Consider the following 223,714-nt stretch of genomic DNA (forward strand, 5'->3'; position numbering starts at 1 on the left):
CCCGGAAGCCGCGCGCCGCGATGGCGGCGGCATGGCCGAACTTGATCCAGTTGGTGTGCGCGTCGGAAAAGAAGCCGTGGATCAACACCACCGGCCGCCCCTCGCCCATTTCGCGCCAGGCGATCCGCCGCCCATCGAAACTGTCGAAGAAGCGTGGTTCAATCGGGGAGCTTGCCACGCGTTTCCATCCACTTGCCAACAATATTGGGGAGTTCGTCGGTACGCTTGTCCGGCAGGTTCCGGGTATCGCACCACGCCTGATGCCGGCTTTCGACGCCGAAATGTCCGACCGGGCGCAGGCGATCCGCCTCGTCGAAACTGCCGACGGTCAGGTCCATCTGATCGGAACCATGGCCTTCGTAGGTCAGCGGCGTTCCGCACGCCGCGCAGAAGCCGCGCACCGCGATCTCCGAAGATGCGCGTCGGTCCGGCTCGCGCGTGACCCAGCGTACCGCGCCGCGCGGCACCTGCTTCAGCGCGGCGAACACTCCGCCGGTCGCGCGCTGGCACATGCGGCAATGGCACAGATACGAGTCTTCGTCGGTGACATCGACGCTGTAGCGCACGCCGCCGCACTGGCAGCCTCCGGTCATCGTGCGGATCATCGCGCCGATTTAGCGATCACGCCTTCACACGTCCACCGCCGCCGATGCTGCATTGCAGCAAGCGGCGGACGCGATTAGGGATTTGGGCGTGAACGATGCTGAACCCCTCCCCCATTCGGCGATCGAGGATGCCTATGCGCTGACGCTCGGCTGCATTCTGGTCGTCCTCGGCCTTGCGCTGCTTCACGCCGCCGGGCTGGTGACCGGCGGAACGGCGGGGATCGCGCTGCTGATCTCCTATGCCGTTCCGTTGCCCAGTGGCGTGTTGTTCACGCTCATCAACCTGCCTTTCATGTGGCTGGCGTGGAAGGCGATGGGCCGACGTTTCACGCTCCGCACCGTCGCGGTTGGCCTTGGCGTCGCCGGGCTGGGAACGTGGACGCGCCTCGGCCTGACGATCTCGCACATCGATCCGGCGTTCGCCGCGCTGGCGGGCGGATCGGTGATCGGGTTCGGCGCGCTGGCGCTGGCGCGGCACCATGCCGGGATCGGCGGCACCGGGGTCGTCACCCTGTGGCTGCAAAAGCGGCGCGGCTGGAACGCCGGCCGCACGCAGATCGCGATCGACACGCTGATCCTGCTGACCGCGCTGGCGTTCCTCCCAGCCGAACGCGTCGGCTGGTCGGCGGTATCGTCCGCTGCGATCAGCGGCATCCTGATCGCGTGGCACCGGCCCGGTCGCTACACCGGCAATTGAGCCGGCCGCCCGGGCCGAACGTACCGCCTTCCGGGTCGAAGATGCTGCCGGATACAGCCCGCGCATCCGTCACCCCGGCCCTGCGCCGGGGTGACGCGCGCCCGGTCAGTCGGCGGTCAGCACCGCCTGGAAATCCTCGTCGCCGGTCTCGTCGGCCTTCTTCAGGTGACGCCGTCCCAGCAATTCGGCGATCTGCACCGCGTTCAGCGCCGCACCCTTGCGCAGATTGTCGCTGACGCACCACAGCACCAGCCCGTTGTCGACGGTCGGGTCCTCACGCACGCGGCTGACGTAGGTCGCGTCGTCGCCCGCGCTTTCGACCGGCGTGATGTATCCGCCGTCCTCACGCTTGTCGATCAGCAGCACGCCCGGCGCCTCGCGCAGGATGTTCTGCGCCTCTTCGGCCGAGATCTCGTTCTCGAACTCGATGTTCAGCGCCTCCGAATGGCCGACGAACACCGGCACGCGCACACACGTCGCGGTCACCTTGATCTTGGCGCCGAGGATCTTCTTGGTCTCGACCACCATCTTCCATTCTTCCTTGGTCGATCCGTCGTCCAGAAAGCTGTCGATGTGCGGGATCACGTTGAACGCGATCTGTTTGGTGAACTTCCTGGGCTCGGCGGGGTCGCCGACGAAGATGTTGCGGCTCTGCTCGAACAGCTCGTCCATGCCGATCTTGCCCGCGCCCGATACCGACTGATACGTCGCCACCACCACGCGCTTGATCGTCGCGGCGTCGTGCAACGGCTTCAACGCCACCACCATCTGCGCGGTCGAACAATTCGGGTTGGCGATGATGTTCTTCACACGATAGCCGTCGATCGCGTCCGGGTTCACCTCCGGCACGATCAGCGGCACGTCCGGATCCATGCGGTACAGCGACGAATTGTCGATCACCGTGCAGCCTGCGGCCGCGAACTTCGGCGCATAGACGGCGGTCGCCTCGCTGCCGATCGCGAACAGCGCGATGTCCCAGCCGGCGGGGTCGAAATGCTCGATGTTCTGGACCTTCAGCATCCGACCGATATCGCCATATTCGATCTGGTCGCCCACCGAACGCGACGATGCCAGCACCGCGATCTCGTCGGCGGGAAATTGCCGCTCGGCCAGGATGTTGACCATCTCGCGCCCGACGTTGCCCGTGGCCCCAGCCACCACCACCCGGTACCCCATATCAGTCCTTCCCACGCGCCGTCCGCGCGGCGCTATCGTTTCATGTCGCGACCGCGCCCTAGCGCCGCAATTTTCGAAAAGCCAGCAACCTCTACTTGGCGCCGCTGCCGACATGCTGTTCCAGAAAGCGCTCGATCGTCGTCCACACATGGATGTCGCGCGATGCCGAATGCGTCTTGCCGGGATAGAACATCATGTCGAACGGCATGTTCGCCGCCTGCAACTCCGCCGCTACCTTCGTCGCATTGTCGAGGAACACGTTGTCGTCGGCCATGCCGTGGATCAGCAGCATCGGCGTGGTGATCTTCTTCGGATCGATCACCGCGCGCGACGCATCATAGGCGATACCGTCGGTGCGCGGATCGCCCATGTAGCGTTCGGTATAATGCGTGTCGTACAGATGCCAGTCGGTCACCGGCGCGCCGGAGATCGCCGCGGCATAGACGCCCTGATCGGCCTCGATCATCTTGAGCGACATATACCCGCCGTACGACCAGCCGAACGTCGCGATCCGCCCGGCATCGACGAAGTCGAGCGTCTTCAGATAGTCCGCACCCTTGCGCTGGTCCGCCACCTCGACGGTGCCCATCGCGTGCCAGATCGCGCTCTCGAAATCGACGCCGCGGTTGGGCGTGCCGCGATTGTCGACCTCGAAATAGATCCAGCCCTTGCCGACCAGATGCTGGATCAGCGGGTTCTTCCAGTTGCGCGCCACGCCCTGCGATCCCGGCCCGCCATAATGCTGGAAGAACACCGGATAACGCTTGCCCGGCTCCAGCCTGGGCGTGACCATCTGCCAATGCAGGTCGGTGGTGCCGTCCGCCGCCTTGATCGTACCGAAACGCATCGGCTGATGCGTGGCCACATATGGCGCGTAGGGATGCGCACCCTCGACGCGGTTTTCGTTGATCCACGCCAGCCGCTTGCCGTCCGCATCGGCCAGATAGGTCTGCGGCGGCTGGTCCGGGTTGGAGCGGGTCACCACGAACCGTTGCGCCGCGCCGTCGGCGGTGACGCTGTTGTACCAGCCGCGCTCGGTCAGGCGCGTGATCGCCCCGCGCTTCAGGTCCAGCGCGTAAAGCTGCTGCTCCAGCACGTCGTCCTTGTTGCCGGTGAAATAGGCGCGCCCCTTCGCCTCATCGACCGCGACCAGCCCGGTGACCACCCAGTCGCCCTTCGTCAGCTGCGTCCAGCGCCCGTCCTTCAACCGCCACAGATGCCCGAAGCCGTCGCGCTCCGACCGCCACAACAACCCGCCATCCGCCATCAGGCGATAGCTGTCGGAAAGGTTGATCCAGCTCTTCGCGCGCGCATTCTCGGTGAAGAGGATCGTCGACTTGCCGGTCGCGGGGTCGACGCGCAGCACGTCCAGCTTCGTCTGCGCGCGGTTCTCGCGCTGGACCAGCAACGCCGACCCGTCGGGCAGCCAGTCGACCCGCGCCAGGTAGATGTCGGGATCGCCGCCGAGGTCGACCTTCACCTTGCCCGATCCGTCAGCGCGCATCACGTACAGGTCGACCAGCACGTTCGGCGTGCCGGCCGCGGGATAGCGCTGTTCGTAGATGGCGGTGCCGGTCGCGCCGATCGCGGCGCGGGTGAACACCTTGACCGGCGCTTCGTCGAACCGCTCCACCGCAAGGTAACGGTCGTCGGGACTCCACCAATACCCCTCGTCGCGGTGCATCTCCTCCTGCGCCACGAACTCGGCCTCGCCGAAATGGACCGTGCCCCGGCCCTCGCTGGTCAGCGCGCGCGCCGCCCCGCCCGCGATCGGCTGCACCCAGACGTTCTGGTCGCGCACATAGCTGACGAAGCCGCCGCGCGGGGAGACATCGGCATTGAGCACGCCGCCGGGCACGTCGGTGATCCGCCGCGCCTGCCCGTCCAGCGTCGCCAGGTACAGGTCACCGTCGAGCGGCACCAGCAGGCTGCGCCCGTCCGCCGCCCAATCATAGGCGACGATCCCCTTCAGCGCGCCGATCCGCGCCCGCTCGCGCTGCATCTTCTCCGCCTCGGACAGCGCCGCGCCGGTGCCGATCTTCAGGCTGTCGACCAGCATCCGCTCCGCGCCCGTCGTCGTGTCGCGCGCCCACAGATCCAGCCGGTCCTTGTCGTCGGTGCGTGCCCGCAGGAAGGTCAGCAGCGCACCGTCCGGCGACAGCTTCAGCGCGCGGGGTTGCGGCCCGGCCAGGTCGGGTGCGGCGAACACGCGCTCCAGCGGCAGCGGCACCTGCGCGTCAGCCGTCATCGCCGCAACCCCCGTCGTCGCCAGTGCGGCGGCGATAAACCATTTGTGCATCCGGACCCTCCCTCACCGGATCGCTGGTGGCGCAGAACGATCGCGGAGGACAGCGGAAAGTTGTCGCATTCTATACCAATGCCGCGCGCGCGCCCCTCACCCCGCGCCGCGCCCGAACGACGGCGGCCGGTCGGGCGTCGCGACGCCGAAGCGCGACGGCGCGTCCCCCATCGTGAACTCCAGTTCGCCGCCCTTCGCCAGATCGGCGTGCGCGATCCAGTTGCGCGTCCATGGCCGCCCGTTCCAGCGCACCGACTGCACATAGGGTCGGTCCGGCGCATTGCCGATCGCGCGCACCCGCAGCCGCCGCCCGCCGCCCAGCGCCATGTCCGCCACGTCGAACAGCGGCGACCCCAGCACATAGACCGCGCTGACCGGATCGACGGGATAGAAGCCCAGCGCCGACAACACGAACCACGCGCTCATCTGCCCGCAATCGTCGTTGCCGATCACGCCGTCCGGGTCGGCCTTGTACATCTCCGTGCACAGCCGCCGCACCATCGCCTGCGTCTTCCACGGCGCGCCCGCGAAGGCGTAGAGATACGCGGCGTGCTGGTCCGGCTCGTTACCGTGCGCATATTGACCGACCAGCCCGGTGATGTCGGGCGGCGCGTTGCGCGGCAGCGTCGACGGCGCGGTGAACAGCGCGTCCAGCTTCGCGACAAACTTCTGGTCGCCGCCGAAATGCGCGATCATGCCATAGGTATCGTGCTGGTTCAGGAACGTCGCCTGCCAGCCGTTCGCCTCGGTATAGTCGCGCTGCTTGTCCGGCTTGTGCCCCAGCTGGATCGGGTCGTATTCCTTCCACCAGCTGCCATCGGCGAAGCGCGGGCGGGCGAAGCCGATCGCCGGATCGATGACGTTGCGCCAATTACCCGATCGCTTGCGCAGCGCCGCTGCGTCCGCGGTCGCACCGACCGCGTCGGCGATCGCCGCCGCCGCCCAGTCGTCATAGGCATATTCCTGCGTCCGGCTGACCGATTCCCATGTCCGGTCGGCCGGCACATAGCCGAGGTCCATGTACCAGCCGCGCCCCAGGGAGGCGTCCGAATCCTTGAAGTCGCGGTCGAACGCGCGCCGCCGGATGTTCGGCCATGCCGCGGCATAATCGGCCTTGATCCCCTTGGCATGCGCCTCGGCCAGCACCGACACCGCGTGCCAGCCGATCATCGTGCCCGTCTCCACGCCCTGCAACGGCCATGTCGGCGCGCCATACGGGCTTTCCGCGGTCTGCCGCACCAGATCGCGGGTCAGCAGCGCGGCATGATCCGGCTTGACCAGCGTCAGCAGCGGGTGGAGCGCGCGATACGTATCCCACAGCGAATAGGCGCTGAACGCCTTCTCGCCGGCGGGCAGCCGATGCACCTGCCGGTCCAGCCCGACGTAGCGCCCGTCGCGGTCGGTGAACGACGTCGGCCCCATCATGCAATGGTACAGCGCGCTCGCCATGATCGTGCGCTGCGCCGGGGTGCCGCCGGTCACGCGCACCGCGTCCAGTTCCTTGCCCCATATGCGCCGCGCCGCGGTCGCGGTCGCATCGAAGTTCCAGCCGGGTGCCTCCGTCGTCAGCGCGGCCTTCGCGCCGGCGACGTCCACCGCCGAGATCCCGGTCTTGATCAGCAGCGGCGCGGCGCCGGCATCGTCGAAGAACAGCGCCACCTTCAGCCGATCGCCCTTCACCCCGTTCGACGCCGCGCGATCGTCGCTGAAGAACTCCACCCGGTCCGGCTTGCGCGACAGCCGCATCGCGAAGTGGATGCGCCGCCCCTTGGCCCAGCGATGCACCCGCCGGCTGCCGGTCAGCAACCCGTCGTCGTCGAGGTGCAACGACGCTTCGTCCAGCAGCGTCCCCTTGTCCCACACGTCCAGGATCATGTGCGCGAAATCGACCAGCACATGCCCCTCGCCTTTCGGGAAGGTGTAGCGGTGCCACCCGGTGCGCTCGGTCGCGGTCAGTTCCGCCAGCACGCCCGATTCCAGCCGCACGCGATAATATCCCGGCTCGGCATGCTCGTCCGAAAAACGCTGGCGATAGCCCTTGTCGGGATCGTTCAGCGGCCCGGGCACCAGCCGCAACGCACCGCGCGTCGGCACCACCAGCACGTCGAGCATGTCCCCGATCCCGGTGCCGGACAGATGCGTGTGGCTGAACCCCATGATCGAGCCATCGGTGCGGTGATAGCCCGAACAGGCATCCCAGCGCGTGTTGTCGGTATCCGGCGACAATTGCACCATCCCGAACGGCAGCGTCGCCCCCGGGAAGGTGTGCCCGTGTCCGCCGGTGCCGACGAACAGATCCGGCTTGCCCGCCGCCGGGGCTTGCGCGCGCGCCGCCGCCGGCAACGCGCCGGCCAGCCCCAGCCCCGCCCCCAGTCCGGCGGCAGCGGCGATCGCTTCGCGGCGGGTGGTCGTCATCGCATCATCCTTCATTTCGGCGCGCTCATCGAGAACGGTGCCGCCCCCTTGTCCGCGCCCCATGCCTTGTTCGGCGTCGGCCCCATCACGAAGCGCAGCGTACCGCCGGCCTGCAACGCCTCGCGCGTCAGCCACGGCCTGCCATGCGCCACGCCGTTCAGCGTCGCGGACTGGATGTACACGTTGTCGCGGCCGTTGTTGACCGCCTCGATCGTCAGCACCTTGCCGCCCGGCATCGTCACGCGCACGTTGCGGAACAGCGGGCTGCCGATCGCATATTGCCCGACCGTCGGCGTGACCGGGTAGAAGCCCAGCGCGGAGAAGACGTACCATGCCGATGTCTGGCCATTGTCCTCGTCGCCGGGATAGCCGTCGGGCGCGGAGGAATAGAGTTTGCGCATCACCTCGCGCGCATGGAATTGCGCCTTCCACGGTGCGCCGGCCCAGTCATAGAGGTAGATCATGTGCTGGATCGGCTGGTTGCCATGCGCGTACTGGCCCATGTCGACGATCTGCATCTCGCGGATCTCGTGGATCACCTGCCCGTAATAGCTGTCGTCAAAGATCGGCGGGGTCGAGAACACCGAGTCCAGCCGCGCGACGAACTTCTCGCGCCCGCCCATCAGGTCGATCAGCCCCTGCACGTCCTGCATCACCGACCAGCTGTAGTGGATCGAATTGCCCTCGGTGAAGGCGTCGCCCCATTTGTACGGACTGAACGGCGTCGACCACGAACCGTCGCGGTTGCGCCCGCGCATCCAGCCGCTCTGCGCGTCGAACAGCTTGCGGTAATTCTGCGCCTGCGCGGCATATTTGCGCGCGTCGTCGGGCTTGCCGAGCGCGGCGGCCAGCCGCGACAGCGAGAAGTCGGCGGTGGCATATTCCAGCGTGCGCGCCGCATTCTCGTTGATGCCGACATCGTACGGGACATAGCCGAGCTGGTTGTACAGCTCGACGCCCTCGCGCCCGACCGCCGACACCACCTTGCCCTTGGCATCGCGTGGTCGCCCTTGCGACGTCGTCGCGTTCTTCACCATCGCTTCGTACAGCGTGTTCACGTCGAACCCGCGCACACCGTTCAGATACGCGTCGGCGATCAGATTGGCCGAGTTCGATCCGATCATCACGCTGCGATGGCCGGGGCTCGCCCATTCGGGGAGCCAGCCGGATTCCTTGTACGTGTTGACCAGCCCCTGCATGATCTCGCCGTCACGCTCGGGATACATCAGCGCGAAGAACGGGAACACCGCGCGCCACGTGTCCCAGAACCCGTTATCGGTATACAGCGGCCCGGCGTGCACCTTCCCGTCATACGGGCTGTAATGGACGGTCTGGCCCTTCGCATCGACTTCGTGGAACTGCCGCGGGAATTGCAGCATCCGCCACAGCGCCGAATAGAAGGTGCGGCGATTGTCGATGTCGGAGTCGTCGACCGCGATCCGGTCCAGCTCGCGCGTCCACGCCGCCTTGGCCTTGGCCTGGGTCTGCGCAAAGCCGTCACGCCCGATCTCGCGGTCGAGATTGCGTTGTGCCTGCTCCGCGCTGATGAACGACGACGCGACGCGCACGCCCACCTGCTCGCCCGCGCGGGTCCGGAACGACACCACCGCGCCGACATGGTCGCCCTCGGCGCGCGTTCCCGTCGTCACCGCGCCCGCGCCGTCGAAGGTGCGCGACACCGTGAAGTCGCGGTCGAACTCGGCGACGAACCAGTTGCGGAAGTTGCCCGGCACCCCGCCGTGATTGTTGCGGACATAGCCGGTGATCCGCCGACGCCTGACGTCCACCGACACCATCGACCCGCCGGCGTACCCGTCGAGCAGCACGTGCGCCTGATCGCTCTTGGGGAAAGTGAAGCGGAAATGCGCCGCGCGTTCGGTCGGCGCGACCTCGGCGGTCACGTCGTAATCGGCGAGATAGACCTTGTAGCCGTAAGCGGTGCTGACCTCCGCCTTGTGGCTGAACCACGACGCGCGGTCCGCTTCCTTCACCTTCAGCGCGCCGGTCATCGGCAGCAGCGCGAAGGCGGCGTAATCGTTCATCCACGGGCTGGGCTGGTGCGTCTGCTTGATGCCGTTGATCTTGTGCGCGCTGTACGTATAGCCCCAGCCATCACCCATCTTGCCGGTCACCGGCGTCCAGGCGTTCATGCCGAACGGCACCGCGATCGCCGGATAGGTGTTGCCATAGGACAGCTCGTAGCTGGAATCGGTGCCCATCAGCGGGTTGACCAGGTCGATCGCCGCAACCGGCGTTTCCTGCGCCAGGGTCAGCGCCGGGGTCGCGATCATCGTCCCCGCGCACAGTGCCGCGATCCATCCGCGCATCGGCTTCTTGCTCAACGGTCGTTCCTCTCAGCGTAGCGGGCGGGGCGTCGTGACGCCGGTGTTGGTCAGCGTGACCGGCTCGATCGATCCATCGACGGCGAAACGCATCCGCTCGATCGCGACCTGCCGATGTTCGCCCTTGTCGTCGCCCAGCGGGCGGCGGTGATAGACGATGTACCATTCGTCGGTGCCCGGCACGTTCACCACCGAATGGTGCCCCGCCCCGCGCGCGACCTTCATGTCCTGCGCCATGATCGTGCCGCGCTTCGTGAACGGCCCGACCGGGGAAGTGCCCGTGGCATAGGCGACGCGATAGTCGGGGCCGGTCCAACCGCCTTCCGACCACATCAGGTAATAGACGCCCTTCCGCTTGATGACGAACGATCCCTCGACATAGCCGGGCGGCGTGATCTCCTTGAACGTCGAGCCGTCGGCGTGTTTGCCGACCGTCTTCAGGTCCGCCGACAGCCGCACGACATTACAATGCTTCCAGCCGCCGTAATAGAGATACACCTGTCCGTCGTCGTCGCGGAACACGAACGGGTCGATCGGCTGCGCGCCGTTGTGGAAGGCGCCGATCAGCGGCTTGCCCAGCGCATCCCTGAACGGGCCGCCGGGCGTGTCGCTCACCGCCAGCCCGATGCCGCCATATTCCTTGTCGCTCTGGATGTCGTTGGCGCTGAAGAAGATGTAATAGCGCCCGCCCGCCTCGATCGCCGTCGGCGCCCAGATCGCATAGGACGCCCAGGCGATGTTCTCGACATCCAGCACGCGGCGATGCTTTGTCCAGTGCACGAGGTCGGGCGAGGAGAAGGCGTCGAAGAAGGTCTGCTTGGCATAGGATGGCCGCACCATCCGCCGCTTGCGATCCTCGATCTGCCGCGCCGAGAAGCGCGACGCCGTCGCGGGGGTGGCGGGATCGTCGGAATAGGTCGGGTAGATCCAGTACTCGCCCGCGAAGATGCGGATCTCCGGGTCGGCGTACCAGCCGGGCACGATCGGGTTGGCGGCGTGCACCGCGGCGGTCGCGAGCATGGCCGTACCGGCGACCAAGGTCGCAAAACCCCATCTGTTCACCGCAAGTCTCCTGATGATCCGCCCCGTTTCGAAAAAGCGGGTGGCCGCCGTGGCGACCACCCGTCAGGGGGGGAAGGATTTCGGTCGTGCGTCAGAACTTGTATGACACGCCGACATAGGCGCGACGACCGGAATACACGTTCGAGATGAACCGCGCGTCGGTGTCGTTGCCCAGATGCTGGCGCTGTTCGGACTTGGTCAGGTTGATGACCGAGGCGCTCAGCACGAAATTCTCGAACAGATTGTACGATGCGTTGAGGTCGATCTGCTCATAGGGATCGTCATAGACGTTCAGCCCCGATTGCAACCCGCGCACCACTTCGCCGCGGCGATTGTACGACGCGCGCAGCAACATGCGGTCGTTCTCGTAGAACAAGGATCCGTTGATCTGCGTCTTGGCGCTGCCGACCAGCGGCGAGCTGCCGACGTTCTGACCCTCCAGCGTGATCTGCGCCACCGACGTGTCGTTGTAGGTGAAGTTCACCTGCGCACCCAGCCCGAACGGCAGCGTGTGCTGCGCGTACAGCTCGACACCCTGCGACCGCGCGTTCGATCCGTTGGCGACGGTGCTGTACGGCTGGATCAGCTGCGGCGAACCGTTGACCACCTGCGTGACGTCCAGCACCAGCGGCACGATGAAGTCAGACACGTCCTTGCGGAACGCCGTCGCACCCAGCACCGACCCGCGCTTGAAATACCATTCCAGCCCGATGTCGTATTGCCACGCCTTGAACGGGTTCAGCGCGCCGTTGCCGCCCGAACCGGACCAGCCTTCGCGTTCGCCGAACTGGCGGCGGTCGAACGCATATTCGGGCGAGCGATACGTCAGGTTGCGCTGCGAGCCGAGGTTGGTGAACGCCGGGCGCGCGATCACCTTGGCAACCGCGCCGCGCAGCAGCAGGTTGTCGGTGACGTCGAACGACGCGTTCACGCTGGGCAGCCAGTCGCTGTACGTCCGCGTCTGGTCCAGTCGCGTGTTCACGATCGTCTCGCGCTGCGCCAGCGGCAGCGTGTTGCAATTGCCGTCCGGGCCGGCGGGCGGCGTCACGAACGGCCCGCCGGGCGCGTTGACGCAATAATCGTTGAGCAGCTGCAACCGGTCCGACGTGACGCCAGTCTGCTGCGTGTTGACGTAGCGCAGCCCCAGATTGCCGCGAAACCGCTCGGCCTTGAAGTTCGCCTGCGCGTAGCCCGCCCAGATCCGCTCCCCGATGCCATAGACGAAGCCGGTTTCATCGACGCGCACCGCATCGCCATAGGTGCTGTTCAGATAGCCGAGGTAATTGCCGAAATTGATCCCGGGGAAGGCATTGCCACTGAACCCGCCGGCAATGTTGCCGATCGGCTTGTCGAAGAAGAACCCCGGGCGTGTCGTCGCGGCACCCGCCGTGTCCTGATACCGCAGCTGGGTAGCCGGATCGGCATACCATTCGTTGCGTCCCGTCGAACGGTCGACCTGCCCGTCGCGCCACTTCGCGCCGATCTGCACCGAGTCCAGAAACGTCTCGAACCGCCGCGTCAAATCGAGCTGGGCATAGCGTTGCTGGATCGAGCTGCGGTTGAACGACGAATTCGTCGAACCCAGGTCGATCTGCGTCAGGCCATTGTTGATATTGTCCTGAAGGTCCGGCGAGAATTCGAAATTCGCCGACTGATCGGTAAAGTTCCAGGCGCTGAACTGGTTGCCGTTGATCCCGACGATGCCGTTCACGACGCGCGGCTTGGCCGCCACGCTGAACCGCGCGGAGGGGCCGCCGGTCGCGCGGGTCTTGCCCAGCTTGAACACCGCCTCGAACCGGTCGCGCTTGAACGCACCCTCGACGTCGAACGTGTTCGAAACCGACTTCTCGCGGCTGTACGTGCCGAAGATCTGCGGCGTCTCCATCGTGCACGGCGGCTGGTTGCCGACCTGCACGCGACAGCCGGTGCCGTCGGGCGGCACCTGGAACTGCGCCGACTGGAAGATCGTGCCACTCTTGTCGAGCGTCGCGCCCGAGAAGAAATTGCCATATCCCCATTCCGGGATCTGGATGCCGTTGCTGACGAAATCGTCGTCGACCTGGAAGCGGAAGTAGTTCGCGGTGACGGTGAAATCGTCGAACGGCTTCATCTGCGCGGTCGCCTGGATGCCGAGCCGCTTGCGGTTCTGCTCGGTGATCGTCTGGCTGACCTGCTGCGGCGCCCAATAGCCGTCGAAGACCTGGTTCGACTGGGTGGTCGCACCCGTGTTCTCCGGCCAGTAGGAAACCGCGTCGTCATTCTCGAACGTATTGCCGTTCACATCGACCGCGGGCTTCTTGTTCCGGTCGTACGTCCACCAGTTCCAGCTCGACGCCGCCGCGCGGTGATCGCGCACCGTGCGCTCCTGATAGGTCGCGCCGACCAGGAAGCCGAGCGTCTCGTCCGGGTTCTTCCACGACAGCTGCCCGCCGATCTGCGGCTGCACCTTGTCGGTCACATCGGCATAGGTGCCCTCGACCGACACGAAACCGCTCAGCGATTTCAGGTCGAGCGGACGACGCGTGTGCAGGATGATCGTGCCACCGACGCCGCCTTCGTCCAGCCGCGCCTCGGGCGATTTGAACACGTCGACGCTGCCGATCATGTTCGACGGCAGCAACAGGTAGTTGAACGACCGCGACGGCTCGTTGTCGTCCGCCGACGCGATGAAATTGCCGTTAAGCTGCGTCAGCGTCAGGTCCGACTGCAGACCACGGATGCTGACGCGCGATCCTTCGCCGCCGTCGCGGTCGATGATGATGCCCGGCACGCGCTGCAACGAATCCGCGACGTTCTTGTCGGGGAACTTGCCGATGTCCTCGGCGGTGATGACGTCGACGAAGGCATTGGCCTCGCGCTTGCGGCTCAGGCTTTCCTCGATCGAGCGGCGGTATCCGGTGACGACGATGTCGCCCGCCGCCGCATCGCCGGCCGGCGCGACGCCCGCGTCCTGCGCGGTGCCGACGTTGCTCTCGGGCACGGTGGTGGTGGCGGTGGTCGAATCAGGGGCGACGGCGGGCGCGGTGGAAGGCGAGGTTTCCTGCGCCTGCGCGGTGGCGGCGATGCTCAGCCCGGCGGTGGCGAGCAGCAGCGGCATCAAACGACGCGCCGAAGGCGCGGGTCCACGATGACGAACGGACATAGAACCTCTCCCGATCCCGGCCGGGGTCGCTGCCCCATGCCGGCTCCCTGTGACGCCGCGCGCGATCCGCACCGATTTTTCGGTGGCGGCCACGACCTTTTTTCCGGCCGTGCCATCCCGGCGACTTGGTTCCATGTCGCAATAATGAAAGCACTTTGTCAATTGTTTGGGCTAAAAAAGTCTTATAAATGTATATACTTAACCTAGGTAGTGGTAGGGTTATTTGCTCAGGGTGGTTGGCACCTTCACCCGGCCCCGTAAGCTGGTATGTCGACTTATCTGCACAAGCGGTGCTGGCGCGCCTTCCCGGAACGCGCACACGCGGCAGGCCCGCATTCGCGCTTGCGGCGAATTAACAAAAATGGTGTTTTATTTACAGCCACTTGGCCCATAGCAATGGCAGGCCAAACGATAACGATCTTCAGGGAGAGGCGTGATGAGCAATAAGCGGACCGGAGCCTTGCGACGGACACTCCGCCTCTCGGCCTGCGGCGCGGCGATGCTCGCGATCGTCACGGCCCCCGTCGCTGCTCAGGTCGCGGACACGATCGCGGCAGTCGATCCGTTCATCGGCACCGGCGGCGAAGGCCATACCTTTCCGGGCGCGGTCGCACCGTTCGGCATGGTGCAATTGTCGCCCGATACCGACACGTCCTGCGTGATCCGCGAATGTTATGGCCATGCCGCCGGCTACCGCCACGACGACCCGACCATCCAGGGTTTCAGCCACACGCATTTCTCCGGCGCGGGCCATTCCGATCTCGGCGACCTGCTGGTGATGCCGGTATCCGGGGACACGGTGCCGATGGATCCCGGCACGGTCGCCGCGCCCGGCTATCGCTCGCGCTTTTCGCATGCGGCGGAACGCGCCACGCCCGGTTACTACGCCGTCACGCTGGACGGGCCACAGGTGCGCGCCGAACTGACCGCGGGCACCCGCGTCGGCGTGCATCGCTACGCCTTTCCCGCGGGCAAGGCCGCGCATCTGGTCGTCGACCTCCGCTCCTCGCTCTACGATTATCCCGGCAAGATCCTGTGGTCCGGCCTGCACATGCACCCCGATGGCATGCTGACCGGCTTCCGCGAGACGCGTGGCTGGGCACCGGGGCGCAAGTTATACTTCGCGATGCGCTTTTCCGCGCCGCTGACCGGGCACGCGCTGGTCGATCGCGATGCCGACGTGACCTACAAGGGTTTCGCACCCCCCGGACGCGGCAGCGACGCGCTCGTCGAGAAGCTCGGCCGCGCATTGGAGGCACGGCTCGACTTCGGCACGCCAGACCGCCCGCTGGAGGTGAAGGTCGCGCTGTCCGGCGTCGACGAGGCGGGGGCGATCGCCAACCTGGCGGCCGAACCCGGCGACTTCGATGCGGTCCGCGCCCGCACGCAGGCGGCGTGGGGCGAGGCGCTGGGTGCCGTCGCACTCGAAGCGCCCGCGCCGATGAAGACGATCGTTGCCACCGCCCTGTACCACAGCCTGATCGCGCCCGGCGTGTGGAGCGACGCCGATGGACGCTGGCGTGGCCCCGACGATCAGGTCCATCTGGCGCAGGGCTATACGCAACGTTCGACCTTTTCGCTGTGGGACACGTTCCGCGCGCAGCACCCGTTGCTCACGCTGGTCCAGCCGGAGCGGACCACCAGCGACGTGGTCAATTCGCTGATCGCCAGCCAACGCCATAGCCCGCACGGCATCCTGCCCGTCTGGCAGTTCGCCGGGCGTGAGACGTGGACGATGATCGGCTATCACGCGGTGCCGGTGATCGCCGACGCGTATATGAAGGGTATCGGCGGCTTCGATGCCGGTGCCGCGCTCGACGCGATGATCGCCAGCGCCGACTATGCGCCTTATGGCGGGCTCGGCGATTACATGAAGCTCGGCTATGTCCCGATCGATCGCGAGCCGGAAGCGGCATCGAAGACGGTCGAATATGCCTATGACGACTGGACGATCGCGCGGATGGCGCGCGCGCTGGGCCGCACCGACGTCGCCGCCCGGTTCGAACGACGCGCCGCCAACTGGCGCAACAGCTTCGATGCGAAGACCGGCTGGCTGCGCGCGCGACGCAGCGACGGGACGTACCGCACGCCGTTCGATCCGACCGCAATCAACTACGGCTCGGATTATACCGAGGGGAATGCATGGCAATATAGCTGGTTCATGCCGCAGGATCAGGCCGGATTGTTCCGGCTGCTCGGTGGCGATGCGAAGACGATCGCCAAGCTGGATGCAATGTTCGACTATGACATGTCCACGCTGGACTATAGCCATGCGGAGGATATCGCGGGGCTGATCGGTCAATATATCCATGGCAACGAACCCAGCCACCACGTCGCCTACCTCTACGGCTATGCCGGCGCGCCGTGGCGGACGCAGGAACGCCTGACGCAGATCGTCGCGAGCCAGTATAACGCCAGCCCGGACGGCCTCAGCGGGAACGACGATCTCGGACAGATGTCGGCATGGCTGGTCTTTACCGCGCTCGGTTTCTATCCGGTCGCGCCCGGCAGCAACGAATATGTGATCGGTCGCCCGTTCGTCTCGCGCGCGCAGCTTCGCCTGCCCGGCGGCAAGTCGTTCACGGTCGTCGCCGACGGGCTATCCGACGCCAATCGCTACGTCCGCACCGTGACGCTCAACGGCACCCCGCTCACCCGCACCTATTTGCGCGACGCGGAGGTGCGGGCCGGCGGCGAATTGCGCTTCACGATGGCTAGCACGCCGAACAAGGCATGGGGAAAGCCGCGCGCCGCCCGGCCTTATTCGATGTCCACCGCTCGCTGACGACATCCGCCAAGCCGCGCGCGGTGGGCCGATCCACCGCGCCGGCACCCGAACGCGGCGGACCTACCGGCGCGCGAAACGAACCGGCTGGGAGGCTGCGCGCCCTCCCGTCACCGCCAACGCGGCGAAACCGCACGGTCCCTGACCGCAACGGTCGCCGCCGTCTCGCCGACGAACGCGCTACGCCACCGCCGCCGGGGCCAGCTTCCAATATGTCGCATACCGCTCGTGCGCGATCCGGTGGTACGGCACCAGCTTGACCGGCGTGCCATCCTGCGCCGCGATCGTGAACTCCAGCGGCTGGTCACCCGCACGGATGCTGCGCGCCAGCACGTCGGCATCGCCCGCCAGCACCGGCACGGCGACAGGGGCGTCGTTATACTCGCCGTACTTGCGCTCGTTGACGATGATGTCCGCGCCCGGCGCCAGCCCCTGCGCGCCCAGTGCACCCGCCAGCACCAGCGGCCCGTAGGTGAAGGCGACGATCTCCGGCGCGGCCGGGGCATGTTCCGCCACCGGCTCCATCACCAGTCGCAATTCCACCTCGTCCCCGTCGGCCCACGTCCGGTCGATCGTCACATAGCTGCCCGGATCGATCGACCGCGCCGCCTCCCGGCCGTTGACCAGCACCGTCGCGGTCCGGCTCCAGCGCGGATGCCGCAGCTTCAGCGCGATGGCGACCGGGCGCTCGGCGGACCAGCGAAGCCGCGTCCCGGCACGCTCGGGAAACGAGGTTATCTGCTTCACGACCACCCCCTGCTGCTTCCAGCGGAGCGCGGATGGCACGAACAAATTCACGTACAGCTGTCGATCGTCGTGGAAGTAGATCGAATCACGATACTTGACGTGGTTCTCCATACCGGTGCCGGTGCAGCACCAGAACGAGTCCTCAGGTGTATGATATAGCTTCATATATCCCGGCTTCGCGCCCTGGAAATAGGTTGCCATGCCGGTGTCCGGATCCTGGGAGGCCAGGATGCCGTTATAGAGCGTGCGTTCGTAATAGTCTGCGTATTCGGCACGCGGATCGTGGAGGAACAGCATTCGCGTCAGCTTCAACATGTTGTGTTGGCAGCATGTTTCCGATCCCTTCGCCGAAAACACGTGCTTGTCGAAATCGGCCATCGCAAAGAAATGTTCGTTGTCGCCGTGCCCGCCGGTGGCGAACGCGCGGGTCAGCGCCACCGTCTTCCAGAAGAATTCGGCCGCGGCGTGGTAGCTTTCGTCACCGCCAGTCTCCGCCACGCGCTGGAAGCCGATGATCTTGGGGATCTGCGTATTGGCATGCATCCCGTCCAGACGGTCCTGTGCCTTCACCAGCGGCGCGAGCACTGCTTTTTGTGAAAAACGCTGGGCAAGCACCTGATAATCGGTGTTGCCGGTCATGACGAACAGATCGGCATAGACTTCGTTCATGCCGCCATATTCGGTGGTCAGCATGTCCTCGAACTGTGCGTCGGACAATGACTTCGTCGCCACTACACCCCAATCCGCCAGCCGCAACAGCACCGCACGCGACGCATCGCTGTCCGCCAACAGCGTGGCGTCGCGCAATCCGGCATAGATCTTGTGGAGCGTGTACCACGGCACCCCCGTGATCGGCTCACCGCGCAGGTGCGCAGCGATCAGCGCCGCCCCCTTCGGAAACGCGCAGACCAGCCCGCTGTCCGCCGCCTTCTGGCACGCCGCCAGCTCTCCCGCGATATAGTCGATCCGCTTGCGGTAGCGCCGGTCGCCGGTGGCGCTGTACGCCAGCGCGCAGCCGGACAGATAATGACCGAGCGTATGCCCGTGGCAGTTGATCTCGTCCCACAGCGGCTCCGATTCCCAGCCGCCATATACCGCTGCCTTGGGCTTAAGCCCTGCATTCACTCGAAAATTGTGCAGCAGCCGGTCGGGCTTGAGCCGCAGCAGATACGCCTCGGTCTGGCGCTGGGCATGGAGAAACGGCCCGTCGTGCAGGTCCACGTCGCGCATGTCGAACGGCTGCAGCGTGGCAGCAGCGGGCGCGGTTGCGGCCGCTTCGGCCAGCGCAGGCGCCGCGATACCGGCGAGCAGTGCACTGCCGGCGACGCCGCCCATGACGTGCCGACGCGACGGGTGGGAACAGCAAGCGACACTCACAGACACTCTCCTGATTCTCATGGATGGCTCGGAACGGCACCCCATTCACAGCATAGCCATTACTCCGTCATTTGCCAGCCGCAGAGAAATCGACCGACCACCAAAGCACGCCGCCAATTTCCTTCATTTACGAACGACTTGCCTTTCATTCATGACAACATCGCCGCAGCCGCCCAAGAAAGATCAGTGGCTTGATAGCTGAATTCGGACGCGTGAATATCGAAGCTGAAGCGTTCCTACGGCCGCGTCGCCCCGTCGAACAATCCAAGTGCCTCGACCTCCGCCGCGCTCAGGTCGACGCCGAACATCATGCTCAACCGCATCCGGTACACGCGCGGATCGGTAATCTCGGCCTCGGCGATCGTCTCTGCGGCGCGACGGCGATAATTGCGGTCGGTCAGCGTCGCGAAGCCGCGCGGCAGGATGATGCTGGCCACCGTAACGTTCGTGAACCGGCTGGAGGGCGCGGTCATCGACCAGTGATTGCCCATCGCCAGGTCGCTGTCATGCACCTCGACGAGGGTGAAGGAATATTGCGGTTGCCAACCCGCGCCGGCACCACGACCATCAGTGGTCGCGGCATCGCCATCGCGCAGCAGCAGCCAGCCGCCCTCACCCGCCCGCTCATCGTCCTGCGTCAGGCGAAAGCGCGCGCCGTCGGGCGCCTCGCCCTCCGCCCCCTCCGCAAGCGGCATGACCGGCGCGTAGCTGCCGCCGAACCCCGCGTCGGCGATCCATTGCTGGCCGTCGATCATCACCAGCGACAGCGTATGCGTGAGCGGCGGCACCTCGGCGGCACTCAGCCACACCCGCGCCAGCAAGGGCCGCGCGGTGAAGCCAAAGGCCGCCAACGCATCGAGCAGCAACCGATTCTGCTCGAAACAATAACCTCCGCGCCGGGCGGTCACCAGCTTGGCCGCCACTGCCGCGCTGTCGATCGCGATACGCCTGCCAAGCCGCACGTCGAGATTCTCGAACGGGATCGCCAGCCGGTGCGCGTGCTGGATCCGTGCGAGGCCGGCGGCGTCGCGGGTGGGACGCGCAGGCAGGTCTATACGGGCGGAATAGGCGTCGAGGTCGAACATCGAATCCCGGTAGCGCGGATCGAAGCAGTTGAGAACGGATTTGACCCTGCATGCCGCCGGTTTCATGCCTGCGGTCAGGATTGCAGGAGACGATGATGAGCGACGTCACGGGGCTGGAACTACGGTCCATGGTCGATGCCGAAGGCAAGCTGACGCTGAGCCTGGAGGAAGTGACGCACGGCGCGCCCGCCGATGACGAAGTGGTCGTGCGGATCGAGGCGGCCCCCATCAATCCCTCGGACCTCGGGCTGCTGCTCGGGCCCGCCGATGTCACCACGCTGGAGGAAGTCGGCACGTCCGAGCGCCCGGCGCTGCGTTTCCAGGTGCAGGCCGCGCGGATCGGCGGGGTGCGTGCGCGGATCGGGCAGTCGCTCCCGGTCGGTAACGAGGGTGCGGGTACAGTGCTCGCCGCCGGCACGCAGGGACAGGACCTGATCGGGCGAAAGGTGGGGATGATCGGTGGCGCGATGTTCGCGCAATATCGGACGATCAAGCTGCGCGACGTCGTGCCGCTGCCGGAGGGAGCCACGGCGGCGGACGGGGCGGCGATGTTCGTCAACCCGCTGACCGCGCTCGCGTTCGTCGAGACCACTCGAATGGAGGGGCACAAGGCGATCGTTCATACCGCGGCCGCGTCGAACCTGGGGCAGATGCTCCAGCGCATCTGCCTTGCCGACGGTATCCCGCTGGTCAACATCGTGCGCAGCCCCGAACAGGCGGCGATCCTGCGCGGGATCGGCGCGACGCACGTGCTGAACAGCAAGGACGATGATTTCCGCACCCGGCTGGCGGACGCCTGCGCGGAAGTCGGTGCGACGATCGCCTTCGACGCGATCGGCGGCGGATCGCTGGGCAGCGACATCCTGCAGGCGATGGAGCAGGCCGCGAACCGGACCGCGGCGGAATACAGCCGCTACGGCTCGAACACCTTCAAGCAATTGTATGTGTACGGCGCGCTGGATACCGGGCCGACGACGCTGAACCGGCTGGCGTTCGGGTTCCAGTGGAGCGTGGAGGGGTTCCTGCTGTTCCCGTGGCTGCAAAAGGCCGGAGCGGAGGTTGCCGGGCGGATGCGGCGGCGCATCGCCGACGAACTGACCACCACCTTCGCCAGCAACTACACCGCGACGATCGGCCTGCACGAGGCGCTGAGCCCCGACGTACTGCGCGCCTATGAGCGCAAGGCGACCGGCGAAAAGTATCTGATCGATCCGACGCGGTAGCGGCGAGCTGCCGGGCGGCGTGTCGACGTGCCGCCCGGAGTCGCTAAACGGGCGGGTTCAGCTCTCGAAGCCGCAACCAAGCCTCGCGCGTCGGAAAGCTACCCTGTCAGCAAGCTGCTCGGAAGTCACAACCTTCCGCCCACGGGCGCTAGACCGCCTGTCCGGCGGCCCAGCCGCTGGCCCATGCCCATTGGAAGTTGTAGCCGCCCAGCCAGCCGGTGACATCGACCGCCTCACCGATCGCGTACAATCCCGGCACGTCACGGGCCTCCATCGTCCGCGACGACAGCGCGGCGGTGGCGATGCCGCCGACGGTGACCTCCGCCTTGGCATAGCCTTCGGTGCCATTCGGGTGGAAATGCCAATCCGACAGCTGCCGTTCCGCCTCCGCCAGGGCGCGATCGGTCGCGGTGCCGAGTTCGCCGACGCCGACCCGCTCGGCCAACGCCTCCGCCAGACGTCCGGGCAGATCGAGCGCCTGCGCCAGCGTCGCGCGCGGCCGGGCGCGCTTGGCGGCGGCCAGCCACCCCGGCGCGGCACCGGGCCGGAAATCGATCGCGAGCGGCTCGCCATGTCGCCAATAGCTCGACGCCTGCAGGATGGCGGGGCCGGACAGTCCGCGATGTGTGAACAGCGCCGCCTCCGCGAACGCGGTCTTGCCCGCACGCGCCACCACCGGGGTCGCGACGCCGGAGAGCGCCCGGAACAGCGTCTCCTCGCCCGACAGCGTCAACGGCACCAGCGCCGGGCGCGGCTCCACCACCTTCAACCCGAACCGCCGCGCGATGTCGTATGCGATGCCGGTCGCGCCCATCTTCGGGATCGAGGGACCACCCGTGGCGATCAGCAGCGCCGGCGCGGTATAGCCGCGGTCGCCATGGCGCACGGTGAAGCGCCCGTCGGCGTGGCCGATTTCTCCGCCGAGCGACTGGCCGAGCCGGATCGCCACCCCACCCAGTTCGCATTCGCCGAGCAGCATCGCGACGATCTCCCGCGCGGAGCGGTCGCAGAACAACTGGCCTAGCGTCTTTTCATGCCAGGCGATGCCATGCCGCTCGACCATCGCCACGAAATCATGCGCGGTGTAGCGACCGAGGGCGGACTTGGCGAAATGCGGATTGGCGGACAGGTAACGGTCAGGCGCGGTGTGCAGGTTGGTGAAGTTGCAGCGCCCACCACCCGAGATGAGGATCTTCTTGCCCGCAGCATCGGCATGGTCGAGCACGACGACATGGCGGCCACGCTGCCCCGCCACCGCCGCCGCCATCAATCCTGCCCCGCCCGCGCCCAGCACGATCGCGTCGAATGTTTCCATCGCGCGGCCGTGTCACAGGCGACGGGCGGTGTCGACCATCAGACCGCCGCCAGCGCCTGCTCCATGTCGGCGATCAGGTCATCCGCATCCTCCACGCCGATCGATATCCGCACGAGGTTGTCGGTGATGCCCAGCGCCTGCTTGCGCGCGTCCGCGACCGACAGGTGCGTCATGCCCGCGGGATGGCTGGCGAGCGTTTCGGTGCCGCCCAGGCTGACCGCCAGCTTGGCGATCTTCAGCGCATCGAGGAACCGGAACGCCTCCGGCTCGCCACCCTTCAGGTAGAGCGAAAAGGTGGAGCCGCCGCCGGTGCAGTGGCGGCGATAGATATCGGCCTGCCGCCCCTCGGCCTCGGCGAGAAAACCGAGATAGCCGACGCGCTCGACCTTCGGATGATCGCGCAGATAGCCGCATACCCGGGCGGCATTCTCGCCCGCGCGGCTCATCCGCAGTTCCAGCGTCTCCAGGCTGCGCATCAGCATCCAGGCGGTGTTCGGGTCGCAGATCGTGCCGATCGTGTTGCGCATGGCGCGGATCGTGTTGATGAGCGGCTTGGCACCCAGCACCGCGCCCGCGACCAGATCGGAATGCCCCCCGGCGTATTTGGTGAGGCTGTACACCACCGCGTCCGCGCCATGCTGCAACGGCTGCGACCACAGCGGCCCCAGGAAGGTGTTGTCGATCGCGATCGGCGGTACCTCGTCGGCATCGGCGAAGATCGCATCGCGGCTGGCGCGCACCGCCTCGACATCGACCAGCGCGTTGGTGGGGTTGGCGGGGCTTTCGAGATAGATCAGCGCGACACGACCCGCGGCGTTCGCCTGCGACAGCACCCCGTCGATCTCCTCACGTGTCGCACCGGCGGGGAAGTCGAGCCAGTTGATCCCGAACCGCCCCAGCACGCGGGCGATCAGCGTCTCCGTGGCGGCATAGAGCGGACCGGAGTGGACGATCGTGTCGCCGGGCTTCACCAGCGACAGGAACAGCGTCGCGATCGCCGACATGCCGCTGGAGAAGGTCAGCGCATCTTCCGCCCCCTCCCAGATGCCGAGCCGGTCTTCAAGGATTTCCTGATTGGGGCCGTTGAAGCGCGAATAGACCAGCCCCTCCGCCCCGCCCGGCCGCTTGCCGGTCACCCCCTCGAAATGGCGCTTGCCCGCCGCGGCATTGGGAAAGACGAAGGTGGAGGTCAGGAACACCGGCGGCTTCAGCGCGCCTTCGGACAGCGCCGGATCGTAGCCATGACCCATCATCAGCGTGGCGGGCTTCAGCCTGCGCCCGCCGATCTCCTCGATCTGCGCCTTGGGGGAACGGCGTACGGCGACGCCGGTCAGGTCGTCTTCGGTCGGTTCGGTCATGGCTTCCTCACCTATTGGGAACGATAGGGTACGAACGCACCCATGGCGCAACTGCCGCTGGGGATGCGGGCGGGCAGATTGACGGTCTGCGCGATGTCGCCGCGGCATAGCCGGGTCTGGAACTGGCGAGTGACGATCGCGTCGCCGCGCGCCACCGCCTCGCACCCGCCTCCGGTTTCGGTGACGTAGACCAGCTTCTTGCTGACACGGTAGAGCAGCTTCCCGTCGTAGGCGGTCAGTTGCGGGCGGGTCAGCCTGGTGTCGATACAGTCCTGCGGCTTGCCCGGGGTCTTGCCGGCGAGCAGCTTCTCATAGGCCAGTTTGTTGCGGTCGGGCTTGGCCGGTTTCTGCACCGGAGCGGCCACGACAGCCACCGCGCCCAGTGCGGCGGCGGCGGTGAAGGTCATCAGATATCGCATCGGTCGACGCTCCTTCCTTCTCGCATATGGTAACGAATGAAATCAGTACGTCAGTAAATATCTTTCCGCGTCCGCAGGTCGGCAAAGCTGGCGATGTCCGCGGCGCGCAGGAACGGGTTGGTGGCACGCTCCACGCCGATCGATGTCGGCACCGTCGCCTCACCGGCGGCGCGGAGCCGGTCGACCTCCGCCATCCGCGCCACCAGCGCCGCGTCGCCGGGATCGACCGACAACGCGAACCGGCCGTTCGACTGCGTATATTCGTGGCCGCAATACACCCGCGTCGCATCGTCCAGCGCGGCATAGCGTTGCATGTTGGCGAACATCTCCGCCGCCGTCCCTTCGAACAGCCGCCCGCATCCCAGCGCGAACAACGTGTCGCCCGTGAAGACGATCTGGTCGTCGGCGAAGTGGAAGGCGACGTGGCCTGCGGTGTGGCCGGGAACATGCCACACCGCCGCGCGGCTTTCACCAAGCGCGACGACATCCCCCTCCGCCACGCCGTTGTCCAGCGCGCCGATCTTCGCGCGTTCCGCCTCCGGGCCGAGCACGTGCGCGCCGGTCGCCGCCTTGATCGCCGCCGCGCCGCCGACATGGTCGGGGTGCCAGTGCGTCAGCCAGATCGCGTCGATCGCCCAGCCCCGCGCCCGCGCCGCATCGAGCAGCGGCTGCGCCTCGCCGGGATCGATCACGGCGGTGTCGTCGCTCGCCGCGTCGTGGAGCAGCCATGCGTAATTGTCGCTGAGCACGGGGACGCGGACGACCTCCAGCATCCTACCAGCTCCCGGTGTTCGGCATCGACAGCCACGGCTCCGCTGGTTCGAGCGTGCCGTCCTGCAACAGTTCGATCGAGATGCCGTCAGGCGTCTTCACGAACGCCATGTGACCGTCGCGGGGCGGGCGATGGATCACGTAGCCGTGGTCGAGCAGCCGCTGGCACGTTTCGTAGATGTCCTCGACGCGATAGGCGAGATGGCCGAAGTTGCGGCCGCCGGTATATTCCTCCGCGTCCCAGTTATGGGTCAGCTCGACCTCGGCATTCGCGCGCTCGCCGGGCGCGTTCATGTCGTCGGGGGTCGCGAGGAAGATCAGCGTGAACCGCCCCTTCTCGTTCTCCATCCGCCGCACTTCCTTCAGGCCGAGCACCTCGAAAAAGGCGATCGTCGCGTCCGGATCGGTCACCCGGATCATCGTATGCAGGTATTTCACATTCACGCTCCCGCCCGTCAGGGCACCACATCCTCGACCGCGCGCACCAGCAGCGCGATGTCATCCTCGCGCGAGAGCCGGTGGTCGCCGTCCTTGACCAGCCATGTCTGAACGTGCGGGGAGCGGATCAGTTCGGCCAGCCGGCACGTCCGGTGCCACGGCACGTCGGAATCGACCTGCCCCTGCAGCAGCCGCACCGGACCGTCGAACGCGATCGCGCCGCCCATCAGCCGGTTCGCTTCGCCCGACTGCCAGAAGCGGCGGGTGTAGACGGTCGGCGCGGGACCGTAAGGGTTGGGTCGTTCGAGCCGGCCGTGCTGAAGCAGGTACATCTTCTCGTCCTGCGAAAAGCCCCAGTCGGTGAAGTCCGGCGCGGGGGCGATCCCGACCAGCGCGGCGACGCGATCCGGGCGGGCGAGCGCCGCGAGCAGCGCGATCCACCCGCCCATCGACGACCCGACCAGCACCACCGGCCCGTCGACGTGGTCGATCATCGCCAGCGCATCGTCACGCCAGTCGGCCAGCGACTGGTCCTCGAACTTGCCTTCCGACGCGCCGCAGCCGCCATAGTCGAAGCGCAGGAAGCCGCGCCCGTGCCCCTTGGCCCAGGCCTCCAGCGCAACCGCCTTGCCGCCGGTCATGTCGGAGGCATAGCCGGGCAGGAAGACGATCGTCGGGCCACGACCCGGCGTGTGATGATAGGCCAGGCGCGGCCGTGGCGGTTGCGATGTCACGATGCTCATGGCCGCGGACATAGGAGCGCGAACCGGGTGGGGAAAGCGGGTCAGCCGGCCGATGGGCTGACGAACACCTCCTCAATGCGCAGCCCGAACGTCTCGGCGATGCGAAAGGCGAGCGGCAACGACGGATCGTAGCGGCCGTTCTCGATCGCGATCACGCTCTGCCTGCTGACCTCCAGCCGGCCGGCAAGTTCCTGCTGGCTCCAGCCGCGCTCGGTGCGGAGCGCGCGAAGATGGTTGGTCATCGCGCCGCGCGGCACTCACGCAACATCATCACCGTATTCGCGCAGGTGATGAGGCCGAAGGCCGAGAACCAGATGGTCGCGGCGTAATAGCCCGCGATATGCCGAGCGAGGCCGAAACCTTCGAGAAAGCCCCAGCCGGTCGTGATCGACAGCGTCAGGCCGGTGGCGATCAGCGAGTGACGGATGAACTGCGCGCGAATATATTCGTCGCGCATCTCTACGATCAGGCGTCCGATCACCACGAAGACGCCGGCGATCGGCAACGCTGGCAACACGGCCGCGACATAGGCGAGGACGCCGGTTGGTGGCGCATGGCGGAACCAGAGGTTCACCCCGACCAGCGTGACGCCGTAGAGCGCCATCGTGATGCCAAGCCGCAGGCCGTAGCGCTTTATCTCCGGCTGAATTCGCACGTCCCGCTCCTCGCCTCGATGTGAAGCGAACTTTACAGGTCGCACGCGCTTTGTGTCAAGCGAACTTTACACCGAGCATCCGCACCATCTCCGCCGCGAGCAGTGACAGGGTATCGTCGCGCGCGCCCATGACGACGATGCGGTCGCCGCGGCGCGCCAGTGCCACGCAATGCGCCGCCGCCGCCGCCCGGTCCGGGATATGGAGCGCCTGCCCGCCGGCCAGCTGCACGTCACGCACCACGTCGGCACTGGTCACCTCTCGCGTCACGGTGCCGCCCTGATAGACCGGATCGCACAGCACCAGCAGATCGTCGCCTCGCACGCGCTGCGCGAACATCGCCGCCAGTTCGGTGCGCATGACCTTCAACGGGCCGTAGCCGTGCGGCTGGAACAGCGCGATCAAGCGGCCGGGGAAGGTATGGAGCGTGTCGAGCGTCGCGGCGATCTTGTCCGGATTGTGACCGAAATCGTCGATCACCGCGACATCGCCTGCGTGACCGACCAGGTCGAAGCGCCGACGCAGGCCGGTGAAACGCTCCACGCCCGATATCGCGTCGGCCAGCGACACGTCCGCCGCCAGCGCCGCACCGATCGCGGCAAGCGCGTTGGCGACGTTGTGGAGACCCGGCACCTGCAAGGCGACGGGCATGCGTTCGCCCCGCGCCACCAGCGTGAAGCGGATCGCGAACGGCGCGGCGACGATGTCGGCGGCGAACAGATCCGCACTGTCGTCGCGCAGCGAGAAACGCGTGACCCGCGTCGGTGGCAACGCCATCGCGAGGCGCGCCGCATCCATGTTGTCGGCATTGACCACCGCGACGCGCGCGTGGCCGATGAAGTCGCCGAACAGACGGTTCAGTTCGTCGAGCGTCTTGTGGTCGAGGCTGACGTTGTTCAGCACCGCCACGTACGGCCGGTACAGCGCGATCGACCCGTCGCTTTCGTCCACCTCGCTGACATAGGGTGTACCCTGCCCGACCAGTGCGCTGGCGAAGGGGCGGTCGGCGGTCGCGAAATCCTTCATGACCGCACCGTTCATCACCGTCGGGTCGCGTCCGGCGGCGTGGAGGATCGTCGCGATCATGCCCGTGACGGTCGATTTGCCGCTGGTCCCCGCCACCCCGATCGGCTGCGCCGCGGCATTGAACAGCGCGGCGTTCAGTTCGGCGCGCGACAGGCGACGGCAACCGAGCTTCGCGGCGGCCACCATGTCGGCCACCGTTTCCTCCACCGCGGCGGAGGCGACCACGATCTGGTCGGGCGACGCCACGCCGCTGCCGTCCTGCGCGAACAGGTCGACCCCCAACGCGCGCAGGCCATCGAACTTGGCCGGCACACGCCCCTGATCGAGGCCGCGGTCGCTGCCGGACACGGTCGCGCCGCGTCCACGAAGGATCATCGCCAGCGGCATCATTCCCGATCCGCCGATACCGACCAGAAAGAAGCGCTGGTCCGACACGTTGCCGTCATGCATGGCGGCGGGCTATCGGCGCTTTGCCGGCAAGTGGCAAGCGGGAGGCGGAGCAATGCGGATCGGAGTGCTGGCGGCAAGCAGCGTCGCCAACCCGGACGTGATCGCGCCCGTCTCGGCCTTCGCCGCGGTCGCCTATCCCGAGATTGATCTGGTGTTCCATCCGCAATGCCATGCGCATGACGGGCATTTCGCCGGATCGGACGCCGTGCGCGCGGCGGCGTTCCTGGAATATGCCAACGATCCCGCCTTCGACGCGATCTGGTTTCTGCGCGGTGGCTATGGCGCGAACCGCTTGCTGGGCACGATCATGCCGCAGCTGGGCGAGGCGGCGCGGCGCAAGACATACCTGGGTTATTCCGACGTCGGCTTCCTGCTGGGTGCGTTGTACGCGCGGCGGATCGGGCGGCCGGTGCACGGGCCGATGGCCAGCGACATCCGCCGCAGGGGCGGCGACGCCACGGTGGCGCGGGCGCTCGGCTGGCTGGCGCGCGGCGACCGCGGCACTTTGGAGCCGGGGCTGGACGGGCAGCCGGCAGCGGCGTTCAACCTGTCGATCCTCGCCGCGCTGGTCGGCACGCCGTACCTGCCCGACCTGGCCGATCACGTGCTGATCGTCGAGGAAGTGTCCGAGGCGATGTACGCGATCGACCGGATGCTGTTCACGCTGGGCAACGCCACCCAGTTGCGCAGCGTGGCGGGCGTGCGGCTGGGCGCGGTTAGCGCGGTGAAGGAGAATGAGCCCGCCTGGGGCGAGCCGCTGGACGCGATGATGACCCGGTGGTGCCGCGATCTGGGCGTGCCGTACCTCGGCCGCGCGGAAATCGGGCATACCCAGGCGAATCGCGTCGTGCCGTTCGGGGTGGCGTGACCGCCCGCCGCTGCGGAAGTTGACAAAGATCACACCACGTCGGGGCCGGAAGCATCTACGTCGTCCGTCCGGAATACGGCAGGCGTTGCGCGGCGGCGTGATCGGGACGGGCATCACCCCGGAGGTTGCACCGATCCGGCGATGTAGGACAGCCGGATAGGTCGGCCGGCGTGCGGCACGCGACGGACGGTGCGATCGTCGCCCCGGCGTACGTCCGGTCCGAAGGAAAAAGTCGCTGGCATCGTGAAGCATGCCAGCGCGTCGCGCGGAACGCTGGATCGCTTCGCTACGCTCCCAACGACGGGTGGATGGCGCGATCCGGCATGCGCAAAACGGCGGATGTCGGACCTGCCTAGGATTCCGCCGCATCCTGCGGATGGTTGGGCGTCAGGATCAGCGTCTTGCCTTCGACCCGCCAGCTTTTCAGTCGCGACAGGAAGTTCATGCCCAGCACGTCGATGTCGCCGAACGCCGGCGACACCACGACCGCCAGATCGCGCGCGACGACGTTGCCGAAACGCAGTTCTGCGATTTCGCCGGTATCGGCGCGGATCGTGCCGTTGGCGGTCTTGAGCAGGACCGGGAACACCGCCGGCTTCACTTCCACCCCCGCAGCCGAGGCGGTGGCCGGCGACAGCGCGGTGATCGTCGCCCCGCTGTCGACCAGCAGGCGACGCTCGACCCCGCCAAGGCTGGCGCGGACGTAGAAGTGACCGTCTCGGCTCATGCGGATCCGGGTTTCCGCGCCGGCCACCTTCTGATCGTCGAGGTTCAGCGCCGCCGCCGCGCGGCCGAGCCATGGATCGAAGCGACCGCGCTCGGCGATCGCCGCGTAGAGCAGCAGCCCTGCCCCGATCCACAACGCCACGCTGACCAGCGTACGCAATACCGGAATGCGCCGCGCCGCCACCGCCGCGAGGAACAGCGCGCCGAGCAGGATGTAGAATTGCGGGTTGGACACGACGTCGGCGGGCATGACGCCGATATAGGAAGCACAGGCGGTCGGGAGAATGGCTGGCGCGGATGCGACGTGCAGGTTATGCTGCGCCGATGATGACGCACACTACCACCATCACCCGGCCGGGTCCGGGGGCCGGCGCGCGCGTCCTCATCTGACGCGAGCCGCCGCCCGCCCCGAACGGGTGAGGCGCGGAGCGGCCGCTTCACCCGATAACTCGCCACGCCACTCTTTCCGTCGGAGTTCGGCATCGCTAGGCCGTCGCTTCGACTTTGCGCAGGAAGACCTTCGATGGAAATGCTCTCGATCACGCTGCCCGACGGTTCGGTCCGCGAGGTCGCATCCGGCACCACCCCCGCCGACATCGCCGCCGCGATCGGGCCAGGGCTTGCCAAGGCGGCGATCGCGGCGCGCGTCGATGGCGAGCTGCGCGATCTGACCCGCCCGCTGACGCAGGACGCGGCGCTGGCGCTGGTGACGCAGAAGGACGAGGCGGATGCGCTGGAACTCGCCCGGCACGATTTCGCGCACGTCATGGCGGAGGCGGTGCAGCACCTGTTCCCCGGCACGCAGATCACGTTCGGACCGGCGACGGACGACGGATTCTATTATGATTTCGCGCCGCCCGTTATCGACGGCAAGCCACGCCCGTTCACCGATGAGGATCTGCCCGCGATCGAGGCGGAGATGCGGCGCATCATCGCCAGGAACGAGCCGTTCACGCGCGAAATATGGTCGCGCGAACAGCTGATCGAGACGTGGCAGAAGCAAGGCGAGACGTTCAAGGCGGAATGGGCCGCCGAATTGCCCGACGGCGAGGAGCTGACGATCTATCGGCAGGGCGCGTGGCTGGACATGTGCCGCGGCCCGCACATGCCGACCACCGGGCGGCTCGATCCCAACGCCTTCAAGCTGACGCGCGTGTCGGGCGCCTATTGGCGCGGCGACCAGAAGAACGCGATGCTCAGCCGCATCTACGGCACCGGCTGGCTCAGCAAGAAGCAGCTCGACGCGCACCTCACGATGCTGGAGGAAGCCGCCAAGCGCGACCATCGCAAGATCGGCGCGGAGATGGACCTGTTCCACCTCCAGTCCGAGGCGCAAGGCTCGGTATTCTGGCACCCCAAGGGTTATATCCTGTGGCGGCAGATGGAGGCGTATATGCGTCGTCGTCTGGATGCGGCGGATTACGCCGAGGTGAAGACCCCCCAGCTGATGGATGCCCGCCAGTGGGAGCAATCGGGCCATTGGGGCAAGTATCGCGAGAACATGTTCGTGGTGCCCGACGAGATCCCGAACACCGAGGATGAGGGCGCGGTCGTCTCCGGCGATGCCGACATGATGGCGCTGAAGCCGATGAACTGCCCGGCGCACGTCCTGATCTTCAAGCAGGGGATCAAGAGCTACCGTGATCTACCGATCCGCATGGCCGAGTTCGGCTGCTGCCACCGCAACGAGCCGCACGGCGCGCTGCACGGCATCATGCGTGTGCGACAGTTCACGCAGGACGACGCGCATATCTTCGTGCGCGAGGATCAGCTGGTCGAGGAGGTCCGCAAGTTCTGCGAACTGCTGCACTCGGTCTATCAGGATCTGGGCTTCACCGATTATGCGGTGAAGCTGGCGCTGCGCCCGGACGCACGGTTCGGATCTGACGAGATGTGGGACCGGTCCGAACAGGAATTGCGTGACGCGGTGCAGGCGTCCGACCTGCCCGAACCGATCAAGGCCGGGTTCGAGGAACTGCCCGGCGAGGGTGCGTTCTATGCGCCCAAGCTGGAGTTCCACCTGACCGATGCGATCGGACGGACATGGCAGGTTGGCACCATCCAGTCCGACCGCGTGCTGCCCGACCGGCTAGATGCATCATACGTGGGGGAGGACGGCAACCGCCATCGTCCGGTCATGCTGCACCGCGCGATTTTGGGCACGTTCGAGCGGTTCATCGGCATCCTGATCGAACATCACGCCGGGCGCTTCCCGTTGTGGCTGTCGCCGGTGCAGGCGGTGGTGGCGACGATCGTCTCCGACGCCGACGATTACGCGCGCGAAGTCGCGGAGACGTTGCGCCGTGCCGGGTTGCGCGTGGAAACCGACCTGCGCAACGAGAAGATCAATTACAAGGTACGCGAGCATTCGGTGGCCAAGGTGCCGAACCTGCTGGTGGTCGGCAAGCGCGAGGCCGAGGAAGGCAAGGTCGCGCTGCGCCGGCTGGGCAGCCAGGCGCAGACGTTCCTGACGCTGGACGAGGCGGTGGCGATGCTGACGCAGGAGGCGCTGGCACCGGACCTGCGCTGACGCGGGCCGGGTGGACGGGGGGCGTCTGTCGCGATACGATCGGGATGCGGCGGGTAGCGCCGGTCGATCGCTGAAGGAACCCGGATGCGGATCATCGTGCCCGCCCTCGCCATCATGCTCGGCGTCGTGCCCGACGTCGTCGCGCAACGCGCCGGGCTACCCGCCCCCACCCGGCGACCGTCGCCGTCCTGGTCGCCCCGCCCGATCGCCGTCGATGTCGTGCGGGGCACCAGCGATGTGGATCGTCGTATCCACCGCGAACGCGACTCGGGGCGACTATCGCATCGCGATGCGCGGCGCGCCCGTGCCGAGAACGACGTGAACGACACACTGACCGCGCGCTACGCCGGTGACGGCCGGTTGTCCGACGACGAACGTGCGGAACTGGCGAACCGCAATGCCGCGATGCGCAGCCTGCTGGATGCCCCCGCCCCGCGTCCGCCGCGCCGCTGACCGGTCAGCCCGCCGAGTGCGGTCGGGGAAAGCGATTGTCTTGCCCTCGCGTGCGGTTGCCCGTTCCGAACCCGTCGTATCGTCCCCGGGGAGAACGTCTTTCAAAACGCCTGCGGATGCCCTATGTTGAGACCGTAATTGTATTAGGAGCTTTACCCATACGTCCTCCCATGATGCGCCGACCCAATCAGGCGCCTCCGATGAACGGCCCGCGGTTCAATGAGTGGATCCAGAGCCCCAAGGTCCGCGTGATCGATCACGAGGGAGAGAACCTTGGCGTGATGTACACGCGCGAGGCGATGGATCAGGCCAAGGAGCTCGGGCTCGACCTGGTCGAGGTATCGCCGAACGCCGATCCGCCCGTCGCCAAGTACCTCGACGTCGGCAAGTTCAAGTACGAGGCGCAGAAGAAGGCGAACCTCGCCCGCAAGTCGCAGAAGACGCAGGAGATCAAGGAGATCAAGATGCGTCCGAACATCGACGACCATGATTACGACACCAAGATGAAGAAGGTGGCGGAGTTCATCGGCGAGGGCGACAAGGTGAAGGTCACCATGCGTTTCCGCGGGCGCGAGCTGAGCCATGGCCAGTTGGGCATGGCCGTGCTCCAGCGAGTCGCCGAGCAGGTGCAGGACGTCGCCAAGGTGGAGGCCTATCCGCGCATGGAAGGCCGCCAGATGTTGATGGTGCTCGCACCCAAATGATGCGCGGGGCGGAGACGCCCCCGATCCTGCGAACGGCCAGCATGCCGTAACGTCCGCCGCGCCTCACCCGCGCGGCGGAATTGTGTCCGGCCAACACGATCTTCGAAAATTCGACGATGGCCCAGAAAAACTCTGGACGCGCAGGAAGGCTGCGTTACGCTCGCCCAATACCGAACCTTCAAAGAGTTCGGATGTTTTGGGAGAGAGAGCGCCATGCGTCTTACCGCCACCCTTCTGTCCACCGTCGCCGCGGTCCTCGCCACCCCGGCGGTGGCGCAGGATCAGACCAGCCCCGTCACCACCAACGCCGCCGTGGCCGGACAGGCCGATACCGCCGCCGCGCAAGCCGGGGATACCGGCGTAATGAACGCGGGCGACATCGTGGTCACCGCCACGCGCCGTGCCGAACGGCTGGCCGACGTGCCGATCTCGATCACCGCTGTGAACCAGGCGTCGTTGCAGAATTCGGGCGCGACCGACATCCGCCAGATGACGCAGCTTGCGCCGTCGTTGAACGTGTCGTCGACGGGATCGGAGGCCAATGCCTCGGCACGCGTCCGCGGCATCGGCACGGTCGGCGACAACCCCGGCCTGGAAAGCTCGGTCGCGGTGTTCATCGACGGTGTTTATCGCAGCCGTACCGGCTCCGGCCTGAACGATCTGGGCGAGGTCGACCGGATCGAGGTGCTGCGCGGGCCGCAGGGGACGCTGTCGGGACGCAATTCGTCCGCAGGCGCGATCAACATCTATACCAAGGCACCGTCGTTCGACTTCGGCGGCTATGCCGAGGGGACGTACGGAAATTACGATTTCTTCCGCGCCGCCGGTGCGTTGACCGGGCCGATCGTCAAGGACCTGCTCGCCTTCCGCATCGATGGCGTCGCATCGAAGCGCGACGGCTTCTACCGCGACGTCGTCAACGACACCGATTACAACAACCGCGATCGCTGGTTCGTGCGCGGGCAATTGCTGCTGGAGCCATCGCCCGATTTCTCGCTGCGGCTGATCGGCGACTATACCCGCCGCGACGAGAAATGCTGCGGGGCGGTCTACGTCGACACCCGCGAGAAGACCGATCCGACCCCCGGCGCACCCGGCGATTACGCGATCAATCCGGGCGGCAACCGCATCGTCAGCGTCATGAATCAGATCGGCGCACTGCGCGGCTACCCCGCCGGCAGCGTCTTCCCGTCCGGGAACGATCCCTACAGCCGGCGCATCGCGTTCACGCCGGGGCGCGCCTATTCCAACGTGACCAGGGAATATGGCGGATCGGGACAGATCGACTGGAACTTCGGCGGCGCGGCGCTGACCTCGATCACCGCCTATCGCGAATACAAGTCCGACGGGGCGAACGACATCGACGCCAACGTGCTCGACATCGGCTATCGCCCGGACGACGGCAACAACTACCGTCAGTTCCACACCTTCACGCAGGAATTGCGGCTGAACGGCGAGGCATTCGGCGATCGGCTGAACTGGCTGGTCGGCGGCTTCTTCAGTAACGAGGATCTTCAGGTCGTCGACAATCTGAAGTTCGGGCGCGACTACGGCGCCTTTGCGGCGTGCCGGATCGTTGCGACGATCAACCCCAACGCCGCGCTGCGCAATCCCGCCAATCCGGGCTGCCTGAGTGCGGCCGGCTCCGCGATCCTGCAAGGTCAGGCGCCGGGCACCACCGCGGCATTCGGCGCGGCGACCCCGATCGTCCTGGGCAGCATCCGGCTGCTATCGACGCTGAACGATCTCGGCACCACGCGCGATGTCTACAACCAGAACAGCAAGAGCTTCGCGATATTCACGCACAACATCCTGCGGCTGACCGACACGCTGTCGCTGACCGCGGGCCTGCGCTGGACGCGCGAGCAGAAGGACTTCGACGCCACGTTCGGCAACAACAACAATGTCTGTCCGCAGGTGCAGGCGCTGCTGGGCGCGGGACAGGGCGGCAATCTGTTTAACAATCCCCAGCTTGCCGCGCTGACCCGCGGGATCGCGACGTTGGCCTGTACCGGCAATTCCTCCAGTGCGCTGAATGGCCGGACGATCAGCGACAAGCTGCGCGAGAACCAGGTTACCGGCACCGCGGTGCTCAGCTGGAAGCCCAGCGACCGCGTGATGACCTATGCCAGCTATTCGCGCGGCTACAAGGCGGGCGGTTACAACCTCGACCGCTCCGATCTGGGCGATGCCTATACCTCGGCGACGATCGCCAATATCGATGCCGGGCGGTTGCGTTTCGATCCCGAGACGGTCAACGCCTATGAAGTCGGCGTGAAATACTCCAGCCGCCGCTTTACCTTCAACCTCGCCGGCTTCCGGTCGGAGTTCAAGAACTTCCAGCTGAACACCTTCAACGGCACCAATTACGTTGTCGAGAATATCGGATCGTGCTCGGACGGGCTGGGCGGCGCCGATCGCGACGCTTCGCTGGCGACCGGCGCGTGCACCGGCGACGTGAAATATGGCGTGGTCAGCCAGGGCGTGGAGGCGGAAGCCGGCATCTATCCGGTCGAGCATCTCGCCTTCAACCTCGGCTATACCTTCGCCGACACGAAGTACCGCCGCGATCTGGTCGGCTCCGACCGGGGTGCACCGCTCGATCCCGCACTGTTCCTGCTATCGGGTTCGCAGATGTCGAACGCGCCGCGCAACGTCATCACCACGTCGGTCAGCTGGTCCCCGCCGATCGGCAGTTCGGGCATGTCGGCGCTGTTCTACATCGACCAGCGGACGGTGTCGGATTACAACACCGGGTCGGACCTGTTCATCGAGAAGGAGCAGGACGGCTTCACGCTGGTGAATGCGCGCATCGGCCTGCGCGGCGATCGCGATCGCTGGGCAGTCGAGATATGGGCGCAGAACCTGCTCGACACCGATTACCAGCAGGTCGCCTTCAACGCGCCGTTCCAGGGGGCGGGCAGCCAGCAGCAAGTGCAGGCGTTCGGCGGGGTCGGGAATCAGTTGTTCACGTCCTTCCTGGCCGAACCGCGTACCTATGGCCTGACGCTGCGCACGCGGTTCTGACCGCGCCGTCGCGGGCAGACCAGGTCAGCCCGCATCGGGTCGACATGCCGCGACCCCGGACATCGTACCGTCACCCCGGACCCGGTCCGGGGTGACGCGATGCGGTCAATAGGCGCGGCCGACCAGCACGCGTTCTACCGCCGTTTCACCGGTAAACACGCACGCGCCGTCCGCCGCCGCCTGCCCCATCGGAGCATTGCGCAGCGTCAGCTTCAGCGTCTTCAACCGCTCCACGACCGCCTCCAGCGCAGCGCCGGTCGGGCGCGACCATTGCACTTCCAGCCAGCCCGGGTTCTTCGCCCCTTCCGCGAAATGCGCCTCGACGATGCCCCAGTCCGCCGCCGGGGCGATGTTCGCGTCGAGACGCGCCTTGGCCTGATCGAACAACGCCTGCTGTATCTCCGCCAACAACGCCGGCGCGCCCGCGGCGAAGCCGTCGCGGGCGACCGCGGCACTGTCGAGCTTGCCATCGGCGCGGTATAGCCGGTCGCGGCGGATGACGGAGATATTGCCCGCCGCCATGTCGCGCCCGCCGACCTCGATGACGACCGGTGCACCCTTCTTCACCCAGCCCCAGCGCTTGGTGGTCGATTTCACCGGCTTGAGATCGAGCAACGCGCGCACCGGCTCTCCGAACGCGCTCTCTTTCGCCAGCGCCTGCTGCAATTCGCGGCAATAGGCGACCAGCGCCTCGTCCTCGGGCGCATCGCGCAGCATCGGGACGATGACCACCTGCCAGGGCGCGACGCGCGGCGGCACGCGCAGCCCGTCGTCGTCGCCGTGCACCATGATGAGCGCGCCGATCATCCGTGTCGACACGCCCCAGCTCGTCGTGTTGGCGTGCTCCAGCTGCCCCTCGGCATTCTGGAAGCGGATGTTCTGGGCCTGCGCGAAGTTGGTGCCGAGGAAGTGCGAGGTGCCCGCCTGCAACGCCTTGCCGTCCTGCATCATCGCCTCGATCGACCAGGTGCCGACCGCGCCGGGAAAACGCTCGTTCTCCGGCTTTTCACCCGCGATCACCGGAACGGCGACGCACTCCTCGGCGAACTCGCGATAGACCTCCAGCATCTTCAGCGTTTCCTCGCGTGCCTCGTCGGCGGTGGCGTGGGCGGTATGCCCCTCCTGCCACAGGAATTCGGCGGTACGCAGGAACATCCGCGTACGCATCTCCCACCGCACGACATTGGCCCATTGATTGATGAGCACCGGCAAGTCGCGCCACGACTGGACCCAGCGCGCGAAGGCATGGCCGATCACCGTCTCGCTGGTCGGGCGCACGACCAGCGGCTCCTCCAGCTTCGCGGCGGGGTCGGGCACCAGCCCGCCCTTCCCGTCGGCGATCAGACGATGGTGCGTGACGACCGCCATCTCCTTGGCGAAGCCTTCGACGTGCGCAGCCTCCTGCTCGAAATAGGATAGCGGGATGAACACCGGGAAATAGCAGTTTTCGTGACCGGTCGCCTTGATCCGGTCGTCGAGCAGCCGCTGGAACCGTTCCCAGATGCCGTAGCCCCATGGGCGGATGACCATGCAACCGCGAACGCCGGATTCCTCGGCCATGTCGGCCTCGGCGATGACGGACTGATACCAGGCGGAGAAATCGGCCTCGCGGGTGACGGAGAGAGCATGCTTCATGCGCGCGGCGATAGCGGCAAAACGGGGCCCTCGCCAAGCGGCAACGCGCGGGGTTCCTTTGCTGCGGCGCGGCAGCTACGAGGCGCGGATGTCCGGTGACCGCGTCCTGAAGGGCATCGCCTTGCGCCTGCTCGCGATCTTCTTCCTGTCGACGATGTCGGCACTGGTGAAGCTGGCCGAGACGCGCGGTGCCTCGCTGCCCGAAACGATGTTCTGGCGACAGGCATGCGCGCTGCCGATCGTGCTAGCCTTCGTCGCCGCCACACGCGGGCTGGGATCGTTGCGGACGACGCGGATCAGGGGCCATCTGGCGCGCTCGCTGGTGGGCGTGGTCGGCATGATCTTCACGTTCGGCGCGGTGCTGTTGCTGCCGTTGGCCGAGGCGACGACGTTCCAGTTCACGGTGCCGATTTTCGCGACGATCCTGGGCGCGCTGGTGCTGCGGGAGCGGACGGGCGCGAAACGCTGGGCGGCGGTGCTGGTCGGCTTCGCGGGCGTGCTGGTGGTGGCGCAGCCGGGCGGCGGCGCGCACGTGCCGCTGTTCGGCGCGATCGTCGGCCTGCTCGCGGCGTTGTTCGTGGCGCTGGTCGCGATCCTGCTGCGCCAGTTGCGCGACGAACCGTCGGGGACGACGGTCTTCTGGTTCTCGGTGATGACGCTGCCATTGATCGCGGTGCCCTATGCCTTCCAGCTGAAGGCGCACGATCCGCTGACGTGGCTGAACCTGGCGGCGATCGGGATGGTCGGAGGGCTGGGGCAATTGGCGCTGACCGGTGCGGCGAAGCTGGCCCCGGTGTCGAGCGTGGTGCCGATGGATTATTCCGGGCTGATCTGGGCGACGCTGTATGGCTGGCTGCTGTTCGGGGTGCTGCCCACGCCGATGACGTGGCTGGGCGCACCGATCATCATTGCCAGCGGGCTGTTCATCGTCTGGCGCGAGCAGCGGCTGGGCAAGCGGCAGACGGTGACCGCCGCTCCCGAGGATTGACGGGCGCGCGCGCCATCCGATGCGGCGGGCCGTCATCGCGAGCACGGCGACCTTCCGCCACGCCCGCGATGACGGCTTCCGCTTACTCCGCTGCCTCGGCCTGCTGAACCGGCGGCTTCCACGTCAGGATCGGCTTGCGCGCCGCCAGCGTCTCGTCGAGGCGAGCGCGGGGGGCGAAATGCGGCGCGGTCTTGAGCGACGGATCACCCGCCTTCGCCCGTTCCGCCACCGATCGCAGCGCGCCGATGAACTGGTCGAGCGCGGCGCGGCTCTCCGTTTCGGTCGGCTCGACCAGCATCGCGCCGTGCACCACCAGCGGGAAGTACATCGTCATCGGGTGGAACCCCTCGTCGATCAGCCCCTTGGCCGCGTCGATCGTCGAAAAGCCCGCCGCGAAGCCCTTATCCGAGAAGATCGCCTCGTGCATGCATGGCCCGGCACCCGCGAACGGTGCGTCCAGCACGTCCTCCAGCGAACGCAGCACGTAATTGGCGTTGAGCACCGCATCCTCGGCCACCTGCTTCAGACCATCGGCACCGTGGCTGAGGATGTAGGCGAGCGCGCGGGTGAACATGCCCATCTGCCCGTGGAAGGCGACCATCCGCCCGAACGTGTCGGGGTGATCGTCGCCCGCGGTCTCTTCCTCGATCAACTGGATGTGGCCATCGGCCATCCGTGCGGTGAACGGCAACGGGCCGAACGGGGCCAGCGCCTCCGACAGCACCACCGGCCCCGAACCCGGCCCTCCCCCGCCATGGGGGGTGGAGAAGGTCTTGTGCAGGTTGATGTGCATGGCGTCGACGCCGAGATCGCCCGGCCGCACGCGTCCGACGATCGCGTTAAAGTTCGCGCCGTCGCAATAGACGTAGCCGCCCGCCGCATGGACCGCGTCCGAAATGCGCTTCAGATCGCGCTCGAACAGGCCGCAGGTGTTGGGGTTGGTGATCATCACCGCCGCCACGTCCGGCCCCAGCCGCGCCTCCAGCGCCGCGGTGTCCACCCGGCCGTCGGCGTTGGCGGGAATGTCCTCCACCGTGAAACCGGCGAAAGCGGCGGTCGCGGGATTCGTGCCGTGGGCGCTTTCCGGCACCAGCACGACCTTGCGATGGCCCTCGCCGCGTTTCTCCAGCGCGGCCTTGATCGCCAATATGCCGCACAGTTCGCCATGCGCGCCGGCCTTCGGCGACATCGCGACGCCGTGCATGCCGGTCAGCTTGATGAGCCACACCGCCAGTTCGTTGATGACGCCCAGCGCGCCCTGCACGGTATCCACCGGCTGGAGCGGGTGGACGTCGGCAAAGCCCGGCATCCGCGCCACTTTTTCGTTCAGGCGCGGATTGTGCTTCATCGTGCACGAACCGAGCGGGAACAGCCCCAGGTCGATCGCGTAATTCTGCCGGCTGAGCCGGGTGTAATGGCGCACCGTCTCCTGCTCGGACAGACCGGGCAGCCCGATCGGCGCCGTGCGCGTCAGGTCGCCCAGCCGCGATCCGGCCACGTCACCTCCGGCGAAATCGACGCCGGTGGTTTCGGTGGAGCCGATCTCGAAGATCAGCGGCTCTTCCAGCATCAGCGCCTTGTTGCCGGTGAAGGTCGGAGCGGCGTTGCCACCCGCGACCGGCGACGTGGGCTTCCAGCCGCTTGCGTTGATGCTCATGCCAGTGCCTCCTGAAGCGCGGTCGCCAGCGCCTCGATATCCTCGTCGGTCACCGTCTCTGTCACGGCGACGATCAGCCCGTTTCCAAGCAACGCCTCGGTCGGATACAGCCGCCCTAGCGATACGCCCGCCAGCACGCCGCGATCGGCCAGCGCGCGCACCACCGGCCGCGCCTCCTGCCCGATGTCGAGCGTGAACTCGTTGAAGAACGTGTCGTTGACGACGCGCACGCCCGGCACCGTCGCCAGCCGCGCCGCCGCACGACACGCGCCCGCATGGTTCAGCGCCGCGAGCCGGCGCAGCCCCGCCTCGCCCAGCAGGGTCATGTGGATCGAGAAAGCCAGCGCGCAAAGCCCCGAATTCGTGCAGATGTTGCTGGTCGCCTTTTCACGGCGAATATGCTGCTCACGCGTGGACAGCGTCAGCACGAAGCCGCGCCGCCCCTCCGCATCCACGGTCTGCCCGCATAACCGGCCGGGCATCTGGCGGACGTATTTCTCCTTGCAACCGAACAGGCCGACGTAGGGACCGCCGAATTGCAGGCCGACGCCCAGCGACTGCCCCTCACCGACGACGATGTCGGCGTCCATCTCGCCCGGGGAGCGCAACGCGCCCAGCGCGACCGGCTCGGTCACGACCGCGATCAACAGCGCCTTCTTCGCATGACACGCTTCCGCCAGCGGGGTCAGATCCGCGATGCGCCCGAGGATGTCCGGATATTGCACGACCACGCACGACGTATCTTCGTCGATTTTCGCGATCAGCGTGTCGACGTCGGTCTCCGCGGTCAGCGCCGGCACCGCCACGTCCAGCGCGTCGCCGGTGTATTTGGCCATCGTCTTTGCGACGGAGACGTAATGCGGATGCAGCCCGCCCGACAGGATCGCCTTGCCGCGCCGCGTGATCCGTCGCGCCATCCCGATCGCTTCCCAGCAGGCGGTCGAACCGTCGTACATGCTGGCGTTCGCAACGTCGGTGCCGAGCAGCGCGGCGACCTGCGTCTGGAACTCGAACAGCATCTGAAGCGTGCCCTGCGCGATTTCCGGCTGATAGGGCGTGTAGGCGGTCAGGAACTCGCCGCGCTGGATCAGATGATCGACGCTGGCGGGCACATGGTGGCGATATGCACCCGCGCCCAGGAAGAACGGCACTTCACCCGCGACCGTGTTCTTGCGGGCGAGCGCGGCCATGTGGCGCTCCACCGCCAGTTCGCTGGCATGCATCGGCAGGTCGTGGATCGGGCCGTCGAGCCGCGCGGCTTCGGGAACGTCGGCGAACAATTCGTCGATCGACGACGCGCCGACCACGGCCAGCATCTCGCGGCGATCAGTGGCGGTAAGGGGCAGGTAGCGCATGACGGTCTTCCCAAGAACCGTCACCCCGGCCGGGCCGGAGTCCCGTGCCGCAGATGCGTCCCCGGTGAGGTCGCGCATGCGGCACGGGATGCCGGCGGTGGCCGGCATGACGGCGGTGTTTTAGAGCTTGCCGACGAAGGCGGCGTAGGCAGTTTCGTCCATCAGCGCGTCCAGCTCGGACGCATCCGACAGCGTGATCCTGAAGAACCAGCCCTCACCTTCCGGATCGCTGTTCACCAGCGCCGGTTCGTCGGTCAGCGCCGGATTGCCCTCCACGACGTTACCGGACACCGGCGAATATACGTCCGACGCGGCCTTCACGCTTTCGACCACGGCCGCTTCGTCGCCCTTGCCCAGCGAACGGCCCGCATCGGGCACCTCGACGAACACGATGTCGCCAAGCTGGCTTTGCGCATAATCGCTGATCCCGACCGTACCGGTGTCGCCCTCGACATCGATCCACTCATGATCTTCGGTGAAATAACGGCTCATCTTACTTCACTCCTCGGAAGTACCGGTGGGGAACGAACGGCATCGTGGTGACGGTGGCGCGGTGCGTCTTGCCACGCTGCGAAAGGGTGACGACCTGCCCCGGCACCGCATCGGCGGCGGGGACATAAGCCATCGCGATCGGCAATCCGACGGTCGGCGCGAACCCGCCGCTCGTGACCCGGCCGACGACCACGCCGGATGCATCGACGACGTCCGCGCCCTCGCGCACCGGCTGACGCCCCTCGATCACCAGTCCGACGCGCTTGACGGCGGGGCCATCCTCCCGCTCGGCCAGGATGCGCGTGGCACCGGGGAAGTCGGCGGCCTCGCGCCGGCGCTTGAACAGCGCGAAGCCGAGATCCGCCTGAACCGGCGTGGTCTGCGGATCGAGATCGTGGCCGTAGAGCGGCAAGCCCGCTTCCAGACGCAGCGAGTCGCGCGCGCCCAGCCCGATCGGCCGGATCTCGGGCTGCGCGGCCAGTGCGTCGGCGAATGCCTCCACCGCCTCGGCCGGCACCGACATCTCGACGCCGTCCTCGCCGGTGTAGCCGGAACGGCTGATCCACAATTCGTGGCCGTTCCACTCGAACGCGCCCGCCTGCATGAAGGTCAGCGCCGCAATCCCCGGCACCAGCCGCGCGACCGCCTCGACCGCCTTGGGCCCCTGGACGGCGAGCAGGGCGTGATCCTCCATCATGTTGAGGGTCACGTCGTCGGGCAGATGCTCGATCATGTGCGCGACATCGTCATATTTGGTCGCACCGTTGACGACCATGTAGATGCGATCGTCGCCCAGCGGCGTCAGCATCAGGTCGTCGAGCACGCCGCCGTCGTCGTTCAGCAGCAGCGAATACCGCGCCTTGTTCAGTGGCGCGTCGTGGATAGCGGCGGGCATCAACGCCTCCAGCGCAGTAGCGACGTTCGGGCCGGTGATGTTCAGCTGCCCCATATGGCTGACATCGAACAGGCCGGCGTTCTCGCGCGTCCACAGATGCTCGGCCATGATGCCTTCGTACTGGACGGGCATGTGATAACCGGCGAACTCGACCATCCGCCCGCCCCGCGCGCGATGCCATGCATCGAGCGGCAGCGTCAGGATTTCGAGCGGCTCGAAACCATCGTCTTCTTGGGTGGCGTGGGCGTCGCTCATCGTCTTGGTCTTCCGTCGCAAAGGGCCGGTCGAGCGGGGAAAGGCTTCCCCACGATCCGGTTTCCCCCTCTGTCACGGGACCTGAGAGCTTTCCTCGCCTGGGCGAGTTACCCCTTCGGTGGGCGCGTGGCAGGAGCCGCGCGCCGCTTTCCAGAGTGTCGATATGCCGGCGCGGTCCCTGCTGCCTGAGAGATTCCGGGGTGGTTGCTCCTTCGGCGGCGGCTGATGGCCTTGAAGGCCGCCGCGCTCTCCCGCGCCTGCGTATGCCGGTCACCCGGCATCGACCAGACGTCCTCTACGCCAGCCGTCCATCGAGTCAATCGCGGAAGTGGAGCCGTCACGCCTGCGGAACGTTAGCCATCGCAGGAGCCAAGGAGAACGATATGGACACCGCCACTTCGCCCGTCGTCGAACGGATCGCGCGGGTGCTCGCCGCGCAACATCTAAGCGCCAACGGCCACGGCACCACCGAATCGGCCAGCGCGCTGGTCGATGCGCAGTGGAAGGCTCACCGGGACGATGCGATCGCGGTCCTGCATACGATGCGCGCGCCCAGCCCGGCGATGGCCGCGGCGGGCGACGTCGCGGTCTGGGAGCGTATGGTGCTGGCCGCGATCGCCGAGGCGAAGCCGGGCATCGTCATGTAGCGCGCGCGTCGGTGCGGCGCTGAAGCAGCCACGAAGCGGCCAACACCGCGAGGCCGCATAGTGCCAGCACCGCACCGACCGGGCCGGTCGAGGTCCAGCCGTAACCGCCGGCGATCGCCATCCCGCCCAGCCATGGGCCGAGCGCGTTGGCGGTGTTGAACGCCGAATGGTTCAACGCCGCCGCCAGCGACTGCGCATCGCCCGCCACGTCCATCAGCCGCGTCTGGAGCACGGTGCCCAACGCCCCGCCGAACCCGATCGCCACCATCGCGATCAGCACCGTTGCCATATGCTGCGCCGCCAGCGGCCACAGCAGCAGCGCAATCAGGCTCCACACCAATATCGCCGCGGCCGTCGGCAGCAGCGCGCGGTCCGCGAACTTCGGCACGATCAGATTGCCCGCCGTCATCCCGACGCCGAATGCCGCCAGCGCGAACGGCACCATGCGCGGCCCGACCTGCGTCACCGCCGCCATGGTATCGGCAAGATAGGTGTAGACTGCGAACAAACCGCCGAACCCGATCGCGCCGATGCCGAGCGTCAACCACACTTGCGGCCGGCGCAGCGCGCTCAGCTCCGCCAACGGGCTGGCGGTGGGGTCGCCCCGGTCGCGCGGCGCCACGAGCGCGACCAGCGCAGCGGTCAGCGCCGCCAGCCCGGCGACCACCACGAAGCACGATCGCCAGCCCATCAACTGTCCCATGAAATTCGCGAGCGGCACACCGACGATCGTCGCGACGGTCAGCCCCAGGATCACGCGCGCCACGGCCTGGGTGCGCCGCCCCTGATCAACCAGCGAGGCGGCGACCAGCATCGCGATCCCGAAATAGGCACCATGCGGCAGGCCCGCCATGAAGCGGAACAACATCATCCACCCGTAGGTAGGGGCAAGCGCCGACAGCGCGTTCCCCAGGGCGAACAACGTCATCAGCGCGACCAGCAGGTGCCGCCGCGCCATCCGCGCGCCCAGCACCGCCAGCAACGGCGCACCGACGACCACGCCGAGTGCATAAGCGCTGATGACGTGACCGGCGGTGGGCGAGTCGACGCCCAGGTCTCGCGCCATGTCGGGCAACAGGCTCATCGTCGCGAATTCGGTCGTGCCGATCGCGAAACCGCCGACGGCCAGCGACAAATGGATGATGCCGACCGGTGCATCGCGCCGCTCGGCAATGGCGGTGGCCATGCGCGTTCCCCGAATATCTGCTTGTTCTGCTAGTCGCCTAGCTGGCAATGCTGCGGTGCAGCGTCAAGGGTGCACATACCGGGTGGGCGTTCGGCCCGACCTTCGGCGCGAGCGGAGTGTCCGGTCTGCCATCGCACCGGCACCCCGCGCGCGCCGCCGCTTACGCCGCCGGCGTCAAACGCAGCAGGCGGCCTTGCGAATCGCCGCCATCTTCCAGCACGTAGATCGCGCCCTCTGGACCTTGCTCGACCTCGCGAATACGCGCGCCGAGCGACCATTGGTCGCCCTTCGCGGCATTCGTCCCGTTCAGGTCGACGCGGACCAGCGATTGCGACGACAACCCGCCGATGAAAGCGTCGCCTTTATATTGTGGGAACAGGTCGCCGGAATAGATCATCAGCCCGCCGGGCGAGATCACCGGGTTCCACCAGACCCTGGGCGCTTCATAACCGTCGCCGGCCGCATGGTCGGGTATGTCGGTGCCATCGTAATTCGATCCGTTCGACACGTTCGGCCAGCCGTAATTGCGCCCGGGAAGGATCAGATTGACCTCGTCCCCGCCCTTGGGCCCCATCTCCTGCTCCCACAGATTGCCCTGCGCATCGAAGGCGATACCCAAAAGATTGCGATGGCCGTAGCTCCACACCTCGGGCAGGAACCCCTGCGTCGCCAGCGGATTGCCGGGGGCCGCCGTGCCGGCTGGGGTGAGTCGCAGCACCTTGCCCAGCGATCCCGTCTTGTCCTGGGCAGGCGTGAACTTCTGCCGGTCGCCCGCGGTGAAGAACAGGTACTGACCGTCCGGCGAGAAGGCGACCCGGCCAGAGAAATGTCCGTCGCCATCGACCTGCGGGCTGGCGCGATACAGCGTCTCGATCCCGGTCAACTGCTCCGCTCCGGCCGCGCCCGACAGGGTGCCGCGGGCCAGCACCACCCCCTTGCCGCCGGTGCCGACGGCGGAATAGCTGAAATAGACGCGCTTGCTGGTCGCGAAGTCAGGCGCGATCACCACGTCCATCAATCCGCCCTGCCCCGCCGCGCTGACCGGGATAGTCGCGATCGTGCGCCGCGACGCGCCATCAGCGGAGACCAGCAACATCTGCCCGGCCTTTTCGGTGACCAGCATGCGCCGGTCGGGCAGGAAGGTCATCGCCCAGGGCGCATCGAAATCGGCAACCACCGCACGCGCGAAGGGCGTTCCGGCCACCGGCGTGCCGCTCGGCGACGGAGTCGGCGCCGGCACCGATGGCACGGTCGGCGCGTCGGCAGCGGGCTGTGACGATGCCGCTTCCTCGCCATTGCAGGCGGTGGCGGCGCTCAGCACCAACGCGACGAACGCAAGACGATGGACCAACCCGGCACTCCTTGTTCGATTGTGTTTCGATCCACAAAGCCGCGGCAGGTCCATTGTTCCCCTGACGCCGGTATCGCGCTTGCGGGTCGACGACGGTGGCGCTATATGAACTTTGCTTTCTCTTACATCGCGAGGTGCAAGGGGCTGCGGGGCCTGCTCCGCGGCGGCAACAAACGTATGTGCGGAAGGTGCATTTGAACGACATCACTCCCCTGATCCGGCTGATCGAACCCGAGGCGCAAGCACTTGGTTTCGCACTGGTGCGCGTCCGCCTGTTCGGCAAGGACGACGAGCGTACGTTGCAGGTGATGGCCGAGCGCCCGGACACCCGGCAGCTGACGATCGACGATTGCGCCACGCTGTCGCGCCGCCTGTCGGACAAGCTCGACGCGCTGGAAGAGGCCGGGCAGGACCCGATCGAGGGTGCATACCGGCTTGAGGTGTCGTCGCCCGGCATCGACCGCCCGCTCACCCGTCCGCAGGATTTCACCGACTGGACCGGCCATGAAGCGCGCATCGTGTTGACCGAGCCGGTCGACGGACAGAAGCAGTTCAAGGGCGATCTTGAAGGCATCGACGGCGATAACCTGATCGCGATCCGCCATCCGCGCACCGGGGTGATCGCGCACGTGCCATTCGCGCTGATCGCCGATGCCAAGCTGGTGCTGACCGATCGCCTGATCGACGCCACCGTCCCGCTCTCGATGGAGGGCGCGGACGAAGAGATTAACGACACCTCCGCCGATACGACCGCGGACGGGGAAGAAGAAGAGGAAATCCACTGATGGCCACCGGCGTCACCGCGAACCGTGCGGAGCTGATCGCGATCGCCAATTCGGTCGCTTCGGAAAAGATGATCGACAAGGCGATCGTCGTCGAGGCGATGGAAGATGCGATCCAGCGTGCGGCGCGTACCCGATACGGCCAGGAAATGGACATCCGCGCCAAGCTGGACGCCAACAACGGCGACTTGCGCTTGTGGCGCGTGGTCGAGGTGGTCGAGGTGGTCGACGACATCTACAAGCAGGTCGATGTCGACGGCGCGCAGAAGCTGCAGCCGGGCGCGAGCGTCGGCGACTATCTGGTCGACCCGCTGCCCCCGATCGAGTTCGGCCGGATCCAGGCGCAGGCCGCCAAGCAGACGATCTTCCAGAAGGTCCGCGATGCCGAGCGCGAGCGCCAGTACGAGGAATACAAGGAGCGCGCCGGCGAGATCATCACCGGCGTCGTGAAGCGCGTGGAGTTCGGCCACATCGTCGTCGACCTGGGCCGCGCCGAGGGCGTGATCCGTCGCGACGCACAGATCCCGCGCGAAGTGGTGCGCGTGAACGACCGCATCCGCTCGCTGATCCTGAAGGTGGTGCGCGAGAACCGCGGACCGCAGATCTTCCTCAGCCGCGCGCACCCCGACTTCATGAAGAAGCTGTTCGCGCAGGAAGTGCCCGAGATCTACGACGGCATCATCGAGATCAAGGCCGCCGCGCGCGATCCGGGCAGCCGCGCCAAGATCGGCGTCATCAGCCATGACAGCGGCATCGATCCGGTCGGCGCATGCGTCGGCATGAAGGGCAGCCGCGTGCAGGCCGTCGTGCAGGAGATGCAGGGCGAAAAAATCGACATCATCCCGTGGTCGCCCGACACCGCGACCTTCGTCGTCAATGCGTTGCAGCCGGCGAACGTCGCGCGCGTGGTGATCGACGAGGAAGAGGATCGCATCGAGGTGGTGGTGCCCGACGACCAGCTGTCGCTGGCGATCGGTCGCCGTGGCCAGAACGTCCGCCTTGCCAGCCAGTTGACCGCCAAGGCGATCGACATCCTGACCGAAACCGACGCCAGCGAGAAGCGTCAGCAGGAGTTCGTCAAGAATTCCGAGACGTTCCAGAACGAGCTGGACGTCGACGAAACGCTGGCACAGCTGATGGTCGCCGAGGGATTCGGCGCGCTGGAAGAGGTCGCCTATGTCGAGCTGGACGAACTGGCCGGTATCGAGGGCTTCGACGAGGATCTCGCGCAGGAATTGCAGAGCCGCGCGCAGGAAGCGCTCGATCGCCGCGAGCAGGCCAACCGCGAAGAGCGGCGGGCGCTGGGCGTCGAGGACGCGCTGGCCGAGCTGCCATACCTGACCGAAGCGATGCTGGTGACGCTGGGCAAGAAGGGCATCAAGACGCTCGACGATCTCGCCGATCTGGCAACCGACGAACTGGTCGAGAAGAAGCGCCCCGAGCCACGTCGCCGCAACGACGACGCGCCGCGCCGCACCGACCGCCCCGAGAACAAGGGCGGCGTGCTGGGCGAGTACGGGCTGAGCGACGAACAGGGCAACGAGATCATCATGGCCGCACGCGCCCACTGGTTCGACGACGAGCCGGCTGCGGCGCCTGTCGCAGCCGCGGTGGAAGCGGATGCTGCTGCTGGTGACGAACAGGCTGACGCACCCGTCGCAGACGATCAGGCCGAGTTGCCCGTCGCGGACGATCAGGCCGACACGTCCGTCGAGGCCGAAGAAGCCGAAAAGCCGGAGGATCGGAACGCCTGATGCCGTTCGTGTCGATCCGACTGGCGGGCGCGGCGACGCGCGAACAAAAGGCGGGGATCGTGGCGGATGTCACGTCCTCGCTGGTCGCGCGGCTGGGCAAGAACCCGGCCGCGGTGCAGGTCGTGATCGAGGAAGTGTCCACCCAAAACTACGGCGCGGGCGGGCAGTTGCTTGCCGATCGCGATGCGCCGGCCGCCGGGGGAGACGCTCATGCGGAACCCCGGCGATGAGACGCTGACCGCCGCTCCCGAGCGTTCCTGCATCCTGACCCGCGAGCGCGCGTCGCCCGCCGCCCTCGTGCGGCTGGCGCTGGCCCCCGACGGGCGCGTGCTGCCCGACGTGCGCGCCAAGGCGCCGGGGCGCGGCGCGTGGATCGGTGTGCCGCGCGACACGCTGGACCAGGCGGTCGCGAAGGGCAAATTGCGTGGCGCACTGGCGCGCGCGTTCAAGTCCGCCGAGTTCACCATCCCCGACGACCTGCCGGCATTGATCGCCGCCGCGCTGGAGCGCAACGCGCTCGACCGGCTGGGCCTCGAGTCGCGCAGCGGATCCGTGCTGACCGGGTCGGAGCGCATCGAAACGGCGGCGCGTTCGGGCAAGCTGCACGCGCTGTATCATGCCGCCGACGCGTCCGATGATGGCCGTCGCAAGCTGGCGCAGGCATGGCGCGTCGGCACCGATCGCGAGGGAAGTGACCTGAGGGGCTTGGCGTTGCCGGTCGGGCGCCCCATATTGTCGTTGGCGCTGGGCCGCGAGAATGTGGTACACGTCGGCGTCATCGACCGCGCGGCGGCCAAACGACTCAGCGAAGCGCTCGATCGTTGGCTGCACTTTATCGGCCCTGATCCATACACAGCACCTTGCGCTACGGCCGCGCAAGGCGCATCGGCGCCCGGCACCGCCGGGCCCGCACCGGCCGTGAGACTGCACGAGGAATTTGAGTGAGCGAGACCGACAACGACAAGCCGAAGCTCGGAATGCGGCAGCCATTGGGGCTGAAGCGCACGGTCGAGACCGGCAAGGTGAAGCAGAGTTTCAGCCACGGCCGTAGCAATACGGTGGTGGTCGAGGTGAAGCGTCGCCGCGTGCTCGGTCCGCAGGGCGGCGCGCCGGATGCGACGCCGGCACCGGCACCGGAGCCCACGCCGGCACCGGTTGCCGCCGCACCCGCGCGTCCCGCGCCGCGCCCGCCGGTCTCGAACGAGACGGCGCAGGAGCGGCAGGCGCGCCTGCTTCGCGACGCCGACGAGCAGCGCATGAACACGATGGAAGATGCCCGTCGTCGCGAGGATGCGGAACGCCAGCGCGCCGCTGACGAAGAGCGTCGTCGCACCGAGGAGCGCGCACGTGTCGAGGCCGAGCCGGCGAAGGCGCCGGAGCCGGCTGCTGCGCCCGCAGCGCCCGCAGCGCCCGCAGCGCCCGAGCCGGTGGCTGAGCAGCCCGCTCCTGCGCCGGTTATGGAGACCCCCGCTCCGTTCGCGGAAAAGCCCGCACCGGCTGCGGAGCCGACCCCGGCTCCTGTCGCTACGGCTGCACCGACGCCTGCGTCCGCACCGACGCCGGCTCCGGCGGCGACGCCCGCACCGGCTCCGGTCGCCGCCCGGCCTGCGCCCAAGCCGGCGCTGTCCGCGCGTCCGGTGACGACACCTGCGCCGCGTCCCGAACTGGGCCGCGACCCGTCGATGCCGGCCCCGCGCCGCTTCTCGCCGGTCGTCCGTCCTGAAATCCCCAAGCCGCAGCCCAAGCCCGAGCCGAAGCCTGCTGCCCCGGCCCCCGCGGCGGCGGCCCCGGCTGCTGGCGGTGGCAATTCGGCCTCGCGCAATCTGCCGAGCGGCCAGGCGACGCCGCGCAACAACACCCCCGCGCGTCCGCAGCAACGCGATCGCAAGGGTGACGAACGTCGCGGCGGCAAGCTGACCGTCAACCGTGCGCTCAACGAAGATGGCGCCCGCGCGCGCAGCCTCGCCGCGCTGAAGCGGGCACGCGAGAAGGAGAAGCGTGGCTTCGGCGGCCCGCGCGAGCCGCAGGCCAAGCAGGTCCGCGACGTGCAGGTGCCGGAAGCGATCACGGTCCAGGAACTCGCCAACCGTATGGCGGAACGCGGTGCCGATCTGGTCAAGACGCTGTTCAAGATGGGCATGCCCGTCACGATGACGCAGACGATCGATCAGGACACCGCCGAGCTGCTGGTGACCGAATTCGGCCACAACATCGTTCGCGTATCCGCGTCGGACATCGATCTGGTGATGGACACGACCGAGGACGCCGTGGAGACGCTTCAGACGCGTCCGCCCGTCGTTACGATCATGGGCCACGTCGATCACGGCAAGACCAGCCTGCTCGACGCGCTGCGCGGCACCGACGTGGTGCGCGGCGAGGCCGGTGGCATCACGCAGCACATCGGCGCCTATCAGGTGACGTTGAAGGACAAGTCGAAGATCACCTTCCTCGACACGCCGGGCCACGAAGCGTTCACGCAGATGCGCGCGCGTGGTGCCGACGTCACCGACATCGTCGTGCTGGTCGTGGCCGCCGACGACGGTCTGATGCCGCAGACGATCGAGGCGATCAACCACACCAAGGCGGCGGGCAAGCCGATGATCGTGGCGATCAACAAGATCGACAAGCATGATGCGAACCCCCAGCGGGTGCGTGAGCGCTTGCTGGAGCATAACATCCAGGTCGAGATGATGGGCGGCGAGACGCAGGACGTCGAAGTGTCGGCCTTGAAGAAGATCGGGCTGGACGAGCTGATCGAGAAGATCCAGCTGCAGGCCGAGTTGCTCGACCTGCGCGCCAACCCCGATCGCCCGGCCGAAGGCAGCGTGATCGAGGCGAAGCTCGACAAGGGTCGTGGCCCGGTGGCCACGATGCTGGTCACGCGCGGCACGCTGAAGGTCGGCGACATCTTCGTCGTCGGCGCGGAAAGCGGCAAGGTTCGTGCACTGGTCGACGACAAGGGCCGCCAGCTCAAGGAAGCGGGTCCGTCGATGCCGGTCGAGGTGCTCGGCATTTCGGGCACGCCTTCCGCCGGCGATCAGCTGCAGGTGGTCGAGAACGAGCAGCGTGCGCGCGAGGTTGCCGAGTATCGGCAGAGCGTGGTGCTGGCCAAGCGTACGACGACCGCACCGACCAGCCTCGAGAACATGTTCTCGGCGCTTCGGGCCAATGCGGCGATCGAATATCCGCTGGTCGTCAAGGCCGATACGCAGGGCACCGTCGAGGCGATCGTCGCGTCGATCAACAAGATCTCGACCGATCTCATCAAGGCGCGGGTGCTGCACTCGGGCGTGGGTGGCATCACCGAGAGCGACGTCACGCTGGCAGGCGCATCGGGGGCACCGATCATCGGCTTCCACGTTCGCGCCAATGCCAAGGCGCGCGAGATCGCCGAGCGGCAGAAGGTGGCGTTGAAATATTACGACGTCATCTACGACCTGATCGACGAGATCCGCGCCGGCATGGCGGGCGAGCTCGGGCCGGAAGCGTTCGAGACCGTGGTGGGGCGTGCGGAAATCCGCGAGGTCTTCTCCGCGGGCAAGCACGGCCGCGCGGCGGGTCTGCTGGTTACCGAGGGCGTCATCCGCAAGGCGCTCAAGGCACGCATCACGCGCAACGACGTCATCATCTACAGCGGCGAGATCGCGTCGCTGCGTCGCTTCAAGGACGATGTCGCCGAAGTGCGTGCGGGGCTGGAGTGCGGTGTCACGTTCACGCAGAACTTCACCGACATCAAGGCGGGTGACTATCTCGAAACCTTCGAGGTCGAATTGCGCGAGCGCACGCTGTAAGGACACCTGTCGTGCCGGCATGGGCCGGCATGTCGCGCCGCGGGAGCCATGGACCGGCTCCCGCGGCCGGTGCCCACCGGTGACGGGGGGCGATGCGCCACGGGAGTCGGGTGATGCAGAATCAACCCCAGGAAAAGTCCGTCCGCACCCTGCGCGTCGGCGAACAGATCCGGCATATCCTGTCGGAAGTTCTCGCGCGTGGCGACGTGCATGACGAAACGCTGAACTCGCACATGGTCAGCGTCACCGAAGTGCGCATGTCGCCTGACCTGCGCCATGCTACGGTGTTCGTGAAGCCGTTGCTCGGCAAGGACGAGGAAGCGGTGCTCAAGGCGCTGCGCACCAATACCGCCTATCTCCAGCGCGAAGTCGCGACCCGCGTCAAGATGCGCTACGCCGCGAAGCTGAAGTTCATCTCCGACGAAAGCTTCGACGAGGGGAGCCACATCGACGCGCTGCTCCGCCGCCCCGAGGTCGCGCGCGATCTGGAGAACGATGCGAACGATTGACGTCGCCGCACGCCCATCGCAACCTTTTGTAGTGAATGACATTTTCGGCCGAGGCGCGGATCGGGTCGGTCGATCATGGGCGGGTGCGGTGATCCGGTTCGCGGACCGTCGGCCCGCCCTCGCCGCTTCGGACGGGTCGCCGCTTGATGTTCAGGCCGCTTTCGATGCTCCCGAACGTCGCAAGATGATCTCGCCGGCGCGCGACCACGCCAAAGCGTCGATCGTAGCCGGCGCGGCGGCTGAGTGCGCGACGTCGGGCGCGCCCGGCACGGTCCGTCGCGGCACCGGCGCCGACCGCTTGACCTCGGCCGCAGGATCAGCCGCCTGATGGCCAAGCTCTATTTCTACTACGCCAGCATGAACGCGGGCAAATCGACCAACCTGTTGCAGGCCGACTTCAATTATCGTGAGCGCGGCATGGCGACCATGCTCTTCACCGCGGCGATCGATGATCGCGCCGCAGCCGGGACGATCAGTTCGCGCATCGGGTTATCCGCGCCCGCGACGATGTTCGATCCGGCCACCGATCTCGTCGCCTGCGTGCTGCATCGTCATGCCGACACGCCGCTCGCCTGCGTGCTGGTCGACGAAGCGCAATTCCTTACCGGTCCGCAGGTCGATCAACTCGCCTGTCTTGCGGACCGGCACGATATGCCGATCCTCGCTTACGGTCTGCGCACCGACTTTCGCGGCGCCCTGTTCGAGGGATCGGCGCGGCTGCTGGCGCTCGCCGATGCGCTGGTCGAGATCAAATCGGTCTGTGCATGCGGGCGCAAGGCGACGATGAACCTGCGCGTCGACGCCGCAGGCGCGCCGGTTGCGGAGGGCCGGCAGACCGAGATCGGCGGCAACGACCGCTATGTCGCGCTGTGCCGGCGGCATTTCTCGGCAGCCTTGGCTGCGGCCGACGCGCAAGCATCATACCGAGGTCCCGCCTGACGACCTCGCTTCGCGAAACAGGCATGTGGTGGGCGACCGTATCGCGCGTATTCGGACAAGCCAGCCATACCGCCCGGAGCGGATACGGCGGGCGTATGGCCCCTGCCACCTAGCCTTCCCCTCGCCCCTGCCCTATCTGGGCCGGCATGAACCCCAACGGCATCATCTGGTCCGCGGCGATCTGGATCATCCCGCTGGTGATCGCGATCGTCTTTCACGAAGTCGCGCATGGCCTTGCAGCGCGCACGCTCGGCGATCCGACCGCGCACGAACAGCGCCGGCTGTCGTTGAACCCGCTGCGTCACGTCGATCCGATCGGCACGGTCGTGCTGCCGCTGATGCTCGCCATCGCGAAGGCGCCGGTGTTCGGTTGGGCCAAGCCGGTGCCGGTCGACGCCAGCCGCCTGCCCCATCCGCGCCGCGACATGATGCTGGTGGCGCTGGCGGGTCCGGGGTCCAATCTGATCCTGGCGCTCATCGGTGCCGTGCTGCTGGGGCTGTTCACGCGCGATATCTACGGCGTCGCGCCGGGCAGCCTGAGCGCCTTCGTCGCCGCCAACCTGCTGAACTTCGTCCTCATCAACGTCTTCCTCGCGATCTTCAACCTGATCCCGCTGCCCCCGTTCGACGGCGGGCACGTCGTGGCCGGGCTGTTGCCGGAACGGCTGGCGCGACGCTGGGATCAGCTGGCGCGCTTCGGCTTCCCGCTGTTGATCGTGCTGCTGCTCGTCCTGCCGTCGCTGGTGCCGGGCGCGAACATCGTCCAGCGGCTGGTCGCCCCGCCGGCGCAGGCGCTGGCGGCATGGTATCTGGGACTGGCCGGCGCGATCGGTGGTTGAGATGCACGGCTGGCTGATCCTCGACAAGCCGCTTGGGCTCGGCTCGACGCAGGGCGTTTCTGCGGTCAAGCGCGCGCTGCGCACCGGCGGCTACGGCAAGTTCAAGGTCGGGCATGGCGGCACGCTGGATCCGCTCGCGACGGGCGTGTTGCCGATCGCGATCGGCGAGGCGACGAAGCTCGCCGGGCGTATGCTCGACAGCGACAAGGTTTATGATTTCACGATCCGGTTCGGCGAGCAGACCCACACGCTGGACCGTGAAGGGATGGTAATCGCGCGCAGCGATGTACGACCGACCCGCGAAGCGCTCGACGCGCTGCTGCCGCGGTTCACCGGCCCCATCGCGCAAGTCCCTCCCGCCTATTCGGCGCTGAAGGTCGATGGCCAGCGCGCCTACGATCTGGCGCGCGCCGGCGAGGAGGTGGTGCTGGCGACCCGCGACGTGACGGTGCACGACCTGACGGTTTGCCACGGCGGGGAGCGTCGGGACGCTCCGCTGGAAGACGTCACGCTCACCGCGCATGTCAGCAAGGGCACATACATCCGCAGCCTGGCGCGCGACATCGCGCTGGGGCTCGGCACGGTGGGCCACGTCACCCTCCTGCGACGTACCAGGGCGGGGCCGTTCGACCTGACGCAGGCGATTACGCTGGACAAACTCGACGAAATCGCTAAGGCGCGCAGCCTTGAACATTCTCTCCTGCCATTGGGTGCAGGGCTGGACGACATCCCGGCTCTGACGCTCGACCCCGACCAGGCAGGGGCGCTCCGCCAAGGGCGCGTTCTGGCCGGGATTGCCGCCGACGACGGCTCATGTTTCGCCATGCTGGACGGTACGCCCGTCGCGCTGGTGGAAGTGGAAAGCGGCTTCGTCCGTGTCGTCCGCGGCTTCAACCTGTAAGATGTCGAAGGAAGATACATGACGATCACCGCAGAACGCCGTCAGGAAGTCATCAAGGATCATGCCCGCGCCGAAGGCGACACCGGTTCGCCGGAAGTGCAGGTCGCGATCCTGACGGAGCGGATCAAGAACCTGACCGAGCATTTCAAGGGCCACGCGAAGGACAACCACTCCCGCCGCGGCCTGCTGATGATGGTCAACAAGCGGCGCTCGCTGCTCGACTATCTCCGCAAGAAGGACGGTGACCGCTACGTCGCGCTCATCGCCAAGCTCGGCCTCCGCAAGTAACAGCAAGGGGCGGCCCGCAAGGCCGCCCCTTTTGTCATCCCGGATACACATCCGGGGTCCAGCAGAACCGGGCGCGACCGCGCCCTCCCCGGCCAGCTGGAGCCGGGATGGAGGAAGGACAATAAGGTCCGACCTCCGAGCCGCTCATGGCTCACTCGCAGGCCCCCCGCGCATCGGGTGCGGGGAGTGAAGGAAATCAGATGTTCGATACCAAGAAGGTGGAAATCCAGTGGGGCGGCCAGACGCTGACCCTGGAAACGGGCCGCGTTGCCCGCCAGGCCGACGGCGCGGTGCTCGCGACGCTTGGCGAAACGGTCGTGCTGTGCGCGGTGACCGCCGCCAAGACCGTGAAGGAAGGGCAGGATTTCTTCCCGCTCACCGTTCATTATCAGGAGAAGTTCTCCGCCAGCGGTCGTATCCCCGGCGGCTTCTTCAAGCGCGAGCGTGGCGCGACCGAGCGTGAGACGCTGGTCAGCCGCCTGATCGATCGCCCGATCCGCCCGCTGTTCCCCGAAGGCTTCTACAACGAGATCAACTGCATCGCGCAGGTGCTGTCGTATGATGGCGAGAACGAGCCGGACATTCTGGCGATGGTCGCCGCGTCGGCCGCGCTGACCATTTCGGGCGTGCCGTTCATGGGGCCGATCGGCTGTGCGCGCGTCGGCTACAAGGACGGCGAGTATCAGCTGAACCCGACCGATGCCGAGGTTGCCGAGGGCGAGCTCGACCTGGTCGTCGCCGCCACGCACGATGCGGTGATGATGGTCGAATCCGAAGCCAAGGAGCTGTCGGAGGACGTGATGCTGGGCGCGGTGATGTTCGCGCACAAGGCGTCGCAGCAGGTCATCGATGCGATCATCGATCTGGCCGAGCAGGCCGCGAAGGATCCGTGGGAGCTGGCGCCGGTCGAGGACAAGACCGCCAAGCTGACCAAGCTGAAGAAGGCGATCGGCAAGGACATGGAGGCGGCCTACAAGCTGACCGACAAGCAGGCTCGCCAGACCGCCGTGAACGCCGCGCGCACCAAGGCGCGTGAGGCGTTCGCATCGCTGAAGGAAACCGATCCGGCCGAATATCTCGGCACGCTGAAGCTGGTGAAGAAGCTGGAAGCGGACATCGTGCGTGGCGCGATCCTGAAGACCGGTCGCCGCATCGACGGTCGCGACACCAGGACCGTCCGTCCGATCGAGGCGGAAGTCCATTTCCTGCCGCGCTCGCACGGTTCGGCGCTGTTCACCCGCGGCGAGACGCAGACCATCGCCACCACCACGCTGGGTACCCGCGATGCGGAGCAGATGATCGACGGTCTGAACGGCCTGTCGTACCAGCATTTCATGCTGCACTATAACTTCCCGCCCTATTCGGTCGGAGAAGTGGGCCGCTTCGGCGCGCCGGGCCGCCGGGAGATCGGTCATGGCAAGCTGGCGTGGCGTGCGCTGCATCCGGTGCTGCCGACCAAGGAGGAATTTCCCTACACGATCCGCGTGACCAGCGACATCACGGAGAGCAATGGCTCGTCGTCGATGGCGACGGTGTGCGGCGGTTCGCTGTCGATGATGGATGCCGGCGTGCCGCTGAAGCGGCCGGTCTCGGGCATCGCGATGGGGCTGATCCTGGAGGGCAAGGATTTCGCGGTTCTGTCCGACATCCTGGGCGACGAGGATCACCTCGGCGACATGGACTTCAAGGTGGCCGGCACCAGCGAGGGCATCACCGCCCTGCAGATGGACATCAAGATCTCCGGCATCACCGAAGAGATCATGAAGGTCGCGCTGGCGCAGGCGCATGAAGGCCGCGCGCACATCCTGGCCGAGATGGCCAAGGCGCTCGACTCGACGCGCTCGGAACTGTCGGCGCACGCGCCGCGGATCGAGACCTTCACGATCGACAAGTCGAAGATCCGTGAAGTGATCGGCACCGGCGGCAAGGTGATCCGCGAGATCGTCGCCACCACCGGCGCGAAGGTCGACATCGACGACGAGGGCGTCATCAAGGTGTCGTCGTCGGATCACGCGCAGATCGACGCGGCGATCGCGTGGATCAAGGGGCTGGTCGAAGAGGCCGAGGTCGGCAAGATCTACGACGGCAAGGTCGTCAACATCGTCGACTTCGGTGCATTCGTGAACTTCATGGGTGGCAAGGACGGCCTCGTCCACGTCAGCGAGATGAAGAACGAGCGCGTCGAGAAGCCCGGCGACGTCGTGTCCGAGGGTCAGGCCGTGAAGGTCAAGGTTCTGGAGATCGATCCGCGCGGCAAGGTGCGCCTGTCGATGCGCGTCGTCGATCAGGAAACCGGTGCCGAGCTGGAAGATACCCGTCCGGCGCGCGAACCGCGCGAGGGCGGCGATCGCGGCCCGCGCGGTCCTCGCCGTGACGGCGGCGGCGGCGGTGGCCGTGGCGGCGAGCGCGGCGGTGATCGCGGTGGCGACCGTGGTGGTGATCGCGGCGGCGACCGTGGGCCACGGCGCGACGGACGTGGCCCGCGTCGCGAAGGCGGCAAGGACGAGGGCGAAGCGCCTGCGTTCGCTCCCGCCTTCCTGACCAACGACCGCGACTGATCGCATTGTCCGTGTGACGTGAAGGAGCCCCGGCAGCGATGCCGGGGCTTTTTTTACGTTGGGTCGGGATGGGGCCGCGATCAGGAGCGTTGGGGATCGCGCCGGCCCGGCATGCGATGCCCGGCCCACGGTCGCAACAGCCGTTCGAAGGCCTGGTCTGTCTTTCGGTCGAGTATCAGGTGCCCCACCTCGCTCGAACGATCGTGGCCCATTCACGGATCAGGGTCGGCTCGACTCACGCCGGTCTTCTCGCGCGCACCGTGATCAGGAGCGAGACGCACGTTTACGCGAACCGCTCACATGTTCTCACCGACGATCACTCGTCCCCGTCCTCCATTGCGAGCGTAGCGACGCGATTCAGGCCGTCCTGATCCCGCGCCGGATTGCTTCGCTACGCTCGCCACAACGAGCGACATCGGAGCTCTCAGACCTAAAGGTCGGTGTCACGACGACCCTATTCCACCGGCCTGACGAATGGCGCGGCGGGCAGGTCCGCGCCGTCGAACAGGTTGGTGAAGGGCGCGTCCGCCCAGGCATAGCGCACCCGCGTCACGCCCGCGCGGTTCGCGCCCGGCAAGACCACCACATCACCACGCGCCTCTGCCGGTGCGTAGCGGCAATCGTCACCCGCGCATGTCTCGAAACCGATCGCGTGCCCGGCGCTGTAACTGTGCAATCCGCCGGTCACGTTGCGATAGCGGACGACCAGATCCGCGCCGCTGCGCGTCACCGCCGCCACCTCCGGCCCGCTGCGCAGCCCCGGCCGCCCGTAAGCGATCACCCGCGCCAGCCGTGCCAGCCGTTCGCCGACCAGCGTCTTCTGCGTCGGATGGATATCGAAACGGTCGCCGACGTCGATCGTCACCGCCAGCCCGGCATGGGCGTCCCGCGCGACGGCCTGCGCCTGCGCCTCACGCAATGCCGCCCAGTCCGATGCACCAGCCGCGGTGGCTGGCTTGCCGAACGAAGTCAGCTGGACGACGAAGAACGGCAGCGTCGGCGCGGCGAACGTCCGCCGCCAGTCGGCCATCAACAGCGTCATCAACTCGCGGTAATCCGACGCCTCCCCCGCGTTCGATTCGCCCTGATACCAGGCCGCCAGCTTCAATCCGTAATCGGCGAGCGGGGCGATCATGCCGTTGTGCAGCGTCCCGAGGCTGTTGGGCACATCCCACGGCGCGGCAGGGATATTCTCCCCGGTCATCGCCCGCCCACGGAGATAGCGCCACGGCCCGCTGAACGGCACCAATGTCCCGTCGGCAAGCTCCAGCCCGCGTGGTGCCGCGCCGGTCAGTCCGCCACCCTTCGCCCCACCGAGGACACGGATCGCCACGATGTTGCGCCCCACCCGAAGCGCGCCAGCCGGCACGTCGTAATGCCGCCATGCCCAGTCGACGCTGCCGCCGCCGACGAACCGTCCGTTGACCCAGGTATCGTCGAAATGGTCGATCGGTCCCAGTTGCAGCATCTTCGCCGCGGCCACCTGCGCCGCGGTAAGCTCGATCGTGCCGCGCAACCACATCGCGCCCTCGAAGGCGGCCAGCGCCGGGACACCCGCCTGCGTCCAGGCGCTGGTGGCGATCGTCGGCCACGCGCCGTCATCATAGGCGGCATCACGGAAAGCGGCCTGTCGCGCCGTATCCGGATCGTGCGCCTGCCACCACGCGTCGCGGCGCGCGCCGTCCTGCGCGACCGCGGCCTCGCGGTTCCGTCCGTAAGCCGCGACCGCCGCCACGCCCTCGCGCAATCGCGGGATCGTCGCCAGCGCCGCCGGGCTGGTCCAGCTTTCGATCCGTGTGCCGCCCCATTCCGAATTGATGAAGCCGATCGGCACTTTTTCGCTCTGCCGCAGCGAGCGGGCCATATAGTAACAGACTGCCGAGGCATCGCCGACCGTCTGCGGCCCCACACGCTGCCATTTGGCGGGTGCCTCCAGATCGTCGAGCGGGGTCGCGCTGCTGGTGTCGGGGATCGTCACGTAACGCAGGTCGTCGTCGGCGGGGGTCTGCAACGCGCCCCAGGCGTTGGTCGACGCCTTGACCATGAACTCCATGTTCGATTGCCCGCCGCACAGGAACACGTCGCCGACCATGATGTCGTTCAGCGTCTGCGTCGCGCCCCCGCCCACCACCGACAGCCTGTACGGTCCGCCTGCCGCCATCGCCGGCAGCGAGGCGCGCCATTTGCCGCTGGCATCCGCTTTCACCGCAGCGGCGCGATCACCCAGCCGCACCGTCACTCGCGCGCGCGGCGCTGCCTGCCCCCACAAGGCGATCGGCCGGTCGCGCTGAAGCACGGCATGATCGGCGAAAATGCGCGCAAGACGCGGCGCAGGCTCCTGCGCCATCACTGGCACCGCCAGCGCCATCAACGAAACCGCCCCGATCCCGCGCCACATCGCCATCTTCCCCTATTGTGTTGTTAGCGCTCCCTTATCGCAAGCGATGCGGCCACGCCACTCAGTCGCGATAGGAAGGATCGATGCGGTCCAGCTTGCGCAGCAGCGCCGGCCACGCCAGCCCGCGCGCCAGCATCCCGATCCCCGCGGGCGGCGATTGCTGCGCGACCTTGCCCTCCACGCCCTGCGGCGGCGTATTCAGTCCATCACGTCCGGCCGACAGCATCAACACCTGCGCCTCGCAGGCGCGTTCGAGGAAATAGAGCCGCAGGAAGCAGGACGCGACGGAGTCACCCACCGTCAGCGTGCCGTGATTGCGCAGGATCATCGCGTGGCGGCGGCCGAGGTCGACCACCAGCCGCTCGCGTTCCTCAAGGTCCGTCGCGATGCCCTCATAATCGTGATAGGCGACGTCGTGCGCCGCGATCATCGCGGTCTGGGTGTGCGGCAATAATCCGCACGCCATCGCCGACACCGCCTGACCATGCGGCGTATGAAGGTGCATCACCGCATGCGCATCGTCACGCGCCATGTGGATCGCGGAATGGATCGTGAAACCCGCAGGGTTGACCGGATGGCTGCTGTCGCCGACCGGCTGCCCCGCCACGTCGATCTTGACCAGCGAGGAGGCGGTGATCTCCTCGAACATCATGTCGTAGGGATTGATGAGGAAATGGTGCTCCGGCCCCGGTACCCGCGCGGACAAATGGGTGAAGATCAGGTCGTCCCATCCGTATAGCGCGACCAGCCGGTACGCCGCCGCCAAATCGACCCGCGCCTCCCGTTCTCCGGGTGCCATCGTCGTCGGTGCGGCCGTCGCGACACTTCCCATCATCGATCCTCTCTGTCCTTTATGGCCGAAGCCTATCGAAGGCTGTAGCGCTTCGCCACCCCGCCGCTTATCCTTGCTTTGCAACCGGATATAACCTGGATCGGGTGCGTTTCACTATCACGCGCGACGCTCCGGCCGCGCCGCCAGCAGGATCGACATGACCGAAGCCAACGGATTTCGCCCCACGCGTCGCGGGGCCCTCGTCAGCGGCGCAGCCGCCGCCTCCACCGTCACTCTTCCCGTCGAGGCGCGCCCGCTGCCGGCCGAGGCGGTACCCGCGACGATGCCGGTCACCTTCACCGTCAACGGCAAGCGTCGCGAACTGGACCTCGATCCGCGCGTTACGTTGCTGGACGCGCTGCGTGAGCATCTGCATCTCACGGGCAGCAAGAAGGGCTGCGACCACGGGCAATGCGGCGCATGCACCGTGATGGTCGACGGCAAGCGGATCAATTCGTGCCTGACGCTGGCGGTGATGCACGACGGCGATGCGATCACCACGATCGAGGGATTGGGCAAGCCCGGCGACCTCCACCCGATGCAGGCAGCGTTCGTGAAGCACGACGGGTATCAATGCGGCTATTGCACGCCGGGGCAGATCATGGCGGCGGTGGCGATGTTGCAGGAGATCAGGGACGGTGTGCCCAGCTACGTTTCGAACGACCTGAACGCCACCACGCGGCTGGACGCGCACGAGCTGCGCGAGCGGATGAGCGGCAACATCTGCCGCTGCGCCGCTTACTCGAACATCGTCGCCGCCATCGCCGATGTCGCCGGCGCGGAGGATGTGGCATGAAGCCCTTCACCTTCGAGCGCGCGACCAGCGCCGCCGCCGCCGCCGCCGCCGTCGCGGCAAAGCCGGGTGCGAAGTTCGTCGCGGGCGGCACCAACCTGCTCGACCTGATGAAGTTGCAGATCGAAACGCCGACGCATCTGGTCGACGTCAACCGGCTTGGCCTCGACCGGATCGAGGCGACTCCGGACGGCGGCCTTCGTGTGGGCGCGATGGTGCGCAACACCTCGCTTGCCGCGGACGACCGGGTGCGCCGCGATTACGGCGTGCTCAGCCGCGCGCTGCTGTCGGGCGCGTCCGGGCAGTTGCGTAACAAGGCGACCACCGCGGGCAACCTGCTCCAGCGCACGCGCTGCCCGTATTTCTACGACACCAATCAGGCGTGCAACAAGCGCAAGCCGGGATCGGGCTGTGCGGCGCTTGGCGGATACAGCCGCGCGCTGGCGGTGATCGGCACCAGCAAGGATTGTATCGCCACGCATCCCAGCGACATGGCGGTGGCGATGCGCGCGCTGGATGCGGTGGTCCAGACGGTCGACGGCGGTGGCACGACGCGCTCGATCCCGATCGCGGACTTCCATCGCCTGCCCGGCAACACACCGTGGATCGAAACGTCGCTGAAACCCGGCGAGATGATCACCGGGGTGACCCTGCCCGCGCCGGTGCGCGGTACCCACATCTACCGCAAGGTCCGCGACCGCGCCTCTTATGCTTTCGCGACCATCTCGGTCGCGGCGGTGCTGCCGGAAAGCGGGACGCCACGCTTCGCGTTCGGGGGGCTGGCGCACAAGCCGTGGCGGGTCGCGGCTGCGGAGACGCGACTGGACGGCGGCGCGAAGGCGATCGCCGCCGCCGTGCTCGCCGGGGCCACGCCGACCACCCAGAACGCTTACAAATTGCCGCTGGTGGAGCGCACGCTCGCCGCGGTGCTCGCCGAAGGAGGCGCGGCATGAAGTTCGACACACCCGCAGGCACCAATCCGATCGACCAGTTGAAGGTGATCGGCAAGCCCACCGACCGGATCGACGGTCCGCTGAAGGTCAGCGGCACCGCCCCTTACGCCTATGAACGCCATGACGCCGCGCCCAATCACGCTTACGGCGTCATCGTGGGAGCGAGCGTCGCCAAGGGCCGCATCACCCATATCGACAGCGCCGACGCGCGACGTGCGCCCGGCGTGCTGGCAGTCGTAACATACGAAAACGCCGGCAAGATCGCCAAGGCCAAGGCGCATACCGCAACGATGCTCGCCGGCCCGGAGGTCGAACATTACGATCAGGCCGTCGCCGTCGTGGTCGCCGAAACCTTCGAGCAAGCACGCGATGCCGCCAAGCGCGTGCGCGTCGATTACGCACGTGCCAAGGGCAAGTACGATCTGGCCGGCGCCAAGGGCGCGGCGCCGATCGCCAAGGGCGACAAGATGAAGACCGCGCGCGGCGATTTCGCGGGTGCGTTCGCCGCTGCCCCGGTCACGCTCGATGCGACCTACACCACCCCTGACCAAAGCCACATGATGATGGAGCCGCATGCCACCATCGCGGCGTGGGAGGGCGACGCGCTGACGCTGTGGACCAGTAATCAGATGATCGCCTGGGCGGTCCGCGACATGAGCGAGACGCTGCTGATCCCCAAGGAGAAGGTGCGCGTCGTCTCCCCGTATGTCGGCGGCGGGTTCGGCGGAAAATTGTGGGTACGCTCCGACGCGGTGATGGCCGCCCTGGGGGCAAAGGTGGCGGGACGCCCGGTCAAGGTCGCGCTGGCGCGGCCGCAGCTGATGAACAACACCACCCACCGCCCGGCGACGATCCAGCGCATCCGCATCGGTGCGGAAAAGTCTGGGAAAATCAGCGCGATCGCGCACCAGACATGGTCTGGCGACTTGCCCGGCGGCGGGCCGGAGACGGCGGCCAATCAAACGCAATTGCTCTACGCCGGGGCCAACCGCCTGACCGAGACGCATCTGGCCGTGCTCGACCTGCCGGAAGCCAATGCGATGCGTGCGCCCGGCGAAGCGCCCGGGATGATGGCGCTGGAAATCGCGATGGACGAAATGGCGGAGAAGCTGGGCATGGACCCGGTCCGCTTCCGCATCGTCAACGACACGATGGTCGATCCCGAACAGCCGGAACGCAGATTCTCCGACCGCAATCTCGTGCGCTGTCTTGAGGAAGGCGCGAAGGCGTTCGGCTGGGAACGGCGCAACGCGAAACCCGGGCAGGTTCGCGATGGCGACTGGTTGATCGGCATGGGAATGGCGGCGGCGTTCCGCAACAACATGAACATGAAGTCGGGCGCGCGCGTCGGCGTCGACCGCAAGGGCGTCGTGACGGTCGCCACCGACATGACCGACATCGGCACCGGCAGCTACACGATCATCGCGCAGACCGCCGCCGAAATGCTGGGCGTCCCGCTCGACAAGGTCATCGTGCTACTGGGTGACAGCCGCTTTCCGGTCTCGGCCGGTTCGGGCGGGCAATGGGGTGGCAACAGCTCGACCGCCGGCGTCTATGCGGCATGCGTCGATCTGCGCCGCCGTATCGCACAGAAGCTCGGCTTCAACTCCGACGACGTGACCTTCGCCGATGGCAAGGTGACCAGCGGCAATCGCTCGGTCGAGCTCGCCAAGGCGGCGGGCGATGAGGGGCTAAGTGGCGAGGACTCGATGGAATATGGCACGCTGGAGAAGGATTATGCGCAAGCGACCTTCGGCGCGCATTTCGTCGAGGCCGGCGTTGACGTACACACCGGTGAGATCCGGGTGCGCCGCATGTCGGGGGTCTATGATGCCGGGCGCATCCTGAACCCCAAGGCCGCGCGCAGCCAGGTGATCGGTGGCATGACGATGGGGATCGGCGCGGCGTTGATGGAGGATGCGGTGGTCGATCCGCGCTTCGGCTATTTCGTGAACCACGACCTCGCCGAATATCACGTACCGGTCCATCTGGACGTGCCGCATCAGGAAGTGGTGTTCCTCGACACGCTCGACGACAAGACGTCGCCGATGAAGGCCAAGGGTGTCGGTGAACTCGGGCTGTGCGGTGCGGCGGCGGCCGTGGCGAACGCGGTCTACAACGCCTGTGGCGTCCGCATCCGCGATTACCCGCTGACCCTGGACAAGGTGCTGAAGGGCTTGCCGCTGGCCTGAGCGCCGCTCGGCGGGTCGTACCGCGCCGCCCGGTACGCAAGAGAGTCGACCGCCCCGGTCCTGAGCCGGGGCGGCTCTCCTACCGGCGTGGGCGGGGATCGCGGTGCCGAGGCGGATCGGCGCTGTCCTACAACGGTACGTCGACGATATCAGCCACGGATGCGATCACGCCGCCATTCCCGCCAGAACCACGACGTCATCACCGATGGCCCGCGTTCCGTGCCGCGACGTGGTGTGATGTTTGTCAACTTCCACGCGTGTCCGTCCCACGACGTTACCGCAGCGTATCCGCCAGCGACTCGATCTCCGCCCCTTCCGGCACGATCCGCCACCGCTCCGGCGTCCGGCTGTCCACGATCGTCACCGCGCCTTTCGGGCAGATACCCAGGCAGCGCGTCTCCACCACGCCGACCGTCGCCTTGCGGCCCTTGCCGAACCCCGGCTCCGCACACAGCGCCCTGGCCAGCGAGTGCTTGCCCTTGGCGCCGAACCCGCCGCCGATTTTCTTCGAACATTTACCGCATACCAGCACCGCGCCGGTCCAGCCGGCCCGGACGTGATCCTTCACGCCTCCGCCCCGGGCTTCCAGGTACGCGCATCCTCGGCGGTGCGCAGCACGTCGTATGCCGCCTGGATCGCCTGGAATCGCGCGGCGGCATCCTTGTCGCCGGGCCGCACGTCCGGGTGGTTGGACTTCGCCAGTCGCCGCCACGCCAGCCGCACGTCGTCGAATGTCGCATCCACTTCCAGCTCCAGCACTTCCAGCGCGCGCATCTCGTCGCGCGAACGGCTGCCGTCGCCCGGCCCTGCCCAGGCCTGGTGCTTGGATTGCGCGAAGCCGCCCGCATCGCGGCGCTCGTTGGCCTCACGCTCCGCCGCCTCTTCGGCGGACAGACCCTCGAAGTAATTCCAGCCGCGGTTGTATTCGGCGGCATGTGCCTGACAGAAATACCAGCGATCCGGGCTGTTCGGCGATTTCGGCGCGGGGCAATTGCCCGGCTCGGTGCAGCCGTGCCGGTCGCACAGCTTCACCGTCGTCGCCTCACGCGCGGCACCATAGCTGCGCCAGCGGGGAAAGCCCCAGTCGTTCGATCGTGTCGGGATACGTGCCATGCGCCCCCGCACATAAGGTGGCGGCCGCGATGCGCCAAGCGAAGCCGGCGTAATTTGCCAGAGGGCCTGTAAGCCGGGTTCTGTCCACCTCCGTTACGGAGGATAGGCGACCATTCCTCTAGGCGTGCCGTTACCGACACGCTCAAGCAACCAACCCGGGCAGCGAGTGGAAACACACCCCGGATGCCCGAAGACACCCATGCCGCCCCTATTCGGTCTTGCTCCCGGTGGGGTTTACCGTGCCACGACCGTTACCGGCCGCGCGGTGCGCTCTTACCGCACCCTTTCACCTTGACCGGGCCGAAGCCCAGGCCGTCTGCTCTCTGTTGCACTGTCCCTGACCTCAACCGCAAGGCCGAAGCCGGCGGGCGTTACCCGCCACCGTCGTTCCGTGGAGCCCGGACTTTCCTCGGCACGCTTGCGCGTGACGCGGCCGCCCGGCCCTCTGGCCTGCCCCCTCTACTCATCCCCTTGCGGTTTGGGAAGCAGCAGCGCGAGCAGGATCATCCGGCATTCGGCATCCATCTCGCCGTCGATCATTTCGGGCCGGAACCGGCGTTGGAACGCCATGATCGCGGCCATCCGGTCCCCGACGTCATAGCCGAACCGCTCCAGCGCCAGACAGAACGCCGCCTCGCCCCACATCGGGTCCACCAGGTTCCTGGTCGGGCGCGGCAAGGCCAGCCGCAATCGCGACAATCGATGCCACGGAAACAATTCACCCGGATCACGCTTGCGCCGTGGTGCGATGTCCGAATGGCCGACGACATTGCCACGGGTGATCTCGTACTTGTCCTTCAGATGCGCGACCAGCCGGATCACCGCTTCGACCTGCGCTTCCGGGAAATCACGATAGCCGAATTCATGACCGGGATTGACGATCTCGACACCGATGGAGGCAGAATTGACGTCGGTGATTCCGCGCCAATGGGCACGTCCGGCGTGCCACGCCCGGCGTTCGTCGGGCACCAGCCGCGTCACCGTTCCGTCCTCGTCGACGAAATAGTGACAGGACACTTCGGCTGCCGGATCGCGCAACCGGTCGAGCGCCTCGGCGGCGGTCCTCATCCCGGTGTAATGCAGCACAATCATCGAGATCGGCAGCACGCGTTCGTTGAAGTTCGGCGACGGCGCCTCCTGGCACTTCATCGCCGCGCCCCGCCCGTCTTCCGCCGCCCGATCGTCACGATCACCACCACCGACCTCGCCATCGATTGATCCGTGGCAACGTCCGTCGCGAAATCAGCGTCCGGTGTAAACCCGCTTGCGATCTTCGTCATCGCCGGCCCGCTCGTACAGCCCCCGTGCACGCAGGCTGGGGCGCAAGCGGCTGGACTGACCGATCACCGTCTCCCCCGCGCCCAGCAGCAGCAAGCCGTCGGGGCGCAATGCCCCGGCAAGCCGCTCCAGCACTCGTTCGCGCAGCGGCGGCGCCAGATAGAAGAGTACGTTGCGGCACAGGATCAGGTCGAACTGCCCCGCCGGTGGCGCGTCGACGACAAGGTTGTGGCGGCGATAATGTATCGCACCCGCCAGTGACGCCGACACGCGCCACTGATTGTCGGTCGTCGGCTCGAACCATTTGACCATGCGGCGAACCGGCAGGCCGCGCTGGATCTCGAACTGCGTGTAGGTACCATCGCGGGCGCGGGCCAGCGCGGCGGCGGACACGTCGGTCGCGACGATCTCCGGCATCGTCCCGCCCGCTTCTGCGAACAGCATCGCGAGCGACAACGGCTCCTGACCGGTCGCGCACGCCGCGCACCAGATACGCAGCGGATGGTCCCCGTGCGTCGCCGCCGCGACCGCCCCCTCGATCACGCCGGCATCGCGGAAGAACGACGTCTCCTGATTGAGCAGCGCATCGACGATGCGGTCGCCCAGCGACTTGTCCTTGCCCTCTATCAGCCGTGCGGCGAGTTGGTCGATGCGATCAAGCGTCAGCGACTGCAACAGCGGCCCGAGTGCGGCATCGTACCGCCAACTGCGTCCAGCCGCGATGCGCTGCCCGGTGCGCGCCTCCAGCAGGCCGGCAAAAACACGCGCGGAGCCGGCGTCGATGCCGCCGATCATGCGCGCATGCCAGCGCGCTGCGCGGCGATCATCGCACCGATTTCGTGGGGGGCGAGCACCGCATCGGCCAGCCCCGCCGCCGTCACGGCACCCGGCATCCCCCACACCACCGAGGATTCCCGATCCTGCACCACGATCGTGCCACCCGCGGCCCGGACGGCGCGAGCGCCTTCCAGTCCGTCGCGCCCCATGCCGCTCAGCACGATGGCCAGCAGCCGGGCACCATAGACCGCGGCCATGCTGGCGAACATCGGATCGACCGACGGTTCGTTGCCGGTCGGGGCCGGCTCCTGCGAAAGGCGGGTGCAGATGCGGCCGTTCGGCATCGCCGTCACCAGCAAGTGCGCATCGCCGGGCGCGATCAAAACTTCCCCGTCGCGAACGGCGCTGCGCTCGGTGGCGATGCCGCACGGACGCCGCGCCGACGTGCCGACCTGCGCCGCGAAGAAGGGCGAAAAGGACGGCGGCAGGTGCTGCGTGATGAAGATCGGCTGCTTCATGTGCGACGGGACCTGCGCCAGCACGGATGCCAGCGCGTGGATACCGCCCGTCGACGCGCCGATCGCGATCGCATCGAACGGTCGTGGCGCCATCACCGTGGCGCGGCGCGGGCCGGCAGCCGGGCCGTCCGACGTGGCCAGCAGGTCGAGCCGCGACAGCAGCGTTTCACCGAAGCGGGTGGCGAATGCGCCGATACTTGGCTTCACCAGCGTGTCGGCCGCTCCCAGCGCCAAAGCCCGCATCGTCACTTCGGCACCCGCGGCCGCCGCACTCGACACCACCAGCACGCGGGCACCCGCACCGGCCTTCAGCAATTCGGGCAGCGCATCGATGCCGTCGCGATGCGGCATCACCAGGTCCAGCAGGATCAGGTCGACGCGGTGCGCCGCCAGAAAGGCCAGCGCCCGCGGCGCATCCTGCAACGCACCGGCAAGCTCGAACCGGCCGCTGCCGACGATGAAACGTGACAGTGCCGCGCGCGCCACCGCCGAGTCGTCGACGATCAGCACGCGTGGCATCAATCGCCCGGCCATGCCGGAAACGTTGCGCGGGATCATGTCCGGGCTCGACACGCGCGCCGCGAGTTCAGGCGACGCCGACGATCTGGAGCTTGCTGTGCAGCGTCTCCCGGTCGAAAGGCTTCATGACATATTCGTCCGCGCCCGCCTCGATAGCCGCACGGATATGCGCCATGCCGTTCTCGGTCGTGCAGAACACCACCTTCGGTCGGTGCGGCAGCGTCTCCTCACCCAGCGCGCGCAGGAACTCCATGCCGCTCATCACCGGCATGTTCCAGTCGAGCAGGATCACGTCCGGACACGAACGACGGCAATGATGCAGCGCCTCCCGCCCGTCACAAGCCTCCGAAACCGCGAAGTCCAGCGCCTCCAGAATGTGCCGGGCGACCTTGCGGATCACCTTGGAATCATCGACGATCAGGCAGCTCTTCATAGTATGTCCGATTTCTCTGGCCTTGCACGGTTTTGCGCATATCGCGGTAAGGATGGAGTTAATGCCGGTGGTCAGACGAGCGCGCTGGCGCGGGCGACCAGCCGGTCGACGTCGACCGCCACCAACGTCTCGCCGATCCCATCGGCCACACCGGTGACGAAGTCCCATTCGCTGGCGGAACCATGGGCGGTCGGCGTGGGCGAAAGGGCGAACGTCGCGACGTCCTCCAGCGCGTCGACCGCGATCGCGTACAGGTGGCCGTCGACGATCGTCGCCACGGCCCGCCCCCCGCCGCCGTCGCGCCGCATCGGGGTCATCCCGAACAGCGCCCGCACGTCGATGACGGTCGCCACGCGGCTGCGCATCGCGGCCAGCCCCACCACGGCCGGCGCGGCACCGGGCGCCGGGACGATCCCGCCGACCTCGACCACCGAATCGACGCGACCCGCATCGAACAGGACACCGCACGTCCCGACCCGTGCGATCAGATGCAACGAAGCGTTCATGCCGCATAATCCTTGAGCGCAGCGAGCAGGGCCGCCCGATCGTAGCGGTAGAGCGGACGCCCACGCTCACGGCTGAGACGCAGGGCCGGCACGGGCGCGGTATCGGCATCGTCTTCCATCGCCAGGGCCAGCGCGACTGTCACCCCCGGTGGCGCGTTGCGGACCACACGGTAACCGGCCTGTTCGATCGCGGGTTTCAGGAACGCCTCCATCCATCCGCTTTCCGCGCCGTGCAGCAGGCACAGGGGCCGTTCGCCCACGATCTGCAGGCCGGCGAACAGGCCGAGCGGGTCGATCAGTTCGATCGGCTCGCCATCGATCACCGCGAGCCCGCCGATGATCCCGCCATGATCGGCCGGTGCCGCAATCTCCGTGGGCAGCGGCACGATCTCGATCGGATCGGCGATCGGGTACGCCATCTCCTGATCGTCCAGCTTCAGGCGCAGGACCTTGCGGATCTCGGATGCCACGGCGCCGTTGCCCGGCCATACCGGGATCGAGCGATCTCCGATGGTCAGCCACAATCCGCCCGCCAACGCGCGGACGGCGTCGGGTCGCACGCTCTCGATCCGGTCGACGGCCTCGGACACGATCATGCGCCGCACGCCGTCGACATCGTCGAACAGCAGCGCGCGCACCTGCTCGTTCACCTCTGCCTCGGCGATCACATCGGCAGCCGGTTCGAACGTCAGCGCGGCGCGCACGGCGATCGCGGAGCAATCCAGCAGCAGGATCGGTGCGCCGTCGTCGGGCAGCATCTGGCCGGCATAGATGCCCGCGCTCATCACCGCCGGTGCGGCGGGCTTCACGACCAGTTCCTGCGTGTCACGCACGCCGTCGAGCGCAAGCGCGAAGCGACCTTCGCGCAGGGAGACGATCGCCAGATAGCGTGGCGCGAATGCCACCGCGTCCTGCCCGAGCAGCATCGGCAGCGACACCATCGGCAGCCGTTGCCCGCGCAGCAGCACCATCGCACCGCTCGCCAGCCGATCGACGCGCACCGCCCCCCCGTCCACCGCGACGATCTCGTCGACGGACTGGCGCGGGATCGCGAAGCGGGTGCCCGCCGCGTCGACGATCACGGCGTTGAGGATCGCCAGCGTCAGCGGCACCTCAAGCGCGATCGTCAGGCCGTGCCCCGGCCTACTTGCCAAAGAGATGCGACCGCCGGCCTGTTCGACGTTGGCCTTCACCACGTCCATGCCCACGCCGCGTCCCGACAAGGCCGTTACCTCGTCACGCGAAGACAGCCCGGGTTCGAAGATCAGGCGCAGCCTTTCCTCCTCATCCAGTCCGGCCAATTCGCCGGCCCGTGACGGTTGCGCTTGCAACGCCTTGACCAGCAAGCGATCGCTGTCGATCCCCCGACCATCGTCGGCGATCTCGATGATGATGAGATTGCCCGCCTGCCGCGCCACGACCCGCAGCCGCCCGGTCGGCGGCTTGCCCGCGATCACCCGCTCGGCGCGATCCTCTATGCCATGGTCCACCGCGTTGCGGACCAGATGGACCAGCGGATCGCGAAGCAACTCGATCATCTCACGGTCAAGCTCGACATCGCCACCCTCGATCGTCAGCGAAACCGACTTGTCGAGTGCTGCCGCGGCATCGCGCGCCAGACGCGGCAACGCCGAAAAGAGCGACTCGACGCGCTGCATTCGCGTCCGCGTCACCGTGTCGCGCAATTCGTCCACCGAAATGCTGAGCCGCTCGAGCATGGACTCGAGGCGGGGATCGCTCATCATCCGCAAGTGACGCGCAAGCTGGTTGCGCGCGAGGACCATGTCGGACACGCCGCTCATCATCCGGTCGAGCAAGTCGACGGAAAGCCGCACCGAACGCTTGGGCGCGGCGCGAACCGCAGCGATGATATTCCCCGTATCGACGGTCGGCGTCGGCTGCGCGGGTATCACGTCACCGGTGATCGTTCCGCCCAGCGCGGCGATCAGCAGCGTTTCGCCATCCTCGACCAGCGCCTCTCCCGCATCGATCGCCTCCACGATCTCGCCGATCCGATCGATGATGGCGAGAATGGCGTTGACCAGTGCCGGACCCGGGAGGCGCTCCCCCGCCCGCACCGCCGCCAGCGCGTCCTCGGCGGCGTGGCTCAGCCGCGCAAGGCGCGGAAGGTCCAGGAAGCCGCAACTCCCCTTGATGGTGTGAACGAAGCGAAAGATCGCGTCGAGCCGACCGCGATCGCCGGGATCGGCCTCCCAGCCGACGATCTCGCCCGAGATCGCCTCGAGCGTTTCGCGCGTCTCCGCGATGAATTCCTGCAGCAGATCGTCCATGCGGTCCCATCGCCCCGGCCAGGGGGACCGCATCGCATGGCAGGGGTTAAAAGGGTCTTTACCGCCATCAGCGATGCGGCAGCGTAGCCCCGAACATCACCGCATTATCGACAGGATCGCTGACCATCACCGAGCCGCCCACTTCGGTGGCGAGGGCATGGATCAGGAAAGCAGCCGCAGCACGCGGCGTCACCGATTCTTCTCTGGCATCGCCGATCAGCGTCGCGCGCAATTCGGGATCCAGCACGATCCGCGGCCCTTCTGCCCGCAGCACGATCTCGATCGCATCCGTGCTCTCCTCGATACCGATCGTGACGGTCCCGCCACGCACCAGCGTGTCGCCGGCGATCAAGGCCAGGTTGAGCAGCACCTTTACCGCTACCTTCGGCAGTTCGGCATCCTCGACCAGCCATTGCAGCTGCAGACGTTTGTTGTCCCCAAGCAACCCCTCGATCGCCTGCCGCGCCTCCCGCACGTCCACGCGCTCCCCAAAGCCGCCCGCCGCGCCGAACGCCAGCCGAAAGAACTTCAGCTTGTTCGCCGACGTCCGTGCACTTTCGTTGAGCAGTTCGAGACAGCGGGCGCGCATGTCCGGATCGGTCTCGTCGTTAAGCAACTCGAGCCCGTTGTTCAGCGCACCGACCGGCGACAGCAGGTCGTGGCAAAGCCGCGAACATAGCAGGGATGCAAAATCGACCGGGCTGATGGTCATCGGGGTGGAACTACCTCGGCGGAGTGGAGATTCCGCCTTGTGGCGAGTCGCGGACCGCGGCGCAACCGGTTACGACCAGCGGCGCCTTGTCGAAGCGGCCGAGCAACGCGCCACCGGCTACGGCACGCCACGCCGTCACCTCCGCCCCCGCCACGATCAACCAGATACTGCCATCCGGGACGGCGTCGGCTGCGTCACGCGGAGAGGGGCGTGCGATCCCGGATGGGTGCGAATGATAATGGCCGATCACCGCCGGCCCGCCGTGCCGCGCACTACGATGCGCGGCGATCAGTGCGGCGGGATCGATCTCGAACCGGACCGCCGGATCGGCGGCGACGTTGCGGCAGGCGACCAGCCGCTCCACCCGTCCCTCGCACCCCAGCAACAATCCGCAGATTTCCTCGCACGTTGCCGCAGCCCACGCGCGAAGGTCGTTGTGGAGGGCAATTGTAATTTCTACGCTCATCGCCATCTAGCTTAGCAATGGACCGGGGGGTCATCATCATGGAAACGACCATCGCCCCGGCCGCGGACGGCTGGCGAGTGGATCGTGCGTTGGCCGACGCGGTGCCGACGCTGTCGCGCGAGCGGCTGAAGGTGCTGATCAACGCCGGACAGGTCACGCAGGGTGGCGTGCCGATGCGTGACCCGTCGCGGAAGTCGCGTGCGGGCGAAGCGTTCCAGATCGCGGTCCCCGCCCCGACGGCGGCGCATAACGAAGCACAGGACATTCCGCTGGTGATCGCCTTCGAGGACGAACATCTGATCGTGCTGAACAAGCCCGCCGGGTTGGTCGTGCATCCTGCCGCCGGCAATCTGGACGGTACCTTGGTCAACGCGCTGCTTCACCATTGCCGGGGATCGCTGTCGGGGATCGGTGGCGTGGCCCGGCCCGGGATCGTGCATCGCATCGACAAGGATACGTCCGGATTGATGGTGGCGGCGAAGACCGACCGGACCCACGAGGGGCTGGCCAGGCAATTCGCCGCGCACAGCATCGACCGGCGCTACCGCGCGATCGTCGGCGGGCGACCCATGCCGGCGGCAGGCAGCGTCGACGCACCGCTGGCCCGTTCGCCCAACAATCGCAAGAAGGTAGCGATCGTACAGGGCGGCAAGCGCGCGGTGACGCACTATCGTTCGCTGGAGCCGTTGCGAGAGGCGACGTTGGTGGAATGCCGGTTGGAAACGGGGCGCACGCACCAGGTCCGCGTCCACATGGCATCGATCGGCCATGCCTTGCTGGGTGACCCGGTGTATGGTAGAACAAAACATGCTCACAAGGGCGTGCTCGAAACGCTGGGTTTCCGGCGTCAGGCGTTGCATGCGGCGCACCTTGGGTTCATCCACCCGGTGACGGGCGACCATCTGTCGTTTGACAGCGCGATGCCGCCGGACATGCAGGAACTGTTCACGCAGCTTGTCGTATAGTTTCAGGGTATGCGTGTCGCGTCGCACCATCGACGCCCGCCTGCGCCGTTTGAAGGGAGATCAAGGATCATGGCAGCTCGCAGCAACGTCCCCGCGACGATCCCTGCGCTCGGCGGTGAGCAAAGCCTCAATCGCTACCTGTCCGAGATCAAGAAATTTCCGATCCTGGCGCCCGAGCAGGAATACATGCTCGCCAAGCGCTTTCAGGAGCATGGCGATACCGACGCCGCCGCGCAGCTGGTTACCAGCCATCTGCGGCTCGTCGCCAAGATCGCAATGGGGTATCGTGGCTATGGCTTGCCGGTCAGCGAGCTGATTTCCGAGGGGAATATCGGCCTGATGCAGGGCGTGAAGAAGTTCGAGCCCGATCGCGGCTTCCGACTTGCGACCTATGCGATGTGGTGGATTCGCGCCTCGATCCAGGAGTTCATCCTGCGCTCGTGGAGCCTGGTGAAGATGGGCACCACCGCAGCGCAGAAGAAGCTGTTCTTCAACCTGCGCCGCATGAAGGCACGTCTGGACGCGTTCGAAGACGGTGACCTGACCCCGGAAAATGTCCAGAAGATCGCCACCGATCTTGGCGTGACCGAGGCCGACGTGGTCAGCATGAACCGTCGCATGGCGATGGGCGGCGACACGTCCCTCAACGTTTCGATGCGGGAGGATGGCGAGGGTCAGTGGCAGGATTGGCTGCAGGACGACGCGCCCTTGCAGGACAGCATCGTCGCAGACCAACAAGAAGCGGACGTGCGGCATGACATGCTGGTCAACGCGATGGGCGACCTCAACGACCGGGAAAAGCATATCCTGACCGAGCGTCGCTTGACCGACGATCCGAAGACGCTGGAGGAACTGAGCCAGGTTTACGGTGTGAGCCGCGAGCGGGTTCGCCAGATCGAGGTTCGGGCGTTCGAAAAGCTGCAACGCGCGATGATGCGGCTTGCGGGCGAAAAACGGCTGCTGACCGCTTGATGCGGGTACCGGGGATGGTGGACACCATCCTCGGGGCTTGAGGAAAGGGCACGCGTGCCCGTACGGTGGCGGCCATGTTCACCGTGCTTCGCTTGTTGTTCAAGATGGTCATCGGCTTCGTGGTCGTGTCACTCCTCTGGGTTGGCATTTACGCCTTCGTGCCGGTGCCTTTCACGATGACGATGGCGGGTGATCTGCTGAGCGGACATTCGGTGACGAAGGACTGGACGCCATTGTCGCGGATCGACCCGGACATGGCGCGCGCCGCGATCGCGGGCGAGGATAGCAAATTCTGTAGTCACCACGGGTTCGACTGGCGCGCCATCGCGGGTGCGGCGGCGAGCAACGCCGATGGCGGACGCGTGCGCGGCGGCTCGACGATCAGTCAGCAAACCGCGAAGAACGCGTTCCTTTTCCAGGGCGGCGGCTATCTGCGCAAGGCGTTGGAGGCGTGGTTCACCGTGCTGATCGAGACGATCTGGGGCAAGCGCCGGATCATGGAAGTGTATTTGAACATCGCCGAAACCGGCATCGGCACTTATGGCGCGGAGGCGGCGGCACAACGGTATTTCCGCCATTCCGCCGTCACGCTGAGCCCCCTCGAAGCCGCTCGAATCGCAGCGGTACTGCCACTTCCGAAAAAGCGCGAAGCAGTGACGCCGGGCGGTTTCGTGCGACGGCGCGGGAACCAGATCGCCCGCTATGTCGGCTTCGTCCGGCGCAACGCGCTCGATGCCTGCGTACGCTGAATATTCTAGCCGATCGTGATCACGCGGTCGCCCAGCCGCTCAGCCTCCGCGACCTCATGCGTGACCATCAGGATCGGAACCGCCCGTGCATCGCGCACGCGCTCGATCGCCTGCATCGCCTCTTCGCGGCGGGCGGGATCGAGCGACGACAAGGGTTCGTCGAGCAACAGGAACGCCGGGTCGCGCAACAAGGCGCGCCCGATCGCCACCCGGCGCGCCTCCCCACCGGAAAGCGTGCGCGGCCAGCGGCGTAGCAGATGCGCGATGTCGAGCGTGGCGGCTACTTCCGCCAGCCGCGTTGCGTCCCGCGCGCCATACAGAAGGTTGGCTTGCACGCGGCGATGCGGAAACAGGCGCGCGTCCTGGAAGACATAGCCGACACGCCGTCGTTCGGGGGCAAGATCGATCCCCGCGTGCGTATCGAACAACGTGCGCCCATTGACCCGCACATGTCCGTACGCCGGCTTCAGCAGACCGGCGATGATGTCGAGCAGGCTGGTCTTGCCGATGCCTGACGGGCCGACCAGCACCGTCAGGCCATCACCTGTCACGAAGCACGCGCCGACGGACGCCTCGCCTCGTTTCACATGTACGTCGACGTCAAAGGACATGCACGCCGCGTCCAGCGCGCCGCACCAGCGCCTCCGACACGATCAGCGCGATCAACGACAAAGCCACCGACACCCCGGCCAGCCGCCAGACCTCCGCTTCGCCGCCCGGTCGCTGCAACGCGGCGTAGATGGCAAGCGGCAGCGTCTGCGTTTCGCCCGGGACGTTGGAGACGAAGGTGATCGTCGCGCCGAACTCGCCGATCGCGCGCGCCAGCCCAAGCACCACCGCCGCCGCCACGCCCGGCGCGGCAAGTGGCAGCGTGACCGTCGCGTAGGCGCGCCAGCGTGACGCACCAAGCGTACGCGCCGCCTGCTCCAGCCGCCGATCGACGGCCTCTATCGACAGCCGCATCGCGCGAACCATCAACGGCAGCGCCATGACTGCGGCTGCGATCGCCGCTCCCGTCCAGCGAAACAGTACCGATACGCCGAACCCGCGTTCGAGGAACGCGCCGATCGGTCCGGCTGGCGCAAAGGCGAGCAGCAGCAACCATCCGGTGACCACCGGCGGCACCACCAGCGGCAAGTGAACCAATGCGTCGATCAACACCTTCCCCGGGAATTGCCACCGCGCCAGCACCCAGGCCAGCGCGAAGGCGACCGGCAATGCGCCGAGTGTCGCGACGCCGCCGACAAGCAGGGTCAACCGGACGATCGTAAGCAGCTCGCTCAAGGCGCGGTGAAGCCGTGCCGGACGAAAATCGCCCGCCCGGCGTTCGAGAGCAGAAAGCGCCGAAAGCCCTCGGCTTCACTCGCCCTTCCGCCAGTCAATCGCGCGATCGGGTAGACGATGGGCGCGTGACTGCGCGGCGGAAAGACTCCTACGATCCGGACGTTCCGCGCGGCGAGCGCATCCGTGGCGTAGACGATACCGTATGGTGCCACGCCACGCTCGACCAGCGCCAGCGCCGCCCGGACATTCTCGGCCCGGACCACCCGTGGCGCGACCGTGTTCCACGCACCCAGTCGGGTCAGGGCGGCGCGCCCGTACTTGCCGGCGGGCACGCTGTCGGGATCGGCCATCGCGAGCGCCCCCGCACCAAGAACCTTCGCCAACGCCGCCCCCCTGACATCGCTGACACGCGGCAAGCCGGGGCGAGCCACCACCACAAGCCGATTGCGCGCCAGAACCGCGCGAGTGCCGACGACGATCGATCCGCGTTTCTGAAGGTCGTTCATCCAGTCGTCATCGGCGGAGACGAACAGGTCGGCACGTCCGCCGGCCGCGACCTGGCGCGCGAGTGCCGAGGAGGCCGCAAACGAGACGCGGGGTCGCTCATGACCGGCGCGCGTCCAGGTATCGGCAGCGTCGGTCATCGCCTCCTGAAGGCTGGCTGCGGCAAGAACCAACGGTGCCCGTTCCTGCGCGGCGGCCGGCACGGTCAGGGCGAACGGGAAAACCAGCAGCAGGATCAGGCGCAGGGCGGCGACCATCATACGGCCTCTGGATGCCGACCGTCGCCAGCGGACGACGGTCGCGTCGTCCGCCGAGCAAGCAGATGGCGCGTCCACGCAGGTCGGGCCCCGCGCATTGGCGTCAGTTCTCGTCGCCCATCCGCAGTGCGGCGATGAAAGCTTCCTGCGGAATACTGACCGAGCCATATTCGCGCATCTTGGCCTTGCCCTTCTTCTGCTTGTCCAGCAGCTTGCGCTTACGCGTTGCATCTCCGCCATAGCACTTCGCGGTAACATCCTTGCGCATCGCGGAAATCGTCTCGCGTGCCACGACCTTACCCCCGATCGCCGCCTGGATCGGGATCTTGAACAAGTGACGGGGGATCAATTCCTTCAACCGCTCGCACATGCCGCGCCCGCGTACCTCGGCGGTGCCTCGGTGGACGATCATCGACAGCGCATCGACCGGCTCCTCGTTGACGAGGATGCTCATCTTGACGAGGTCGCCTTCACGATACCCGATCTGATGATAGTCGAAGCTGGCGTAACCCTTCGACAATGATTTCAGGCGGTCGTAGAAGTCGAACACCACTTCGTTGAGCGGCAGCTCATACGTCGCCTGCGCACGTCCGCCGACATAGGTGAGGTTCTTCTGGATGCCGCGGCGGTCCTGACACAGCTTCAGGATCGAGCCGAGATATTCGTCGGGCACGTAGATCACCGCCTCGATCCACGGCTCCGAAATGCTCTCGATCCGGTTGGCGTCGGGCATGTCGGCGGGATTGTGGAGGTCGATACTGCCGCCACCGTGCGTCAGTTCGATCTGGTAGACCACGCTCGGCGCGGTGGTGATGAGGTCGAGGTCGTACTCGCGCGTCAGCCGCTCCTGGATGATCTCGAGGTGGAGCAGCCCCAGGAAGCCGCACCGGAAGCCGAAGCCCAGCGCCGCGCTCGTCTCCATCTCGAAACTGAACGATGCATCGTTCAGGCGCAGCTTAGAAATACTCTCACGAAGCTTCTCGAAGTCATTCGCGTCGACGGGAAACAGGCCGCAGAACACGACCGGCTGTACTTCCTTGAACCCCTGCAGCGGCTGCGCGGTAGGGCGCTTGGTATCGGTCAGCGTGTCGCCGACCCGTGCCTGCGCGACGTCCTTGATCTGGGCGGTGATGAAGCCGATCTCGCCCGGGCCAAGGTCGGTAAGCTGTTCGATCTTCGGGCGAAAGCAGCCGACCCGGTCGACGAGATGGTTGGTGCCGGCCTGCATGAAGGTGACTTGCTGGCCCTTCTTCAACACACCCTCGATCACGCGGATCAGGATGACGACGCCGAGATAGGGGTCGTACCACGAATCGACCAGCATCGCCTTCAACGGCGCGGCCGCATCGCCCTTCGGTGCCGGGATCTTCTTGACGATCGCCTCAAGGATGTCGGCGATGCCGATCCCGGACTTGGCGCTGGCCAGCACCGCCTCCGACGCGTCGATGCCGATCACGTCCTCGATTTCCTTGCGGACCTGTTCCGGTTCCGCAGCGGGCAAGTCAATCTTGTTGATCACCGGCACGATTTCATGATCGTGCTCGATCGATTGATAGACGTTGGCCAGCGTCTGCGCCTCTACGCCCTGGGCGGCGTCCACCACGAGCAACGCCCCCTCGCACGCGGCGAGCGAGCGACTGACTTCATAGGCGAAATCGACGTGGCCGGGGGTGTCCATCAGGTTCAGCGTATAGGTTTCGCCGTCCTGCGCCTTGTAGGACAAGCGCACCGTCTGCGCCTTGATGGTAATACCGCGCTCCTTTTCGATGTCCATATTGTCGAGCACCTGCTCGCTCATCTCGCGGTCGGTCAGGCCGCCGGTCGCCTGGATCAGCCGATCGGCGAGCGTCGACTTGCCGTGGTCGATGTGCGCGATGATCGAGAAGTTACGGATCGTGTGGAGCGGGGTGGTCACAAAGGCGTCCGAAGAAGAAAGGATTGTTACCGGGTGGCGTTAGACCAGCGCCATGGCAAACGCCAGCGGCTCGCATCGCCGTCAGCGGCGTCCATCCACCCGCCGCGACGACGAGTGAATTCCGCCCTTGCACTGGGGAAAACCGCTGATATAAGCCGCGCCCTGCCCCCGGTTCATCCGGTCGGCAACCCTGGTCGGGGAATAGCTCAGCCTGGTAGAGCACTGCCTTCGGGAGGCAGGGGCCGGAGGTTCGAATCCTCTTTCCCCGACCAAACATCCCGCCGCGCCCGGCGGCACCAAACATCCGCTGATGCGTAGGGACGGCTTACCTTCCGGAGCGCCTGCACGATGAGCGGACCAAAGCTTTTCCAATCACTTGATGTCGGCGGCCTGTCGCTGATCAATCGTATCGTCATTGCGCCGATGTGCCAGTATTCGGCGGTCGACGGTCGTATGACCGACTGGCACCTGATCCACCTGGGACAGCTTGCGCTGTCGGGTGCGGGGCTGTTGACGATCGAGGCGACGGCGGTCGAGCCCGAAGGCCGGATCAGCTATGGCGATGTCGGATTGTGGGACGACGAGACCGAGGCGGCGATGGCCCGCGTCGTCGATGCCGTGCGCCAATACTCAGACATGCCTATCGCTATCCAGCTGGCGCATGCCGGCCGCAAGGCGTCGACCGATCTTCCCTGGGAAGGGGGGGCGCAGCTGGCGCCGGAACACGCCAATGGCTGGCAGACGATCGCCCCCTCCCCTGAAGCTTTCGACGAGAAAGAACACGCTCCGGTCGCGCTGGACCGGGGGGACATGAAGCGCGTTCGCGACAATTTCGTCGCCGCGACCCACCGCGCGGCGCGACTTGGCCTGGACGCGGTGCAGATCCATGCGGCGCACGGATACCTGCTCCACCAATTCCTCTCGCCGCTCTCAAACCGTCGCGACGACGAATATGGCGGTTCGCTGGAGAACAGGATGCGGTTCCCGCTTGAGGTGTTCGACGCGGTGCGGGCGGCGTTCCCGGCCGACCGGCCGGTGACGGTACGCGTATCGGGGAGCGACTGGGTAGATGGCGGCTGGGATGCCGAACAGACCATCGCGTTCGCGCAGGCGCTGGAAGCGCGAGGGTGTGCGGCGATCCACGTGTCGAGCGGCGGGCTGGATCCGCGTCAGCAGATTCCGGTAGGCCCAAGCTACCAGGTGCCACTGGCGCGAGCGGTGAAGCAGGCGGTGTCGATGCCGGTCGTCGCGGTCGGGCTGATCACCGACTATGAACAGGCCGAGGCGATCGTCGCGACCGGCGACGCCGACATGATCGCCCTGGCGCGGACGATCCTGTACGATCCGCGCTGGCCATGGCACGCCGCCGCCGCGCTGGGCGCGCGGGTGAAGGCGGCGAACCAGTATCTCCGCTGCCAGCCGCGGCAATACAAAGACCTGTTCAACGTAGAGAAGTAATCCGGCGGCGCGGGTGGGCGTGTCGCCCGCCCGCGATCAAGCACCGGTCAATAAGCGCGGGCGACCGCGAACTCGACCGCCTCGACCATCGCATCCTTGATCGGGCTGTCGGCAAAGATCGCCAGCGATTCGGTTGCGCGTTGACCATAATGGCGCGCGCGCGCCAGCGTGTCGTCCACGGCGCGGGTCCGGCGAACGAGGTCGACCGCCTGTGCGAAATCGTCGTCGGAGGCGCGCCGCCCCTCCACCGCATCGCGCCAGAAGGTGCGATCCTCCGCAGAGCCGCGTGCGTAGGCGAGGATGACCGGCAGCGTCATCTTGCCTTCCCGGAAGTCATCGCCAGCATCCTTGCCCATCGTACCGGCGTCGCTGGTGTAATCGATCGCATCGTCGACAAGCTGGAAGGCGATGCCGAGGTTGCGGCCGTACGAGTCGAGCGCCTGCTCCTCGGCGGCGGGACGTTCCGCCACGACGCCGGCGATCCGGCACGCAGCGGCGAACAGCGCCGCAGTCTTGGCATGGATGATGTCGAGATAGCGTTCCTCGGCCAGGTCGACGCGACGCGCGGCGGTCAACTGGTTCACCTCGCCCTCGGCAATCACCGCCGACGCGTTCGAGAGAATTTCCAGCGCGCGCATGTTGCCGCCGCCGACCATCAGCTCGAACGAGCGCGAGAACAGGAAGTCGCCGACCAGCACGCTTGCGGGATTGCCCCAGATGATGTTGGCGGTCCGCTTGCCCCGGCGCAGGTCCGAGCCGTCGACCACGTCATCGTGCAGCAGGGTGGCGGTGTGGATGAACTCCACCGCCGCCGCCAGCAGGTGATGGCGATCGCCGCCATAGCAGACCAGCTGTGCGCCCGCGAGCGTCAGCATCGGGCGCATCCGCTTGCCCCCGCCCGCGATCAGATGACCGGCAAGCTCGGGAATCAATGGAATTTCGGATCGCATCCGCTCCACGATCACGGCGTTGACGTGATCCATGTCGCGCGCGACCAGCGCGATCATGGGATCGAGCGAGGGCGTGTGGCCGGGAAGTCGGTGCAAGGTAGCGCTCATCTGCTCCCGCCCTTACGGGGTGGCACGCGCGCAACGCAAGCGCGGGCTTGCCCCGCGACGAAGGTATGCGCATGGGAACGACCGCTGTGGCCGGAGGAAGGCGTGATGACCGACGACATTCTGAAGGGCTATCGCAAGAGCATCGACAATATCGATGCCGCTCTGGTCTGCCTGTTGGCGGAGCGGTTCAAGGTGACGCAGGCGGTCGGTGCCCATAAAGCCACGACCGGACTGCCCGCCGCAGACCCCGGTCGCGAGGAAGCGCAGATCGCGCGGTTGCGTCAGCTGAGCGAGGACGCCGAACTTGACCCTGAATTCTCGGAGAAGTTCCTGCGCTTCATCATCGACGAGGTCATCCGCCATCACCGCGCCGCCGCCGCCGGCTGAACCGCAGCCGGATCAGGATTCGCGCAAGGTGGCGAGGCGCGTCATCACCGCATCGGCGAGTTGTTGCAGGCGCATCTGTTCATACGGTCCGAAATCGGCGCGCGGCGCGCGATCGAAGACGCAGAAGGTGCCGAGCGGCATCGTGTCGGCATCGACCAGCGGCGCCCCGGCGTAGAAGCGCACCTGCCCGCCGTCGATCAGCATCGGATTGTCGGCAAACCGCGGGTCGGCGCGTGCATCCTCGACACAGAAGACCGAACGCGGGGTCATGATCGCATGCCCGCACAGCGACATGCGCCGGCTATAGGTGCGCGACGTGACCCCGGCGACGGCGATCAGATACTGCCAGTCGCGCGACAGCACCGACACCGCCGCCATACCGGTGCCGAACGTCAGCCGCGCCTGTTCGACCAGATCGCCGAGCGCCGGATCGTGGCGCGCGTCGAGCGCGCCCGACCCGATCACCGCCCGTTCGCGCGCCGCTTCGTCAACGGGCGTCGGCGCGGGCGCAAAAACGGTAATCCCCAAGATCGTGGCCCCCCAGCTCGATACCGACCCTACGGCGGGATGCTGGAACAATCACCATCATCTCACACCGAATTGACATGTTTTGATACATATCAAGCGAGATAACTGCAACGTTTTGGTTATTTCCCAAGCACTTCTTGTAAGAAAAGATGCGTGGCCACATCGCTGCGCCGATCAGCCGGAGCGTTATAGCCGAACCCCGGAGCCGCATTGGTCAACGAGCGGTCGGTGAAGCCATGCCCCGCGCGGGCATAGGCGTGCACCTGCCAGTCGGCGCCCGCTTCGGTCAGCTCCCGTCCGAGCGCGACGAGCGCATTGGGCGGCCCGAGCGGATCGTCCCAGCCGTGGCAGATCAGCAGCGCGGCGGCGATCGGCGCGACGGATTGGCCGACCGGACGATCGTAGACGCCGTGGAGGCTGACCCCGCCACGGATCGCCATGCCGGCCCGCGCCATGTCAAGAACGCATTTGCCGCCGAAACAAAACCCGATCGCCGCCATCCGTGCCTCATCTACCTCCGCCTGCGTGGCGAAGGCGTCGAGCGTGGCGCGCAGCCGTTCGCGCAGCAGCCCGCGATCGGCGTCGAGTTCGTCCATATACAGGCTGGCGCCCGGCCCGCGCGTCGTGCGTCGGCCCTGCCCGAACAAGTCGCAGGCGAACGCCGCGTAGCCGAGCGCCGCGAGTTCCTCGGCCTTGCGATTGTCGGCTTCCTTCTGGCCGAGGACGTTGGGGATCACCAACACCGCCGGGCGCGCGCCCGCCAGCGCATCGTCCCAGGCGAACACCCCTTCGAAGGCTCCGCCAGGACCATCGTGGACGAGCGGGCGGCGGCGGATGGTCATGACGCTGTTCCTGTTGTGTCGCTGGCCCCGTTCGCTAGAGCGGGGCGCATCACCGGGCAAGCATGGGGGCCGCGATGGAGATCAGGACCGACGATCCCGCCAACCCGGCCATTCGCATCGTTGCTGCACGCCCATGTCGCGGAGCAGCGGGCCGGCACGCCGCCGGGCTTTTCCTTCGCGCTCGACGCCGGCGGGCTTGGCGCGGCCGACGTGGCCTTCTGGACCGCATGGGACGGCGATACGCCGATCGGCATGGGGGCATTGCGCGCGCTGGATGCGACGAGCGGCGAAGTGAAGTCGATGCGCGCCGCAGATGGCTGGCGAGGGCGCGGCGTCGGCCGCGCCGTGCTGGCCGCGATCGTCGCGGAGGCGCGCGCACGCGGCTATACGCGCCTGTTCCTGGAGACCGGCACGACCCCCGCCTATGCTCCGGCGTTGTCGCTTTATACCCGCGCCGGCTTCGTCGCGTGCGACGCGTTCGGCGACTACGCGCTGAGCGCACACAATCAGTTTCTGAGCCTAGACCTTCAAGGGAGACATTGATGCCCACACTCGTCCTGATCCGCCACGGCCAATCCACCTGGAACCTGGAGAACCGCTTCACCGGATGGTGGGACGTCGACGTGACCGAGAAGGGTGCGGCGGAAGCGCGCGCCGCGGGTGAGTTGATGGCGGCCAAAGGGCTGGATTTCGACCAGACCTTCACCTCGCTCCAGACCCGCGCGATCAAGACGCTGAACCTTGCGCTGGAAGCGATGGGACGGCTGTGGCTGCCGGTCGAGAAGGACTGGCGGCTGAACGAGCGGCATTATGGCGGGCTGACCGGGTTGAACAAGGCCGAGACCGCGGCGAAGCACGGCGACGAGCAGGTGCATGTGTGGCGCCGCAGCTTCGACGTGCCGCCGCCGCCGATCGAGGCGGGCAGCGCGTTCGACCTGTCGGGCGACCGGCGCTACGCCGGGATCGACGTGCCGGCGACCGAGAGCCTGAAGGACACGATCGCGCGCGTGCTGCCGTATTGGGAGGGGCGGATCGCCCCGGCGCTAAAGGACGGGCAGCGGGTGCTGATCTCCGCCCACGGCAATTCGCTGCGCGCGCTGGTGAAGCATCTGTCGCAGATCCCCGACGACGAGATCACCGGGCTGGAGATCCCGACCGGGCAGCCGATCGTCTACGAACTTGATGCGTCGCTGAACGCGACCGACCGCTATTATCTGAACGAGCGGTAAGCGTGTTTCGGGAGGCGTCGTCCCGGCGACGGCCGGGCCGACGCCTCCACTGTCATACCGCGGCGCGAACGGCGTCGCAGATGCGGTCGACGACCTGTTCGACGTGCGCGGGATCGTCGCCCTCGGCCATGACGCGGATCACCGGTTCGGTGCCCGACGGGCGGATGACCAGCCGGCCGCGTCCCTTCAGTTCGGCTTCCGCCCCGGCGATCACCGCTTTCACCGCATCGTTGTCTAGCGGCTTGCCACCGGCGAACCGGACGTTCTTGAGCAATTGCGGCAGCGGTTCGAACCGGTGCAACACCTCGCTGGCGGGTGCGCCCGCGCGGCAGACCTCCGCCAGCACCTGCAACGCCGCGACGAGACCGTCGCCGGTGGTGGCGTAATCGCTGAGGATGATGTGGCCCGATTGTTCGCCGCCGACATTGTAGCCGCGCCGTCGCATCGCCTCCAGCACGTGCCGATCGCCGACCGCGGTGCGCACCAGCCCCAGACCCTGCGCCGCGAGATGCCGTTCCAGCCCGAGGTTCGACATGACGGTGGCGACCAGCCCGCCGCCCGCCAGCCGCCCGGCGCGCGCCCAGCCGGCGGCGATCGTCGCCATCAACTGATCGCCGTCGACCACCCGACCCTTTTCGTCGACCACGATCAACCGGTCGGCGTCGCCATCCAGTGCGATGCCGATGTCGGCGCCATTCTCGATCACCGCCGCCGACAGCGCCTCCGGATGGGTAGAGCCGATCCGGTCGTTGATGTTGAGGCCGTTGGGATGGACGCCGATCTGGATCAGGTCGGCACCAAGCTCCCACAAGGCCTCGGGCGCGACCTGATAGGCGGCGCCGTTCGCGCAATCGACGACCACCTTCATGCCGTCCAGCCGCAAGTCGTTGGGGAAGGTCGACTTCGCGAAGTGGATGTAGCGACCGCGCGCATCGTCGATCCGCTTGGCGCGGCCGATCTCCCCGGCGGGGGCAAGCGCGACATCGCCGTCGATCGCGGCCTCGATCGCCAGTTCGTCCTCATCCGACAATTTATAGCCGTCGGGGCCGAACAGCTTGATACCGTTGTCGAAGAACGGATTGTGGCTGGCCGAGATCATCACGCCCATGTCGGCGCGCATCGATTTGGTCAGCATCGCCACCGCCGGGGTAGGCATCGGGCCGACCAGCGTCACGTCCATCCCGACGCTGGTGAAGCCCGCCTGCAGCGCGCTTTCGAGCATATAGCCCGACAGGCGCGTGTCCTTGCCGATCACCACCCGGTGTCGGTGGTCGCCGCGCAGGAAGTGGCGGCCCGCGGCCATGCCGACCTTCATGGCCATTTCCGCGGTCATCGCGCCGGCGTTGGTGAGCCCGCGGATCCCGTCGGTGCCGAAATATTTCCTTGCCATCGTGTCTTCCGTTCGCTTGGCCTGACACGTCCATAGCCACAAGCCGTCGAAGGGCGAAATCCCCCGTATGTCGCAAGCCACCCGCATCCTGTCGTCCTTGCTGATCGGTCTGTCGGCCGGCGTCGCGCTGGCGGCGTTCGCGCCGGGTGCGGTGCCCGGAACCATCGCCGTCGCCGAGCCGGTCGGCACCGCGTGGCTGCACGGATTGCAGATGACGATCGCGCCGCTGGTCGTGTCGCTGCTGGTCACCGGGGTGGCGGCGACGGCGGAGGCGGCGAAGGCCGGGCGGCTGGCCGGGCGCGCGATCACGCTGTACGTCGCCTTCCTGTTCGCCTCCGCGACGATCGCCGCGCTGGTCACCCCGCTGATCCTGGCGATCGTCCCCCTGCCCGCCGCGTCCGCCGCGGCGTTGCGCGGCGCGCTGGTCGGCGCGGGGCCGGTGCCGGCGGTGCCGCCGCTGGGCGAGTTCTTCGCCGGGATCGTGCCGACCAACATCGTTCATGCCGCGGCGAACGATGCGTTCCTGTCGCTCATCATCTTCACGCTGGTGTTCGCATTCGCGATCGCGCGGATCGAGGCGGAGGGGCGCGCCCTGCTGGTGCGGTTCTTCACCGCGCTGCGCGACGCGATGCTGGTGGTGATCGACTGGGTGCTGTGGATCGCGCCGGCCGGGGTCTTCGCGCTGGCGCTGGTGGTCGGCGCGCGCGCGGGCAGCGGCGCCTTCGGTGCGCTGGTGCATTATATTCTCGTGGTCTCCAGCGTGGGAGTGATCGTCACGCTGCTCGCCTATCCCGTTGCGCGGTTCGGCGGGGGCGTGCCGCTGACGCGGTTCGCGCGCGCGGCGCTACCGTCGCAGGCGGTGGCGATCAGCACGCAATCCTCGCTGGCGTCGGTGCCCGCGATGATCGAGGGCGCGCGCGGACTGGACGTGCCGGTGGAGACCGCCGGGGTTACGCTGCCGCTGGCGGTGGCGATCTTCCGCGTGACCGGACCTTCGATGAACCTGGCGGTGGCGATCTATGTCGCGACGTGGTTCGGCGTGGCGCTGTCTCCGGCGACGCTGGCGATCGGCGTGGTGGTGGCCACCCTCACCTCGCTTGGCTCGGTCAGCCTGCCCGGCACGGTCAGCTACGTCAGCGCGATCGCACCGATCGCGGGAACGATCGGCGCGCCGGTCGCCCCGCTGGGCCTGTTGGTGGCGGTGGAGACGATCCCGGACATCATTCGCACCGTCGGCAACGTGACGATGGATCTGGCGACCACCGCGTGGCTGGGCCGTCGCGAACCTAGGGATTGACGCGCGGCTGCCGGCTGCCGATCGCGTAGAGCACGCAGCCGGTCCAGATCAGCGCGAAAGTGACGATATGCACCGGGCGCAGCGGTTCGCGGAACAGCAGCACCGCCTGAAGGAATTGCAGCGTCGGGCCGATATATTGCAGCAGCCCCATGGTCGAGTAGCGCAGCCGGCGCGCGGCGGCTGCGAACATCAGCAGCGGCACGGCGGTGACCGCACCGGCGAGAACCAGCAATACATCGGTCTGCATGCCACGCCCGAACACCGGTTCCGACCCGAGCAGCAGCACCGCGAGCGCAGGCGCGGCCAGCAGCGCGGTTTCGACCGTCAGCCCGCCCAGCGCGTCGATCGCCGCGACCTTGCGGATCAGGCCATAGAGGCCGAAGCTGAAGGCGAGCGAGAGCGGTATCCACAACGCGCCGCCGCCCGCGACGGCCATGACCGCGACGCCCACCGCGGCGACCGCGACCGCCGCCTTCTGCACCCGGCCGATCCGTTCGCCGAGCACGATGGTGCCGAGCGCGACGTTGACCAGCGGGTTGATGAAATAGCCGAGGCTCGCCTCCAGCACGTGACCGTTTTGGATCGACCAGATATAGACCAGCCAGTTGACCGCGATCAGCGCCGCCGACGCACACAACAGCAACAAGGTACGCCCGCGCGCCGCCGCGACAATCGCGCGCCCACGCCGGATGACGACCACGATGGCGCCGAGCAGCACGAGCGACCACAGCACGCGATGCGCCAGCACCTGCAACGCGGGCACGTCGTGGAGCAGGCGCAGGTAGAGCGGCAGCAAGCCCCACAGCACATAGGCGCTTATGCCAAGGATCAGGCCGGTGCGGTTCGCAGGGATGGTCATGCGTGCGCTGTCGCGGGTGGCGGCATGCGTTGCAAGGGGCGACGGCACGGTTGGCGTCCGGGAGGAAGCGGCTCGGGCGGGAGCGGGGATACGACACCGGACGCACGTTCCCGGATGGTGAATGCCGGCAATACGCCGCCGTCCTGTGGGAAGCATTGGTTTACCTCGCTATTCCCGCGCGGCGGGGCGACAGTGGCCGATGCGGTGGGTGCAGGCGCTACGTGGCCGTCTCGAACGAGACGCTGAATCGCTTCGCTGCGCTCGCAATGACGCCGGGTGTCGCCGGGGGATCGTCGGTCGGCAACGGGCGGCATCATGCCGTCGGGCCGCGCGTGGTCCAGGGTGAGCCGACGGGTGATTGCGCCGGATCATTCCAACGTCGAAACAGACGCGCGATCCACGCCGGCAGGCGTAGGGGCGCGCCGGCGTGGCGAGGAAACGGTCGCCACGTCCGCGCTTTGCCCCTACCAGCGTGGCGCGCCATGCTGTCCCGCCTCGTCCTCACCGATGTCCGAAACCATGCCGCGCTGACGATCGCGCCGGGCGCGGGGTTCGTGGTGCTGACCGGCGCGAACGGCGCGGGCAAGACCAACGTGCTGGAAGCGGTGTCGCTGCTCGCCCCGGGACGCGGGCTACGGCGTGCGGCGCTGGCGGAGGTGGCGCGCGGCGACGGGCCGGGCGGATTCGGGGTCGCCGCGACAATGGGTGACGACGTGACACTGGCCACCGGCGCGCTGGCGACCGCACCCGAGCGGCGGGTGGTGCGGATCAACGGTGCGCCCGCCCCTTCGACCGCGCTGGCCGAGCGGCTCGCGGTGCTGTGGCTGACCCCGGCGATGGACCGGCTGTTCACCGAGGCGGCGGGCGGCCGTCGGCGGTTTCTGGACCGGTTGACGCTGGCGCTGGAGCCGGGACATGCCCGCGATGGGGCGCGATACGAAGCGGCAATGCGTGATCGCAACCGCCTGCTGGCGCAACCCGCGCCGGATGCGGACTGGTTGGCGGCGTTGGAGGCGCAGATGGCGCAGCACGGCGCGGCGCTGGACGCGGCGCGGCGGCGCACGGTGGCCGCGCTCGACGAATCGCTGGCGGCGCAACCGGCGGGCGATATCGCGCGCGCGCGCATCGCGCTGGAGGGATGGAGCGGCGACGGCGCGGAACTGGCGCTGGCGTTGCGACACGGCCGGACGCGCGATGCCGCCGCCGGCCGCACGCTGGCGGGGCCGCACCGTGCCGACCTGATCGTGACGCATGTCGACAAGGCGCGCCCGGCCGCGACCGCCTCGACCGGCGAGCAGAAGGCGTTGCTGCTGGCGATCGTGCTGGCGCATGCCGAACTGGTCGCGGCGGTCGTCGGGCGTGCGCCGGTGCTGCTGCTGGACGAAGTGGCCGCCCACCTCGATCCGGTGCGGCGCACCGCGCTGTTCGCGCGGCTGGCGCCTTTGGGTCAGGTGTGGATGACCGGAACCGAGCGGGCATTGTTCTCGGCGATCGCGGACGCGACATGGATCGGCTTGTAGCGATATCGTTTCGCATACGACTTTTTGCGGCGTACCGCGTTGTGACGCCGTCCGCACCCTGCAACGAGGACTTCGTCTGACCGATCACGCGCCCCGCCCCGCCCCCAGTCATGCCGCTGCCGAATGGCGCAGCGGCTGGCCCGTGGTGGTGGCGGCGATGCTGGGCGCCGGGCTTGGACCGGGATTGTACCAGAACCTGTCGAGCCTGTTCACTCCCGGGCTGGAGGCGACATTCGGCTGGTCGCGTGGCGATATCGCGACCGCCGCCGGACTGGCGCTGGCGGCGGCCGCGGTCGCCCCGCTGATCGGGCGCACCGCCGACCGGATCGGCGTGCGTCCGGTGATCGTCGCGTCGATGCTGCTGCTGGGCGTCGCCTATTTGTGGCTGGCCGCGATGGGGATGCGCGGCGGGGCGGCGATCTGGCGATATCAGGTGGGGGTGGCATTGCTGGTGCTTGCGCTGCCCGGCACCAGCAGCCTTGCCTATGGCAAGTTGATCGCGGCACATTTCGTGCGCGGTCGCGGGCTGGCGCTGGCGCTGGGCACGTCCGGGCTGGCAGTGGTGACGATCGTCGCCGCGCCGCTGCTGGGGGCGTTGATCGCGCAACGCGGCTGGCGCGCCGGGTTCATCGCGCTGGGCGGCGGGGCGGTGCTGCTGGCGTTGCCGCTGATCGTGCTGACCCTGCGCGCCGCGCCTGCGCTGCCGGCGGACATCGCGGCGCGCGGGGCGTTGCCGGGGGTAAGCGCGGCGTCGGCACGGCGCGACCGGCGGTTCTGGATCATGGTGGCGTCGGCATGGCTGATCAACGCCGCGACCACCGGCCTTGTCACGCAGTTGGTGCCGATCGGGCTGGAACTGGGATTGGCCGCCCCACAGGCGGCGTTGCTGTTGACCAGTTTCGCCGGCAGCGCGATCGCCGGACGGCTGATGGTCGGGTGGCTGGTCGACCGGATGCGCCCGCAGCCCGTCGCGGCGGCGTTCGCGATCGTATCCGCCGCGGCGTTCGTCGCGCTGGCGTTCGCGCCGGCGGGGTTGGCCACGTTGCTGGTGCTGGTGTTCCTGGCCGGGCTGATGAACGGGGCGGAGAACGACCTGCTGCCGTTCTTCGCCGCACGGCTGTTCGGGTTGCGCGCCTATGCCGAAATCTATGGCACCGCGATACCGATCGCGTTGTCCGGGACGGCGGTGGGGATCATCGGGTTCGGGCGGCTGCACGACATGACGGGCGCATATAGCGCCGCGCTGACCCTGGGGTGCGTCGCGCTGCTGCTGGCCGCTACATGCTTTCTGGTCCTGCCCGATCGCGCGCAGGATGACGCCGGGCACGACGCACGCTAGCGCGGCCCGCGATGCACGCGCCCGCGCCCCTTGCGAATCGACACGAATGGCGGCGGGGCTGGCCGGTGGTGCTGGCGGCGGTGATCGGCAGCGGTGCCGGCCCGGCATTGTTCCAGAACATGTCGAGCCTGTTCGTCCCCGGGTTGACCGGCGAGTTCGGCTGGACCCGCGGCGAGATCGCGATGGCCAGCGGGCTGGGCTTCGCCGGCAGCCTGGCGGTGCCGTTGCTGGGGCGCGGCGTCGACCGCATCGGTGTGCGGCCGACGATCGCCGGGTGCATGACCCTGCTGGGCCTGGCCTATCTGGGCATGGCCGCGATGGGCGGGGTGCTGTGGCATTACCACCTGTTGGTGCTGTGCCTTGCGATGACCGTGCCGGGCACCAGCGCCCTGGTATACGGCAAGTTGATCGCGGCGCGTTTCATCGCACATCGCGGGCTGGCGCTGGGTATCGCCACGTCGGGGCTGCCGGCGGCCACGCTGCTGCTGCCGATGGTGCTGGACGTGGTGATCGCGCAACATGGGTGGCGCGGCGGGTTCGTGGCGCTGGCGATCTATTCGACGCTGATCGCGATGCCGGTGGCGCTGTTCGCGATCCGCGGTGCGGCGACGCAGCCGCGCTTGCCGGACGGCGGCATGTCGGCGGGGGTGTCCGCAGCGGCGGCGCGGCGCGACGCACGCTTCTGGCGGCTGGGCTTCACCGGGTTCTTCGTCAATCTGGGCACGATCGGCTTCGTGACTCAGATGGTGCCGTTTGGGATCGCGCGCGGGCTGACGGCGCGGGATGCCGCCTTGTTGCTGACCGCATTCGGGGCGTCGCAGATCGCCGCGCGCGTCGTGTTCGGCGCGCTGATCGATCGCGCCACGCCGCAGCGGATCGCCGCGACGGTGGCGTTCGTCTCGGCGGGCGGATTCGCGCTGCTCCAGTCACCGGACCTGGGGCTGGCCGGGCTGGCGGCGGGCGTGTTCCTGGCGGGGCTGATGAACGGGGCGGAGAACGACCTGTTTCCGTTCTTCGCCGCGCGGCTGTTCGGGCTGCGTGCCTATGGCGAGATCTACGGCACGTTGATCGTGATCGCGCTGGCGGGGAGCGGCGCGGGGATCGTCGGGTTCGGCGCGCTGCACGACGCCACGGGCGGCGACGGCGCGGCACTGGCGGTCGCGGCGGCGGCGCTGGCGGCGGCGGGCCTGCTCTACACGGGGTTGCGGGATACGCGCGCGGGCTAGGTTTCGCTTCCGTTACGCGGTCGCGCTGCCTATATATCGCGCATGGCAGAACAGCAGAATACCAGCGAATACGGCGCCTCCTCGATCAAGGTGCTGAAGGGGCTGGACGCGGTCCGCAAGCGTCCGGGCATGTACATCGGCGATACCGACGACGGGTCGGGCCTCCACCACATGGTGTTCGAGGTGAGCGACAATGCGATCGACGAGGCGTTGGCCGGCCATTGCGACCGGATCGATATCGTGCTGAACGCCGACGGATCGGTGAGCGTGACCGATAACGGCCGCGGCATTCCGACCGGCATCCACCCGGAAGAGGGCGTGTCAGCGGCCGAGGTCATCATGACCCAGCTGCACGCCGGCGGCAAGTTCGAGAACACCAGCGACGACAACGCCTACAAGGTGTCCGGCGGCCTGCACGGCGTTGGTGTGTCGGTGGTCAACGCCCTGTCCGAGTTCCTGGATCTGACGATCTGGCGCGATGGCGAGGAGCATTACATGCGCTTCGCGCACGGCGACGCGGTGGCCCCGCTGAAGGTGGTCGGCAAGGTGGAGGGCAAGAAGGGAACGCGCGTGACGTTCCTCCCCTCCCCCGCCACGTTCAAGATCGTCGAATTCGACTTCGAGAAGCTGGAGCATCGTTACCGCGAGCTGGCGTTCCTGAATTCCGGCGTCCGCCTGTTCCTGACCGATGCACGGCATGAGGAGCCGAAGTCGATCGAGCTGTTCTACGAAGGCGGGATCGCCGCGTTCGTGAAGTGGCTGGACCGCAACAAGCAGCCATTGTTCCCGGACCCGATCTCGGTGGCGGGCACGCGCGACCATGTGACGATCGAAGTCGCGCTGGAGTGGAACGATTCCTATTACGAGAACGTGCTGGCGTTCACCAACAACATCCCGCAGCGCGACGGCGGTACCCATATCGCGGCGTTCCGCGCCGCGCTGACCCGCACGCTCAACAATTACGCCGAGAAATCGGGGTTGTTGAAGAAGGAGAAGGTCAGCCTGACCGGCGACGACATGCGCGAAGGGTTGACCGCGATCGTATCGGTCAAGCTGCCCGATCCGAAATTCTCCTCGCAGACCAAGGACAAACTGGTCTCGTCCGAGGTGCGCCAGCCGCTGGAAAGCCTGATGGCCGACAAGATGGCCGAATGGCTGGAGGAGAATCCGCAGCACGCCAAGTCGATCGTCGGCAAGATCATCGACGCCGCCGCCGCGCGCGAGGCCGCGAAGAAGGCGCGTGAATTGACCCGGCGCAAGGGCGTGATGGACATCGCCAGCCTGCCCGGCAAGCTGGCCGATTGCCAGGAACGCGATCCCGCCAAGTGCGAGTTGTTCCTGGTGGAGGGCGATTCTGCCGGCGGCTCGGCCAAGCAGGGCCGCGACCGGCATTTCCAGGCGATCCTGCCGCTGCGTGGCAAGATCCTGAACGTCGAGCGGGCGCGGTTCGACCGGATGATTTCCAGCCGCGAGATCGGCACGCTGATCCAGGCGATGGGCACCGGCATTCTCGACGAGTTCAATCTCGACAAGCTTCGCTACCACAAGATCGTCATCATGACCGACGCCGACGTCGACGGCGCGCATATCCGCACGCTGTTACTGACGTTCTTCTATCGCCACATGAAGGACATCATCGACGCCGGACACCTCTATATCGCCCAGCCGCCGCTCTACAAGGCGACCAAGGGGCGGTCGGAAGTGTATCTGAAGGACGATCACGCGCTGGACCAGTATCTGGTCGACGGCGGGCTGACCGCGATGGCGCTGGAGCGTGGCGGCGAGATGCTGACCGGCGCGCACCTGCGCCCGCTGGTGGAACATGCGCGGCGTATGCGGACGCTGATGCGCTACGTGCCGCGGCGTTACGACCCGGTCATCATCGAGGCGCTGGCGCTGGGTGGCGCGCTGGACCCCGACGCAACGCACGAGGCGCGTGACACGGCGGTGCGTGAGGTGGTGCGCCGGCTGGACCAGGGCGATTCGGAGGCGGCGTGGAGCGCGCGCCTGACCGAGGACGGCAGCATCCATTTCGAGCGGCTGTGGCGCGGGGTGACCGATCACCACATCGTCGAGGCGGCGTTCGTGGCGTCGGCCGAAGCACGCAAGCTGCATACGCTGGCAAGCGAGCAGGCCGAGACATTCGCACACGCGGCCAAGCTGGTGCCGGTGAAGGGTGCCGCGGTCGATGCGCCGGCCGACGCGATCCCCACCGACGAAGAGGGTGAGGATACGGTCACCGTCGGGCGTGGCGAGTCTTTGGTGGCGCGCCCGTCACAGCTGCTCGACGCGATCCTGGCCGCCGGGCGCAAGGGGCTCGCGATCCAGCGCTACAAGGGGCTGGGCGAGATGAATGCCGAGCAATTGTGGGAGACGACGCTGGACCCGTCGAACCGCACGATGTTGAAGGTCGCGATCGAACAGGCCGATGTGGCGGACGAAATCTTTACGCGCCTGATGGGCGACGTGGTGGAGCCGCGCCGCGAGTTCATCCAGGAGAATGCGCTGAACGTCGCCAACCTCGACGTCTGAGATCCACTCGGGTTGGGTCGACCGCTGGAAAAGTGGAAATGGAACGACTGGAAGTGCAGCTTCCCGCCTGTGCGCCGGTGATCCCCGGGCCATGAACAGGTTGGCGAGCGCTGTCAGCACGTCGTCCTGCTTGAGCTGGGGCGCTACGACGAGCGCCAGGCGTTCCCGGCTGATCGTATAGGTCGGCACGCGGTTCGCCCGGCGCGAACCTGACTGTGCCGATCTTCGACGGTGGTCGGCGGCAGGCGCAGGTGGAGGCGGTAATCGACGACGCAGGTTCGAGATGAAAAGAGTCACGCCGCCACGCCGCATTACAGCTGACCTATTCAAAAAGCTTGCCGCGATCGGGTGAGGCAAGGGTGGATAGTGCGGGGGCGGCGCGTGGCGAGGCCCTGCGCAATGCGGCCAGCGCCAGATCGCGGTGCAGGCGGTCGCCGCGGCCCAACCGATCACGCGGTGGGGAAAAATGTCGATGACCACTGCCAGACAGGCCCATCCCTCCGGTATTCAGACCTACGAGATGTCCACGCCCACTTCTGGTCGGGCGCTGTCGCAGTGAAATTCTGATTGATGATGTTCGGGGCGAGCGGCCAGCCATGCTCGCTGTCGGTGGTGCGTTTGAACCTCCGCTTCTGCCGACCACGCGGGCCGTTCTCGCGCATCAGTCGCGCCGTGCGCCGACGTCCGATGACGAAGCCATCATCCTGCTACTCGCGCGTCATGCATGGACTGTCGTAGACGCCGTTCGATAGCGCGAACGCGGAACGGATATGCGCCAGTATAAAGCACCGCGGCCATGCCTGCCTGCGGCTGATCCAGCGCACCAGCGTCGACAGCGCGAGGCCCACGTCATCCGCTATCTCGCGCTGCATACGCCGCTGGTCGCCACCGTCCGTACCGCTTCGTCCTGAAACTCCTCGCGAACCGTCGCTGCTTCGTCGTCGAGTTCGCCTTTCACCTCAATGGAACTCTCCACTTTCCCGAAGCAAGTCCGCAACTGCATTATACCGTGCCGAACGCGCACCGTCGCAGATAATCCATCTTATAATACAGCTGCGATCACCAGCCAAATTCATACTTCAAGTTAACGATGCCCTTAATTGATTCTTCTGCCAGAGGTGGTGAACTAGCTATGAAATTGCGTTCCCTGTCGACGATCATGAGCACGCGAGGCGCGCTGACGGTCGCGGGCATCGTCGGCCTCGGCTCGGCAATTACGGGCATGGTCATGGAGCAAGCGGCCAAAGCGCGCGGCATCGAAACGGCGCAGATTGTCGCCGATCAGATCACCGCCGAACTGCGCACCCATTTCGAACGTCCGATAGGAGCTAGCGAAGCGCTGAAGGCCGCCATTGTCGCAGCACGCGAACGCGGAAGCGATGATCGCGCGGCGTACAATGCGACGCTGCGCGCGACGCTGGCCAATGCGCCCGAGCTGCTCAGCGCATGGACGGCGTGGGAACCCAACGCCTTTGACGGCAATGACGCGGCCTTTGCCGGCACGTCCGGTCACGACGCATCGGGGCGTTTCGTGCCCACCTGGGGTCGGTCCGGCGAGCAGCTGGTGCTGGAGCCGCTGCACGATTACGATAAGCCGGCAGTCAATGAGTGGTATCAGAAGCCGATCCGCACCGGCCGGCCGCTGTTGGTCGAACCCGGTTTCTACACGGTCGACGGCCAGATGCGGACGATCACCTCGATCGTCCAACCGATCCATGAGGGCGGGCGAAATGCCGGCGTTGTCGGGGTCGACCTGGGGCTCGACGACCTGTCGCACACGATCGACGCGATGAAGTTGCCGTTCGATGCCCGGATAGAGGTGCTTTCGAACGAGGGCCTGTATGTCTACGCCCGGAACCGCGCACTGCTCGGCAAGCAGGGCCGGCGATCGCCAGAGGCGGCATCGATCGTGAATGATCCGGAAATCGGCAACGTCGTGCAGGTCGTACGGCCGATCCGCTTCCAGGGCTTCGATGCAAAGTGGGTTGTGCGGGTCAAGCTGCCGATGTCGGCCGTACTCGCCGATGCGCGCATGGCGGAATTGACGCTCCTGATCTCCGCGCTGGTGATGATTGTGGCGCTGGCCGTCGTACTGCGCCTCACCGCGATCCGCGTCGTCGGTCGGCCGCTGGCCAGTGTGACGGCAGAGATGGGCCAACTGGCGACGGGCGATCTCTCCGCACCGGATCACCCCCCGGCGCAAGCGATCGAGATCGCGCTGATGCGCGAGTCCGTAGACGTGTTTCGCCACGATGCGCGCGCCAAGCGGGAGGCCGATCGCGAGCAACAGATCGTGGTCACCAACCTTGCCGAAAACCTGCAACGCCTGGCGCAGGCCGATCTGTCCCGTCGCATCACCGTGCCGTTCAGCGCTGACTATGATCAGATCAAGATCGACTACAACGCCGCGATCGACCAGCTGTCACAGTCGATAACGGCGGTGTCTCGCAGCGCAGCGGACGTCAGCACCGGTTCCGGCGAGATCAGCGCCGCCTCCGACGATATGGCGCGAAGGACGGAGCAACAGGCCGCGGCGCTGGAGCAAACGGCCGCGGCAATGGACGAAATCACCACGACCGTCCGCCGCACCGCCGAGGACGCCGGCCAGGCCAACACTGCCGTTCGTGTCGCGCGGAACGAGGCCGAGCAATCTGGCGAGGTGGTTCGGCGTGCCGTTTCGGCGATGGCCGCCATCGAGCGATCCGCCGCCGAAATCGCCGACATCATCACGGTGATCGACAGCATCGCCTTTCAAACCAACCTGCTGGCACTGAATGCCGGCGTCGAGGCGGCGCGGGCGGGAGACTCTGGTCGTGGCTTCGCGGTCGTCGCATCCGAAGTGCGCGCGCTGGCTCAGCGGTCGGCGGATGCGGCCAAGGACGTGAAGGAACGCATTCTCACCTCAAACGCGCAGGTGGATGCCGGGGTCGCGCTGGTGACGGAAACGGGCAAGTCACTCGATCGGATTATCCAGCAGATCGGCACGCTCGACACGCTGGTCGGCACGATCGCGGACGCCGCCCGCCAGCAAGCCGGCGGCCTGCACCAGGTGAATGTCGCCGTTGGCGAAATGGATGCAGTGACGCAGCGCAACGCTGCCATGGTGGAGCAGACGAACGCCAGCGCGCGCGGCCTGGCGGAAGAAGCGGACACACTGGCTCGCGAGGTCGGCCGCTTTCGCCTCGACTCAGCCCCTCGTCTTGCAGCCGTCTGACCCGTTCAGACACGGTGCCTTTCCTTGAGATGGCACTTGGTCGTCGATCGACCGGAATCGCCACATCATCCGGGCCAGCGGGGGCATCCCCAGGGCCTGGGTCCGAAAGAACCGTAGATGCACCTTCGTAATCCGTCCCGCTCAGCCGGTTCGTGGCACTACCTGTTGCGCATCGCACGACCGATCGAACTATCGGCGGTGAGTTTGCTCGCCACCGGCACCATCGCGGCGGCGCAGACCACCAGCCTGCAGGCCCGCCCGCCGGAGGACGCTCGGCCTGGTCCCAACCTGTTGCCCGACCTGCCTGATACCGAGATGACGCAGGCACCGATATCATGGGAGGCAGGACTTGCGGTGGTGCCGCATTACATCGCGCGCGGCCTGATCTACTCGGCGGCGACCAGCGCGCAGCCGTATGGGTCGGTCACGGTCGCCATGCGGGAGCTTTCGACCGGGGACATCGCCGACCCGCATCTGACTCTTGGTGGCTGGGCCAGCATGCAGGCGGCCGAGCCGGGCATGGACCAGCGCAATAGCGGATCGATGAAGGGCTGGTACGAGCAGGATCTCTACGCCAGCATTGGCGCGACCATATTACGGGATTGGTCGATCGCCGCCAATTATTATTCCTACCTGTCGCCAGCGCGGAGCTTCGACGGCTATTCCGAGGCGCAGATCGCGGTGCGCTTCGACGATCGTCGATTCTGGGCGAACGTGAAGCTTCGCGAATTCACATTGTCGCCCTCCCTGCTCGTGGCGCGCGAAGTGGGTCGGCCCGCGCGGCCCGATGCCACCTATATCGAACCTGCGATCGCCCCCTCGTTCACGCTCGGCGGCGAGGATCGCACCCTGCGCCTCGCCTTTCCGATCGCGTTGGGGCTTTCGGACAATTTCTTCGACGGGACGGATGGCGGAAAACACACGTTCGGCTTCGCGCGCGCGGGCATTCTTTTGTCCGGCGTGCCGTTCCCGCAACAGCTCGATTGGCTGACGCTGGACGCCGGCGTTGATCAATGGATGCCGAATCGCGCCGTCGATCACGGGTTGCGTGACAAGGAAACCGTGTTCCACATCGGTTTAAGGGCCCACTGACGGTAACCTTGTGCCCCGTCCGTCGCGACCAGACCGGGCCAGCGACGGCCGCGATCATGACGCGCGGGTTGCTCGTCACGGGGATGCTCGCCATCCTGCTATGCGCGGGCTGGCTCCTCTGGCGCGGGCACCGTGATCCGCCTGCCGGCGATGACGGACACATTCGGATCGTGCCGGCGGGTGGTAAGGCGGCCGTGGCGCATCCTTCACCGTTGTCGAAACCGGCCAGGGTCCCGCCGGGCGGCGAGCCGGAAACGGCGCTGCCCGATCTGAAGCCGCTTTCCGTCAACGAGCGCGCGGCAATGCTCGACGGGCGCAGCCGGGAGCCTGTCTGGGCCGGCCGCACGGAAAGCGAACTGACACGACAGCTTGCAGGAGCGATGCGCGGACTGGCCATACAATCCGCCCGCTGCGCCGACCGGCTCTGCGCCGTCGAAAGCCAGCTACAGTCATTCGGCGATCATCAGGCGGAGGTCGCCCAGCTCGTCTTGCCCGACGAAATCGTCATTTCGCGACTGGTAACGGCGCTGGAAAACGGCGTCGCCGTCGGACTTCCCGTCAAAGAGGGCGCGGCGCCCATCTTTGACCGGGAATGGTGCCCAGAAGAGGATTTTACGAATGGCACCAAAAATGGCGGATTTCTGCGGCTTTCTAAAAGAGCATCGGGACGGTTGTATTAGGCCTTTGTACTAGCTGAGGCAAGGGCTGACGCGTCTGGCGCAAGGCATGGATGATATGTAGCTTCGCAGAACCGGAACGTGAGGGCTGGACGTTGATAAGGCGCGAAATCGACTGGAACGATCCTGACGTAGAGCACGCGAGAGAAATCCTTCTAGGCACTCTCTTAGAGAGCTTCAGAGAAAACAGGGCGGCAACCGACTTAGAAGCGGATATAATCAACGAAGCCGAAGGCCTCTCAGACTATATCCTCTCACAGGACAGTCGGACGTTCTGCATTCTCGCCGTGTCTTTCATGGAGGATGCGCTCAAAAGACGCTTTGCAGAAAAGTGGTCAATAACCAGCTCGGCAGATACTGACCTGTACTTTGGCAGCAACGGACCATTATCAACCTTCGCGCAGCGGCTCACAGTTGCAAAAGGCATAGAATGGCTGACTGACGTAGATTTAAAGCAGGCCTCTATTCTACGTAAGATTCGGAACCATTTTGCGCACAACCATCGCAATCATGATATTGACCGCGATCCTTTGGTAGGCCTCGCAGAGTCCCTGAATCCGCTCGACAAAATGCTTTATAACGATCGGATGGACATTTACAAAGAAGCTTATGATGCAGCCTCTAAGGCGACCGTCCTGAGAATAAGAATATATTGCACTTCATTGGCAATTGTTAGCTCTATGCTGAACAGGTCGAAGTTAATTGCTGCCAACTTGCCAGCGGGAATGACTGACGGCACCGGCTTTTCCTCGCTCACAGAGGTTCAGCAAAGATTTATTGATCTAACTATAAGGCACTCATTTAGGAGCCTTGGCATTACTCGAACCAGCAGCCGCACTCAAGTGAGCTAACGTTAACGAAGTGCCTACGACCTATTTTCACTAAAGATACGCGAGAGGGCAATCAGACAATTCTGAGCGCCCTATCTCCCCCATACCCTCCCCCGCGTTGGCTCACCGTGAACACCTACCAGAGGTGAAAAACGTGTCTTGCAATGGCGACCGCTACGCCGATCACGGCAAGGCACCATGCTACCACCTTCTCGGCAGGATGCGGGGGCTGCTCATCCTCTGGCGCTCGTGTCGTCATGCTTAGCTCGCTACCTCCCCCCTCGTTGAAGTGGCGTTAAGCGTCACGAAGTTGCCTGCGGCTGGCATAGCTGCATCTAAATCGACCGGTTCCGATACAGCTTGGATGATTGTATCGAAACCTAGCTTGACAGGGATATCGATACGATCCACATAGCGAGCCACCTTATCGATACAGGAGGCCGCTATGGCTCGCACCTTCGCCTACTGCCGCGTCAGCACTGCCGATCAGACCACAGACAATCAGGTGCGGGAGATTGAGGCCGCAGGCTTCAAGGTGGATGGCAAGCGTATCATAGCTGAGACGGTATCGGGTTCCGTTGCCGCCATGGAGCGCAAGGGCTTCGCCAAGCTCGTTGATCGGCTCGAAGCTGGGGATATCCTCATTGTTACCAAGCTAGACCGGCTAGGCCGCAACGCCATGGACGTTCGCAGCACGGTCGATAGCCTCGCCAAGGAAGGTGTGAAGGTTCATTGCCTAGCCCTTGGTGGCGTCGACCTCACTAGCCCGGCTGGCAAGATGACGATGGGCGTTATCGCTGCCGTCGCTGAGTTTGAGCGGGATTTGCTGGTCGAGCGGACGCAAGCCGGACTGACCCGTGCCAAGGCTGAGGGCAAGGCGCTGGGAAGGCCATCGGCCCTCACCGTCGATCAGCAAGCCACGATCCGCCAGCGCCGTAGCGAGGGCGTATCCCTTGGCGTTCTCGCCGCCGAGTACGGGGTGTCACGCGCTGCCATTCAACGGGTTGAGAAGCGGGCAGCTTGAACCCCGCCAGATTGACCAGCGGAGGCCGTGGGAGTCGATCCGGGAGGCCGAGGGTGCCGACCTAGCCGGGGAGCCGTGACGACGCCCTACGGGGCCGTGAGAGGCTGGCCATGTTCCGGCATAATCCGGTCGGGCATTTCGGGACCGTATGGCTATGGGAAGCAAGCTCCGCCGGTTAATGGCCGGACAATTTAGTACCATTAGGCAATGACACAGCCAGTTCCCGGTTAGGCCGGGAGCACGCCCGACAGTGCGCTAACTGTAAGATACCATAGAGGCGTGCCGTTATGGCGCGGGTATCGACGACGGCGGCTCTGCAAGCTAATTCTCAATCCGCTCAGGATCATGCGAACCTTGCATCAGTCCAGTCCCATTATCTATCTGTAGGGATAGACCGGGTAAACCCATGGATACTCATGGAGAACCGGAGAGGGACGACGGCGGATGCAGCTAATAACTCATCCACTAGGATCATACTAGTATGTGCATCCTACTCTATGGCTTCACCCTTCGATTGTCATACACGACCCATTCTTCTGATAGGCTCAGATAGCTAATCCCTTTCCTGTTTGGGCCTACGCTATGCATCTACCTGAGCCTATCTGAGGAATGATCCTCCACATACGCATTGCTCATTAAACCATTGAAGCCCAACGGCCCTGAGCAATCGCCAGCCTGCTAGTGATAGCATTGCCCTAGTTGGTCCCTAGCAGGCGACCCCTTCCATAATTGTAACTTTGCCGCTTCCGTTTGCTCACATGCAAGCGGGGCATCTTTCTGTAACTTTTGACAATATTACTCCATCAATACCGAGGATACACCATGAACCCTGTTCCTGTTGATGTTAGCCGTCTCGATGATCCCCGCATTGCTACTCACGTTGGCAATGTAGACAGCCGTGTCCGAGGCGGCTTTCGCCTGTGCCTTGATGTGCTCGGCATCCCGCTTCCTGAATACGCTAAGACTAAGCCGGCTGGTCGCCCGTCGATTGCCAAACTGATGGCCGCTGCCGATGCAGATAGCGGCACCATCCACAGCTACCAGCATGAAAAGCGAGGCATCGGTGCCTTTGCTCCTCGCCGATAATCCAACTTACCTAAAGGAATTACCATGTCCATTACCGACAACCTTGCCGATATCGCCAATGAAATTGAGACGCTTAGCGCTGATCTACTCCGCGTCAATGCGATGGTTGATGTACTTGGCAAACCCGCCATGGATAAGGCTAACGAGATCGATAAGGCGCTACAGTCCGCAAAGGATCGCTTCGCTACCGCATTGGCCGATCAGGCTGACCGGGAGCGGGAGGAACGGCTTAGCCGGTTCTCAGACATCTCAGTATCAATCCCGGTAGCGGGTCAGAACCTCATGAACACTGGCTTCATTATCCGCTACAAGGCGAAGACGTGGGATATGGTTCTTAAGGACAGCGTTCCGAAGCAGCATGAATGCAATGGCTTCTCGGTCCTGCCCGACGATGTTTACGATTACCTCGTCTCCAAAAAGCCGGAGGCAATCCCCGGCATCATCATGGAGCTAGCTCCCGGCAAGCCGCATGAGGCCATGTCCATTTACCTACAGAGCAAAGCCCGAGGCTTCGTCAAAAGCAATTGGGGCGCACTCGCAGCCTAAGGATCAATGATTTGCTAGTCACCACCCTCCCCTATCCCGGCATTGTCGCTGGCGGCATCAAGCTACGGCGGCGAGCAGCCAAGAGTATCAATATCGTAGAGGATGCCGTGCGCGCTAATAAGGGCAAGGCCACTCCACAGACTGCTACGCTGGCAGCGTTCTTTCAGGCCTGCGCCGCCGCCGCCGCCAAACTTGCCAAGGCATAATGGCTGATCTGCATGATTGGGGAACGGGAGAGGCACCGAAGCCTCCCCGCTCATTCCCAAAGGATCACAGGCCAGCGGGCTGGCGAGTATTCCCCGAGACATTAGACGATCTGATGCAAAGGGCCGGGCCGTATGGCGAAGCTGCTAAAGCGCATCTTGAATGGTCCGGCGTAACGGTATGGCTGATGAAGGATGGCGACAAAGCTTTAACTACCGCCTTCATTCCCGTTGAAGCTGCCAACCTTTCCGTGCTGCTTACGCGAAAGGCTATAGAGCATGAGGGCGGATGGCCGAATCTATCCGGCATACCTGCACAGCCCGCACTCTACGACCTGCCCGATGATGCTCAACAGATAGCGCGGCGCATGGCATCTGACATTCACGCTCTCTGGGAGGATGCTGGCCGTCCACACCTTGGGGCGAAAGATTACAAGTTTGCCTTCCAATACCTCGCCGCCGCCATCCGCAAGGGGATCATCCCGCCTGTCTCGACCATAGGCGATGTTGATCCGGTCCCCGCTGCCAAGCCGGCAAAGCCCCACATTCTCGATATGTTCAAGGAACCCACATGACCGCACTAACTCCCCGCCAAGCCATCAAGGTCAAGGCGGCTCTTTCGATGATTGCATTGCACGGGCACAATCCCCGCACTGTCCAGAAGCAGGCTCAGGCAGAATTGGCCAAGGGCTTCCCCGCCAACATCGCTTATAAGACTGCTATCGACGGCTTCATTGCCCGCGTCCCTGCTATGGGGAATACGTTGCATACCGCTGTCGATCTTATCCATCATAGCGACGATGCTACGGTAGCGCTGTATGACAAGGCGCTCACCGCCTACAATGACAGCGGCGATAACAGCCACCTTGATAACCTCGCTCCCATGATCCTTGAGGATGCCAAGGCGCTGGCAATCAGCAAGGGCGAAGTGACCGAAGCCGATGCAGCCAACTGGACCATTGACGATGCCCTTGGCACCAGCAGCGAAGCCTTCGCCGAAACGCCTGACGTACCCGATGCCTCCACGCTCGCGCCGGGGCAGACCGCCAATAGCTCGTTCGCCTTCAATGGCCTTGCCAGCCCCGCCGCACAGGCCCCCGCAGCGCCCGCTCAGGCACCGGCAACGGGTCCGCAGTGGGTCATGGGTCCGACCGGCTATACCCTCGTTGCACAGGCCCCCAGCGGGCCACAGGCAGGGCAGAGCATGACCGGCTATGATCCCTACCGGGGCGGGCAGGACGCCACGGGCATCCGGGTCGCTCAGACCGGGGAGGCTGCCCGCCGCTCGCATGGCACCCCCGTTGGTGATCTGACCTATATGCAGTCGGCGACCGGCGTCCGCATCGCACCGACCGGGGAACAGGCGCGTCGAGAGGCTGGCGTCCCGCTTGGCTATGAGGCCTAAAGCTACCGAGTCTTAACGGTTTGATCGGCACGCTTCTCTCAGCAGGAGATAGCTATGTCGTTTACCGATGCTGAGAGACAACACTGGCTTACCGCTAAGAGAGCGGGCCTTGATCCAGACGATTACAGCCCGGAAGGGTTAGCCGCTGAGTTGGCCGACCGTGAGGCTGACGATGGCGACGACGAGGGCGCAAGCCTTGTATCGGTATGCGAGCATTGCGGCCACTCATTGCCCTACGCCAGCACGGAAGAGTTTGCCCTCTGCGACGCTTGCGACGGCTGATCGGCACCCCGTCTAATTTGCTCTAGGAGAGTCGCTTAGCGGCTTTCCACTGCTCCGGCCTACAGATACCCGAACGCTTCCACATGAGTCCTGACGGGCTTCGCTGGGGCCACACGGGTATCTGTATGTTCGGTTTTGCTGTCGAGGCGACGGAACAGGCGGCGAGGGAAGCCCTCAACCGTGTATCGCTGGACGAACTCCGGTCCTATCCGGTCCTCGTCACGGCCTGCCCGAAGGCGTCACCGCTGTCTCAACCCAGAGGGCCGGCATCCGTCCGGCTATCCCTTGCCGAGTAAGTCGGCACTCTTAGATCAACCCGAAGGCATCACCGTCACCCGAAGGCGCTTAAAACAGGACAGCCGTTGGCTATGTTCCTGAAACCTCTACTGGTTCGGATCGGCAATGACAAGACCCGGCACCCGGTAAGATGCAATAGCCGCTACCATAACTCGCATACTTGGCGCCGTTCCGTACTTGTCGGCAGCGTCTTTGCCTTCATGCCCTTGGAATTGTCGGCATACCCGCTCAGAGATACCGGCATCTACGGCATGGGTTTTCCATGTATGGCGGAATGAGTGAAAGACCTTGGCCCTATCCTCAATTCCGACCTCTTGCTTATAGCGACTGAACCACTGGCCAATCTTATCGGTTAGTTTCTTGCCAATGCCTACAGCCTTCAAGCCGGGGAACACCCTTCCCGCTTGATCTGGCAGCTTCCTGACGTAATCGACAAAACCTAGCTCGATCAGCTTGGGATGCAGCGGCACAAGCCTATTGCTTGCCTCGTTCTTGATCTGATTAGGCAAGGCGGCATTGTCAGGCGTATCTGTAATGTCGATACACCATACCTCTTGCCGCTTCTCGTCATCGTCTATGTAGGCTTCTAGCTTCACGTCTTGCACCCGAAGCTGACCGATCTCTTCCCGGCGAGCACCCATGAACAGGGCAATCAGGGGCAGCCAATAGACCGCCTCACCATATCCGCCCTTAGGCCGTTCGCCCTCGGCATGAACCGGGCCAGCGAACAGGGCATTGAGGTCATCGGTAGAGAAGTCTTTCCGCTTCTCCCCCCGCTCATTGACAGCCATCTTAACGTCGCGGGCGACATTGACGGGGATTATGTCCTCTTGCGCAGCCCATTCCAGCAAGGTCCGCAAGTACGCCAGCCGATCCCGCACATTGACCTGTGACCGGGCAGGATCAGCGATCAGCTTGCGCTTGTAAGCCATCACGTCGGCCTTGGTGATAAGCTCGACGGACTTACGGCCCATCATGGAATTGAACAGCTTGGCGTCTCGCCAGTAGGCGTCCTTACCACGCGGCGACGGCTTACGCTCAGCAGCCCACCCATCGAGGATATCTGTATCTAGGTAGATGCCCTTGCCCTCTCCGGTGTCGGCATCAGGGCTGTACTCGACGGCTTGATTTTGGATCGCTGACGCTCGGGCATTCTTGCCATACCGCTCCACCACGCTCGCGAGCAGTGCGTTACGATCAAGCTCGGCATTCTCCCGCTCGGCTAGAATTTGAAGCCGTGCAGCCCTTGCTATCTCAGCCGGTGCAGCGTCAGGCTCGCTCCCTGCCGCAAGCGCATCCATAATCGGGGCCAGCTTCTCAGCTTCCATGTCAGCGGCGAAGCTGGCATCGGCCACTAGCTCGGCCTGTAGCTGGTCATATTCCCACTGCCTCCGCTCCCGCTCGATCTGGCCAGCAGACTTACGGCGAATGGCAGGCGCAGGCTTGGCAGCGGACTTATCCCGCTCAGCTTGCTTGAGCAGTGCATGGGCCGTTTTGGTCATATCGGGGATGAGGGCCTTGGCCGCTTCCCGGTCCTTTAGACCTAGAGACCGCTTAATCTCGCGCTTGCCCGCCATGAAGGGGCGCAGGTCCGCAGGTATCCCCATGCGGAAATAATAGACCCCGTTGGGCGCACGATGGAGGTAGGAACACATAGGCTCGGGTCTCGTACGTTTGTACTAGACGCTCGTCAAAAGCCTTGGATTTCCGCTAATTCCTAGGGTTTTCAACCCCTAGTGCAAAATGGTGCCCAGAAGAGGACTCGAACCTCCACGACCTTGCGATCGCCAGCACCTGAAGCTGGTGCGTCTACCAATTCCGCCATCTGGGCACGGGGTAGGCCGGTGCCTCTATGGGGCGACGCCGGGGCTGTCAACACGCCTGTTCGCTTTCCCGACACTTTTTTGCGGTGCGGCACGTTTGGGGGCTAAACCTTGTCAATGGGCCACGCGGCGGGCAAGGCACGTACGGCATCTCAAGGCTTTCGGGATAAAGGACGGCATGGACAACAAGCTGGTGACGCTGATCGGCGGCGGGGGCTTCCTGGGTCGCTATATCGCGCAGGCGCTGCTGTCGGCGGGCGCACGCGTGCGGGTCGCCCAGCGCGATCCGCGGCAGGCATATTTCCTGAGGCCGCTCGGCGGGCTGGGACAGACCCAGTTCGTCGCGGTGGACGTCACCCGTCCGGATACGATCGCCAATGCGGTGCACGGCGCGGATGCCGTCGTGAACCTGGTCGGCACGTTCGGCGGCAATATGCAGCGTATCCACGTCGATGGCGCGCGACATGTCGCCGAGGCGGCAGCGCGGGGTGGGGCGGCTCTGGTGCATGTTTCCGCGATCGGCGCGGACGCGAACGGCGACTCGGCCTACGCGCGCAGTAAGGGTATGGGCGAGGATGCGGTGCGCGCCGCCCACCCGCGCGCGACGATCCTGCGCCCGTCGACGGTGTTCGGGCGCGAGGACCAGTTCGTCAATCGCTTCGCGGCGATGATCGCGGCGTTGCCGGTCGTACCGGTGCTGCGGGCAGGCGCACGCTTCCAGCCGGTATTCGTCGGCGACGTCGCGCGCGCGGCCGTCACCGCGCTCGACGATCCGGAGACGTTCGGCGGGCGGACCTTCGAACTGGGCGGGCCGGAGGTGCTGACGATGCTGGGGGTGCAGCAACGGATCGCGCATCATACCGGCCGTACGCCGCGCTTCATCCCCCTGCCTGACGCGATTGGCGGCATGCTCGCGTCACTGCCGGGCACGCCGATCACCGCTGACCAATGGAAGCTGCTCGGCCACGATTCGGTCGTCGGTAACGGTGCGGAGGGGCTGGCGGCGTTGAACGTCGGCGCCACGCCGCTCGACGCGGTCGCACCGGAATGGCTGGTGCGCTATCGCAAGGCCGGACGCTTCGGCAAGATCGGCCGCGCGGCAGGCTGAACCCTGCCGCCGCCACCCATTAGCGGGGAACGCGCGTGAACGACCTTTTGACCATCATCCTCCTCGGCATCGTCGAGGGGGTCACCGAATTCCTGCCCGTCTCCTCGACCGGCCATCTCGTCCTGGCGGGCGCATTGCTCGGCATGTCCGAAGGCGACGCCACGTTCGACATCGTGATTCAGCTGGGCGCGATCCTGGCGGTCATCGTGCTGTTCTGGCGTCGATTCCTGAACGTCGGACTCGGATTGTTGCAGCGGCGGCCCGACGCGATCAGCTTCACGCGCAATGTCCTGCTCGGCTTCCTGCCCTCCGCAGTGGTTGGCGCCATCGCCTATTCCGCGATCCGCGCGCTGCTGGAGGCACCCGGCACCGGCCCCTTCGTGGTCGCAGTGGCGCTGATCGTCGGCGGGGTCGCGATCCTGTTCATCGAACGCGTCGCCCCGGTCGCCGAGCGGAGTTCGGTAGAAACGATGTCGTGGAAGACCGCGCTGAAGATCGGTGTCGTGCAATGCCTGTCGATGATTCCGGGAGTCAGCCGATCCGGCGCGACGATCATGGGCGCGCGCGCGATGGGTGTGGATCAGGAGACTGCCGCCGAGTTCAGCTTCTTCCTTGCCATCCCCACGATGATGGGCGCGACGACGCTGGCGTTGTGGAAGAGCCGCAACGATCTGGGCGACGCGCATCTGTCCGCGATCGCGATCGGCTTTTTCGTGTCGTTCGTGGTCGCGATGGTGGTGATCCGCTGGTTCATGGCGATCGTGACGAAGCACGGGTTCGCGCCGTTCGCATGGTATAGAATCATCATCGGCGTCGTCGCACTGGCCGCGCTGGCATTGAGGTAGATCTCACATCGGACCTATTATTGCGGCGCAGATGCGAGCCAATTGCATCTGAGCCACCAAACGGTAGATTTTTAGGTCAGCACTGCTGCACTAACCGCCGAAAAGCGCGTGACACCGGCTGATCTATATGAGACGTCGGCCATCGGAGGACACCGATGGCCGACATGCTCAAGTTCGTTGAACGCCCACAATCCTATCCGGCGAAGCGCGCCGCGGACGATCGGGCGGAGGACTTTCGCGAGATCGCCGAGCGCTACGCGCCCCCGGCGGCAGAGGATCAGGCCGGGCGCTGCTCGCAATGCGGCGTGCCATATTGCTCGGTGCATTGCCCCCTGCACAATCACATTCCCGATTGGCTGCGCCTGACCGCCGAGGGCCGGCTGCGCGAGGCGTACGAACTGTCGAACGCCACCTCGACCATGCCCGAGATCTGCGGTCGCATCTGCCCGCAGGACCGGCTGTGCGAGGGCAATTGCGTCATCGAATTCACCGGCCACGGCGCGGTGACGATCGGCTCGGTCGAGAAGTTCATCACGGACAAGGCGTGGGAAGAAGGCTGGGTCGAGCCGCTGGTGCCGGGTCCGGCGCGCGGCCAGTCCGTTGGCGTGATAGGTGCCGGCCCCGCCGGGTTGAGCGCCGCCGAATATCTGCGCGGCCATGGCTATGAGGTCCACGTATACGACCGCCACGATCGCGCCGGCGGCCTGCTGACCTATGGCATTCCCGGTTTCAAGCTGGAAAAGCCGGTCGTGATGCGCCGGGTCGAACGGCTAAAGGCCGGGGGGATCGTCTTCCACGAAGGGTTCGAGGTCGGCCGCGACGCCACGCTCGACGATCTGCGCACGCGCCACGATGCGCTGCTGATCGCGACCGGCGTGTACAAGGCGCGGGCGATCGACGTCGGCGGCAACAACCTGAACGGCGTGGTCCCGGCGCTCGACTATCTCACCGCGTCGAACCGCAAGAGCTTCGGCGATGCGGTGCCCGCATTCGAGGATGGCCGGCTGAACGCCGCCGGCAAGAACGTCGTCGTGATCGGCGGCGGCGACACCGCGATGGATTGCGTGCGCACCGCGATCCGGCAGGGCGCGACCAGCGTGAAGTGTCTTTACCGGCGCGATCGCACCAACATGCCGGGATCACAGCGCGAAGTCGCCAATGCCGAGGAGGAAGGCGTCGAGTTCGTCTGGCTTTCCGCTCCCGCCAGCTTCGAGGGCGCAGACGGCGCGGTGAACGCCGTTCGCGCCAACCGCATGCGGCTGGGCGCGCCCGACGCCAGCGGCCGCCGTGCGCCGGAGGTCGATCCCGGCGCCGCGGAGGACATGCCGGCCGATCTGGTTATCAAGGCGCTCGGCTTCGACGCCGAGGAACTGCCCAAGCTGTGGGGCGCGCCGGAACTGGGCGTCACGCGCTGGGGGACGGTATTGGTCGACAGCAAGACGTTGATGACCTCGCTCGACGGCGTATTCGCGGCCGGCGATATCGTGCGCGGTGCATCGCTGGTCGTCTGGGCGATCCGTGACGGCCGCGACGTGGCGGCGACGATGCACGCGCATCTGAAGGCGAAGGCCAGGGCGGAAAGGCAGGCAGCGTGAGGTTGTCGCCCCGGTATATCGACGCGATCAGGTCGGCGACCCGGGAGGCGTTCGGCGCCAGCGCGATCGTGCGGCTGTTCGGCAGTCGTCTTGACGACACCAGACGCGGCGGCGACATCGACCTTCACATCGAGGCCGATCCGGCATCCGCGGATCTTGAACACCAGGTCCGTTTCCGCGCGCTGCTGTGGCGATCGCTGGACGAGGAACAGGTGGATGTGGTCGTCGCCGCGCGTGGAGCCGAACCGCGATGGATCGATCGCGCCGCATGTCGCGAAGGCGTCGTGCTATGACACGCGACGATGTGCTTGCCGCTACCGGGGAGGCCGTTGTCGCCGCGCAGCAACTCGCCGACCATGTCGAGCGCCTGCGCGGCAGCATGGACCGGGCGCTGCCGACGACGGGTGACGCGATTGTCCGTTGGCGGGACGAGGAACGCGAGCGGCCTCATGCCTTGTTGCGCATGTTCGACCGGCTCTACGATCTGACGTCGCGAAAGCTGTTTCGCGGGCTGCTGTTCCTGTCGGGGAAGACGATCGCCGGTCTTTCCGCACAGAACCAGTTTCGCCGGGTAGAGGCGCTGGGCGGCATCGCATCGGCAGAACGCTGGATCGAGCTGGCCGCCACCCGCAACGTGCTCGCCCACGATGATCCGACCCGACCCGTAGAACAGGCTGCCCGCGCCAATCTGGCCTGGCGCGAATTCATCGATCTCATCGCCGGCACCCGCCAGACCATTTCGCTGCTTCGAACCGAAGGGCTGATTTCATGACCGACTCCCTCGACGCCCGCCGTCAGTATCTCGCCGAACACGGCATGTACCGCCCCGACATGGAGGGCGATGCGTGCGGCGTCGGCCTGGTCGCCGCCACCGACGGCAAGCCGTCGCGGCGCGTCGTACAGTCGGCGGTCGATGCGCTGAAGGCGGTGTGGCATCGCGGCGCGGTCGACGCCGATGGCAAGACCGGCGACGGCGCGGGCATCCACGTCGATTTGCCAGTGCGCTTCTTCGACGATTGCATCGCGGCCAGCGGGCACAAGGCGATGCCGAACCGGCTCGCGGTCGGCATGATGTTCCTGCCGCGCACCGATCTGTCGGCGCAGGAAACCTGCCGCACGATCGTCGAATCAGAGGTGATCGGCGCCGGCTACACCATCTACGGCTGGCGGCAGGTGCCGGTCGACGTCTCGGTGATCGGCATGAAGGCGCAGTCGACCCGGCCCGAGATCGAGCAGATCATGATCGCCGGCCCGTTGCCCGACGACGTATCGGTCGAGGAGTTCGAGAAGAACCTCTACCTCGTCCGCCGCCGCATCGAAAAGCGCGTGATCGCCGCACAGATCCAGGGCTTCTACGTCTGCTCGCTCAGCTGCCGCTCGATCATCTACAAGGGGCTGTTCCTGGCCGAGAGCCTGTCGGTGTTCTACCCCGACCTGACCGACCAGCGTTTCGAAAGCCGCGTCGCGATCTTCCATCAACGTTATTCGACCAACACCTTTCCGCAATGGTGGCTGGCGCAGCCGTTCCGGTGCCTGGCGCACAACGGCGAGATCAACACGATCCGCGGCAACAAGAACTGGATGCTCAGCCACGAGATCCGCATGGCCTCGATCGCGTTCGGCGAACATTCGGAGGATATCAAGCCGGTGATCCCCGCCGGTGCATCGGACACCGCCGCGCTCGACGCGACGTTCGAGGCGATCTGCCGCTCGGGCCGCGACGCGCCGACCGCGAAGCTGATGCTGGTGCCGGAGGCCGCCGCGGACGACATGCCGGCAACGCATGCCGCCATGTACCAGTATCTCGCCAGCGTCATGGAGCCGTGGGACGGCCCCGCCGCGCTTGCGATGACCGACGGGCGCTGGGTGGTCGGCGGCGTCGACCGTAACGCGCTGCGTCCGTTGCGTTATACGCAGACCGCCGACGGGTTGCTGATCGTCGGATCGGAAGCCGGCATGGTCGTCGTGCCGGAGAGCACCGTCCTCGCCAAGGGCCGGCTGGGACCGGGGCAGATGATCGCCGTCGACCTGCACGAAGGCCGGGTGCTGCTCGACCGCGAGGTGAAGGACCGGATCGCCGCCGAGGCCGACTACGCCGCGATGATCGGCGAATTCTCGACGATGGACGACCTGCCCCCTGCCCCCGCCGGCACGCTGACCCGTTACGCCCGCCCCGATCTGGCGCGGCGTCAGGTCGCGGCGGGCCAGACGATCGAGGACATGGAGCTGATCCTGTCGCCGATGGTCGAGACGGGCAAGGAAGCGATCGGCTCGATGGGTGACGACACGCCGCTGGCGGTCATCTCCGACAAGCCGCGCCTCATCAGCCAGTTCTTCCGCCAGAACTTCGCGCAGGTCACCAATCCGCCGATCGACCCGCTGCGCGAACGCTACGTCATGTCGCTCAAGACGCGCTTCGGCAATCTCGCCAACATCCTCGATACCGAGGATCGGCGTGAGCGGGTGCTGGTGCTCGAATCGCCGGTGCTGACCTCCACCGACTGGGCGCGGCTGAAGGGCTATTTCGGCAATGCCGCCGCCGATATCGACTGCACGTTCGAGGCGGGCGGCGGCGCGGAGCGGCTGCGTGCCGCGATCCAGCGAATCCGTAACCAGGCCGAGCAGGCGGTACGCGAGGGCAAGAGCGAGCTGTTCCTGACCGACGAGCGCATCGACGAGGACCGGGTCGCGATCCCCGGCGTGCTCGCGGCGGCGGCGGTGCACACGCATCTGGTTCGCCGCGGCCTGCGTTCCTATGCGTCGATCAACGTGCGCGCCGCGGAATGCCTCGACACGCATTATTATGCGGTGCTGATCGGCGTGGGTGCCACGACCGTGAATGCCTATCTGGCCGAGGCGGCGATCGCCGACCGTCACGCACGCGGCCTGTTCGGCAAGCTGTCGATGGAGGAATGCACCGCACGCCACAAGAAGGCGATCGAAGAAGGCTTGCTCAAGATCCTCAGCAAGATGGGCATCGCGGTGATCTCGTCCTATCGCGGCGGCTATAATTTCGAGGCGGTCGGACTCAGCCGTGCCTTGGTGAACGATCTGTTCCCCGGCATGCCGGCGAAGATCAGCGGCGAGGGTTATGCCTCGCTGCACGTCAACGCCACCGAACGCCACGAAGCCGCTTATGATCAGGCGGTCGCCACGTTGCCGATCGGCGGCTTCTATCGCCAGCGCCATACCGGGGAGGCGCACGCCTATTCCGCGCAGCTGATGCACCTGTTGCAGACGGCGGTCAGCACCGACAGCTATTCGAGTTACCTGCAATTCTCGCGCGGCGTCGCCGATCTGCCGCCGATCTACCTGCGCGATCTGCTGCAATTCAACTTCCCCAACGAAGGCGTCGCGGTCGATCAGGTCGAGGCGATCACCGAGATCCGCAAGCGCTTCGTCACCCCCGGCATGTCGCTCGGCGCGCTGTCGCCCGAAGCGCACGAAACGCTGGCGATCGCGATGAACCGGATCGGCGCGAAGGCGGTGTCGGGCGAAGGCGGCGAGGACAAGGTCCGTTACACGCCCTACGAAAACGGCGACAACGCCAATTCGGTCATCAAGCAGATCGCGAGCGGACGGTTCGGCGTCACCGCCGAATATCTCAACGCCTGCGACGAAATCGAGATCAAGGTGGCGCAGGGTGCGAAGCCCGGTGAGGGCGGGCAGTTGCCCGGCTTCAAGGTGACCGAGTTCATCGCCAAGCTGCGACACGCGACCCCCGGCGTCACGCTGATCTCGCCGCCGCCGCACCACGACATCTATTCGATCGAAGATCTGGCGCAGCTGATCTACGACCTGAAGCAGATCAATCCGCGCGCGCGCGTCTGCGTCAAGCTGGTGTCGTCGGCAGGGATCGGCACCGTCGCGGCGGGCGTGGCGAAGGCGCATGCCGACGTCATCCTCGTCTCCGGCCATGTCGGCGGCACCGGCGCCTCCCCGCAGACCAGCATCAAATATGCCGGCACGCCGTGGGAGATGGGCCTGTCGGAGGTCAATCAGGTCCTGACGCTCAACGGCTTGCGCGGGCGCATCAAGCTGCGCGCGGACGGCGGGCTGAAGACCGGGCGCGACATCGTGATCGCCGCGATCCTTGGGGCCGAGGAATATGGCATCGGCACGCTCAGCCTCGTCGCGATGGGCTGCATCATGGTCCGCCAATGCCACAGCAACACCTGCCCGGTCGGCATCTGCACGCAGGACGAGGCGCTGCGCGGCAAGTTCGTCGGCACCCCCGAAAAGGTCATCAACCTGATGACCTTCATCGCGGAGGAAGTGCGCGACATCCTCGCACGGCTCGGCGTCCGCTCCCTCGACGAGGTGATCGGCCGCACCGAATTTCTGCGGCAGGTCAGCCGCGGTGCCGAGCATCTCGACGATCTCGACCTGAATCCGATCCTGGCCAAGGTCGACGCGACCGATGCCGAGCGCCGATTCAGCCTGTCCACCTTCCGCAACGACGTACCCGACAGCCTCGACGCGCAGATCATCAAGGATGCTGCCGCGGTGTTCTCGCGCGGGGAAAAGATGCAGCTGACCTATTCGGTCCGCAACACGCACCGCGCGGTCGGTACGCGCCTGTCGAGCGAGATCACGCGCACGTTCGGCATGTCGAAGCTGGCCGAGAACCACGTCACGATCCGCCTGCGCGGCTCGGCGGGCCAGTCGCTCGGCGCGTTCCTGTGCCGCGGCATCACGCTGGAGGTGTTCGGCGATGCCAACGATTATGTCGGCAAGGGGTTGTCGGGCGGCAAGATCATCGTGCGCCCGGCGGTGTCCTCACCGCTGCGCAGCCAGGACAACACCATCCTCGGCAACACCGTCCTCTACGGTGCGACCAGCGGCAAGCTGTTCGCCGCCGGCCAGGCGGGCGAGCGGTTCGCGGTGCGCAATTCGGGTGCGACCGTGGTGGTCGAGGGCTGCGGCGCGAACGGCTGCGAATACATGACCGGCGGCACCGCGGTGGTGCTGGGCGAGGTCGGCGCGAACTTCGGTGCAGGCATGACCGGCGGCATGGCGTTCGTGTACGATCCTGCCGGCAGCTTCGCCCGCCGCGCCAACCCCGAGAATATCGTGTGGCAACGCGTCGCCGCCGCGCATTGGGAAGAAGTGTTGCGCGGGCTGATCGCGGAACATGCCACCGTCACCGACAGCCGCTGGTCGCGCGGTCTGCTGGATGACTGGAACCGCACGATCGGCGCGTTCTGGCAGATAATCCCGCGCGAGATGCTGTCACGCCTCCCCTACCCGCTCGACGACACGGCGACGCTCGAAGCGGCGGAGTGACGGCGGCGCGAACGATCCGGTGACGGCGGAATGGCGACGACGGGGCGGGCGACGATCGCGCACCGAGCCGTCGTCACCGGATCGTTCGACCTCGCAGCGCGCGCCCGCGCTCGTGCTGCGGCCCGGACTGGGCCGACCGGCATCCAGCCGAGCACGCTGCCATCGCCGTCGTCGCGAGCGTAGCGAAGCCAGCCGGAGCGACGCGCAGAACACTGGATTGCTTCGCTACGCTCGCAATGACGGCTGGTGGTCTTGATCGGCGAGCAGTCCGGCTTCCGTGAAGCGCTGAATGTCGATCCAGCCCGTCCTCACCCCACGCGGCGTCGTCGCCACATCAGCCACGCGCCCGCCGCCACGATCGCCAGTACCGGCCAGCCGCCATCGGTGCGCCACAGATACCGCGCGCCGGCCACCGTCGCTGCCAGCGCCAGCAACATCGCCACCATCGGCGCGTGCAGGCGTCGCGCCAGCCATGCGGCGAGCGCCAGTGCGGCGACCGCGTTGATGGCCAGCCATGCATAGGATGCTCCCGCCGACAGCGCCCCGGCGAACGGCAGCTTGACCGTGGCATAACCGATCATCCGATTGGGGAAGCTATCCGCCGCCAGATGCAGGCCGATCCCTCCCGCCATGCCGCACGCCGCCGGATACCAGCGCCGCCACGACAGCAACACGCATGCCGGCGCAACGCTGTGCGTCACCGCGCTGCGATGTCCCAGCCAAAGGTGCAGGTCTACGTCCGGCATCGTCAGGCCAGCGACGAAGGCCAGGATCGTGACGGCTACGGCGGCAACGGCGGATGGCATCTCGCCGCGGTGGCACGCGCCACCCGCAACGTCCACCATGGCGACCGCCACCCCCCGGATGAGTGGTCCGCAACGTCGTGCCACACATCCAGACCTTCGACCAATCCGCTCCGTCAGCGGGCGTAGCGGGCTAGCGGGCGAATTCATGTCGGCAGATGCAAGCAGCGATTATTGTCGTCGCAAAATCCTCGCGACGGCTCCTGCGCCACGCACGCGAAGCTATCCGTGGCGTCTTGCCTGCAAGCGACGCTCCCGCTGACCATCCCTCCGCGCCACCGCGAGCGATGCTAAGCCGCCCATGGCGCAGATCCAGCAGCAATGCGCGGGGTCGTGGCAGCTCGCGACGATGCCGCTCGTCCGTCACCCGCGCAAAGCGATTCGTAGCGGCGTGCCCGCGAACGGCAGCCCTCACTGACCAACCCGCCCCGCCATCGCGAGCGATGTGAAGCAAGCCGGCACGCCCCACCGGAAACGATGGTCGTGGCGGCGCGAGGCTCCTCGCGAAGGTGCGACCTGCCTTTAACCGCGCGGCGCGGACAACATTCGGATGATGCCGGAGAAATCGAGTCCGCCCTGCCCCGCATCGACGAACTCGCGGTACAGATCGCGCGCGCGCGCACCCATCGGCACCTGCGCATCCGCACCGCCGGCCGCCGCCATCGCCAGTTCGAGATCCTTTAGCATCAACGCCCCCGCGAACCCGCCGCCGTAATTCCGGTCGGCCGGCGACTCCGGTCCCACGCCCGGCACCGGGCAGTAACTGGTCATGGACCAGCTCTGCCCGGTCGCCTTGCTCGAGATGTCGTAGAAGGTCTGCGCATCCAGCCCCAGCCGCTCCGCCAGCGCAAAGGCCTCGCACGTCGCGGCCATCGTCGCGCCAAGGATCAGGTTGTTGCACATCTTGGCGACCTGTCCCGCGCCGCTTTCCCCGGCGTGGATCACCGCCTTGCCCATGTCGTCCAGAAACGGACGCGCGCGATCGAAGCCCTGCACGGTGCCGCCGACCATGAAGGTCAGCGTGCCCGCCTGCGCCGCCGCGATTCCGCCCGACACCGGCGCGTCGACTGCGGCGATCCCGCGCGCCGCCGCCTCGGCGGCGATCCGCCGCGCCGTCGCCAGATCGATCGTCGAACAGTCGATCAGTACCGTGTCGACCGCGGTCTCGCCCAGACTGTCAGCGTAGACCTGCGCGACGTGCGTACCGGCGGGCAGCATCGTGATCACCGCCTCCGCACCGTCCGCCGCCTCGCGGGCCGATCCGACCGGCAGGCACCCCGCCGCCCGCGCCGCGTCGAGCGCCGCCGCCGACAGGTCGAAGGCGCGGACGTCATGTCCCTTCTTCGCCAGATTGGCGGCCATCCCGCCGCCCATGTTGCCCAGTCCGATGAAGCCGACCCGCGCCATCATGCGACCCCGATCGGCCGCCGCGGTCGCAACGCCGCACCGATCAGCGCGCCGACCAGCGCCAGCGCCGCGACCCCCACGAACGTGCCGGCGAACGTGATCGCCACCGGCTCGAACGACGCCGACACCGACGCCAGCATCATCGCCACGACCATGATCGCGCCGATCAGGCCGATCGCGGCTGCGACCGCCAACGGGTGCAGGCGCGTGAAGCGGACGCCCGCACCGCCCGCCACGACGATCGACAGCAATATCAGGATCACCAGCGTCATCTCACCATCCTCCTATTTGCCGGTCCACTGGCCGGGGCGCTTCTCCACGAAGGCCGCCATACCTTCCTTCTGGTCGGCGGTGCCGAACAGACCGTGGAACAGCCGCCGTTCGTATTGCACGCCCTGCGCCAGCGTCGTCTCGAACGCGGCATTGACCATTTCCTTGTTCGCCAACACCGCCAACGGGGCCATGCCGGCGATCGCCTGCGCAGTCCTCACGGCTTCGTCGACCAGTTCGTCCGCCGGCACGATACGGCTGACCAGCCCGGCGCGCTCCGCCTCCGCAGCGTCGATCATCCGCCCCGTCAGGCACATTTCCATCGCCTTGGCCTTGCCGACGGCGCGCGCCAGCCGCTGCGATCCGCCCATGCCGGGCGTCACCGCCAGCTTCACCTCCGGCTGCCCGAATCTCGCGGTGTCGGCGGCGAGGATGAAGTCGCACATCATCGCCAGTTCGCACCCGCCGCCCAGCGCATAGCCCGCGACGGCGGCGATCACCGGCTTGCGCGTCTGCGTCAGTCGTTCGTAGCCGGCGAAGAAATTGCCGCCGTACATTTCGGCAAAGCCCTGTCCGGCCATTTCCTTGATGTCGGCCCCGGCCGCGAACGCCTTTGCGCTGCCGGTCAACACCGCGCACCCTTGCGTCGCATCCGCATCGAACGCCGCCAGCGCGGCGAGCAGATCGGCCAGCACCTGAGAGTTCAGCGCGTTCAGCGCCGCGGGCCGGTTCAGCGTGATCAACGTCGCACCGCCGCGCTGCTCGACCAGGATCGTCTCATACTCGGCCATTCGCTTCTCCCGTCGCACCAAATATCCGTCGCGCCCGTGCAGCGGCGACCCGTCCGCGTTCAATCGTGCGGCGTCCACGCCTCGTCCTCGGGCAGCGGCGCGAAGATGCGGTCGATCATATGATCGCTCACCCCCTCCACGCCCGCCGGTTCCCAGCGCGGCGCATTGTCCTTGTCGACGATCAGCGCGCGGACGCCCTCGGCGAAGTCCGGGCGCTGCACGACCCGGCACGCCACCGCATATTCCTGCCGCATCTCGTCGGCGAACGTCGCCATCCCCGCCGCATCCTTGAGCAGCTTGAGCGACACCTTCATCGCTTGCGGCGACTTGGTGGCGAGCGTCGCCCGCGTCGCCTGCGCGAAGTGGTCGCCGTCCGCTTCGAGCGCGTCCAGCACGTGCTCCAGATCGTCCGACGCGAACAACCGGTCGATCGCATCGCGGTGCGCCAGCAGCTTCGCTTCCGGCGCGGCCTCGGCCAGCGAAGCCAGCGCTTCCTCGATCGCGGACGGATCGGCGACGATCCGCGCCTTCGCATCCTGGACCGCGGCGGCCGGCAGATAATGCGTCGCCAGCCCCAGCGCGAGCGCCTCGGCTCCGTCCAGCCGCGCACCGGTCAACGCCAGATACTGTCCGATGCGACCCGGCAGGCGCGACAGATACCAGCCGCCACCGACGTCGGGGAACAGCCCGATGCCCGTCTCCGGCATCGCCAGCCGCGTGTTTTCGGTGGCGACCCGGTAACGGCACGGTTGCGACACGCCGACGCCGCCCCCCATCGTCACCCCGTCGATGAACGCCACGCTGTCCTTGACGTAGGTGAACAGCCGATGGTTCATCCGGTATTCGGTGCGGAAGAAATCGCGCGCCGCCGCGCCGTCGCCCGCCCCGCTGTCCGCCAGCATCCGGATGTCGCCACCCGCACAGAAACCGCGCCCCTCGGCGTGATCGATCACGACGCAGCGTACCGCCTCTTCCCCGCGCCACGCCTCCAGTGCGTCGATGATCCCCGCGCACATCGCAGTCGTCAATGCATGCAGCGCCTTGGGCCGGTTCAGCCGGATGCGGCCCACGCCGCCGTCGACGGTGACGATCAGCTCGCTCATTGCCGCACCAGCTCGCGTCCGACGATCATCCGCATCACCTGATTGGTTCCCTCCAGGATGGAATGGACGCGCAGGTCGCGCCAGAACCGCTCGATGGGATAGTCCATCAGATAACCGTAGCCGCCATGCAATTGCAGCGCGCGGTCGACCACGCTCGACCCGGTATCGGTCGACAGCCGTTTGGCCATCGCGGCGAAGCGCGTCTTGTCGGGCGCGCCCGCCGTCACCTTCGCGGCGGCGACGTACAGCAGACAGCGGGCGGCCTGCAATTCCGTCTCCATGTCGGCCAGCATGAACTGCGTGTTCTGGAAGTCGGCGACCGCGGTGCCGAACTGCTTGCGATCTTTGGTATAGGCGATCGCCTCGTCCAGGCACCGCTGCGCACCGCCCAGCGAACACGCACCGATGTTCAGCCGGCCGCCGTCCAGCCCGGCCATGGCGAAGCGGAAGCCCTCGCCCTCTTGCCCGACGCGATTGGCCACCGGCACGCGGACGTTGTCGAACGTCACCGCGCGCGTCGGTTGCGCGTGCCAGCCCAGCTTGCGCTCGTTCGCGCCGAACGACACGCCCGGCATATCCTTTTCGATGACGAGGCACGAAATGCCCTTCGGCCCGTCGACGCCGGTGCGCACCATCGTGACGTAGATCTCGTTCTCGCCGGCGCCGGAGATGAACTGCTTGGTGCCGTTGACGACGTAATGGTCGCCGTCCAGCCGCGCGGTCGTCTTCAGCGCCGCGGCATCCGAGCCCGATCCCGGTTCGGTCAGGCAATAACTGGCGATCCGCTCCATCGTGACCAGATCGGGCAGGTAGCGCCCCTTCAGCTCGGCCGAGCCGTAACGGTCGATCATCCAGCTCGCCATATTGTGGATCGAGATGAACGCGCTGGTCGCGGGACAGCCATATGCCATCGCCTCCATGATCAGCGCCGCCTCCAGCCGGCCGAGGTTGATCCCGCCGCTCTCCTCGCTGACATAGATCGCCGCGAAGCCCAGTTCGGCCGCGGCCTTGATCGTGTCGCGCGGGAAGATGTGCTTTTCGTCCCATTCGGCGGCGAACGGCGTGATGCGATCCGCGGTGAAGCGGCGCGCCAGTTCCTGGATCTCCCGCTGTTCGTCGGTCAGGTCGAATTGATCGGTCATGCTCATATCCTCAGCAGCGGCGATAGCGCTGCATTTCCGGCGGGCTGCCGCGCACCAGCGCGGTGCCGCCGGCGTCCAGCCGGAACGTCTCGGTTCGTTCCCACGCCTTGCCCTCGCCCGAATAGCGGAGTTGCACGGCCAGCTCGTGCGCGGAGCGATGCTCCATGCCCTGCACGCGCGCATTCGATTCGTAGAAGCGGATCGTGTCGGCGTCGATGTTGATGCGGCCCGTTGCGGCGGTGTTGGCCAGTTCGCAATCGTCGTCGTCGACGCCCCAATATCCCAGGAACTCGGTTGGGAACGCACGATCGCGTGCGGCGGTCGGGGTGCTGCGCGCGATCGGCACGCCGGTGCGCGCGGTGCTCGCCGCGCCGTTCTGCGCCACCGATCGCTCGATCGCCGCCTGCGCCTCGGCCTCCTGCTCCGGAACGTCGACGCCGTTGTAATTCGCCGCGCCGCCGCCGCACGCCGCCAGCATCGCCGCCAGCACCCCGGCCATCACCCAACGCCCCGTCATCGCCCGCTGCATCGCGCCTCTCACCCCATCGTAGGAATGACGAACGCATCCTGCACGCGGCTGGGTCCACCGTCCTCGCTGCCGCGCGACAAGGCCAGCCCATCGGGCCAGCGCTGCGTGACCGTCTTCACCCTGGTCCAGAACCGCACGCCCTCCGTGCCGTGCTGGTTGGTGTCACCGAAGCCACTGCGCTTCCACCCGCCGAACGTATGATAGGCGACCGGCACCGGGATCGGCACGTTGATCCCGACCATCCCGACGTTCACCCGCGCGGCGAACTCGCGCGCGGCATGGCCGTTGCGCGTGAAGATCGCGACGCCGTTGCCGTATTGATGGTCGCTGGGCAGCCGCAACGCGGTTTCGAAGTCGGGTGCGCGGACGATTTGCAGCACCGGGCCGAAAATCTCCTCCTTGTACGCCTGCATGTCCGGGGTGACGCGGTCGAACAGCGACGGGCCGATGAAGAACCCCTGTTCGTGCCCCTGCAACGCGAAGCCGCGTCCGTCGACCACCAGTTCCGCCCCCTCGTCGACGCCGGTCTGGATCCAGTCGGACACGCGCTGGCGATGCGCGGCGTTCACCACCGGGCCGTAATGCGCCTCCGCATCGGTCGACACGCCGACCCGAAGCGCCGCGATCGCCGGCAACAATTTCTCGCGCAGCGCCTCGGCGGTCCGGTCGCCCACCGGCACGACCACCGGCAACGCCATGCATCGCTCGCCAGCCGATCCGAACGCCGCGCCGGACAGATCGGCGACCACCTGGTCCAGGTCGGCGTCGGGCATCACGATGCCGTGATTCTTCGCGCCACCCATCGCCTGCACGCGCTTTCCCGCCGCCACGCCGCGCCGGTAGACGTAGTGCGCGATGTCGCTCGATCCGACGAAGCTGACCGCGCCGATCGCCTGATGGTCCAGGATCGCGTCGACCATTTCCTTGTCGCCGTGCACGACTTGCAGGATGCCGTCCGGCAGCCCGGCCTCCGCCATCAGTTCGGCCAGCCGCACCGGCACGCCGGGGTCACGCTCGCTGGGCTTCAGGATGAAGGCATTGCCGCACGCGATCGCCACGCCGAACATCCACATCGGGATCATCGCGGGGAAGTTGAACGGCGTGATGCCGGCACCGATGCCGACCGGCTGGCGCATCGAATAGACGTCGATGCCCGGCCCCGCTCCTTGCGTATATTCGCCTTTCAACGCGTGCGGAATACCACAGGCGAATTCGATTACTTCCAGTCCGCGCTGGATGTCGCCCCTGGAATCGGCGATCACCTTGCCGTGTTCCGACGACAGCAAATGCGCCAGTTCGTCGATATGCGCCTCGACCAGTTCCTTGAACCGGAACAGCACGCGCGCACGCCGCTGTGGATTGGTCGCCGCCCAGGCCGGCTGCGCCGCCTGTGCCGCCGCCACCGCGCGATCCAGGTCGGCCGCGTCGCCCAGCGTCACCCGCGCTTGGACCGCACCGGTATTGGGGTCGAAGATGTCGGCCGTGCGCGGCGGGGTGCCGGCGGCCGGACGTGTACCTGCGATATGATGGTCGACGCTGCGCATCGCATCCCTCTCCTATGTTGACCGGGGGTCTGCGCCGGGTGCCGTTTGCAGGCAAGCGGCAAATCTGCAACGTCCACCTGCAATGATGCAGCCACTACCCTGGAACGACCTGCAGGATTTCCTCGCCGTCGCGCGCGCCGGGCAGATCGCCCGCGCCGCGGCGCTGATCGGTGTCGATGCCACCACGATCGGCCGCCGCCTGCGCCGGCTGGAGGCGCGGCTCGGCCGGACACTGTTCGAACAAACGCGCGAGGGGCAGGTGCTGACCGAGGCGGGTGAGGCGTTGCTGGCGCAGGTGGAGGAAATGCAGAACGCCGCCGAACGGATCGTGGAGGCACCCGGACCGGCGGAGTCGCTCACCGGGTTGCTGCGGATCAGCGTGTCGGAGGGGTTCGGTATCTGGCTGGTCGCGGAGCATCTGCACGAATTCGCCGCCGCACATCCGGGCCTGACCATCGACCTCGCCGCCAGCTCCGGCTTCCTTAGCCCGTCGCGTCGCGAGGCCGATGTCGCGGTGCTGCTCGCCCGCCCTCGCCACGGCCCGGTCGTCGCGGGCAAGCTGTCCGATTATACGCTGCATCTCTATGCCGCCCGCACGCTGATCGAGCGCAGCGGGGAGCCCACGCGCGAGTCGCTGGGGAAGCGTCATCCGATGGTCGGCTACATCCCCGACCTGCTCTACTCGCCCGAATTGCGCTTTTCCGACGACCTCGGACCGCTGCCCGCGCCCATGCTGCGCAGTTCCAGCATCAACGCGCAAATGCGGCTGATCGCCAGCGCCGCCGGGGTCGGCGTGCTGCCGCATTTCATCGCAGGTGCCGAACCCGGGCTGATCCGCGTGGTGCCCGAGGTAACGATCAATCGAGCGTTCTGGCTGGTAACACACCGTGACACCCGACAATTACGGCGGGTTCGGGCCTTTTCCGCGTGGCTTGACGCGCTGGTCCTCAAGCACCGCCAACGATTGGTGCCGGTCCGTTAACTTTTGGAGTCGCCGTTAACCTTTCGAACAATTGTTAACTTTTCGACCGATCGCTTCATGGTTCCAGTAATCTCGGGTGGCGAACCGGCCACACCCGTCCCGCAATGCATCAGGCGGGACAGCGTGGCGGCACATTTTACTGGACTCGGGTTGCGGGTGGGGCGCAAATGATATCGATGCGTTGACCCATGGTGAAACTGCGCGAAAGATTGGTCGATCGAATGAAGAACTGGCGCCCCTCTCTGCCCCTCTTTTCGCGTTCGCTGCTCGTGCGCGCGGCGACGGTGCTGGGCGTCGGCGGCGCGGCGGTCGGCGGTTATGCGGGGCTCGGCTATCTCGGTGGCACCGTTCCCTTTGCGGAGGCGATGAACCTGCCCGCAGCGCTGGCCATGATGCCGGACCCACTGTCGATCATGACGGCGCGTTCGCCTGGTGAGCGCGGGCATGGCGCGATGTTCGCCACCAAGTCGATCAAGCACGCGAAGCCGCGCCAGCTCGCCAGTGTCCCGCCGCGCGGACCGCGCGAGCGCGTGCTGGGCAACGTGCGTGACCGCGAACCGATCGGCATCGTGCCCGGCGGTGCGTTGCCGGTGACGCCGGTCGGGTTCGTGCCGGACCTGCCTTTCCCCGTCACCCCGAACGCGCTCGGCCCGTTGCCGCCGGGCGGGACGACCGGCTTCAACCCGCCGCCGGTCTTCCCGACCGGACCGAACGACACGCCCGGCGTACCGGGCGTGGTGCCGACGCCTACGCCCACCCCGATCATTCCGGCCCCTGCGGTGCCCGAACCGGCGACCTGGGCGATGATGGTGGTGGGCTTTGCGCTGACCGGGCTCGCCGTGCGCCGCCGCAAGCGGACCCCTGCCCGCCCCGCATGATCCGGCACCGGTTCGGCCTCGCCGCGCTCGCGCTCGTCGTCGCGACGGGCGATCTGGCCACGGCCGGCGCGACCACCACCAAGACCACGATCGGCTCGCTTGGCACGCGCTTCCGCTACCCGCCGGGACGCGAAGGGGCGTTGCCGATGGCTGGCGGGCAGCGGATGCGCGTGCGTAGCCTGCTGAACATACGCCGGCCGATGCAGTTCGGCGACTATGTCTGGAACGATCTGGGCGCGCCCGCGGAGGGGGTGATCCGCGTGCGCGTCGATCTGCCGCGTCAGACCGTTTCGGTGTTCCGCGACGGGCATGAGATCGGCACCGCGGTGATCCTGTACGGCACCGATCACAAGCCCACCCCGACCGGCACCTTCCCGATTCTGATGCGCGCGCGGCAGCACCAGTCGTCGCTCTACGATGCGGAGATGCCGTACATGCTGCGGCTCACCAACGACGGCGTCGCGATCCACGCCAGTTCGGTGCGGCGCGGATCGGCGACCCACGGTTGCATCGGCGTGCCGCTCGACTTCGCGCGGTTGCTGTTCGATCAGGTCGCACGTGGCGATCTCGTCACGATCGTCGGCGCCTGACACGCGCCACAAGTGTGAACGCGACGTAACCAGATTCCCTAACCGCCGGTAAGGAGCGCGGCCCGTATTTTTTCCTGGTCATCAGGAAAAGGTTACCCGGCCATGCCGTGTTCCGCGTCGCGTAAACGTCCCATGCTCCTGGCGCTTGCCGCCATGTTGTGCGCCCCGTTCGTCACGGGGGCGTCGAGCTATTCGAACACTTTCGACGCGCGTGTGCTGGCGGCGCACAATGCGGAGCGTGCGGCGCTGGGCATCCCCCCGCTGCGCTGGAACCCGGAACTGGTCGAATCCGCCCACGCCTGGGGGCAGTATCTCGCCACCACCGGCCGTTTCGAACACGCGCCGGAGCGCCGCCGTGATCCCGAAGGCGAAAATCTCTGGGCCGGGACGCGCGGCTATTACGCGCCCGAAGCGATGGTCGATGGCTGGATCCGTGAAAAGCGCCACTTCAAGCCCGGCGTCTTCCCCAACAACAGCACCACAGGGCGTGTCGCGGACGTCGGACATTACACGCAGGTGATGTGGCGCGACACGATCGAGGTCGGCTGCGCACTCGCCCGTGGCGGGCAGGAAGACGTGCTCGTCTGCCGCTACAAGAACGCCGGCAATTATCGCGGCGAACGCCCGTTCTGATTCGCCGGCGACGCAGGATGCGTCGCTACGGGTGAACATGGGGGCCGGGCGGAGCCACCGTATTTCCGCTGGACCAGCCACGTCGCGTGCCCCATTTCCTCTGTCGGCGCGCGGGCAAGCGCGGCGGCCGCACCCGCCAGCGGTGAGTGATCCAGCCTCGCAGCAATGGCCGATGTGGTGCCCATTCCGTCACGCAGCTACAATCCCTAGGGTTCAGCAATGCAAAACCGGTAGCCGCCGGGCGCTTGCTCATGTACGTAACGGCCATGGCGAACGCGGTGGTGAATCACCGTTTACCACGCCGATCTTCCCGGCTTCGGCGCGACTCGGCGGCGATCCTCGGGACGAATCGGGCGGGGTCGCAACGGGACGACGGATACATGGTGCGGACGATCGACGACACGCTACGGCAGGCAAACGAAACCCCGGCGCACCATGCGGTGGCCGGGGCGTCGTCGCGTCGCCGTGTCAGGCGTGCGTCATTCGTCTTCCTCGAACATGTCCTGCGCGTTCTGCGCGGTGGCGGACAGCCGCACCGTCTCGCCCTCGATCTCCGCGACCAGGCCGAGCGGCAGGTAATGGTGCTTCGCGCCCTGCCCGTCCTCGGTGGACGGCGAGTCGTTCTTCGTCAGCTTGATGCGGTCGCCGTCGACATGGTCGACGGTGCCGACATGCACGCCGTCCGCGCCGATCACTTCGGCATGTTCCTTGATCTGGCTGGCATCGACCATCGTCGTTCTCCTTGGTTGGGGTTGGGCGGCAAACGCGCTGCGACGGCTTTGGTCGCATGATCGAGACATTGCCGTTGCAATCCGCGATCATGTTCGCGGTGGCCGCCGTCTTCGGCCTCGGCGGCACGTGGCTGCTGTGGCAGTTGCGCCAGCCGCAGGGGCCGGCGCGCGTCTACGTCTACCGTATGGTCGGCATCATGGCGCTGTCGGGCGGCGTCGTGCTGGCGATGTCCGCCTGGGCGATGTGGCAATGGAGCGTGGAGGCATGAGCCTGCACGTCGCTTACATCATCGGCGCGGCGGCCGGCCTTGTCACGGTCGGCAACGGCGTGACGATGCTGCGCCGGCCGGCGACGTACCGCTCGCCCGCCTGGCCATCGAACGATCGTCGCTTCATCCGTGCCATCGCTGTCGCCGGCCCTGTCGTCGGTGCGCTCATGATTATTCAATCTCTCTTTTCCGCGTTTTCGGAGTAAATCCATGTCGCTTCTTCACGCGTCCAAACAGTATAAGCCGTTCGAATACCCATGGGCGTTCGAATATTGGAAGCGCCAGCAACAGCTGCACTGGCTTCCCGAAGAAGTGCCGCTCGGCGAGGATTGCCGTGACTGGGCGCAGAAGCTGACCGATCACGAACGCAACCTGCTGACGCAGATCTTCCGCTTCTTCACGCAGGCGGATGTGGAAGTGCAGGATTGCTACCACGAAAAATACGGTCGCGTGTTCAAGCCGACCGAGATCAAGATGATGCTGACCGCGTTCAGCAACATGGAAACGGTCCATATCGCCGCCTATTCGCACCTGCTCGATACGATCGGGATGCCGGAAAGCGAATATGGCGCCTTCCTGGAGTATAGCGAGCTGAAGGAGAAGCATGATTACATGCAGAACTTCGGCGTCGACAGCGACGAGGACATTGCCCGCACGCTGGCGATGTTCGGCGGCTTCACGGAGGGGGTTCAGCTGTTCGCCAGCTTCGCGATGCTGATGAACTTCCCGCGCTTCAACAAGATGAAGGGCATGGGGCAGATCGTGACCTGGTCGGTCCGCGACGAAAGCCTGCACTGCGAGGGCATTATCAAGATGTTCCACACCTTCTGTCAGGAGCGTCAGTGCCTGACCAAGGCGGTGAAGGCCGACATCGCCGACGTGTGCCAGACGACGATCCGGCTGGAGGACAATTTCATCGATCTCGCGTTCGAGATGGGGCCGGTGAACGGGATGACCGCCAAGGACATCAAGAAGTACATCCGCTACATCGCCGACTGGCGGATGGGGCAGCTCGGGCTGAAGCCGATCTACATGATCGACGAGCATCCGATCCCGTGGCTCACCCCGCTGCTCAACGGCGTCGAGCATGCGAACTTTTTCGAGACGCGTGCCACCGAATATTCCAAGGCGGCGACGCGCGGCCAGTGGAACGACGTGTGGGACAGCTTCGACAAGCGCAAGAAGGCGCGCATCGCCCCCGCGGTCGCGAACGAGGACCCGACCGAAATGGGTGACATGTTCGCACGCGCCGGCGTCGCCGCCGAGTAACGCCACGCTTGTACGGCGGATTGCAGCAGTAGAGGCCGTGGCTCCGACAGGAGCTGCGGCCTTTTGCGCGAACCGCGCCAGTGAAGCCTGCGATCCGGCGAACGCCGGACGCGAAAAAGCCGGGTCATTTCTGACCCGGCTTTTGCCCGCCCACCGACGGAAATCTTGGTGCACCCAGAGCGATTCGAACGCCCGACCCTCAGATTCGTAGTCTGATGCTCTATCCAGCTGAGCTATGGGTGCGCTGTGGAGGGGCGCTGTTACCCGGCGAATCCGGACCACGCAAGGGCGTTGCGTCATTTTTTTCGGCGCTCTAGGCAAAAAACATGCACCGCCCCCTCGCCCTGCTCGCCTTGCTGTCGTTCCTCGGTGCCTGTGCGGCCGATCCGACCGTCTATCCCTCGCTCGCGCCGCGCCCTGCGGAGCAGCAGGGTTTTGCGGAACCCGTCGCGCCCCCGACGCCCCCGGCGATGGCCGATCCGGCGCTGGATGCCCGTCTCGCCGGGATCGTGCAGCAGCGCGCCACCGCCGTCCGCGACTTCGATCGCGCGGCGGCCGGTGCGGCGTCGCTGGCGCGTGCGGCACGCGGCGCAAAGGTCGGCAGCGATGCGTGGATCACCGCACAGACCGCGATCGCCGATCTCGACGCCCTGCGCTCGACGCACGGCGATGCGGTCGGCGCGCTGGAGGAACTGGCGAGCACGCGGGCGCAGGCGTTGCAGCCCTCCTACCCGCCGCTGGAGCGTGAACTGGCCGCCGCCCGCACCGCCGCCACCGCGCAGACTGCCCGCATCGACGCGCTCACCGCGACGCTCCCCGGCGCCTGAGGGAACCCGCCCCGGCGCGGGTCAGGGCGAAAACGTCAACAACGGCAGGATGCTCGCGTAATCGTCGGTCCAGCCCGCGAAACCGGGCCGCCGCCGCAGCGTCTTCCACTCGCCTTCGTCGCCGGTCACCAGCGCCAGCGTCCAGGGATCGCGCGTCATCACCACCCATGACGACGGCGTTTCCTCCTCCTGCAACAATGACGGGCGGTGGTCGAGGATCAGCGCCTGCCATCCGCCTGCGCGCGCCGCGGCGGCGACCACCGGGCGCAGATTGACGAAGCGATTGGAGATATGCACCGCCAGCACGCCGTGGCGCGACAGCACCCGTGCGTAGGCGGCGAACGCCTCCCGCGTCAGCAGGTGCATAGGCACCGCGTCCGACGAAAAGGCATCGAGCGCGAGCACGTCGAGGCTGGCGGGCGCGGCGCGCTCCAGCGACAGGCGTGCATCGCCCAGCACGATCGTCGCGTCCGGCGCGCAATCGGCGACGAAGGTGAAGCGCCGCGCCCGCGTCAGCGCCGCCATCGCCGGATCGATCTCGTAGAAGCGCCATTGCTGCCCGGCTTGCGCATAACAGGCCAGCGTGCCGGTCCCCAGCCCGACCACACCGATCCGCGCGCCCGGCCCGAACACCAGCGGCGCGGCGCGCATGACGCGTCCGACGCCCGAGTCGGGAGTGTAATAGGTCGTCGGCGTCCGCTCACGCGCGGGGGTGCCGGTCAATTGCACGCCGTGCAGGGTGGTGCCGTGGATCAGCGTCCGCCGCCGCGACTCGTCCGCGACGGTATATACTCCGAAATAGCTGCGCACCCGCGCGCCCGGCTCCAGCGACAGCGACACCGCCCGCGCGCCCCCGAACAGCAACAGGCCGCTTGCCAGCATCAGCAGGTACGGCACCCGCGCGCCCAGCGACACCAATCCACCCAGCGCCACGACCGCGAAGATCGCGCCGACATGCCGTACGTCACGGAACCCGCCCGGCTCGCGTCCGATCACCATCAGCGCCAGGCCGCACAGGCCGGCGATCGCTACCGCGCCCGCCACCACCATCCCCCGCCGTTGCCAGAATGCGCGCAAGGCCGGCATCAGGTACGTCTGCGGCACCAGCGCCCCGGCGGCGAGGATCAGCAGCGGATATTCCCACGTCCAGTCGAACAAAGTCGGCGCGACCAGCCCCGCGAACACGCCGCCCAGTGCGCCGCCGAACGACATCGCCAGATAGAAACCGGTCAGTCGCGCCGGCTCGGGACGCAGCCGGTACAATTGCGTGTGCAGCGCGACCGAGATCATGAACAGCAGGATCAGCGCGGTCACCGCGCTGAATGTCGCGCGCTCGGCGAAGCCACCCATCAACACGCCGCCGAACAGCACGATCGTCACCGGCGCGCTGCCGGTCAGCAGGTCGGCCACCCCGCGCCGCGCCGCGAATGCGATCGAGAAGCTCAGCAGGTAGATCGCCAGCGGGATCACCCACAGCAGCGGCATCGCGACCAGATCGGTGCTGACGAAGGTGCTGGTCGCCAGCATCATCCCGGACGGCACGAACCCCAGCGCGATCCAGCGCAGCACCCGTGTGCGCCCCGGCGCGGGGCGCCTGGCGGACTGCGATGCCACCGCACCGGCGGCGGGCAGCCGCAACGCGCACCCGGCGACCAGCACGATCAGCAACACGTAGCCGCCGGTCCACAACCACCGCTGCCGCGTGACCGTCAGCAACGGTTCGACCAGCAGCGGAAAGGCGAGCAACCCCGCGAAACTCCCCAGGTTCGATGCGGCATACAAGGCATAGGGGTCCGCGCCCGGCCGCGCGCTGGCGAACCAGCGCTGCATCAGCGGTGCCTGCGCCGACACCGCGAAGAACAACGGCCCGATCGACACCACGAACAGGTATGGGACCCACAATGCCGGCTCCGCTCCGTCCGGCAGCGCCCGGTCATTCAGCCCGATCGGCAGGAACGCGCACGCCGCCAGCAACACCGCCAGATGCACCAGCCGCTGTCGCTGCGGCGCGATGCGGCTCAACAGGTGCGCATAGCCATAGCCGCCCAGCAGCAGCGCCTGATAGACGAGCATCGCCGAGTTCCACACCGCCGGTGCGCCGCCCAGCCGCGGCAGCGCGATCCGCGCGATCATCGGCTGGACGAGGAACAGCAGGAACGATCCCGTCAGGATCGTCGCGACGAACAGGCCGCGGGTGCCGCGGGGAGAAGTATCGATCAGGCTGGCCTCGCGATGCGGTACAACGCCTGAACGCGCAACGGGCTGTTCGGTGGCACATCGGGATGCCCGAAGTCGCCGGCGACGTCGCGCACCATGCCGAGGCGCTCCATCAACGCGCGGCTGCGCTGGTTGGCGGGCACGGTCGCCGCCACGACGATCGTGGTGCCGCGCAGCCACTCCGCTGCCAGCACCGCACGCGCCGCCTCCGCCGCATAGCCGTGACCCCAGGCGTGCCGCGCCAGCCGCCACCCGATTTCCGGAAGGCCGGCGATCGGGCTGTCGGACGGTCCCGGCTCCACGCCGCAAAATCCGATGAACGCGCCGTCGACCCGGCGCTCGACCGCCCACAGGCATCGCCCGAACCGGGTCGCCGTATCGTTCTGCTCCCGCCACATCGCCCGCGCGCCGGCGGGGGTGGTGGGCGGGCCAAGGTAGCGCATCACCTCCGCGTCCTGCCCCATGGCGTGAAAGGGCGGCACATCGTCCTCCCGCCAGCCGCGCAAGAACAGCCGGTCGGTCCCGATTACCATCGCGCTACGGCCGCTCGATCCGATAGGTCGCCGTATCCGCCAGCGCCGGATCGTCCGCATGGGCCGGGTGCGCGAAGTCCAGCGTGGGGACATGCACCATCCCCAGCCGCTCCATGACCCGTCGGCTGGCGGCATTGCGTCGCGCGGTGATCGCGTGGACCGCCGGCTCCTCGCGGTGGCGCCATGCCCAGTCGAGCCACGCCGCCGCCGCCTCGCGCGCGTAGCCGCTGCCCCAATGCGGGCGCGCGACGATCCAGCCGATCTCCAGCAATCCCGCGATCGGCGTGCCGGCCGCGCCCGGCTTCAACCCGACATGCCCGATCACCGCGCCACTATCGCGCCGCTCGACCACGCCGAAGCCGAGCGGTGCATAGCCGGCGTGCCGCGCCAGCACCGCCGCGCACGCCGCGTCGTCCTTCGCACCGCCCAGATCGGCCATCACCACCGGATCGCGCCACATCGCCCATAACGCCGCATGGTCGGCGGCGACCGGCGCGCGCAGGATCAGGCGCGGCGTTGCGATCACGCGCCCAGCAACCGCGCGGCATGCACCGCATGATAGGTAAGCACGCCCGAACAGCCCGCGCGCTTGAACGCCATCAACGTCTCCAGCACCATCGCGTCGCGATCCGCCGCCCCCGCCGCCACCGCAGCCTCGATCATCGCATATTCGCCGGACACCTGGTACGCGAACACCGGCACCGCGAACGCCTGTTTCACCTTCGCGACGATGTCGAGATACGGCATCCCCGGCTTCACCATCACGCTGTCCGCGCCCTCGGCGATGTCGAGCGCCACTTCGCGCAGCGCCTCTTCGGCGTTCGCGGGATTCATCTGGTAGGTGGTCTTGTCGCCCTTCAGCAGCCCGCGGCTGCCCACCGCATCGCGGAACGGCCCGTAGAAAGCGGAGGCGTATTTCGCGGCATAGGCCATGATCTGCACGTTGGCGAAACCCTCGCGCTCCAGCGCGGCGCGGATCACGCCGACCCGCCCGTCCATCATGTCGCTGGGCGCGATCACGTCCGATCCGTTGCGCGCCTGGTTCAGCGCCTGCTCGACCAGCGCCGCGACGGTCGCGTCGTTCGACACATAGCCGCGTTCGTCGACCAGCCCGTCGTGCCCGTGAGTCGTATAGGGGTCCAGCGCGACGTCGGTCAGCAGCCCGATGTCGGGCACCGCATCACGGATCGCGCGCAGCGCCTGACACATCAGATTGTCCGGGCTAAGCGCCTCCGCACCGTCGTCGCTGCGCCGCTCCGCCTGGGTGTTCGGGAACAGCGCAAGGCACGGTATGCCCAGATCGCGCGCCTCCCGCGCGCGCGCGACGATCCGGTCGACCGACCAGCGCGACACGCCCGGCAGCGCGGCGATCGGCTCCTCCACATCCCTTCCGGCAGTGACGAACAACGGCCAGATCAGATCGGCCGGGGTCAGGACGTTCTCGGCATGGAGCCGTCGGCTCCACGCGGCGGCACGGGTGCGGCGCAAGCGCAGCGCGGGGTAAGCGGCGTGCATCGCCACGCTTTCCCGCAATCCGTGCGCGCACGCAAGCGTTACGGGGGCGAAACGCCCGGTCGTGCGTTGGGCGAGGCATGACAGAGATCCGCTCCGCCGTCCTGATCGTGAACGCGCGTTCGCGTCGCGGTCGCAAGCTGTTCAAGCGCGCCTGTCGCCGCCTGCGCGACCTGCCGTTCCCCGTCGTACCGCACGCGGTAAAGGATCCCGCCCACCTCGATCGCACTGTGCGCAAGGCGCTGGAGAAGAAGCCGGACCTCGTGATCCTGGGCGGCGGCGACGGTACGATCAGCGGGCTGGTCGACCTGCTGGTCGGGCACGATGTCATCCTCGGCGTCCTGCCGCTCGGCACCGCCAACAGCTTCGCGCGCTCGCTCGGCCTGCCGCTCGATATCGAGGGCGCGATCGACGTGCTGAAGACGGGCGTACCCAAGCGGATCGACCTGGGCATGATCGACGACGATTATTTCGCCAATTGCGCGGCGATGGGGATCAGCCCGCAGATCGCCGAGACCGTGCCGCATAACCTGAAGAAGATGCTGGGCCGCGTCGGCTATCTCGGCTGGGCCGGCTACCAGCTGTCGCGCTTCAAACCCTTCACCCTCTACGTCGACAATGGCGAGGGCGAGAAGAAGCTGCGCGTCGTCGAGGTACGTATCTCCAATGGCCCGTATCACGGCGGCACGTGGCTGGTGGACGAGGCCGGCATCGCCTCGAGGGAGATCGTGGTGCAGGCGGTGAAGGGCCATTACAAGCGTCGCCTGGTCCGCAACTGGGCGTACAGCTTTCTCGGCCGCAACGAACGCCATCACGACACGGTCAGCTTCTCCGGCAAGTCGATCACCGTACGCACCGACCCGCCGCTGCCGATCTCGATCGATGGCGAGGTGCTGGCGCATACCCCCGTTACGGCGCACGTCGCGGCGGGCGTGATCGAGGTGATGGTGCCGCGCGACGCGTGATCGCGCGCCGTCGCCACCCATGATCGCGAGCGCTGACATAGAAGCCGGCGACGTCCGCTCCCGTCGCCGCTGAAGCGCCGCGGCGCAAAAGCCGACCCGCGGGTTTCGAAACGCCGTAGGATCGGCAATGGTTACTCCCGCCACATAAAACGGAGATCGTGCCGGTGAGTCGAAGAACGCGTGCACTGCTGGCCCTCGCCGCCCTCGTCGCCAGCACGGCGACCCTCGGCTTCGCGATCGTCACCGCGCCGGTGCTGATGCGATGGCTGAACGCACATCCCGGCATTGCGCCGGTCATGCAATTGGCGAGTCTCGCCGTGGTGGCGTTGTCGGCATATATCACGCATCGCCGCCGGTCTCGCCAGCCGAAGGCCTGACCGGACGATCCAACCGCTCTAGATACGATCGAACCGTAATGGCGAGCGTAGCGAAATAGTCGAGGGCGTGGCACAGAACGCTGGATTGCTTCGCTACGCTCGCCATGACCGGTGGATGGAGCAGACCTGCCCGATCATGCGAGCGACGTGCGCCCGCACCGATGGACCATCATCATCGGCGAGCAGCCTGGCACCCATCAGTCGCGGAAAATCGGGCCGGTCCAGAGTGTTGCACGGGCCATCGGCGGCATGCCGCTCACCCCGGCATCGCTCCCGCGACCAGCATCGGGTCGATCCGCGCGCCGTTCCATGTCATCGCCCAGTGCAGATGCGGCCCGGTCGCCCGCCCGGTGCGCCCGACGCGCCCGATCGGCGCGCCCTGCCGCACCGTTTGCCCGACCGCCACGTCGATGCGGGACAGATGCAGGAACGCGCTGGTCACGCCGTGCCCGTGATCGAGGATCAGCAACCGCCCTTCCAGCGTGAACGGCGGGTCCGCCGCCAGCGTCACCACCCCGTCCGCCGGTGCGACGACCGGCGCACCCTCGGGTTTCGCGACATCGACTCCGCCGTGATAGCTGCCCGGCTCCCCGGCATAGATGCGTTGCGCGCCGAACAATCCGGAGATGCGGCCGGTCGCCGGCCAGATGAACCGCTGTCGCCATCCTTCGGCGTCGCCGCCCCGGGCGCGCGCCGCGACGATCTGCGCCAGTTCGCCGCCGCGAACCCGCGCGAATTCGCCGCCGGGCACCGGCACCTTGCGCAAGGTCGGCAACCGCTCGATCCGCCACGCGCCGGGCGCGATCGGCAGCGTCGCCGTCAGGGTCGCGCCATCCGCCAGTGCCGCGATCAGCACCGCCTGCGCCGCGGCATCGCGGTCGAAGGCGATCACGAACCGCCCGTCCGGTGCGATGGCGACCGCCGTGCCGTCCAGCGTCAGGCCGGTCGTCCCCTCTGGTGCATGGCCCAGCGTCAGCCCGCCCTGCCGCAACGCACCGCTCAACCCGAACCGGTCGGGTGCGACCAGTTGCGGCGGCGGCGGCAGCATCGGGCGCGGCGCAGGTGGGGTTATCGGCGTCGCCGCGACCGGCGGCACCGGTGACGGTGCGCCGATACACGCGCCGGCCAGCAACGACGTCGCCACCACAACCGGCACGCGCATCACCGCGGGGCCATCTCCGCCGACGCGATCGCGCCGCTGGCGAACGCACGCTGTGTCGCCACGTCCCAGTAACGCAGGTCCTCCAGCGCGATTCGCGCGCCGCTCACCCCGCACACCACATGATCGCCGGGCGTCAGAATGCGGAAGCCATTGGCCATGTAGTGCAATTTGGCGACGCGGTCGGTGTGGGACATCAGCATGAGCGGGGCTTTCAGATCAGTCGCGGCTGTTCGGGCTTGTCAGGATAGGCACGGCGCGGGCTTCGCTCAACCTTGGGCTCAACCTTGGGCTCAACCTTGGGCTCAACCTTGGGCTCCGGTCGGGGACTCCCGTCGACCTGCACCGCCACCGCACCGTCGCGGAACCGCAGGTTCAGCGCCCCGGCATCGCGCGCGGCATCGGCGGTCGTCACCGTCGCGCCGCCAGCCGCCTCGACCCGCGCATAGCCACGTTCAAGGATGCGATCGGGGTTCAGGCTGTCGACCAGCCGCCCGACATCGGTCAGCCGCCGCCGCGCCGCCTCCAGCCGCCGCTCCAGCGTCGCCGGGCGGATCGCCCCGGCGGCGTGGTTCAACTCGCCGCGCGCCCGCGCCACCCGGCGTTCCAGCGCACGGTCGCCGCGCATCCCCAGATCGTCCAGCCGCTGCCGTTGCGGCCCGAGCAGCCGGTCGCGCGTCGGCATCACCCGCGCCAGCGCCTCCAGCCGCTCACGCGCACGCTCGACATGCCGGCGCGCGCACCGCTGCGTGCGGTTCGCCATCGCGTCGAGCGTCAGCCGCAGGTCCGCCAGCACCGGCACAGCGATCTCCGCCGCGGCGGTAGGGGTCGGCGCGCGCAGGTCGGCGGCATGGTCGCACAAGGTCCTGTCTGTCTCGTGCCCCACTGCCGAGATGATCGGGATCGAACAGCCTGCCACGGCGCGCACGACCGCTTCCTCGTTGAACGCCCACAAATCCTCGATCGACCCGCCGCCGCGCGCGACGATCACCAGATCGGGGCGCGGCACCGCGCCACCCTCCGGCAGCGCATCGAACCCGCGTACCGCCGCCGCCACTTCCTCCGCCGCGCCTGCACCCTGCACCTTCACCGGCCAAACCAGCACATGCGTGGGGCAGCGATCTTCCAGCCGGTGCAGGATGTCGCGGATCACCGCGCCGGTCGGCGACGTCACCACCCCGATCACCCGCGGCATGAACGGCAGCGGCTTCTTGCGGGCCGGATCGAACAGCCCCTCCCCCGCCAGCTTGGCCTTCAGTTTCTCCAGCAACGCCATCAGCGCCCCGGCCCCGGCCAGCTCCATGCGCTCGATGACGATCTGATACTTGGACCGGCCGGGGAAGGTCGTCAGTCGACCGGTCGCCACCACCTCGACGCCGTCTTCCGGGCGGAAGGCGAGGCCGGCGGCGCTCCCCTTCCACATCACTCCGTCGATGACCGCGCTCTCGTCCTTCAACGCGAGATAGACGTGACCGGAAGTCGCGCGCTTGTAGCCGGAAATCTCGCCGCGCAACCGGACATGGCCGAACTCGCCCTCCACCATCCGCTTCAATCGCCCGGACAGTTCGCCGACGCTGATCGCCATCGCATTGTCGCCGGCCGCCGGCTCGGCTACCAGCCGCCCCGCCTGCGTATCGAATAGGGGGTCGGCCATGAATATCCTGCTGGTGGGTTCGGGGGGACGCGAACATGCGCTCGCCTGGAAACTGGCGCAGTCTCCGACGCTCGATACGCTCTTCGCCGCGCCGGGCAACCCCGGCATCGCCGAACATGCGACGATCGCCGACCTGGACGTGACGGACCACCGCGCCGTGGTCGATTTCGTGCGTCGCCAGCGCATTGGCCTCGTCGTGATCGGTCCGGAAGCGCCGCTGGTCGACGGCCTCGCCGACAACATCCGCTCGATCGGCGTACCGGTGTTCGGCCCCGGTCGCGAGGCGGCGAAGCTGGAAGGGTCGAAGGGCTTCACCAAGGATCTGTGCGCGCGCGTCGGCATCCCGACCGCCCGTTACTTCCGCGTCACCACGAAGGACGGCGCGCTCGCGTGCCTCGACGATTTCGGCGAGCGTTGCGTCATCAAGGCCGATGGCCTCGCCGCCGGCAAGGGCGTGGTCGTCGCCACCACCCGCGCCGAGGCCGAGGCTGCCATCGCCGACCTGTACGCGCACGGCCCGGTCGAGGCGGTGATCGAGGAAATGCTCGAAGGTCCCGAGGCCAGCCTGTTCGTGCTGTGCGATGGTTCCAGCAGCGTCTCATTCGGCTCCGCGCAGGACCATAAGCGCGTCGGGGACGGCGATACCGGTCCGAATACCGGTGGCATGGGTGCGTACAGCCCAGCGGCGGTTCTTACTTCGGCGCTTGAGGAACAGGCGCTCGGCGAGATCGTCCGCCCGACGATCGATGCATTGGCGGCCGCAGGGACACCGTATGTCGGAGTATTGTACGCTGGCCTGATGCTCACCACCGACGGCCCCAAGCTGATCGAATATAACGTGAGATTCGGCGATCCGGAGTGTCAGGTGCTGATGATGCGCTACACCGGCGATCTTGCCGCGCTCCTGCTCGCGGTCGCCAGCGGGCGTCTGGCCGACACCCCCGCCCCGACCTTCTCCGATCGGGTCGCCCTGACGGTAGTAATGGCGGCGGATGGCTATCCCGCCACCCCCCGCACCGGCGGTGCGATTGCCGCGATCGATGCGGCGGAGGCGGACGGCGCGGTCGTGTTTCAAGCCGGTACCGCGTTGAAGGAAGGACGATTGGTGTCGAGCGGCGGACGCGTTCTCGCGGTCACCGCGACCGGCAGCGACGTGGCCGCCGCTCAGCGCGCGGCCTATGCGGCCGTCGACAAGGTAGACTTCCCCAGCGGCTTCTTCCGCCGCGACATCGGAGCCAAGGCGCTCATCGACGGTTGAGCCTCCACTCTTTTCGGCACAGGAAGCGGTCATGAATTCTGGCAGTTATGCTTTGGAGCCGATCTCGCAGGACGGCGCGCTAATCACCGTAACGCTCGGGCTGGTCGCGGTACTCGCGATATTGACCGTGATCGCAATGCTTTGGGGCGCACGGTTGAAGCGCCGACGCAAGGCCGCCGAAGCTGACGAACAGCGCCGGATGGAGGAGTTGAAGGCCGAGGGAGTCGAGGCGACGAATATCGCCGAGACCAGCTCGCCGGTCGTGCCGTCGGCTGTTTCCTCGCCCGAGCCGGCCCGTGACGATCGTGGCGCGGTCATGCCGGATGAGCCGATCGCCGCAGCCGCGCCGCTCGATGCGACTCCCGCCACCGTGGCCGCCGATGCCGCGACGGTCCCGGACCCCGCACCCGGCGCGCAGCCTGTGTCGATCCTGAAAGGACTCGGGCCGAAAATCGCCTCGCGACTGGAAGAGCTTGGCATTACCCGGATCGACCAGCTGGCGTGGCTGGACGATGCGGAGGCGCAGCAGCTGGACGCCCAGCTAGGCGTGTTCCAGGGTCGTATGGAACGTGATCGCTGGCGCGAACAGTCGCGCCTGCTCGCCCAGGGCGACCGCGCTGCCTATGAAGCGCAGTTCGGCAAGCTGGGATGAGCGTCGCCTTCCGCCGCGAAAGCGATGAGGAACATCTGGAGCCACGTTTCGAACTTCCGATACCCTCCGGCCCCAATCTGGTCACGGCGCGCGGACGGGCGCTGATCGAGGCGCGCGTCGCCGAACTCGAGGCGGCGCTCGCCGCGATCGAAGACGACGAAGCCCGCAAGCCGATCGCGCGCGACCTACGCTATTGGAAGACCCGCCGCGCCACCGCGATCGACACTGCCTCGCGCAACGACGGCGTTGTCGGGTTCGGCAGCCGCGTGCGCTTCCGGATGGCCGGGCGCGAGCGCGAGGTAACGCTGGTCGGCGATGACGAAGCCGATCCGCCCGCCGGCTTCCTCGCATTTTCCGCGCCGCTGGCGCGCGCGTTGATGCGTGCGGAAACGGGTGAAAGCGTCGCGTTCAACGGCCAAGACGACGCAATCGAAATCCTTGAGGTGGCTTGATAGCCGGTGTGGCGCTGCCGCCGGGCAACGCAGCCGTATCGTCAGACTTCGCTGACCAGCAGCTTGTCGATCCGGCGGCCATCGAGGTCCACCACCTCGAAACGCCACCCCTGCTCCTCGAAGCTCTCGCCCTCTTCGGGAAGCTTGCGGAACGCGGCCAGCGCGAGGCCCGCGACCGTGGCATAGTCGCGGTCCTCGGGCAGGTCGAGGCCCAGCCGGTCGGCTAGCGCATCGGCGGCCATCGTACCGGCAACCAGCAACGAGCCATCGTCGCGCACCACCACGTTGGGGCTCTCATCCGGGTCGGCATCCGACAGGAACTCGCCCGCGATGGCCGCCAGCAAATCGGTCGGCGTGACGATCCCCTCGAAATGGCCGTATTCGTCGTGGATCAGCGCCATCGGCACTTCGGCCCGGCGCAGCGCATCCAGTGCGTCCATTGCATCGATCTGATCGACCACGACCGGCGCCTTGCGCACCAGACGCTCCAGATCAAGCGTCTCGCCACGGAACAGCGCCCTGGCCACGTCGCGCGCCTGTACCACCCCGACCACCGCATCGATAGAGCCGCGCGCCACTGGCAAGCGGCTGTGCGGTGTGTCGAGCAACTTCGTGCGAATCGCGGCATCGTCCAGCGCGATGTCCAGCCAGTCGACCTCCGTGCGCGGCGTCATGACCTCTCGCACCGGCCGGTCGGCAAGCCGCACCACGCCTGAGATAATCGATCGCTCATGCTCCTCGATTACCCCCGACTTGCTGGCTTCGGCGACGATCAGGTGCAGTTCCTCGGCGGTCACCTGCTCCTCGTTCTCACGGTTGAGGCCAAGCATGCGAAACGCCAGCGCACTGCTAGCATCCAGCACCCAGACGATCGGCTTCGTCAGTTTCGCAAGCCACGCCATCGGTATGGCGACAAGCGTCGCGACCGCCTCGGGCTTTCGCAACGCGAATTGCTTGGGCACCAGCTCGCCGACGATCAGCGATGCGTAGGTGGTGAGCGCGATCACCAGCACGTAACCCAGGCGCTCGGCCAGCGCGTGGCTCAAGCCCAGTGTCTCCAGCCGTGCCGCGGTCGGCGTACCCAGGCTCGCGCCCGAATAGGCACCGGCGATGATGCCGATCAACGTGATGCCGATCTGCACCGTCGACAGGAACTTGCCGGGATCGGCAGCCAGGTCGATCGCAATCGCCGCACCGCGCCGCCCACTGCGCGCCATCGCCTCCAGTCGCGCCTTGCGCGCGGAGACGATCGCCAGCTCACTCATCGCAAAGACGCCGTTCAGCGCCACCAATGCCAGAATGATGACGACGTCGGTCCAGGGGAACGGCGGTAACATGGTTCCATATCCTCTTGGCGGCAAAGCCGGTCTACGACAATGCGCAAAATGCCGGCGCGGCAAAATGGTGGGCGACGCGCTTCAGACCCGGTTCAGTGCGCCTGCGGAACATTCCTTTGCAGGGTCGGGTTGACCGGCATGGATGATGAAGGGGAATGAGATGAAGCTGACGTCGAAACTGGCCTGGGCGCTGGCCTGTGCCTCGCTGGTGACCGTGGCGGCGTGCACCACCGACCCCGAAACCGGCCAGCGGACGATCTCCAAGACCGCAATCGGCGGCATTGGTGGCGCACTGGGCGGATATCTGCTGGGCGATCTGGTCGGAGGCCGGCGCGACCGGACCGAGAAGATCATCGGCGCAGGCATCGGCGGGATCGCCGGCGCCGGGGTCGGTGCCTACATGGACAAACAGGAACGTGATCTTCGGGATCGTACCCGCGGCACCGATGTCGAAGTGACGCGTCAAGGCGACGACCTGCTGCTCAACATCCCGTCGGGGATCAACTTCGCCTATAATTCGGCAGCGGTGCAGCCGCAGTTCCGCGCGACGCTGGACAAGGTAGCCAGCGTGCTGGCCGACTATGACCAAACCTATGTCGATGTGTACGGCCACACCGACTCGGCCGGCAGCGACTCCTACAATCAGGACTTGTCCGAGCGCCGCGCCGTATCGGTCGCCGATTATCTGTCGAGCCACAGCGTACAGGCAGCGCGAATCGCCACCCGCGGCTTCGGAGAAACTCAGCCGATCGAGTCGAACGAGACCGAAACCGGGCGCGCCGCCAACCGGCGGGTCGAAATCAAGATCGTTCCGGTGTCGCAGAACGACGTGACACGACGCTGACCACCCCGGCGGCGCTGACGACGGTACGGGTCAGCGCCGCTCCGCAAAGAACGCACGTAGCAGTGCTCCTGCTTCTATCGCACCGATGCCGGAGTACAGCTCGGGACGATGATGACAGGTCGGCTGCGTGAAAAACCGCGGCCCATGTTCGATCGCCCCGCCCTTGGGATCGTCGGCACCGTAGAAGACCCTGCCCAGACGCGCATGAGCAATCGCGCCGGCGCACATCGCGCATGGCTCCAGGGTGACCCAAAGATCGCAGTCGCCAAGCCTGTCACGCCCAAGTGTGACGGACGCCGCACGTATGGCGAGGATTTCGGCATGCGCGGTAGGATCACATAACCGTCGGGGCGCATTCGCGGCGATCGACACGATCGCACCTGCTCGGGTCACTACCGCACCGACCGGGACCTCTCCATCCCGACCGGCGGCACGCGCGGCATCGAGCGCGGCGCGCATGGCGGGGGGCAGCGGGAACATGCCGCCACCTACCCGCTATGTCGTCAGGCGACCAGCATCAGCGCTTCGTGTCGCCCGGCTTCTGCACATCGATGTCCGGCACCTCCACCGTCTTGTTCTCGGTCCCGACACTTACCTTGGCGACATCCGCATCGAACTTGGGTGCCTGGCCGCCCTCGAGTCGGGGAAGCTGCGCGGTCTGCGTCTGGTCGAACTTGACGAACCCCAGTAACAATGCCGCGAGGAATACCAACGCCACCACACCGATCAGCACCAGAAGCGTGCGCATCCCTTATCTCCCTCTTTGACAGCCTTAGCTCCTTCAACAACGCCGGTTCGCAACGGTGGTTGCAGCGGTTGCAGCTTGACCGATGGCGCGATGCGCGTTAATCGCGCCCACTTTCCGGGCAACCGAAATCAGGATTATTCACATGTCGCGCATCTGCGAGCTGACCGGCAAGGGCCGGCAGGTGGGGAACAACGTTTCTCACGCCAACAACAAGACCAAGCGCACGTTCCTGCCGAACCTGCAGAACGTCACGCTGCTGTCGGACGCGCTCGAGCGTTCGATCCGGCTGCGCGTGTCGACGCATGGCCTGCGCTCGGTCGAGCACAATGGCGGGCTGGACAACTGGCTGGTCAAGACCTCCGACGATAAGCTTTCGCTGAAGGCCCGCCGCCTGAAGCGCGACGTCGTGAAGAAGCGCTCGACCGCGGTCGCAGCCTGATCCAGGTAAAACCTTCGTAGCGATCATGACTTGCCGTCCTGCGGGCCGGCGTCATGATCGTGTGAAGTAGACATTACGGCGCGCTCGATCATTGATGGTCGAGTGCGTTCTTCGTGTGCGGGATAATGCAGACGGATGGATCGCGATGATTCGCGCCCGGCTGCGGCGGACGATGATTGCTGCGCAGTACCCCGCCAGTCGCCACGCATGCCGACCGACTTCGATCTTCGCCTATCGTCGACGTGATGAACGGGCGGGCAAGGCACGCGCTCCGTGCAGCCGCAGCGACCCACTCCCCGTTTGGTAGCCCGGCGGCAAGACGATCGTCAGGGCGTCGGCCGAGATCCGACCCGTATCGGGCATCGTCGCGGCAATGATCGGAAGGATGAACCTTCGATAACGGACGCATTCAGGCTCGGCTCAATGCGAATCACCCATAAGCATCTCATCGACGGGAAACCGCCGTACGAAATGACAAACGGGAGACGATCGATGTTCAAGAATCTCGCACTCGCCGGTGCCGCTCTCGCAATGGGTGCCGCAGCCGTCGTCCCGACCGCGGCAGATGCGCAGCGCTATCGTGAGAGCCGTTACAGCCGCTACGACAACGACCGCGGCTATTACGATCGCCGCGACTACCGCGGCAACGATCGCCGCTACAATTACAACCGTCGTTGCTCGAATGGCACGACCGGTACCGTCGTCGGCGCGATCGCGGGTGGCCTGCTGGGGCGGGTGATCGACTCGCGCGGTGACCGTACGCTCGGCACGGTGCTGGGTGGTGTCGGCGGCGCGGTAGCGGGCAATGCGATCGAGAAGTCGAACAATTCGCGTTCTTGCCGCTGAACGGATGGGCCGCCCGGCTTCCGGGCGCGCGCTAGTGTTTCCCTCGCGTAGAGTATGAGGGCGCGAGCCCGGTACCGATGGTGCCGGGCTCGCGTTATTTCATGCCGGGCCGCGTGCCGCGTGGCACCGGCCGAAGCCGTCAGTACATATGCTGGCCGCCGTTGATGCTCAGCGTGGAGCCGGTCACGAACCCTGCGTCGTCGGAACACAGGAACGCCACGCCACGCGCGATTTCCTGCGCCTGACCCAACCGGCCGACCGGAATCTTGGCGACGATCTTCTCCAGCACGTCACCGGGCACCGCCGCGACCATGTCCGTATCGATATAGCCCGGCGCGATTGCGTTCACCGTGACGCCGACGCGCGCGCCCTCTTGTGACAATGCCTTGGTGAAGCCGTGGATACCGCTTTTCGCTGCCGCATAATTGACCTGGCCATATTGCCCGGCCTGGCCGTTGATCGAGCCGATGTTGACGATCCGGCCCCATTTGCGATCGCGCATGCCCGGGAACACCGCCTTGGCCATGTTGAAACAGCCGCCGAGGTTGGTGTCCATGACCTCCTTCCACATCTGGTAGGTCATCTTCAGGATGGTGCCGTCGCGCGTGATGCCGGCATTGTTGACCAGCACGTCGACCGGGCCAAGCGCCTCCGCGACCTTCGCGCACCCGTCCTGGCAGGCGTCGTAATCGGACACGTCCCACTTGAACGCGGCGATGCCGGTACGCTCGGAAAACTCCCGTGCGCGCTCGTCATTGCCGGCGTAGATCGCCGCAACGGTCATTCCCATATCCCGCAGCGCCAGGCTGATCGCCTCTCCGATACCACGCGTACCACCCGTGACGATCGCGACCTTTGCCATACAAACCTCTCCCGTTGACCCGCCCGCTATCGGGCGGTCCGTGTCGGCGAGCCTATGCGGCGCGCACCCACCCTTCAAGTTCACGTGCGAGTAACGTCCGCAACATGTCGACACCATCGGCGCTGTCGTTCAGGCACGGCAGATAGGCGAAGTGCGTGCCACCGGCGGCCGTGAAGCTCTCCCGTCCGCGGATCGCCAGTTCCTCCAGCGTCTCCAGACAGTCCGCCGAGAAGCCCGGCGCCATGATCGCGACCTTGCGCTGCCCCTGCGCGGCCAGCGCCTCCAGCGTCGTGTCGGTGGCCGGCTCCAGCCATTTGGCACGGCCGAACCGCGACTGGAAGGCGACCGTCAGAGGCAGGTCCAGCTTGTCGCCGAGCAGCCGCGCGGTCTTGCGGCAATGGCAGTGATAGGGGTCGCCCTGTTCCAGCGTTCGTTGCGGCATGCCGTGGAAGCTGGCGACCAGAACATCGGGCACGAAATCCAGCGCTGCCAATCCGGCGGTGACGTTGCGGGCGAGCGCATCGATATAGGCAGGATCGTCGTAATAGGGCGGCAGCGTGCGGATCGCCGGTTGCCAGCGCATGCCGGCCAGCGCCAGAAACGCCTTGTCGTTTGCGGTCGCGGTCGTGGCGGCGCAATATTGCGGGTAGAGCGGCGCAAGCAGGATGCGCTCGCACCCGGCCTTCTTCATCGCGGTCAGCCGATCGCCGATCGCGGGATTGCCGTAGCGCATCGCCCAGTCGACCAGCACATCGTCGCCGAACGCGCCTTGCAACGCATCGGACTGCGCCTTGGTCACCGCGGCCAGCGGAGAGCCATCGTCGGTCCACACCTGCTGATAGGCGTGCGCTGATTTCTTCGGGCGGGTGGTCAGCACCACGCCGCGCAGGATCGGCTGCCATAACAATCGCGGGATCTCGACCACCCGCCGGTCTGACAGGAACTCGGCGAGGTAGCGGCGTACGGCGCGCGCATCGGCCGCGTCGGGCGTGCCGAGGTTGATGAGCAGCACGCCGATACGCGGGCGGGGAATGGCGGGGTGGTCGGGGGGGAGCATCACGTGCGCCTGAACGGCACGTGCCGCCACCGCGTTCCACCCGCCGCGAACAATGCGTTGGCGACGGCCGGAGCGACGGCCGGCACTCCGAGATCGCCGACCCCGCCGGGATCGACCGACGATCCGATCAGATCGACGGTGATGTCGGGCGCATCGGCCAGCGTCGGTAGCGCGAGATCGCCATAGCGCCGCGGGCCGGGAAGCCCGGCGCGGTAATGCGCCGACGCGCCGCGCGCCATCGCGGCACCGAACACCAGCCCCCCCTCGATCTGCTGACGGACGATGTCGGGGTTGATCGCGCGACCGCAATCGACCGCCGCGACCAGCCGGTCGATCCGCGTGCTTCCGTCAACGGCGACCCCCGCCTCCGCCAGCACCGCTATCGCGCTGCCCGCCATGCGGTGACAGGCGATCCCCTGCCCGCTGCCCGGGACGCCGCCACCCCAGCCGCCAAGCGCCGCCACCGTGGTGAGGCAGCGCGCCAGCCGCGCATCCTGGCCCAGCATCCCCACCCGATATGACATCGGCTCGCTTCCCGAAACCCGCGCCAGTTCGTCGAGGAAGCATTCGGTGAAGAAGGCATTATACCCGTCCGCCCCGCCACGCAGATGCCCGGTCGGCAGGTCGAGCGCGACCGGATGGTGGTACACCGCCAGCGCGGGAATCCGATAACCCGGGACCGCGCCAGCCATCGCATAACCGTCCGCCCCCGCGGGCAGCATCGCAGCCGCCCGCCGCAGCGGATCATGGGGTAGCAGGCGTGCCGCCATGTCGTGCCCGGTCGCCGCCGCCGCGATGCGCGCCCGCCACCCGAGGATCGCACCATCGGGCGCGAGCCGCGCCGTCATCCTCGCTCTGGCGGGAGCGCGGACCCGGTCGTGAAGCGCAGCCTCGCGACGCGACCATGCCAATTGCACCGGGCGGCGCAATTCCTTCGCGAGCACCGCGGCTTGCCGAACCACATCCACTTCCAGCGCGGCACCGAACGAACCACCCGCCAGCATCGGGTGGACGATCACCTGCCATTCCGCCACGCCGATCGCCTGTGCGGCGGCGGTGCGGGCGAGCGACGGCGCCTGCGTCGCCACCCATAATTCCAGCCGCCCGTTCTGCCATTGCGCAGTCGCGGCTGGTGGTTCGAGCGCGGCGTGCAGCCCCGGTGCGACGCTATATTCCGCCTCGACCAGTCGCGCGCCGGACAACGCCCCCTCCACATCGCCGACCGCGGCGATACGGTGGCCTTCGCCGTCCAGCGCCGCCGCCAGCGCGCGGTCGATCGCGGCATCGTCGGGCAACGCCGGCCCCTGGAACCGCGGTGCGAGCGCCGCCAGCGCGCGATCGGCAGCCCACCAATTGTTCGCCACTGCCGCCACCCAGCGATCGTTGCGGACGACGTGGAGCATCCCGCCGATCCGCTCGGCTGCGGCCATGTCCACCGACAACAATCGCGCGCGGGGGTGCGGCGCCTGGCGGATGCTGGCGAACACCATGTCCGGCAATCGCGCGTCCGCGACGAAGTTCGCCGAGCCGTCGACCTTCGCCGGCACGTCGAGCCGCGGCACTGCCGTACCGGTCAGCCGCCCTTCGTCGCCGATCCGCAGCGGCAGTTCCGCGGGCAAGCTGCCGCCCACCGCTTCCTCCGCCAGTTCGGCGAAGCGCAACCGGCGCGCGCCCTGCACGACGAAGCCGTCGGCGGTGGTGCAATCGCGCCAGTCCACGTCCCAGCGTTTCGCCGCTGCCTGGCACAGCAGCACCCGCGCCGCCGCCCCGGCCTCGCGCAGCAGCGGCTCGAACCGGCGCACCGATGTCGACCCGCCGGTCAGCATCAGCGCGTCGCGCGTCCAGCGTTCGTCGCGCACCCGGTCCGGCACGCCGGCGTAACCAGCGCCGAACAGCCATGCCGCCGCCAGCGGATTGGCGTAGAGCGGCGACACCGGTGCCGCCTCCACCCCCAAGGCCCGCCAGTCCGCGCCGAGTTCGTCGGCGACGATCTGCGGCAGCGTGGTGTAGACGCCCTGCCCGTGCTCGCATTGCGGGACCGCCACCGTCACCCGCCCGTCGCGCGCGATCTTCACGAACGCGTTGAAGACCTGCTCGCCGGGCGCGGCGGCCAAATTGGGCAAATAGGTGCGCGGCCACGCCGCCCATGCGACCACCAGCCCCACGCCGACACCGCCGGATACGAGAAGCCTGCGCCGCGTAACGTCCACCATGACGCCGGGTTAGCGACGACCGGGACGGGGTGGAAGGGGCTTCGTCGTCGGCGATCCGGGCGCGGGTGCGGCGTGGAAGTTGACAAACTTCACACCACGTCGGCGCTGAAATCATTCCACGGGAACGCCGGTGAACGTGTCTGGAATGAAGCAGGGACGGAACGCGGGTCGCCATGCCGGGATCGTAGCCGATCGTCGGGGATGTAGGACAGCGGACCCCGCCCCGGTCGACACGCGACCTGCACCGGACCGCGCCACCACCGCGGCGTCGCCCGCCGAACGGGTTCTTTCCACCGACCCCGCTTCGGACCAGGGCGTCGAACGGCGCGCGCGGCTATGCGGGCATCCTCTCCGCATAGGCACGCCGCAGCGACACCTTGTCGATCTTCTCGGTCCCGAGCCGCGGCAGTGGCTCCGTGCTGAGCCACAGCCGCGCCGGCACCTTGAACGCCGCGAGATGCTGGCCCAGGAACGCGAGGATATCCGCCTCGCTCGCCGCATCGGCGGCGGACAGGTGGACGACCGCGCACGGCACCTCGCCCAGTCGCTCGTCGGCCAGCCCGAACACCGCCGCCTCCGCAACCGCGCCGTGCGTATACAGCGCTGCCTCAACCTCAAGGCAGCTGATGTTCTCGCCGCCGCGGATGATGATGTCCTTCTTGCGATCGACGATGAACAGATAGCCGTCGTTGTCGAGATAGCCGAGGTCGCCGGTGCGAAAGAAACCGTCGGTCGTGAAACAGGCTGCGGTGTCGGCCGGCCGACCCCAATAGCCCTCGAAACACGCCGCCGAGCGGATGCCGATCTCCCCCACGCCGCCATGGCGGACGTGGTGGCCCGCCTCATCGAGGATCGCGAGATCGACCAGCGGTGCCGAGGCGCGACCAGTGGAGGAGGGTTTGCCGAGGTAATTGGTTCGCCAATTGCCCGCACCCACCGCGTTGGTCTCGGTCAGGCCATAGCCGATCAGCGGCGAGCCGGGCAGTTCGGCGTCGAGTCGCCGGACATGCTCGACCGGGCGCGCTGCGCCGCCGGCGGCGAAATCGGTGACGGTGGACAGATCATAATCGCCGCGACGCGGGTGGTTGAGCATCTCAAGGCTCATCAAGGGCACGCCGACGAAATAGGTCACCTTTTCGCGTGCGATCAGCCGCATCGCCTCCTCTGCGTCCCAGCGCGACATCAGGACCAGCTTGCGTCCCATCGGGAAGCTTTGGAGGAACGTCGGCACCATCGCGGTGACGTGGAACAACGGCACGTTCAGCAGCGTCGCGGGCTGTGCGGCCATCGGCTTGCCGTCCTGCGTGGAGATCGCCAGCATCATCATCGCCGACGCCAGAAAGTTGAACGCCCCCTGCACGACCTGAAAGTGCGTGGAAAGCGCGCCGCGGGCCCGCCCGGTCGATCCCGAGGTGAACAGGATCGTCGCATGATCGTGCGGCTGTACGTCCGGTAGCTCCGCGGCATGCGCGCGCGCGAAGATCGCATCCAGCGCCCGCTCCAGCGGCTCGGCATCGTCGAACGGCTGAACGGGCACGTCGATGCCCTCCAGCCGGCGGGCGCGGGGCGGATCGGCGAGGATCAAACGCGGCGCGACCTCCGCCACGGCGGCGGCCAGTTCCTCGTTCTGCCACCAGCCGTTCAGCAGGGTCGCGACCCCGCCGGCCATGACGATGCCCATGTAGAGGATGACCCACGCCGGGGAATTGCGCGCCGCGATCGCGACCCGGTCACCACGCTGGATGCCATAGCCGGCGACCAGCGCCTGCGCGACGCGCGTCGCGGCGTCATGCACCTGCCCGAAGGTCAGCCGTTCGTCGCCGGCGACCAGAAAATCCTTGTCGCGATGCTCGGTACAGAAATGCGCGAAACAGCCCGGCAGCGTCGGCGGGGCGGTGGCGATCGCCGGCAGCGTACGACCGAAGCGTTCGACAGTGCCGAGGGCCAGCGGGCCGCCCTCCCCCGTCAGCATCGCCATCGTGGCATCCATGCGCGCATCAAGCTCGGTACGCATCACTCTCTCCGCTTGGGTTTGTCCCTTTGCACCCTTATGGAGGCGCGATTCACGAGGGGAAAGCCTTGATCCAGCCCGCGCTCACGGCTGCCGTAGCGGCAAGCCACATACATTTTTCCGATCTGGGCCTGCACCCCGACGTGTTCTCCATCGGGGTGTTCACGCTGCGCTGGTACAGCCTGGCGTATATCGCCGGGATCGTCCTCGGCTGGTGGTATCTGCTCAGGCTGCTGGACCAGCCCGGCGCGCCGATGGCGCGGCGTCATGCCGACGATCTCGTGTTCTATGCCACGCTGGGCATCATCCTGGGCGGGCGGATCGGCTACGTGCTGTTCTACGCGCCCGAAATGCTGACGCGGCCATTGTCGATCCTGCGGCTGTGGGACGGCGGCATGTCGTTCCACGGCGGGGTGATCGGCACGTCGCTGGGGCTGATATGGTTCGCGCGCAAGCAGGGGCTGAACTGGCTGCGCATCCACGATTACGTCGCGTGCTGCGTCCCGTTCGGGCTGTTCTTCGGGCGGCTGGCCAACTTCGTGAACGGCGAATTGTGGGGCAAGCCCGCCGACGTGCCATGGGCGATCGTGTTCGAGCGGACGGTGCCGTTCGGCATGGCCGAGCCGGCCCGTCACCCCAGCCAGCTGTACGAGGCGGGGCTTGAGGGCATCGCGTTGTTCGCGCTGCTGTGGTTCTTCTTCTGGCGTACCGACGCCCGGTATCAGCCGGGCCGGCTGGTGGGACTGTTCCTGGCCGGATACGGCGTGGCGCGTTTCACGGTCGAGTTCTTCCGCGAACCCGATGCGCAGCTGCGCCAGTTCGCGGAGGCGACCGGCCTGCACATGGGCCAGTGGCTGTGCGTGCCGATGATCGTGGCGGGCGTGTTCCTGATCGCGACCGCGCCGCGGCGGCGCACGCGGGTCGAGCCGATCGCCGGTGCGGACAGCGTGGCATGAGCGAAGGCGCGCTGGCCGATCGCCTCGCCCGCGCGATCGCGCTGGGCGGGCCGATTCCGATCAGCCAGTATATGGCCGCGGCCAACGCACATTATTACGCGACCCGCGACCCGCTGGGCACCGCCGGCGACTTCACGACCGCGCCCGAGATCAGCCAGATGTTCGGCGAATTGATCGGCGCGTGGGCGGCGGACCTGTGGGAGCGGGCCGGGCGTCCGGCGGTGGCGTGGGTCGAACTGGGGCCGGGGCGCGGCACGCTGACCGCCGATGCGTTGCGCGTCATGGCGCGCGCCGGGTTGATGCCGCCGGTGCATTTCGTCGAGAACAGCCCGACGATGCGTACCGCGCAGGCCGAGCGCGTGCCCGCGGCGCGGTGGCACGACGCCATGGGAACGCTGCCCACCGACGTGCCGTTGATCGTCGTCGCCAACGAATTCTTCGACGCGCTGCCGATCCGCCAGCTCGTGCGTCGCGCGGGGACGTGGCACGAACGGCTGGTGGCGTGCCAGGACACGCTGTTCCTGCCGATCGCGGGCAGCAGCGTGCCGGACACTATCATCCCCGACGGGCTGGTCGATGCCGCGCCGGGCGCGGTGATCGAAACCTCGCCGGCCAGCGTCGCGATCATGGCCGATCTGGCGGCGCGGATCGTCGAACAGGGCGGCGCGGCGCTGGCGATCGACTACGGATATGACGGGCCGGGCGTGGGCGACACGTTGCAGGCGGTGCGCGGCCATGCCTACGCCAATCCGTTCGAGGCGCCGGGCGAGCGCGACCTGACCGCGCACGTCGACATGGCGACGCTGCGGCTGGCGGCCACCGCATCGGGCGCGGACGCCTTCGGGACGACGACGCAGGGGGAGTTCCTGCGCGCATTGGGGATCGATCAGCGTGCCGCTGCGCTGGGCGAACGGGTGGCGGGCGACCGCCGCCGATTGGTGGAAGACATGGGGGAGTTGTTCAAGGTGATCGCAGTGACGCACAAGGACTGGCCGCGGCCGGCGGGGTTCGCGGCATGAAGCGCGGCGTCACGCTGCGCAGCGCCACGGTCGAGGATGCCGCCGATCTGGCGGGCGTGGCGCGCGCCACGTTCACCGAAACGTTCGGCATGCTGTATTCCGCCGCCGATCTGGCGACGTTCCTGGAACAGCATACGCCGCACGACTGGGCGCGCGAGATCGCTGACCCGGATTATGGGGTGACCGTGGTCGAGGACGGCCATGTCGTGGTCGGCTACATCAAGCTGGGCCCGCCGCGCCTGCCGTTCACGCCCCGCGAAGGCGCGATCGAGCTGCGCCAGTTCTACCTGCTGCAACCATGGCAGGGTGCAGGCGCGGGGCCGAAGATGATGGAATGGGCGCTGGACGAGGCGCGCGCGCGCGGCAAGCGCGAGATGTACCTGTCGGTGTTCGTCGACAACGAACGCGCGCGGCGCTTCTACGCCAAATACGGGTTCGAGGATGTCGGCCGCTACGCCTTCATGGTCGGCGATCACGAGGATACCGACGTCGTGATGCGACGCACGCTGTGAACGCGCCGTCGCCGTTCCGCGCCGCGTTGCTGGACGGCGTGCCGCACGGCTTCTTCGGGCGCGGCGGCGGCGCATCGACGGGGGTTCATGCCGGTCTGAACGTCGGGCTGGGATCGGCGGACGACACCGCAACGGTGCTGGCGAACCGCGCTGCGGCGCTGGCGGCGGTCGCGCCGGGAGCGTGCCTGCTCACCCCGTACCAGGTGCATTCGGCGACCTGCATCACCGTCGATGCGCCCTTCGCGGAGCGGCCGGAGGCGGATGCGCTGGTCACCGATCGGCCCGGGCTGGCGATCGGCGTGGTGACGGCGGACTGTGCGCCGGTATTGCTCGCCGATCGTGACGCGGGCGTGGTCGGTGCGGCGCACGCCGGCTGGAAGGGCGCGCTGTCCGGCGTCACCGACGCCGTCGTCGCGGCGATGGTCGCGCGCGGCGCGCAGGCCGGGCGGATCGTCGCCGCGGTAGGCCCGTGCATCGCGCGCGCCAGCTACGAGGTGGACGACGCCTTTCGCCAGCGGTTCGACGCCGCAGACGCCGCCAACGAACGGTTCTTCGTCGATGCGCGCACCGGACACCACCGCTTCGACCTGGAGGGCTATGTCGTACACCGCCTTGCCGCCGCCGGGGTGACGCGCGTCGCGGCGCTCGGGCTGGATACCTACGCCGACGAGGATCGGTTCTTCTCCTACCGTCGCGCGACGCACCGCGGCGAGCCGGGCTACGGACGGCAGATCGCGATCATCGCGCCATCCGGGTAAGCCGCCCGGATCGTTCGCCCGTGCCGCTGGTTGAAGCGCCTTACGGGAGAACGCACATGGCCGACGACGCCGCCGCCGAGAACATCACCGAAGGCCCGACCTTCGATCGAAAGGCCAAACGCCCGATCAAGGGCGGCTTGTTCTATCTGGGTTTCCTGCTGATCGCGGCGATCGTGATCCTGTTCGTCGCCGGCGACCTGATCTGAGATGACCTGATCCAGACAGGCGGCGGCACGACCGCCGCCTGTCGATCCATCACAGCACGAAACGGCTAAGGTCGGAGTTGCGCGCCACGCTGGCCAGTTGTTGCTCGACATAGGCGGCATCGACGGTCAGCGAACTGCCCTGACGATCCTCGGCATCGAAGCTGACGTCTTCCAGCAGGCGTTCCATCACCGTCTGCAAACGCCGCGCGCCGATATTCTCGATCTCGCCGTTCACCTCCGCCGCGATCCGCGCGATGGCGCGGATACCGTCGTCGGTGAAGCTCACCGTGACACCCTCGGTCGCGATCAGCGCGGTATATTGCGCGGGCAGCGACGCCTTGGTGTCGGACAGGATCGCGACGAAATCGTCCTCGGTCAGGCCCTTCAGCTCGACGCGGATCGGCAGTCGGCCCTGAAGCTCCGGCAACAGGTCGCTGGGCTTGGCGACGTGGAACGCGCCGCTGGCGATAAACAGGATATGGTCGGTCTTCATCGGGCCGTATTTGGTGGCGACCGTCGTCCCCTCGATCAGCGGCAGCAAATCGCGCTGCACGCCTTCGCGGCTGACCGAACCGCCCCGCACGTCGCTGACCGCGATCTTGTCGATCTCGTCGAGGAACACGATGCCGTTTTCCTCGGCGTCCTGCAGTGCGACACGGCTGACTTCGTCCTGATCGAGGCGCTTGTCAGCCTCCTCCTCGACCAGTTTCTCCCATGCGGCGGGGACGAGCAGCTTGCGGCGCTGCTTCGGCCCGCCGCCGAACGCCTTGCCCATCATCTCCGACAGGTTGAGCATGCCCACGGACCCGGCGCCGCCGGGCATTTCGAACGGCATCTGCGGAGCCTGCGACAATTCGAGCTCGACCTCCTTGTCGGCGAGGTGCCCCTCAGCGAAGCGTTGACGGAAGCTGTCGCGGGTCGCCTGGCTGGCGTCCTTGCCGACCAAAGCGTCGAGCAGACGGTCCATCGCCGCAGCCTCGGCCTTGTCCTTGACCGCGAGGCGGCGGCGTTCCTTTTCGAGCCGCACCGCTTCCTCCACCAGGTCGCGCGCAATCTGTTCGACATCGCGCCCGACATAGCCGACCTCGGTGAACTTGGTCGCCTCCACCTTCACGAACGGTGCGTCGGCCAGCTTGGCGAGCCGGCGGCTGATCTCCGTCTTGCCGCAGCCGGTCGGCCCGATCATCAGGATGTTCTTGGGCGTCACCTCGTCGCGCAGATCGGGCGCGAGCTGTTGCCGCCGCCAGCGATTGCGGAGCGCCACCGCCACCGCGCGCTTGGCATCGCGCTGCCCGATGATGTGCGCGTCGAGTGCGGCGACGATCGCCTTGGGAGTAAGATTATCGTTCATGTTTCAAAGCCCTGATCGGCGAATGTTGCGAATGTTGAGACCCTCGCACATGGTTCCGGCAACCGCCGGCTCCCGATGCGGCACGCGCGCTTCCTGACGAGGTGACCCGGCCCACGCCGGGGTGAGCTGGCGGGTCAGGTGCTCGATTCCAGCACTTCCACGGTCAGCCGGTCGTTGGTGTAGACGCAGACCTCCGCCGCGATGCCCATCGCCTTGCGGCACAGCACCTCCGCATCCTGTTCATAATCGACCAGCGCGCGCGCGGCGGCGAGCGCGAAATTGCCACCCGAACCGATCGCGGCTATGCCGTTTTCGGGCTCCAGCACGTCGCCGTTGCCGGTCAGGATCAGCGTCACGTCCTTGTCGGCGACGATCATCATCGCTTCCAGATTGCGCAGGAACTTGTCGGTGCGCCAGTCCTTGGCCAACTCGACCGCCGCGCGCATCAAATGCCCGCCATGGCGCTCAAGCTTGGCCTCCAGCCGCTCGAACAGCGTGAAGGCATCTGCGGTCGCGCCGGCGAAGCCGCCGATGACCTTGCCGTCACCCAACGTGCGGACCTTGCGCGCGTTGGGCTTCATCACGGTCTGCCCCATCGAGACCTGACCGTCGCCGATCACGACGACCTTGCCGCCGCGCCGTACCGAAAGAATGGTGGTGCCATGCCAGACGGGCATGGCGTGTGGATCGTTACCGTTCATGCCGGGCGATTTGGGGCGCCGCCGCGGCACAGGCAAGGGCCATGAAAGATTGATGATCCAGGCGATGGAATCCGGCGCGCAACGCGACCATATCGCGCGCCGGAGAGTGAGTAGCGTGGATGATTACCGACAAGGACCGTTTGTATTTCCAGGCCCGTGCGGAGGCCGAATTGCGACTGGCCGCAGAAGCGGAGGACAGCGCGGTGTGCCAGGCCCATTATGCGATGGCGACCGAATATCTGGAAGCGGCGCACGGCGCGCACATGCGCCTGCCCCCCGACCCGCAACGCCTGACGCGCCGGGGGTGAGCCGGCGGGAGTGAGGCGGCGGCACCCTTAGCGCGCCTTGGCCTTCCCCCATTCGCGCGCGACGGTGTAGCCGAGATAGCCGGTGCCGAAGAGCGCGTAGAGCGGTTCCGGCAATCCGGTGAGATACGCGTTCATCGCCTGTGCGATCGCCGTCGCCGCTTGCGGGCGGACCGCCGCGATCATTCCCATCGGAATGCTCCACAGCAGCAGCGCGTACATCACGTAGAGGAAGCCCGGGCGCGCGCGGCTGGTCCATGGGTCCGGCGCCTGCGCCTCCGCCAGCACCACCGCCAATTGCGCCTTGACGCGTTCCAGTTCCTGCGTGCCCTCCAGCCGCAGCAATTCGCGCTGCGCCACCTCCCGCGCGCGCGGATCGGGGATCAGCTTGTCGAGCAGGCCCGCGACCGGGCCGATGATCGTGTCGAGGATCGCCATGGTCGTGCCCGCCCTCACCCGACGCGCCGGGCGAGCCAGCCGTACAGGAACGCCTCGTTCGCGGGGCGTCGTTCGGCCAACGTCAGGTAGCGTTCGCCCTGCAACGCCTCCACCGCGCGCAGCAGCACGCGCTCCGCGTTGGGGCCGCGCGTGGCGAGGAAGCAGGCGAGCGCGTCCAGCGTCCGCGCACCGATGCTGCCGTCGCAGGCGACGTCGGGAAAGTCGCGCGCCCCGCGATTGAGCGCGTTGAGCGCTCGCTGGACGAACCCCGCCGCGACCGCCGGCCCCATGTTGACCCCGGTATCGAACATTTCGGCCGCGAGCCGCGGCGCATGATCGGCGACGCGGTCGAACGCGGGATCGACCCAGTAGCGACGGCGGTAGATGGCGACGGCGGCGGGGCGCGCGAAATGGCGCATGTCGCCGGCATAGCCGCCGGTGCGCGCCACCGCCTCGGTGATCCCGAACCGGGTCGCGCCGCCGCGATCGGCGGGGTGATGGACGTAATCGCCCTCACGGTCGATCACCGCGTCGATAAGGTCGTCGATCATGGCTGCTGTTCTCCTGGTTGAGAATGGAACATATCAGCAACGCATGTTTGTAGGACAGTCGCGGCCAGGCGCTACCGTCGGCGGACGATCTCGCACCCCACCCGTGCGTCCGGATAGACATCCGGCTTCATCGATCGCACCCGCACCTCACGCACGCGGCGATCGGCGAGGCACAGCGCAGCGACGCGTTCGACCAGCGTTTCCTGCAGCGCGAACCCCTCGCCGGCGGCGAGCGCGTGGATCCCCTCGCGCAATCCGTCATAATCCAGCACCTGCGCGATCGAATCGGCGTCGGGTGCCTGCGGATAGTCGATCGTCAGCCGTACCGAGACCAGCACCAGTTGAGGCGCGGCCTCGTGCGGGTGGATGCCGAGTCGCATCGCCACCGCCAGATCGTCCAGGATGATCGCATATTCAGCCATCGCGCGATCCGAACATGACGTCGCGATCGCTCTTCACGAAGCGCTGGCCGCAATCGACGAACAGCGTCTGCCCGGTCACCGATGTCGCGTGCAGCAGATACAGCACCGCCTCCGCGACACGGTCCGCGCCGACGGGGTGACGCAGCAGATTGGCGCTGGCGACGGCCTCGAACGCGGCATCGCTCTGGTCGCCGCTGGGCAGCGTCAGCCCGGGGGCGACGGCGTTGACGCGGATCGCGGGCGCGAACCCCTGCGCCATCAACACGGTCGCACTGGCCAGCGCCGCCTTGCTGAGCGTGTAGCTGAAGAAATCCGGGTTGGGATTGGCAAGCTTCTGGTCGAGCAGATTGACGACCGACCCTTCCCGACCCTGCGCCGCCAACGCGGCGGCGAGCAGCGTCGGGGCGGTGCAATTGATCGCGTAAAGCCGCGCGGCCAGCGCCTGATCGATGGCACCGGGCCGATCCTCCTCGAAGGCGGAGGCGCTGTTGACCAGACCGTCGATCGGCCCGCCCGCCACCGCGATCGCGCGCGCAAAGATGCCCGGCACCCCGGCGGGATCGGCCAGATCGCCCTGCACCGTCGCGCCGCCGAGTTCATCCGCCAGCGCCGCCGCCGCATCGCCAGATCCGCCGTAGTGGATGACGACATCGTGCCCCGCCGCGGCCACCGCGCGCGCGATCGCCGCGCCCAGACGCTTCGCGCCCCCGGTCACCAGCACGCGCACGCGGTCAGCCCAGCCCCATCAGCGACAGCACTTCCTTGCGGCTGCGATCGTCGTCGCGGAACACGCCCATCATCCGGCTGGTCACCATCCCGACGCCGGGCGTCCGCACGCCGCGCGCGGTCATGCATGCATGGTTCGCCTCGATCACCACCGCGACGCCCAGCGGCTTCAGCCGGGTCCAGATGCAATCGGCGACCTCGGCGGTCAGCCGTTCCTGCACCTGCAGCCGCCGGGCATAGCCGTGGAGCACGCGGGCCAGTTTCGAGATGCCGACCACATGGTTGCGCGGCAGATACGCGATATGCGCCTTGCCGATGATCGGCGCCATGTGATGTTCGCAATGCGACTGGAACGGGATGTCGCGCAGCAGCACGATCTCGTCATAGCCGCCGACCTCTTCGAACACGCGGGACAGATGGACGCCCGGGTCCTCGCCATAACCGGCGCAATATTCCTTCCACGCGCGCGCCACCCGGTGCGGGGTGTCGGCCAGCCCCTCACGCGTGGGATCGTCGCCTGCCCAGCGCAGCAGCGTGCGCACCGCCGCCGCCACCTCTTCGGGCACGGCGATCTTGCCGTTCGCCGCCACCAGATCGCCATCGTCGGGGGTCGCCTGCACCGTGTCGCTCATCGCTTCCTCATTCGCATCGTGCGCGGCTGTAGCACGAAACGCCGCCGCGCAACCCCGCGCACGCCTCGCGGGTTGGCGCTGTCGTTACCCCATGAGGAGACGGATGATGGCAGGCGATCTGAAGAAGGGCGACGAGGTGACCTGGAAGTCGCATGGCGGCACCGCGCACGGCAAGGTCGAGAAGAAGCTGACGTCCGAGACCTCGATCAAGAGCCATAAGGTGAAGGCGACGAAGGACGACCCGCAATTCCTGGTCAAGAGCGACAATGGCGGAAAGGCCGCGCACAAGCCCGAGGCGCTGAAGAAGGCCTGACGGGGCCTTGGGACGTCGCGGGCACGGCGATGCGCGCGCGTGGACGCCGGATCACACCGCGACCGGCATCGCCTGACGCTCGGCATCGCCGAACACGCGCAGGTACCGCGCGATCTCTTCGGGTGAACCGGTTGCCTTCGCCGGATTGTCGGACAGTTTGACCGCCGGTCGCCCATCGGCGTCGATCACCTTGCAGACCAGCGAGATCGGCTCCAGCCCCGCTGCGCCGTCGGGGTCGCACTCGCGGAAATCGTTGGTCAGGTTCGTCCCCCAGCCGAAGCTCATCCGCACCCGTCCGTGAAAATGGCGATAGGTCGCGGTGATCGAATCGACATCCATCCCGTCGGAGAAGATCAGCAGCTTCTCGCGCGGGTCGCGGCCGTGCGCGCGCCACCACGCGATGATCCGCTCCCCGGCCTCGACCGGCGGAGCGCTGTCGGGGCGAAAGCCGGTCCAGTCCGCCACCCAGTCGGGCGCGTCGCGCAGGAACGCGGCGGTCCCGAACGCATCGGGCAGCGCGATCAGCAGGTTTCCGCCATATGCCTGCCGCCATTCGTCGAGCACGCGGTACGGCACGGTCGCCAGTGTCGCGTCGTCGGGGGCGAGTGCGGCGGCGACCATCGGCAGTTCGTGCGCGTTGGTGCCGGTCGCTTCCAGATCGTGATCCATCGCCAGCAGCACGTTCGACGTGCCGATGAACCGCGCGCCCAGCCCCTCCTTCAACGCCTCCACGCACCAGCGCTGCCACAGGAATCCGTGGCGGCGACGCGTGCCGAAATCGGAGAGCGCGAGGTCGGGCAGATCGCGCAGCCGCTCGACCTTCTCCCACAATTTCGCCTTCGCGCGCGCGTACAGCACGTCGAGCGTGAAGCGCCCCTTGCCGCGCAAGGCGGCGCGCGCGCGCAGCTCGTTGACGATCGCCAGTGCGGGTATCTCCCACATCGTGGTGAGCATCCATGGCCCCGCGAAACGCAGTTCATACTGGCCGTCGACCTTGCGCAGGTCGTAATCGGGTAGGTGAAAGTCGGCGAGCCAGGCGAGGAAATCGGGTGCGAACATCCGCGCCTCACCATAGAAACTGTTACCCGCCAGCCAGATCAGCTCCTTCTTGGCGAAGCGCAGGCCGCGCGCGTGATCCAGCTGCGCGCGCAATTCGCCCTCGTCGATCACATCGGCCAGCCGCACCGCCTGCGTGCGGTTGATGAGCGCGAAGGTAGCATGCGTGGACGCGTGCCGCCGCCAGATCAGCTGGAGCATCAGCAATTTGTAGAAGTCGGTATCGAGCAGGCTGCGCACGATCGGGTCGAGCCGCCAGCCGTGATCCCAAGTGCGCGTGGCGATGTCTGTGTAGACCATCGCCGCCTACGCCTCCCACGGGGTAATGTCCGGCTCCGCGCCGATCAGCGCGAGGCCGTGCGCGATCGAGGTCAGCTCGCCCCCGGTCGCGATCCGCTCCGTCCCGAACCGGCGGTCGAAGATCGCGCGGATCGCCGGGATCAGCGACGATCCCCCGGTCAGGAACACGCGGTCGACCGCCGCCGCCTCCACCCCGCCCCGCGCCAACGCGGCGTCGAGCGCGGCCTCGATCCGCGCCAAGTCGTCGGCGATCCACCGCTCGAAATCGGCCCGCGCCACATCGGCGGAAATCCGCACCCCGCCGCCGTCGAACGCGAACTCCGCATGGTCCGCCCCGGACAGCGCGCGCTTCAGCCGCCCGACCGCATCATAAAGCGGGAAGCCCTGCTCCTCCTCGATCAGCGCGATCATCCGCCCGATCGCGTCGGGGTCCAGTGCGTCGCGTTGCAGGCGGCGCAATTCCTCCAGCGTGCGGCGGTTGCGCATCATCGCCAGCCGCGACCAATCGGCCACGTCGTTGAAATAGCCGCCGGGGATCTCCAGCACCTTGCCGAACGAGCGGTATTGGCCACCCTTCCCCAACAGCGGCAGCACCAATTGGGACACGATCCGCTGGTCGAAACGATCCCCCGCGATCCCGACGCCGGTCGAGGCGAGCGGCACGCAGCGCCGGGCCGCACCCGGTTCCGCCACGCGCACCAGCGAGAAATCGGTCGTACCGCCGCCGAAATCGGCGACCAGGATCGTCGCCGGCTCGGTCAGCCGGGCCGCGAAGCTGTGCGCCGCACCAAGCGGTTCGTAGACGTAATGCACCTCCGCACCGAATTCGCGCAGCATCAGGTCGTAGCGTTGCCGCGCCAGCGCTTCGTCCGGACGCGCGCCGGCATATTCCACCGGACGCCCGACCACCACGCGCCGCGGCCGCGCATCCAGCCGCCCGCCGGCGTGGCGCACCAGCTTCTGCAGGAGCAACCGCCCGAGATCCTCGAACCGCATCGGGCGGTTGAAGATCAGCGCACGCTCGAACAGCGGGCTGGCGGCAACCGTCTTGAACGACTGGACGAAGCGGCTGTCGAGCGGGGCTTCGAGATATTCGGCGATCGCCCACGGCCCGGCTTCGCTGGCGACGCCGTTCCAGCCCGCCTCGTCCTCCCAGAAACACAATGCGGAACGGAACACCGCGCCGGTCGCCGCGTCGCCGGCGAATTCGATCAATTGCGCATCGCCCGCGCCGTCGGCCTGCGCGACCACCGTGTTGGTGGTGCCGAAATCCAGCCCCAACGCCGGGATCGCCGCTTCGCGTGCCACGTCTTGCTCCGTCGCGATGATGGTGCCCCCGAGTGGATTCGAACCACCGGCCTGCGGTTTAGGAAACCGTCGCTCTATCCTGCTGAGCTACGGGGGCTTGGGCTGTTTTCCTAGGTTTCGACGCGCGCGCGGTCAACGCCGAAGGCGGTGCGGGTCGGATCGACCCTGCCGATGGCGCAGCGCCGATCAACAGGCGAACAGCGCGGCATAGCGTTCCGGTTTGAAGCCGATCTCGATCCGCGCGCCATCGACCAGCACCGGCCGCTTGATGAGCGAGGGATTGGCGATCATCAGCGCGCGCGCCTTGTCACGGCCGATGTCCGCCTTGTCCGCGTCGGCCAGCTTGCGAAACGTGGTGCCGGCGCGGTTCAGCAGCGGCTCCCATCCGTTCCGGTCGATCCACGCGTCGAGCGCCCCGGCGTCCACGCCCTGCGTCTTATAGTCGTGGAAGGCGAAGGCGACGCCGTGTTCGTCCAGCCACGTGCGCGCCTTCTTCACCGTATCGCAATTGGGGATGCCGTAGAGCGTTGTCATGTACGATCCATCGTTTTGCCTGTTCAGCGGCGCGGGGCGGTGACCAGCTGCCGCACCATCCGCAGCTCAACGCCGTAGCCCCGCGCCGCTGCCGGGTTTTTCGGGCTGGTGCGCAGCAGGTAATAGGCCTCCGCCGAGCCGTCCGCGGCCTGCTTCTGCACGCCGCTGGCCTCGGTACGCAGATCGCCGACCGCGAAGGTCTGCGGCGGCATGACGGTGAAATCACCGCCGCTGCGCGCCTGGGCGGCGGTGAGCAGTTGCTGCCACCGTCCTTCGTCGATGATGCCGTCGGTATTGCCGATGCGGACCGCGCAGGCGTGCACCGGCGGCGCCTCGATGGTGACGACGATCCGGCTGGTGCCCGCCGGCATCGTCCAGCCGCGACCGGGGTCGTCCTTCAGGTAGATGCGCAATTCGTCCGGGGTCAACGCCCGCGCGCCGGGGATTTTCGACATGCCGGCCGCAATCCGCGCATCGTCGGGGAACACGTGATTGCAGATCATGTCGAACATCCGCATCTGCCCCTCCCCGCGAAAACGCGGGGTGTCGGAGGGTTGCGGGGCGGCGGCTTGCACGGCGAGGGCGAGCAGAACGGCGATCGTCATCGCTCGACGCTCGCACAGAATATCGGGTGCCGCCAGCCCCTCGTCAGGCTGGCGGAACACCCATGGTACCGGCATGTGCGGCGGCCGTCGAACTCACGCTGCGATCGCCGCCCGCATGTCGGGCGGGGAGATCGCCCGTCCGGCCCTGTCCGCTCCGGGAACGGGCATTCCGCGCCTGTTTCGCGCCAGACTATCCCCGGCGGTGGTCGACATGGAGCCCCGGGTCGAGACCGACGTGACGCCGCGAGCCGCTACGGGTGGCCTTGTCGTGCGACGGGAGCGCGAACGCCGGTCGGCTTCATTCCCACTCGATCGTGCCGGGCGGCTTCGACGTGTAATCGTAAGTGACGCGATTGACGCCGCGCACCTCGTTGATGATCCGCGTCGCCACGCGCGGCAGGAAGTCGCCGGGAAACTGGAACGCCTGCGCCGTCATGCCGTCCACCGACGTCACCGCGCGGAGCGCCAGCACATTGTCATACGTCCGCCCGTCGCCCATCACCCCCACCGAGCGCACCGGCAGCAGCACCGCGAACGCCTGCCAGATCGTGTCGTACAACCCGGCATTGCGGATCTCCTCCAGATAGATCGCGTCGGCCTTGCGCAGGATGTCGCACCGTTCCCTGGTGACCTCGCCGGGAATGCGGATCGCGAGACCCGGTCCGGGGAACGGATGCCGGCCGACGAACACGTCGGGCAGGCCCAGCTCGCGACCCAGCACGCGCACCTCGTCCTTGAACAATTCGCGCAGCGGCTCGACCAGCTTCATGTTCATGCGTTCGGGCAGACCGCCGACATTGTGGTGGCTCTTGATCGTCACCGAGGGGCCGCCGGTGAAGCTGACGCTTTCGATCACGTCCGGATACAGCGTGCCCTGCGCCAGGAAATCCGCGCCACCGATCTTCTTGGCCTCCGCCTCGAACACGTCGATGAAGGTCTTGCCGATGAACTTGCGCTTGGCCTCCGGATCGGTGACCCCGGCCAGCCCGTCCATGAACAGCGTTTGCGCCTCCACATGGACCAGGGGGATGTTGTACGCGCCGCGGAACAGGCCGACGACCTGTTCGGCCTCTCCCTCCCGCAGGATGCCGCCGTCGACGAACACGCAGGTCAGCTGCGCGCCGATCGCCTCATGGATCAGCACCGCAGCCACTGCCGAGTCGACTCCGCCCGACAGGCCGCAGATCACGCGGCTGTCGCCGACCTGCTCGCGGATCTCCGCGATCTTGACGCTGCGGAACTCGGCCATCGTCCAGTCGCCGGTCAATCCGCAGACGTGGCGGGCAAAATTGGCGATCAGCTTCGCGCCGTCGGGGGTGTGGACCACCTCCGGATGGAATTGCATTCCGTAGAAGCGCCGCTCCTCGTCGGCGGTGATCGCGAACGGCGCGCCGGGTGACGACGCGACCGGCACGAAGCCGGGAGCGAGCGCCGCGACATGATCGCCGTGGCTCATCCACACCTGGTGGCGGTCGCCCGACTGCCACAGGCCGTCGAACAGTGCGCACGTCTGATCGACCTGGACGAACGCCGAGCCGAACTCGCCCGACATCCCCTTTTCGACGCGCCCGCCAAGCTGCGCGTTCATCACTTGCTGCCCGTAACAGATGCCGAGCACCGGCACGCCGGCGTCGAAGATCGCCTGTGGCGCGCGCGGGCTGCCCTCGTCCACCACCGAGGCGGGACCGCCGGACAGGATCACGCCCTTCGGCTTCAATCGCGCGAACGCCTCCGCGGCGGACTGGAAGGGCGCGACCTCGCTATAGACCCCCGCCTCGCGCACGCGGCGCGCGATCAACTGGGTCACCTGGCTGCCGAAATCGACGATGAGGATGTTGTCGGGATGCTCCATGGCGGGCGTGTAGCGACTGTCCCGCCGGCTTGGAAGAGGCGCGAGCGCGGCGAATCAACGCGCGACGCCGCGCAGCGCCCGCGGCAGCTGTTCGTCACGACGCAGCGTCAGCACCTCCACACCCGTGGCGGTGACCGCGACGGTATGTTCGAACTGTGCCGACAGCTTGCCGTCGCCGGTCACGACCGTCCAGCCATCGTCGAGCGTCGCGACCTTGCGCGTGCCCTGGTTGACCATCGGCTCCACGGTGAAGGTCATCCCCTCGCGCAGGGTCGGGCCGTGACCGGGGCGTCCGTAATTGAGCACCTCGGGCGACTCATGCATCTCGCGCCCGATGCCGTGGCCGCAAAAATCGCGAACCACCGCGCACCCGTGCTTCTTGGCATGACGATCGATCGCATTGCCGATGTCGCCGATCGTCGCGCCGGGGCGGACCTGCGCGATCCCCTGCCACATCGCATCCTGCGCGATCTGCACCAGCCGCCGCGCCGGTGCGGCGACCGTGCCGACCATGTACGTCTTGCTGGAATCGGCGATGAACCCGCCCTTCTCCAGCGTGATGTCCAGATTGACGATGTCGCCGTCGCGGATGACCTCACCCGCAGCCGGGACGCCGTGGCACACCACCTGGTTGATCGAACTGTTCAGGACATAGGCAAAGCCATATTGTCCCTTGCTGGCCGGGCGTGCCGCCAGATCGTCGGTGATGTAGCGCTCGACCAGATCGTTGACCTGCAGCGTCGACATGCCCGCCAGCTGCTGTGCATCGAGCATCTCGAACACCGCGGCGAGCAACCGGCCGGCGATGCGCATCGCGGCGAGTTCGTCGGGAGATTTCACCATCTCAGGCCGCCGCGCGTGTCTCGGCACGCTGCATCGCGACGATCTCGATGAACGACGATGTCGGATGCGCCTCGGCGAACATGCCGATCTTCATCCAGAATTCGGCCTGCGCGTTGATCGACCGACACATGACCACGCTGGCGCGACGCGCTTCCTCGTGGAGGACGTCGTCGATCTTCACAATGCCCACACAGCTTCTCCACCGACTTATCAACATACGAATCATATATGGTTTATACGGCGACGCGTCACCTTCAAACCGACCGTTCCGTTGGGGTGGCGCAGCGAAAACCGATGATGCGTCGGCAAGCGCGCGGCATCGAGAAGAGCCGCAGACGCGAAAAAGGCCGCCCCGTTACCGGAGCGGCCCAAATCGCCAACACGGTCGCCCGATCAGGCGGCGGCGTCGAAGTCCTCGTCGTCGTTGACCACCGGGCCCGAATCCTGACCCTTGGCCGATACGTCACGGTCGACGAACTCGATGATCGCCATCGGCGATGCATCCGACGCACGGATGCCGGCCTTGATGACGCGGGTATAGCCGCCGTTACGATCGGCATAGCGCTTGGCCAGCACGTCGAACAGCTTCACCAACTGCGCGTCGTCGAGCAACCGGGCGTGAGCGAGACGACGGTTGGACAGGCCACCCTTCTTGCCCAGCGTCACCAGCTTTTCGATGTACGGGCGCAGTTCCTTCGCCTTGGCGACGGTGGTGGTGATCTGCTCATGCTTGATGAGCGCGGCCGACATGTTGCGGAACAGCGCGATGCGATGTGCCGAGGTACGCTGTAGCTTCCGACCGCCTACACGATGGCGCATGATGTTCTTCCTTTTCGTTCGTCAGGGGGCCGTCTTACGGAAACCCCGGGACAGGTGGGGACGTGGAGCCCACCCAGGATACGTCACCCCGGCACGACCGGGGTCTCCTGGCAAACAACAGGCCCGGGCCATCGTGCGGGTAGCAACCGCTACCCGCCGGCGGCTCAGCCCATGATTTCCTGCTCGAGCTTCTTGGCGACTTCCTCGATGTTCTCGGGCGGCCAGCCGGGGATCTCCATACCCAGCCGCAGCCCCATCGAGGACAGCACTTCCTTGATCTCGTTGAGCGACTTGCGGCCGAAGTTCGGCGTGCGCAGCATCTCGGCCTCGGTCTTGCCGACCAGATCGCCGATATAGATGATGTTGTCGTTCTTGAGGCAGTTGGCCGAACGGACCGAAAGTTCCAGCTCGTCGACCTTCTTGAGCAGGTAACGGTTGATCTGCGCGGTGTCGCTCGGCGTCTCGCCGCCGGTGGAAACCGGTGCCGCCACGCCAATCGGCGCCGACCGGGTGACCGACGAATCGTCGAAGTGGACAAACAGCGCGAGCTGGTCCTGAAGGATGCGGCCGGCATAGCCCACCGCGTCTTCCGGAGTCACCGTGCCGTCGGTCTCGATCGTCAGCGTCAGCTTGTCGTAATCCAGGTCCTGTCCGACGCGGGTCGGGTCGACCTTGTACGACACCTGACGTACCGGCGAGTACAGCGCGTCGACCGGGATCAGACCGATCGGCGCATCCGCCGGACGGTTTGCGACCGCCGCGACATAGCCCTTACCGACATCGGCGGTGAGTTCCATGTTGAACGTCGCGCCCTCGTCGAGGTGGCAGATGACCAGTTCGGGGTTCATCACCTCGATATCACCCGACACCGCGATGTCGCCGGCCTTCACCTCGGCCGGGCCGGTCGCGGACAGCTGGAGCCGCTTCGGACCCTCGCCCTGCATCCGGATCGCGATCTGCTTCACGTTCAGCACGATGTCGGTCACGTCCTCACGGACACCCGCCAGCGAACTGAATTCGTGCAGCACGTTCTCGATCTTGATCGACGTCACCGCCGCGCCCTGCAGCGACGACAGCAATACGCGGCGCAGCGCGTTGCCCAGCGTCAGGCCGAAGCCCCGCTCCAGCGGCTCGGCGATGAAGGTCGCCTTGCGCTTGCCGTCACCGCTCTTCTTTTCGAGCTGGTTGGGCTTCTTCAGTTCTTGCCAGTTCTTTGCGTTGACAGACAAGCTCTCGTCCCCTGAGTTTGGGCTGATCGCGGGGGACGCAACCAGCCGGGTAATGAACGCGGCCGCTCGTCAGCGGCTGCGAAACGCCTTCTTCAGACGCGGCGGCGCTTGGACGGGCGCACGCCGTTATGCGGGATCGAGGTCACGTCACGGATCGACGTAATCTGGAAACCGACCGCCTGCAGCGCGCGAAGCGCCGACTCGCGACCCGAACCCGGGCCCTTGACCTCGACCTCGATCGTGCGAACGCCATGCTCGGCGGCCTTCTTGCCCGCGTCCTCGGCCGCGACCTGCGCGGCGTACGGCGTCGACTTGCGGCTGCCCTTGAAGCCCATCGCGCCGGCGGACGACCACGAAATGGCATTGCCCTGGGCGTCGGTGATGGTGATCATGGTGTTGTTGAAGCTGGCGTTCACGTGCGCGACGCCCGCGGTGATGTTCTTGCGCTCGCGCCGACGAATGCGCTGCGGTGCCTGTGCCATATGGTATTCCTGACCCTGATTTCCAATGCGGAGGGCAGCGGGCCGTCAGCCACGGACCTGCCTTCCGGCGGAGAAGAAGATGAAACGGTCCGCAGACCGTCCGCTTACTTCTTCTTGCCCGCGATCGGCTTCGCCTTGCCCTTGCGGGTACGGGCGTTGGTGTGCGTGCGCTGCCCGCGGACCGGAAGGCCCTTGCGGTGACGCAGGCCGCGGTAGCAAGCCAGGTCCATCAGACGCTTGATGTTCATCGCGGTCTCGCGACGCAGATCACCCTCGACCGTGTGGTCGGCATCGATCGTCTCGCGGATCTGCAGCACTTCCTGATCGCTCAGGTCCTGCACGCGACGATCGGCGGCAATGTTCAGCTTCGTGGTGATTTCCAGCGCCTTGGCCGGACCGATGCCGTGGATATAGGTCAGCGCGATCAGAACGCGCTTGTTGGTCGGGATATTGACACCCGCGATACGTGCCATGAACTTGTTCTCCTGTGCTCCACGGGCTGCGGCATGGCTGCCACGCATCCCATCTCTTCGCATTGCGCATCCGCCCCGCCGCTTCCCTTGCCTCCCCTGCTGGACGCAGGAAGACGGCGTGCACGAACATGCGCCGCCGGGAATCGGTGGTTCGGAAGAAAGAGGCGTTAGGGGCGCGCTAACGCCGTGTCAAGCAACCGGTTCCCGAGCGATCCCGCGCAACTGCCACCAGCGCCGCAACGCCACCACGAACCAGGCTAGTTCCACCACCCCGAACGGCCATGCTCCCTGAAGAAAGCCATACGCCGATCCCATCAGGCATCCCAGCGCGAACAGGAATGTCCAGAACGGCGCGCGGTCCTCCAGGACATAGCAGACCAGCATGAAGGTGACGGCGAAAAGTCCGAAGGCAGTAAGAGCGTCCATGTGGTCGGTCATGCCGGATCACGGCCGCCGCGGCCAGCCCGTACCCGAACCGCGGAAAGCCGACGGCGAACAGGGGGGGCGCGCCGGCCACCCGCATCCCTCGGCAGATGAGCGCCCATCGGCGACGTCATTCTACAGTCCGGAGGTAACGGGGGCAGCGCTTTCTGCCGCCACCCTGACAACCCCCACACGGCGGAAGTACATCGACGCATGAACCGCCGACCGGCGTTCCGTCACGTCAGGCCGCAGGCGCGGTCCGCAGGATCGTCTCGATCTGATCGGTCACCGCATCGATCTGCCCCATGCCATCGACGCGCGAAACGAGCCCGCGCGCTTCGTAGATCGGGATGATCGGCGCGGTCTTGGCACGATATTCCGCCATGCGCGTGCGCACCGTCTGCTCGTTATCGTCCGGCCGCCGCTTGAAGTCATGCGCGCCGCACACGTCGCATGTGCCCTCGACGCGCGGCTGCTTGAACGAGTCGTGATAACCGGTGCCGCAATTGCCACAGGTGAACCGCCCGACAATACGCTCGACCAGCGCATCCTCGTCGACCTCAAGCTCGATCACCGCGTCCAATCGCTGGCCGCGCTCGTCGAGCAACAGGTCGAGCGCGTCGGCCTGCGCCGCGGTGCGCGGATAGCCATCGAAGATAGCGCCATTGGCGGTGCCCGCGTCGAGGCGTTCGCCGATCAACGCGGAGACGATCGCGTCCGAAACGAGCTCACCCGCCTCCATCACCGCCTTGGCCTGCAAGCCGACCGGAGTGCCGGCCTTCACCGCGGCGCGCAGCATGTCGCCCGTCGAAAGCTGGACCAGGCCATGGTTCTCGACCAGCCGCTGCGCCTGGGTTCCCTTGCCCGCCCCCGGCGGCCCCAGCAGAATGATGTTCACGCTAATCTCCCCTTGCCGCCCGTTCCTGTCGGGCGCTTGTCCGTCAGCGGCGGCGCGCGCCCTTGAGCTTGGCCTTCTTGATGAGGTCGCCGTATTGATGCGCCAGCAGATGCGACTGGATCTGCGTAACCGTGTCCATCGTCACGTTGACGACGATCAACAGGCTGGTCCCGCCCAGATAGAAAGGGATCGACAGCGCCGACACGAGATATTCCGGCACCACGCAGATGAAGGTGAGGTACGCCGCGCCGATCACCGTGATGCGCGTCAGCACGTAATCGAAATAGCTCTCGGTGTTCTTGCCCGGACGAATGCCGGGGATGAACCCGCCGTAGCGCTTCAGGTTCTCCGCCGTTTCCTCGGGGTTGAACACCACCGCCGTGTAGAAGAACGAGAAGAAGATGATGCCAGCGGCGTAAAGCGCCATGTACACCGGCGACCCGTGCTGGAGATACTGGTTCAGCGCGATCAGGACGTCGCCGAACCGGCTCTCGCCCGCGACGCGGTTGCCCGCGAACTGCGTGATCGTCAGCGGCAACAGCAGCAGCGAAGAGGCGAAGATCGGGGGGATCACGCCGGCGGTGTTGATCTTAAGCGGCAAGTGGCTGCGGTCCGCCTGCATCCCGCGCTGCGTCTGCCGCTTGGGATATTGGATCAGGATGCGCCGCTGCGCCCGCTCCATGAAGCATATCAGCAGGATAAGCCCGACGACCACAAGGATGATCGCGATGATCGACACCGCGCTGGTCGAACCGGACCGCCCGCCTTCCAGCAGGTTGAGCAGCGTCGTCGGCAGATGCGCGACGATGCCGGCCATGATGATGAGCGAGACTCCGTTGCCGATGCCGCGGCTGGTGATCTGCTCACCCAGCCACATCAGGAACATCGTGCCGCCGATAAGCGAGATCACCGCGCCGACGCGGAACAACATCCCCGGCTCGATCACCGCACCGCCGGCCTCCAGCCCGCGCGCGATGAAATAGCCCTGCACGGCGGTCAGCCCGACGGTGCCGTAGCGGGTATATTGGTTGAGCTTCTTGCGGCCCGACTCGCCTTCCTTCTTGATCGCGGCAAGCTGGGGGCTGAGCGACGTCGACAGCTGCACGACGATCGAGGCGGTGATGTAGGGCATCACCCCCAGCGCGATCAGCGATGCGCGCGATAGCGACCCGCCCGAGAAGGTGTTGAAGAAGTCGAGCACGCCGCCCTTCATCCGCTCGGCCAGCACGCCCAGCTGCGTCGGGTCGATCCCCGGCAGCGGCACGTAGCTGAGCAGACGGAAAACGATCAGCGCGCCGATCGTGAACCACAGTCGCTTCTTGAGGTCGGTAGCCTGCGAAAACTTCGCAAGGCTGATGCTCTGCGCCATCTGGTCGGCTGCGGATGCCATCGTGTCGGTGTATCCTGGAAACGAAGAACGGCGGGATGCGTTTATACCGCCCCGCCGCTCATATAGGCGCTTGGCGCGCCTTGTCTAACCCGGTCTTGTCGAACCCGGCGCGGCACGGCGATGACGAGACCCGGTGTCTGCTCCGCACCGGCGCGCGATCGCACCGGTGATCGAGGGAGACGCGCACCACGAGCGAAAGTCGCGTCGCGATACGCCGGCATGGGGGAGCGTAGCTGGTGCCACGCCCCCTCCATGTCGCCTCACGCCTGCTTGCGGGCCGCCTGAGCGGTGCGGTGCTTGGCCTTGGCCTTGTCCGCCGCAGCGACCAGCTCGGGCACGTTCACCGAACCGCCGGCATTCTCGACGGCGGTACGCGCACCGGCCGAGACGCCCTGCACGGTGAAGTTCAGCTTCGCCGAGAACTCACCCTTGGCGAGCAGGCGAACCCCGTCCTTGCCACCGCGCGCCAGGCCGGCGGCCTTCAGCGTCGCATGGTCGATGTCGGTCGCGGTCAGCTTGCCCGAATCGATCGCCTTCTGGATCGCGCCCAGGTTCACCTCGGCATAATCCTTGGCGAAGATGTTGTTGAAGCCACGCTTCGGCAGACGCATGTGAAGCGGCATCTGGCCGCCCTCGAAACCTGCGATCGACACGCCTTCACGGCTCTTCTGGCCCTTCTGGCCGCGACCGCCGGTCTTGCCCTTGCCCGAGCCGATGCCGCGTCCGACGCGCATCTTGCGGTGACGGGCGCCTTGGTTGTCGCTGAGTTCGTTGAGCTTCATGTTATGCACTCGCTTTCGCTTTGGTCGCGCTGAAAAAGTAAACGTCAAAATGAGGAAGGGGGCCGCTTAGCCCCCTTCCATGGTCCTGTCACCTGTCGTTTGACGAAGGGCTCAGCCCTCCACCACCTCGACCATGTGCTGCACCTTGCGGATCATGCCGCGCACCGAGTCGGTGTCTTCGAGTTCGGACACCTTGTGCATCTTGTTCAGGCCCAGCCCGACGAGGGTCGCGCGCTGGTCCTTGGTGCGACGGATCGGCGATCCGGTCTGCTTTACCTTGATGGTCGCCATGTCGCCTTACTCCACCACTGCCGCGGCATCCGCCTCGGCGGTCTGCGCGTCGGCACCATGTGCGCGGCCCAGCAGGTCGGCGATCTTCTTGCCGCGACGCTGCGCTACCGACTTCGGCGAGGTCTGGCTGCCCAGTGCCTCGAACGTTGCCCGGATCATGTTGTACGGGTTCGACGTACCGATCGACTTGGTGACCACATCGTGGACGCCCAGGCTCTCGAACACGGCGCGCATCGGGCCGCCCGCGATGATCCCCGTGCCCTGCGGCGCGGAGCGGACGGTAACGCGGCCGGCACCGAAGTGGCCGTTGCCGTCATGGTGCAACGTGCGACCTTCCTTCAGCGGCACGCGCAGCATCTTCTTCTTGGCGGCGGCGGTCGCCTTGGAGATCGCCTCCGGCACTTCGCGCGCCTTGCCGTGACCGAAGCCGACGCGACCCTTGCCGTCGCCCACGACGACCAGCGCGGCAAAGCCGAAGCGCTTGCCGCCCTTCACCGTCTTCGAGACGCGGTTGATGTGGACGAGCTTCTCGATCAGCTCTTCGCCGCCATCGTCCTGCCCGCCACGACGGTCGTCGCGACGCCCGCCGCGACCGTCACGGCCGCCGCCACGATTGCCGCCGGGGCCACCACGACCACCGCCGCCACCCGGGCCGCCGCGACCGCGGCCGCCACGTGCGCCGCGCTCGCCGCCGCCCTGGTAACCGCCCGCATTGCCGTCCTGCGGCGCCGCTGCGGCGGCTTCGTTCTCTACAGCCTGCGGCTGCTGGTTGTTCTCGTCAGCCATGTCTTAGAACTCCAGTCCGGCTTCGCGCGCCGCCTCGGCCAGCGCCTTCACGCGGCCGTGAAACAGGAAGCCGCCACGATCGAAGACGACCTGCGTGACACCGGCTGCCTTGGCAGCCTCCGCCACGCGCTTGCCGACGGCGGCAGCCGCCTCGGCATTGGCGGTCTTGCCCTCGTGCCCGGCCAGCGTCGACGCCGAGGCCACGGTGCGGCCCTGCACGTCGTCGATGACCTGCGCATACATGTGCTTGCCCGAACGATGGATCGACAGGCGCGGACGATTGCCGGCACGCGCACGAAGCGCGGTGCGGTTGCGGCGACGCCGCTTGTCGAAAAGCGAAAGACCCTTGGTCACTTCTTCTTCCCTTCCTTACGGAAGATAAACTCGCCCGCGTACTTGATGCCCTTGCCCTTGTACGGCTCCGGCTTGCGCCAGCGGCGGATCTCGGCGGCCAGCTGACCGACCTTCTGCTTGTCCGAACCGCTGATCTCGATCGTGGTCGCGTCCGGCGTCTTTACCTCGATGCCTTCCGGCACGTCGATGTTGACGTCATGGCTGTAGCCGAGCTGCAGCTTCAGGTTGCGGCCCTGTGCGGCGGCACGATAGCCGACGCCGGTGATGAGCAGCTTCTTGCTGAAGCCCTCGGTCACCCCGGTCACCAAATTCTGTACAAGCGTCCGCTGCATGCCCCAGAACGCGCGCGCGCGCTTGGTGTCGTTGGCCGGCGTCACGCCGATCGCATCCGACTGCAGGTCGTAGCTGATATGCTCGGACAACGGCATCGTCAGGGTGCCCTTCGGCCCCTTGACCGACAGCTCGCTGCCGCTGCGGGTCGCGGTCACGCCCGACGGGATCGGGACCGCTTTCTTGCCAATGCGGCTCATCAGAACACCTCCGCCAGCACTTCGCCACCGACGTTCTGCTCGCGTGCTTCCGCATCGGAAAGCACGCCGCGCGGCGTCGAGACGATGGTGATGCCCAGGCCGTTCATGACGCGCGGCAATTCGGTCGAACCCGAATAGACGCGACGGCCCGGCTTGGAGACGCGCGCGACATGCTTGATCGCGGGCTGGCCCTCGAAATACTTCAGTTCGATGCGCACGCCGGCGGCGGGCCCCATCTGCTCCTCGGAATAGCCACGGATGTAGCCTTCGCGCTGGAGCACATCGAGCACGCGGACGCGCAGCTTGGACGCCGGCGAAAGGACACTGTCCTTCTTCGCGCGCTGGCCATTGCGGATACGGGTGAGCAGGTCACCCAGGGGATCGGTCACTGCCATCTTACGTCCTTACCAGCTCGACTTGGTGAGACCCGGGATCAGGCCCTTGTTGGCCAGATCGCGCAGCATCACACGGGCAAGCCCGAACTTGCGGTAGTAGGCGCGCGGACGACCGGTCAGCGCGCAGCGGTTGCGAACGCGCGTCGGATTCGAATTGCGCGGCAGCTCGGCCATCTTCAGGCGCGCGATGAGACGCTCGGTCTCGTCGAGCGACTGGTCGTTGGCCGTCGCCTTCAGCTTCGCCAGCTTGGGCGCATATTGCGCCACCAGCTTCTTGCGACGCTCGTTCTTGTTCACGGAACTCAGTTTCGCCATGGACTTAAGCTCTCTTTGTCAGACCAGAAGGGCGGTCATGCCGCCTTCTTCTCTTCGGTCGTTTCTTCCTCGATCGGGAACGGGAAACCGAACAAACGCAGCAGCTCGCGCGCCTCGTCGTCGGTCTTCGCACTCGTCGTCACGATCACGTCCATACCGCGCACCTTGTCGATGCGGTCATAGTTGATCTCCGGGAACACGATCTGCTCCTTGATGCCGCAGGCGTAATTGCCACGGCCGTCGAAGCTCTTCGGGTTCAGCCCGCGAAAATCGCGGACGCGCGGGAGCGCGATGGTGATGAAACGGTCGAGGAACTCGTACATCCGCTCGCGACGAAGGGTGACCTTCACGCCGATCGGCATGCCCTCGCGCAGCTTGAACTGCGCGATCGACTTCTTCGCCTTGGTGATGACCGGCTTCTGGCCCGCGATCAGCTCCATCTCGGACGCGGCCTGGTCGACGCGCTTCTTGTCCTGCGTCGCTTCGCCCACGCCCATGTTGAGCACGATCTTGTCGATGCGCGGGATCTCCAGCGCGTTCTTGTAACCGAACTTCTCGGTCATCGCCGCGATGATGCGATCGTCATAGATCGCCTTCATGCGGGGCTTGTAGGCGTCAGCCACCAATCTTCTCCCCGGTCTTGACGGCCACACGGACCTTCTTGCCGTCCTGCGTCTCGAAACGGACGCGGGTCGGCTTGCCGTCGGCGGTGACGTGCGCCACCTTCGAGATGTGCATCGGCGCCTCGATCTTCTCGAGACCGCCCTGCGGATTCGACTGATCGGGCTTGCGGTGACGGGTCGCAACGTTGACGCCGCCCACGATCACCTTGCCATCGCGCGGCATCGCCGCGGTCACGGTGCCGGTCTTGCCCTTGTCCTTGCCGGACAGGACGATGACCTGGTCACCCTTCTTGATCTTCGCGGCGGCCATTACAGCACCTCCGGCGCAAGGCTGATGATCTTCATGTGCTTCTTGCCACGCAGTTCGCGAACCACCGGGCCGAAGATACGGGTGCCGATCGGCTCCTCGTTCTTGTTGACCAGCACCGCGGCGTTGCCGTCGAAACGGATCACCGAACCATCGGCGCGACGGATGTCCTTGGCGGTGCGCACGATCACCGCGCGGTGAACGTCGCCCTTCTTCACGCGGCCACGCGGCTGCGCTTCCTTCACGCTGACGACGATGATGTCGCCGACGCTGGCAGTACGGCGCTTGGAACCACCCAGCACCTTGATGCACTGCACCCGCTTCGCGCCGCTGTTGTCAGCGACGTCGAGATTGGATTGCATCTGGATCATGGATCCGCTTCCTTCTCGCTCTTGGGGTGGATACCGACCCAACCCCGCCTAAAAATATCGACCCCCGGCGTGCGGGCGAACCCGCGCCAGGGGGAGCAGCCCGGTAGCCGCCCCGTCGGTAGAAGGCAAGCCCCCACCCTACGTCGCGCCCCCGCTCGCTCATGTGGTCTCCGGGCTGACGCCCGGACCCTGCACGAAACGATCGGGGGGCTCTCATCTAGCGACGCTTACGCGTCGACGTCGACCCGCTCCGGTGCCACGTGCGTGTTCACGCGGTCCAGCACCTTCCACGTCTTCAGCTTGGAAATCGGCGCAATCTCTTCGATGCGCACCGTCTCACCGGCCTTGTACTCGTTCGCCTCGTCATGGGCGTGATACTTCTTCGAACGGCGAATGATCTTGCCGTAGAGCGGGTGCTTGACCTTGCGCTCCACGTTCACGACCACCGTCTTTTCGCCCTTGTCGGAGACGATCACTCCGGTCAGCACGCGCTTCGGCATGTGCGTCGTCCTCTTACTTGGCCACAGCCGCAGCGGTGCGCTGCGTCTGCAGGGTCTTGATGCGCGCGATATCCTTGCGGACCTCACGCACGCGGCTCGGCTTTTCCAGCTGGCTGGTCGCGGCCTGGAAGCGCAGGTTGAACTGCTCGCGCTTCAGGTTGCCCAAGCTCTCGGAGAGCTGGTCGTCGCTTTGCCCGTTATAGTCGATCTTCGCCATCTTACTCGCCTCCCAGGTGCGAGGTGTCGCCCAGGCGCGCCACGACCTTGGTCTTGATCGGCAGCTTCATCGCGGCGCGTTCGAACGCCTCCGCGGCCAGCGGCCCCTCGACGCCGTCGAGCTCGAACAGGATCCGGCCCGGCTTGACGCGTGCCGCCCAGAACTCCGGCGAACCCTTGCCCGAGCCCATGCGAACTTCGGCGGGCTTGCTCGACACCGGCACGTCCGGGAACACGCGGATCCACAGACGCCCCTGGCGCTTGATGTGACGCGTGATCGCGCGGCGGGCCGCCTCGATCTGACGCGCGGTGATACGATCCGGCTCCATCGCCTTCAGGCCATAGGAGCCGAAGTTCAGCGTCGTGCCGCCCTTGGCGTCGCCGTGAATACGGCCCTTGAACGCCTTGCGGAACTTGGTGCGCTTCGGTTGCAGCATTGCTCTTTATCCTTAGCGACGATCGTCGCGCGCCGGGCGCACGCCGGAGGTCTGGGCCTCCATCATCAGGCGATCGGTGGCGAACGGGTCGTGACCGAGGATCTCGCCCTTGAACACCCACACCTTGACGCCGCACACGCCGTACGCGGTATGCGCCTCGGCATGGGCATAGTCGATGTTGGCGCGCAGCGTGTGCAACGGCACCCGCCCCTCACGATAGCTCTCCGAACGCGCGATTTCCGCACCGCCCAGTCGGCCACCGCAATACACCTTGATGCCGTCGGCGCCGAGACGCATCGCGGACTGCACCGCGCGCTTCATGGCGCGGCGGAACGCGATACGACGCTCCAGCTGGTCGGCGATGCCCTGCGCCACAAGGCGCGCATCGACTTCCGGCTTGCGGATCTCGACGATGTTCAGCGACACTTCCGAGCTGGTCATCGCGCCGAGGATCTTCCTCAGCTTCTCGATGTCCGACCCCTTCTTGCCGATGATCACGCCCGGACGGGCAGCGAACACCGAAATGCGGCACAGCTTGGCCGGACGATCGATCACCACCTTGGAGATCGCGGCCTGCGGCAGCGTCTTCATGATATACTGACGGATCTTCAGATCCTCCAGCAACAGGCGGCGATAATCGCCACCCTCGGCGTACCAGCGGCTGTCCCAGGTGCGGTTGATCTGCAGGCGCAGACCGATGGGATTGCTCTTGTGACCCATTAGGCTTCTTCCTGCTCGCGCACGACGATCCGCAGCCGTGAGAACGGCTTGAGGATGCGGGTGGACTTGCCGCGGCCGCGCGTGGCGAACCGCTTCATGGTGATCGACTTGCCGACCGACGCCTCGGACACGACGAGTGCGTCGACGTCGAGGTTGTGGTTGTTCTCGGCATTGGCGATGGCCGAGGCCAGCACCTTGCGCGCGTCAACGGCCATCGACTTCTTCGAGAAGGCGAGGATGTTCATCGCGTCGGCGACCGAGCGGCCGCGGATCAGCGCCGCGACCAGGCCCAGCTTCTGCGCCGAACCACGGATCTGCGTGCCGACCGACAAGGCTTCCTTGTCACCGACCTTGCGGGGGGAAACAGGCTTGCTCATCAGCGCTTGCCCTTCTTGTCAGCTGCGTGACCCGGGAAATACCGGGTCGGCGCGAACTCGCCCAGCTTCATGCCGACCATGTCCTCGTTGACCGTCACGGGAACGAACTTGCGTCCGTTGTAGACGGTGAAGGTCAGGCCGATGAACTGCGGCAGGATGGTGGAACGACGCGACCAGGTCTTGATCGGCGCACGGCCGCCCGCATCCTGTGCCACTTCGGCCTTCTTCAACAGGCTCAGCTCGACGAACGGGCCCTTCCAAACGGAGCGCGCCATTACTTCTTCCTCGCGTGACGGCTACGGATGATCATCTTGTCCGTAGACTTGTTGTGGCGGGTGCGCGCACCCTTGGTCGGCTTGCCCCACGGCGTGACCGGATGACGGCCGCCCGAGGTCCGGCCTTCACCACCGCCATGCGGGTGGTCGACCGGGTTCTTCGCCACACCACGCGTCAACGGGCGCTTGCCCATCCAGCGGGTACGGCCTGCCTTGCCGAGGTTCTGGTTCTGGTTGTCCGGGTTGGACACCGCGCCGACCGTCGCCATGCAATCGCCATGGATGTAGCGCTGCTCGCCCGAGTTCAGGCGAACGATCACCATCCCGCGATCGCGACCGACGACCTGCACGTAGGTGCCGGCCGAACGGGCGATCTGCCCGCCCTTCCCCGGCTTCATCTCCACGTTGTGGACGATGGTGCCGACCGGCATCTGACCCAGTTCCATCGCATTGCCCGGCTTCACGTCGGTCTTCCGACCGGCGATCACCTTGTCACCCACCGCCAGACGCTGCGGCGCGATGATGTAGACCTGCTCCTCGTCCGGGTAGCTGATCAGCGCGATGAACGCGGTGCGGTTGGGATCATATTCCAGCCGCTCGACCGTGCCCTCGACGTCCCAGGTGCGACGCTTGAAGTCGATGAAACGATACCGCTGCTTGTGGCCGCCCGCGATGCCGCGCGACGTCACGTGGCCCTTGTTGTTGCGGCCGCCGCTCTTGCGCTTGCCCTCGGTCAACGCCTTGACGGGCTTGCCCTTCCACAGCGACGACTTGTCGACGAGGATCAGGCCGCGCTGTGCCGGCGAGGTCGGGTTATAATGCTTGAGTGCCATGTTACTTGGCCCCCTCGGTAACGTCGATCGACTGCCCCTCGCGGAGCGTGACGATCGCCTTCTTCATGTCGGACCGCTGATAGGGCGCACCCTTCCAGCGCTTGGTCTTGCCCTTCTGGACGATCGTGTTCACGCCGACGACGCTGACGTCGAACAGCGCTTCGACAGCCGCCTTGATCTCGGGCTTGGTCGCCTTGTTGGCGACCTTGAAGACCACCGCATTGTGCTCGGAAAGCAGCGTGGCCTTTTCGGTGATGTGCGGCGCAACAATCACGTCATAGTGACGGTTGTCGATCGCCTTGGTCGGCTTAGCCATTGAAGCGCGCCTCCAGCTTCTCAACCGCTGCGCGCGTCAGCACCAGCGTATCGGCCTTGATGATGTCGTAGACGTTGGCGCCCACGGCCGGCAGCATGTCCACGCCCGGCAGATTGCGACCGGCGCGGAAGCCTTCGCCCGCCTCGCCGTCGATCACCAGCGTCCGCTTGCCTGCGTTCAGCGTCGCGAAATGGCCCTTCAGTTCCTTGGTCTTGGCGACCTCGAAACCTTCCAGGACGATCAGCGAGCCCGCCTTGGCGTGGCTGCTGAGCGCCATCTTGAGACCCAATGCGCGGATCTTCTTGTTGAGACCCGGATTGAAATCGCGAACGCGTGCACCGTGAGCCTTACCACCGCCGACGAAGACGGGAGCGCGGCGATCACCGTGACGGGCGACGCCGCCGCCCTTCTGGCGACCGAGCTTCTTGCCCGTACGCGCGACGTCCGCACGCTCGCGGGTGCCGCGCGCGGTGGCGCGACGCTTCTCGAGCTGCCAGGTCACGACGCGGTGCAGGATGTCGGCGCGCGGATCGAGGCCGAAGACCTCGTCGTTGAGCTCGATATCCGCTGCGTCGGTGCCGGCAAAGGAGGAAACCTTGACCTTCACGTTCAGCCCTCCTGGCCGTCGGCCGCGGGCGTGTCGACCGACGCATCGGCCGGCGTGTTCGCCGCGGTGTTGTTGTTGGCGGCCGCCTTGATCGACGCCGGGAACGGCGCACCTTCGTGGCGATCCTGCTTGACGGCGTCCTTGACGAACAGCCAGCCACCCTTCGAGCCGGGCACGGAACCCTTCACGAAGATGAGGCCGCGCTCCACGTCGGTGCCGACGATCTCGAGGTTCTGCTGCGTGCGGTTGCGGTCGCCCATGTGGCCGGCCATCTTCTTGTTCTTGAAGACGCGACCCGGATCCTGGCGGTTACCGGTCGAACCATGCGAACGGTGGCTGACCGACACGCCGTGCGTCGCGCGCAGACCACCGAAGTTCCAGCGCTTCATGGCGCCGGCAAAGCCCTTGCCCTGCGTACGACCCTGGATGTCGACCAGCTGACCGGCGACATAATGGTCGGCCGACAACTCCGCGCCGACGTCGAGGAGGTTGTCCTCGGTCACGCGGAATTCGTGCACGACAGCCTTTGGCTCCACTTCGGCCTTGCCGAAATGGCCGCGCTGCGGCTTGGCGACATTCTTTGCCTTGGCGACACCTGCGCCAAGCTGGACGGCGGTATAGCCATCCCGATCATTCTCGCGACGAGCGACGACCTGAAGCGCCTCGATCTGCAAGACGGTGACCGGCACGTGCCGACCATCGTCCTGGAACAGGCGGGTCATCCCCATTTTCTTCGCGATCACGCCAGTACGCATGATCCGTTGCTCCTTGACAGAGGCACCCTGAAGCCCATCCCCAGGGTGCTTGCGAACGACGCCCTGCGGCGCCGCTCAATTTCCCACCCGGAATATGCGAAGCGCGCCCCCGTCCCGGGCAAGGCGCCTCCCCTGAGGGAGGCAGACGGGAGACGCTGGCCCGGCCACCCGAGAGCGGCCGGCGGTATCTCAATCATCACGGAGCGCCGGTATTCCCGGGCATCTCCGCTGCCATGCCGCAGAGCGGAAACGGCAAACCCGCGGGACTCACGTCAACCGCGGGAGCGGGCCAATTAGGCCAGCTTGATCTCGACGTCAACACCGGCCGCCAAGTCGAGCTTCATCAGCGCGTCGACGGTCTGCGGCGTTGGCTGAACGATGTCGAGCATCCGCTTGTAGGTGCGGACCTCGAACTGCTCACGCGACTTCTTGTCGATGTGCGGCCCACGGTTGACCGTGAACTTCTCGATACGGGTCGGGAGCGGAATAGGGCCACGGATGAGCGCGCCGGTGCGGCGCGCGGTGTCGGCGATGTCGCCGGTCGCCTGATCGAGCACGCGATGATCGAACGCCTTCAGGCGGATGCGGATGTTGCTGTCCATAGTCCCTACCAATGCGAAAGAGCGGGGCACCTGCCCGTTCCGCCCGCCGGATGACCCGTCAGACGAATCGAGAGCACCTCTTGCTGTTCTCGAAAGAAAACCGAAGGGCGGCCATACGGCCGCCCTCATTAAAAGGCAACCGCCCGGCGCACCTTTCGGTACACCGGGCGGCCGCTTTTGCGACGGACCGCCGAAGCGGCCCGGCGTCCTTACTTGGTGATGCCGCTGACGACACCGGCGCCGACGGTCCGGCCACCCTCACGGATGGTGAAGCGCTGCCCGACGTCCATCGCGATCGGCGCGATCAGCTTGATGCCGAGCGCGACGTTGTCGCCCGGCATGACCATCTCGGTGCCCTCGGGCAGCTCGACGGTGCCGGTCACGTCCGTGGTGCGGAAGTAGAACTGCGGACGATAGTTGGCGAAGAACGGCGTGTGACGGCCACCCTCGTCCTTCGACAGCACGTACACTTCCGACGCGAAGTCGGTGTGCGGCTTGATCGTGCCCGGCTTGCACAGCACCTGGCCGCGCTCCACCTCGTCACGCGCCACGCCGCGGATCAGCGCACCGACGTTGTCGCCGGCCTGACCCTGATCGAGCAGCTTGCGGAACATCTCGACGCCGGTGACCGTGGTCTTGCGGACGGTCGGGTGGATACCGACGATCTCGACTTCCTCGCCGACCTTCACGATGCCCGTCTCGACGCGACCGGTCACCACCGTGCCGCGACCCGAGATCGAGAACACGTCCTCGATCGGCATCATGAACGGCTTGTCCAGCGGACGCTCCGGCTGCGGGATGTACTCGTCGACGGCCTTCATCAGCTCCAGAACGGCGTCCTGGCCCAGCTTCTGGTCCGAACCCGACAGCGCGCAGGTCGCCGAACCCTTGATGATCGGAATGTCGTCACCCGGGAACTCGTACGAGCTGAGCAGCTCGCGGACTTCCAGCTCGACCAGCTCGAGTATTTCCTCGTCGTCGACGAGATCGACCTTGTTCATGAACACGACCATCGCGGGAACGCCGACCTGGCGTGCGAGCAGGATGTGCTCACGGGTCTGCGGCATCGGGCCGTCGGTCGCCGAGACGACCAGGATCGCGCCGTCCATCTGCGCCGCGCCGGTGATCATGTTCTTCACATAATCGGCGTGCCCGGGGCAATCGACGTGTGCGTAGTGACGGTTGCTCGTCTCGTACTCGACGTGCGCGGTCGAGATCGTGATGCCGCGCTCACGCTCTTCCGGCGCCTTGTCGATGTTGGCGAAATCGACGGCGGTGCCGCCGGTCGTCTCTGCCAGCACCTTCGTGATCGCCGCGGTCAGCGAGGTCTTGCCATGGTCGACGTGACCGATGGTGCCGATGTTCAGGTGCGGCTTGTTCCGCTCAAACTTAGCCTTAGCCATTGTTTCCCTACCTTCTTGGATTCGTCTTCGCGAACGGAGCCGCAACAGAACGCGGCCCCATAACGGGTGTTTCTCGGTTTCGCAAACCCTAGCCGATCAAGACCGGGGCTGGCAGGCCGGCACGGGAGTGAAACCCCTGCCGTCGGACGGGTCGGCACAGCCACCCCGCCGACCGGCTCGCATCGTGTCGGCGCCCGGCGGACCGGGCGCCGTGCGATTATGCGAGCTTCGCCTTCACTTCGTCGGCGACGTTCTGCGGCACTTCGTCATAGTGCGAGAACTCCATCGAATAGCTGGCGCGTCCCTGGGTGAAGGAACGCAGCGCATTGACGTAGCCGAACATGTTCGCCAGCGGCACCATCGCCTCGACCGTCTGCGCGTTGCCACGGCTGTCGGTGCCCTGGATCTGCCCGCGACGGCTGTTCATGTCGCCGATGACGTCGCCCAAATAATCCTCCGGGGTGACGACCTCGACCTTCATGACCGGCTCGAGCAGCGTGATGCCCGATTTCTGCGCCGCTTCGCGCATCGCGGCGCGGGCGGTGATTTCGAATGCCAGCGCCGACGAGTCGACGTCGTGGTACGCGCCGTCATACAGCACGATCTCGAAGTCGATGATCGGGAAGCCGACCAGCGAGCCGGTCGCCGCGGTCTCGCGGAAGCCCTTCTCGATCGCCGGGATATATTCCTTGGGAATATTGCCGCCCTTGATCTCGTCCTTGAAGAGGATGCCGGCACCGCGCTCGCCCGGCGTCAGCTTCACCTTCACGCGGCCGAACTGGCCCGTGCCGCCCGACTGCTTCTTGTGGGTGTAGTCGATGTCGACCGGCTTCTTGAGGTATTCGCGATACGCGACCTGCGGCGCACCGACGTTCGCCTCGACCTTGAACTCGCGCTTCATGCGATCGACCATGATCTCGAGGTGAAGCTCGCCCATCCCCTTCAGGATGGTCTGGCCGCTCTCGTGGTCGGTCGACACGCGGAACGACGGATCCTCGCGTGCGAGACGATTGAGCGCGACGCCCATCTTCTCCTGGTCGGCCTTGGTCTTGGGCTCCACCGACACTTCGATGACGGGGTCCGGGAACTCCATCCGCTCGAGGATGATCGGGTTGTTCTGCGCGCACAGCGTGTCGCCGGTGGTGGTATCCTTCAGACCCGCCAACGCCACGATATCACCCGCATAGGCGACCTGGATGTCCTCGCGATCGTTCGCATGCATCAACAGCATGCGGCCGACCTTTTCCTTCTTGTCCTTCACCGAATTCAGCACCGACGACGCGGTTTCGAGCTTGCCCGAATAGATGCGCGCGAAGGTCAGCGTGCCGACGAACGGATCGTTCATGATCTTGAACGCCAGCGCCGAGAACGGCGCCTCGTCGCTTGCCGCACGAACGTCCTCGGTCTCGCCGTCGAGCTTCACGCCGTTGATGGCGGGCACGTCGAGCGGCGACGGCAGATAGTCGATCACCGCGTCGAGCAACGGCTGGACGCCCTTGTTCTTGAACGCCGAACCACACAGCACCGGCACGAACGCCGAGGTCAGCGTGCCCTTGCGGATCAGGCGCTTCAGCGTGGCGACGTCGGGCTCGTTGCCCTCGAGATACGCCTCCATGACGTCATCGTCCTGCTCGACCGCCATCTCGATCAACTCGGAACGCGCCGTCGCTGCGGCATCGGCCAGATCCTCGGGAATGTCGCGATATTCGAACTTAGCGCCCAGCGATTCCTCAAGCCAGATGATCGCACGGTTCTCGACCAGGTCGACCAGACCCTTGAAGCCGCCCTCGATCCCGATCGGCAGGTACAGCACGGCCGTGCGCGCACCCAGACGATCGCGGATCATCTCGACGCAACGCTCGAAATTGGCACCGGTGCGGTCCAGCTTGTTGACGAAGCACATGCGCGGCACGTGGTACTTGTCGGCCTGACGCCACACGGTCTCCGACTGCGGCTCGACGCCGGCCACGCCGTCGAAACAGGTGATCGCACCGTCCAGCACGCGCAGCGAACGCTCGACCTCGATCGTGAAGTCGACGTGCCCGGGGGTGTCGATGATGTTGATGCGGTGGTCGTTCCAGAAACAGGTCGTGGCAGCCGACGTGATCGTGATCCCGCGCTCCTGCTCCTGCTCCATCCAGTCCATCGTGGCGGTGCCTTCGTGCACTTCGCCGATCTTGTAGGACTTGCCGGTGTAGTAAAGAATGCGCTCGGTCGTCGTCGTCTTGCCGGCGTCGATGTGCGCCATGATGCCGATGTTGCGATATTTCTCGAGCGGATGGCTGCGGGCCATGGTCAGGCTTCCTTAACGATGTGGGGAGCGCAGCATGTCGCCGGCTCCCCACGATATAGGTCAGATTGAAGACGCTTCCAAGACAGGCAGCGTCCGCATCGCCGCTGTTACCAGCGGTAGTGCGAGAAGGCGCGGTTCGCTTCCGCCATGCGGTGCGTATCCTCGCGCTTCTTCACCGCGTTGCCGCGGTTGTTCGACGCATCGAGCAGCTCGCCCGACAGGCGCGCCGACATCGTGTTCTCGCTGCGGCCGCGCGCGGCCGTGATCAGCCAGCGGATCGCCAGCGCCTGCGCACGCTCCGGACGAACCTCGACCGGCACCTGGTAGGTCGCACCGCCGACGCGGCGCGAACGCACTTCGATGCCCGGCTTGATGTTGTTCAGCGCATCGTGGAAGACGCCGATCGGCTCGCGCTTGGCGCGGGTCTCGACGGTGGTCATCGCCGAATAGACGATACCTTCCGCGACGGACTTCTTGCCGTCCAGCATCACCGAATTCATGAACTTGGACAGAACCTCATCCCCGTACACGGGATCAGGCAGGATTTCCCGCTTTTCGGGGCGACGACGACGAGCCATCTCGGATTTCCTTGTTGATCTTCAGCGAACCCGGAACCTGTCCGGCGCTTACTCTGGCTGGATTACTTGGGACGCTTCGCGCCGTACTTCGAACGGCTCTGCTTGCGGTCCTTCACGCCCTGTGTATCGAGCACGCCGCGCAGCACGTGGTAGCGCACGCCGGGAAGATCGCGAACACGCCCGCCGCGGATCAGCACGACCGAGTGCTCCTGCAGGTTGTGGCCCTCGCCCGGGATATAGCTGATGACTTCGCGCTGGTTGGTCAGGCGAACCTTGGCCACCTTGCGAAGCGCCGAGTTCGGCTTCTTCGGGGTCGTGGTATAGACACGGGTGCAAACGCCGCGCTTCTGCGGGTTCTGCTCCATCGCAGGGACCTTGCTCTTGGCCTTCTGCGGGTCGCGGCCCTTGCGGACCAGCTGGTTGATCGTCGGCATTGAAGCCTTCACCTTTCGTATAGGTTACTTTGCTGGAGCCCTAAAACACAGACTTGGAATACGAAAAGGACCGCGGGGCCGCACGAGGCGGGCCTCCGGATGGTCCTGATGCATCCAGCAATGTTCAAGCTGCCCGTTGGAGTCGCCCCCGTACGGACCGGCGGGCTATACGCACGCTCGCCTCACCGGTCAATCGCCACAATGGACAGCAGGACGCTTGCCGCGGCAGGGCAAGCGTTTACAACGATCCTCCACCCTACCTGCATCAACGGGACAGCGGATGTCACATGCCCTGGCGCGGGCGCGCACGTTGCGCGTCCGCGACCGCTACATACTCCTCGGCGCGGTGGCGTTGTTGTACGTTACGTGCATTCCGTTCTCGAACGGCGACATGCGCGCGCACCTCGTGCCGTGGACGCGCTATCTGCTCGACCACGGCCGGTTCGCGGCGCTGGCCGACAATTTTTCCGAATATTCGCCACCCTATCTCTACCTGCTGTCGCTCGCCAGCCGGGCGGAAGCGACGATCGGGGTCGTCGCGGTCATCAAACTGGTCGCGATCGCCGGCACGCTGCTGCTGGCAGGGGCGATCACGACGATGCTGGGCAGTTGCCAGCGACGTGCCGGAGACACGCGGTGCGTCGCGACGTGCGGCGGGGTGGTGATGCTGTGCCTGCCCACGGTGATCGCCAACGGGCCGGTATGGGGCCAGTGCGACGCGCTCTACACCGCGTTTACGCTGCTCGCGATCGCGGCATTCGTGCGCGGCCATGCGGCGCTCGCGATGGCAGCGGTCGGCATGGCGCTGGCCTTCAAGCTGCAGGCGATCTTCATCGCGCCGCTCGTCCTGGCGATGCTGCTGGCGGGACGTGCGCGCTGGTGGATGCTGACGATCCCCCCGGCGGTATATGCCACGGCGATGTTGCCCGCCTGGATCGCCGGGCGGCCCGCGCGCGATCTGGCGCTGCTCTACATCGCGCAAGGGCAGTATTTCCACGATCTCGCGCGGTCGGTGCCCAATGTCTGGCAGATCCTGCGGGCGCTGGTGACGATCCCTTACGAGCTTGGCGTGGCGATCGGCCTGGCCGCCGCCGCCGCGGCGACGGTGACGTTGGCGTGGCGGGCGCGACGCCATCTCGACGATCCGGCGAACCTGCTGCTCACCGCGCTCGCGGGCGCGATCCTGGTGCCGTACCTCCTGCCCAAGATGCACAACCGCTATTTCTTCATGGCCGACGTGCTGGCGCTCGCATACGCGTTCATCCGGCCGAGCGCCCGCACGTTCCGTATCGTGGTGCTGACGCAGATCGGCTCCCTGCTCGCCTATGCCACTTTCCTGCTGCACCTGACCGGCGGGGCGTTCGTCGGCGCGTTCTTCATGAGCGGCGCGCTGGTGCTGGTGCTGCGCGAGGTGCGCGGGCGGATGCCGCGCATCCCGCGCGCGCGGGCTCATCTGGCGGGGTCGTGCCCCCAGTTCATCAGCGAATAGCGCCAGTCGGAATGCTCCTTGTCCTTCGCCGGCCCGCCCTGCGCGAGGTGGCGATGGACGTAGCCGACCACCTTCTTCATGTGCGCGTAATCCTGTTCGGTCAGGTCGGCCTTCTTCGTGCGCTTGATGGCGACGATCCGGCGACCCGACGCATGGCCGACGCTTTCGCCGTCGCCGTCGCCGTCCGCGCCCTTCCAGCCGACGCGCTTGCTGTCGTCGCTGTCGAGGAACTTCTCCAGTTCGGCGGGTGCCATGTTCACCGCCTCGGCGAAATCCTTCGCGATCTGATCGTGGTCGTCGGCCATCAGCTTCTCCTCGCGCAGGAAAAGCGCGAGCGCACGCTACGGTTCAATCGACCTTCGCGCCGCCCTTCACCACCGCCACCGGATGCTCCAGCACGGTCACGTCGCGCAGCGGATCGCCCTTCACCGCCACCATGTCGCCGTATCGCCCGACTGCGATCGCCCCGACGTCGTTTTCACGTCCCAGCGCCTGCGCCGCGCTGAGCGTCGCGGCGCGGATCGCCTGCAACGGGGTCATCCCCCATTCGACCATCTTGGCGAACTGCCGGGCATTGTCGCCGTGCGGGTAGACGCCGGCATCGGTGCCGAACGTCATCGGCACCCCCATGCGGAACGCGCGCTGGAAGGTCTGCCGCTGCTTCAGGCCGATCGCCTTTTCCTTGTCGAGGCTCTCCTGCTCGGTGCCGTTCTTCGTGCCCGTCGCCAGGATATAATCGTCGTTGTAGATATCCATGTCGAACCACGTCCGGTGCTCGACCGCCAGCTTCATCGCCGCATCGGAGGCCAGACTGGCATGTTCGATCGTGTCGATCCCGGCACGAATTGCGGCGCTGATCCCCTCGTCGCCGTGCGCGTGCGCGGCGACCTTCAGGTGGAGCATGTGCGCCTCGTCGGCGATCGCGCGCATCTCCTCCTCGCTCAATTGCTGCCCGCCGACCGAATCGCCCAGCGAGAACACGCCGCCGGTCGCGCATATCTTGATGACCTGCGCGCCGTATTTGTGGAGCCAGCGCACCTTGGCGCGCGCCTCCGCCGGCGAATTGACGACCGAGGGCAGTTGCTTGTCCCACGACGGGGGAAGCGCATTGTCGTCGCAATGTCCGCCGGTCGCACCGATCGCATAGCCCGCCGGGACGATCCGCGGTCCGGACACCCAGCCGCCGTCGATCGCCTCCTTCAGCCCGACGTCCTGAAAGTCGCTGGACCCGACGTTGCGCACCGTGGTGAAACCCGCGCGCAGCGTCTTGACGGCATTGGCCACCGACACCGCGCCCCAGAAACTGTCGGTATATTTCAGGGTCTGATACCCGCCGATCTCGGCCAGCGACGTCAGATGGACGTGCATGTCGATCAATCCGGGCAACAGCGTGACGTCGCCCAGGTCGATGCGCGTCGCAGTCGCGGGGGCCGGCGCCGGGGCGGGTTTCCCGCGTGAGGCGACCGAGACGATCCGGCCGTCGGTGACGACGATCAACGGATCGGCGAGCATCGCGCCCGTCGCCACGTCCAGCATCCGCGCGGCACTGACCACGCTGGTATCCGCCGTCGCGGGCGCGGCCAGCACCATCGCGGCCACGCACGCGGCGCCGCGCCATCCACCCGTTATCGTCATCGATCGCTCCCCTGCCTGCGCGCACCATGCCGCGCGCACGGCCGAAAGCAAGCGCCCCTGCGTCAGTCGCGCAGCCGTTCGCTCAGGAACGCGATCAGCGCCTCGACCCGCGCCGGGCGCAGCGCGCTGGGCGGGGTCAGCAGGTGCAGCCCGATCGGCGCGGGTGCCCAGTCGTGCAGGATCTCGACGATGCGCCCGGCGGCCAGCGCCTCTCCGACGATGAAGTCCGGCAGCCGAGCGATGCCCAGCCCCGCCTCCAGCGCCGCGACCAGCGCCTCGCCGCTGTTCGCCGCCAGCGGGCCAGTGGCGCGGACCGACACCTCCGCGCCGCCCGGCCCGCGAAAACGCCACGGCCCGGTGATGTTGGTATAGCCGAGCAGGCGATGCTCGCCGAGCTGCGCGGCATGGGTCGGCGTGCCGTGCGCCGCGAGATAGGCGGGCGCGGCGACCAGATGCGCCGCGATCGAGCACAGTCTCCGTGCGCGGAGCGAACTGTCGGGCAGATCGGCGATGCGCAGCGCCACGTCGAACCCCTCCGCAACGATATCGACCCGCGCGTCGGACAGGTGAAGCTCGATCTCGATCTGCGGATGCTGCACCAGGAAATCGGCGACGATCGGTGCGACGTTCTTCACCCCGAAGCTCATCGGCGCGGCCATCCGCACCCGGCCGCTCGGCGCGCTCGCACCCACCCGCGCCGCTTCCTCGGCGGCCTGCGCCTCCGCCACGATCCGCGCCGCATGGTCGGCCAGCGGCGCCCCCGCCTCCGTCAGCGCCAGCCGGCGCGAAGTACGATGGAACAGCGAGACCTGCAGATGCGCTTCCAGCCGCGACACCGCCTTGGAGACCGTCGCCTTGCTTAATCCGATCGTCTCCGCCGCGCCGCTGAACGAACGATGTTCGGCCACCGCGGCGAAGATCGCCCAGGCCTCTAGATCGGGGAGCCTCATGCACGATCACTTATCCGGCGAAACGATCCGTTTCAATCGTTTCGGTTTTGATGCGCGTCGATCATCCCTAGCTTGGCGGCAATGAAACGGAGGTTGATCATGACCAGCACCGACACCCTGCCCCGCACCGCTACGACCGGCGTCGAGCGCCGCGCCTTCGAGACGCTCGGCCATGCCAATCACGGCTGGCTCGACGCGCGGCACCATTTCTCCTTTGCGAGCTACCACGATTCCGCGCGGATGGGCTGGGGCGCGATCCGCGTGTGGAACGACGACACGATCGGGCCGAACAGCGGCTTTCCCCCGCACCCGCACAGCGACATGGAAATCATCACCTACGTCCGCCACGGCGCGATCACCCACCAGGATTCGCTCGGCAACACCGGCCGGACCGAGGCTGGCGACGTACAGGTGATGAGCGCGGGATCGGGCGTGCGCCACGCCGAATACAATCTCGAATCCGGGCCGACGACGCTGTTCCAGATCTGGATCGAGCCGACTCGCCGCGGCGGTGCGCCGAGCTGGGGTGCCAAACCCTTCCCCAAGGGCGATCGTTCGGGCCGGTTCGTGACGCTTGCCAGCGGTTTTGACGCGGATGTGACCGGTGAGAATGCCGCGCTGCCGATCCGCGCCGAGGCGCGCGTTCTGGCGGCGACGTTGGCGGCCGGCGAGACGCTGACGCACGAGGTCGGCGCGGGCCGCCACGCCTATCTGGTGCCCGCCACGGGCGCGATCGAGATCGACGGGCAGCGGTTCGACGCGCGGGACGGCGCGGCGATCGCGGGTGGACGCACCGTCACCATCACCGCGATCGACGAGGCCGAACTGGTGCTCGTCGACGCCGCCTGACTTTTCACGAAGGGAGATGCCAAGATGACCAAGGTTCTCGTGCTGTATTATTCGTCCTACGGCCATATCGAGCAGATGGCCGATGCCGTCGCCGAGGGTGCACGCAGTGGCGGCGCGGAGGTCGACATCCGCCGCGTCAAGGAAACCGCGCCCGACGAGGTGGTGAAGGCCGCGCACTTCAAGACCGACACCGCGCATCCCGAGATCGAGGGGCCGGACGCACTGGCGGGTTATGACGCGATCGTCGTCGGCGCGCCGACCCGTTACGGCCGCATGCCCAGCCAGATGGCCGCGTTCTGGGACACCACCGGCGGGCTGTGGATGAAGGGCGCGCTGATCGGCAAGGTGGGCGGTGCGTTCACGTCCACCGCCAGCCAGCACGGCGGGCAGGAGACGACGCTGTTCTCGATCATCACCAACCTGCTCCACCACGGCATGACGATCGTGGGGCTGGATTACGGTTTCGCGGGTCTGCAGGGCGTCGACACCGTGCAGGGGGGCACGCCTTATGGCGCCAGCACGATCGCCGACGGCGACGGCAGCCGCCAGCCGACGCAGATCGAGCTGGACGGCGCACGCTACCAGGGCAAGCGCATCGCGCAGACCGCGGCGAAGCTGAAGGGCTGACCCGAAACGCCCCGCCCCGGTGCGAACCGGGGCGGGGCGTTCGACGCCGCGGCCGACCTCCCGCGCTGGTTATCGCGCCGGTCGGGCGGAACCGGCTCCTGGTCCGCCGGCGATCCCTCGCTCCGGATCACATGCCGGGTGAGGGATCGCGCTATCGCCTTTTGGCGCGCACCGGCTTGCACTTGCCCTTGCGGCATTGCGGTGGAGCGATCGCGCCGATGTAGATCGGCGGCGGGGCAACCGCGGCGATCCGCACCGCGTCGCGTGCGACCGCAGGCACGGCCGGGAAGCGCACACGTGCCGTCGCGAACAACGCCCGCGCGCGCGGGGCGCCCGGTGTCGCGGCGCTCGCCCCGACCCAGCGCCAATGCCACGGCTCCCATTTCACGCGCTGCGTATTGCCGGCCGGAAACGACATTTCGAACCCGAAGCGTCGCGCGTTGGCCACCAGCCAGCGGAACGCCGGGGTCGCCGCCACGCACGCCTCGGCATCCGGGCAGTCGTTGCGGCGCGGGCGGAACGCGAAGTCCAGCGCGAAGCCGGTCGCATGTTCGCTATGTCCGGGCGGAGCGACCGACAACGCGCGCGCGGCCGCATCGCCCTGCCCTTCGCGGCAGAACACCGCCTCCTGATAGCCGATCGAGCGATGGCACGATAACGCCAGGATCTGCCCGCCCGTCGCCGGATCGCGCGCGGCCGCCTCGATCAACCGCTGCAGATCGGGCAGCACCTCGCGCCGCATCACGCACCCGCCCACCGCCAGCCCGGCGGGCACCGGCACCAGCGTGTCGGGCGCGGTGTCGCCATAGGGCAGGTGACCGAGCACGCGGCCATCGGCGGCGATCGCGGCGCGGCGACCGTCGCACAATTGCGCATGGGCAGGTGCGGCGACCATGCAGGCCGCCGCGACGAGGATCGGAAAGGAACGCACCGCGCCCTCTGGCCATGACGCGCGCCAACTGGCAAGAGCGCGGCGATGTTGGGTGAGCACGTTCTTTTCCTCGATGGCGAGGCCCTGGTGATCGACAAGCCTGCCGGGCTGCCGGTCGATCCGCCGCGCGCCGGCGGGCTGAGCCTCGAAAACCATCTGTCGTCGCTCACCTTCGGGTTCCGGCGCTGGCCCGCTGCCGTGCACCGGCTGGACCGCGATACCAGCGGTTGCCTGCTGCTGTCGCGCAATCCCAAGGCACACGCCCGGTTCCAGCAGGCGTTCGAGGGCGGCACCGTCGCCAAGCGCTACGTGGCGGTCCTCGACCGCGCACCGGAAGGTGGGGACGGCATCATCGACCTGCCGCTGGGCAAGGTCTCCAGTATCGAACGCGGCTGGCGGATGACCCGCGATCCGCGCGGCAAGGCGGCGCGCACCGCATGGCGTCTGCTGGCCGAACACGACGGCCGCGCGCTGGTCGAGTTCCGTCCCGCCACCGGGCGCACTCACCAGATCCGCGTCCACGCGCTGGAAGGACTCGGCACGCCGGTCACCGGCGACCCGGTCTATGGCGCCGCCCATCCCGGCGGCATGATGCTCCACGCCATCACCGTGTCGCTGCCACGCGACGGCAAGCCCGATATCGTCGCAGAGGCACCATGGCCGGAACGCTTCACCGCACTGGGCTTCACCCCCGCCTGACCGCACCTTGCGGCGCGGCCGCCACCCGCTGACCGCGTCGTCACCGGGAGCGTAGCGAAGCATCCGGGCGCGTTGCGCGGAACGCTGGCTTGCTAAGCCATGCTCGCCATGACGGGTGGATGGAGCGCATCCGCCCGATCGCGCCAGCGCCGTTCGCCCGGGCCGATGGATCATCTTCATCGGCGAGCAATCCGGCAGCCGTGCGGCGCGGACGATCGATCCGGCCTAATCGTGGTCCGGCTTGCGTCGACCGGACTTCACCGCCGATCGCCCCTTCTTGGCGTCCACCCGCCGGGTTTGCGACGCGCGGGTCGGCTTGGTCGGGCGACGCTTGGCCTGGACGATCGTCGCCTCGCGGATCAGCGCCAGCAACCGTTCGCGCACCTCCGCGCGATTGACGTGTTGCGACCGCGAGCCTTCCGACCGCATCGCCAGCACGCCGTCGCGCGTCATCCGCGCGCCCGCCAGTTCCGCCAACCGCACCTTCACCCGGTCCGGCAGGTCAGATCGCGCTACGTCGAAGCGCAGCATGACGGCGGAATCGGTCGTGTTCACATGCTGCCCGCCTGCTCCGCCCGCGCGGGTAAAGCTTTCCTCGATCAGATCGGGATCGATGCTGATCGTGCGGGTGACGGGGATGCGGGCCATTTCCGCTCCATAAACGCGAAGGTCCGGCCGCACCATCGGTGCCGCCGGACCCGTCGTTCGCCTTACCTGTCGCCGGTCAGGCGGCTGGTATATCGACCAGCCGCGGCTTGGCGTTCCATGAGAAGCCGGCATGCTCCTTCATCTGCTTGCCGTTGCCCAGATCGCCGCCGTTGCAGCTCAGCAGCTTGTTGATGCAATTTTCGGTCCAGGCTTCCAGCACATCGTCGTCCCATGCGCCCAGCCAGTCGGCATGGAACGTCGTGCCGGGACGCTTCGGGGCCATGCCCGGCATCGTGTCGGACGACAGCGACCAGGTCGACTTGCCCGGTGCCCACTGGCCCGATGTGTCGAGGTTCTCGTCGACCGTGTACCATGCGCCCAGCGTGAAGGCCGGAATGACATAGGGGTGCGTGCTCGGGCAGTGATAGCGTCCGATCGCACCGTAGGTGCCATAGGCGACGTGCGTGCGGTGATCGCTGCTGTTCAGGTTCGCGCCGTCCCAGCAATCCGGCCCGTTGATGACCGCGCCCAGACGGTTGCCGACCGGGCAATTCTTGGCGGCGGAGACGATGTCCGGGTAATTGCCCGGAACCGCCGTCGGCCCTTCGCAGCTGAAGTGGAAGTTACCGCCCTTGTCGGTCGCCATGTTGTAGCCGAAGATGTAGCGCAGACCGCGCGGCAACGCGACGCAGGCCTTGCCCATCTTCTGGCAATTCGGGTCGTTTTCCGGCAGGCGCTTGTAATAGATCGACACGAAATCGGGCCGCACGACCTTGCCCTTGCCGTCCAGCATCGCCGGCACCCAATAAGCCGAACGGTTCAGCATGTTGCCGCAGGTGCTGTCACCCTTGTTCCTCAGGCTGCCGTACGTCGAATAGGCGTTGGCACTGGTATTGCCGAAGAACTGATGCAGGTGCGACTTGCCCGGCTGTCCCGGAAAGACGATCGGATCGTCGCGCAGCACCTGGCCGGGGGTGCAGATGAAGCGGAAGGCGCCGACCACGTCGGGACGGCCGCTGCGCGGAAGCTCTCCCGAACCCCATGACGGGATGAGCAGCGCCCCCACGTTGAAGTTGGAGGCCAGGCGCTCCGGCAGCACCAGCTTGGTGGCCGGCCGGGCAACGGGCCCGACGACCTTGCCGACCAGCCGGGTGATCCCGCTCAGCGTGGTGGTCGCAGGCGCAGCGATGACCGTGACGCTTTTGGCAAGCGTTTTGACGGCGGTGGTCGGGCTGGTCGCGGCGTAGGCGGTAGAGGCAGCCAGGATCATGGCGCCCGAAATCACGATCTTTCTCATCATCGTCCCTGGCGTTGTTGGCGTTCTTGGATCGAAGATCGTCCTTGAACACTTTATCGACCTGCACGGCCGACGCCGCGCTGTAGAGACATGATTAGAGACAAAACCCTAATATAATCTAATACTTTTGCTTTATTTCTGTTAAGACTATAATTACTTAGGGTATCGCCCCGAGGATGCTGGTTACTTCCTGTTTACTTCCTTTACCAGATCGCTAATTTCACTTCGTCCCGTATCGCGCTCCCTCTGGCGCAGGCGGGCGGGAATGCCTACCTCGCCGCCCATGTATGATTTCACGATCCGGGCCGAATCGAAGCCATCGCTGTACCGCGAGTTGCTGGGGGCGCTGGACGCGCTGACCGCGGGCGAGCGCGACGGCATCGCCAACATGGCCAATGCCGCGGCGCTGATCGCGCAATATCTGCCGGACCTGAATTGGTCGGGCTTCTACCGGCTGGTCGGCGGCGAACTGGTGCTGGGACCGTTCCAGGGCAAGGCGGCGTGCATCCGCATCCCGCTGGGCAAGGGCGTGTGCGGCACCGCTGCGGCGGAGCGGCGGACGCAGCTGGTCGCCGACGTCCATGCGTTTCCGGGTCATATCGCGTGCGATGCCGCCAGCCGCGCCGAACTTGTCGTGCCGATCGTGCACGATGGCGCGCTGATCGGCGTACTCGACCTCGACAGCCCGGTGACCGCACGCTTCGACGACGACGACGCGCGCGGTTGCGAAGCGTTGATGGCCTTGCTCGCGCCGCGGCTCTGACCATCGGCAAGGCCCGCCCCGGTCGACACGAAATGCACGGGCCTACCGCACCGCTGCGCTTCGGTCCGGACGGGGTGCCGGCCTAGCGCTTTTCCCGTCCCGCGAACGTCACAAGGCTTTCCGCGCCATCGGCTGCCACGGCGGCCACACCGAAGAAATGATCGTCCACCGGCACGCCCGCGACGTTCAGCGTCGTGCCGCTCGCCTCGCGCGACTGCTGCCACGCCGCGGCATCCGTCCGCCGCCAATAAACCTTGTAGCGCGCCGCACCCGGCACCGCCGCCCACGTCACCTTCGTATCGTAGGACAGCGCGCCGGAGATCGCGGCCACCGGCGGCGCGGCCGGGGCGGCGGCCAGCCGCGCGATCGTCGCCACGTTGATCGCGGTCACCTTCGCCAGATACGTGAAGTCCATCCCCTCGATCGTGTCCGCGAAGACCCGCCCGTTCTCGGTCCGGACGTCCTGATGCTGGCGATCCCAATTCTCGGCCGCGACCGAAAAGCGTACCGCGGGATAGCCCTGTTTCAGGAACGGTTCGTGATCGCCGCCGCGCCCGAAGCGGTCCGGTCGCCGGTCGACGAACACGCCGAACCCGCCCGGGATCGTACCGGCGATCCCGTCGACCGCCTTGGCCAGCGCACGGCTAGGCCCGTCGTCCTCGCCGCCCAGCCCGCGACGCTCGGTCGCCTCGACCGGCGACTCGCTGCTGCGAATTCCTTCGGAAAAGACGCGGACATAGCCGTCGATCGTCACCCCGCCCTGCCCCAGCGTGTTGCCGACGATGTCGTTGTTGAGCATCGCATCGACCTGCCAGCCGCGCGCCTTCGCGGTTTCGGCCAGCAACGTCGCGCCCCACAACCCCTGCTCCTCGCCGGAGAAGGCGACATAGACGATGTTCGCGCGGAACCGCTCCTTCGACAGGATGCGCGCCGCCTCCAGCACCAGCGCCACGCCGCTGGCGTCGTCATTGGCCCCCGGCGCATCGCTGGTGGCGTTCATCACATCGGTGACGCGGCTGTCGATATGCGCGCCGACGATCACGTAGCGATCCGGGTCGCTGCCCTTCTGCACGCCCAGCACATCCTCGATCACCACGCCAGCGGGGGCACGCGGACCGGTGAAGCGCCGCGACAGCCGCTCGGTGGCGATGCACCCGCCGCACCGCTTCGACAGCGCGGCGAATTCGCCGGCCATCCAGGTGCGCGCCGCGCCGATGCCGCGCTTCGGATCGGTGGCGGAGGACAGCGAATGGCGCGTGCCGAACGACACCAGTTTCTCTACCGTGGCCCGCTGCCGGTCGGGCGACGGCGCCTCGCGCGCCGCGGCGGGGGTGGCGAGGAGGAGCGGGGCTGCGGCGAGCAACAGGCGATGGTTCATGCTCGCCTTGTGGCCAGCAATCCGCGCACGCTCAAGCATTTGCGTCAACTCAGCCGGTCGATCGCCTCCGCCGACAACCCGCCCGGCACGATCATCAGCGGCACCGGCAGCGTGCCGGCATCCGCGGCGAAATAGCTGACCAGCTCGCCCGGCGTGCCGTCGGCCGCGGCACCCAGCACCAGCGCGGCGATCTGCGGATTCTCGGCGATCAGCGCCCGGATCACCTTGGGGCCGTCGCCGCTGCGCACCGTGATCGATGGCCGCACCCCCGATTCGTCCAGCAGCGTCCCCGCCGCGCGCGCCACCAGCCCTTCGGCATGGCGTTGCTGCTCGTCCTCGATCGTCGCCTGCACGCCGCCGAACGGGATGAACTCCTGTGGCGGAAGAAGCGCGAGGATTTCCACTCCGCCGCCGGTCTTCACCGCCCGTCGCGCCGCGAAACGCAGCGCGATCAGCGCCTCCGGCGTGTCGTCGATCACCGTCAGATAGATGCGCATGGCTGCCCCCGGTTCGCCCCCGTTTACCATTCGGTGTACGGGCACGCGGCGCGGCGGCGCAAGCGCGGCTGCGTTAACAAGCATGTCCCTGATCGGCCATGGGCTTGACCGTGCGGCGCGCGTCCGCGAAGGACGGGCGCCTGTCCCACGAGCCTCTCGAGGATCACGATGCCGATCGAAATCAAGATGCCTGCCCTCTCGCCGACGATGGAGGAAGGCACGCTCGCCAAGTGGCTCGTGAAAGAAGGCGACACGGTGAAGGCCGGCGACATCATGGCCGAGATCGAGACCGACAAGGCGACGATGGAGTTCGAGGCGGTCGACGAGGGCGTCATTTCGAAAATCACGATCGCCGAGGGTTCGGACGGCGTGAAGGTCGGCACGGTGATCGCGCTGCTGCAAAGCGACGACGAGGACGGCGACTCCGCCCCCGCCCCCGCCGCGAAGGAAAGCGAGGCGAAACCGTCGCCCGCCGATCCCAACAAGACCGGCACCGAGGCGCAGCCCGCGAAGGAAGACGTGCGCGATCACGGCAAGCCCGCCGATCCGCAGCCCGCCCCTGCCCCGCGCCAGGAGGGCGACCGCGTGAAGGCCAGCCCGCTGGCGCGTCGCGTCGCCGCCGACAAGGGTATCGACCTGACGGGTGTGAAGGGCACCGGTCCCAACGGTCGCATTGTGAAGGCCGATGTGGAGGGCGCGCAGCCCGGCAAGGCATCCGCGCCCGCCGCCGCCGCCGCCGCATCGAGCAGCCCCGCCCCCGCCGCCGCGCCCACCCCCGCGCAGGTGCCGGACATCCCGCACGAAACGACCAAGCTCACCAACATGCGCAAGACGATCGCGCGTCGTCTGACCGAGTCGAAGCAGCAGGTGCCGCACATCTATCTGACGGTGGACGTGCAGCTGGACCGGTTGCTCAAGCTGCGCGGCGAACTGAACGCCGGGCTGGAATCGCGCGGCGTTAAGCTGTCCGTCAACGATTTGCTCATCAAGGCGCTGGCCGTCGCGCTGGTGCAGGTGCCCAAGTGCAACGTGATGTTCACGCCGGACCAGCTCGTCAGCTTCGCACGCGCCGACATCTCGGTAGCGGTGTCTACGCCCGACGGGCTGATCACCCCGGTCATCACCGAGGCGGATACCGCGTCGCTGTCCAGCATCTCGACCCGCATGAAGGATCTGGCGGCGCGCGCACGCGACAAGAAGCTGAAGCCGGAGGAATTCACCGGCGGCACCGCGTCGATCAGCAACATGGGCATGTTCGGGATCAAGCAGTTCGAGGCGGTCATCAACCCGCCACAGGGCATGATCCTGGCGGTCGGCGCGGGCGACAAGCGCCCGTGGGTGATGGCGGACGGCACGCTGGGCGTCGCCAGCATCATGTCGGCGACCGGCAGCTTCGATCACCGTGCGATCGACGGGGCGGACGGCGCGCAATTGATGAAGGCGTTCCGCGAGCTGGTCGAGAACCCGTTGGCGATGCTCGCCTGAACCGATGGCGCAGATGGTGCTGGCAGCGGACAAGCGTGAGATCGGGTGGAGCGCGCTGGCGCTGGGGCTGACCGCGCTGGCGTTCAAGGGCGCGGCGTGGAGCTATCCGCAAGGTGCCGGCACGATCTGGCTGGTCGGTGCGGCGACATTGGTCGCCGTCGGCCTGCTCGGTGCCCGCGACGTGTGGCGCGTGCGGCGCGACGGGGATGCGGCATGACCGCCGCCGCCCCGCCGGACCGTGCGCCCACGATCCGCGTCACCGCGATGCCCGCCGACGCCAATGCCTATGGCGATATCTTCGGCGGCTGGCTGATGAGCCTGATGGACTCCGCCGCCGGGCTGACCGCGGCGCGGCGCTCGCGCGGGCGTGCGGTGACGATCGCGATGAACGGGATGCAGTTCCACGCCCCCGTCCACGTCGGCGACGAAGTGTCGGTCTATGCCGAGATCGAGAAAATCGGGCGCACCTCGATCGCGATCCGCGTCGAAAGCTGGGCGCGCGACCGGCATGGCGAGGAATCGCGCAAGGTCACCGAAGCGCGCTTCACCTTCGTGGCGATCGACGAGCAACGCCGCCCGCGCGAAGTGCCGCCGGCGACGTGACGAACAATCCGGGTGACGGCCTTCGCGCCGCGCCCGTGCGATGACAACAGGGGCTGCGGCCCGGGAGTGGTTACATGGCTGACACCTACGACCTTATCGTCCTCGGCTCCGGCCCCGGCGGCTATGTGTCGGCGATCCGCGCCGCGCAGCTCGGGCTGAAGGTCGCGATCGTCGAGCGCGAGCGGCTGGGCGGCATCTGCCTCAACTGGGGCTGCATCCCCACCAAGGCGTTGCTGCGCACCTCCGAAATCTATCACTACATGACCCACGCCGCCGATTACGGGCTGAAGGCCGATAACATCGGCTTCGACCTCGCCAAGGTCGTCGAGCGCAGCCGCAAGGTCTCCGGCCAGCTCAATGCTGGCGTCAAGGGATTGATGAAGAAGAACAAGATCACGGTGGTCGAGGGCTTCGGCACGTTGGCAGGCAAGGGCAAGCTCAGCGTCAAGCAAGCCAATGGCACGGTCGATCTGGAGGCCAGGCACATCATGGTCGCCACCGGCGCACGCGCGCGCGACTTGCCGTTCGCCAAGGCCGACGGCAAGCGGATCTGGACCTATCGCCACGCGATGGTGCCGGAGGTGATGCCGACGAAGCTGCTGGTGATCGGATCGGGCGCGATCGGCGTGGAGTTCGCCAGCTTCTACAACGATATGGGCGCCGACGTGACGATCGTCGAGATGCTGCCGCGCATCCTGCCGGTCGAGGACGAGGAAGTCAGCGCCTTCATGGAGAAGCGCCTGACCAAGGACGGGATCAGGATCGTCACCGGTGCGGGCGTCGAGAAGATCGACAACGGCGCGGACGGCGTCAAGGCGACGATCAAGGGGAAGGATGGCAAGTCCACCACCGAGGATTACAGCCACGTCATCGTCGCGATCGGCATCGTGCCGAACACCGAGGAGATCGGGCTGGAGAAGCTGGGCGTCACGACCGAGCGCGGCCACATCAAGGTCGACGGGTTCGGACGCACGAACGTGGAGGGCATCTACGCGATCGGCGACGTCACCGGCGCACCGTGGCTGGCGCACAAGGCGAGCCACGAAGGCGTCGTCTGCGTGGAGAAGCTGGCCGGCGGCGATCCGCATCCGTTCGAGACGTGGAACATCCCCGGATGCACCTACAGCCGCCCGCAGGTGGCGAGCGTGGGACTGACCGAGGCGAAGGCGAAGGAAGCGGGCCGCGACGTGAAGGTCGGCAAATTCCCCTTCATCGGCAACGGCAAGGCAATCGCGCTCGGCGAGGCGGACGGCTTCATCAAGACGGTGTTCGATGCCAGGACCGGCGAATTGCTGGGCGCACACATGGTCGGCGCGGAAGTGACCGAACTGATCCAGGGCTATGTCGTCGCGCGTCAGCTGGAGACGACCGAGCACGAATTGATGGAAACCGTGTTCGCGCACCCGACGCTCAGCGAGATGATGCACGAAAGCGTGCTTGGCGCCTACAACCGCTCACTGCACTTCTAGGGCGGATCGACATCCACCCGCCGCTGCACGCGGCGTGATTGCGAGCATGGCGAAGGACATCGGGCGTCGCGTGGAACGCTGGATTGCTTCGCTGCGCTCGCAGTGATGGATGGATCAAATCCGCCCGGTCGTGCAGGCCGGTGCGCCCGGACCGATGAATAATCTCCGATAACGAGCAGTCCGGCACCTGCAACAGCTGGGTGTCGATCCACTTGGGTACATCTGCGGCCAGCGACGCCGGCCATCGCATCCGCTCATCAGCTCCGCGACCCGCCCCTCGCCGCCGCATGCGGCACACGATCGCTGCCGCTGGTGGCGCCGCCGCCACGCACGCGGAGATTCCACAACGGCCACGCGCCCTTTTCCGCGCGGGCGCGTTGTTGACGACGTGAAACGATCCAGCCCTCTCCCATGAACCGGCTCGCTCCGGACGAACAGGATGCCCGCTTCATCCGCCGCATATTGTGGGTGTGCGTGCTGGTCGCGCTGGTCGCGGCACTGTATCTTGCACGCCACCTGCTGATCCTCGCGTTCGGATCGATGCTGATCGCGATCGTCATCCACGCGATCGCCGAATTGTACGCGACGCGGCTGCGCCTCGGCGGGAAGCGCGCGATGACCGCCGCGATCCTGACGCTGTTCGGTTTCCTCGGCCTGCTCGGCTGGCTGTTCGGGGTGGAGTTCCGGTCGCAGGTCAACACATTGGTCGTCGCGCTTCCCGGTCTGCTCGATCAGTTCCAGGCGTATATGGCGCAAAGCCCGGTGGGCGCGAAGGTGGTCGATGCGGTGCGCGCGGCGTTCGCGGGCAGCCGCGTGGCGCAGGACATCGGAGAAATCGTGCGTGGTGCCGGGCAATTGCTGCTCAACACCGTCATCGTGCTGTTCGGCGCGATCTTCTTCGCGGTCGATCCCAAGATCTACGAACGCGGCGTGTTGCTGCTCGTCCCGCCGTCGCGCCGCGCCGCGATGGAGGATGCGCTGGGCGATGTCGGCTCTACCCTGTTGCTGTGGCTGCGTGCGCAATTGATCCAGATGACGGTGATGGGCACGATGGTGGGCATCGGGCTGTGGCTGGCGGGCGTCCCCTCGCCCGCGATGCTCGGCCTGCTGACCGGACTCAGCGAGTTCATTCCGTATGTCGGCCCGGTCGCGGCGATGCTGCCGGCGCTGGGCCTGGCCGCGACGGCAGGGACCGACCAATTGCTCTGGGCGTTGGGCGTGTTCGCGATCGTACGGGTCGTGCAGACCAATTTCGTCACCCCGTTCGTCACCAGCCGCGTGGTCGCGATCCCGCCGGCGCTCAGCCTGTTCGCGATCATCGGCACCGGCGCGGTGTTCGGCCTGTTCGGGCTGTTCTTCTCCGGCGGGATCCTGGTCGTCGGGTTCACGCTGATCCGCAGCCTGTACCTGCGCGAGATGCTGGGCGAGGACATTCCCCGCACCCGCGAACGGACTTTATTCACCGCAATGGGCACGCCACGTGAAGTGAGTGTGGACAAGGAAAGTGAAAAAAGGGAACACCTGATTTAAGCGGCAGTTAACCTTTCTGCTTCAGATGCGGTTTGGTAAACGAACGTAACTGGCGTGGCCCGCGCGGCTTCCGCCTTGGACAACCGGGGAAAAGCCGATGCGCGTGTTGCTGATCGAAGACGAACCGACCACCGCCAAGGCCATCGAACTCATGCTCTCGACGGAGGGCTTCAACGTCTACAACACCGACCTGGGCGAGGAAGGCCTCGATCTCGGCAAGCTGTACGATTACGACATCATCCTGCTCGATCTGAACCTGCCCGACATGCATGGCTATGACGTGCTGAAGAAGCTGCGGGTCGCGCGGGTGCAGACCCCGGTGCTGATCCTCAGCGGCGTCAACGAAATGGATTCGAAGGTTCGCAGCTTCGGTTTCGGTGCCGACGATTACGTGACCAAGCCATTCCACCGCGAGGAGCTGGTCGCGCGCATCCACGCCGTCGTCCGCCGCTCGAAGGGCCATTCGCAATCGGTGATCAAGACCGGCAAGCTGTCGGTGAACCTCGATGCCAAGACCGTCGAAGTCGACGGTGCGCGGGTCCATCTGACCGGCAAGGAATATGCGATGCTGGAGCTGCTGTCGCTCCGCAAGGGTACGACACTGACCAAGGAAATGTTCCTCAACCATCTGTACGGCGGGATGGACGAGCCCGAGTTGAAGATCATCGACGTCTTCATCTGCAAGCTGCGCAAGAAGCTGAGCATGGCGTGCGAGGGCGAGAATTACATCGAGACGGTGTGGGGTCGCGGTTATGTGCTGCGCGAACCCGAGGAAATCGTGCAGGTCGCGTAAGACGCGCCGCCGGTCGTCCGGTCGGCGTCATGCCACCACGATCGCGCACGATCCCGGCAAGCCGCGATGTCTTGCTCCGAAACGGAGCGGGTTCGACCATGACGACGGCGTGACGATGCGATGATCCCCTTCCACAAGAGGGGGAAATCACATGAGATCGACCATGACATTCGTCGCGCTCTCCATCGCGCTGTGCGGCGGTGACGCGAGCGCGCAAGGATCGCGCGAGTCCGCTGCGCAAGACGATCTGCATCGCCGCGAAGACGAACGGGCGGTGGCCCGCCAGCAGGTGCGCGTCGCCCGCGAACAGGACAGGCTGGACGCTCTCCGCGAGACGCTCGACCTGACGACCGCGCCCGTCGCGACACCGCTGCCGGACACCGGCAATAGCCTCGTAACCGGGGACACGCCGCAGCAATCGTCCTCGACCACGCCCGCCCCGACCCCGGCGCAGACGAAGGCCGCTTTGCGACAGGCGGAGGGTTTCGCCGACATCGAGCGCAATCTGGCGGCACGCAAGGCGGCGCAGGATTTCGGCGAATTCGGCCTTGGTGCCGGCCTGTCGCTCACGATCGATCTCGGCAGCAAGGACCGGATCGCGGATGCGCAGATCGTCAACGGCATCGTTCGCGTCATCGACCAGAACAATGCCGTCGCGCGCCTGCTGCTGGAAACGCACTACTTCTTCAAACCCCAGCGCTCCGGGCCGTTCGGCCTTGAGGAAAAGATGTGGGGTTTAGGCCCGTTCGTGGCGATCCAGCCGGGCGACGAACGGATCGTGGAAGCGATCGGCCTCGGTCTGATGATCGGTTTCCGTCGGGAGGAAACCAGAACAGACAGCTTCAATATCGGAATCGGATTCATGATCGATCCGAACACGCGCGTGCTGGGCGACGGCTTCGTGGCCAATGCCGCGCCACCCCCGGGCGAGACCGAGGTCCGCTATCGCGAGACGGCGCAGAAGGGCCTGATGCTGTTGACGTCGTTCAGCTTCTGATCCGGACGGCGGGGTCGCGGGCCTGGTCCGGATGCTTCGTCCCGGGCGCGCGGCACCCCGCCGGTTCACAGGGTAAGGGAGAGCACCTTGGCAACCGGCCATCCTCCTCCTTCGGGCGATGGCGGCGTGCGGGCCGCCGCAGCGGCTTCGCACGCCTGATTACGAGCGACGCCTGCCTGGGTGGGACTTCGACGATGTGTCGGAGCCAGGCTGGATCGACATTCGGCGCTTGGGGGTGCCGGATCACTCGCCATTGTCGGTGGTTCGTCTGTTCGGGCGAGCAGCGCGCACGATCGGGGAGTCCTCCACCCGTCATTGCGAGCGTAGCCAAGCAATCGAAAGTTACGCTGGTTTGCCTCGCTATCCTCGCAAATGACGGCGCTCGCAGGGGACAGCCGTCTGTCGATCGGCCCTAGATCCCTCCCGCCGCCACCTCGCGCCCGCTTGCCTCAAGCGCCGCGGTCAGGTCGGCCATGCACGCGTCGACCAGCGCCTGATCCGGTGAGCGCACCACGAAATTGGCCCCGGTCCGGCCCTCGCGGAAGAACGGATAGCTGCCGATCGCCACGCCCTCATGCGCCTTTTCGGTCGTGCGCAGCAGGTCGGCGACCTCGCTCTCCGCCACCCAGCAGCCGATCGTCGCGCTGACGACGGGGCGTCCGCCTTCCAGCGTGCCGGTCAGCGCATCGAGCATCCCGGCGGTGATGTGCGGCACGCCCGCCATGATGAAGACGTTCTCGACATGAATGCCCGGCGCGCCAGAAACGCGATTTTCGATCAGCGACGCGCCCGCGGGCACGCGCGCCATCCGGCGGCGCGCATCGGTCAATCCGCCGCGCGTCGCATAATGCCGCTCCAGCACGGCGATCGCCTCCGGATGCTCGACCACGGCAACGCCCAGCGCCGCCGCGATCGCATCGACGGTGATATCGTCATGGGTCGGCCCGATCCCGCCGGTCGTGAACAGGTAATCGTTGCGCGCGCGCAGGCCGTTGACCGCCTCGACGATCGCGTCCTCGCGGTCGGGCACCACGCGCACCTCGACCAGCCGGATGCCCTGGACGTTCAGCCACGTCGCCAGTTGCGCGATGTTCTTGTCCTGCGTGCGACCCGACAGGATCTCGTCACCGATCACCGCCAGCGCGGCGGTCCAGGTGCGTTCGCGGTTTTCGGTGGTGCTCATGTCCGCAGGCATAACCTCGCAATCTCCGGCCCGCCACGCTATATCACCGCCATGACCGAATATGTGACCGTCACCAGCGATGCGCCGCTGCTGCGCACCGGCGCGATCAAGCTGCATGGGCCGGATGCCTTCGCCGGCATGCATAAGGCCGGCCGGCTCGCCGCCGAAACCCTCGACATGCTCGTGCCCCATATGGTGCCCGGCGTGACCACCGCCGAAATCGATCGGCTGATCCACGATTTCGTGAAGGCCGGCGGCGGCGTGCCCGCCACCCTTGGCTATCGCGGCTATACGCATTCCAGCTGCATCTCGATCAACCATGTCGTGTGCCATGGCATTCCGGCGGACAAGCAGCTGAAATCGGGCGATATCGTCAATGTAGACGTGACGCCGATCGTCGACGGCTGGCACGGCGACACCAGCCGCATGTACCTGATCGGCGACGTACCGCTAAAGGCGAAGCGGCTGGTCGAGGTGACGTATGAATGCCTGATGCTCGGCATCGAGCAGGCGCGCCCCGGCAACCACATGGGCGACGTCGCACACGCGATCCAGCGCCATGCCGAGGGGCATCGCTTCGGCGTGGTGCGCGACTTCTGCGGTCACGGCGTGGGCCGGCTGTTCCACGACGCCCCGGAGGTCGTGCATGTCGGCCGCCCCGGCACCGGACCCGAACTGCGGCCGGGCATGATCTTCACGATCGAACCGATGATCAACATCGGCAGGCCCGACGTGAAGCTGCTCGACGACGGCTGGACGGCGGTGACGCGCGATCGCTCGCTGTCGGCGCAATTCGAGCATTCGATCGGCATCACCGAGGACGGTTGCGAGATCTTCACCGGCTCGCCCGCCGGGTTGGACAAGCCGCCGTATTGAACGGTGGGGTCGGCGCAAGGCCCCGTATTAGACGGTGCGGTCGGTGCCTCGACCAGAGGCGGCGCGTCCGGACATTCTATCCTGATCGCCGCCGCGATCCGCGCTATCGCCACCTGATCCTCGACGCACAAGCGGGCCTGGCTAGCGGCCGCGGGGCGGGAGTCCTCGCCCGCCAAGGCCGGTGATCGGTCCGTTTCAGGGAACGATACGGAACGTGTAGCTGTAATCGGTCGCCTTCCCGCGCACGATCACCCCGCCGACCTTCACCGTATAGCTCACGCCCGTCTTCAATCCCGTGACCTTGAATTGCAGGTTGTTGGGCACCGCATAACCGACGTTGTCGAAGCTGACGTTCGACACCGTCAGCTCGCCACCCGCATCGCTCACCGAAATGGCGGCCTTCGCGAAGTCGACGGTCGCATTCGCGCCGCCGCGCTGCGTGGTGTCCGCGATCACCGTGAACGACAGCAGCGACGACGTATCGAAATAGCGCACGGGATAATCGCCATAGGGGTACGCGACGAATGGCGGCAGGTTCGTGGGCACGCCGACCCCGCCGGTGAACGACACCACCTTCATCGCCGCCGCGTCGGTGCGGCTGCCGTTCGCCAGCACCTGCGCCACCCGGCCATAGGCGATCTTGCCCAGGAACGGATCGAGCATCCAGCGCCGGTGCCCGACGTTGTTGGCGATCAGGTTGGACGTCTCCGTCAACCATCCGCCCAGATACATGTCCTCTGTATAATAAGCCAGGAACGGCGAGATCAGCCCACCGTACAGGTTGCTGGTCCCCGCACCCGTCGCGCCCAGCGTGGTGTAGCATTTCCACGTCGCTGCGGGGGTGTGGCTCAACTCCCCGTTCGCGGCCATCATCAGCGCCGCCTGCGTCGCCTGTTCGTCGTCGGCGCTGGAATAGGTCACCGCCGGCAAACGGTGCAGCGCCCGGATCGCGTTCATGCGTGCCAGCACGTCGTCGCGCACGCTTTGCGCCAGCGTGCCCGGCCGGCAATCCGGCACGTCGGGCTGGGTGGTGAACAGCGCCGCGGCGTTACCCGCCCAGCTTCCCGACGGCGCGACCGAAGGTGACGATGGCGCCGGGCTGGGGCTGGGGCTGGGGCTGGGCGACGGGGTCGGGGCTGGCGCCGGCGCAGGCGTCGGGGACGGCGCAGGCGTGACGACCTCGACGCCGCCGCTTGCCGGGGCGGTGCCACTACCGCCCCCGCCCTCACCGCTCCCGCATCCGCCGAGCAGCAGCGACCAGGCCGAAACGGCGCCCATCCATTGACCGCGTGAGATTCGCATGCCCGGTTCCTAGCCGCGCGGCGCTTAACAAATCGCTCTGCCCGCCAAAGTGGCAGCGATCCGGCACATGCCCGAATCTTTGGCAGCGGATTCCGCGGTCAGGCGCGAGTCTCTGCCTTGCCCTGACGCCGTGCGGCTGGCACGATCAATGCAACGATGCCGATGGGGCATGCAGTTTTTCCGGGTGGGGCGTTCGTCGCGTGAAGAAGATCGAAGCGATCATCAAGCCGTTCAAACTGGACGAGGTGAAGGAAGCGCTGCACGAAATCGGTGTGTCCGGCATCACCGTGACCGAGGCCAAGGGCTTCGGCCGGCAGAAGGGCCATACCGAATTGTATCGCGGTGCCGAATATGTCGTCGACTTCCTGCCCAAGGTGAAGCTCGAGGTCGTCGTCGAGGATGGGCTGACGGAGCGGGTGGTTGAGGCGATCGCCGCCGCCGCGCAGACCGGGCGCATCGGCGACGGCAAGATCTTCGTGATCCCGGTCGAAACCGCGTTGCGCATCCGCACGGGCGAGCGTGACAACGAAGCGATCTGACGCTTTCCCGAATAGCATGTCGCCCCGGCGTCCGCCGGGGTCTTTCAGTTACGGTGTCACCACGGCTGCTGCCGCGGCGACGCAAATGCGAGAGAGAGAAATACCATGGCGAACACGGCCGCAGACGTTCTGAAGAAGATCAAGGACGAAGAGATCGAGTGGATCGATCTGCGCTTCACCGATCCCAAGGGCAAGTGGCAGCACCTGACCATGGTCGCCTCGCTGATGGGCGAGGATGAGTTCACCGACGGCCTGATGTTCGACGGTAGCTCGATCGAGGGCTGGAAGGCGATCAACGAGTCCGACATGATCCTGATGCCGGATCTGGACGCGGTCTACACCGACCCGTTCTCCGCCACCCCGATGCTGATCGTGTTCTGCGACATCGTCGAGCCGTCGACGGGCGAGGGCTATTCCCGCGATCCGCGCACCACCGCGAAGCGCGCCGAGGCCTATGTCGCCACCACCGGGATCGGCGACACCGTCTACGTCGGGCCGGAAGCCGAGTTCTTCATGTTCGACGACGTCCGCTTCGAGACGTCGTACAACCAGTCGTATTTCAAGCTCGACGATATCGAGCTGCCGACCAACACCGGCCGCGAATATGAGGGCGGCAACATGGCGCACCGTCCGCGCGCCAAGGGCGGCTACTTCCCGGTCGCACCGGTCGACTCGGCGGTCGACATCCGCGGCGAGATGGTCTCGACGATGATCGAGATGGGCCTGCCGTGCGACAAGCACCACCACGAGGTCGCCGCCGCGCAGCACGAACTGGGCCTGACCTTCGGGACGCTGACCACCACGGCGGACCGGATGCAGATCTACAAGTACGTCGTGCACCAGGTCGCGCATGCCTATGGCAAGTCGGCGACGTTCATGCCGAAGCCGATCAAGGAGGACAACGGGTCGGGGATGCACACGCACTTCTCGATCTGGCAGGGCAAGGAGCCGCTGTTCGCCGGCAACGGCTATGCCGGCCTGTCCGACACCTGCCTGTATTTCATCGGCGGCATCATCAAACATGCCAAGGCGATCAACGCCTTCACCAACCCGACCACCAACAGCTACAAGCGGCTGGTGCCGGGTTACGAGGCGCCGGTGCTGCTCGCCTATTCCGCGCGCAACCGTTCGGCTTCGTGCCGCATTCCGTACGGCACCGGCCCGAAGAGCAAGCGCGTCGAGGTCCGCTTCCCCGATGCGATGGCCAATCCGTACCTCGCCTATGCCGCGCTGCTGATGGCCGGTCTGGACGGCATCCAGAACAAGATCCATCCGGGCGAGGCGATGGACAAGAACCTGTACGATCTGCCGCCGGCCGAGCTGGCGGAAGTGCCGACGGTTTGCGCATCGCTGCGTGAGGCGCTCGACTCGCTGCTGGCCGACCACGACTTCCTGCTGAAGGGGGACGTGTTCACCAAGGACCAGATCGAGGCGTATGTCGAACTGAAGTGGGACGAAGTCGCGCGTTGGGAAATGACCCCCAGCCCGGTCGAATTCGACATGTACTACAGCGCGTGATCGCCGCCGGGCCGGTGGCGGGTGGCGACGCCACTTGCCACCGGCCGGCTCGGTCGCACGTGGCCTGTTGATGGGACAGGGCGCTTCCCGACGACGGAAGCGCCCTTTTTCACGCCCCCCTCATCAGGCGCATGGCAGCGCATCCGGTGCGACGCTGGTCGCGCCCGCCATCACGACCGGTTCGTCCCGGCAAAGCCAAACCTCGCCCCGCCCAAGCCCATCTAGACTCCCCCCGACGCATCGTTCGCGTACCATCGTGCATTACGGCGTCACGACGGTCCGCCATCCGGGAGCAACATGATGTTCGCCATCGCCGCCAACGATCGCTTCGCGCCTTTCTCGATCGTCGCGATCTCCGACGCGCTCCGGCCCGAGCCGACATGGCGGACGATGTTCGGCTGGCCCGCCGACGATCCCCGCACGATCACCATCGCCGCCCGTTCGCGCGGGGAACGCAAGATCTTCGCGGCGCGCGTCGATCAGGCGGTGTGCGCGGCGGAGCGCCCGGTGCTGCTGGTCGCCGATGGTCTCGGCTGCGCGGCGAGCGCGTGGTGGGGGCGGCTGTCGCCCACCGATTACGTCTCGCGGATCGCCGGTGCGCTGTTGTTTGCGCCGCGCGATGCCGAACCGACCCGCGACGGCGATGCGGATCTGTTCGCCTCGCCCGCCGCGCCGCTCCCCTTCCCCTCGTTCGTTATCCAGCCGCAAGGCGATGTCGCCGGGGTCGACGCGGCGGTGCAAAGCTGGGGCAGCCGCCTCGTCGCGGGACAGCGCGACCGTCACGTCGCGCATGACACCGGTGCCTGGCGTCAGGCGCAGCGCCTGTTCCTGCGCATGACGCACCAGCTTGCCGCCTACGAGGTCGATCGTGCCGCCGCGCTGATCGGGCGGTAGTGCGGAACGGATAAGCGATCTCGCCCCGATATCTTGAGAGAGTCGATGCCCCATCGCATCTGGAACGCCGGCAGTGGTCCGGAGGGGAAGGAAACCCCGATCGCGGCCATGTAGATCGCTCCCGCACGTCCGACATCCCGGTGTCGATCCGCTGTCCGGCCACCGACCGACCACGGAAGGCGCGTGCCCCCGAGTTATCTTCGGGCGAATGCGAAAAGGCGCAGGTTCGCCAATCCGCGATCGGACGATCCTGTCAAGCGGTCGAAACCCATCGGCACCCCCGCTACATCACCGCCGCACGTCCAGCCCGCCGGCCAGGAACGCGTCCACGTCCGCCTGCCGGAACAGCGCCGCATCCCCCGGCAGCGAGTGTTTCAGCGCCGCCAGCGCCAGCCCGCTTTCCGCCGCCGCCGCAATCCCCTGCCCCCGTCGCAGCGCGTGGAGCACGCCCGCAGCAAATGCGTCGCCGCCGCCGATCCGGTCGACGATTCCGGCCAGCATGGTTTCCGGCGTCTGTGCATGATCGTCCCGCGTGTCGATCCGCGCCGACAGATGGTTGAGGTCCACATGTTCCACGGTCCGCGCGGTCGATGCGATCGTCGCCAGCTTCGGGAAGCGTGCGAACGCCGCCTCCGCCGCCGCGCGTCGCCGATCCTCGCCCGCCCCGCCGAAGTCGTCGCGACCCAGCAGCAGGGCAATATCACGGTGGTTACCGAACATCAGATCGGCATGTTCGACGATCCGCGTCAGGATCGCGCGTGGATCGCCATCCCAGCGCGCCCACAATTTGCCGCGCCAATTGCCGTCGAACGACACCGCCACGCCGCGTGCCGCCGCAGCCTGCGCCGCCGCGATCGCGCTTTCGGCGGGCACCGGCCCCAGCGCGGGGGTGATCCCCGACAGATGCAGCCGATCGACACCGTCCAGGATCGCGTCCCAGTCCCACGCATCCGCCGGCGCCTCCGCGAACGAGGATCCGGCGCGGTCGTAGATCACTTCGGTCGCGCGCATCCCCGCGCCGGAGGTGACGAAATACAGCCCCATCCGCTCGCCGCCGGTCCCGATGTGCCGCACGTCGACGCCGTGCCCGCGCAACGTCGTGATCGCGCTCTGGCCCAGATCGTTGTCGGGCACGCGGCTGGCCATGCCCACGTCGTGGCCCAGCCGCGCCAGTTGCGTGGCGACATTGGCCTCCGCGCCCGCGACCCACACGTCGAAGCGCGGCGTCTGCATCAACAACTCGCGTCCCGGTGGCGAAAGCCGCAGCATGATCTCGCCGAACGCCAGGAACCTGCCCATCACCGCTGCTCCACCATCGCGGCCAGCGTCGCACGCTCGCCCTCATCCGCTTCCCAGCGCTCGGCGAACCGCCCGCCCGCACCGAACAGCGCATCGACCATCCCGCGTGCGTCGTTCGCGCGCCATAAGGCCGCCAGTTCGTCGCCCATCGGATCGTTGACCGGCCCCGCGTCGCCGCGCAGGTGCCGCAGCCACCCCGCCAGCGCGGTCAGCGTCGCCGTGCGATCCACGCCCCGCGCGCGATTGATGGTCAGCGCCTCCAGCCAGCGCGGGCCGACCTTCTGCGACCCGTCGCTGGCGATCTGCGCCAGCCGATGCGCCAAAGACGGATTGGCGAACCGCGCCAGCAGGGCATCGGCATAGGCATCGAGATCCTGTCCCGGCGCCGCGTCGAGACTGGCCGCCGCCTCGCGCCGCATCAGCCGTTCGACCAATCCGCGCACGCCCGCATCGCCGACCGCCTCGTGGACGAAGACGTGGCCGGCCGCCATCCCCAGATAGGCCAGCGCCGAATGCGCGCCGTTCAGCATCCGTAGCTTGGCGGTCTCATACGGGCGAACGTCGGCCACGAATTGCGCGCCGCCCACGTCCCAGCGGGGTCGCGCGGCGGCGAAGCGATCCTCGATCACCCATTGCCGGAACGGCTCGGTCACCACCGCGCCTTCGTCGCGCATCCCGATCCGCGCCGCCACGCGGTCGAGGTCGTCGTCGGCGGTCGCGGGGACGATCCGGTCGACCATCGTCGACGGGCACGCCCATTCGCGCTCGAACCAGTCGAGCGCCGCGCCGTCCAGCAATGCCGCCACGCCGTCACGCAGCACATGGCCGTTGTCGGTCATGTTGTCGCAGCTGACCAGCGTCATCGGCCCGACCCCCGCCGCCAGCCGGTCGCGCACCGCCTGAGAGAGATAATGGTAGATCGTGGCCCCCGCCGTCTCGACGGAACCATGGTCGATCCCGCCGCCCGGCAGCCGGTGATAACCCTTCTCGGTTACGGTCAGCGTGACGATGCGCGTCGCGGGTGCGGCCAGCGACGCCGCCACCGCGCGCGGCTCCTGCGGTGCGACCAGCACCTCGCGCACCGCGTCGATCACGCGCAGCTGCGCGCCACCGGCATCGCGCGACGCTACCGTGTACAGCCCGTCCTGCGGCGACAGTTGTGCGTGCACCTGCGGCGATCGCAGCGACACCGCGGTGATCGCCCAATCGCGATCGCCCGCGGCCATCGCATCGTCGGTATAGACCGCCTGATGCGCGCGGTGGAATGCGCCGATGCCCAGATGCACGATGCCGCGCGCCTGTTCGTGCCGCTCGTATCCCGCTTGCGCCACATCGCCGGACAGCCGCCCGCGCGTCGCCTCCGACAGCCTCACAGCCGGTAGGCCCGGCGGACCAGCCCGCTGGTCAGTTCATGCGCCAGTTCGACCGCTTCCCAATCCTCGATGCGGTGTTCGGCGACCAGCCGCGCCAGGAACGCGCAATCGACCCGCCGCGCCACGTCGTGCCGCGCCGGGATCGACAGGAACGCCCGCGTGTCGTCGTTGAACCCGACCGTGTTGTAGAAACCCGCGGTCTCGGTGGTCAGTTCGCGATAGCGCCGCATCCCCTCCGGCGAATCATGGAACCACCACGCCGGTCCCAGCTTCAGGCACGGATAATGCCCGGCCAGCGGCGCCAGTTCACGTGCATAGACGCTCTCGTCCAGCGTGAAGAGGATGATGGTCAGGTCACGCTCGTTGCCGACCACGTCCAGCATCGGTTTCAGCGCATGGACATATTCGGTGCGCATCGGGATGTCCGCGCCCTTGTCGCGGCCGTGGCTGGCGAACAGCCCGGCGTTGTGGTTGCGGAAGCTGCCGGGATGAATCTGCATGACCATCCCGTCCTCCACGCTCATCCGCGCCATCTCGGTCAGCATCTGCGCGCGGAACAGCTCGGCATCGGCGACATCCCACGTACCGCCGACGATTCGCGCGAACAACGCCTCGCATTCGGGCGTGGTCAGGTTGGCGGTCTGCGCCGTCGCATGGCCGTGGTCGGTCGCCGTCGCGCCCGCCGCACGGAAATCGGCACGACGCTTGCGATGCGCGGCCAGATACCCCGACCAGCTGTGTACGTCCTCGCCGGTCAGCGCGGCGAAGGTCGCCAGCGCGCCCGCGAATTGCTCATGCTCGACATCGATGACGCCGTCGGGGCGATAGGTGGTGACCACCCGCCCGCTCCAGCCCGATGCACGGATCGCGTGATGCGCGTCGAGGCTGTCATGCGCGCCCTCGGTGGTGGCGAGAAAGTCGATCCGAAAGCGATCGAACAATGCGCGTGGACGGAAGGCGTCGGTGGCCAGCCGCTCGTTGATCGTGTCGAAATAGATATCGGCGGTCGCCGCCTCCAGCCGCACGTCGAACCCGAACACCTCGGCGAACACATGATCGAGCCACAAACGCGACGGCGTGCCGCGGAACAGGTCGTAACGGGACGCGAATGCGCGCCATGCCGCGCGCGGGTCGGTGGCGGGCACCCCGCCGCGATGCGGGATCGCCAGATCGTCGAGCGCGACACCCTGCGAATGGAGCATCCGGAAGACGTAGTGATCGGGCGCGAGCAGCAATTCGGTCGCGTTGTTCCAGTTCGCATCGGTCGCGAACCAGCTCGGATCGGTGTGGCCGTGCGGGCTGACGATCGGCAATTGCCCGATCTCCGCGTACAATGCCCGGGCGATGCCGCGCGTCGTGGGATCGGCGGGGAACAGCCGGTCGGGGTTCAGCGTCAGCGGTCGTGCCATCACCAGTTCGCCTTTCCATAGGCCAGTCCGCGTTCCAGGCCGCGCAACTCGGCCAGCCCGCGCATCCGCCCCAGCAACGAATAGCCGGGATTGGTCACCTTGTTCAGGTCGTCGATCATCTGGTGGCCATGGTCGGGGCGCATCACGATCGACCGTCCCTCGTGCTGTTGCAGCGCGACGACCTCGGCGACCACGGCCGCCATCTCCGCGCTGCCTTCCAGATGCGCCGCCTCGTGGAACGCGCCGTCCGGTTCGCGCTGCACGCTACGCAAGTGCAGGAAGCCGATCCGCTCGCCCAGCCGCCGCACCATTCCGGGCAAGTCGTTGTCGGCGCGCACCCCGAACGACCCGCTGCAGAAACACAGGCCGTTGGCGATGCTCGGCACGGCGGCGAACAGGGCGGCGACATCCGCCTCGGTGCTGACGACGCGCGGCAGGCCGAAGATCGGGAACGGCGGATCGTCGGGATGGACGACCAGCCGGATGCCGACCTCTTCGGCGACCGGACACATCGCCGCCAGGAACGCGACATGGTTCGCGCGCAGCGTCGCCGCGCCGGTGTCGGCATAGCCATGGATCGCGTCGAGGAATTGTGCGGAGGTGAAGCTCTCCTCACTCCCCGGCAGCCCGGCGATGATCGTCCGTTCCAGCCGCACGCGCGCTGCCTCGTCCATCGCCGCGAAGCGCCGTGCGGCGCGTTCGATCACGTCGGGCGCATAATCCGCCTCCGCCCCCGGCCGCTTCAGGATATGCAGGTCGTAGACCGCCACCGCGTCCAGCTCGAACCGCAGCGCCAGCGCGCCGTCGGGCAGCGCCCAGCCCAGGTCGGTGCGCGTCCAGTCGAGCAGCGGCATGAAATTGTAGGTGACGGTGGTGACGCCTTCCGCCGCCAGATCGCGCAGCGTCGCGGCGTAATGATCGAGCAACCGGTCGCGCTCCGGCCCCGCCGTCTTGATCGCCTCGTGCACCGGCACGCTCTCGACCGTGGTCCAGCGCAGCCCCGCCGCCTCGATCAGCGCGCGGTGGGCGGCGATCTCGGCGCGCGGCCACGCCGCGCCGTTGGGGATATGGTGAAGCGCGGTGACCACCTCGGTCGCGCCGGCCTGCCGGATGTGCGCCAGCGGCACCGGATCGCGCGGCCCGAACCAGCGCATCGCCTGCGTCATCAACACGTCCGTCATCCCTCCCGGCATTTTTCCTTGTGGCTTATGGTAGCGATACCAGTCAGCGATGCAAGCTTACGGCAGCGCCCTGCCCATCCCCGCCTGCAATACGGCATACCACGCGCTGCGCGTCCACTCGACCCGATATGCGTCGGCCGCGGCGGCGATCCGCGCGGGGGATTGCGATCCGACGATCGGGATGATCCGGGCCGGGTGCGCCATCACCCACGCCAGCGCGGCGCTCGCCGCATCGACGCCGAACGCCGCGCCATGTTCGGCCAGCATCGCGCCGGCGGGATGCGCCGGATCGGCCAGCCGCCCGCCGCCCAGCGGCGACCACGCCAGCACCGCCACCTCGCGCGCCATCGCATGATCCAGGGTTCCGTCGAACAGCGGTGCGTAGTGCAGTGCGGAGAACTCCGGCTGGGTCGCGACGATCGGCTGGCCGAGGAATGCCTGCAACGCGTCGAACTCGGCCGGCGCATGGTTCGAGACGCCGACGGCACGCACCTTGCCGCCCGTCACCATGGCATCCAGCGCCGCAGCCACTTCGTGCGGATGCGTCAGCAGGTCGCGGCGATGGATCTGGTACAGGTCGATCGTATCCACCGCCATCCGCCGGAGCGAATCGTCCACCGCCTCCGACAGGTACGCGGACGAGGAATTGTACGGTATGCCCGGCCGTATCCCACCCTTGGTCGCGATCACCATCCGGTCGCGCAGGCCACGATCCTCGCGCAGCGCGCGTCCGAACAACTCCTCCGCCGATCCGAACCCGGCCGGCGCATCGAAGCCATAGATATCAGCGGTATCGAACAGCGTGATTCCCGCGCCGAGCGCGGCGTCGATCAACGCGCGCACCGCAGCCGTCTCGATCCCCGCCAGCCGCCACATGCCCCAGGCGAGCGGCGAAACAAGCAGGCCGCTCTTGCCCAGCAGGCGGGGTTCGTTCGATAGGCGGATGGTCGTCATGACCGGCGGCATGGCACAGGGCCGGAAACGATGATAGCCGCCAAACCGCCGCGCAGTCGCGCGGCATGATCCGCCACGTCGCGATCGTCGGCGGCGGGTTCTCCGGAACGCTGCTCGCCATCAACCTGCTGCGCCACGACGGCCCGCGCGCCACGCTGATCGAGCGGCGGCCCGCACAACTGGCGCGCGGCGTCGCCTATAGCGCGGCGCATGAAGAGCATCTGCTCAACGTCCGCGCCGCCAACATGAGCGCGCTGCCCGACGATCCCGACCATTTCGTTCGCTGGCTGACCCGCAATGCGCTGGGGGACCGCTCGACCTTCGTGCCGCGTCGCCTGTACGGCCGCTACCTGCGCGAGATGCTGGCGGAGGCTGCCGCGCTTCACCCGCATCGCCTGACGCTGGTCGAGGATACGGTCCGCGCGGTCAACGCCGACGCCGGCGGCTATATCGCGACCTTGGGCAACGGCGCGCGGCTGGCGGCGGATGCACTGGTGCTCGCGCTCGGCAACCTTCCCCCGCACACGCCGCCCGCGCTCGACCCCGCTGCGCTGCCCCCCGGCGTCTATCGTGGCGACCCCTGGGCGGGTGACATCGCCGCCGGGCTGACCGAACAGGACACTGTGGCGCTGATCGGCAGCGGCCTGACCGCGGTCGACGCCGCCCTCCTGCTCGATGCCAGCGGCTTCGGCGGCCGGATCCTCGCCATCTCGCGACGCGGCCTCGCCCCCCGTCGCCACGCCGATGCCGCGCCCCGCGCCGGCCTGTCGGAACGCCCCGCCGCCACGCTGTCGCGGCTGCTCGCGCATGTCCGCAGCCGCAGCGACGCGATCGGCTGGCGCGGGGCGGTCGACGAATTGCGCCCGGTGACGCAGCTGATGTGGGCCGCCGCCGACGCCGCCACCCGCGCCCGCTTCCTGCGCCATCTTCGTCCGTGGTGGGACGTGCACCGCCACCGCCTCGCCCCCGCGGTCGCCGACCGGATCGACGCGCTGACCGCCGCCGGCCGGCTGGAGATCGCCGCAGGCAAGCTGGTCGCCGTCACGCCCGATCGCAACCGGGCGCTGCTCGCCTGGCGATCGCGCGGGACGGGTTGGGTCCACCGCACCCCCGTTGCGCGGATCGTCAATTGCACCGGGCCGCAGGGCGACCTGCTTCGTTCCGACGACCCGCTGCTGCGCGATCTGATCGCGTGCGGCACGATCCGCCCCGACGCGCTGCGCATCGGGCTGGAGGTCGACGCACAATCGCGCGTCATCGGCACCGATGGCTACCCGGCGGAGCAACTCTACGCGATCGGGCCGATGACCCGCGGCGGCCTGTGGGAAGTGGTCGCCGTTCCAGACATTCGCCAGCAAAATTGGACACTTGCCCGGCGTCTGGCAAACGCCCAATGGGTCGGCGGTGAGGGTCTGTGACGATCGCCGCGGCGGAAAGCGGTTGCGCCACCTTGATGGTAGCGCTACCTCGTTGACCGGTAGCGCGAGCGGAGACTCGCGACGGATCGAGAGGTGCCAAAAATGAAGCGTCTTCCACAGCTTGCCCTGCTATCGCTCGCCGCCGCGCTGTCGCTCGCCGCTTGCGGTGAACGCGCGTCGTCCGGTGACAATGCCGCCGCCAACGCGTCTGCTTCCGGTGCGGAACCGCGCACCAAGGATGGTCGCCGCTACCTGTCGCAGCCGCTGGTCACCGATTTCTACACCGCCGATCCGTCGGCGCACGTCTTCGACGGCAAGCTCTATATCTATCCCAGCCACGACATCGACGGCACCACGCCGGAGGACGATCTGGGCGCGCATTTCGAGATGCGCGATTACCGCGTGCTCAGCATGGACGCGCCCGGCGGGAAGGTCACCGCACATCCCGTCGCGCTGGATGTGAAGGACGTGCCCTGGGCCACCAAGCAGATGTGGGCACCCGATGCCGCCTATAAGGACGGCACCTATTACCTCTACTTCCCCGCCAAGGACAAGGCAGGCGCGTTCCGCATCGGCGTCGCCACGTCGAAGTCGCCGGTCGGCCCGTTCAAGGCCGCGCCGCAACCGATCGCCGGCAGCTTCTCGATCGATCCGGCGGTGTTCACCGACACCGATGGCAAGAGCTACATGTATTTCGGCGGCATCTGGGGCGGGCAGCTTCAGCGCAACACCACCGGCACCTACGACCCGAACGGCTCGAAGACCGACCTTCAGGCCGATGACAAGCCCGCGCTGACCGCCAAGGTCGCCGCGTTGACCCCGGGCATGACCGAGTTCGCCGGCAAGCCGCGCGACGTCGTAATCCTGGATGAAAAGGGCAAGCCGCTGCTGGGCGGCGACCACGATCGCCGCTTCTTCGAGGCGTCGTGGATGCACAAGTACAAGGGCAAATATTACTTCAGCTACTCGACCGGCGACACGCACTACATCGCCTATGCGACCGGCGACACGCCGTTCGGCCCGTTCACCTACAAGGGCCGCATCCTCCAGCCGGTCGATGGCTGGACGACGCACCATTCGATCGGCGAGTGGCAGGGCAGATGGTGGCTGTTCTACGCCGATACGCAACTCTCCGGCCAGACGCGCCTGCGCAACGTCAAGATGACCGAGCTGCAGTACAATCCCGATGGCACGATCCGGACGATCGACCCGTTCGTGAAGTGATCGCGCCTGCCCCCGCCGCTGCCCCGAACCCGGGCGCGGCGGGGCCGGTTCCGCATCGCACGCCATCCGATCCGCCTGCGACGGCTGCTGAAAGATAGAAAGACCCGCATGTTCCTCGGCATCGATATCGGCACT

227 protein-coding genes, 4 tRNA genes, 1 other RNA gene and 2 riboswitches (2 of these 234 running past the window's edge) are annotated in these 223,714 nt (G+C 66.8%); of the genes, 95 read left to right on the forward strand and 137 right to left on the reverse strand.

Annotated elements, in window-relative coordinates; all coding sequences use genetic code 11:
* Both ASE95_RS13310 and ASE95_RS13315 read right to left on the reverse strand, forming a co-directional pair.
* Window positions 1-178: the 5' end (the start) of an alpha/beta fold hydrolase gene (locus ASE95_RS13310; protein WP_056637112.1), read on the reverse strand. Its footprint begins 581 nt before the window's first position; only the first 178 of its 759 coding nucleotides appear in the window; its start codon is at window positions 176-178; its stop codon lies off the left edge, out of view.
* The gene (locus ASE95_RS13315; RefSeq protein WP_056637115.1) at window positions 159-605 is read right to left on the reverse strand and encodes a GFA family protein; all 447 of its coding nucleotides are present in this window, start codon (window positions 603-605) and stop codon (window positions 159-161) included. The genes ASE95_RS13310 and ASE95_RS13315 overlap by 20 nt, the downstream gene beginning before the upstream one ends.
* Window positions 606-693: 88 nt before the next feature.
* Between ASE95_RS13315 and ASE95_RS13320 the strand changes: the two genes are divergently transcribed.
* Window positions 694-1,302: a YitT family protein gene (locus tag ASE95_RS13320; protein ID WP_235528323.1), complete on the forward strand. Its 609-nt coding sequence runs from the start codon at window positions 694-696 to the stop codon at window positions 1,300-1,302.
* Window positions 1,303-1,407: 105 nt separating this feature from the next.
* On the opposite strand, the gene ASE95_RS13325 is transcribed toward ASE95_RS13320, so the two are convergent.
* The 6 genes from ASE95_RS13325 to ASE95_RS13350 form a co-directional block, all read right to left on the reverse strand.
* Window positions 1,408-2,478: an aspartate-semialdehyde dehydrogenase gene (locus ASE95_RS13325; protein WP_056637122.1), complete on the reverse strand. Its 1,071-nt coding sequence runs from the start codon at window positions 2,476-2,478 to the stop codon at window positions 1,408-1,410.
* A gap of 91 nt (window positions 2,479-2,569) precedes the next feature.
* Entirely contained in the window at window positions 2,570-4,777 is a 2,208-nt protein-coding gene (locus ASE95_RS13330) for a S9 family peptidase (RefSeq protein WP_056637125.1), read from the reverse strand.
* Window positions 4,778-4,873: 96 nt separating this feature from the next.
* Window positions 4,874-7,192, reverse strand: coding sequence for a GH92 family glycosyl hydrolase (locus ASE95_RS13335; RefSeq protein WP_056637723.1), 2,319 nt, complete (start codon window positions 7,190-7,192; stop codon window positions 4,874-4,876).
* Window positions 7,193-7,203: 11 nt separating this feature from the next.
* A complete protein-coding gene (locus ASE95_RS13340) occupies window positions 7,204-9,483 on the reverse strand; it encodes a GH92 family glycosyl hydrolase (RefSeq protein ID WP_235528332.1) in 2,280 nt (759 codons plus the stop codon).
* Window positions 9,484-9,546: 63 nt separating this feature from the next.
* Entirely contained in the window at window positions 9,547-10,596 is a 1,050-nt protein-coding gene (locus tag ASE95_RS13345) for a glycoside hydrolase family 43 protein (RefSeq protein ID WP_235528324.1), read from the reverse strand.
* 91 nt (window positions 10,597-10,687) lie between these two features.
* A complete protein-coding gene (locus ASE95_RS13350) occupies window positions 10,688-13,693 on the reverse strand; it encodes a TonB-dependent receptor (protein ID WP_235528325.1) in 3,006 nt (1,001 codons plus the stop codon).
* Window positions 13,694-14,174: 481 nt separating this feature from the next.
* Between ASE95_RS13350 and ASE95_RS13355 the strand changes: the two genes are divergently transcribed.
* Entirely contained in the window at window positions 14,175-16,523 is a 2,349-nt protein-coding gene (locus ASE95_RS13355) for a GH92 family glycosyl hydrolase (protein WP_056637131.1), read from the forward strand.
* Between the two features lie 180 nt (window positions 16,524-16,703).
* Here the strand turns inward: ASE95_RS13355 and ASE95_RS13360 are convergent, their stop codons facing one another.
* Window positions 16,704-18,605: a beta-L-arabinofuranosidase domain-containing protein gene (locus ASE95_RS13360; RefSeq protein ID WP_156348041.1), complete on the reverse strand. Its 1,902-nt coding sequence runs from the start codon at window positions 18,603-18,605 to the stop codon at window positions 16,704-16,706.
* A gap of 278 nt (window positions 18,606-18,883) precedes the next feature.
* Entirely contained in the window at window positions 18,884-19,732 is an 849-nt protein-coding gene (locus tag ASE95_RS13365) for an arylamine N-acetyltransferase family protein (protein WP_056637733.1), read from the reverse strand.
* Window positions 19,733-19,827: 95 nt separating this feature from the next.
* On the opposite strand from ASE95_RS13365, the gene ASE95_RS13370 reads away from it, so the two are divergent.
* Entirely contained in the window at window positions 19,828-20,955 is a 1,128-nt protein-coding gene (locus ASE95_RS13370) for a zinc-binding dehydrogenase (protein WP_056637736.1), read from the forward strand.
* Between the two features lie 148 nt (window positions 20,956-21,103).
* On the opposite strand, the gene ASE95_RS13375 is transcribed toward ASE95_RS13370, so the two are convergent.
* Genes ASE95_RS13375 through ASE95_RS13415 form a run of 9 tightly spaced genes read right to left on the reverse strand, consistent with a single transcriptional unit; the run spans window position 21,104 to window position 28,128 of the window.
* A complete protein-coding gene (locus ASE95_RS13375) occupies window positions 21,104-22,270 on the reverse strand; it encodes an NAD(P)/FAD-dependent oxidoreductase (protein ID WP_056637137.1) in 1,167 nt (388 codons plus the stop codon).
* A 38-nt stretch (window positions 22,271-22,308) separates the two neighbouring features.
* Window positions 22,309-23,628, reverse strand: a complete 1,320-nt coding sequence (locus ASE95_RS13380; RefSeq protein ID WP_056637140.1) for a cystathionine gamma-synthase family protein — start codon at window positions 23,626-23,628, stop codon at window positions 22,309-22,311.
* A gap of 11 nt (window positions 23,629-23,639) precedes the next feature.
* On the reverse strand, window positions 23,640-24,047 hold the full coding sequence (locus tag ASE95_RS13385) for a hypothetical protein (protein WP_056637143.1): 408 nt from the start codon (window positions 24,045-24,047) through the stop codon (window positions 23,640-23,642).
* Between the two features lie 50 nt (window positions 24,048-24,097).
* Complete coding sequence (gloB, locus tag ASE95_RS13390; protein ID WP_056637145.1) at window positions 24,098-24,820, reverse strand: hydroxyacylglutathione hydrolase; 723 nt, start codon at window positions 24,818-24,820, stop codon at window positions 24,098-24,100.
* Window position 24,821: 1 nt separating this feature from the next.
* A complete protein-coding gene (locus tag ASE95_RS13395; RefSeq protein WP_056637738.1) occupies window positions 24,822-25,256 on the reverse strand; it encodes a VOC family protein in 435 nt (144 codons plus the stop codon).
* A 17-nt stretch (window positions 25,257-25,273) separates the two neighbouring features.
* Entirely contained in the window at window positions 25,274-25,999 is a 726-nt protein-coding gene (locus ASE95_RS13400; RefSeq protein WP_056637148.1) for an alpha/beta fold hydrolase, read from the reverse strand.
* A gap of 41 nt (window positions 26,000-26,040) precedes the next feature.
* Window positions 26,041-26,241, reverse strand: a complete 201-nt coding sequence (locus ASE95_RS13405) for a helix-turn-helix transcriptional regulator (protein ID WP_056637742.1) — start codon at window positions 26,239-26,241, stop codon at window positions 26,041-26,043.
* Entirely contained in the window at window positions 26,238-26,654 is a 417-nt protein-coding gene (locus tag ASE95_RS13410) for a hypothetical protein (RefSeq protein WP_235528326.1), read from the reverse strand. Before ASE95_RS13410 ends, ASE95_RS13405 begins: the two co-directional genes overlap by 4 nt.
* Window positions 26,655-26,709: 55 nt before the next feature.
* Window positions 26,710-28,128, reverse strand: a complete 1,419-nt coding sequence (locus ASE95_RS13415; protein ID WP_056637151.1) for a glutamate ligase domain-containing protein — start codon at window positions 28,126-28,128, stop codon at window positions 26,710-26,712.
* Window positions 28,129-28,180: 52 nt separating this feature from the next.
* Between ASE95_RS13415 and ASE95_RS13420 the strand changes: the two genes are divergently transcribed.
* Window positions 28,181-28,996, forward strand: a complete 816-nt coding sequence (locus ASE95_RS13420; RefSeq protein ID WP_056637155.1) for an LD-carboxypeptidase — start codon at window positions 28,181-28,183, stop codon at window positions 28,994-28,996.
* Between the two features lie 352 nt (window positions 28,997-29,348).
* Here the strand turns inward: ASE95_RS13420 and ASE95_RS13425 are convergent, their stop codons facing one another.
* Window positions 29,349-29,972 carry a retropepsin-like aspartic protease family protein gene (locus ASE95_RS13425; RefSeq protein WP_056637158.1) on the reverse strand — a complete coding sequence of 208 codons (624 nt, stop codon included), beginning with the start codon at window positions 29,970-29,972 and terminating at the stop codon, window positions 29,349-29,351.
* Between the two features lie 279 nt (window positions 29,973-30,251).
* Between ASE95_RS13425 and thrS the strand changes: the two genes are divergently transcribed.
* From thrS to ASE95_RS13445, 4 genes are all read left to right on the forward strand, one after another.
* Window positions 30,252-32,252 (forward strand): threonine--tRNA ligase, encoded by a 2,001-nt coding sequence (thrS, locus tag ASE95_RS13430; protein WP_056637748.1) that lies wholly within the window; start codon window positions 30,252-30,254, stop codon window positions 32,250-32,252.
* Between the two features lie 84 nt (window positions 32,253-32,336).
* Window positions 32,337-32,705 carry a hypothetical protein gene (locus ASE95_RS13435; protein ID WP_056637161.1) on the forward strand — a complete coding sequence of 123 codons (369 nt, stop codon included), beginning with the start codon at window positions 32,337-32,339 and terminating at the stop codon, window positions 32,703-32,705.
* 170 nt (window positions 32,706-32,875) lie between these two features.
* Window positions 32,876-33,409: a translation initiation factor IF-3 gene (gene infC / locus ASE95_RS13440; RefSeq protein ID WP_056637164.1), complete on the forward strand. Its 534-nt coding sequence runs from the start codon at window positions 32,876-32,878 to the stop codon at window positions 33,407-33,409.
* A 213-nt stretch (window positions 33,410-33,622) separates the two neighbouring features.
* Window positions 33,623-36,436, forward strand: a complete 2,814-nt coding sequence (locus ASE95_RS13445) for a TonB-dependent receptor (RefSeq protein ID WP_056637167.1) — start codon at window positions 33,623-33,625, stop codon at window positions 36,434-36,436.
* Between the two features lie 105 nt (window positions 36,437-36,541).
* On the opposite strand, the gene proS is transcribed toward ASE95_RS13445, so the two are convergent.
* A complete protein-coding gene (gene proS, locus ASE95_RS13450; RefSeq protein ID WP_056637170.1) occupies window positions 36,542-38,071 on the reverse strand; it encodes a proline--tRNA ligase in 1,530 nt (509 codons plus the stop codon).
* 88 nt (window positions 38,072-38,159) lie between these two features.
* Here proS and ASE95_RS13455 point away from each other — a divergent pair, with 88 nt between their 5' ends.
* The gene (locus tag ASE95_RS13455; protein WP_056637751.1) at window positions 38,160-39,059 is read left to right on the forward strand and encodes a DMT family transporter; all 900 of its coding nucleotides are present in this window, start codon (window positions 38,160-38,162) and stop codon (window positions 39,057-39,059) included.
* Window positions 39,060-39,141: 82 nt separating this feature from the next.
* Here ASE95_RS13455 and gcvPB read toward each other — a convergent pair whose 3' ends face one another.
* From gcvPB to gcvT, 4 genes are all read right to left on the reverse strand, one after another.
* Window positions 39,142-40,716, reverse strand: coding sequence for an aminomethyl-transferring glycine dehydrogenase subunit GcvPB (gene gcvPB, locus ASE95_RS13460; RefSeq protein ID WP_056637173.1), 1,575 nt, complete (start codon window positions 40,714-40,716; stop codon window positions 39,142-39,144).
* Window positions 40,713-42,071 (reverse strand): aminomethyl-transferring glycine dehydrogenase subunit GcvPA, encoded by a 1,359-nt coding sequence (gene gcvPA / locus ASE95_RS13465; protein WP_056637754.1) that lies wholly within the window; start codon window positions 42,069-42,071, stop codon window positions 40,713-40,715. The genes gcvPB and gcvPA overlap by 4 nt, the downstream gene beginning before the upstream one ends.
* Window positions 42,072-42,191: 120 nt before the next feature.
* Window positions 42,192-42,563, reverse strand: coding sequence for a glycine cleavage system protein GcvH (gene gcvH / locus ASE95_RS13470; protein WP_056637176.1), 372 nt, complete (start codon window positions 42,561-42,563; stop codon window positions 42,192-42,194).
* A gap of 1 nt (window position 42,564) precedes the next feature.
* On the reverse strand, window positions 42,565-43,713 hold the full coding sequence (gene gcvT, locus ASE95_RS13475) for a glycine cleavage system aminomethyltransferase GcvT (protein WP_056637756.1): 1,149 nt from the start codon (window positions 43,711-43,713) through the stop codon (window positions 42,565-42,567).
* Window positions 43,714-43,772: 59 nt separating this feature from the next.
* Window positions 43,773-43,875, reverse strand: a riboswitch (glycine riboswitch).
* Window positions 43,876-43,977: riboswitch (glycine riboswitch) on the reverse strand.
* A 119-nt stretch (window positions 43,978-44,096) separates the two neighbouring features.
* Between gcvT and ASE95_RS13480 the strand changes: the two genes are divergently transcribed.
* Window positions 44,097-44,360: a hypothetical protein gene (locus ASE95_RS13480; RefSeq protein ID WP_056637179.1), complete on the forward strand. Its 264-nt coding sequence runs from the start codon at window positions 44,097-44,099 to the stop codon at window positions 44,358-44,360.
* Here the strand turns inward: ASE95_RS13480 and ASE95_RS13485 are convergent.
* Window positions 44,353-45,546, reverse strand: coding sequence for an MFS transporter (locus tag ASE95_RS13485; RefSeq protein ID WP_056637182.1), 1,194 nt, complete (start codon window positions 45,544-45,546; stop codon window positions 44,353-44,355). The genes ASE95_RS13480 and ASE95_RS13485 overlap by 8 nt on opposite strands.
* Before the next feature lie 160 nt (window positions 45,547-45,706).
* Window positions 45,707-46,897 carry a PQQ-dependent sugar dehydrogenase gene (locus ASE95_RS13490; protein ID WP_443025460.1) on the reverse strand — a complete coding sequence of 397 codons (1,191 nt, stop codon included), beginning with the start codon at window positions 46,895-46,897 and terminating at the stop codon, window positions 45,707-45,709.
* Window positions 46,898-47,076: 179 nt separating this feature from the next.
* Here ASE95_RS13490 and rimP point away from each other — a divergent pair, with 179 nt between their 5' ends.
* The 11 genes from rimP (at window position 47,077) to pnp (ending at window position 59,258) form a co-directional block, all read left to right on the forward strand.
* On the forward strand, window positions 47,077-47,682 hold the full coding sequence (rimP, locus tag ASE95_RS13495; protein WP_235528327.1) for a ribosome maturation protein RimP: 606 nt from the start codon (window positions 47,077-47,079) through the stop codon (window positions 47,680-47,682).
* Entirely contained in the window at window positions 47,682-49,433 is a 1,752-nt protein-coding gene (gene nusA / locus ASE95_RS13500; RefSeq protein ID WP_082450143.1) for a transcription termination factor NusA, read from the forward strand. The genes rimP and nusA overlap by 1 nt, the downstream gene beginning before the upstream one ends.
* Complete coding sequence (locus ASE95_RS13505; RefSeq protein ID WP_056637185.1) at window positions 49,433-49,663, forward strand: tautomerase family protein; 231 nt, start codon at window positions 49,433-49,435, stop codon at window positions 49,661-49,663. The genes nusA and ASE95_RS13505 overlap by 1 nt, the downstream gene beginning before the upstream one ends.
* On the forward strand, window positions 49,644-50,378 hold the full coding sequence (locus tag ASE95_RS13510) for a DUF448 domain-containing protein (RefSeq protein WP_156348042.1): 735 nt from the start codon (window positions 49,644-49,646) through the stop codon (window positions 50,376-50,378). Before ASE95_RS13505 ends, ASE95_RS13510 begins: the two co-directional genes overlap by 20 nt.
* Complete coding sequence (infB, locus tag ASE95_RS13515) at window positions 50,375-53,224, forward strand: translation initiation factor IF-2 (RefSeq protein WP_056637187.1); 2,850 nt, start codon at window positions 50,375-50,377, stop codon at window positions 53,222-53,224. The genes ASE95_RS13510 and infB overlap by 4 nt, the downstream gene beginning before the upstream one ends.
* A 113-nt stretch (window positions 53,225-53,337) precedes the next feature.
* Window positions 53,338-53,733 (forward strand): 30S ribosome-binding factor RbfA, encoded by a 396-nt coding sequence (gene rbfA, locus ASE95_RS13520; RefSeq protein ID WP_200918834.1) that lies wholly within the window; start codon window positions 53,338-53,340, stop codon window positions 53,731-53,733.
* A 327-nt stretch (window positions 53,734-54,060) separates the two neighbouring features.
* On the forward strand, window positions 54,061-54,672 hold the full coding sequence (locus ASE95_RS13530; protein ID WP_056637196.1) for a thymidine kinase: 612 nt from the start codon (window positions 54,061-54,063) through the stop codon (window positions 54,670-54,672).
* A 146-nt stretch (window positions 54,673-54,818) separates the two neighbouring features.
* On the forward strand, window positions 54,819-55,511 hold the full coding sequence (locus ASE95_RS13535; RefSeq protein ID WP_056637199.1) for a site-2 protease family protein: 693 nt from the start codon (window positions 54,819-54,821) through the stop codon (window positions 55,509-55,511).
* 1 nt (window position 55,512) lies between these two features.
* Window positions 55,513-56,412, forward strand: a complete 900-nt coding sequence (truB, locus tag ASE95_RS13540) for a tRNA pseudouridine(55) synthase TruB (RefSeq protein WP_056637202.1) — start codon at window positions 55,513-55,515, stop codon at window positions 56,410-56,412.
* Window positions 56,413-56,430: 18 nt separating this feature from the next.
* Window positions 56,431-56,700, forward strand: coding sequence for a 30S ribosomal protein S15 (gene rpsO / locus ASE95_RS13545; protein WP_022686230.1), 270 nt, complete (start codon window positions 56,431-56,433; stop codon window positions 56,698-56,700).
* 200 nt (window positions 56,701-56,900) lie between these two features.
* Window positions 56,901-59,258 carry a polyribonucleotide nucleotidyltransferase gene (gene pnp / locus ASE95_RS13550; RefSeq protein WP_056637205.1) on the forward strand — a complete coding sequence of 786 codons (2,358 nt, stop codon included), beginning with the start codon at window positions 56,901-56,903 and terminating at the stop codon, window positions 59,256-59,258.
* A gap of 454 nt (window positions 59,259-59,712) precedes the next feature.
* Here the strand turns inward: pnp and ASE95_RS13555 are convergent, their stop codons facing one another.
* Window positions 59,713-61,662, reverse strand: a complete 1,950-nt coding sequence (locus ASE95_RS13555) for a sialate O-acetylesterase (protein ID WP_200918836.1) — start codon at window positions 61,660-61,662, stop codon at window positions 59,713-59,715.
* A gap of 55 nt (window positions 61,663-61,717) precedes the next feature.
* Entirely contained in the window at window positions 61,718-62,491 is a 774-nt protein-coding gene (locus tag ASE95_RS13560) for a class II aldolase/adducin family protein (protein WP_156348043.1), read from the reverse strand.
* Window positions 62,492-62,645: 154 nt separating this feature from the next.
* Here ASE95_RS13560 and paoA point away from each other — a divergent pair, with 154 nt between their 5' ends.
* The 3 genes from paoA to paoC are packed head-to-tail and all read left to right on the forward strand — an operon-like array spanning window position 62,646 to window position 66,426.
* Window positions 62,646-63,284, forward strand: a complete 639-nt coding sequence (paoA, locus tag ASE95_RS13565) for an aldehyde dehydrogenase iron-sulfur subunit PaoA (RefSeq protein WP_056637208.1) — start codon at window positions 62,646-62,648, stop codon at window positions 63,282-63,284.
* Entirely contained in the window at window positions 63,281-64,234 is a 954-nt protein-coding gene (locus ASE95_RS13570; protein WP_056637212.1) for an FAD binding domain-containing protein, read from the forward strand. Before paoA ends, ASE95_RS13570 begins: the two co-directional genes overlap by 4 nt.
* Complete coding sequence (gene paoC, locus ASE95_RS13575) at window positions 64,231-66,426, forward strand: aldehyde oxidoreductase molybdenum-binding subunit PaoC (RefSeq protein WP_056637214.1); 2,196 nt, start codon at window positions 64,231-64,233, stop codon at window positions 66,424-66,426. Before ASE95_RS13570 ends, paoC begins: the two co-directional genes overlap by 4 nt.
* A gap of 274 nt (window positions 66,427-66,700) precedes the next feature.
* Here paoC and ASE95_RS13580 read toward each other — a convergent pair whose 3' ends face one another.
* The 11 genes from ASE95_RS13580 to ASE95_RS13625 form a co-directional block, all read right to left on the reverse strand.
* Entirely contained in the window at window positions 66,701-66,994 is a 294-nt protein-coding gene (locus ASE95_RS13580) for a hypothetical protein (RefSeq protein ID WP_056637217.1), read from the reverse strand.
* Complete coding sequence (locus ASE95_RS13585; protein ID WP_056637220.1) at window positions 66,991-67,539, reverse strand: J domain-containing protein; 549 nt, start codon at window positions 67,537-67,539, stop codon at window positions 66,991-66,993. The genes ASE95_RS13580 and ASE95_RS13585 overlap by 4 nt, the downstream gene beginning before the upstream one ends.
* 53 nt (window positions 67,540-67,592) lie before the next feature.
* Window positions 67,593-67,988, reverse strand: an RNA gene (gene rnpB, locus ASE95_RS14475) — RNase P RNA component class A.
* A gap of 10 nt (window positions 67,989-67,998) precedes the next feature.
* Complete coding sequence (locus tag ASE95_RS13590; protein WP_056637224.1) at window positions 67,999-68,688, reverse strand: N-acetylmuramoyl-L-alanine amidase; 690 nt, start codon at window positions 68,686-68,688, stop codon at window positions 67,999-68,001.
* Between the two features lie 93 nt (window positions 68,689-68,781).
* Window positions 68,782-69,612, reverse strand: coding sequence for a CheR family methyltransferase (locus ASE95_RS13595; RefSeq protein WP_056637227.1), 831 nt, complete (start codon window positions 69,610-69,612; stop codon window positions 68,782-68,784).
* Window positions 69,609-70,670, reverse strand: a complete 1,062-nt coding sequence (locus ASE95_RS13600) for a chemotaxis protein CheB (RefSeq protein ID WP_235528328.1) — start codon at window positions 70,668-70,670, stop codon at window positions 69,609-69,611. The genes ASE95_RS13595 and ASE95_RS13600 overlap by 4 nt, the downstream gene beginning before the upstream one ends.
* Before the next feature lie 28 nt (window positions 70,671-70,698).
* Window positions 70,699-71,064, reverse strand: coding sequence for a response regulator (locus ASE95_RS13605; protein ID WP_056637230.1), 366 nt, complete (start codon window positions 71,062-71,064; stop codon window positions 70,699-70,701).
* A gap of 71 nt (window positions 71,065-71,135) precedes the next feature.
* The gene (locus ASE95_RS13610; protein WP_056637233.1) at window positions 71,136-71,570 is read right to left on the reverse strand and encodes a chemotaxis protein CheW; all 435 of its coding nucleotides are present in this window, start codon (window positions 71,568-71,570) and stop codon (window positions 71,136-71,138) included.
* Complete coding sequence (locus ASE95_RS13615) at window positions 71,567-73,861, reverse strand: chemotaxis protein CheA (RefSeq protein ID WP_056637236.1); 2,295 nt, start codon at window positions 73,859-73,861, stop codon at window positions 71,567-71,569. Before ASE95_RS13615 ends, ASE95_RS13610 begins: the two co-directional genes overlap by 4 nt.
* Window positions 73,862-73,928: 67 nt before the next feature.
* Entirely contained in the window at window positions 73,929-74,573 is a 645-nt protein-coding gene (locus ASE95_RS13620; RefSeq protein WP_056637238.1) for a histidine phosphotransferase family protein, read from the reverse strand.
* A gap of 10 nt (window positions 74,574-74,583) precedes the next feature.
* Window positions 74,584-75,039: a M67 family metallopeptidase gene (locus tag ASE95_RS13625; protein WP_056637779.1), complete on the reverse strand. Its 456-nt coding sequence runs from the start codon at window positions 75,037-75,039 to the stop codon at window positions 74,584-74,586.
* A gap of 17 nt (window positions 75,040-75,056) precedes the next feature.
* Between ASE95_RS13625 and ASE95_RS13630 the strand changes: the two genes are divergently transcribed.
* The 3 genes from ASE95_RS13630 to mtgA all read left to right on the forward strand — a co-directional run bounded on the left by ASE95_RS13630 (window position 75,057) and on the right by mtgA (window position 77,725).
* Window positions 75,057-76,004, forward strand: coding sequence for an RluA family pseudouridine synthase (locus tag ASE95_RS13630; protein WP_056637241.1), 948 nt, complete (start codon window positions 75,057-75,059; stop codon window positions 76,002-76,004).
* Window positions 76,005-76,073: 69 nt separating this feature from the next.
* Entirely contained in the window at window positions 76,074-76,976 is a 903-nt protein-coding gene (rpoH, locus tag ASE95_RS13635) for an RNA polymerase sigma factor RpoH (RefSeq protein WP_056637244.1), read from the forward strand.
* 74 nt (window positions 76,977-77,050) lie between these two features.
* The gene (gene mtgA / locus ASE95_RS13640; RefSeq protein WP_056637247.1) at window positions 77,051-77,725 is read left to right on the forward strand and encodes a monofunctional biosynthetic peptidoglycan transglycosylase; all 675 of its coding nucleotides are present in this window, start codon (window positions 77,051-77,053) and stop codon (window positions 77,723-77,725) included.
* A 5-nt stretch (window positions 77,726-77,730) separates the two neighbouring features.
* Here mtgA and ASE95_RS13645 read toward each other — a convergent pair whose 3' ends face one another.
* From ASE95_RS13645 to lepA, 4 genes are all read right to left on the reverse strand, one after another.
* On the reverse strand, window positions 77,731-78,336 hold the full coding sequence (locus ASE95_RS13645) for an ATP-binding cassette domain-containing protein (protein ID WP_056637250.1): 606 nt from the start codon (window positions 78,334-78,336) through the stop codon (window positions 77,731-77,733).
* Window positions 78,326-79,009, reverse strand: a complete 684-nt coding sequence (gene modB / locus ASE95_RS13650) for a molybdate ABC transporter permease subunit (RefSeq protein WP_056637253.1) — start codon at window positions 79,007-79,009, stop codon at window positions 78,326-78,328. Before modB ends, ASE95_RS13645 begins: the two co-directional genes overlap by 11 nt.
* Complete coding sequence (gene modA / locus ASE95_RS13655) at window positions 79,006-79,770, reverse strand: molybdate ABC transporter substrate-binding protein (RefSeq protein WP_082450154.1); 765 nt, start codon at window positions 79,768-79,770, stop codon at window positions 79,006-79,008. Before modA ends, modB begins: the two co-directional genes overlap by 4 nt.
* A 103-nt stretch (window positions 79,771-79,873) precedes the next feature.
* Window positions 79,874-81,685, reverse strand: coding sequence for a translation elongation factor 4 (lepA, locus tag ASE95_RS13660; RefSeq protein WP_056637260.1), 1,812 nt, complete (start codon window positions 81,683-81,685; stop codon window positions 79,874-79,876).
* 195 nt (window positions 81,686-81,880) lie between these two features.
* Between lepA and ASE95_RS13665 the strand changes: the two genes are divergently transcribed.
* Together ASE95_RS13665 and ASE95_RS13670 are read left to right on the forward strand one after the other, a co-directional pair.
* Window positions 81,881-81,957: transfer RNA gene (locus ASE95_RS13665), tRNA-Pro, on the forward strand.
* 76 nt (window positions 81,958-82,033) lie between these two features.
* A complete protein-coding gene (locus ASE95_RS13670) occupies window positions 82,034-83,143 on the forward strand; it encodes an NADH:flavin oxidoreductase/NADH oxidase (protein WP_056637265.1) in 1,110 nt (369 codons plus the stop codon).
* 47 nt (window positions 83,144-83,190) lie between these two features.
* On the opposite strand, the gene ASE95_RS13675 is transcribed toward ASE95_RS13670, so the two are convergent.
* Window positions 83,191-84,201, reverse strand: a complete 1,011-nt coding sequence (locus tag ASE95_RS13675; RefSeq protein WP_056637268.1) for a polyprenyl synthetase family protein — start codon at window positions 84,199-84,201, stop codon at window positions 83,191-83,193.
* 105 nt (window positions 84,202-84,306) lie between these two features.
* Here ASE95_RS13675 and ASE95_RS13680 point away from each other — a divergent pair, with 105 nt between their 5' ends.
* Window positions 84,307-84,588 (forward strand): chorismate mutase, encoded by a 282-nt coding sequence (locus ASE95_RS13680; RefSeq protein WP_056637271.1) that lies wholly within the window; start codon window positions 84,307-84,309, stop codon window positions 84,586-84,588.
* Between the two features lie 12 nt (window positions 84,589-84,600).
* Here ASE95_RS13680 and ASE95_RS13685 read toward each other — a convergent pair whose 3' ends face one another.
* Together ASE95_RS13685 and ASE95_RS13690 are read right to left on the reverse strand one after the other, a co-directional pair.
* On the reverse strand, window positions 84,601-85,116 hold the full coding sequence (locus ASE95_RS13685; protein ID WP_056637275.1) for a GAF domain-containing protein: 516 nt from the start codon (window positions 85,114-85,116) through the stop codon (window positions 84,601-84,603).
* Window positions 85,117-85,235: 119 nt separating this feature from the next.
* Window positions 85,236-85,958 carry a dienelactone hydrolase family protein gene (locus ASE95_RS13690; protein WP_056637278.1) on the reverse strand — a complete coding sequence of 241 codons (723 nt, stop codon included), beginning with the start codon at window positions 85,956-85,958 and terminating at the stop codon, window positions 85,236-85,238.
* Window positions 85,959-86,078: 120 nt separating this feature from the next.
* Between ASE95_RS13690 and ASE95_RS13695 the strand changes: the two genes are divergently transcribed.
* Window positions 86,079-86,501 carry a GNAT family N-acetyltransferase gene (locus tag ASE95_RS13695; RefSeq protein WP_235528329.1) on the forward strand — a complete coding sequence of 141 codons (423 nt, stop codon included), beginning with the start codon at window positions 86,079-86,081 and terminating at the stop codon, window positions 86,499-86,501.
* A complete protein-coding gene (gene gpmA, locus ASE95_RS13700; RefSeq protein WP_056637281.1) occupies window positions 86,501-87,187 on the forward strand; it encodes a 2,3-diphosphoglycerate-dependent phosphoglycerate mutase in 687 nt (228 codons plus the stop codon). The genes ASE95_RS13695 and gpmA overlap by 1 nt, the downstream gene beginning before the upstream one ends.
* 52 nt (window positions 87,188-87,239) lie before the next feature.
* Here gpmA and glmM read toward each other — a convergent pair whose 3' ends face one another.
* Entirely contained in the window at window positions 87,240-88,577 is a 1,338-nt protein-coding gene (gene glmM / locus ASE95_RS13705; protein ID WP_056637285.1) for a phosphoglucosamine mutase, read from the reverse strand.
* Window positions 88,578-88,644: 67 nt separating this feature from the next.
* Between glmM and ASE95_RS13710 the strand changes: the two genes are divergently transcribed.
* Window positions 88,645-89,874 carry a dicarboxylate/amino acid:cation symporter gene (locus tag ASE95_RS13710; protein ID WP_056637288.1) on the forward strand — a complete coding sequence of 410 codons (1,230 nt, stop codon included), beginning with the start codon at window positions 88,645-88,647 and terminating at the stop codon, window positions 89,872-89,874.
* Here ASE95_RS13710 and rarD read toward each other — a convergent pair.
* The gene (gene rarD, locus ASE95_RS13715; RefSeq protein ID WP_056637292.1) at window positions 89,864-90,733 is read right to left on the reverse strand and encodes an EamA family transporter RarD; all 870 of its coding nucleotides are present in this window, start codon (window positions 90,731-90,733) and stop codon (window positions 89,864-89,866) included. The two genes, ASE95_RS13710 and rarD, sit on opposite strands and share 11 nt — an antisense overlap.
* Before the next feature lie 482 nt (window positions 90,734-91,215).
* Here rarD and recF point away from each other — a divergent pair, with 482 nt between their 5' ends.
* From recF to ASE95_RS13775, 14 genes are all read left to right on the forward strand, one after another.
* Entirely contained in the window at window positions 91,216-92,253 is a 1,038-nt protein-coding gene (gene recF / locus ASE95_RS13720; protein WP_056637295.1) for a DNA replication/repair protein RecF, read from the forward strand.
* 157 nt (window positions 92,254-92,410) lie between these two features.
* A complete protein-coding gene (locus tag ASE95_RS13725; RefSeq protein ID WP_162234693.1) occupies window positions 92,411-93,592 on the forward strand; it encodes an MFS transporter in 1,182 nt (393 codons plus the stop codon).
* 11 nt (window positions 93,593-93,603) lie between these two features.
* Complete coding sequence (locus ASE95_RS13730) at window positions 93,604-94,818, forward strand: MFS transporter (RefSeq protein ID WP_082450145.1); 1,215 nt, start codon at window positions 93,604-93,606, stop codon at window positions 94,816-94,818.
* A 42-nt stretch (window positions 94,819-94,860) separates the two neighbouring features.
* The gene (gene gyrB / locus ASE95_RS13735) at window positions 94,861-97,350 is read left to right on the forward strand and encodes a DNA topoisomerase (ATP-hydrolyzing) subunit B (protein WP_056637306.1); all 2,490 of its coding nucleotides are present in this window, start codon (window positions 94,861-94,863) and stop codon (window positions 97,348-97,350) included.
* A 1,132-nt stretch (window positions 97,351-98,482) separates the two neighbouring features.
* Window positions 98,483-100,564 (forward strand): methyl-accepting chemotaxis protein, encoded by a 2,082-nt coding sequence (locus ASE95_RS13740; protein ID WP_056637309.1) that lies wholly within the window; start codon window positions 98,483-98,485, stop codon window positions 100,562-100,564.
* Window positions 100,565-100,681: 117 nt separating this feature from the next.
* Window positions 100,682-101,656, forward strand: a complete 975-nt coding sequence (locus ASE95_RS13745) for a hypothetical protein (protein ID WP_156348044.1) — start codon at window positions 100,682-100,684, stop codon at window positions 101,654-101,656.
* A gap of 56 nt (window positions 101,657-101,712) precedes the next feature.
* Window positions 101,713-102,336, forward strand: a complete 624-nt coding sequence (locus tag ASE95_RS13750) for a hypothetical protein (RefSeq protein ID WP_156348045.1) — start codon at window positions 101,713-101,715, stop codon at window positions 102,334-102,336.
* Between the two features lie 50 nt (window positions 102,337-102,386).
* A complete protein-coding gene (locus ASE95_RS17730) occupies window positions 102,387-103,184 on the forward strand; it encodes a hypothetical protein (RefSeq protein WP_156348046.1) in 798 nt (265 codons plus the stop codon).
* Window positions 103,185-103,608: 424 nt separating this feature from the next.
* Window positions 103,609-104,187 carry a recombinase family protein gene (locus tag ASE95_RS13755; RefSeq protein ID WP_056637316.1) on the forward strand — a complete coding sequence of 193 codons (579 nt, stop codon included), beginning with the start codon at window positions 103,609-103,611 and terminating at the stop codon, window positions 104,185-104,187.
* An 822-nt stretch (window positions 104,188-105,009) separates the two neighbouring features.
* The gene (locus ASE95_RS17735) at window positions 105,010-105,273 is read left to right on the forward strand and encodes a hypothetical protein (protein ID WP_156348047.1); all 264 of its coding nucleotides are present in this window, start codon (window positions 105,010-105,012) and stop codon (window positions 105,271-105,273) included.
* Between the two features lie 24 nt (window positions 105,274-105,297).
* A complete protein-coding gene (locus ASE95_RS13765; RefSeq protein WP_056637322.1) occupies window positions 105,298-105,819 on the forward strand; it encodes a hypothetical protein in 522 nt (173 codons plus the stop codon).
* A gap of 11 nt (window positions 105,820-105,830) precedes the next feature.
* Window positions 105,831-106,025: a hypothetical protein gene (locus ASE95_RS17740; RefSeq protein ID WP_156348048.1), complete on the forward strand. Its 195-nt coding sequence runs from the start codon at window positions 105,831-105,833 to the stop codon at window positions 106,023-106,025.
* On the forward strand, window positions 106,025-106,597 hold the full coding sequence (locus ASE95_RS17745) for a hypothetical protein (protein ID WP_156348049.1): 573 nt from the start codon (window positions 106,025-106,027) through the stop codon (window positions 106,595-106,597). The genes ASE95_RS17740 and ASE95_RS17745 overlap by 1 nt, the downstream gene beginning before the upstream one ends.
* The gene (locus tag ASE95_RS13775; protein WP_056637327.1) at window positions 106,594-107,427 is read left to right on the forward strand and encodes a hypothetical protein; all 834 of its coding nucleotides are present in this window, start codon (window positions 106,594-106,596) and stop codon (window positions 107,425-107,427) included. Before ASE95_RS17745 ends, ASE95_RS13775 begins: the two co-directional genes overlap by 4 nt.
* 665 nt (window positions 107,428-108,092) lie before the next feature.
* Here the strand turns inward: ASE95_RS13775 and ASE95_RS13785 are convergent.
* A complete protein-coding gene (locus ASE95_RS13785) occupies window positions 108,093-109,661 on the reverse strand; it encodes a DUF6538 domain-containing protein (RefSeq protein WP_082450147.1) in 1,569 nt (522 codons plus the stop codon).
* A gap of 89 nt (window positions 109,662-109,750) precedes the next feature.
* Window positions 109,751-109,837, reverse strand: a tRNA-Leu gene (locus ASE95_RS13790).
* Window positions 109,838-110,007: 170 nt separating this feature from the next.
* Here ASE95_RS13790 and ASE95_RS13795 point away from each other — a divergent pair.
* The 6 genes from ASE95_RS13795 (at window position 110,008) to gltB (ending at window position 118,663) form a co-directional block, all read left to right on the forward strand.
* Complete coding sequence (locus tag ASE95_RS13795; protein WP_056637338.1) at window positions 110,008-110,937, forward strand: complex I NDUFA9 subunit family protein; 930 nt, start codon at window positions 110,008-110,010, stop codon at window positions 110,935-110,937.
* Window positions 110,938-110,972: 35 nt separating this feature from the next.
* Window positions 110,973-111,782, forward strand: coding sequence for an undecaprenyl-diphosphate phosphatase (locus ASE95_RS13800; RefSeq protein WP_056637345.1), 810 nt, complete (start codon window positions 110,973-110,975; stop codon window positions 111,780-111,782).
* 155 nt (window positions 111,783-111,937) lie between these two features.
* Complete coding sequence (locus ASE95_RS13805; protein WP_056637348.1) at window positions 111,938-113,377, forward strand: NAD(P)-dependent oxidoreductase; 1,440 nt, start codon at window positions 111,938-111,940, stop codon at window positions 113,375-113,377.
* Window positions 113,374-113,670 carry a hypothetical protein gene (locus ASE95_RS13810; protein WP_056637350.1) on the forward strand — a complete coding sequence of 99 codons (297 nt, stop codon included), beginning with the start codon at window positions 113,374-113,376 and terminating at the stop codon, window positions 113,668-113,670. The genes ASE95_RS13805 and ASE95_RS13810 overlap by 4 nt, the downstream gene beginning before the upstream one ends.
* The gene (locus tag ASE95_RS13815) at window positions 113,667-114,149 is read left to right on the forward strand and encodes a hypothetical protein (RefSeq protein WP_056637355.1); all 483 of its coding nucleotides are present in this window, start codon (window positions 113,667-113,669) and stop codon (window positions 114,147-114,149) included. Before ASE95_RS13810 ends, ASE95_RS13815 begins: the two co-directional genes overlap by 4 nt.
* Complete coding sequence (gene gltB / locus ASE95_RS13820; RefSeq protein ID WP_056637358.1) at window positions 114,146-118,663, forward strand: glutamate synthase large subunit; 4,518 nt, start codon at window positions 114,146-114,148, stop codon at window positions 118,661-118,663. Before ASE95_RS13815 ends, gltB begins: the two co-directional genes overlap by 4 nt.
* A gap of 308 nt (window positions 118,664-118,971) precedes the next feature.
* Here the strand turns inward: gltB and ASE95_RS13825 are convergent, their stop codons facing one another.
* The 8 genes from ASE95_RS13825 to ASE95_RS13860 form a co-directional block, all read right to left on the reverse strand.
* Window positions 118,972-119,508: a hypothetical protein gene (locus ASE95_RS13825; RefSeq protein ID WP_056637367.1), complete on the reverse strand. Its 537-nt coding sequence runs from the start codon at window positions 119,506-119,508 to the stop codon at window positions 118,972-118,974.
* A gap of 480 nt (window positions 119,509-119,988) precedes the next feature.
* A complete protein-coding gene (mmsB, locus tag ASE95_RS13830; protein ID WP_056637370.1) occupies window positions 119,989-120,873 on the reverse strand; it encodes a 3-hydroxyisobutyrate dehydrogenase in 885 nt (294 codons plus the stop codon).
* Window positions 120,873-121,145, reverse strand: a complete 273-nt coding sequence (locus ASE95_RS13835) for a hypothetical protein (RefSeq protein ID WP_056637373.1) — start codon at window positions 121,143-121,145, stop codon at window positions 120,873-120,875. The genes mmsB and ASE95_RS13835 overlap by 1 nt, the downstream gene beginning before the upstream one ends.
* A 12-nt stretch (window positions 121,146-121,157) precedes the next feature.
* On the reverse strand, window positions 121,158-121,934 hold the full coding sequence (locus ASE95_RS13840; RefSeq protein ID WP_056637782.1) for an enoyl-CoA hydratase: 777 nt from the start codon (window positions 121,932-121,934) through the stop codon (window positions 121,158-121,160).
* 59 nt (window positions 121,935-121,993) lie between these two features.
* Window positions 121,994-123,037, reverse strand: coding sequence for an enoyl-CoA hydratase/isomerase family protein (locus tag ASE95_RS13845; RefSeq protein WP_056637377.1), 1,044 nt, complete (start codon window positions 123,035-123,037; stop codon window positions 121,994-121,996).
* A complete protein-coding gene (locus tag ASE95_RS13850; protein WP_056637785.1) occupies window positions 123,034-124,179 on the reverse strand; it encodes an acyl-CoA dehydrogenase family protein in 1,146 nt (381 codons plus the stop codon). The genes ASE95_RS13845 and ASE95_RS13850 overlap by 4 nt, the downstream gene beginning before the upstream one ends.
* Before the next feature lie 10 nt (window positions 124,180-124,189).
* Window positions 124,190-124,696, reverse strand: coding sequence for a hypothetical protein (locus ASE95_RS13855; protein WP_156348050.1), 507 nt, complete (start codon window positions 124,694-124,696; stop codon window positions 124,190-124,192).
* Between the two features lie 20 nt (window positions 124,697-124,716).
* Complete coding sequence (locus ASE95_RS13860; protein WP_056637382.1) at window positions 124,717-126,252, reverse strand: CoA-acylating methylmalonate-semialdehyde dehydrogenase; 1,536 nt, start codon at window positions 126,250-126,252, stop codon at window positions 124,717-124,719.
* 82 nt (window positions 126,253-126,334) lie between these two features.
* On the opposite strand from ASE95_RS13860, the gene ASE95_RS13865 reads away from it, so the two are divergent.
* From ASE95_RS13865 to ASE95_RS13880, 4 genes are all read left to right on the forward strand, one after another.
* Window positions 126,335-127,234 (forward strand): LysR family transcriptional regulator, encoded by a 900-nt coding sequence (locus tag ASE95_RS13865; RefSeq protein WP_443025461.1) that lies wholly within the window; start codon window positions 126,335-126,337, stop codon window positions 127,232-127,234.
* Between the two features lie 221 nt (window positions 127,235-127,455).
* The gene (locus tag ASE95_RS18335) at window positions 127,456-128,112 is read left to right on the forward strand and encodes a PEPxxWA-CTERM sorting domain-containing protein (RefSeq protein WP_162234694.1); all 657 of its coding nucleotides are present in this window, start codon (window positions 127,456-127,458) and stop codon (window positions 128,110-128,112) included.
* Window positions 128,109-128,702, forward strand: a complete 594-nt coding sequence (locus tag ASE95_RS13875) for a L,D-transpeptidase family protein (RefSeq protein WP_056637387.1) — start codon at window positions 128,109-128,111, stop codon at window positions 128,700-128,702. The genes ASE95_RS18335 and ASE95_RS13875 overlap by 4 nt, the downstream gene beginning before the upstream one ends.
* Before the next feature lie 132 nt (window positions 128,703-128,834).
* Entirely contained in the window at window positions 128,835-129,335 is a 501-nt protein-coding gene (locus ASE95_RS13880) for a CAP domain-containing protein (protein ID WP_235528330.1), read from the forward strand.
* Window positions 129,336-129,814: 479 nt separating this feature from the next.
* On the opposite strand, the gene ASE95_RS13885 is transcribed toward ASE95_RS13880, so the two are convergent.
* The gene (locus ASE95_RS13885; protein ID WP_056637391.1) at window positions 129,815-130,066 is read right to left on the reverse strand and encodes a DUF2171 domain-containing protein; all 252 of its coding nucleotides are present in this window, start codon (window positions 130,064-130,066) and stop codon (window positions 129,815-129,817) included.
* Between the two features lie 56 nt (window positions 130,067-130,122).
* Between ASE95_RS13885 and ASE95_RS13890 the strand changes: the two genes are divergently transcribed.
* Genes ASE95_RS13890 through ASE95_RS13900 form a run of 3 tightly spaced genes read left to right on the forward strand, consistent with a single transcriptional unit; the run spans window position 130,123 to window position 131,604 of the window.
* Complete coding sequence (locus tag ASE95_RS13890; RefSeq protein ID WP_056637398.1) at window positions 130,123-130,335, forward strand: hypothetical protein; 213 nt, start codon at window positions 130,123-130,125, stop codon at window positions 130,333-130,335.
* A complete protein-coding gene (locus tag ASE95_RS13895) occupies window positions 130,332-130,541 on the forward strand; it encodes a hypothetical protein (RefSeq protein WP_056637401.1) in 210 nt (69 codons plus the stop codon). The genes ASE95_RS13890 and ASE95_RS13895 overlap by 4 nt, the downstream gene beginning before the upstream one ends.
* A gap of 4 nt (window positions 130,542-130,545) precedes the next feature.
* On the forward strand, window positions 130,546-131,604 hold the full coding sequence (locus ASE95_RS13900) for a ribonucleotide-diphosphate reductase subunit beta (protein WP_056637405.1): 1,059 nt from the start codon (window positions 130,546-130,548) through the stop codon (window positions 131,602-131,604).
* 166 nt (window positions 131,605-131,770) lie between these two features.
* Here ASE95_RS13900 and ASE95_RS13905 read toward each other — a convergent pair.
* Window positions 131,771-131,847, reverse strand: a tRNA-Arg gene (locus ASE95_RS13905).
* 83 nt (window positions 131,848-131,930) lie between these two features.
* On the opposite strand from ASE95_RS13905, the gene ASE95_RS13910 reads away from it, so the two are divergent.
* Entirely contained in the window at window positions 131,931-132,431 is a 501-nt protein-coding gene (locus tag ASE95_RS13910) for a hypothetical protein (RefSeq protein WP_056637407.1), read from the forward strand.
* A gap of 21 nt (window positions 132,432-132,452) precedes the next feature.
* Here ASE95_RS13910 and ASE95_RS13915 read toward each other — a convergent pair whose 3' ends face one another.
* The 4 genes from ASE95_RS13915 to hemB form a co-directional block, all read right to left on the reverse strand.
* Window positions 132,453-134,564 carry a spermidine synthase gene (locus tag ASE95_RS13915; protein WP_200918838.1) on the reverse strand — a complete coding sequence of 704 codons (2,112 nt, stop codon included), beginning with the start codon at window positions 134,562-134,564 and terminating at the stop codon, window positions 132,453-132,455.
* 83 nt (window positions 134,565-134,647) lie between these two features.
* Window positions 134,648-135,181, reverse strand: coding sequence for a GNAT family N-acetyltransferase (locus ASE95_RS13920; protein ID WP_056637410.1), 534 nt, complete (start codon window positions 135,179-135,181; stop codon window positions 134,648-134,650).
* A 4-nt stretch (window positions 135,182-135,185) separates the two neighbouring features.
* Entirely contained in the window at window positions 135,186-135,707 is a 522-nt protein-coding gene (locus ASE95_RS13925) for a GNAT family N-acetyltransferase (RefSeq protein WP_056637412.1), read from the reverse strand.
* Window positions 135,704-136,696 (reverse strand): porphobilinogen synthase, encoded by a 993-nt coding sequence (gene hemB, locus ASE95_RS13930; protein ID WP_056637795.1) that lies wholly within the window; start codon window positions 136,694-136,696, stop codon window positions 135,704-135,706. The genes ASE95_RS13925 and hemB overlap by 4 nt, the downstream gene beginning before the upstream one ends.
* A 77-nt stretch (window positions 136,697-136,773) precedes the next feature.
* Here hemB and ASE95_RS13935 point away from each other — a divergent pair, with 77 nt between their 5' ends.
* On the forward strand, window positions 136,774-137,658 hold the full coding sequence (locus tag ASE95_RS13935) for a diacylglycerol/lipid kinase family protein (protein WP_056637414.1): 885 nt from the start codon (window positions 136,774-136,776) through the stop codon (window positions 137,656-137,658).
* Window positions 137,659-137,822: 164 nt separating this feature from the next.
* A complete protein-coding gene (locus tag ASE95_RS13940) occupies window positions 137,823-138,035 on the forward strand; it encodes a hypothetical protein (protein ID WP_056637418.1) in 213 nt (70 codons plus the stop codon).
* A 256-nt stretch (window positions 138,036-138,291) separates the two neighbouring features.
* On the opposite strand, the gene ASE95_RS13945 is transcribed toward ASE95_RS13940, so the two are convergent.
* From ASE95_RS13945 to xseA, 3 genes are read right to left on the reverse strand one after another with little or no spacing between them, the layout of a single operon-like run.
* Window positions 138,292-139,197: a M23 family metallopeptidase gene (locus ASE95_RS13945; protein ID WP_056637420.1), complete on the reverse strand. Its 906-nt coding sequence runs from the start codon at window positions 139,195-139,197 to the stop codon at window positions 138,292-138,294.
* Window positions 139,197-139,397 (reverse strand): DUF2093 domain-containing protein, encoded by a 201-nt coding sequence (locus ASE95_RS13950; RefSeq protein WP_056637424.1) that lies wholly within the window; start codon window positions 139,395-139,397, stop codon window positions 139,197-139,199. Before ASE95_RS13950 ends, ASE95_RS13945 begins: the two co-directional genes overlap by 1 nt.
* An 11-nt stretch (window positions 139,398-139,408) precedes the next feature.
* Window positions 139,409-140,848, reverse strand: a complete 1,440-nt coding sequence (gene xseA / locus ASE95_RS13955; protein ID WP_056637426.1) for an exodeoxyribonuclease VII large subunit — start codon at window positions 140,846-140,848, stop codon at window positions 139,409-139,411.
* On the opposite strand from xseA, the gene purD reads away from it, so the two are divergent.
* From purD to ASE95_RS13970, 3 genes are read left to right on the forward strand one after another with little or no spacing between them, the layout of a single operon-like run.
* Window positions 140,847-142,106 (forward strand): phosphoribosylamine--glycine ligase, encoded by a 1,260-nt coding sequence (gene purD / locus ASE95_RS13960; protein WP_056637431.1) that lies wholly within the window; start codon window positions 140,847-140,849, stop codon window positions 142,104-142,106. The two genes, xseA and purD, sit on opposite strands and share 2 nt — an antisense overlap.
* A gap of 31 nt (window positions 142,107-142,137) precedes the next feature.
* Entirely contained in the window at window positions 142,138-142,758 is a 621-nt protein-coding gene (locus ASE95_RS13965) for a hypothetical protein (protein ID WP_056637434.1), read from the forward strand.
* Window positions 142,755-143,210, forward strand: a complete 456-nt coding sequence (locus ASE95_RS13970) for a GreA/GreB family elongation factor (RefSeq protein ID WP_056637438.1) — start codon at window positions 142,755-142,757, stop codon at window positions 143,208-143,210. The genes ASE95_RS13965 and ASE95_RS13970 overlap by 4 nt, the downstream gene beginning before the upstream one ends.
* Window positions 143,211-143,251: 41 nt before the next feature.
* Here the strand turns inward: ASE95_RS13970 and ASE95_RS13975 are convergent, their stop codons facing one another.
* On the reverse strand, window positions 143,252-144,547 hold the full coding sequence (locus ASE95_RS13975) for a hemolysin family protein (protein ID WP_056637443.1): 1,296 nt from the start codon (window positions 144,545-144,547) through the stop codon (window positions 143,252-143,254).
* 160 nt (window positions 144,548-144,707) lie between these two features.
* On the opposite strand from ASE95_RS13975, the gene ASE95_RS13980 reads away from it, so the two are divergent.
* A complete protein-coding gene (locus tag ASE95_RS13980; RefSeq protein ID WP_056637796.1) occupies window positions 144,708-145,391 on the forward strand; it encodes an OmpA family protein in 684 nt (227 codons plus the stop codon).
* Between the two features lie 30 nt (window positions 145,392-145,421).
* On the opposite strand, the gene ASE95_RS13985 is transcribed toward ASE95_RS13980, so the two are convergent.
* Both ASE95_RS13985 and ASE95_RS13990 read right to left on the reverse strand, forming a co-directional pair.
* On the reverse strand, window positions 145,422-145,850 hold the full coding sequence (locus ASE95_RS13985) for a nucleoside deaminase (protein ID WP_056637799.1): 429 nt from the start codon (window positions 145,848-145,850) through the stop codon (window positions 145,422-145,424).
* A 58-nt stretch (window positions 145,851-145,908) separates the two neighbouring features.
* The gene (locus ASE95_RS13990; RefSeq protein WP_056637452.1) at window positions 145,909-146,139 is read right to left on the reverse strand and encodes a hypothetical protein; all 231 of its coding nucleotides are present in this window, start codon (window positions 146,137-146,139) and stop codon (window positions 145,909-145,911) included.
* A 142-nt stretch (window positions 146,140-146,281) separates the two neighbouring features.
* Here ASE95_RS13990 and rpmB point away from each other — a divergent pair, with 142 nt between their 5' ends.
* Both rpmB and ASE95_RS14000 read left to right on the forward strand, forming a co-directional pair.
* Window positions 146,282-146,578, forward strand: coding sequence for a 50S ribosomal protein L28 (rpmB, locus tag ASE95_RS13995; protein WP_056637455.1), 297 nt, complete (start codon window positions 146,282-146,284; stop codon window positions 146,576-146,578).
* Window positions 146,579-147,070: 492 nt separating this feature from the next.
* Window positions 147,071-147,424 (forward strand): glycine zipper 2TM domain-containing protein, encoded by a 354-nt coding sequence (locus ASE95_RS14000; protein ID WP_056637458.1) that lies wholly within the window; start codon window positions 147,071-147,073, stop codon window positions 147,422-147,424.
* Between the two features lie 139 nt (window positions 147,425-147,563).
* Here ASE95_RS14000 and phbB read toward each other — a convergent pair whose 3' ends face one another.
* The 4 genes from phbB to ASE95_RS14020 all read right to left on the reverse strand — a co-directional run bounded on the left by phbB (window position 147,564) and on the right by ASE95_RS14020 (window position 153,570).
* Window positions 147,564-148,286, reverse strand: a complete 723-nt coding sequence (gene phbB, locus ASE95_RS14005; RefSeq protein ID WP_056637459.1) for an acetoacetyl-CoA reductase — start codon at window positions 148,284-148,286, stop codon at window positions 147,564-147,566.
* A gap of 52 nt (window positions 148,287-148,338) precedes the next feature.
* Complete coding sequence (gene hemH, locus ASE95_RS14010) at window positions 148,339-149,343, reverse strand: ferrochelatase (RefSeq protein ID WP_056637802.1); 1,005 nt, start codon at window positions 149,341-149,343, stop codon at window positions 148,339-148,341.
* Window positions 149,343-151,556: a xanthine dehydrogenase family protein molybdopterin-binding subunit gene (locus ASE95_RS14015; protein WP_056637460.1), complete on the reverse strand. Its 2,214-nt coding sequence runs from the start codon at window positions 151,554-151,556 to the stop codon at window positions 149,343-149,345. The genes hemH and ASE95_RS14015 overlap by 1 nt, the downstream gene beginning before the upstream one ends.
* 334 nt (window positions 151,557-151,890) lie before the next feature.
* Complete coding sequence (locus ASE95_RS14020) at window positions 151,891-153,570, reverse strand: class I adenylate-forming enzyme family protein (RefSeq protein ID WP_200918839.1); 1,680 nt, start codon at window positions 153,568-153,570, stop codon at window positions 151,891-151,893.
* Between the two features lie 65 nt (window positions 153,571-153,635).
* Here ASE95_RS14020 and lgt point away from each other — a divergent pair, with 65 nt between their 5' ends.
* From lgt to ASE95_RS17750, 5 genes are read left to right on the forward strand one after another with little or no spacing between them, the layout of a single operon-like run.
* Window positions 153,636-154,523 (forward strand): prolipoprotein diacylglyceryl transferase, encoded by an 888-nt coding sequence (gene lgt, locus ASE95_RS14025; protein WP_082450148.1) that lies wholly within the window; start codon window positions 153,636-153,638, stop codon window positions 154,521-154,523.
* Window positions 154,520-155,542, forward strand: a complete 1,023-nt coding sequence (locus tag ASE95_RS14030) for a class I SAM-dependent methyltransferase (RefSeq protein ID WP_056637463.1) — start codon at window positions 154,520-154,522, stop codon at window positions 155,540-155,542. Before lgt ends, ASE95_RS14030 begins: the two co-directional genes overlap by 4 nt.
* Window positions 155,539-156,054 (forward strand): GNAT family N-acetyltransferase, encoded by a 516-nt coding sequence (locus ASE95_RS14035; protein WP_056637472.1) that lies wholly within the window; start codon window positions 155,539-155,541, stop codon window positions 156,052-156,054. The genes ASE95_RS14030 and ASE95_RS14035 overlap by 4 nt, the downstream gene beginning before the upstream one ends.
* Window positions 156,051-156,812 carry a peptidoglycan editing factor PgeF gene (pgeF, locus tag ASE95_RS14040; protein WP_056637475.1) on the forward strand — a complete coding sequence of 254 codons (762 nt, stop codon included), beginning with the start codon at window positions 156,051-156,053 and terminating at the stop codon, window positions 156,810-156,812. The genes ASE95_RS14035 and pgeF overlap by 4 nt, the downstream gene beginning before the upstream one ends.
* Window positions 156,813-156,868: 56 nt before the next feature.
* The gene (locus ASE95_RS17750; RefSeq protein ID WP_156348051.1) at window positions 156,869-157,018 is read left to right on the forward strand and encodes a hypothetical protein; all 150 of its coding nucleotides are present in this window, start codon (window positions 156,869-156,871) and stop codon (window positions 157,016-157,018) included.
* A 49-nt stretch (window positions 157,019-157,067) separates the two neighbouring features.
* Here ASE95_RS17750 and hslU read toward each other — a convergent pair whose 3' ends face one another.
* Both hslU and hslV read right to left on the reverse strand, forming a co-directional pair.
* Window positions 157,068-158,369 (reverse strand): ATP-dependent protease ATPase subunit HslU, encoded by a 1,302-nt coding sequence (gene hslU / locus ASE95_RS14045; protein WP_056637478.1) that lies wholly within the window; start codon window positions 158,367-158,369, stop codon window positions 157,068-157,070.
* A gap of 134 nt (window positions 158,370-158,503) precedes the next feature.
* Entirely contained in the window at window positions 158,504-159,046 is a 543-nt protein-coding gene (gene hslV / locus ASE95_RS14050; RefSeq protein WP_082450158.1) for an ATP-dependent protease subunit HslV, read from the reverse strand.
* Window positions 159,047-159,189: 143 nt separating this feature from the next.
* Here hslV and ASE95_RS14055 point away from each other — a divergent pair, with 143 nt between their 5' ends.
* On the forward strand, window positions 159,190-159,378 hold the full coding sequence (locus ASE95_RS14055; protein ID WP_056637483.1) for a hypothetical protein: 189 nt from the start codon (window positions 159,190-159,192) through the stop codon (window positions 159,376-159,378).
* 27 nt (window positions 159,379-159,405) lie between these two features.
* Here ASE95_RS14055 and ASE95_RS14060 read toward each other — a convergent pair whose 3' ends face one another.
* The 5 genes from ASE95_RS14060 to folE all read right to left on the reverse strand — a co-directional run bounded on the left by ASE95_RS14060 (window position 159,406) and on the right by folE (window position 162,144).
* On the reverse strand, window positions 159,406-159,813 hold the full coding sequence (locus ASE95_RS14060; RefSeq protein ID WP_056637486.1) for a holin family protein: 408 nt from the start codon (window positions 159,811-159,813) through the stop codon (window positions 159,406-159,408).
* A 14-nt stretch (window positions 159,814-159,827) separates the two neighbouring features.
* Window positions 159,828-160,364 (reverse strand): glycoside hydrolase family 108 protein, encoded by a 537-nt coding sequence (locus tag ASE95_RS14065; RefSeq protein ID WP_056637489.1) that lies wholly within the window; start codon window positions 160,362-160,364, stop codon window positions 159,828-159,830.
* Between the two features lie 71 nt (window positions 160,365-160,435).
* The gene (locus ASE95_RS14070; protein WP_056637492.1) at window positions 160,436-160,786 is read right to left on the reverse strand and encodes a dihydroneopterin aldolase; all 351 of its coding nucleotides are present in this window, start codon (window positions 160,784-160,786) and stop codon (window positions 160,436-160,438) included.
* Entirely contained in the window at window positions 160,779-161,513 is a 735-nt protein-coding gene (locus ASE95_RS14075; RefSeq protein WP_056637495.1) for an SDR family oxidoreductase, read from the reverse strand. The genes ASE95_RS14070 and ASE95_RS14075 overlap by 8 nt, the downstream gene beginning before the upstream one ends.
* A 4-nt stretch (window positions 161,514-161,517) precedes the next feature.
* Window positions 161,518-162,144 carry a GTP cyclohydrolase I FolE gene (gene folE, locus ASE95_RS14080; RefSeq protein WP_056637498.1) on the reverse strand — a complete coding sequence of 209 codons (627 nt, stop codon included), beginning with the start codon at window positions 162,142-162,144 and terminating at the stop codon, window positions 161,518-161,520.
* Between the two features lie 106 nt (window positions 162,145-162,250).
* On the opposite strand from folE, the gene ASE95_RS14085 reads away from it, so the two are divergent.
* Window positions 162,251-162,457: a DUF2945 domain-containing protein gene (locus ASE95_RS14085; RefSeq protein WP_056637810.1), complete on the forward strand. Its 207-nt coding sequence runs from the start codon at window positions 162,251-162,253 to the stop codon at window positions 162,455-162,457.
* Between the two features lie 51 nt (window positions 162,458-162,508).
* Here the strand turns inward: ASE95_RS14085 and pncB are convergent, their stop codons facing one another.
* The 40 genes from pncB to rpsL form a co-directional block, all read right to left on the reverse strand.
* The gene (pncB, locus tag ASE95_RS14090) at window positions 162,509-163,813 is read right to left on the reverse strand and encodes a nicotinate phosphoribosyltransferase (protein WP_056637501.1); all 1,305 of its coding nucleotides are present in this window, start codon (window positions 163,811-163,813) and stop codon (window positions 162,509-162,511) included.
* Between the two features lie 6 nt (window positions 163,814-163,819).
* Window positions 163,820-165,121, reverse strand: coding sequence for an Hsp70 family protein (locus tag ASE95_RS14095; RefSeq protein WP_200918840.1), 1,302 nt, complete (start codon window positions 165,119-165,121; stop codon window positions 163,820-163,822).
* Between the two features lie 20 nt (window positions 165,122-165,141).
* A tRNA-Arg gene (locus tag ASE95_RS14100) sits at window positions 165,142-165,218 on the reverse strand.
* A gap of 89 nt (window positions 165,219-165,307) precedes the next feature.
* Entirely contained in the window at window positions 165,308-165,655 is a 348-nt protein-coding gene (locus tag ASE95_RS14105; RefSeq protein WP_056637505.1) for an ArsC family reductase, read from the reverse strand.
* A 23-nt stretch (window positions 165,656-165,678) separates the two neighbouring features.
* On the reverse strand, window positions 165,679-166,335 hold the full coding sequence (locus ASE95_RS14110; RefSeq protein WP_056637509.1) for a hypothetical protein: 657 nt from the start codon (window positions 166,333-166,335) through the stop codon (window positions 165,679-165,681).
* Between the two features lie 223 nt (window positions 166,336-166,558).
* A complete protein-coding gene (gene guaA, locus ASE95_RS14115; protein WP_056637512.1) occupies window positions 166,559-168,112 on the reverse strand; it encodes a glutamine-hydrolyzing GMP synthase in 1,554 nt (517 codons plus the stop codon).
* Between the two features lie 54 nt (window positions 168,113-168,166).
* Entirely contained in the window at window positions 168,167-168,955 is a 789-nt protein-coding gene (gene map / locus ASE95_RS14120; RefSeq protein WP_056637514.1) for a type I methionyl aminopeptidase, read from the reverse strand.
* Window position 168,956: 1 nt separating this feature from the next.
* The gene (locus ASE95_RS14125) at window positions 168,957-169,145 is read right to left on the reverse strand and encodes a TA system antitoxin ParD family protein (RefSeq protein ID WP_056637517.1); all 189 of its coding nucleotides are present in this window, start codon (window positions 169,143-169,145) and stop codon (window positions 168,957-168,959) included.
* Window positions 169,146-169,348: 203 nt separating this feature from the next.
* Entirely contained in the window at window positions 169,349-169,774 is a 426-nt protein-coding gene (gene rplQ / locus ASE95_RS14130; RefSeq protein ID WP_056637519.1) for a 50S ribosomal protein L17, read from the reverse strand.
* 164 nt (window positions 169,775-169,938) lie between these two features.
* A complete protein-coding gene (locus tag ASE95_RS14135) occupies window positions 169,939-171,003 on the reverse strand; it encodes a DNA-directed RNA polymerase subunit alpha (protein ID WP_056637522.1) in 1,065 nt (354 codons plus the stop codon).
* A gap of 92 nt (window positions 171,004-171,095) precedes the next feature.
* Window positions 171,096-171,485, reverse strand: a complete 390-nt coding sequence (gene rpsK / locus ASE95_RS14140; protein ID WP_056637525.1) for a 30S ribosomal protein S11 — start codon at window positions 171,483-171,485, stop codon at window positions 171,096-171,098.
* A gap of 104 nt (window positions 171,486-171,589) precedes the next feature.
* Window positions 171,590-171,958: a 30S ribosomal protein S13 gene (gene rpsM / locus ASE95_RS14145; RefSeq protein WP_056637528.1), complete on the reverse strand. Its 369-nt coding sequence runs from the start codon at window positions 171,956-171,958 to the stop codon at window positions 171,590-171,592.
* Between the two features lie 189 nt (window positions 171,959-172,147).
* The gene (locus ASE95_RS14150; protein ID WP_443025462.1) at window positions 172,148-172,396 is read right to left on the reverse strand and encodes a hypothetical protein; all 249 of its coding nucleotides are present in this window, start codon (window positions 172,394-172,396) and stop codon (window positions 172,148-172,150) included.
* Between the two features lie 226 nt (window positions 172,397-172,622).
* Window positions 172,623-173,279, reverse strand: a complete 657-nt coding sequence (locus ASE95_RS14155) for an adenylate kinase (protein ID WP_056637531.1) — start codon at window positions 173,277-173,279, stop codon at window positions 172,623-172,625.
* 43 nt (window positions 173,280-173,322) lie between these two features.
* Entirely contained in the window at window positions 173,323-174,669 is a 1,347-nt protein-coding gene (secY, locus tag ASE95_RS14160) for a preprotein translocase subunit SecY (RefSeq protein WP_056637534.1), read from the reverse strand.
* A gap of 260 nt (window positions 174,670-174,929) precedes the next feature.
* Window positions 174,930-175,451, reverse strand: a complete 522-nt coding sequence (gene rplO / locus ASE95_RS14165) for a 50S ribosomal protein L15 (RefSeq protein ID WP_056637536.1) — start codon at window positions 175,449-175,451, stop codon at window positions 174,930-174,932.
* Window positions 175,452-175,562: 111 nt separating this feature from the next.
* On the reverse strand, window positions 175,563-175,742 hold the full coding sequence (rpmD, locus tag ASE95_RS14170; protein ID WP_056637539.1) for a 50S ribosomal protein L30: 180 nt from the start codon (window positions 175,740-175,742) through the stop codon (window positions 175,563-175,565).
* A 6-nt stretch (window positions 175,743-175,748) separates the two neighbouring features.
* Window positions 175,749-176,528 (reverse strand): 30S ribosomal protein S5, encoded by a 780-nt coding sequence (gene rpsE, locus ASE95_RS14175; RefSeq protein WP_056637542.1) that lies wholly within the window; start codon window positions 176,526-176,528, stop codon window positions 175,749-175,751.
* A 3-nt stretch (window positions 176,529-176,531) separates the two neighbouring features.
* On the reverse strand, window positions 176,532-176,882 hold the full coding sequence (rplR, locus tag ASE95_RS14180; RefSeq protein WP_056637545.1) for a 50S ribosomal protein L18: 351 nt from the start codon (window positions 176,880-176,882) through the stop codon (window positions 176,532-176,534).
* Entirely contained in the window at window positions 176,879-177,412 is a 534-nt protein-coding gene (gene rplF, locus ASE95_RS14185) for a 50S ribosomal protein L6 (protein WP_056637548.1), read from the reverse strand. The genes rplR and rplF overlap by 4 nt, the downstream gene beginning before the upstream one ends.
* Window positions 177,412-177,807: a 30S ribosomal protein S8 gene (gene rpsH / locus ASE95_RS14190; protein ID WP_056637552.1), complete on the reverse strand. Its 396-nt coding sequence runs from the start codon at window positions 177,805-177,807 to the stop codon at window positions 177,412-177,414. The genes rplF and rpsH overlap by 1 nt, the downstream gene beginning before the upstream one ends.
* Before the next feature lie 9 nt (window positions 177,808-177,816).
* Window positions 177,817-178,122 carry a 30S ribosomal protein S14 gene (gene rpsN, locus ASE95_RS14195; protein ID WP_056637554.1) on the reverse strand — a complete coding sequence of 102 codons (306 nt, stop codon included), beginning with the start codon at window positions 178,120-178,122 and terminating at the stop codon, window positions 177,817-177,819.
* A 35-nt stretch (window positions 178,123-178,157) separates the two neighbouring features.
* Window positions 178,158-178,745, reverse strand: coding sequence for a 50S ribosomal protein L5 (gene rplE / locus ASE95_RS14200; RefSeq protein ID WP_082450150.1), 588 nt, complete (start codon window positions 178,743-178,745; stop codon window positions 178,158-178,160).
* A complete protein-coding gene (rplX, locus tag ASE95_RS14205) occupies window positions 178,738-179,055 on the reverse strand; it encodes a 50S ribosomal protein L24 (RefSeq protein ID WP_056637561.1) in 318 nt (105 codons plus the stop codon). Before rplX ends, rplE begins: the two co-directional genes overlap by 8 nt.
* Window positions 179,055-179,423: a 50S ribosomal protein L14 gene (gene rplN / locus ASE95_RS14210; protein WP_007406105.1), complete on the reverse strand. Its 369-nt coding sequence runs from the start codon at window positions 179,421-179,423 to the stop codon at window positions 179,055-179,057. The genes rplX and rplN overlap by 1 nt, the downstream gene beginning before the upstream one ends.
* A 227-nt stretch (window positions 179,424-179,650) precedes the next feature.
* Window positions 179,651-179,923, reverse strand: coding sequence for a 30S ribosomal protein S17 (gene rpsQ / locus ASE95_RS14215; protein ID WP_056637564.1), 273 nt, complete (start codon window positions 179,921-179,923; stop codon window positions 179,651-179,653).
* 13 nt (window positions 179,924-179,936) lie between these two features.
* On the reverse strand, window positions 179,937-180,140 hold the full coding sequence (rpmC, locus tag ASE95_RS14220; protein ID WP_056637567.1) for a 50S ribosomal protein L29: 204 nt from the start codon (window positions 180,138-180,140) through the stop codon (window positions 179,937-179,939).
* Window position 180,141: 1 nt separating this feature from the next.
* Complete coding sequence (gene rplP / locus ASE95_RS14225; RefSeq protein ID WP_056637571.1) at window positions 180,142-180,576, reverse strand: 50S ribosomal protein L16; 435 nt, start codon at window positions 180,574-180,576, stop codon at window positions 180,142-180,144.
* A gap of 12 nt (window positions 180,577-180,588) precedes the next feature.
* Complete coding sequence (gene rpsC, locus ASE95_RS14230; RefSeq protein ID WP_056637574.1) at window positions 180,589-181,296, reverse strand: 30S ribosomal protein S3; 708 nt, start codon at window positions 181,294-181,296, stop codon at window positions 180,589-180,591.
* A complete protein-coding gene (gene rplV, locus ASE95_RS14235; RefSeq protein WP_056637578.1) occupies window positions 181,296-181,673 on the reverse strand; it encodes a 50S ribosomal protein L22 in 378 nt (125 codons plus the stop codon). Before rplV ends, rpsC begins: the two co-directional genes overlap by 1 nt.
* A complete protein-coding gene (gene rpsS / locus ASE95_RS14240) occupies window positions 181,673-181,948 on the reverse strand; it encodes a 30S ribosomal protein S19 (protein ID WP_022687062.1) in 276 nt (91 codons plus the stop codon). The genes rplV and rpsS overlap by 1 nt, the downstream gene beginning before the upstream one ends.
* On the reverse strand, window positions 181,948-182,781 hold the full coding sequence (gene rplB / locus ASE95_RS14245; RefSeq protein ID WP_056637582.1) for a 50S ribosomal protein L2: 834 nt from the start codon (window positions 182,779-182,781) through the stop codon (window positions 181,948-181,950). The genes rpsS and rplB overlap by 1 nt, the downstream gene beginning before the upstream one ends.
* Window position 182,782: 1 nt before the next feature.
* Entirely contained in the window at window positions 182,783-183,097 is a 315-nt protein-coding gene (locus ASE95_RS14250) for a 50S ribosomal protein L23 (protein ID WP_056637584.1), read from the reverse strand.
* Complete coding sequence (gene rplD / locus ASE95_RS14255; RefSeq protein ID WP_056637587.1) at window positions 183,090-183,704, reverse strand: 50S ribosomal protein L4; 615 nt, start codon at window positions 183,702-183,704, stop codon at window positions 183,090-183,092. The genes ASE95_RS14250 and rplD overlap by 8 nt, the downstream gene beginning before the upstream one ends.
* Window positions 183,705-183,706: 2 nt before the next feature.
* Window positions 183,707-184,459 carry a 50S ribosomal protein L3 gene (rplC, locus tag ASE95_RS14260; RefSeq protein WP_056637591.1) on the reverse strand — a complete coding sequence of 251 codons (753 nt, stop codon included), beginning with the start codon at window positions 184,457-184,459 and terminating at the stop codon, window positions 183,707-183,709.
* Between the two features lie 293 nt (window positions 184,460-184,752).
* The gene (gene rpsJ / locus ASE95_RS14265; RefSeq protein ID WP_007406109.1) at window positions 184,753-185,061 is read right to left on the reverse strand and encodes a 30S ribosomal protein S10; all 309 of its coding nucleotides are present in this window, start codon (window positions 185,059-185,061) and stop codon (window positions 184,753-184,755) included.
* Between the two features lie 209 nt (window positions 185,062-185,270).
* Complete coding sequence (gene tuf, locus ASE95_RS14270; protein ID WP_056637594.1) at window positions 185,271-186,464, reverse strand: elongation factor Tu; 1,194 nt, start codon at window positions 186,462-186,464, stop codon at window positions 185,271-185,273.
* Between the two features lie 217 nt (window positions 186,465-186,681).
* On the reverse strand, window positions 186,682-188,757 hold the full coding sequence (fusA, locus tag ASE95_RS14275; RefSeq protein ID WP_056637597.1) for an elongation factor G: 2,076 nt from the start codon (window positions 188,755-188,757) through the stop codon (window positions 186,682-186,684).
* A 107-nt stretch (window positions 188,758-188,864) separates the two neighbouring features.
* Window positions 188,865-189,335: a 30S ribosomal protein S7 gene (gene rpsG, locus ASE95_RS14280; RefSeq protein WP_056637600.1), complete on the reverse strand. Its 471-nt coding sequence runs from the start codon at window positions 189,333-189,335 to the stop codon at window positions 188,865-188,867.
* A gap of 62 nt (window positions 189,336-189,397) precedes the next feature.
* The gene (gene rpsL, locus ASE95_RS14285; RefSeq protein ID WP_022691828.1) at window positions 189,398-189,769 is read right to left on the reverse strand and encodes a 30S ribosomal protein S12; all 372 of its coding nucleotides are present in this window, start codon (window positions 189,767-189,769) and stop codon (window positions 189,398-189,400) included.
* A 280-nt stretch (window positions 189,770-190,049) separates the two neighbouring features.
* On the opposite strand from rpsL, the gene ASE95_RS14290 reads away from it, so the two are divergent.
* Window positions 190,050-191,258, forward strand: a complete 1,209-nt coding sequence (locus tag ASE95_RS14290) for a hypothetical protein (protein WP_056637603.1) — start codon at window positions 190,050-190,052, stop codon at window positions 191,256-191,258.
* Here the strand turns inward: ASE95_RS14290 and ASE95_RS14295 are convergent.
* From ASE95_RS14295 to ASE95_RS14305, 3 genes are all read right to left on the reverse strand, one after another.
* Window positions 191,219-191,563 (reverse strand): DUF3140 domain-containing protein, encoded by a 345-nt coding sequence (locus tag ASE95_RS14295; RefSeq protein WP_056637606.1) that lies wholly within the window; start codon window positions 191,561-191,563, stop codon window positions 191,219-191,221. The genes ASE95_RS14290 and ASE95_RS14295 overlap by 40 nt on opposite strands.
* A 43-nt stretch (window positions 191,564-191,606) precedes the next feature.
* The gene (locus ASE95_RS14300; RefSeq protein WP_056637609.1) at window positions 191,607-192,893 is read right to left on the reverse strand and encodes a Xaa-Pro dipeptidase; all 1,287 of its coding nucleotides are present in this window, start codon (window positions 192,891-192,893) and stop codon (window positions 191,607-191,609) included.
* 62 nt (window positions 192,894-192,955) lie between these two features.
* The gene (locus ASE95_RS14305; protein WP_056637612.1) at window positions 192,956-193,843 is read right to left on the reverse strand and encodes a LysR family transcriptional regulator; all 888 of its coding nucleotides are present in this window, start codon (window positions 193,841-193,843) and stop codon (window positions 192,956-192,958) included.
* A gap of 99 nt (window positions 193,844-193,942) precedes the next feature.
* Here ASE95_RS14305 and ASE95_RS14310 point away from each other — a divergent pair, with 99 nt between their 5' ends.
* Both ASE95_RS14310 and wrbA read left to right on the forward strand, forming a co-directional pair.
* Window positions 193,943-194,692 carry a pirin family protein gene (locus ASE95_RS14310; RefSeq protein WP_056637615.1) on the forward strand — a complete coding sequence of 250 codons (750 nt, stop codon included), beginning with the start codon at window positions 193,943-193,945 and terminating at the stop codon, window positions 194,690-194,692.
* A 24-nt stretch (window positions 194,693-194,716) separates the two neighbouring features.
* Window positions 194,717-195,319, forward strand: coding sequence for an NAD(P)H:quinone oxidoreductase (wrbA, locus tag ASE95_RS14315; RefSeq protein WP_056637618.1), 603 nt, complete (start codon window positions 194,717-194,719; stop codon window positions 195,317-195,319).
* A 151-nt stretch (window positions 195,320-195,470) separates the two neighbouring features.
* Here wrbA and ASE95_RS14320 read toward each other — a convergent pair whose 3' ends face one another.
* Window positions 195,471-196,310, reverse strand: a complete 840-nt coding sequence (locus ASE95_RS14320; RefSeq protein WP_235528331.1) for a M15 family metallopeptidase — start codon at window positions 196,308-196,310, stop codon at window positions 195,471-195,473.
* Here ASE95_RS14320 and ASE95_RS14325 point away from each other — a divergent pair.
* Window positions 196,296-196,949 (forward strand): RluA family pseudouridine synthase, encoded by a 654-nt coding sequence (locus ASE95_RS14325; protein WP_056637625.1) that lies wholly within the window; start codon window positions 196,296-196,298, stop codon window positions 196,947-196,949. The genes ASE95_RS14320 and ASE95_RS14325 overlap by 15 nt on opposite strands.
* Window positions 196,950-197,174: 225 nt before the next feature.
* Here the strand turns inward: ASE95_RS14325 and arfB are convergent, their stop codons facing one another.
* Entirely contained in the window at window positions 197,175-197,597 is a 423-nt protein-coding gene (gene arfB, locus ASE95_RS14330) for an alternative ribosome rescue aminoacyl-tRNA hydrolase ArfB (protein WP_056637819.1), read from the reverse strand.
* A gap of 76 nt (window positions 197,598-197,673) precedes the next feature.
* Window positions 197,674-198,894 (reverse strand): DUF1996 domain-containing protein, encoded by a 1,221-nt coding sequence (locus tag ASE95_RS14335; protein ID WP_162234695.1) that lies wholly within the window; start codon window positions 198,892-198,894, stop codon window positions 197,674-197,676.
* A 283-nt stretch (window positions 198,895-199,177) separates the two neighbouring features.
* Here ASE95_RS14335 and ASE95_RS14340 point away from each other — a divergent pair, with 283 nt between their 5' ends.
* A complete protein-coding gene (locus ASE95_RS14340) occupies window positions 199,178-199,657 on the forward strand; it encodes a GAF domain-containing protein (protein ID WP_056637630.1) in 480 nt (159 codons plus the stop codon).
* An 82-nt stretch (window positions 199,658-199,739) separates the two neighbouring features.
* Here ASE95_RS14340 and ASE95_RS14345 read toward each other — a convergent pair whose 3' ends face one another.
* On the reverse strand, window positions 199,740-201,035 hold the full coding sequence (locus tag ASE95_RS14345; protein WP_056637823.1) for a M20/M25/M40 family metallo-hydrolase: 1,296 nt from the start codon (window positions 201,033-201,035) through the stop codon (window positions 199,740-199,742).
* A gap of 44 nt (window positions 201,036-201,079) precedes the next feature.
* Window positions 201,080-201,532: a universal stress protein gene (locus tag ASE95_RS14350; protein ID WP_056637633.1), complete on the reverse strand. Its 453-nt coding sequence runs from the start codon at window positions 201,530-201,532 to the stop codon at window positions 201,080-201,082.
* Window positions 201,533-201,700: 168 nt separating this feature from the next.
* On the opposite strand from ASE95_RS14350, the gene ASE95_RS14355 reads away from it, so the two are divergent.
* From ASE95_RS14355 to ASE95_RS14385, 7 genes are all read left to right on the forward strand, one after another.
* On the forward strand, window positions 201,701-203,017 hold the full coding sequence (locus tag ASE95_RS14355) for a pyruvate dehydrogenase complex dihydrolipoamide acetyltransferase (protein WP_056637636.1): 1,317 nt from the start codon (window positions 201,701-201,703) through the stop codon (window positions 203,015-203,017).
* 4 nt (window positions 203,018-203,021) lie between these two features.
* Entirely contained in the window at window positions 203,022-203,234 is a 213-nt protein-coding gene (locus ASE95_RS14360) for a hypothetical protein (protein WP_056637639.1), read from the forward strand.
* Window positions 203,231-203,620: an acyl-CoA thioesterase gene (locus tag ASE95_RS14365; protein WP_056637641.1), complete on the forward strand. Its 390-nt coding sequence runs from the start codon at window positions 203,231-203,233 to the stop codon at window positions 203,618-203,620. The genes ASE95_RS14360 and ASE95_RS14365 overlap by 4 nt, the downstream gene beginning before the upstream one ends.
* A 74-nt stretch (window positions 203,621-203,694) precedes the next feature.
* Entirely contained in the window at window positions 203,695-205,089 is a 1,395-nt protein-coding gene (gene lpdA / locus ASE95_RS14370; RefSeq protein WP_056637644.1) for a dihydrolipoyl dehydrogenase, read from the forward strand.
* 411 nt (window positions 205,090-205,500) lie between these two features.
* Window positions 205,501-206,619 carry an AI-2E family transporter gene (locus ASE95_RS14375; RefSeq protein WP_056637650.1) on the forward strand — a complete coding sequence of 373 codons (1,119 nt, stop codon included), beginning with the start codon at window positions 205,501-205,503 and terminating at the stop codon, window positions 206,617-206,619.
* 97 nt (window positions 206,620-206,716) lie between these two features.
* Complete coding sequence (gene ctrA, locus ASE95_RS14380) at window positions 206,717-207,412, forward strand: response regulator transcription factor CtrA (protein WP_056637653.1); 696 nt, start codon at window positions 206,717-206,719, stop codon at window positions 207,410-207,412.
* A 163-nt stretch (window positions 207,413-207,575) separates the two neighbouring features.
* Window positions 207,576-208,409, forward strand: coding sequence for a hypothetical protein (locus ASE95_RS14385; RefSeq protein ID WP_056637655.1), 834 nt, complete (start codon window positions 207,576-207,578; stop codon window positions 208,407-208,409).
* A gap of 412 nt (window positions 208,410-208,821) precedes the next feature.
* Here ASE95_RS14385 and ASE95_RS14390 read toward each other — a convergent pair whose 3' ends face one another.
* Window positions 208,822-209,592 carry a competence/damage-inducible protein A gene (locus ASE95_RS14390; RefSeq protein ID WP_156348052.1) on the reverse strand — a complete coding sequence of 257 codons (771 nt, stop codon included), beginning with the start codon at window positions 209,590-209,592 and terminating at the stop codon, window positions 208,822-208,824.
* A 51-nt stretch (window positions 209,593-209,643) separates the two neighbouring features.
* Here ASE95_RS14390 and map (ASE95_RS14395) point away from each other — a divergent pair, with 51 nt between their 5' ends.
* Window positions 209,644-210,468, forward strand: a complete 825-nt coding sequence (gene map / locus ASE95_RS14395) for a type I methionyl aminopeptidase (protein WP_056637662.1) — start codon at window positions 209,644-209,646, stop codon at window positions 210,466-210,468.
* 195 nt (window positions 210,469-210,663) lie between these two features.
* Here the strand turns inward: map (ASE95_RS14395) and ASE95_RS14400 are convergent, their stop codons facing one another.
* Window positions 210,664-211,770, reverse strand: coding sequence for a CAP domain-containing protein (locus tag ASE95_RS14400; protein WP_156348053.1), 1,107 nt, complete (start codon window positions 211,768-211,770; stop codon window positions 210,664-210,666).
* A gap of 200 nt (window positions 211,771-211,970) precedes the next feature.
* Here ASE95_RS14400 and ASE95_RS14410 point away from each other — a divergent pair, with 200 nt between their 5' ends.
* The 3 genes from ASE95_RS14410 (at window position 211,971) to ASE95_RS14420 (ending at window position 214,721) form a co-directional block, all read left to right on the forward strand.
* Entirely contained in the window at window positions 211,971-212,309 is a 339-nt protein-coding gene (locus ASE95_RS14410) for a P-II family nitrogen regulator (RefSeq protein WP_028056880.1), read from the forward strand.
* A 105-nt stretch (window positions 212,310-212,414) separates the two neighbouring features.
* Window positions 212,415-213,827: a type I glutamate--ammonia ligase gene (gene glnA, locus ASE95_RS14415; protein ID WP_056637670.1), complete on the forward strand. Its 1,413-nt coding sequence runs from the start codon at window positions 212,415-212,417 to the stop codon at window positions 213,825-213,827.
* Window positions 213,828-214,127: 300 nt separating this feature from the next.
* Complete coding sequence (locus ASE95_RS14420) at window positions 214,128-214,721, forward strand: alpha/beta hydrolase (RefSeq protein ID WP_162234696.1); 594 nt, start codon at window positions 214,128-214,130, stop codon at window positions 214,719-214,721.
* A 288-nt stretch (window positions 214,722-215,009) separates the two neighbouring features.
* Here the strand turns inward: ASE95_RS14420 and ASE95_RS14425 are convergent, their stop codons facing one another.
* From ASE95_RS14425 to ASE95_RS14445, 5 genes are read right to left on the reverse strand one after another with little or no spacing between them, the layout of a single operon-like run.
* The gene (locus tag ASE95_RS14425; protein WP_056637677.1) at window positions 215,010-216,020 is read right to left on the reverse strand and encodes a sugar kinase; all 1,011 of its coding nucleotides are present in this window, start codon (window positions 216,018-216,020) and stop codon (window positions 215,010-215,012) included.
* The gene (locus ASE95_RS14430; RefSeq protein WP_056637680.1) at window positions 216,020-217,393 is read right to left on the reverse strand and encodes a mannitol dehydrogenase family protein; all 1,374 of its coding nucleotides are present in this window, start codon (window positions 217,391-217,393) and stop codon (window positions 216,020-216,022) included. The genes ASE95_RS14425 and ASE95_RS14430 overlap by 1 nt, the downstream gene beginning before the upstream one ends.
* Window positions 217,390-218,802, reverse strand: coding sequence for a glucuronate isomerase (uxaC, locus tag ASE95_RS14435; RefSeq protein ID WP_056637683.1), 1,413 nt, complete (start codon window positions 218,800-218,802; stop codon window positions 217,390-217,392). The genes ASE95_RS14430 and uxaC overlap by 4 nt, the downstream gene beginning before the upstream one ends.
* Window positions 218,802-219,983: a mannonate dehydratase gene (gene uxuA / locus ASE95_RS14440; RefSeq protein WP_056637685.1), complete on the reverse strand. Its 1,182-nt coding sequence runs from the start codon at window positions 219,981-219,983 to the stop codon at window positions 218,802-218,804. The genes uxaC and uxuA overlap by 1 nt, the downstream gene beginning before the upstream one ends.
* 57 nt (window positions 219,984-220,040) lie before the next feature.
* Window positions 220,041-220,937, reverse strand: coding sequence for an aldo/keto reductase (locus ASE95_RS14445; protein ID WP_056637826.1), 897 nt, complete (start codon window positions 220,935-220,937; stop codon window positions 220,041-220,043).
* Window positions 220,938-221,002: 65 nt separating this feature from the next.
* Between ASE95_RS14445 and ASE95_RS14450 the strand changes: the two genes are divergently transcribed.
* The 3 genes from ASE95_RS14450 to xylB form a co-directional block, all read left to right on the forward strand.
* Window positions 221,003-222,355, forward strand: a complete 1,353-nt coding sequence (locus ASE95_RS14450; RefSeq protein WP_056637688.1) for an FAD/NAD(P)-binding protein — start codon at window positions 221,003-221,005, stop codon at window positions 222,353-222,355.
* Window positions 222,356-222,457: 102 nt separating this feature from the next.
* Window positions 222,458-223,579, forward strand: coding sequence for a glycoside hydrolase family 43 protein (locus ASE95_RS14455; RefSeq protein WP_082450152.1), 1,122 nt, complete (start codon window positions 222,458-222,460; stop codon window positions 223,577-223,579).
* A 108-nt stretch (window positions 223,580-223,687) separates the two neighbouring features.
* Window positions 223,688-223,714, forward strand: partial view of a xylulokinase gene (gene xylB / locus ASE95_RS14460; RefSeq protein WP_056637690.1) — the start only. The gene runs 1,413 nt beyond the window's last position; 27 of the gene's 1,440 nt are visible here — the first part of the coding sequence; the start codon lies at window positions 223,688-223,690; its stop codon lies beyond the right edge, outside the window.

This window comes from Sphingomonas sp. Leaf231, from assembly GCF_001421995.1.
Taxonomy (GTDB): Bacteria; Pseudomonadota; Alphaproteobacteria; order Sphingomonadales; family Sphingomonadaceae; genus Sphingomonas.

What these genes read in the sequence shown, in the direction of transcription:
- ASE95_RS13315 (WP_056637115.1), bottom strand. Translation starts at nt 605, where the DNA reads ATGATCCGCACGATGACCGGAGGCTGCCAGTGCGGCGGCGTGCGCTAC.
- ASE95_RS13325 (WP_056637122.1), bottom strand. Translation starts at nt 2,478, where the DNA reads ATGGGGTACCGGGTGGTGGTGGCTGGGGCCACGGGCAACGTCGGGCGC.
- ASE95_RS13330 (WP_056637125.1), bottom strand. Translation starts at nt 4,777, where the DNA reads ATGCACAAATGGTTTATCGCCGCCGCACTGGCGACGACGGGGGTTGCG.
- ASE95_RS13335 (WP_056637723.1), bottom strand. Translation starts at nt 7,192, where the DNA reads ATGACGACCACCCGCCGCGAAGCGATCGCCGCTGCCGCCGGACTGGGG.
- ASE95_RS13340 (WP_235528332.1), bottom strand. Translation starts at nt 9,483, where the DNA reads ATGATCGCGACCCCGGCGCTGACCCTGGCGCAGGAAACGCCGGTTGCG.
- ASE95_RS13350 (WP_235528325.1), bottom strand. Translation starts at nt 13,693, where the DNA reads ATGCCGCTGCTGCTCGCCACCGCCGGGCTGAGCATCGCCGCCACCGCG.
- ASE95_RS13355 (WP_056637131.1), top strand. Translation starts at nt 14,175, where the DNA reads ATGAGCAATAAGCGGACCGGAGCCTTGCGACGGACACTCCGCCTCTCG.
- ASE95_RS13360 (WP_156348041.1), bottom strand. Translation starts at nt 18,605, where the DNA reads ATGGGCGGCGTCGCCGGCAGTGCACTGCTCGCCGGTATCGCGGCGCCT.
- ASE95_RS13365 (WP_056637733.1), bottom strand. Translation starts at nt 19,732, where the DNA reads ATGTTCGACCTCGACGCCTATTCCGCCCGTATAGACCTGCCTGCGCGT.
- ASE95_RS13370 (WP_056637736.1), top strand. Translation starts at nt 19,828, where the DNA reads ATGAGCGACGTCACGGGGCTGGAACTACGGTCCATGGTCGATGCCGAA.
- ASE95_RS13375 (WP_056637137.1), bottom strand. Translation starts at nt 22,270, where the DNA reads ATGGAAACATTCGACGCGATCGTGCTGGGCGCGGGCGGGGCAGGATTG.
- ASE95_RS13380 (WP_056637140.1), bottom strand. Translation starts at nt 23,628, where the DNA reads ATGACCGAACCGACCGAAGACGACCTGACCGGCGTCGCCGTACGCCGT.
- ASE95_RS13385 (WP_056637143.1), bottom strand. Translation starts at nt 24,047, where the DNA reads ATGCGATATCTGATGACCTTCACCGCCGCCGCCGCACTGGGCGCGGTG.
- gloB (WP_056637145.1), bottom strand. Translation starts at nt 24,820, where the DNA reads ATGCTGGAGGTCGTCCGCGTCCCCGTGCTCAGCGACAATTACGCATGG.
- ASE95_RS13400 (WP_056637148.1), bottom strand. Translation starts at nt 25,999, where the DNA reads ATGAGCATCGTGACATCGCAACCGCCACGGCCGCGCCTGGCCTATCAT.
- ASE95_RS13405 (WP_056637742.1), bottom strand. Translation starts at nt 26,241, where the DNA reads ATGACCAACCATCTTCGCGCGCTCCGCACCGAGCGCGGCTGGAGCCAG.
- ASE95_RS13415 (WP_056637151.1), bottom strand. Translation starts at nt 28,128, where the DNA reads ATGCATGACGGCAACGTGTCGGACCAGCGCTTCTTTCTGGTCGGTATC.
- ASE95_RS13420 (WP_056637155.1), top strand. Translation starts at nt 28,181, where the DNA reads ATGCGGATCGGAGTGCTGGCGGCAAGCAGCGTCGCCAACCCGGACGTG.
- ASE95_RS13425 (WP_056637158.1), bottom strand. Translation starts at nt 29,972, where the DNA reads ATGCCCGCCGACGTCGTGTCCAACCCGCAATTCTACATCCTGCTCGGC.
- thrS (WP_056637748.1), top strand. Translation starts at nt 30,252, where the DNA reads ATGCTCTCGATCACGCTGCCCGACGGTTCGGTCCGCGAGGTCGCATCC.
- ASE95_RS13435 (WP_056637161.1), top strand. Translation starts at nt 32,337, where the DNA reads ATGCGGATCATCGTGCCCGCCCTCGCCATCATGCTCGGCGTCGTGCCC.
- infC (WP_056637164.1), top strand. Translation starts at nt 32,876, where the DNA reads ATGATGCGCCGACCCAATCAGGCGCCTCCGATGAACGGCCCGCGGTTC.
- ASE95_RS13445 (WP_056637167.1), top strand. Translation starts at nt 33,623, where the DNA reads ATGCGTCTTACCGCCACCCTTCTGTCCACCGTCGCCGCGGTCCTCGCC.
- proS (WP_056637170.1), bottom strand. Translation starts at nt 38,071, where the DNA reads ATGAAGCATGCTCTCTCCGTCACCCGCGAGGCCGATTTCTCCGCCTGG.
- ASE95_RS13455 (WP_056637751.1), top strand. Translation starts at nt 38,160, where the DNA reads ATGTCCGGTGACCGCGTCCTGAAGGGCATCGCCTTGCGCCTGCTCGCG.
- gcvPB (WP_056637173.1), bottom strand. Translation starts at nt 40,716, where the DNA reads ATGAGCATCAACGCAAGCGGCTGGAAGCCCACGTCGCCGGTCGCGGGT.
- gcvPA (WP_056637754.1), bottom strand. Translation starts at nt 42,071, where the DNA reads ATGCGCTACCTGCCCCTTACCGCCACTGATCGCCGCGAGATGCTGGCC.
- gcvH (WP_056637176.1), bottom strand. Translation starts at nt 42,563, where the DNA reads ATGAGCCGTTATTTCACCGAAGATCATGAGTGGATCGATGTCGAGGGC.
- gcvT (WP_056637756.1), bottom strand. Translation starts at nt 43,713, where the DNA reads ATGAGCGACGCCCACGCCACCCAAGAAGACGATGGTTTCGAGCCGCTC.
- ASE95_RS13480 (WP_056637179.1), top strand. Translation starts at nt 44,097, where the DNA reads ATGGACACCGCCACTTCGCCCGTCGTCGAACGGATCGCGCGGGTGCTC.
- ASE95_RS13485 (WP_056637182.1), bottom strand. Translation starts at nt 45,546, where the DNA reads ATGGCCACCGCCATTGCCGAGCGGCGCGATGCACCGGTCGGCATCATC.
- nusA (WP_082450143.1), top strand. Translation starts at nt 47,682, where the DNA reads ATGGCCACCGGCGTCACCGCGAACCGTGCGGAGCTGATCGCGATCGCC.
- ASE95_RS13505 (WP_056637185.1), top strand. Translation starts at nt 49,433, where the DNA reads ATGCCGTTCGTGTCGATCCGACTGGCGGGCGCGGCGACGCGCGAACAA.
- ASE95_RS13510 (WP_156348042.1), top strand. Translation starts at nt 49,644, where the DNA reads ATGCGGAACCCCGGCGATGAGACGCTGACCGCCGCTCCCGAGCGTTCC.
- rbfA (WP_200918834.1), top strand. Translation starts at nt 53,338, where the DNA reads ATGCAGAATCAACCCCAGGAAAAGTCCGTCCGCACCCTGCGCGTCGGC.
- ASE95_RS13530 (WP_056637196.1), top strand. Translation starts at nt 54,061, where the DNA reads ATGGCCAAGCTCTATTTCTACTACGCCAGCATGAACGCGGGCAAATCG.
- ASE95_RS13535 (WP_056637199.1), top strand. Translation starts at nt 54,819, where the DNA reads ATGAACCCCAACGGCATCATCTGGTCCGCGGCGATCTGGATCATCCCG.
- truB (WP_056637202.1), top strand. Translation starts at nt 55,513, where the DNA reads ATGCACGGCTGGCTGATCCTCGACAAGCCGCTTGGGCTCGGCTCGACG.
- rpsO (WP_022686230.1), top strand. Translation starts at nt 56,431, where the DNA reads ATGACGATCACCGCAGAACGCCGTCAGGAAGTCATCAAGGATCATGCC.
- pnp (WP_056637205.1), top strand. Translation starts at nt 56,901, where the DNA reads ATGTTCGATACCAAGAAGGTGGAAATCCAGTGGGGCGGCCAGACGCTG.
- ASE95_RS13555 (WP_200918836.1), bottom strand. Translation starts at nt 61,662, where the DNA reads ATGGCGATGTGGCGCGGGATCGGGGCGGTTTCGTTGATGGCGCTGGCG.
- ASE95_RS13560 (WP_156348043.1), bottom strand. Translation starts at nt 62,491, where the DNA reads ATGATGGGAAGTGTCGCGACGGCCGCACCGACGACGATGGCACCCGGA.
- paoA (WP_056637208.1), top strand. Translation starts at nt 62,646, where the DNA reads ATGACCGAAGCCAACGGATTTCGCCCCACGCGTCGCGGGGCCCTCGTC.
- ASE95_RS13570 (WP_056637212.1), top strand. Translation starts at nt 63,281, where the DNA reads ATGAAGCCCTTCACCTTCGAGCGCGCGACCAGCGCCGCCGCCGCCGCC.
- paoC (WP_056637214.1), top strand. Translation starts at nt 64,231, where the DNA reads ATGAAGTTCGACACACCCGCAGGCACCAATCCGATCGACCAGTTGAAG.
- ASE95_RS13585 (WP_056637220.1), bottom strand. Translation starts at nt 67,539, where the DNA reads ATGGCACGTATCCCGACACGATCGAACGACTGGGGCTTTCCCCGCTGG.
- ASE95_RS13590 (WP_056637224.1), bottom strand. Translation starts at nt 68,688, where the DNA reads ATGAAGTGCCAGGAGGCGCCGTCGCCGAACTTCAACGAACGCGTGCTG.
- ASE95_RS13595 (WP_056637227.1), bottom strand. Translation starts at nt 69,612, where the DNA reads ATGATCGGCGGCATCGACGCCGGCTCCGCGCGTGTTTTTGCCGGCCTG.
- ASE95_RS13600 (WP_235528328.1), bottom strand. Translation starts at nt 70,670, where the DNA reads ATGATCCCGCGCAACGTTTCCGGCATGGCCGGGCGATTGATGCCACGC.
- ASE95_RS13605 (WP_056637230.1), bottom strand. Translation starts at nt 71,064, where the DNA reads ATGAAGAGCTGCCTGATCGTCGATGATTCCAAGGTGATCCGCAAGGTC.
- ASE95_RS13610 (WP_056637233.1), bottom strand. Translation starts at nt 71,570, where the DNA reads ATGAACGCTTCGTTGCATCTGATCGCACGGGTCGGGACGTGCGGTGTC.
- ASE95_RS13615 (WP_056637236.1), bottom strand. Translation starts at nt 73,861, where the DNA reads ATGGACGATCTGCTGCAGGAATTCATCGCGGAGACGCGCGAAACGCTC.
- ASE95_RS13620 (WP_056637238.1), bottom strand. Translation starts at nt 74,573, where the DNA reads ATGACCATCAGCCCGGTCGATTTTGCATCCCTGCTATGTTCGCGGCTT.
- ASE95_RS13625 (WP_056637779.1), bottom strand. Translation starts at nt 75,039, where the DNA reads ATGAGCGTAGAAATTACAATTGCCCTCCACAACGACCTTCGCGCGTGG.
- ASE95_RS13630 (WP_056637241.1), top strand. Translation starts at nt 75,057, where the DNA reads ATGGACCGGGGGGTCATCATCATGGAAACGACCATCGCCCCGGCCGCG.
- rpoH (WP_056637244.1), top strand. Translation starts at nt 76,074, where the DNA reads ATGGCAGCTCGCAGCAACGTCCCCGCGACGATCCCTGCGCTCGGCGGT.
- mtgA (WP_056637247.1), top strand. Translation starts at nt 77,051, where the DNA reads ATGTTCACCGTGCTTCGCTTGTTGTTCAAGATGGTCATCGGCTTCGTG.
- ASE95_RS13645 (WP_056637250.1), bottom strand. Translation starts at nt 78,336, where the DNA reads ATGTCCTTTGACGTCGACGTACATGTGAAACGAGGCGAGGCGTCCGTC.
- modA (WP_082450154.1), bottom strand. Translation starts at nt 79,770, where the DNA reads ATGGTCGCCGCCCTGCGCCTGATCCTGCTGCTGGTTTTCCCGTTCGCC.
- ASE95_RS13670 (WP_056637265.1), top strand. Translation starts at nt 82,034, where the DNA reads ATGAGCGGACCAAAGCTTTTCCAATCACTTGATGTCGGCGGCCTGTCG.
- ASE95_RS13675 (WP_056637268.1), bottom strand. Translation starts at nt 84,201, where the DNA reads ATGAGCGCTACCTTGCACCGACTTCCCGGCCACACGCCCTCGCTCGAT.
- ASE95_RS13680 (WP_056637271.1), top strand. Translation starts at nt 84,307, where the DNA reads ATGACCGACGACATTCTGAAGGGCTATCGCAAGAGCATCGACAATATC.
- ASE95_RS13690 (WP_056637278.1), bottom strand. Translation starts at nt 85,958, where the DNA reads ATGACCATCCGCCGCCGCCCGCTCGTCCACGATGGTCCTGGCGGAGCC.
- gpmA (WP_056637281.1), top strand. Translation starts at nt 86,501, where the DNA reads ATGCCCACACTCGTCCTGATCCGCCACGGCCAATCCACCTGGAACCTG.
- glmM (WP_056637285.1), bottom strand. Translation starts at nt 88,577, where the DNA reads ATGGCAAGGAAATATTTCGGCACCGACGGGATCCGCGGGCTCACCAAC.
- ASE95_RS13710 (WP_056637288.1), top strand. Translation starts at nt 88,645, where the DNA reads ATGTCGCAAGCCACCCGCATCCTGTCGTCCTTGCTGATCGGTCTGTCG.
- rarD (WP_056637292.1), bottom strand. Translation starts at nt 90,733, where the DNA reads ATGACCATCCCTGCGAACCGCACCGGCCTGATCCTTGGCATAAGCGCC.
- recF (WP_056637295.1), top strand. Translation starts at nt 91,216, where the DNA reads ATGCTGTCCCGCCTCGTCCTCACCGATGTCCGAAACCATGCCGCGCTG.
- ASE95_RS13725 (WP_162234693.1), top strand. Translation starts at nt 92,411, where the DNA reads ATGCTGGGCGCCGGGCTTGGACCGGGATTGTACCAGAACCTGTCGAGC.
- ASE95_RS13730 (WP_082450145.1), top strand. Translation starts at nt 93,604, where the DNA reads ATGCACGCGCCCGCGCCCCTTGCGAATCGACACGAATGGCGGCGGGGC.
- gyrB (WP_056637306.1), top strand. Translation starts at nt 94,861, where the DNA reads ATGGCAGAACAGCAGAATACCAGCGAATACGGCGCCTCCTCGATCAAG.
- ASE95_RS13740 (WP_056637309.1), top strand. Translation starts at nt 98,483, where the DNA reads ATGAAATTGCGTTCCCTGTCGACGATCATGAGCACGCGAGGCGCGCTG.
- ASE95_RS13745 (WP_156348044.1), top strand. Translation starts at nt 100,682, where the DNA reads ATGCACCTTCGTAATCCGTCCCGCTCAGCCGGTTCGTGGCACTACCTG.
- ASE95_RS13750 (WP_156348045.1), top strand. Translation starts at nt 101,713, where the DNA reads ATGACGCGCGGGTTGCTCGTCACGGGGATGCTCGCCATCCTGCTATGC.
- ASE95_RS17730 (WP_156348046.1), top strand. Translation starts at nt 102,387, where the DNA reads ATGATATGTAGCTTCGCAGAACCGGAACGTGAGGGCTGGACGTTGATA.
- ASE95_RS13755 (WP_056637316.1), top strand. Translation starts at nt 103,609, where the DNA reads ATGGCTCGCACCTTCGCCTACTGCCGCGTCAGCACTGCCGATCAGACC.
- ASE95_RS17735 (WP_156348047.1), top strand. Translation starts at nt 105,010, where the DNA reads ATGAACCCTGTTCCTGTTGATGTTAGCCGTCTCGATGATCCCCGCATT.
- ASE95_RS13765 (WP_056637322.1), top strand. Translation starts at nt 105,298, where the DNA reads ATGTCCATTACCGACAACCTTGCCGATATCGCCAATGAAATTGAGACG.
- ASE95_RS17745 (WP_156348049.1), top strand. Translation starts at nt 106,025, where the DNA reads ATGGCTGATCTGCATGATTGGGGAACGGGAGAGGCACCGAAGCCTCCC.
- ASE95_RS13775 (WP_056637327.1), top strand. Translation starts at nt 106,594, where the DNA reads ATGACCGCACTAACTCCCCGCCAAGCCATCAAGGTCAAGGCGGCTCTT.
- ASE95_RS13785 (WP_082450147.1), bottom strand. Translation starts at nt 109,661, where the DNA reads ATGTGTTCCTACCTCCATCGTGCGCCCAACGGGGTCTATTATTTCCGC.
- ASE95_RS13795 (WP_056637338.1), top strand. Translation starts at nt 110,008, where the DNA reads ATGGACAACAAGCTGGTGACGCTGATCGGCGGCGGGGGCTTCCTGGGT.
- ASE95_RS13805 (WP_056637348.1), top strand. Translation starts at nt 111,938, where the DNA reads ATGGCCGACATGCTCAAGTTCGTTGAACGCCCACAATCCTATCCGGCG.
- ASE95_RS13815 (WP_056637355.1), top strand. Translation starts at nt 113,667, where the DNA reads ATGACACGCGACGATGTGCTTGCCGCTACCGGGGAGGCCGTTGTCGCC.
- gltB (WP_056637358.1), top strand. Translation starts at nt 114,146, where the DNA reads ATGACCGACTCCCTCGACGCCCGCCGTCAGTATCTCGCCGAACACGGC.
- ASE95_RS13825 (WP_056637367.1), bottom strand. Translation starts at nt 119,508, where the DNA reads ATGGTGGACGTTGCGGGTGGCGCGTGCCACCGCGGCGAGATGCCATCC.
- mmsB (WP_056637370.1), bottom strand. Translation starts at nt 120,873, where the DNA reads ATGGCGCGGGTCGGCTTCATCGGACTGGGCAACATGGGCGGCGGGATG.
- ASE95_RS13835 (WP_056637373.1), bottom strand. Translation starts at nt 121,145, where the DNA reads ATGACGCTGGTGATCCTGATATTGCTGTCGATCGTCGTGGCGGGCGGT.
- ASE95_RS13840 (WP_056637782.1), bottom strand. Translation starts at nt 121,934, where the DNA reads ATGGCCGAGTATGAGACGATCCTGGTCGAGCAGCGCGGCGGTGCGACG.
- ASE95_RS13845 (WP_056637377.1), bottom strand. Translation starts at nt 123,037, where the DNA reads ATGAGCGAGCTGATCGTCACCGTCGACGGCGGCGTGGGCCGCATCCGG.
- ASE95_RS13850 (WP_056637785.1), bottom strand. Translation starts at nt 124,179, where the DNA reads ATGACCGATCAATTCGACCTGACCGACGAACAGCGGGAGATCCAGGAA.
- ASE95_RS13855 (WP_156348050.1), bottom strand. Translation starts at nt 124,696, where the DNA reads ATGACGGGGCGTTGGGTGATGGCCGGGGTGCTGGCGGCGATGCTGGCG.
- ASE95_RS13860 (WP_056637382.1), bottom strand. Translation starts at nt 126,252, where the DNA reads ATGCGCAGCGTCGACCATCATATCGCAGGTACACGTCCGGCCGCCGGC.
- ASE95_RS13865 (WP_443025461.1), top strand. Translation starts at nt 126,335, where the DNA reads ATGATGCAGCCACTACCCTGGAACGACCTGCAGGATTTCCTCGCCGTC.
- ASE95_RS18335 (WP_162234694.1), top strand. Translation starts at nt 127,456, where the DNA reads ATGAAGAACTGGCGCCCCTCTCTGCCCCTCTTTTCGCGTTCGCTGCTC.
- ASE95_RS13875 (WP_056637387.1), top strand. Translation starts at nt 128,109, where the DNA reads ATGATCCGGCACCGGTTCGGCCTCGCCGCGCTCGCGCTCGTCGTCGCG.
- ASE95_RS13880 (WP_235528330.1), top strand. Translation starts at nt 128,835, where the DNA reads ATGCTCCTGGCGCTTGCCGCCATGTTGTGCGCCCCGTTCGTCACGGGG.
- ASE95_RS13885 (WP_056637391.1), bottom strand. Translation starts at nt 130,066, where the DNA reads ATGGTCGATGCCAGCCAGATCAAGGAACATGCCGAAGTGATCGGCGCG.
- ASE95_RS13890 (WP_056637398.1), top strand. Translation starts at nt 130,123, where the DNA reads ATGATCGAGACATTGCCGTTGCAATCCGCGATCATGTTCGCGGTGGCC.
- ASE95_RS13895 (WP_056637401.1), top strand. Translation starts at nt 130,332, where the DNA reads ATGAGCCTGCACGTCGCTTACATCATCGGCGCGGCGGCCGGCCTTGTC.
- ASE95_RS13900 (WP_056637405.1), top strand. Translation starts at nt 130,546, where the DNA reads ATGTCGCTTCTTCACGCGTCCAAACAGTATAAGCCGTTCGAATACCCA.
- ASE95_RS13910 (WP_056637407.1), top strand. Translation starts at nt 131,931, where the DNA reads ATGCACCGCCCCCTCGCCCTGCTCGCCTTGCTGTCGTTCCTCGGTGCC.
- ASE95_RS13915 (WP_200918838.1), bottom strand. Translation starts at nt 134,564, where the DNA reads ATGATCGCGCGGATCGCGCTGCCGCGGCTGGGCGGCGCACCGGCGGTG.
- ASE95_RS13920 (WP_056637410.1), bottom strand. Translation starts at nt 135,181, where the DNA reads ATGGTAATCGGGACCGACCGGCTGTTCTTGCGCGGCTGGCGGGAGGAC.
- hemB (WP_056637795.1), bottom strand. Translation starts at nt 136,696, where the DNA reads ATGCACGCCGCTTACCCCGCGCTGCGCTTGCGCCGCACCCGTGCCGCC.
- ASE95_RS13935 (WP_056637414.1), top strand. Translation starts at nt 136,774, where the DNA reads ATGACAGAGATCCGCTCCGCCGTCCTGATCGTGAACGCGCGTTCGCGT.
- ASE95_RS13945 (WP_056637420.1), bottom strand. Translation starts at nt 139,197, where the DNA reads ATGCGCGTGCCGGTTGTGGTGGCGACGTCGTTGCTGGCCGGCGCGTGT.
- ASE95_RS13950 (WP_056637424.1), bottom strand. Translation starts at nt 139,397, where the DNA reads ATGCTGATGTCCCACACCGACCGCGTCGCCAAATTGCACTACATGGCC.
- purD (WP_056637431.1), top strand. Translation starts at nt 140,847, where the DNA reads ATGAATATCCTGCTGGTGGGTTCGGGGGGACGCGAACATGCGCTCGCC.
- xseA (WP_056637426.1), bottom strand. Translation starts at nt 140,848, where the DNA reads ATGGCCGACCCCCTATTCGATACGCAGGCGGGGCGGCTGGTAGCCGAG.
- ASE95_RS13965 (WP_056637434.1), top strand. Translation starts at nt 142,138, where the DNA reads ATGAATTCTGGCAGTTATGCTTTGGAGCCGATCTCGCAGGACGGCGCG.
- ASE95_RS13970 (WP_056637438.1), top strand. Translation starts at nt 142,755, where the DNA reads ATGAGCGTCGCCTTCCGCCGCGAAAGCGATGAGGAACATCTGGAGCCA.
- ASE95_RS13975 (WP_056637443.1), bottom strand. Translation starts at nt 144,547, where the DNA reads ATGTTACCGCCGTTCCCCTGGACCGACGTCGTCATCATTCTGGCATTG.
- ASE95_RS13980 (WP_056637796.1), top strand. Translation starts at nt 144,708, where the DNA reads ATGAAGCTGACGTCGAAACTGGCCTGGGCGCTGGCCTGTGCCTCGCTG.
- ASE95_RS13985 (WP_056637799.1), bottom strand. Translation starts at nt 145,850, where the DNA reads ATGCGCGCCGCGCTCGATGCCGCGCGTGCCGCCGGTCGGGATGGAGAG.
- ASE95_RS13990 (WP_056637452.1), bottom strand. Translation starts at nt 146,139, where the DNA reads ATGCGCACGCTTCTGGTGCTGATCGGTGTGGTGGCGTTGGTATTCCTC.
- rpmB (WP_056637455.1), top strand. Translation starts at nt 146,282, where the DNA reads ATGTCGCGCATCTGCGAGCTGACCGGCAAGGGCCGGCAGGTGGGGAAC.
- ASE95_RS14000 (WP_056637458.1), top strand. Translation starts at nt 147,071, where the DNA reads ATGTTCAAGAATCTCGCACTCGCCGGTGCCGCTCTCGCAATGGGTGCC.
- phbB (WP_056637459.1), bottom strand. Translation starts at nt 148,286, where the DNA reads ATGGCAAAGGTCGCGATCGTCACGGGTGGTACGCGTGGTATCGGAGAG.
- hemH (WP_056637802.1), bottom strand. Translation starts at nt 149,343, where the DNA reads ATGCTCCCCCCCGACCACCCCGCCATTCCCCGCCCGCGTATCGGCGTG.
- ASE95_RS14015 (WP_056637460.1), bottom strand. Translation starts at nt 151,556, where the DNA reads ATGGTGGACGTTACGCGGCGCAGGCTTCTCGTATCCGGCGGTGTCGGC.
- ASE95_RS14020 (WP_200918839.1), bottom strand. Translation starts at nt 153,570, where the DNA reads ATGCGTACCGAGCTTGATGCGCGCATGGATGCCACGATGGCGATGCTG.
- ASE95_RS14030 (WP_056637463.1), top strand. Translation starts at nt 154,520, where the DNA reads ATGAGCGAAGGCGCGCTGGCCGATCGCCTCGCCCGCGCGATCGCGCTG.
- ASE95_RS14035 (WP_056637472.1), top strand. Translation starts at nt 155,539, where the DNA reads ATGAAGCGCGGCGTCACGCTGCGCAGCGCCACGGTCGAGGATGCCGCC.
- ASE95_RS17750 (WP_156348051.1), top strand. Translation starts at nt 156,869, where the DNA reads ATGGCCGACGACGCCGCCGCCGAGAACATCACCGAAGGCCCGACCTTC.
- hslU (WP_056637478.1), bottom strand. Translation starts at nt 158,369, where the DNA reads ATGAACGATAATCTTACTCCCAAGGCGATCGTCGCCGCACTCGACGCG.
- hslV (WP_082450158.1), bottom strand. Translation starts at nt 159,046, where the DNA reads ATGCCCGTCTGGCATGGCACCACCATTCTTTCGGTACGGCGCGGCGGC.
- ASE95_RS14055 (WP_056637483.1), top strand. Translation starts at nt 159,190, where the DNA reads ATGATTACCGACAAGGACCGTTTGTATTTCCAGGCCCGTGCGGAGGCC.
- ASE95_RS14060 (WP_056637486.1), bottom strand. Translation starts at nt 159,813, where the DNA reads ATGGCGATCCTCGACACGATCATCGGCCCGGTCGCGGGCCTGCTCGAC.
- ASE95_RS14065 (WP_056637489.1), bottom strand. Translation starts at nt 160,364, where the DNA reads ATGATCGACGACCTTATCGACGCGGTGATCGACCGTGAGGGCGATTAC.
- ASE95_RS14070 (WP_056637492.1), bottom strand. Translation starts at nt 160,786, where the DNA reads ATGGCTGAATATGCGATCATCCTGGACGATCTGGCGGTGGCGATGCGA.
- folE (WP_056637498.1), bottom strand. Translation starts at nt 162,144, where the DNA reads ATGAGCGACACGGTGCAGGCGACCCCCGACGATGGCGATCTGGTGGCG.
- ASE95_RS14085 (WP_056637810.1), top strand. Translation starts at nt 162,251, where the DNA reads ATGGCAGGCGATCTGAAGAAGGGCGACGAGGTGACCTGGAAGTCGCAT.
- pncB (WP_056637501.1), bottom strand. Translation starts at nt 163,813, where the DNA reads ATGGTCTACACAGACATCGCCACGCGCACTTGGGATCACGGCTGGCGG.
- ASE95_RS14105 (WP_056637505.1), bottom strand. Translation starts at nt 165,655, where the DNA reads ATGACAACGCTCTACGGCATCCCCAATTGCGATACGGTGAAGAAGGCG.
- ASE95_RS14110 (WP_056637509.1), bottom strand. Translation starts at nt 166,335, where the DNA reads ATGCCGGTACCATGGGTGTTCCGCCAGCCTGACGAGGGGCTGGCGGCA.
- guaA (WP_056637512.1), bottom strand. Translation starts at nt 168,112, where the DNA reads ATGGAGCATCCCGACAACATCCTCATCGTCGATTTCGGCAGCCAGGTG.
- map (WP_056637514.1), bottom strand. Translation starts at nt 168,955, where the DNA reads ATGGTGAAATCTCCCGACGAACTCGCCGCGATGCGCATCGCCGGCCGG.
- rplQ (WP_056637519.1), bottom strand. Translation starts at nt 169,774, where the DNA reads ATGCGCCATCGTGTAGGCGGTCGGAAGCTACAGCGTACCTCGGCACAT.
- rpsK (WP_056637525.1), bottom strand. Translation starts at nt 171,485, where the DNA reads ATGGCACAGGCACCGCAGCGCATTCGTCGGCGCGAGCGCAAGAACATC.
- rpsM (WP_056637528.1), bottom strand. Translation starts at nt 171,958, where the DNA reads ATGGCACGTATCGCGGGTGTCAATATCCCGACCAACAAGCGCGTTCTG.
- ASE95_RS14150 (WP_443025462.1), bottom strand. Translation starts at nt 172,396, where the DNA reads ATGACCGACCACATGGACGCTCTTACTGCCTTCGGACTTTTCGCCGTC.
- secY (WP_056637534.1), bottom strand. Translation starts at nt 174,669, where the DNA reads ATGGCATCCGCAGCCGACCAGATGGCGCAGAGCATCAGCCTTGCGAAG.
- rplO (WP_056637536.1), bottom strand. Translation starts at nt 175,451, where the DNA reads ATGAAGCTCAACGAACTCAGCGACAACCAAGGCGCCCGTCACCGCAAG.
- rpmD (WP_056637539.1), bottom strand. Translation starts at nt 175,742, where the DNA reads ATGGCGACCATCAAGGTAAAGCAGACCGGATCGCCGATCCGTCGCACC.
- rpsE (WP_056637542.1), bottom strand. Translation starts at nt 176,528, where the DNA reads ATGGCTGACGAGAACAACCAGCAGCCGCAGGCTGTAGAGAACGAAGCC.
- rplF (WP_056637548.1), bottom strand. Translation starts at nt 177,412, where the DNA reads ATGAGCCGCATTGGCAAGAAAGCGGTCCCGATCCCGTCGGGCGTGACC.
- rpsH (WP_056637552.1), bottom strand. Translation starts at nt 177,807, where the DNA reads ATGGCAGTGACCGATCCCCTGGGTGACCTGCTCACCCGTATCCGCAAT.
- rpsN (WP_056637554.1), bottom strand. Translation starts at nt 178,122, where the DNA reads ATGGCGAAACTGAGTTCCGTGAACAAGAACGAGCGTCGCAAGAAGCTG.
- rplX (WP_056637561.1), bottom strand. Translation starts at nt 179,055, where the DNA reads ATGGCCGCCGCGAAGATCAAGAAGGGTGACCAGGTCATCGTCCTGTCC.
- rplN (WP_007406105.1), bottom strand. Translation starts at nt 179,423, where the DNA reads ATGATCCAGATGCAATCCAATCTCGACGTCGCTGACAACAGCGGCGCG.
- rpsQ (WP_056637564.1), bottom strand. Translation starts at nt 179,923, where the DNA reads ATGCCGAAGCGCGTGCTGACCGGAGTGATCGTCTCCGACAAGGGCGAA.
- rpmC (WP_056637567.1), bottom strand. Translation starts at nt 180,140, where the DNA reads ATGGCGAAGATCGACTATAACGGGCAAAGCGACGACCAGCTCTCCGAG.
- rplP (WP_056637571.1), bottom strand. Translation starts at nt 180,576, where the DNA reads ATGCTGCAACCGAAGCGCACCAAGTTCCGCAAGGCGTTCAAGGGCCGT.
- rpsC (WP_056637574.1), bottom strand. Translation starts at nt 181,296, where the DNA reads ATGGGTCACAAGAGCAATCCCATCGGTCTGCGCCTGCAGATCAACCGC.
- rplV (WP_056637578.1), bottom strand. Translation starts at nt 181,673, where the DNA reads ATGAGCAAGCCTGTTTCCCCCCGCAAGGTCGGTGACAAGGAAGCCTTG.
- rpsS (WP_022687062.1), bottom strand. Translation starts at nt 181,948, where the DNA reads ATGGCGCGCTCCGTTTGGAAGGGCCCGTTCGTCGAGCTGAGCCTGTTG.
- rplB (WP_056637582.1), bottom strand. Translation starts at nt 182,781, where the DNA reads ATGGCACTCAAGCATTATAACCCGACCTCGCCGGCACAGCGCGGCCTG.
- ASE95_RS14250 (WP_056637584.1), bottom strand. Translation starts at nt 183,097, where the DNA reads ATGGCTAAGCCGACCAAGGCGATCGACAACCGTCACTATGACGTGATT.
- rplC (WP_056637591.1), bottom strand. Translation starts at nt 184,459, where the DNA reads ATGCGTACTGGCGTGATCGCGAAGAAAATGGGGATGACCCGCCTGTTC.
- rpsJ (WP_007406109.1), bottom strand. Translation starts at nt 185,061, where the DNA reads ATGGACAGCAACATCCGCATCCGCCTGAAGGCGTTCGATCATCGCGTG.
- tuf (WP_056637594.1), bottom strand. Translation starts at nt 186,464, where the DNA reads ATGGCTAAGGCTAAGTTTGAGCGGAACAAGCCGCACCTGAACATCGGC.
- fusA (WP_056637597.1), bottom strand. Translation starts at nt 188,757, where the DNA reads ATGGCCCGCAGCCATCCGCTCGAGAAATATCGCAACATCGGCATCATG.
- rpsG (WP_056637600.1), bottom strand. Translation starts at nt 189,335, where the DNA reads ATGGCTCGTCGTCGTCGCCCCGAAAAGCGGGAAATCCTGCCTGATCCC.
- rpsL (WP_022691828.1), bottom strand. Translation starts at nt 189,769, where the DNA reads ATGCCGACGATCAACCAGCTGGTCCGCAAGGGCCGCGACCCGCAGAAG.
- ASE95_RS14290 (WP_056637603.1), top strand. Translation starts at nt 190,050, where the DNA reads ATGTCACATGCCCTGGCGCGGGCGCGCACGTTGCGCGTCCGCGACCGC.
- ASE95_RS14295 (WP_056637606.1), bottom strand. Translation starts at nt 191,563, where the DNA reads ATGGCCGACGACCACGATCAGATCGCGAAGGATTTCGCCGAGGCGGTG.
- ASE95_RS14300 (WP_056637609.1), bottom strand. Translation starts at nt 192,893, where the DNA reads ATGACGATAACGGGTGGATGGCGCGGCGCCGCGTGCGTGGCCGCGATG.
- ASE95_RS14305 (WP_056637612.1), bottom strand. Translation starts at nt 193,843, where the DNA reads ATGAGGCTCCCCGATCTAGAGGCCTGGGCGATCTTCGCCGCGGTGGCC.
- ASE95_RS14310 (WP_056637615.1), top strand. Translation starts at nt 193,943, where the DNA reads ATGACCAGCACCGACACCCTGCCCCGCACCGCTACGACCGGCGTCGAG.
- wrbA (WP_056637618.1), top strand. Translation starts at nt 194,717, where the DNA reads ATGACCAAGGTTCTCGTGCTGTATTATTCGTCCTACGGCCATATCGAG.
- ASE95_RS14325 (WP_056637625.1), top strand. Translation starts at nt 196,296, where the DNA reads ATGTTGGGTGAGCACGTTCTTTTCCTCGATGGCGAGGCCCTGGTGATC.
- arfB (WP_056637819.1), bottom strand. Translation starts at nt 197,597, where the DNA reads ATGGCCCGCATCCCCGTCACCCGCACGATCAGCATCGATCCCGATCTG.
- ASE95_RS14335 (WP_162234695.1), bottom strand. Translation starts at nt 198,894, where the DNA reads ATGAGAAAGATCGTGATTTCGGGCGCCATGATCCTGGCTGCCTCTACC.
- ASE95_RS14340 (WP_056637630.1), top strand. Translation starts at nt 199,178, where the DNA reads ATGTATGATTTCACGATCCGGGCCGAATCGAAGCCATCGCTGTACCGC.
- ASE95_RS14345 (WP_056637823.1), bottom strand. Translation starts at nt 201,035, where the DNA reads ATGAACCATCGCCTGTTGCTCGCCGCAGCCCCGCTCCTCCTCGCCACC.
- ASE95_RS14350 (WP_056637633.1), bottom strand. Translation starts at nt 201,532, where the DNA reads ATGCGCATCTATCTGACGGTGATCGACGACACGCCGGAGGCGCTGATC.
- ASE95_RS14355 (WP_056637636.1), top strand. Translation starts at nt 201,701, where the DNA reads ATGCCGATCGAAATCAAGATGCCTGCCCTCTCGCCGACGATGGAGGAA.
- ASE95_RS14360 (WP_056637639.1), top strand. Translation starts at nt 203,022, where the DNA reads ATGGCGCAGATGGTGCTGGCAGCGGACAAGCGTGAGATCGGGTGGAGC.
- ASE95_RS14365 (WP_056637641.1), top strand. Translation starts at nt 203,231, where the DNA reads ATGACCGCCGCCGCCCCGCCGGACCGTGCGCCCACGATCCGCGTCACC.
- lpdA (WP_056637644.1), top strand. Translation starts at nt 203,695, where the DNA reads ATGGCTGACACCTACGACCTTATCGTCCTCGGCTCCGGCCCCGGCGGC.
- ASE95_RS14375 (WP_056637650.1), top strand. Translation starts at nt 205,501, where the DNA reads ATGAACCGGCTCGCTCCGGACGAACAGGATGCCCGCTTCATCCGCCGC.
- ctrA (WP_056637653.1), top strand. Translation starts at nt 206,717, where the DNA reads ATGCGCGTGTTGCTGATCGAAGACGAACCGACCACCGCCAAGGCCATC.
- ASE95_RS14385 (WP_056637655.1), top strand. Translation starts at nt 207,576, where the DNA reads ATGACATTCGTCGCGCTCTCCATCGCGCTGTGCGGCGGTGACGCGAGC.
- ASE95_RS14390 (WP_156348052.1), bottom strand. Translation starts at nt 209,592, where the DNA reads ATGAGCACCACCGAAAACCGCGAACGCACCTGGACCGCCGCGCTGGCG.
- map (WP_056637662.1), top strand. Translation starts at nt 209,644, where the DNA reads ATGACCGAATATGTGACCGTCACCAGCGATGCGCCGCTGCTGCGCACC.
- ASE95_RS14400 (WP_156348053.1), bottom strand. Translation starts at nt 211,770, where the DNA reads ATGCGAATCTCACGCGGTCAATGGATGGGCGCCGTTTCGGCCTGGTCG.
- glnA (WP_056637670.1), top strand. Translation starts at nt 212,415, where the DNA reads ATGGCGAACACGGCCGCAGACGTTCTGAAGAAGATCAAGGACGAAGAG.
- ASE95_RS14420 (WP_162234696.1), top strand. Translation starts at nt 214,128, where the DNA reads ATGTTCGCCATCGCCGCCAACGATCGCTTCGCGCCTTTCTCGATCGTC.
- ASE95_RS14425 (WP_056637677.1), bottom strand. Translation starts at nt 216,020, where the DNA reads ATGGGCAGGTTCCTGGCGTTCGGCGAGATCATGCTGCGGCTTTCGCCA.
- uxaC (WP_056637683.1), bottom strand. Translation starts at nt 218,802, where the DNA reads ATGGCACGACCGCTGACGCTGAACCCCGACCGGCTGTTCCCCGCCGAT.
- uxuA (WP_056637685.1), bottom strand. Translation starts at nt 219,983, where the DNA reads ATGACGGACGTGTTGATGACGCAGGCGATGCGCTGGTTCGGGCCGCGC.
- ASE95_RS14445 (WP_056637826.1), bottom strand. Translation starts at nt 220,937, where the DNA reads ATGACGACCATCCGCCTATCGAACGAACCCCGCCTGCTGGGCAAGAGC.
- ASE95_RS14450 (WP_056637688.1), top strand. Translation starts at nt 221,003, where the DNA reads ATGATCCGCCACGTCGCGATCGTCGGCGGCGGGTTCTCCGGAACGCTG.
- ASE95_RS14455 (WP_082450152.1), top strand. Translation starts at nt 222,458, where the DNA reads ATGAAGCGTCTTCCACAGCTTGCCCTGCTATCGCTCGCCGCCGCGCTG.